Here is a 230,686-nt window from a genome sequence, read left to right on the forward strand (position 1 = left end):
TCGAAATACCGCGGTTATACGATTTATACGATGCCCCCGCCTTCCTCGGGAGTTCATCTTTTGACGATGCTGTCGATGGTGGAAACGAAACCTCTCCAAGAAATGTATGAGAAGGACCCCGTTTCTTATTATCATTTTATGACGGAGGTGATGCGAAGAGGTTACGCGGATCGTGCGATTCTCGGAGGGGATCCTGCGTTTACGAAAATTCCTTTGGATCGGCTTCTTTCCAAAAAATACGCGGAAGAGAAGATCGCCGATTTCGATCAACAACGAGCTTCGAGCAGCTCCTCCTTTTTAAAGACGCTCAACTTCGGAGTCGAATCTCCACAAACAACGCATATCTCCGTGATGGATAAGGACGGGAATTCCGTATCGACCACACAATCGATTAACTTTCGATTCGGCGCATCGGTCGTGATTCCCGGAACGGGGATCGTTCTCAACGATACGATGGACGACTTCAGTCGCGCTCCGGGGGAACCGAACGTTTACGGACTGATCGGTGCGGAGGCGAATTCCATTCTGCCTAAAAAAACTCCTCTCAGCAGTATGTCTCCTACGATCGTGTTTCGAGGAAAAGAACCTTTTCTCGCAACGGGCGCGCCGGGAGGTTCTTATATCGTAAACGCGGTTTTACAGTCTCTCGTTTATAACCTCGACTTTCATTTGACCTTATACGAATCCGTCGCACGCGGAAGAGTGCATCATCAATTCTTTCCCGATGCGGTCTTTATTGAAAAATCCGTGAACGAAAGAAACGTATTCGACGGTCTTTCCGCAAGAAAACACGACATCCGAATCGCTCCGAACTTTGCGAAGCTATTCTCTGTCAAAAGGGAGAACGGAACGCTCTACGGAGCTTCCGATCCACGTGGAGAAGGAGCCACAGGCGGACTTTGAAAACAAAAGAGCTGACACAGTCGCAGATCGAAGAAGTTTCGCTTGAAATTCTTTTAAGACATGCGGTCAAAGCGAAACACGGTTTGGAAAAGGAAAGTATGCGGGTCAATCCCGACGGGACTCTCGCGAGAACGCCTCATCCGGCACATCTCGGTTCCAGTCTTACCAATCATTATATCAAGACCGATTTCGCGGAACCGCAGCTCGAATACGCGACGCATCCTCGCCCTAAGATCGAAGCGAACATTAGAGAATTACAAGATTTGCATATATATACGATCCGCAAACTCGACAACGAACTCATCTGGCCTTTCAGCATGCCCCCCGTTTTGCCCGAAGACGAAAACGAGATTCCTTTGGGCCAATACGGAACCTCGGCTTCCGGAAGATGGAAGACCATCTATCGTCACGGACTCGGTCTGCGCTACGGAAGAAGAATGCAGACGATCTCCGGTGTGCATTATAACTTCTCGTTCTCGAACGTTTTTTTGAGACAGTTCTTGGGAAAAGAAGTCTCGAACTTCACAAAGGAAGAAATTTCTTCCCTGTATCTGCACGTGATCCGAAACTTCATGAGAAGGGTTCACTATTTAACGTATTTGACCGGATCGTCCGCCGTGTTCGATTCCACTTTTTTGCCGAACCCCGGAGATTTGAAGTTCGAAAAACATAAGAATTTTACGATGTATTCTCCGTATGCGACGTCCCTTCGGATGAGCGAGATCGGTTATACGAGCAAGATTCAGGACACATTAGGAATTCATTATAATTCTTTGAGCGAATACGTGGATCGTATGTGTTACGCGGTGCATACTCCGTATCCTGGTTACGTTCCGTTTTCCGAAAACAAGGACGCGCAGCTCAATCCGAATTATCTTCAGATTGAAAACGAGTTTTATTCACCGGTTCGACCGAAGCAGGTTCCGAAAGGCGACGAACGTCCGTTAGACGCTTTGCTCGATCGGGGAATCGAATACATCGAAATCCGTTCTTTGGATATCGATCCGTATTCTCCCGTGGGAGTTTGCCGTTTGAATCTCGCCTTTACGCAACTCATTCTTTTGGATTCTCTTTTGAGTCCGTCTCCTTCGATTTCGACCGAAGAAAACGCGATTCTTAAGGAGAATTTGAATTCGGTGATTTGGGAAGGAAGAAACCCGAATCTCCAAGTTGCGGTCGACGGAAAAAGAAAAAATTTCCAGACTATCGGCGCCGAGTATTCGGAATCCCTCCGGCATTACGCGAAGATTTTGGATCTTCATACGGGGAAAAGCACGTATCAGGATTCGATCGACTTTCAAATCAAAAAATGGAAAAATCCGGACAAGACACCTTCGGGAAAACTACTTGCAGAAATTCTAAAGCGCGATATCGAATTCAGAGATAAGGGGATGGAGCTTGCGAGAGAAAACAGAAGGGCTTTGTCCTATTTGGAATATTCTCCGGGAACCTTGACGAAAATGGAAAAAGAGGCGGTTCGTTCTTTCCAAGAAAAGGAACAGTTGGAAAGGGAAGAATCCCAAACCCATTATCCGACCGTTAAACTATGCAATCATTGAAATTAAAGTCGGGTGAATTTCTTTCCCCGGAGATTTATACGTTGGAAGGATTTTCCGATCTGGAAATTTCCACGCAGATCGTGATTCGGGACGCTTTGAATCGCGGTTTGGAAGTGGAAGTCCTCGATCGTAAAAATCATTTTTTACGGCTCAAAGATTCGAACGGTCTTGTTCAATACGTGAAGGAAGCTTCCAAAACCGCTTTGGATTCCTACATGTCTTTTCTCGTGATGGAAAACAAAACGATTTCAAAAATCGTACTATTCGAATCCGGTTTGGAAGTTCCCGCGGGTGATAGTTTTGCGGAAGCCGATTCCGCTCTTGTCTTTTGGCGGAAGAATTCGAACCGTAAAATGGTGGTCAAACCGGTAACTACCAATTTCGGAATCGGAATCACCATACTGGCTCCTTTCGCCTCCGAAGAGGACGTGAAGAAGGCGATTAAAATCGCATTCAACCATTCCGAATCGATCATCGTGGAAGAATTTGCGGAAGGAAACGAATATCGTTTTCTTGTGGTCGGAAACGAAACGGTCGCGGTTTGCAATCGGATTCCGGCTAACGTGATCGGGGACGGAAAACATACGATCGAACAACTCGTTGCGATTAAGAACGAGGACAAACGCAGAGGAGTGGGGCACGTTACACCTCTTGAAAAAATTCAGTTAGGCGAGACGGAACTGGATGTACTGCAACAATTCGGCTTTACGAAGGAAAGTATTCCTTCTAAGGATCAAAAAGTATTTTTAAGAAAAAATTCGAACATCAGCACGGGCGGAGATTCCATCGACGTAAGCGATCTCGCTCATCCTTATTACAAGGATCTTGCCGTGAAAGCCGCCGCTTCCGTGGGCGCTAAGATCTGCGGTGTGGATATTATCTTAAAGGATTTGGAAACAAAAGGGGAGTATCGGATTCTTGAGTTGAACTTCAACCCCGTTTTATACATTCACAATTATCCGTATGAAGGTAAAAACAGGGACGTGGGAAATAAGATTTTGGATCTTCTCGGTTTTTAAGAAGCCTTTTTGAGCTGAACGTATTTTACGATATCTCTCGATTCGTACATTCTGTGGTCCCCGTCCACAAGAAAGGGAACCTGACTTAAACCGCCGAGACGAATCACTTCCTCGCGGCCGGGGGTTCCCCGGCTCGCTTCCACGAGTTCATAGTCCTTGCCCGCGACGAGACCCATCTTCTGGAATTCGCCTCTTACATAAGCGCAGTAAGGACAAGATTGAAAGTGGTAGAGCTTCATCATGCGCTCACAATACCCACTTTCTTCTGAAGATCGCCCGTTTTTGCCATTTCGACTACGATGTCGTGCCCGCCGATGAATTCTCCGTTGATGTAGAGCTGGGGAATTGTGGGCCAGTTCGCGTAGTCCTTGATTCCTTGACGCATGGTTTCGTCGGAAAGAACGTTGAACGATCCGAATTGAATCCCCAGACTTTTTAATACGTTAGACACACCGGCGGAAAATCCGCACATCGGGGCTTCGGGGGTTCCTTTCATAAACAGAAAGACTTTGTTCGCTCCCACAAGACCTTCTATCTTTTGTTTTACTTCTTCGTTCATTCTTGTATCCTCGTTTCCAGTGCAAGCGCGTGCACTTCCTGCTTTAGTTCTTCTTTAAGAGTTTCATAGACCATTCTATGCTGCTCCAATATGGATTTACCTTCGAATCCTTTGTAAATCACAACTGCCTTGATATGTACTCCGTCCCGATACGGATCCAAGATCGTGACCTTGGAATCGGGAAGACCGGATTCTATCTTATTTTTGATTTCATCGATTGTCATCGTTCTTTCTTTAGACTCGAATCAAAACCTTTGTCGTTCCGATCCAATCCTGGTTTTAGAATTTTGAATCCCTTTTTTGTTACAATCCGAAATTTAGTCGTGATCGCTTGTTTCCAGAGTAATTGCGTGCAACCCGCGATCGATCCAAGGTTTTAAAATCGAATAGACCATTCTATGTTGTTCCACTTTGGTTTTTTGTGCGAACTCGCTCGTGATCAAAAAAATCCGAATGTGTGTTCCTTCCGGTTTATTTTCGGGATTTCCGGCGTGACCCGAGTGTTCCGCGCTAAAATCCTCCACTTCCAAGCGGATCGGATGGAAGGCGGCGATGAGCGCGGATTCGATTTCTTCGGAGACTTTCATCGTAACGCGCGGATCAGTTTCTGATCCCGATTCCTTTTTTCAAAAGATACACGGAAAGAAGATAAAGGGCAAGCGTAGCGACCGCTATCATCGAAAGCGCGAACCAAGGTTCGATATCGCTGATTCCTAAAAAGCCGTATCGGAATGCGTTTACCATATACAAAATCGGATTGAGTTTGGAAACGTTTTGCCAGAACGGAGGAAGCATCTGGATCGAATAGAAAACCCCGCCGAGATACGTCAACGGCGTAAGAATAAACGTAGGAATGATCGTAACGTCGTCGAACTTCTTCGCATACAACGCGTTTAAAAATCCGCCCAGGGAAAAAAGAAGGGAACTCAAAACCACGGTTGCAATCAACATCGGAAAGTGAAAGACTTCCAGCTCGGTAAAAAAAAGAGAAATCGCGATCACTAGAATTCCCACCAAAATACCGCGGATCACGCCACCCACCGTATAACCCAAAACGATGAGAGAAGGCGGAGTCGGAGAAACCAAAAGTTCCTCGATGTTTCTCTGAAACTTCGCCCCGAAAAACGAAGATACGACGTTGTTATACGAATTGATGATTACGGACATCATCACAAGTCCCGGAACGATGAATTGAATGTAGGTATGATCGCCTATGTTTCCGATCTGCGAGCCGACCAACTTTCCGAAGATGATAAAGTAAAGAGTGATCGTGATTCCGGGAGGAATCAGCGTCTGGACCCAAATGCGGAGGATTCGGACGGTTTCCTTGTTGACGATCGTTTTGAACGCGTTGTATTTTTCTAAGAAGTTCATCCTTTTTTCTCCACAAGTTTGAGAAAGAGTTCTTCCAATCGGTTCGACTTGTTTCTCATGCTGCTGATCTTGATTCCGTTCCGTTCGAGAAGCTGGAACAAATCGTTTAACGAAGCGTCTCCGTAGATCGAAGCTTCTAGAGTCGTGTCGTCGATCTGTTTGAGTTCCACTCCGGGAACCGGTTTGTGAGAATTTAGATGACCCGTAAAATCCAGGATAAACGTTTCATGATCGAGTTTTTGCAGTAGATCCTTCATCGAAGTGTTCTCCACGATTTTTCCCTGATCGATGATCGCGATGTTTCTGCACAGACTCTCCGCTTCTTCCAAATAGTGAGTCGTGAGAATGACGGTGATTCCCGAAGCGTTCAGCTTTTGCAGAAATTCCCAGAGAGATCTCCGGAGTTCTATATCGACGCCTGCGGTAGGTTCATCCAAGATCAGAATCTTCGGATTGTGAATGAGCGCTCTTGCGATCATCAGCCTTCGTTTCATACCGCCGGAAAGACGACCGGCTGCTTCGTTTCTTTTTTCGTAGAGTCCGAGTTGTTGTAAATATTCCCCGGCGCGTTCCGCGGCGAGTTTGCGGTCCATTCCGTAATAACCGCCTTGGTTCATTACGATCTGTTCCACCTTTTCGAAGATGTTGAAGTTGAATTCCTGTGGAACGATTCCGATATACGATTTCGCTTTAGCAAGATCCGTATCGATGTCCGCGTCCAGGATTTTGACGCTGCCGGAGGTTTTGTTCACAAGCGAGCTGAGAATTCCGATCGTCGTCGACTTTCCCGCACCGTTCGGACCGAGAAGTGCGAAAAAATCCCCGTTCTCCACGTTCAGACTGATTCCTTTGAGGGCCTGTACTCCGCCCGTATACGTTTTGACTAAGTTCTCAATTTGCAGGGCAAATTTCATAAAGTTTGAATGTTCCCATCGTTTTTATGTTTGTAAAAGTTCGTTCGCTTTTCTTGCCGCGTTCCGTGCGATTTCGGGTAACGCGGGATGTATGTAGATCATTTTCAAAAGATCGTCGAGTGTGCCGCCCATCGTCATCAAAAGAATAAAAAGATGAATTACGTTCGAAGCCTCGTCTCCGATCGCGTGCGCTCCGAGAACCTTTCTCGTTTTTTTCTCCACAAGGATTTTGATAAAGCCGCTGTCGGAAAGACGCGCCATTCCGGTCGCGCTGGCGCTGTACGGATTTTTCGCGGCGATAAAATCGATTCCTTCTTTTTTGAGCTGCTCTTCGGTTTTGCCGACTTTTGCGACCTGAGGATGCGTAAAGACCGCGTGAGGAACGGGGGGATACTCGATCGGGGACCGTTTCTTTTCCTGATACAAGGTTCTAAATAGAAATTCTCCCTCGAAGTTCACCGAATGTCTGTAAAAGTGTTTTCCTGTGATGTCTCCGAGCGCATAAACTCCGGGCGCGGTCGTTTCCAAATATTCGTTTACTTGAATATAGCCGTTTGCGTCGGTTTGAATATTCGTATTCCCCAAATCCAGAAGGTCCGTGTTCGGACGGATTCCGGTCGCAACAAGAAGGGCTTCCGCTGCGAGTTGAATGGGTTTTCCGTGTGCAAGAACTTCCAGGTGGAACATATTTTTATTATATTCCACTTTTTGAACGTTGCTGTGGAGAAGAACTCTCTGTTCTTTCGAAAAGACGCGTTCGAATTCGTCGACTACGTCCCCGTCTTCGTTTCCCAGCATTCGATTGCGGACGAGAAATGTGACGTCGCTTCCGAACGCGGAATACGCGAAACCCAGCTCCAACGCGATAAAGCCACCTCCGATCACGATCATGGATTTCGGAAGGTCGGTTCTGCGAAGCGCTTCGCGGCTTGTCATAAACGGAGTTCCTTCCAAACCGGGAATGTTCGGAATGATCGGTCTGGCACCGGAAGCGATAAAAATTCTCTCCGCAGTAAGTTGTTCTCCGTTTACGGTCACGACCTTATCGGAAAGAAACGTTGCGGTTCCTTGAATGTACGTGATGTTCGGATTCTTTTCATACGCGGGAAGAATGGAAGCCGATTCGTCGTCGACGGTTTTAGAAATCCGTTCCACGAGAGTTTTAAAATCCACTTGCGGTTTGCCCGGAAACGTGATCTGAAACTTCTCCGAATTTTTAGCCAAAGAAAGAATTTCGGCGGGATAGATGAGCATCTTGGAAGGAATACATCCCCGGTTCAAACAAGTTCCGCCCGGACTTTCCTTTTCGATCACGGCCACCTTGTAACCGATCTTAGAAGGAGGGGTTACGAGTTTGGTTCCTCCGCCCGTTCCGATCACGATGATGTCATATTCTTTCACAAAAAAGAACCGCCTTGGTTACAGATTCTGAGCCGTGGAATTTCCGGCAAACAATTTCTTGACGGGTTACCAATGATCTCGAAGAGAACGCAAGGAAACGAAAAGGGAAATCGGATCTTGGGGGACGGTTTGTCCGGGAAGTTTACGCGACACGTTTTCCACTAGCAAGGGAGAAGGGTGATCGCACTGTAGAAAGGTGTTGATTCTCCTTTCTTTGCCGAGATCGGTCGTTAAAAACTCAACGTCCTTTTGGAGGCGGGAACATTCTTTCAGAGTGGAAATCGCGTCCCCGTTGGAAGGGTCCAGGGAAAGAGTGAACTTCAGATTGGTTTCCATATAATCGTGACCCGGATATAAGAGAATCGATTCTTCCATCCGATAGAATTGTTCGAATAAGGTCTTTGCCAAAACCTCGGGATTTCCTCCGCGAAAACAATTTCCTACACCCGCATTGAACAAAGTATCACCGGTAAAGACCGCTTTCGGTTTTTGATTTTCCACAAGCAACAAACATACGTGGCAAAACGTATGACCGGGTGTGTCCAAAACTTCCAAGTATTCGTGTGAAGAAACAAGAAGCCGATCTCCCTTTTTCAGTGGATGAGTCGCGTGCGGAATTTTACCGATTCCTCCCGGATGAGAATGAACGGGACATCCGTATTTTTTGACCAGCCCGTCGTTTCCCGAGGTATGATCCGCGTGTTCGTGGGTGTTGAGGATCCGATCGAGTTTCCAATCCTTCGATTCGAGAAAGTCTATGATCTGAGCGGAGTCATACGGATCGATGGAAAGGGTCTCGGAGGTTTCCCGGTTTCGAAGAATGTAGGTAAAGTTTCGAAGTGAACTGTGCGTGTAAATCCGGAAGATATCCAAAAAATCGCCTAACGGATAATGTCGAGGTGTTTGTCGAGATTGGCGATTTTTAAAATCGTCATCACGTCCCGGCTGATGTTTTTGAGTTTGAGAGAACCGTTTCGCTCGGTAACGTATTTTTGGGAGTTAAAAATCGCTCCGATTCCGGAGGAATCCAAATAGGCGTCTCCCGAAAAATCCAGGACGATATCGGTGAAACCTTCCCCGTGTTTTTTGATAATGAGTTCCTTGAGAGCGAATGCGTTTTTGAGGCTGATGCTCCCTTGAATGCGGATGGTGCAAGTAGTTCCCTCAGTGAGGATTTCTGTGTTAAAGTTTTCCACGTTTTTTATTGCTCGGAACCTGTTATGAATCCTATTCGATCGGTGTACTCGGTAAACAAAATTTTTTTCCTAATCTTCTTCGCGCATACGAAATTTTTCACGAATAAAAAAGAATTAGCTGGAAATCCTGATGGAATTGATAATTTTAGACAACATTTTCCTGAAAAATACTCTGCTTTTCGGAACTGTTTTTTAAATTATGCGCATAAAATTTTGGGGCGTTCGCGGTTCGATTTCCTCCTCCGTTCGCGGAGAATCCATCCGCAATAAGGTGCAAAAAATTCTGAGCCTCGCGACTCCCGCCGATATTCAGAGTCCGGACGCGATCGATACCTTTCTTGATTCTCTTTCCCTTTCCAACTGGAGCACGTACGGCGGTAATACCACTTGTATCGAAATCAGGGACAAGAAGGACAATCTCGTCATCGTGGACGGCGGGACCGGACTCAGAGAACTGGGAAACTCCATTCTTCATGAAGGATTTTTAGAAGGAAAAGGAAAGGCCAAGTGGATCTTTACACACACACATTGGGACCATATCCAAGGGATTCCTTTCTTTGTTCCACTGTATTCTCCGGGTAACGTATTCGAATTTTTGAGTTCGGTGGACAACCTAGAGGAAAGACTGAAGTATCAGCATAGCTTCACGCACTTTCCGGTTCCCTACGACGGATTTCGGGCCACGAAGAATTTCAAATTCATTCCCGAAGGGAAAGCGTTCCCCGTAACCGAATCCATATCCGCGATTTCCAAATCGGTCCGGCATCCAGGAGGAAGTTTTTCGTATCGTTTCGAGGAAGAAGGTAAGTCCCTTATCTTCGCTTCCGACGCCGAGTTCAACCTGGACGAAATGGAAAACATTCAGGATTATCTGAACTACTTTCGAGGCGCGGATGTTTTGGTGTTCGATACGCAGTACACGTTCGAGGAGTCACTTCAAAAGATCGACTGGGGACACAGTTCCGCTTCGATGGCTACGGACATCGCGCTCCGCGCCAACGTGAAGAAGCTCGTCATGTTTCATCACGATCCTTCCTACGACGACGAAAAACTGGACGCCGTGTTTTTACGAGCCTTGAAATACAAAGAGATGTTCGATCCGGACAATCAACTCGAGATCATCATGGCCTACGAGGGGTTGGAGCTGGAAGTCTAACGTTCCATTTTTTGAATATACTAAAACCGTTTTATGGTTCATCATAAAACTTTCGGGAGAATCTTTCATGAGTGAGTATATCATCGGGATCGACGCGGGAACCACCGGGATTCGAATCTTTTGTTTCAACAAATCCGGGAACGTGATTTCCAGCGCTTACTCCGAATTCAAACAATATTATCCGAAGCCGGGCTGGGTGGAACACGATCCGGAGGAAATTTGGGCAAAGACCGAAAAGCTCATCGTGAAAGCGATCCGCAACGGAAAGCTCAGTCCATCCAAAGCGGTCGCGATCGGAATCACCAATCAAAGAGAAACCACCGTGTTGTTCGACAAGGACACTGGCAAACCCGTTTACAACGCGATCGTATGGCAATGCAGAAGAACTTCCGAGACTTGTATGGATCTTAAGTCGAAAGGATTCGAGCCGACTTTCCGCAAAAAGACCGGTCTTGTTTTGGATGCGTATTTCAGCGGAACCAAAATCCATTGGATTTTGGAGAACGTAAAAGGCGTTAAGGCGAGAGCCGAAAAAGGAAAAATACTTTTCGGAACCATCGACACATACCTTCTCTATCGTTTGACCAACGGTAAGTCGCATAAGACCGATCATACGAACGCAAGCCGTACTCTGATCTACAATATCGAAAAGAAGGAATGGGACAAAGATCTTACTCAGATTCTGGGAATTCCGGATTCCATTCTTCCCGAAGCTCACAATTCCAGTTCCTTGTTCGGAAGAACCGAAAAGGTCAAAGGACTTCCCGATGGAATCCCGATCTCTTCCCTCGTGGGAGATCAACAAGGTGCTTTGTTCGGTCAGCTTTGTACGGAACCGGGAGAAGCGAAGAACACGTACGGAACCGGATGTTTTCTTTTGTTCAACACGGGGAATAATTTTCAAATCTCCAAAAACAACCTGCTTACGACTCTCGGATGCGGCCCGGAAGGAAAGACCGTTTATTGTCTGGAAGGATCGGTCTTTATCGGAGGCGCCGTCGTTCAGTTCCTACGGGACAATCTTAAATTCTTTAAAGAATCCAAGGTTTCCGAAAAACTCGCCGCTTCCGTTCAGAAAGAGGACGAGGTCGTTTTTGTTCCCGCCTTTGCCGGGTTAGGCGCTCCGTATTGGGATATGAATGCGCGAGGTGCGATTCTCGGTTTGACGCGGGATACGACCGCCGAACAGATCACAAGAGCCGCTTTGAAATCGATTGCGCTCCAATCCTACGAGCTCGTGGAAGCGATGGAAAACGATACGGGCTCCAAATTGAAAGTTTTGAAGGTGGACGGGGGAGCGACCGGAAACTCCTGGCTCATGCAATACCAGGCGGATATATTAGGAAAACGTGTGATTCGTCCCGCAAACGTGGATACTACCGTTTTGGGGGCGGCCTTTCTCGCGGGATTGGAACGCGGTTTCTTTCCTTCGGTTTCTGATCTCAAGAAAAAACTCAAGACGAGCAAGGAATTCTCTCCGCAGATGAAAGCGTCGCAGAGGGAAAAGGAAATCCAAATTTGGAAGGATTCCGTTCGCAGAATCCGAACCAATCAATAATCGAAACCTAATAAACAAAATTCGAATGTCTTTCTTTCCGAAGTGATTCCGGCTCCGCATAGGATTCGGAATTCCGGAAAGAAAGGGATTTCGAGAATTCTTCCGGGAGGAAGTTTCAAAAAGAATTGTTCGTCCCTTTCCCTTCTCGAAATCAAGGTGTCCATCCGAACGATTTCCATCCATTGTCCAACCTGGAATAGGATCGATTTCTCCGTAACCGCGTAAAGTTCCAATGCGGGAATTCCCGAAATCTGAAAGTTGAATTTTAAAGAATGTGGGACGCTTTGAAATTTCGTTTCGGTTCGACTACTCGGATCGAGCTTGGAATCTTCCAAAGATTCTTGATAAATCGTGAATATTCCGCTTTCATAATAAATCTTTCTGGAAAAGTTCCGAAAAATTTCCTTTTCGATCGTTTCTTCCAAAGATTCTCCCGTTTCCGGTTTTTTAGGAGGAGAATCCAATATGGATTTCATTTTGTTCTTCGAGATGTTTCTTTCGATCATCGATCTGACCGGAGGGGAAAGTTTCGGAATCGAAAATCGAATGATCCGCTCGTCCATCGTCGTTAGAATCCGATTTAGGAAAGGTCCGTGGATGAGAGGGATTATCTCGATTTGAAAGATCTGGTCCCTGAGAAAAACGGCGAACTCCGGTTCGTGTGTGAAAAGATTCGAGACGATGGTTTGTTCTTCCGCGGGAGTCCCCGCAAAGAGAATTTGAACGAGACGGAATAAATAGTTTTTTTGTTTTGCGTCGAAATAGAGGAATTCGATCTTTTTTTCGATTTCGGTTTCGGTCAGTTCCGGGTTGACGATGTCCTTCAAAGACAAATAACGCGTCGAAATCATTTTGTTTCTTTTCTGGCCGAACAGGGAAAAATTTCCCGTTCGTTTCGTTCCGATCGTTGTCATCTCCGATTCCGCTCGGGAAATTCGAAACGGCGCCGAACCCACCGGAAGATAGGGATTCTGCCGAATCGGAAAAAGTTGTTCGTTTACGATTTCAAAAGACTCGCTCGAAAAACGTTCGCTCTGGGAATGAATCTTTCCGTTTTCAAAACTCAAATAGGCGCGGGAATCGATGGACTTTGCGGAATGAGAAACACGGTTCCATTCTAAAAAGTATAAAAATCGTGGAACAAGAGCGGGGGATGCGAATAAGAAGGGAAGCTCCTCGATTTCCTTCTTGTTAAAATCGTAAAACGGTTCCGCTCTCGATTTGAATCGGACGACCGCGTCCGGGTTGGCTTGGATAAAAAAATAATTCGTTCCTTCTTCTAAGGGCATCGCCTAATACGAAGGGCTGATCGTATCCGGAATCGGTGTCGAAAGTGCGGGAGAAGAATGGTCCCGTTTTGTGAGTTTGGACACGAGAGCTTTTTTGAACACTGCAAAATTATATTCGGATTTTAGAATATGAATTTCCTCTTCGAGGCCGAAGGGAATGAATTCTATGATCTCGTCTTCCGTCATTCCGGTAACAAGGGTGGCGTCGTGGAGAATTCTTCCCAATTTGCGCACGTCTCGATCGTCCAGAGGAATCAGGTTCAGGATTTTCTTTTCCAATTCTGTAAGTTCCAGCATATCACTTTTTACGAATCATGAGGATGGTCATGTCGTCCTGAATTCTTCCCCCGGTATGTTTTAGAATTTCGGCGAACAGACTGTCGGCGATTTTACGCAGATCGTTTTTCGGAACATCCTCCAAAAAACGAAATAGACCTTCTCCGAAATAATGGTTCCCGTTATTTTTCTGTTCGTAGAGCCCGTCTGTAAAGCAAAATACGATGTCTCCCGATTCCAATCGGAAGCCGCTCGTTTCCGGAACGTTTTTCAAGCTGGAATTCATGGTCGTAGAAATAAATTTTCCGTCGGTTTCGACAATTCGATTGCTCCCGGTGGATTTGCTGTAAACGACAAAGCTCGGGTGCAGACCGGAATGCTGCACGTTTCCTTGTTGATCCGCCTTGATGAGCAGAAAGGTCGCATATAAACTCTGATTGATCGTCGGGTTTTGCTGCGTTCGTTTGAGAAGGTCTTCGTTGATTCTTTCTATGGTTTCGTGCGGAGTCGAATCGCTTCGAACGAAGAGGGACATTTTTTGAAAGATCATCATGCTGAATAGTCCTGCGAGATAACCGTGACCGACGGAATCCCCGATCCCGATCCAATAATTTCCCCGAGAATCGGTCAAAAAATTATAGAAGTCACCGCCGATCGGATTGTAGGTGAGGGTTCGGCCGTAGATCTCGTAGTTTCCGTCGTCGACCGGAAGCGGAAACAGATAACTCTGCATTCGATCGTCGCCTTTGCGGTACCGCTTCATGATTCTTCCGCGGACTTCCTCGCCCGGAAGAATCTTCTTTGTCAGAAAGAATATGAAAGAAACGTAATTTACTAAATAAAGAACTCCGATCGCCGCGAAGTAGAGCAGGATTTTCTCTTTGAGAGAAAAAGGGGAGTTCTGGATGAACGCGACGGCCGCACCTATACAAAGCAGATTCGCGCTCGGTAGAAGCCATCCGACTCTTTGAAAGTAACTTTTGATATATTCGGATAACTTCATGGTTTGTGAAAGTATGCGTGAAACTGATATTCTTTTTTCAGGAAATTCCGTCTTGCGATCTGAAAATAACGATCCTCTAAATACGGTTTGCTGATCCCGTCCAAGAGTCCGTAATTCTTTTCGGTATATCCCGATTCATACAATAATGGGACGAGAGTTTTCGTGGAAGAATCATAGTGATACAACAATTTATGGTTAAACGGAAGATATTCGATCTCGAACGCTTCTCCGTTTCCTTGAAAGAAGGTTTCCCCTTTTTCCGTCGTTTCCAATAAGACCCAGTTACCCGAAACGGAATAACTTCCTTTTCCGCTTACGATATGCGTCGTGTATTCGTTTACGTCCTTGATTTCGCGGCGCATCGACTTCTCAAAACTACGGTCTTCCGGATTTAGGAAAATTCTTTCCTGAACCGTATTTTTGTAAAAGAGAGTATTGCGGTGAGACCGTTCCGGCCGATTGCGAACATACATTCCTCCCGGAATTTTTGCTGAACCGGTAGTGGGAATCGAATCGGATGAATCGGGAGGAAGTTGTCGGATCCATCCAGGAGCGCCGCAGGAAAGCGTAAAAAGAAAAACAAAGGAAAGGAATCGGAACACGCGTAAGGAGAATCGGTAACGGTTCATGCAATCCTCCTTTGACGCGAAACGCCTTCTTTTCCTATCGGAGAGTTCTAAAACTGAAAGTAAATAAATTCTCCGCCGCCGTCTCCGAATACTCCCAAAAGCAAGAGCAGAATGACGCTGAGAACCGGAATGAGAACCATCCAACGTTTTTCGACTTTTTCCAAGGCTTGCGGAAAGTATTGAAACACGTTCAAACCCAAGGTCAGGAGAATGAAGAGCAGAAGTTCTTCCCAACGAGGAAGGATTTTGCCGGTAAAGATATTCTTATAGCCGCTCAATAGATCGAGCATAAATGGAACCGCGTTCTTTCCTGCGGAACCTCCTCGAAAGAACAAACCGGAAAACGCGAATAAGTTTACGGTGATAAAGGTTCGCACAACTCGAGCCGTCTTGGAAGGACCAACGTTAGCCGCTCCCGGTGTCGGTCTCGGTTCTAAAAATCGCTCCAAGGCGAGGATCAAACCGAGATAGGCTCCCCATAGAACGAAGGCGATGTTCGCTCCGTGCCAGAGACCGCCCAAACACATCGTAAGAAACATGTTCCACTGAGATCTGAATTCTCCCTTTCTGCTCCCTCCGAGCGGGATGTAAATATAATCTCGAAGCCAAGTGGACAACGTTACGTGCCACCGCCCCCAGAACTCGCGGAAAGAAAAGGACAAGAACGGCCCTCGGAAGTTTTCCGGAATATCGTAGCCGAGTAAGAATGCGGAACCGCGAGCGATGTCGGTATAACCGGAAAAGTCGCAGTAAACCTGACATGCGAATCCGAACATCGCGATATAAATCGAAGCGGCGTGGTATTGACCGGGTTCTCCGTATAAGGGAGTTATGATTCCGGCGATCGAATCAGCGAGAACCGATTTTTTAAACAAACCGAAGATCAGCAAAAAAATCCCTTGGATCATTCTGTTTTTGTCGATTTCAGGATGATCGAGTTTCGGCAAAAAGTCCGTGGATCTCATGATCGGTCCGGCGATCAATTGGGGGAAAAAGAGAATAAAAAGGAAGTAGTCGTTTCCGGCGATCCTTTGCGGAATCAATCCCCGATGGATGTCCACTTGGAGAGCGATCAATTGAAACGTATAAAAACTGATCGCAAGCGGAAGCAGGATCTCGACGGAAGTCCCTAATTTTTGCCAGAGTTCCATACCCGTGATCGAACTCAGGGAATCCATTACGAAATAGTAATATTTGAAGAATGCGAGATTGACCGCGTTCAAAACGATTACCCATTTCAGAAGGGAGTTTGTGGATTCTCCCTTTTCCTTTTTTTCCCAGAGTTTAAGGGAGAAGTAGTAATTGACTCCGATGACGAGAAGGAAGTGAACCAAAAAGGCGATATGAGAATAACCGTAGAATACGATCGAAGAAACGAGAAGGACCTTTTTTTTAGAAGGTCCGTTTACGTTCCAATAGATCAGATACGTGACTAAAAATAAAAAGAGAAAAGGTAACGAATTGAATAACATCTATATACCGGAAAGTGGATTCTAAATTTCTAATAAACCTTAATAGGACCAGAGATATAGAAAACGAACCTGTCTTCCCGTTCCTAAAATTTTAGAGATCGGCGAATCCGGTCTTAACTCGGGAGATTGAACCTGATAAAAGTTCGTTCTCTTATCCGTGCTTTGAGAATAATAGATGATTCTAGGATTCGTGTTTCCCGGAGTTTTTTTGTAATTCGGAAGCGACATCGTCTCTTGAACTGCGTTGTCGAAATAACCGATCTTGTCGATCAGTCCGTGATGCAGCGCTTGGGACGCGGTGAAAATTCTTCCGTCCGCGATCTTACGGAGTTCCGACGCGTTTTTTCCGGGTCTTCCGTTTTTCACGACTTCGAAAAACTTTTCGTAAAGATCGTCCACGATCGACTGAAGAAGTTTTCTTTGTTCGGGAGAAAGGTCTTCCAAAGGAGAACCGATCGTTTTGTTTCCGCCGGAACGGATCGATTGATCCTTGATTCCGAGTTTATCCAAACCTTCCTTTACGTTGATTCCCGAAAGAATGACTCCGATCGAACCGGTCACGGAAGTCGGGTGCGCGATCACGAGATCGGCGGCCATGGAAATATAATACGCTCCGCTTGCGGCCGTATCCATAAAGAGCGCGACTACGGGGATTTTCTTTTTGGTTTTGAACTGAAGAATTTCTCTGTAGAGAATGTCGCTCGCCGTAACGGAGCCTCCGGGTGAATTGATCTTTAAGATGACCGCTTTGATTTCAGGATCAAGTTCCGCGAGTTCGAGTTGTTTTTTGACTCCCGCCAAGATCGAATCTTCTTGTCCGCCGAAGAAGGTCTTTTCGCCTTCGTCGCTGATCACGCCGTCGATCGGCACGATGAGAATCTTGTCTTCCTGTCTACCGGAAAGAAGTTTCTCTCTGAGTTCGGCGGACTTTCCCGGTCCGCCTAAGTTTGCGTTGACCGGAATATAGCAGTTTGTAAGAACCAAACCGAGGAATACGGAGGTTGTCCAAGTTAGAATCGAGTGTTTCAAAGAAATTCTCCTCTGGAATCGTCAGTTTCCTCTAAGAAAGCAGGCTTTCAATTCCTTTCCTAAGACCTAAACGTTTTAAAAACGGATCTAAATTCGCTGGAAATCTGAACCGTTTTCGCCAGGCTTGCGCGCGTGAAGGAAATTTTCAGCGAACGTTCCCTGTTGAAGTTCACCGAATCGGGAAATCAAATTCTTTCCTGGACTTGGAAACATCCGGATCAAGACAAAGAGTTCGAAATCATTTCCGGTTATGAGGAGAAGGACCATTTCTTTCGTTCCGGTTCGTATCTGATGTTTCCCTGGGTCAATCGGCATACGGGCGATTCGATTCGACTGGGAGAAGATTGGATTTCTCTCGCCGAAATCGGGAGCAAAGACGCAAACGGTTATCCTTCTCACGGACTCGCATACGCTTGGGAACGAAAGGTCGTCGAACGATCCGAACGAAGGATTCGGTTCGAGTTGATTCCCGACGATTCCGTTCGCGATTTCGATTTAGCAAAGATTTTGATACACGAAGAATATTCTCTCGAATCCATTTTCGGAAAAGAAGTTCTTACGCTTCGAACGAGTTTTAAAAATCGAACCGAGGATCCGTTTCGATTCTGCTACGGGTATCATCCGTATTTTCGAATGAATTCTTCGCAACCGCCTTGTATTCTTCGGTCTAACCTTCTGAAACAGATTCCTTTACAAGAAGATCTGACTCCGGTTTATCCCATCTACGGTTTTGAAACGGATCGATTCTCATTGGAGAAGGTTCCCGCGTTGGATTCTTTGTTTTACGGAAAAGACGCATGGGTGACGCTTCAGGTTCCTGAAGATTCGTACCAAGTATGCGTTCAAGCGAACGCGTTCCAGGAAGACGAGATACGGCTTTCGTATTTTCAAATTTATACGAACTTCTCAGAAAATAGAATCGCGATCGAACCGATGAGCGCGCCGGGGAACGCGGTTCGAAACGGTTTTTCTTTGACGACTCTCCGACCGGCGGAAGAAAAGAGCGGAAGTTTTCAAATTCTGCTTTCCGGGTTGTGATTCTTTCTTAGAACTTTCGCGAAATCGATCGCTTTTTCGCATGCTTCGTTCTTCGTATTTTGTCCCGTTGAACGAAAAGAGCCCATCATTTGCATTCTTCTTGACAGAAAGGGGTCGATTTTCAGTCTAAACAAACAGGAAACCAGACACAAATGAGCAAACCCTTAATCGTTCAGAGTGATAAAACTATGCTTTTGGAGGTCGATAACCCCGAGTTTGAAGCCTGTCAGAGCATCGTTTCCAAATTTGCCGAATTAGAAAAAAGTCCGGAATACCTTCATACGTATAGAATTTCCCCGCTTTCCCTTTGGAACGCCGCGTCGATCAAGATGACCGCGGACGAAATCGTGGAATGTCTGGAAAAATTCTCCCGATACTCCGTTCCCAAGAACATCGTAAACGAAATCCGCGAACAGATCAGTCGTTACGGAAAAGTAAAACTCGTTAAGGAAGAATCCGGAGAACTCGCAATCATCTCGAATGAAAAAGGATTTCTCCAAGAAATCGGAAATCACAGAGCGGTTCAACCGTTCATCGAAACTACATTCCCCGATAAGATTTATATCAAAAAAGAATACCGCGGTCATATCAAACAAGCCTTGATTAAAATCGGTTTCCCCGTGGAAGACCTCGCGGGTTACGACGAAGGAAACAAATACGGTTTTAATCTAAGACCGGAGAGCATCAGCGGTAAAAAGTTCGGAATGCGCGATTACCAACGGGCTTGTGTGGAAGTATTTCACGCGGGCGGCGGTAACGAAGGCGGTTCCGGCGTAGTGGTTCTTCCTTGCGGTGCGGGGAAAACCATCGTAGGGATCGGCGTAATGCAGATTGTAGGCGCGGAAACTCTGATTCTCGTTACGAACACTCTTTCCATCCGCCAATGGAGAAATGAAATTCTCGATAAAACCGACATTCCTCCCGAGGATATCGGCGAATATTCCGGTGAAGTCAAAGAGATTCGCCCGATTACAATAGCGACTTATAACATTCTTACACACAGAAAGAAGAAGGGAGGGGATTTTACCCACTTCCATCTTTTCAGCGCGAACAACTGGGGTTTGATCGTTTACGATGAGGTTCACTTGCTTCCCGCTCCGGTTTTCCGTATGACTTCCGAACTTCAGGCAAAAAGAAGACTCGGCCTAACCGCAACGCTCGTGCGCGAGGACGGTTTGGAAGAGGATGTGTTCTCGCTGATCGGACCGAAAAAATATGACGTTCCTTGGAAGGAACTGGAAAGCAAGTCTTGGATCGCGGAAGCGAAGTGTAAGGAAATCCGAGTCAATATGGAAGACGATCTGCGTTTGAAGTATTCCATTGCGGACGACCGTGAAAAGTTCAGACTTGCCTCCGAAAATCCGGAAAAGATGAAGGCGATCGATCTCATCATGAAAAAACACTCCGAGTCGCATCTCCTTGTGATCGGACAATACATCAATCAGTTGGAAGAAATATCAAAGAAGTTTAATATTCCTCTGATTACCGGTAAAACCCCGCTTCCGGAAAGACAGACTCTATACGATGCGTTCCGTTCCGGAAAGATCAAATCTCTCGTCGTGAGTAAGGTTGCGAACTTTTCGATCGACCTTCCCGACGCGAACATCGCGATCCAGGTTTCGGGAACGTTCGGTTCCAGACAGGAAGAAGCTCAAAGATTGGGCCGAATCCTCAGACCGAAAGGACACGATAACACGGCCGTATTCTATTCTCTCATTTCGAGAGATACCAACGAGGAGCGATTCGGACAGAACCGCCAGTTGTTTCTTACCGAACAGGGATACGAATACGAAATTTATACTTTGGATCAATTCCGCGAAGCTCAGGAAGAATTGGCTCAGCTGCAGCTGAACAACGTCTAACGTTCTTCGGAATGGTTCAAAGAGACGACCGAATACTAGAAGTTAAAAACATTCAAAGAGGAACAGCATGGATCTCAGCGCAAAGAGGCTGAACGTCATCGAGCCTTCTCCCACACTCGTAATCACCGCAAAGGCGAACGAGTTGAAAAAAAAGGGAGAAGACATTGTAAGTTTCGGAGCCGGCGAACCCGATTTCGAAACCCCGTCCCATATTAGAGACGCCGCAAAACAGGCGATCGATAAGGGTATGACGCGTTACACGGCTGTTTCCGGAACGGTGGAACTCAAAGAGGCGATCGTCACGAAATTCAAACGGGACAACGGACTCGATTACGATAAGAATCAGGTGATCATCGGAACAGGAGGAAAGCAGGTCATCTACAACTACTTTCTTGCGACCCTCAACGCGGGAGACGAGGTCATCATTCCCGCTCCGTATTGGGTGAGTTATGCGGACATCGTTCGCCTCGCGGAAGGTGTTCCCGTGATCGTTACGACCGCTCCCGAAAGTAATTTTCAAATCACTCCCGAGCAATTGAAGAAGGCGATCACTCCTAAGACAAAATGTCTGATCCTGAATTCTCCCTCGAATCCGACGGGAGCGGGATATTCCAAAAAGGATTTGGAAGCGCTTGCAGAAGTCGTTCTCGCCGCCGGAATCCAAGTGATGAGCGACGATATCTACGAGAAGATCGTTTATGACGGATTTTCCTTTTCCAATCTAGCGATGGTTTCTCCCGAACTCAAAAAACTGACCTTTGTCATCAACGGGGTTTCCAAAACCTACGCGATGACCGGCTGGAGAATCGGATACGGAGCGGGGGATTTGAGCATCGTTAAAAACATGGAAACGATCCAGAGTCAGTCCACTTCCAATCCGTCTTCGATTTCCCAAGCGGCCGCTCAGGCTGCGATCGGCGGAGATCAGGCTTGTGTGGAAGAAATGAGAAAGGCTTTTGAAGTAAGAAGGAATCTCATCGTCGCTCAATTGAACGCGATTCCCGGCGTGAAGTGCAACAACCCGCAAGGCGCATTCTACGTGTTTCCGTATTTGACGGACGTTTACAAAACGCCCGGTTTCGAAAAGCTCAAAAAAGAATCTTCTGAAACTTCTTTGAGTAAGATTTTCTGCAACGTTCTATTAGAAAAGTATAAAGTAGCCGCGGTTCCCGGAATCGCTTTCGGAGAAGATCAGGCTCTTAGGCTTTCCTATGCGATGGGAGAAAAGGATATCCAGCGCGGAGTAGAACGAATCGCACAAATGATCGGGGACTTGAGCAAGTAATCGATGAAACGGATCGTTCTGATCCTATTTGTCTTCACTGCGTTTACCCAAGTCCAGGGAGGGGATTGGCTGGTTTTAAAACCGAATTCTCCTCTCTATCTCTTCCCCGATAAGAAGTCCGAAATTTTACGCAGGTTCGGTTTCGGGGAAATCGTACAAAGTAAAAACGAAAAGCATAACGGGAAACACGACCGAGGATTTCGTTTTGTTTCCGACGCCACTGGCTTAAGCGGTTGGGCCGAAACTCAATTCCTCTTCGATATGGAAGAAAGAGGGGCTTACAAAATCATCCTTCGTTCCATCGATCGAATGTTGTATTCGACTCATACGGGACTGACCGAACTCGAATCGGTTTATCAGTATTTAAGTTCTCTGGAAGAAAACGGAATCTATCACGGAGACGAATATCTTTATTTAAAAATCAGAAGAGCGGTCGTTTTGGTGCGAATCTTAGAAATTCTGCAAGAAGGCGAAAGCAAACGAAAAGAATCCAAACTCCAGGATTATCTTTCCAAAGTTCCCGGTGAAATCATTCCCGGTGAAAGAGGAAAACCCGCCAAAATCAACCCGGAAGTTTTTTGGAAGATCGGTGAAGAATTCAGGGACAAAGGTCCGGGAGATTTTGCCGCGTTTTTGGGTGTGAAACATACTCCGGAATTAAACTGCAAACGGGATGTTTTCTGTTTTATCGGCGATGAAAGAAAACGAAGAATCCGTTATCTGCAACTCAATCCGAACGGAAACTATGCGACCGTGTTTGCGAGCCAGATTTCCAAACGGTTCGAATCCTTGACCAAGGACCCGGAAACGATACAATGCGGAAACGAAAAGCCGGATACCCGAAAGGAAATCTACGAATCCTTTCGCAAAGATCTGCAATCCCTTCCGTATCGTTACGGCAAAAAGTATCATCAATATCTAAAGATCATCCAAAAAGAATGTCTACAGTAGATCTCCATTCACGCAAGATAGAATTTCGAAACGAGAGATTTCTTTCTCCGGTTTGCGGACCGATCCTCGTTTTACACGGACTCTTCGGTTCTTCCAAAAACTGGCTGAGCGTCGGAGATTTTCTAAGTCGTTATTCCGACGTGTATTTGATGGATCTTCGAAACCACGGGGATTCTCCTCATTCTTCCGAACATTCCCTCGCTTCGATGGTGGAGGATTTGGAGGTCTGGATCGTGAAGAACGGAATCGAAAATCCGGCGATTCTAGGGCATTCCATGGGCGGGCTGGTTTCAATGGGATTTGCATTAAAGAATCCGAATATTCCATCCATCTTATTGATCGAGGACATCGCGCCGAAGGATTATCCGTTTCACTATGAAAGCGAAATGGCCTGTTTGCGGACCGACGTTTCCGGATTCAATTCCAGACAGGAAATCGACGCGGCCTTGACGAAAATTCTTCCGGATGCGTTCGTTCGGAATTTTTTGGAAATGAATCTGGAACGCAGGGAAGAGGGCGGTTATCGTTGGAAACTCAACGTGGAAGGAATCGCCGGGTCGCCCCGTCTCTTACAGGATTTTTTCGCGCGTTATGCGAATCGACCCTACCGGCAACAAACCTACTTTATCACCGGCGGAATTTCGGATTTTTTTCGTAAAGAGGATCGTCTTACGGCTCGTTCATTCTTTCCGAATTCGAAGTTTTACGAAATCCCGAACGGAGACCATTACATGCACTACACCAAAGCGGCCGAGTTCCGAAGAATCGTGGAATCTATTTTGGAGAAGTCCGACGATTCTGAATTTGCAATAGCATAAGCCCGATTAAAAGACAAGTCCCGATTCCGAAAGGAACGAGAAGAGTAAAACCCGAGCCCGTCGATTTTCCGAAGGCTAAGGTGATTACGGGAGTCAGTCCGATCGCCAAGGACGCGTTTTTATCCTTTAAATTCTGCATATACGAAAAAGTTGATATTCTTCCGCTGAGAAACACCGCAATGATAGGTCCGACCGTGTAGGAAGCGATCGAAAGCCCCAATTCCACAAGTCCCGTTTTGCCGGTCGTTAAAAAGAGAGGGAACAACGAACTCAACAAAAGAATCATTCCCCAGAACAGACTCAACGTGCCCGAACCGAATTTTTCAAATCCGAGATCCACCTTGGTTGTCAACGAAAGCGAGTTGATCGAGCTGGAAAGTGTGGACATTGCGGAAGCCAAGATCGCCGCAAGTAAAAAACCGGTGATCGGGGAAGGCACTTCTTCGAGAATGAACTTGGAAAAGACTTTGTCCTTGGGAAGGTTCGAACCTTCATAATAAAAATATAATAGAATCCCGATGCTTAAAAATAATACGAATTGGAAAAAAACGAAAATACCCGATGAAATCATCGCTTTCTTCGCATCCGATTCGGAACGGCACGCAAGAACTCGTTGTACGAACATCTGATCGACTCCGTGCGTTCCCAACGTCAAAAGAATTCCGCCAACGATCGCGGTAGGTAAAAAATACGGAGAGGAGAATTCACTCCATTCGAAAATCCGCAGCTTGTTTGCTTCGTTTGCCCGGGTTGCGAGACTTACAACGTCGAATCCTCTGTCGATTAAAAGGGAACTCAGATAAAAAAGCGCGAAGATTCCTCCGGCAACATAAATCAGAAATTGCAACGAATCCACCCAAACCACCGAACGAAATCCGCCTTGCACCGTATAAAGAATCGTAATCGCCGAAATCAAAAGAAGACTTAAAATTTCTACGTGCAGAGTTTCCGCTTCTATCGAGGAATATTGTTTTAAAAATACTTCCAAAAGAATCGCGACCGGAATCGCGGACGCGTACATTCTTACTCCGTCTCCTAAGATTCGCGTGAGCTTGAACAAGAAGGTAACCGTTTTCTGGGAAACCTTTCCGTAACGGATTCCCACCCATTCATACACCGAGATAAAGCCGGATTGATAATACATCGGGATAAACCATTGTGCGACGAGGATTCTCCCCAAAACGAAACCCAATCCGAGTCCGAGAAAGGTGAGATTGCCGGAGTAACTCAAACCAGGAATATTCAAAAAGGTAAGCGTGGAAGTTTCGGTTGCGACGATCGAAAAACTGAGTGGAATCCAGGACAGTTCTCTTCCCGCAAGAAAGTAAGAAGAAGAATCCTTATCCTTCTTTCTGGAAGTGAACCATCCCGAAAAAAGAACCAAGACGACGTACGATAAAAGAACGATCAGATCTAAAATGGAAAAGTGCATATCCGACAGAATGGGCCGGAACACGAACGAGAAAACTCTTTTTCAAATGCAGAATTTGGCGACACAAAACAAAGGAAATCGGAGTTCGGAACCCGAATTTTGAAAATCGAATTCCGGAAATCGAAAATCAAATGACGATTTGATTTGGAGAGAAATTCTGGTCGTAATTTTTACGATCGTCTCCGTAAGACGCATCGATCCGCGATATGACTTCGATTCGACAATATTCCATTCGAGTTCCCGGAACCTCGGCCAATTTGGGTCCGGGTTTCGATCTATTCGGTCTCGCGTTTCGAATCTACAACCGATTTCAGTTTCAATTTCGCGCGGAGAAAGAATTCAAAACTTCCGTCAAGGGAATGGATGTTTTGCCGTTCGCTCCGGACGAAGACATGGTTCTTTCTTCGTATCAATCCTACTTTCGAAAATTTCTTCCGGGACAAGAACCCGTTCCGTATTCTTTACATATGGATCTGAATCTTCCGATGAAAGGCGGTTTGGGTTCGAGCGCGAGCGCCGCTGTCGCCGGAGTCTGCGCCGCGCGATTCGCACACAAACATTTCTTTCCGAAGATTTCTCTTCCGAAAGAAAACGAATTTCTGTTTCATCTCGGGCAAATCGAAGGACATCCGGACAATACGATTCCTGCGTATTTAGGCGGTTTCGTATTCGCGTATTTCAACGGGGAACGACTGGAATACGTCAAAAAGAAATTTCCTAAAAAGGTCCGTTGTTTTCTAATCGTCCCCGATCTCGAAACTTCCACGCATCAATCCCGCAAAACTTTACCGAGTTCGTATTCGACGGAAGACGTGATCTTCAATATGAGCCGGATCGCGACCTGGATGGAGTTTTTGGATTCGGGGAAGGTCAATCTTTTGAAGCTTGCGCTGGAGGATCGGGTTCACACACCGTATCGAATGCATTCCGAATTTGCGCTCAATCCGTTTTTAAAGGAAGCGGAAAAGAATCTCATCGGTTATTCTCTTTCGGGCAGCGGTCCTTCAGTTCTTTTGTTTTCGGAAAGAAGCAAGGCTGTGCGCGTCGAAAAGATTCTGCGCGAAAAACTGGCGGAGTTTACCGCAAAGACCCATTTTAATTGTCAGATTCTTTCCTTAAAGGTGGAAGAGGACGGGGTTTCCGAGTCGGTCAAAGAAATTAAAATTTCCTAATATTTGAATTTTGTAAAAATCGAAATCGTTTGCTGCGACGGAAGCTTCCGCGCGATTTCGTTTTACTCCTCCGCTTCTTCCCTTTCCTCTTTTCCGAAAGCGTAAAGTCCTTTTTTGATCGGGGTTCTTCGGTTGAGACCGGGATGAATTTTCGCGATCGTAAAGATGAATCTCATTCTTTCCTTGCCGAAGTTGTTGATAAAAAACTCGGAGGAAAGACGAATCTCGAAATACTGAGTCATCCTTTCTTTCGTTACCTTATCCGAAATTCGAAAGTCGGCGCTTTTACCGATGATTTCGTAACTATCCAGTTTTTCTGTGGATTCCATTTTGGAAAAGGTCGGCATTGCGGGAGGTTTGAAGAGTACGGGAGAATTTTTGAGGATCTGGATTTCGTAGTCTTCCGAGTCCTTCGCTTTTTTGATGTTGAATACGAGATGATTGTCGGAGATCGCGTTGCAATAGGTGCGGATCTCTCCCGAGGTTTGTCCTACAGTGAATCGGACGTTTCTTTGACTTTCGGAAACGACCAAAACGAAACGATCGCCCTCTTCGGGAGGAGTTCCCGCTCCGGCGCTTCCTTTTTTTATGGCGGGATAAATCACTTCCTGAAAAAAAAGGAAGGCCAGTCCGGCAAAGGCGGCCAAACCGGCAAAGATCAGTATAATATCTAAACCGACCGTATAAATGAGTGCGAGAGTCAAAAACAAAACCGCTTCTTCTCTATCGCCTTACATCGATTTTGTGGTCGGTCGCGTTTTCGCTCATTCTGGAGCGCACCATCATGGAAAGAAGGTTCTTCATCTGTTCCGGACTGATGACTTGATTCATTCTTTCTTCAAAAGAAACCGGGGAAGGTTTCATGACAAGCTCTTCCGGATCGACTTCGTTCTTTTGGGTTCCGGATCGTTTTTGTTGGATCGACTCCGAACCGACGACATCCTTTTCCCGAATCCGTTTTTCGATCGCTACCGGCTCTGACCGCAACGTCTCGCTCTCTAACTCGGCAGAACGCTTTCCTACGGGTTGCGTTCTCGATCGTTCGTCAGGCTGGGGCCAGGAAAACGAAAATGGTTGAATCGTTAATCCGGTCACATTCATAAACCCGAACCTCCTTGTTCTCCAGCTCGGACCCCTGTCGGAAATCCGAAGCTTCTCTATTAAAACTATCGGTAATAGAGGATTCACTTTAGTTTTTTTTCGGATTTTTTTCCAAAAGTGCCGCTGTTTTCGATCTAATTCTTCCGTTTACTTCAATCGGATTTCGGGAGAGAATGCCAAGCAAAGGCCCGAATTTATCGTTTGCCAGCCCGCCCGACGTTTCTAAGCTGGCAAGTAGGGAAACTGCATCGCCGTTTTTTGAACCACTGGGAGAATCTTTTCCATGCAAGACATAATCGATAAGCTTAAAGCGAAGGAATCCAGACCTTTGCTCATACTTTCCGCCGCATTTTTAATCTACATCGCGTTTACGATTCTCCCTTTGATTTCTTATTTTTCTCCGGATGGGATAGCCGAAATCAAAGGTAAGAATTATACGATCAAAGACGTTGAAAAAGAGAATCCTAGAATCGCCCGTAAGTTCTACGCAGAGACGAACGATCGTTTGTACCGGGTTCTTTCCGAGTTTGCGAGCAAGAAGGTGGTTTCATTGGCTGCAAAGGAGCGTAACGTTTCCGAAAAGGAATTGCTGGAGCCTTCCGTTCCGGCTCCGAGCCTCGCGGAAATGCGCGCAATCTACGATCAGTATAAGAATTCTCCCGCTCTGAAAGGAAAGTCCTTCGATCAAGTAAAGACCGAAATCGAAAATCATCTCGTCTCTCAAAAGAAAGAAGAACTTAGAAATTCGCTCTTCGGACAACTCCGCAACGAATACAATATTTCCGTAAAGGTGAAGGAACTACCTCCTCTCCGAGACGAGATTCTTACCGGAAACAATCCGTCCATCGGTCCGGAAAAAGCGAAGGTTACGATCGTAGAGTTTTCGGATTTCGAATGTCCTTTTTGCAAAAGAAGTCAGGACGTAAACGTTCAGCTGAGAGCGAAGTATAAGGATCAGATCCGCTGGGTGTTCCGCGATTATCCTCTTTCCTTTCATCCGAACGCGATGTTCGCACATATCGCCGCAAACTGCGCGAGTCCTCAAGGAAAGTATTGGGAATTCTTCAACGTTCTTTTTAACAATTCAGGAAATCTTCCGAAGGAACGCGTTCTGGATCTTGCGAGAGGAACGGGTTTGGATATGAAGGCTTTCAGTCAATGCGTGAACGACGCAAAGGTTCGTAAAGAAGTGGAAGAAGATATGGCGGAAGGGGAAAAATACGGAGTTAGCGGAACTCCCGCTTTCTTTATCAACGGTATTATGGTGGAAGGCGCTCAACCGATAGAAGCCTTTACCAAAGTGATCGATCAGGAACTTAAAAATTAAAATCAGAAATTAGGAGTCAGCCAAATATGAGTAAGACAGTGAAGGTCGCTGTTACAGGCGCTGCGGGACAAATCGGATATTCCCTTCTTTTTAGAATCGCTTCCGGACAAATGTTCGGCGCGGACACGGCAGTGGAAATCCAGATGCTTGAATTGGAAGCTGCGCTTCCCGCGGCAAAGGGTGTAATTATGGAATTAGAGGACTGTGCGTTTCCTCTGCTTCAAAAAGTGACCGTCTCTTCCGATTTGGATACAGCATTCAAGGACATCAACTGGGCGTTGTTAGTCGGCTCGGTTCCTAGAAAAGCGGGAATGGAAAGAGGGGATCTTCTCAAAATCAACGGTGGAATTTTCGTCAACCAAGGAAAGGCGATCGAAAAGAACGCCTCTTCCGACGTAAGAGTTCTCGTCGTAGGAAACCCTTGTAACACCAATTGCTTGATTGCGATGAACAATGCAAAAGGTGTTCCACAGGATCGTTGGTTCGCGATGACAAAACTGGATGAGAACAGAGCGAAATCTCAGCTTGCTTCCAAAGCGGGAGTTCCCGTGAAAGAAGTGACTCATCTCGGAATCTGGGGAAACCATTCTTCCACTCAATATCCTGATTTTTATAACGCAAAGATTTCGGGTAAACCTGTGACCGACGTGATCTCCGATCACGAATGGCTCAAGGGAGATTTTATCAAGAACGTTCAGCAAAGAGGAGCGGAGATCATCAAAGCAAGAGGAGCATCTTCTGCGGCGAGCGCTGCGAACGGAGTCGTAGACACGGTTCGCGGAATCATCACTCCGACCGCACCAGGCGACGCTTTTTCTGCGGCGATCGTTTCCGACGGTTCTTACGGCGCTGAAAAAGGATTGATCTTCGGATTTCCTTTGAAGTCCGACGGAAAGAAAGTGGAGATCATCCAAGGTCTTCCTTTGAACGACTTTGCAAAAGAGAAGTTCAAGATCACTCACGACGAACTCGTTTCCGAAAGAAACGAAGTGAAGGAAATGCTCTAAATTTCAAAGAGAGGTTTTTTGAACCTGGATTCATCGACGTTCATTCAAAAAGCCTCTTCCGTTTTGGAATCCCTGAAAAGGGATTTCCTCTTTCGGACCCTGGAAGTTCCTTCCGGGGTGGATTTATCCTCCAACGATTATCTTGCTCTTACCAAACATCCGAAACTGATTCAAAGCATCAAAGAAGGTCTGGACTTGTACGGAGCCGGATCGGGGGCTTCTCGTTTGGTCAGCGGACACAGGGATTCGTTCGAAGCGGCGGAAGAAGCGTGTTCGGATTGGATCGGAACCGAAACCTCTCTGTGGGTCGCCAATGGATACGCGGCCAATTTAGGACTTCTTTCCTGTATCGCAAACGCGAAGACTGAAATTTTTACGGACCGTCTCAATCACGCTTCGATCCTGGACGGAGTCCGTTTGTCCGGCGCCGAAAAAACGTATTATAAACACCTAAACCTGAATCATCTGGAAGAACTTCTCCGGAAATCCAAACGAAAAGAAAAAATCATCGTAAGCGAAACCGTATTCAGTATGGACGGAGATTTGGCTCCGATCGAAGATCTCGTATATTTGAAGAATCGATACGAAGCCACTTTGGTTTTGGACGACGCACACGGGATCGGCGTGTTTGGAAAAAAGGGAGAAGGGCGGGTTGCTCAAATATTAGGAAAAGATAAAATTCAAGAAGCCGATTTTATCACGTTTACGGCCGGTAAATCCTTAGGACTCGAAGGCGCCTGGATCGGAACCTCCCGAATCGGAAAAGAGTTTCTGATCAACAAGATGCGAACGTTCATCTATTCTACGGCGCCTATGCCTGCGATCGCGCATGCGGTTCCGATTTCCGTCGCTCTCGTACAATCGATGGAATCGGAACGAACAAGTCTTTTGGAAAAAGCCGCACGATTTAGAGAACTTCTGAACGTGAAACAGTATCCGAAGACTTCTTCCCAATCGCAGATCGTTCCGGTTCTTTTTCCTTCGGAAGAATCCGTTTTGAACGCTGCGGAGGGTTGTAGAAAGAACGGACTTCACGTAAAAGCGATTCGACCTCCTACTGTGGACGTACCTCGTCTTCGGATCAGCATTCATTCGGATACGACCGATGCTACATTAGAGAAATTGATTTCTCTTTTGCCGGAGTTTTGATGGCGATCTTTATCGGAGCAACGGGAACCGATGTGGGAAAAACCTTGCTCAGTTCTCTCATTCTCGGGAAATACGGCCGGTCCTTGGGACTCAAGTATTTCAAACCCGTTCAAACGGGAGACGACAGCGATCGAGTTACCGTAATGAATCTGAGCGGACTTCATGAAAGTTTCTTTTTACAGAATTATTATTCCTTTGCGTTTGCTGGATCGCCTCATTACGCATCCGAATTGGAAGGAATCGAAATCGATACGGACGAACTTTCCAGACATCTCTACAGCATTCGGGATCAACGAATCGTGGTCGAGGCCGCGGGCGGTCTGTTGGTTCCTCTGACTCGAAAAATTCTTACGATAGAACTCATCCGGCAATCCGAAATCCCGTTGATCTTGGCGGCGTCCGTTTCTTTGGGAACGATCAATCATACGCTTCTTACTTTGGAAGCGATTCAAACTCGAAAGATCGATCTGAAAGGGATTTACTTTCTCGGAGTTCCGGATAAAACGACCGAAGACAATATCCGAACGATTACGGAATGGAGCGGCGTTCCGTCGCTTGGAACCTTTTTTCTGCGATCGAAAGAACGCATCAGCCGAGAACGGTTTCAAAAGGAATGTTTGACCGCGTTCGATCCGGACGAACTGATTCAGAAAATCATCGTATGATCTGGTATCCATTCACCCTTCAATTCGAACCCGATTCTCCCTTAAAGATCGCAAGGGCAAGAGAAGAATTCCTGTATGACGAGAAGGGGAATTCTTACATTGACGCGATCTCTTCCTGGTGGGTGAGCATCCACGGACACAATCATCCTAAGATTTTGCAGGCGCTTAAAGATCAGATGGACCTGCTCGATCATGTTCTACTCGCGGGTTTTACGCACGAACCGGCCGAGAATCTCGCGACCGAACTTTTACGAATCACGGACGGGCTTTTTCAACGAGTGTTGTATTCGGACAACGGTTCGACCGCGGTGGAGATCATGATCAAACTCGCGTATCAGTATTTCCAGAACATCGGAGAAACGCAGAGAAAGACATTCATAAAGTTTGATACATCCTACCACGGAGATACGATCGGAACGATGAGCGTGGGCGGGGATTCCGTGTTCAATCGGGTCTTTGCCGGACTTTTGTTTCCCACAAAAGAATTTCCGACTCCGAATTGCAGCTTTTGCCCGGTCGGTAAAAAACCCGATTCCTGCGCGGCGGAATGCGTGAACGCGGTCGAATCGTATTTGGAAGAAAACCCGAATTCGATCGCAGGAATCGTGCTCGAACCATTGATCTTCGGTTCCGGCGGAATGATCTTTTACAAGGAAGAAGTTCTCCAAAAACTCGAACGCATCGCGAAACGATTCGGAGCCTTGTTGTTGGTCGACGAGGTGTTTACCGGTTTCGGAAGAACCGGCGCGCTTTTCGCATATCAAAAAGCGAATATACAACCGGATTTGGTCGCGATGGCAAAGGGTCTCAGCGCGGGAACGGCCGCCGTTGCCGTGACGTTGACGACCGAAAGAATTCATTCCGCATTCGTGACTCCCGATCCGGCTAAGGGATTTTATCACGGACATACCATGACCGGAAATCCGATTGCTTGTGCGGCGGCCCTTGCCTCCGTAAAACTCTTTCAAGAGGAGAATCGAATCGATCAGGTTCGAAACCTCGAAACAAAGATGAAGATCGGACTGAAAAAAATCGCGGAAGAATTCCCGAACGCGATTCGGGATTGCCGCGTGTTGGGTGCGGTCGGAGTTCTCGAACTCGAGGTGGGAAGCGAGAGCGGCTACACGTATCCGGGAAACAAAATTCTCAAGAAAAAGTTTTTGGAGAAGGGTGTCGTGCTTCGCCCCTTAGGGAACGTGATCTATCTTACGCCTCCGTATATCATTTCGGATTCTTCCCTGGAAAAAGTATTCACGGCGATTCGGGAAACACTCTCTGAAATTTCCCTCGGGAAATAGACTTTTCAAGAAAACTCCTTCCCTTGAACCTGTCTGAAGAATGTCCTCAACACTCAAAACAGCAGAAAAAATATTCTCCGAAGTTCCGAGCGTCATTACAAAGGAAGAAGGGTTCGAAATTCTAAACGGTTCCGTTCCTTTGACGTTCGTTTTAGACAGAGCGTTTCAGGAAAGAAATCGCTATTTCGGAAACAAAGTTCGAATTCATATCTTAGATAATATCAAAAACGGCTATTGTCCCGAAGATTGCGGCTACTGCGCGCAAAGAAAGAATGCAAACTCCGGAGTTCAGGAATATCCGATGAAGTCCGAGGAAGAAATCTACGAGGACGCGGTCAAAGCCAAGGAAAACGGAGCGTATCGTTTTTGTATGGTTACTTCCGGAACCGGACCGAATCGCCCGACCACCGAAAGACTTGCGAATACGATCCGCAAAATCACTGACGAACTCGGGATGAAGGTTTGTCTTTCCGCGGGCCTTTTGGACGAAGACAAGGCCCAGCTTCTGAAAGCGGCGGGGCTCGATCGTTACAATCACAATCTGAACACTTCCGAAAATCATTATCCTGAAATTTGCGATACGCATACATACGCACAGAGAGCGGAAACCTTAGGTTCCGTTTCCAAAGCCGGAATCGGAATGTGCAGCGGGGTCATCGTAGGAATGGGAGAAACTCTCCGCGACATCGTGGATGTTGCGTTTGAACTCAAGTCCTTTCGAGTGATTTCTATTCCCGTAAATTTTTTCATACCCGTCAAAGGACATGCGATCAAAAATCCGAGCGTTTTGACTCCGGAACTTTGTGTGAGAATTCTTTCTTTGTTCCGATTGGTGAATCCGGACTCCGAGATCCGAATTGCTGCGGGAAGAGAAGGCCACTTGAGAAGTCTTTCTGCGACAGCTCTTTTTGCCGCAAACTCTTTGTTCTCCGCGGGTTATCTGAACGTGAAGGGCTCCGAAATGACGGAAACGATTTCCATGATTCGAGACGCCGGTTTTGTACCGGAACTTGCGGACGGAGGAATTTTACCGGAGGACTCGGAAACCGAATCTCTCTATGCGGAGAAAAACTTTCCCGAGCTGTACAAATTCAAAAAAGACTGATGGTTTTCACCGTCAAAAAAACGGGATTTTGGTATTTTTTAAGCTTTCCCAGCAACTTTTTTTCAGTAAATTGAGTCTGAAGACAATGTAGAATTGTTACACGGCGTTTCCCGATTCGTTCGGTATTTCGAGGAATTTTACGGAGGCAAACGGCGTTTAAAACAGTGCTTAGGTGAAACGGGAAAATTCGGTTTTGAAAACAAGACACACGTTATGTGCATCGAAGTTGAAAGCTCCGAAGAAAAAATTTGAAAAATTATATGGAAATGTCGGAGCTAAGAAGTATTCTTTTTTAAGGTGAAAAAGAGTAGTTCGTTTTTTTTAGAATCGGTTGAAAGCCTGGGTTAATCTAAAAATCTGACATTACTGGAGTTTAATGGATGAAATATAAAATAGAAATCAATAAGCTGAAGAACGGTTATATCGAAGCGAAGCTCATTGATACCGCCTCCAATAACCCGATCGAGTTCCGGATTTGCGATTCGGAGGATTATCTACAAGCGCAGATCGCCGATTGGCACAAACGTTTTCACATGAAAGAACCGCAGGAGCAGTAATAGATCCTTGGTAAGGTACTTCTCCGCTCTTTCCTTGCTTCTTTTTCTTTCTTCCTGTTCCGTTCTTTTTAAAAAATCATACACAGATTATTCCAGCTCTAACTTTGAATGTTGGGCTGGAGTCGGTTACCGATCCTCCGAAAAATTCGCTCAATACAGATCTCTTTGGTCCACGATGCGGAACATTTACCGCGAGGATAACCAAAGAATCAAAACCGCAAACGTAGTCTTTGTGGGAAACTCATTGATTCAACTTTTTCCCAACGAAATTTTAACCCGAGAATTTCCGGGCGCCGTCAATCGCGGGATCGGCGGAGACATGACCGAACTTCTTCTGGAAAGATTGGAAGAGGACGTAATCGTTTTAAACCCAAAGGCCATCGTACTTGAGATCGGAGGGAACGATCTCATTCAGGGAAAATGTTTGGATGGGATCGAATCCAATTTGGTAAGAATTCTCGATAAGCTTACCGAGGACCTCCCGAATACGAAAATTGTCGTTTTGGGAATTCCACCGGTTCGCACACAAAGTTTAAATAGCATTTCTCCCGTAATCAATTTGTCTTGGGTTTCCATCATTCAGTCTTATAAAAATGTAGTCTTTTTGGACAATTGGCAATGGTTTCGGGAAAAGGATCGACCGGCGTTGCGTCAGGAATTCTGGCTGGAACAGGACAAGATTCATTTGAACGAAAATGCATATAAAATCTGGGTTCAAAAATTAAAACCGATCCTTCAGCCGTATCTTTAATCGTTTCATAAATCACTCTAAAACAGGTTCTCCAGTGCTTCTGATTCTGACTCAAAATCCGTACGAAATTCGAAAGGAACTCCTGTTGGGAATCGGGGGATTCGTATCCCTTAAACCGGAGGAAACCTTTTCGCTTTCTTCGGCTCCGATCCGCGCACAAGGTGAGTGGAGCTGCATCGAATGGAACGTCGGAAGAAAGCTGGAAGCATCCGAACTGATCGCCTTACGTGCGCTATTTGCAAAGAAAAATTCCGATCTGCTACAGATCGATTCTCTCTTGAATCCGAAAGAGAAAAGTTTTTTCGCGTTCGATATGGATTCCACGTTGATCCGTCAGGAAGTGATCGACGAACTCGCAAGGTTTGCGGGCGTATACGAAGAAGTCGCTTCCGTTACCAGGGAAGCGATGGAAGGAAACCTGGACTTTCACGAAGCGCTCAAAAAAAGATGCACACACCTGAAAGGTTTGTCCTCTTCGATTTTTAGCGATCTGTATCGCCAACTCGAGCCGAACGTGGGCGTTGAAAAACTTCTCCAAGGTCTCAAAGAGAAAAAGTGCAGAACCGCCGTTTTCTCCGGAGGGTTTACCGATATTCTCGAACTCTTTCAAAAGGAGTTCGGAATCGACGAAATTTACGCAAACGTTCTCACACGGGAAGACGGACATCTGACCGGAACGGTTACGGGCGACATCGTGGATAAAAACAAAAAGCTCGAATATCTAAAAACGATTCGCGATCGGGAAGGGATTGCACACAAACAAGTCGTCGCCGTCGGAGACGGCGCCAACGACGCGCTGATGTTGAACGAGGCGGGTATAGGAATCGGCTTTCACGCGAAGGACGGTTTGAAAAAGCTCATCGTCAATTGGGTGGATTTTGCGCCGATGGACGTTTTACTACTTTTGTTTTCGTAACTTCTTTTGAAAGTCTTCCAAAGTCTTTAAGGCTTCGATCGGGGTCATCTCTTCCAATTTCAATTTTAGAATCGACGTTTCGGTTTCCGACGGAGCGTTCTTTTGCTCCGGTTCCGCAAAGAGAGAAGGCTGCGCTTCCTGAATTTTGATCTCTTTCTTTTTGGATTCCAGGTCGGTTAGAAGTTCCGCCGCACGTTTTACGATCGGGTCGGGAACACCCGCGATTTTTGCGACGTAGATCCCGAAGGATTTTTTCGCCTTACCGATCTTTACCTTTCTTAGAAAAAGAACCTTGTCTTCCTTTTCGAGGGTCTCGAGATACAGATTGAAAATTCCCCCCAGACGAGAGAGTTCGGTGAGTTCGTGATAGTGCGTGGCAAAGATCGTCTTCGGCCGCACGGGCAAAGAGGAAAGATATTCTAAGATGGACCAAGCGATGCTCATTCCGTCGTAGGTCGAAGTTCCTCTCCCGACCTCGTCGAACAAAATCAAAGAATCCTCCGTGAAATGATTGAGGATGTTTGCGGTTTCCTTCATCTCGACGAAGAATGTGGATTCTCCCGCGGTGAGGTTGTCTCCCGCTCCGATTCGAGTGAATAGTTTGTCCACGATCGGAAGTCTCGCGGATTTAGCCGGAACAAAGGCGCCCATCTGAAATAGAATCTGATTTAGGGCGATCTGACGCATAAACGTGGATTTACCGGCCATGTTCGGCCCCGTGAGAACCGCGATCGCCTTGTCTTGGGTGTCGAGATACACGGAGTTCGGAATGAATTCCTGACCGGGAGGAAGAGTCGCTTCCACAACGGGATGTCTGGAATCTCCGAGATCAAGGGAACGGTCGTCGGAAAGCTGAGGACGAATCCATCCGAATTTGTCTTTTGCCGTCAGAACCGAAATCTGAAAATCCAGATCTCCGATCTCTTCCGAAAAGGAAAGAAGCGCGGAAGAATACTGCAAAACCTCTTCCACCATTCGGTTGAATTCGGTCCGTTCGATTTCTTGGATGATTTCGTCCGCTTCGAGGATCGTCCGTTCTATTTCTTCCAGCTTTGGAGTGGTAAAACGTTCGCTGCCAACGAGAGTCTGTTTTTTGAGATAATCTTTCGGAGCTTGTTCCGCTTGAACGCGGGAGATTTCTATAAAATACCCGACGATCTTATTATAACGAATCTTTAATGTGTTTAAGCCGGTTCTTTTTTTCTCTTCGGCTTCCAGATCCAAAATCCAATCCTTTCCTTTGAATCCGGCTTCTCTTGCCTTGTCCAGCTTAGCGGAGAATCCGGTTTTCAGGAACGGGCCGTTTCCGAGAATCACAGGCAAGTCGTCGCCCGGATGAAGACGTTCCGCAATGAAATCGGAAAGGGTTTGGAGTTCTTTTGAAGGAATGAGAAACGGATAGGAGAGAGTTTCCAATTCCGCTTTCAATTTCATTCCCGTCGCGATCGAGTTTAGGATCGAGCGAAAATCCCGAGGATACGCGTGGTTTCCTCGAAAACGCGTGAGAATTCTTTCCAGATCTCCTACGTCCCGCAAAGCGCTCACAAACGGCGCGAGAATCGATTTTAAGAGAATATCCTGTTTTTCCCAGCGGGAGTAGAGGATCAACGGATCGCATTCGGGAAAAAGAATTCTCTGTTTGAGGAGACGTTTTCCTTTCGCAGTATTGCAAAAATTGAATATAGAATAAAGGGTGTGATTCTTTTCCTTTTCGTTTTCCACAAGCTCGAGGTTGAGAATCGTTTCCCGATCCATTTCGAGAAACTTTCCGGAACTTAAAATGCGAGGCTCTCGAAGAACGAGTTTATTGTCCCGGTAGGTTTCGCGGATATATTCGTTGAGATATACGGAAAGAATTTGGAACGGATCTTTTTCCGAAACGGTTTCCTGATCTTTGAGAAGAGTGAATTCTCGATTTTTGAAATATTCCAATTCTTGAAAGAAGGAATGTTCCGATTTCGGGACGCAGATTTCCGATGGTCTGAACTTTTCAAGCTCCGCGACAAGTCGTTCGATTCCGGTGATCGAAGCGGAGGAATAAAAAACTTCTCCCGTGGAAAAATCGGCCATCGCGAAGTAAATCAGACTTTTTTTGAGATGTAAAACAGCGAGATAGTTGTTCTGAAATCCGGAAAGAAGATTCTCTTCGATGACCGTTCCCGGAGTGATGATCCGCACTACATCCCGTGTCATGAGTTTGGAACCGGGTTCGTCTGGTTTGGATTGTTCGCAGATTGCGATCTTTTTTCCCGCGTTTAACAGACGAGAGATGTAATTGTCCTTGGAATGATAAGGAATCCCGCACATAGGAACGGCGTTTTGCCGCTTGGTAAGAGCGATGTCCAAAATCGAAGAGGCGACTTTCGCATCTTCCAGAAACATTTCGTAAAAATCGCCCATACGAAAGAAAAGAATCGTATCGGGAAAATCCTTTTTGATCGCGAGAAATTGTTTCATCATCGGAGTGTTCAGCGCGTCCGCGAGATCGCTCCAATATTCTGCAGAAGTTCCTGTGGTTTCCAAACTCATAAGACCGATTTTGCGTTCCTGATAAATTGAATTACTTTTTGTGCGTCCTTGGTTCCGGGAGAAGATTCCACTCCGCTGGCGACGTCCACTCCGAAGGGACGAACCGATCGAACCGCCTGAACGACGTTAGACGGAGTAAGACCGCCCGCCAAAAGATAGTTTCGTTCGATTCCTTGAATGTATTCCCAATTGAATCTTTCTCCTGTTCCGCCTCCCGCTCCTTTGGAATAACTATCCAAAATCAGAAGTTCCCCCGGAACGACGGACCGTAGATTCTCGTTCGTGATCGGTGCGGAAACCCGATACGAACAAATCTGTCTTTTGCGGAAGAGTGTTTCCCGAACGTTCGGTGTTACGGTTGCATCGTCCCAAACCCATTGAATGTAATCGTGATCGAGCGCGGAAATCACGGTTTCCATTTCTTCATGAGAATTCTTATAGAACAAGAGTACGATTTTCGGAGAATTCTCCTGCGAACGATAGAGATCCACGATCCTGTGTGCGCCCGCGAGATCGATTTTCCTGGGACTCGAAGATACGAAATTCAGTCCGATGTAATCGGCTCCTTCTTCCCTGCAGATGTGTGCGATTTCCAAATCGCGGATTCCGCAGATCTTGACTTTTGTTGTTTCGTTTGAACGGCGATTCATGGGCGGAAGTTTTTCCAGTCTTCCCGAGGGGTTTTGTAAGATCACGTACTTTAACACTGGTCAGTTTCCGCGGGCGACGCAGAATCGGATTCAATGGCCATCTTTCATTCTTTCCCGATCGCCGAAGGGAGAAAAATTAAGATTCTGATCGCGGGTAAAAAGGATCTTCCGAACGAATCGTTAGACGTACAAACCCAAAAGCGGGAAATCGCCAAACTTACCGGAGTTTCCGAATCGAACGTTTTTATTCTGGATCAGGTTCACGGTGATACGGTGTTCGACGCGGACCGGTCGGACGCTTCTTCCTTTGAGAAAGGAGACGCGTGGATCGGCGAGGCTTCGGGGAAACTTCTCTGCATCAAAACAGCGGATTGTATGCCCATTTTTTTTTGGTCTGAACAGAGTTCTAAGTTTGCCGCGATTCACTCCGGTTGGAAAGGAACGTTAGCCGGAATTACGGAGAAAACTTTGCGGCTTACGTTCGACAAATCGATCCTTACGAACGGAACGCTTTTCGGTTATCTCGGACCCTGTGCGAGCGGTCTTCGTTACGAAGTGGGAGAAGACGTAGCTTTGTTGTTTCGGGAGGAATTTCCGAACTGTTTGCAGGAAACAAAGCCCGGTAAGTTTCTGCTGGATCTGGAATCGTTTTTGAAATTTCGTCTGGAGAAGAACGGCATTTCCGTCGTGTTGCAATCCGAACGGATCTGTACGATGGAGAAGGATTCAGACTTCTTCAGTCACCGTCGAAAGGATGTGGGAAGAAATCTGAATCTGATTTGGAAAGAAGGTTAGACTTTCGGAACCTTCTTGATCGCGGCGTTGACCTTTTCCAAAACCTTCTCGCGTTTGACCGGTTTCGGAATGTAATCCATCGCGCCTTCGTCGATCAGGTTCTTCAATACTGCGGGAGTGTTTTCCTCAGATACGATGATGATTCTCGGAAGAACTCCTTTGTCCTTGATTTCAAAGAAGGTCGCATAACCGTCCATCACGGGAAGGTTCAAGTCGAGAGTGATCAGATCCACGAGTCTGTGTTGATCGTAGAGCTGTACGAGTTCCTTTCCGTTTTCCGCAAATCCGATCACTTGATAACCTTCCGATTCCAAGATTTGCGCCAATTGTTTGGCCTGAAATCTGGAGTTCTCGGCGATCAAAACTTGATACGGTCTTCCGTTGGGAGCTACACCTGCTTTCATTGTTTACCTCTTTTTAGAGAAAGGATTCGATGACTTGACCGATTTCCTTGGTTCCGACTACGGTCGATCCCGCTTCGGCGATGTCTCTGGTTCTTTTGCCGGAGGCGATCGTTTTGCGAACCGCGCTTTCGATCTTGGCCGCTTCTTCTTCCATGGAAAAAGAATAGCGCAACATCAATGCGGCGCTGAGCACCTGTGCGATCGGATTCGCCACTCCTTTGCCTGCGATGTCCGGTGCGGAACCTCCGGAAGGTTCGTATAAACCGAAACCGGATTCCGAAAGGGAAGCCGAAGGCAACATACCGATCGAACCCGTGATGATGGAAGCCTCGTCGGAAAGAATGTCTCCGAACATGTTTTCGCAAAGAACCACGTCGAATTGTTTCGGGTTTACGATCAGCTGCATCGCCGCGTTGTCCACGTAAAGATGATTCAATTGGACGTCGGAAAATTCTTTCTTATGCAAATCGATTACAACTTCTTTCCAAAAAACGGAGGTCGTCAAGACGTTTGCTTTGTCGATGCTTGTCACTTTATTATTTCTTTTGCGGGCGGCTTGGAAGGCGACTCGTGTGATTCGTTCGATCTCCCTTCTGGAATACTTCATCGTGTCGTACGCGAATTCTTCCTGACCCGATCCTTCTCTTCCTTTCGGCTGGCCGAAGTAGATTCCGCCGGTTAATTCTCGCAGGATCAAAATGTCCAATCCGTCCCCGATGATGTCGGCGCGAACGGGGGAAGCCTTTTTCAATTCGGGATAGATGATCGCCGGTCTGATGTTTGCAAATAAGTCGAAGTGTTTTCGGAGAGGGAGAAGCGCTCCTCGTTCCGGTTGTTTTTCCGGAGGAAGACTTTCCCATTTCGGTCCGCCCACGCTTCCGAATAAAATCGCCGAGGATTCTTCGCAGAGTTTGAGCGTTTCGGGAGGAAGGGGATGGCCGGTTTTATCGATCGCGATTCCGCCCACGTATCCTTCCTTAAAATTAAACTCGGAAGCCTTCGCACCGAGAGCCTTTTTCAAAACGGAGAGGGCTACCTCCATTACTTCCGGTCCGATTCCGTCACCGGAAAGTACAGCTACGTTCTTCATTCTTTTATTGGATCCTTTTTAGTTTTGTTTGAGTACGGATTCGAAGATGTCCAATCCCTGATTTAAGAAATCGGAGGAGATCGTGAGAGGAGGCATGATCCGAATCACATTGTCCGCCGTCGCGTTCACCACGAGTCCTGCCGCGAGACAAGCTTCCGCGATCGGTCTGGAAGGAACTTTCAGCACGACTCCGATATGAAGACCCTTTCCTCTAACTTCGGAAATGACCGGATAACGTTCCTTCATGTCGTTCAATCTTGTAAACGCGATGTCCGAACAAAGATTCACATTGTTCAGGATTTCTCTGGTCTGGATGATGCGGATGGTTTCGTACGCGATCGCCGCCGCGAGGTGATTTCCTCCGAAAGTAGAACCGTGAGAACCTTGTGTGAACAGGTCTTGGTATTTTTCTCCTACGATCAAAGCTCCGATCGGAAAGCCAGATCCGAGTCCTTTGGCAAGAGTCATCGCGTCCGGTGAAAATCCCATCGTTTCAAAGGCGAATAACGTTCCGGTTCTTCCGATTCCGGTTTGGATTTCGTCGAAGATCAAAAGGGCGTCGTTTTCCGCGGTCAATTCGCGGGAAAGGGTTAAGAAGCTGTTGGAAAGGGGGATGATTCCGCTTTCGCCTAAGATCGGTTCTTCGATCAAGGCTACGATTCTTCCCTGATATCTTTCGAAGGCGGCGACGAGTGCTTCGTCGTTGTTCGGTTCAATGAACTCGATTCCTTTGAGAAGTTCTCCGTAACCCTTTCTGATTTTGTCCTGACCGGTTAAGCTCATCCCGGAAACGGATCTTCCGTGGAAACTTTTTTCCAGAGAAAGAATGATCGGGTCCACGATGCTTTTGGAAGTCGCGTATTTTCTAGCGAGTTTGAACGCGCCTTCGATCGCTTCGGTTCCGGAGTTGGTCAAAAACACTTTTCCGGGAAACGAATTGAGAATCAAAAGCTCCGCGAGTTTGGCCGCTTCTTCGGAGTAGAATAGATTCGAAGTGTGAAAGAGTTTGTCCGCTTGGGAACGAACGACTTCGATGATATCCGGATCGGCGTGGCCGAGATTGGTGACCGCGACCCCGCAGTGAAAGTCGATGTATTGTTTATTGTCAAAGTCGAATAGAAGTTCGTTGACCCCGTAACGGAACGCGACGTTGTAACGAGAGTATGTGCCCAGCAGATAATGATCCGCTAATTCTTTGGTGTGTTCAAAGAGTTCCTTGTGAATGTCCGTTTCGTTCATGAGAGTCCCGCCAATTTTAAAAATATTTCTTCGGAGGCTTTGATCTCGCCGAGCAGATCAGCCGTGAGAGTCCGAATCTCTCCTTGGTTTTTCGGAGCCTTCAGACTTTGAAAGGAGGAATAGATCTTGATCTTCGGTTCGGTTCCGGAAGGACGAATCGTGAGCTTTGCGTTTCCTTCCAAAACGACTTGGATCACGTCGGAAGAAGGACAACCCGCGAATGCCGATTTGGAAGCGTTTCCTTTTGCGGTCTGGGTTTTGTAATCCAGAACGCCCACGATCTTTCTCTGATGGATTTGTTTTCCCAAAAGATCCACGGTTCGCAGAGATTCCAAGGATTTGCGGATCTTTTCTTTACCGGCGCTTCCTTCGAGTGTGAGAGATTTAAGGCTTTCCTGAAAGAGGCCGTATTTTAGATAGATCTCGTCCATGTATTGCAGAAGGTCTTTTTTTTCGGTAAGAATTTCCAACAGGAGAAGGGCGGACGATAACGAATCCTTATCTCTCACGAAAGAAACAGGGAGATATCCGAAGGATTCTTCCCCGCCGAACAAAAAGAAATCGGTTTTGCTTTTGTCGATCTTTGCCATCACCTGCGCGATGAACTTGAATCCGGTTAATACGTTTTTGTATTTTACCTTGTTTTTCTTAGCGATGTTTTCTTGAAGATCCGTAGTTACGATGGTTTTGATCAATACTGCCTTTTTCTTTTTTTTGCCGGAGGCGTACGCTTCACAAAGATACGCGGCCATGATCGAGCCGATTTGATTTCCGTTTAATAAGACGTATTCTCCCTTGGAGTTTTTCACTCCGATTCCGAGTCGGTCCGCATCCGGGTCGGTTGCGATGAACGCGTGCGCGCCCTTTGCGATCGCGAACTTCTTGGAAAGTTCCATGGCCTCCGGTTCTTCGGGGTTCGGATATTTTACGGTGGGGAATTCTCCGTTCGGATCTTTTTGTTCGGGAACTAAGAATACGTTTTTGTATCCGAAACCGTTTAAGAGTTCCTTCATCGCTTTCCCGCCCGTTCCGTGTAACGGGGAATAAACGACCTTCAGTGCGGCACGGTCTTTCGGTTTTAGGGAAGAGGAAAGGATTCCCGCTTTGGAAAGTTCCTTTTTGTAGGAAGCGAAACAGTCCTTGCCCGCGGGTTTTACCATCTTCTTATACAAAGGATCTTTCGGAGAAAGAATCGAAATCGAATTCCAATCGTGGATCGACTCGATTTTAGAAATGATCTTTTTATCATCCGGAGGTACGAGTTGTCCTCCGTCCGCGAGATAGGCTTTGAACCCGTTGTAATCGGGCGGATTGTGGGAAGCGGTGATTACGACTCCGCCCGTGGCCTTGTAATAACGGATCGCATACGAAAGAAGCGGGGTCGGAGTCACCTCGTTAAAAAGAATCACCTTCACTCCGAGAGAAGCGGCGATGCCCGCGGTGACTTCCGCAAATTCTTTGGATCTTCTTCTCGAATCGTACGCGATTACGATGGAAGCCTTCTTCGTTTTTTTAGAAAGATAACCTACGAAACCGAGAGCCGCCCGGCCCACGGTGAACTCGTTCATTCTTCCGATTCCGTTTCCGAGTCTTCCGCGCATGCCTCCCGTTCCGAATTCGAGAGGAACGGAAAAGGCTTCTACGTCGGGACCGGATTCTCCATTGGAGAATTTTTCCAGAGCGCGGGTCGCTTCGGTTCGAACTCCGCTCGGGAAGGGATCTTGTGTCCAGGAATGAATGAGGGATTCGGGATGATTCATAGTATTTGCGGATTTCCGATATTTTTTTAAGAGGATTAAATTCATAAAAATCGCCTTTCCCTGAGGTTCAACCCTAATTTTAGCCGATTCTAAAAGTATGGAATCTTACGAATTCAATCAGGACGAAAACAGAGAATTCATCGGTTTGAGCCGCGTTTTAAAACTTGCCTCTTTCTCTTTTTTCTGTCTTTCGGGTGTGTCCTTCTTTTCCGCGTTCGTATCGAACGAAACGGGGAAACTCGTTTTGTTTCTCGTGCCTGGAATTCTTTTTTTATTGGCCGGGCTTTGGAGTTACAGCGCGGCGATTTCTTTCAAACGGATTACGGATACGAAGGGAGAGGATTTGGACTTCCTACGGATCGGTCTTCGTAGTTTACGAATTCATTTTTGGATTCAGATTTCTTTCGGATTTCTTGCAATTCTGTTTCTTTTAAGCGGAGCCATTCTTACCCTTGTTTCTTGATGCAACCCGGAGAATTCTGGATCGAGGAACGACTCGAGAAATATAGAAAAACCGCGCCCTGCAATCTGGGAGAAAGCGGGGTTCGCAATCGAACCCTCGGAGAACTTCTTTCCGTTCTAGAACTTTCTCCCGAAGTTTTGAATTCGATTTCTTTGGAAGACGCTCCCAACCGAGGTGATCTTACTCTTCGGGAAGAAATCGCGAAGTTGTATCCCGGTTTGCACGCGGATCAGATTTTGGTCACGACCGGAACCGGAGAAGCGCTGTACATTCTCTTTCATCTTCTTTGCAAAAAAGGTTCGGTCGTTTCGTATCTCGATCCCGCTTTTCAAGCGTTATACGAAATTCCTAAGATGATCGGAGCCGTTTTGGAACCGGTTTCTCTTTTGGAAACGATGGATCAAAATCCCGATTCTTCTCTGCCCGAATTTTGCGTTTGGGAATTGTTCGCGAGAGGGAAGAATCTCGTCATCTTCAATCATCCCCACAATCCGTCCGGTTTCTCTTTACGTGCGGCTGAAATCGAACGACTTCGGGAATTCGCGTCCGAACACAAAGGCTGGGTTTTGTTCGACGAACACTATCGGTTTTTGGATTTTCAAAACGATCTTTCTTGGACGGGCGCGGGTTTGAACGAAAGAACGGTAAGTACAGGTTCGATCACGAAGTGTTTCGGTGTGATGGGACTTCGAATCGGTTGGATGACCGGGCCGGTCGAATTGATCGAACGGGCGCGTTCGTTTAAGGATTATCTAACGCATACGGTTTCTCCGATTTCCGAATTTTTAACGCTTCAAATTTTGAAGAATCGGGAACGATTGATCGCTCCGATTAAAACATCCATTTTGCGGAATATTCAAAATTTCGAAAGCGTTTGGCGCGGTCTCCCCGGATTGGAATCCTTTGTGCCTCCCGGAGGCGGAGTGGTTTCCTTCGTGAAGCTAAAGAAAGGAATCGATTCGTCGAAGTACGCGGATGCGCTGATTTCCCAGTGCGGAGTTTTTGTTTTGCCGGGACGGGATTTTGAATGCGAAGGTTGGATTCGGATCGGTTTTGGGGAGACGAACGATCGATTTCTTGCCGGAATCGAGCGCTGGAAGAATTTACAACTCTGAAATCGAAATCTTGTCGGAACATTGATAAAAAAGAATTCATTAGTCCATGCGGATTTTTGAATGTTCCGACAGGATTTTCGAAAAAAGCTTGTCGGAATTGAAACGTTTCTGCGGGGGCAGAGAGAGTAGCCGAATTCGGCAAAACCGATCGAAAGATAGAGATCGGAATTATCGATCAAGGAAAGGATCTGAAAAATCTAAAAAATCGTACTCGTCTAAAAATTGAAAAAACGAGGCAAACTCCTAAAACCCTTTCAACCAACGATTGGCAAACACCATTGGATGGACGGTTAAGATCGCTCGTTGGAAAAAACGGGCCTGTAAAATGTCGCTCTTCAAATGAAACTTTTTTCCGCCGACTTGCAAGAACTCGGAATCATAGGATTCTTGGGTTTCGCTTTCGATTTTAAAACGGATTTCTTGATTCAAGATTTTGAAAATTTGTTCTTTGGCTGAACTTCTCCACTGAAATTCCTGAGGAAACAGATTGCGTTCCTTCAACCAAAGAGGAAGATTCTTCCTTTCTAATTTAGAAGGAAAGAATGTTCCTAAGTAATACGATTCCGGATTTGCCAAATCCACACTCTTGTCAGACGATTCCCGCAAATAACCGAGTGCGTAGAGATCGCAAAACGCAAGTTCGGGAGAATAGGATTCGTCATAGAATTCCTGTTTGGAAAACGAGGAAACGCGTGCGGCTACAAAGCGCAGTTTGATCCTCTTCGAAGTTCCGAACGGAATCCAAGAAACCGGCAAAGAAGATTTCCATTCTTCCCAAGGATAGAATTCTTCCCAGAGAACGAGCGAATGCAAAAATAAATGATACGGTTTCGGCGAAGCCGCGCTCATGAGATCGGGAGAATTCTGAACCTCGGAAAATTCGGATTCCGCTTTGGCAAAAAATTTCTTCCAGGGTTTTTCGTGAAGGGAAAGCAGGGATTTGTGCAAGAGCTTCCAAATTCTATACTTGGTTTGTTCCGGAAAACTCGAATGAAGTTTTTGTTTCATCCGAACCTTTTGTTTTCCACCGGCAAACGCGCTCGTCTCCACTTCCATCAGGTCCGCAAACCGGGGAGGAACTCCGTTTTCCAAAGGAAGATTGGTTTCGTAGAGAAGATGTTGGACCTGTCTTGGATCCACGATCTGTTCTTTGGTGAATTCTTCGTGAAGAATCGGCTGTAGTCGTCTTTCGATTCGGATTCGTTTGCTTTGAAAGAACGGAAGAATGTTTACCTTCCAAATTCGATCCAAGCGAAGCTGAAGGTTTGTAAAAAAGGTTCTAAACATCGGCGAAGTTTGAGGGTTATTTTTTTGCCTCCGGGAAGATTCTCCACTGAAAAAAGAAAAAAGTCTTCCAAAATCCGTCCTAAACGCCAGAAATTCGGCGGAAAGGTTGACAGGGAAAGGCGTCGATTGATCCTGTCCTTACTATGGCCAGAAGATGTGAAGTAACCGGGAAGGGCACTGTAGCAGGAAACAACGTTTCCCATTCCCACATTAAGACAAGAAGAACCTGGAAGGTGAATCTTATCAAAAAAAGAATCTTTTTGGAAGATGAAAATCGTTGGGTTACGGTTCGTCTTTCTACCAGAGCTCTTCGTACTCTGAGAAAAAAAGGAATTAAGGCCGCCATCAAAGATAACGGCGGATCCTTGGGCGTTCTTGCTCCAAAAAAATACGCGGGAATCGAAAAGTCGGCTCCAAAAAAAGCCTGATTCTGCGTTTCTAAAGTGGTTTTCCCGAATCTTTTCTCTTCTTAGAAAAGAATTCGGGGAGGTCGCAACTCCTCTTCATTTTCAAAAAGACTACGAACTCGCGATTGCCGTGATTCTCAGTGCACAATGCACGGACGAACGGGTCAATCAAGTCACCCCAGCTCTTTTTAAAGCCTTTCCCAGTTTAGAATCCTTTGCAAACGCCGATCTGAAAGAGATCGAAACGTTGATCTTTTCCACGGGCTTTTACCGCAATAAAGCGAAGTCGATTCAAGGTTTCGCCAAGAAATTGTTAAACGACTTCGACGGTAAAATTCCGAATACGATCGCGGAGCTGATTACGCTTCCGGGGTTTGGACGAAAAACGGCGAACGTAGTTTTGTCGGAAGTGCACGGTCGTGTGGAAGGAATCGTAGTCGATACGCACGTAAATCGGATTTCGAAAGTGTTGGGTCTGACAACGAAGACCGATCCGGTTCAAGTGGAGAAGGATCTGATGGCTCTTCTTCCCGAAAAGTATTGGAGGGATATTTCCTTATATCTCATCTTTTTGGGTAGAAAAAGCTGTAAGGCTCATCGAAGATTCTGCGAAGATTGTATCTTAAAAAAAGATTGTCCCTCGTCCTCAGTCGTAAACGGAGCTTAGAAATAATATGGAAGTATTTATCGATCAAAAATTGGAAGGAATGGAACTCGCGACGCAACATATCGTGATGTCGAGGGATCTCAATCAGCACGGATTTCTTTTCGGAGGTCAGATGCTCGCGTGGATCGACGAAGGATGCGCGATGTATGTGATGGAAAAGATCCGCTATTCCAATATCGTCACCGTGAGCATGGCGGATGTCGTATTTAAAAGTCCGGGACTCCTCGGGGATATCATCCAGATTTTTTCCAAGATCGACAAAATCGGAAATAGTTCGATCACGATCCGCAACACATCCATCGGAAAAAGTCAGAGCCGAAAGGAACTCAAAGAAATCATCGATTGCAAGATCACGTATGTTTGTCTGGACGAAAACGGAAGACCGTTTCCGTATTTCCGCGATCATTTCGAACTTCAGGATCTAAAGTAGGTTCGTCATGGCTTCTCGTTTTCCCGTTTCGGTGGAAAAAGAATCCAAATTGCTGGAACTGATGGAAGTTCTTCAGATCAGGGAAACCGATCTTGAGGAAAGTTTTACGAGGAGCGGAGGCAAGGGGGGTCAGAACGTAAATAAGGTTTCGACTGCCGTTCACTTGAGACACAAACCGACCGGAATCGAAATCAAATGTTCTCTCTACAGAACACAGGGACTCAACCGTTATAAAGCAAGAGCCATTCTCTGCGAAAAGATCCAGGAACAGAATCGTAAAACGCAAGGTGTCGTCAGCGACGAACAAAAAAAAACGATTCGAAACAAACAGAAGGACGCAAAACGAAAGAAGAAAAAGTATTCAAGAAAGAGTCAAAATTCTTCTTCCATTTCCATCGAACCGGAGGAGAATTTCGAGGAAGAATTGGATGATTCCGAAATTCCTGTTGAAGGATCAAACTCGAATCCATAAACTCCATCGGACTGAAGTCTAAAGAAAGAAGAACGTTATCCTTTTATGCCTGAAATTCTCAATCATACGCTCATTCTGGAAAAAATCAAAAACCTCGGCGCTTCTCCGGGTTGTTATTTGTGGAAATCCCGAAAAGGCGAGGTTTTATACGTAGGCAAAGCGAAAAATCTAGACAAACGCATCCGCAATTATCTCAAAGAAAAACATCCCGATATCAAAACCCGCGCTCTGCAAAGGGAAATCTTCGACTTGGATTGGATCGCAACCGGGACCGAAAAGGAAGCGCTGATCTTAGAAGCGACTCTCATCAAAAAACACAATCCTCGTTTTAACGTCCGTCTCAAAGACGACAAAAAGTATCCGTATATCTGCGTTTCCCTCTCCGAACCGTATCCGATGGTTTATATCACGAGAAAGCTCAAGGACAACGGGGATCGTTATTTCGGTCCTTATTCGGATGTACGATCCACTCGGGAAACGTTAGACATCATCTTGAGAATTTTTCCGGTCCGTAAAACGAGACAGATTCTTCCTTTACCCAAACCCAGAAGACCGTGTTTGAACTTCGATATGGGCCGTTGTCTCGGGCCTTGTCAAGGAACGATTCCGGTAGAAGATTATAAAGTCGTAATTGACCAAGTGATTCAATTCTTGGAGGGAAAAAAGGAATCCCTCGCGGGAGATCTGAGCGTCAAGATGTCCGCGGCTTCCGATCGGATGGATTTCGAAAAGGCCGCTCGTTATCGCGACATGCTACAAAGGATCAATAACTTCCGGGAAAAACAAACCGTCGTCAGCACGGAAGGCGGAGACGAGGACGTGATCGGTTTTGCGAGAAAACAGGACGAGGGCCAGGTGATTCTTTTGGAAGTGCGGGGAGGAAGACTTGAAACCAAAAAGTCGTTTCCGATCCAGGGTGTGCAGGATGCGGAAGATTCCGAAATCATCGGTGCGTTCTTCCGCGATTATTATTTGAACGCGGCTTTGGTTCCGCCTTCGATTTTTATTCCTACGGATATCAAAGAAGAAGTTTCGGCTGTCATCGATGTTCTTCAGGAAAAAACCGGATTTAGACCCAAGCTCAAATCTCCCCGCAGCGGAGACAAACGATCTCTCTTAAAGATCGCCGAGAAAAACGCGGAACTCAGTCTCACGGAAAGAATGCTCGCGACTCATTACAGGGACCAAAGCGCGGCCTTAAAGGAAATCCAAGAGATGTTTTCCCTCGAACGTCCGCCTCATATCATCGAATGTTATGACATCAGTCACTTCCAAGGTTCTCAGCCGGTTGCGAGCGGAGTTATGTTTGTGGAAGGAAAACCCTTCAAACAAGGATACAGAAAGTATAATATGCGCGGCTACGAAGGGATCAACGATCCCGGGATGATCCACGAGGTGATTTCCAGGCGCTTACAAAGAATCATCAACGAAGAAGGAGTGTTTCCGGATTTGATGGTGATCGACGGAGGTCCCACCCAGTTGACCAAGGCCTGTGAAGCAGCTGTCGAAGCCGGTGCGGAAGGAATCCCGATGGTCGGTCTCGCCAAAAAGCGGGAGGAAATCTATTTCCCGGGCGACAACGAACCCTTTATCTTCGATATGAATTCTCCCGGTATGAAACTCTTGCGCCATCTTCGGGACGAAGCGCACCGTTTCGGAGTCACACATCACCGATCCCGGAGAAACAAGGAAACGATGCGAGCGCTCATTCAAGACGTTCCGGATATCGGATTCAAACGAAGCAAGCTGCTTCTTCAGCATTTTTCGGGTGAGAAAAAAATCGAGGACGCGACCAAAGAAGAACTTCTCGCGGTGCCCGGAATCGGCGAAAATCTCGCCGAAAAAATTCTAAAACAACTCCAAAAAAAAGAATAAAAATCCCGCCGACCCAGCACGGAAGAAACGTTCCCGGAAACCGTACCGAGCGGAGGGAACATGAAATTCAAATCCGTATTCGTATCGATTCTTTGTTTTGGCGCCTTCGAGTTTTGTCACGGAAAGGGAAAGGACGCCTGGATCGTCCCGATTCTTCGTCCCGGAGAATGGAAACTTTTCTACGAACCCGAAAACACGATTTCCAGCAAGATTCCGCGGGAGATTTCCAAACAATGGAGGCATCCGTCCGTTCGAATCCAAAAGGTTCCGGGGATTGTCTGCTTGTTCAGCGGAACCGTCTCCGTGTACGGAGTCAGCGTCTGTTTTCCCGATCCGCAAGGAAACATAGAATTAGAATTTCAAAATATTCTGAAATTCTGGAATACTCATTTCGATTCCAGGACGGAACAGACGGTTTTCGATTTCTCGGAGAAGGGGCAGGCGAAAGTCAGCGTTCGTCTCAACCGGGATCTTCTGGAGGAAATCACGGAAGACTGGATGATTCTTTCCGGTTTTCAATGGATCGATCGGGAGTTAAAAAAACGTAAATTTCCGAAATCGAACTGGGTGAGCGTCTTTTCGGAAGATTCGATCGCGAGACCGCATACTCCGAATCTAATTTCTGGTTTCAGCGTTTGGGCCGGTCAGGAAAAAATCAGAATTCTCTTTTCTGCCGAGAACTTTACGGATTCTGCAAATACGTTGGTGATCGAAATTCCCGGGAACACATCGATTCTTTCCGAATTCCTTTCGGAAATTGCAAGCTCCAACCGGGAAATGGTTCTTCGATGCAAAGAGAAACTTCCGGTTTTGAGCGAGGTTTTCGGAGGAACCGAATCCTCTCTGGGAAGGTTTTTGGAATTTGCGAATTCGGAAAACGAACCGATTTGTTTTCGCGATCTCACGATCGAAACGAGTTCTAAGAAAAATCCGATTCTTTCCGGTCCTTCTTTTTTGATTCCGAACGAAACGCTGTTGTTCACGGAAACCGGAAGTAATCTTCCCGGATTGGAACTTGTTTCCTTTCCTTGGAGCGACCTCAAGAAGAACGGAAATTGGAGTCTACAAAGCGGGAATTTATCCGATGTTTTCGAAAATCCCGAACGAACCTTTTTAGAAGGCGGTAGGTATTATTCTTCTAAACGAAACTTCTATTCCCTTTGTGAAAATTTTTTCCAATCGAATCAATGGGAACGATATTGCATGAGTCCGGGTTTTGAAAATCCGGGATCATTCAACGAACCGGAAGTTGCGGGAAACGAAATTCCGTTTTGCGATGCGGCTTCGTTTCAAATCGAAGAAGCGAATTGGACCGGGGTTTTTACGGGTGGAACGGTCGATTCCAACCAGAAGTTTCTGGATTTAGAATATTCAGGTAATCGAATTTGCAATCCGAACGGTCTTTCGGTCGAATCGGACGGAAGAGAAATTCCGATTTGGATCGATTCACGTTCTATAAAACCCGGAGAAATTCTTACGATAGGAAATCGGGATTTTATGAAAGGGGAAGTTCTTCTTTCCTCTTCGGTTTTGAAAGAGTTTGAATTCGGGTTTGAACTGCTGTTGAAAGACCGAAAGAATCGAACGAATCGGATTCTTTCCGAAACTTCTTTCCAAACTCCGGTCTTGAAACGAACGGACGGAACGATCGTTTCTCTTTTGTACCGAAACGGTATATGGATTCCTCATCCGAAAACGAACTCACAAACTCTGAATTCGCAAATTCAAAATTCTCATTTCATGAATCCCGGAATCAAAACGGATCCGCTCGATATGACTCCACCGAATCAGGCGGTTGTTTCGGAAATTTCCTGGATGGGTTCGTATGACGGCACGACTTCCGTAAGTGCGGATCGTTTTATCGAGGTCGATTCGGATACGAACGTTTCCAAGGTGTTGGAAGTTGAATCCGGAACCAAGAATTATCGCTTCTTAGTAGAGTTGGTTCCGGGTAAGAATGTTTTTTCCATCGGTCGACTCGTTTGTTTTCCCGATGTTTCCGTTTGGATCGTGCCCGAGTTGAATTTAGCAAACACCGGTCGTGTGCGGCTTCTTTCCTTGGATGCGACTGTTTCCAGTGATTGGATCGAATGGGACTCGCTGGGAAAAATGGGGATTCATTCTTCTTCGCAGAAATTGAGACGATCCGCATCCCTTTTTCGAACAATTTCCGGGAAAGAAGTTTGGAAGAATAGCGCTCTTACCGTTCTGAGTTCGAGAAAAGCCGGCTGTTCCGGAACGGAGGCAAGTCCGGGTTTGGAGAATCGAACGTTTCCTTTTTTCCAAAGAGAAGATTTCGCAACTGATAATTTCTTTTTAAATCCTTGGATCAGTTGGAATCCAGGAGCCGCCGGGCTTATTTCGGGAGAATTCGATTGGATAACGATTCAACCGAGCGCGGGAGCTCGTGTTGCAGCTTCGGAGTTTCTGCGGTTTTGGAGAGATCTTCGGGAAAACGGATTGGGCTCCTTAGCGGTAAATTATGAAACTCTAAATTACTTGGTTTCGGCGGGTGCGGAGAGTCTGATTTTGATTCCCGGTTCTTCAGGCGTTTTGATTTCTACGGTCTATCCGAATCCGACCGTTTCCTCCAACGAGTGGTTTTCGATCTGCAATCAGGGAGCTGAATCGGTCGACATCCGTAGTTTGGAAATTCGGGACAGTTCCGCTTCCGATCGTCTGGTAGAATATTCGTTTCGATTCGGATCGACTCTTCCCGCCGGTTGGAATGAGTTTAACCCGAACACAACGGGTTGGAGTTTCGGCGATCGGTTTTTGCATCCGGGAGAATGCGGATACGTTCTTTCTCCGAATTTTAAGAACGAGTCGATCCCGTTTCACTCCGAAACCTTCCGAAAGATTTTTACGATCGATAAAACGACTACGATCGGAAACGGAATCGGCAAAAACGAAGGATTGGATCTTTTCCAAGACGTTTCCGGAAAATCGGTTCACATTCACAGCTACGGAAATCAATTTTCTCCGCTTCCGTTTTCCATCGATGCGAATGCGAACGATTTGATTCTTTTGAAGACCGGACGGACCGGGGATTCCGCATCCGATTACGAAATCAAAAAGAAGGAATCCTTATGATACGTAGTTTCGTATATTCTTTCCTTCTAATGTGTTTTCCTTTATTCGCGGCCGATCAAACTTCCGGATGGACCTCTTTAGGCTGGATGGGCTGGGGATTGGGGGCGAGTCAAAAAGCGGAAATCGAATTCGGGAACGATGGCAAGGATGGAGAACGGAAAGAATATCAAGAAATCCGAATGAATTCTTCTTTGTTTCATGCGGGTGTGGATCGTCGGATGGAATCGGAACGGATCGACTGGAAAATTCAGGCGGATTTAACGGTTTCTAGCGAATCAAAACTGAACTTCTTCGCGGGGAAGAATCTTTATGTTTCTTTAAAACGTCAGAATGTTTCTCTGTTGCTGGGAAGGGTTCAAGAGGATAGGAAACAATCGTCCGCGTTCGGCGATTGGTCGGACGGAACGGATGGGGTTACGGTTCGAGCCGATTTTCAAGAGCGAGGCAGACTTCGTTTCGACGGTTTCGATTTTTATTCCGGCTATCGATTGTTGGAAAAGGACGGATGGAAGGATTCGATTCTCGATACGAAAGGATCGAAGTTCGGCGTCGATCGGAATGCCGAAACAAATACAAATGAAAATTCATCCGGCGCTCTACAAGGAAAAAGCACAACAAACGGTTCTTCTTCAAACGCCGGTTCGCATTCCGGTGGATTCAGAAATCGTTATAGAGGCGGGGTCGGGTATCAAATCGATGTTCCGTTTGGGGAAATCGGTTTGGCGTATCAATATCTCAATCTTCAAAATTGGGGAAGGTTTGCGAACGATTTGGATGCGGAGAATCGAAACGTTTCTTCCGGCGACCGCGATTATTTAACTCATACCGCGATCGAATGGAAAGGTCAATATGTTTGGTTTCGATGGTTCCTTTCCGGTGTTTTGGCGCGGGGTCAGGATAAGACCGGCTGGAATCGGATTCGAAATGCGGCTGCGATTCCGATTACGGGAGAAGCTTTCTTTGCGTCCTTGGGAGGAGAATGGAAGCCTTGGAAGTTCGAAATTTTCGGGTTTCTTCCCGATCGGGACAAACGACAGGAGAACGGAGAAATTTTGGAACTCGGTTTTATCGGAATGGGTTCTTCGCCTTCCGCCGTGTTTACCACCGTTCAAAGTTTGGATTTTTATCCGTCCGCGTGGATTACGGAACGGGGTTTGGAAAAACAATTCACGATTCAAAGCGGAAAACGTCAGTCGGCCTGGACGGGAGTTCGATTGGAATATCAGGAATCCTGCATTCGATTTCGATTCTATGCAGCCTCTTATTTTTTCCTGACCGAAGACAAAGGAAATTCGGGGGCTCTTACGATCTCTCGGGATTCTTTTCAGAAGAAGTATTTACGCGAGGCTTTGATTCAAACGATGTTTTATTTTCCTTCGGAGAATTGGCGGTTTGTATTCAGTTTTTTGAATCTATCCTTGGGCGGCTCCTGGAGCGATCCCGATTCCGCAAAAAAAGAAATCTTCTTTCAGGTCAGTTCGGGAGTCATTCTATGAGACAGTCGTTTGTTTCGTGGTCCTTGCTTCTGGTTTTTTCTTGCGCCAATGACGCTGATTCAAAATTGTTTTGGATGGATTGGAGCCTACCTCGCAAGATTCAAAGTTTCTTTTCCTTTCCGGGAAGATATACTCCTTTGTCTCAAAAGAGAAACGTTCGAGACTCGATTTTAAAACGAATCGAAACCGCGGAGGTTTCGATCGATCTCTGGATTTACTCGTTCGACGATCCGGAGATTCTGGCCGCGCTCCAAAGAGCCGCAAAAAGAGGAATCACCATTTCCATCGTCGCGGATCCGGATAAGGATTATCCGCAGGAGTTGGTTCGATTGGGGTTGTTCCGAAGATGGGAGCGGTCCGGTTTACAACATTCTAAAATACTCATCGTCGATCGGAAGACTGTCTTTTTGGGTTCCGGAAATTTTACCTGGTATGGATTGGAAAACGATCTGAACGGATATGTGAGCTTTGATCTTTTTGAAACGGAGCGGGAATCCTTTTACTCCTTTCTGGAAGAAGATCCGGGAATCGACGTTCTTGAAATCCCTCCGTTTCAATTTTATATTTCGCCCGAAAAAGGAAGATTGATTCAAAATCTGATCTTACGGGACGTCGATTCTTCGAAAGAATCGGTTCGATATCTGATCTTTGATCATTTTGATTCCGTTTTGACGTCCCGTCTCGCGTATGCAAATCGAAGAGGTGTCTCCGTCCAAGGAGTTTACGATTCTCCCGTGGATGAGGAAGGAAAATTTCTGGCAAACGCGTTCGATCGCACGGATTCGAAAATTTTCGGAGACGGAAACGAGGAAACGATTTCCGGCGATTCGTTCGGGAAGGGCGGACTTTTGCATCACAAGACGATGTTGATCGACGGTAAAATTCTCCTTTCGGGTTCCTATAATTTTTCGGTCAGCGCCAGAGATAGCAATCGGGAAATCCTTTTTCGAACGACCGATGCGTCTTTGGTGGAAGCGTATTCTCGGGAATGGGACCGCGTTGCGGCGAGCGCAATTCGATTTCAACCCACGGTTACATTCGATTTTTTGAATGCGCCGAGTTCATTGGCATCCACGTCCGATGCCGGATCGGATTCGTTTTCGTTCGGATTTCCAGAGAACGCAATTCCGATCGGATTCGAACAAACCCTTTGTCGATCGAATGCTTTCTCCGAGGAATCTGTCTTTTTTGAATCGGGCGCGGGATTCTTTAGAATGATTTTAGAATATTCTTATGATCCCGGAGAAACATGCAAAGTTGTTTCGGATTTTTCCGCAGCTTCCAGCGGATTTACCGGAAAAAGAACGAATCATCCAGTGAAAACGAGAAACTTTCGGAAAAATTCCTCCTTGCGTACTAAAAAAGGAAACACGCTTTTAACGACGGAAAAGGAGGATTCTCTCTCGCGTTTCGAATCGAAACCGACGTTTTTGTTTGTGCCGAAGTATTTCTCAACTGTAACTGGAAATTTGTTTTTACCCGATGAACCGTTGCGAAGCGGGAAGTTCCCGAATCTCCGAGCGGTTTTATTGTATCAAAGAGGAAACGGTCCCGTTGAAATTTCTTGGACGGCGGCGGGAAATATCCTTTCGGCGATCCCGCATCAAGCCGAAGGAATGTTGTTTTTGGAATACGACAACGCCTTTCTCGGCTTTTGCTTTCATGAATATTCTAAAAAAGGAATGGAATATTCCGAATTGATTCCGGAAATGCTTTCGTATCGAGAAAGCGTTTTAAAACCGAATCTTCGTTTTTCATTCGAAGCGGATGCGATGGAAAATCGAAGGAATTGGGGAACGTATTGCTATCGTTATTAAGCGACATCGGTCGTCTTGTCGGATTCTTCTTTGGAAAATCGGAGGAACAGTCCGCATAAGATCCAGAATAGAATTACGACTTCGTCGTCTTGAAAGTAACACTGAAAGAGTCCGGAAAAGAAAAATCCGGATAACCCGAAAAAATACAAGATTTGCTCGTAGGGAAGTCGACTGACGATCAACTTGTGATATAAGGAAGTTCCTAAGAAAACGAATAGAAAGATTGCGGGAAGGCCGAACACGGCAAAGAGGTGAAAGTAATCGTTGTGCGCATGTCCTCTTTGTGTTGTTTCGTAAAAGTAATAGAGTTCTCTATATCGTTCGGAATGTTCCGCTCTCGATTTTTCGATCTCCCGGTTGTAATTTCCGGGGCCGACGCCGACGAGAGGATTTTTTTCAATCAAAGGGAAGGTTGAATCCCATATAAAGGTTCTTCCCGAATCGGTATGTTTCTCCTTTCCGAACAAAGGATCCGTGATCTTCTGACCCGCCTGCGTAAACGAAAGTCCGATCCCTAATAGGAGAAGCAACGAGAGTGTTCCCGCAGTAAAGACCAGAATCTTGGACGTCGGCAATTCCTTGCGGATGATCCCCAGAACGAGAAAGGCCGTAAGCGACGAAAAAATCGCGCCTAACAGAGAAGAACGGGCGTTGTTTAAAAAGACGACATACAAAAAAACGAATAGAATCAGTCCCTGCAATGCCGCCTTTTTGTAATTCTTTTCGAAAAAGGTTTTTAAAAAGAGAAAGACAGGAACGGGAAAAAAGAACTGGAGCAAACCGCCGAACGTAAGATGGGTATTCATCAAACCGATCGGAAGAAACAAAGAGATTCCTCCGAGGTGTCCCATGGGGTGTGTGAACTTCCAATTTGCAGATTCTCTATAAAGATCGCTGATCAATCGGGAAAGTCGAATCGGGGAAAAACTGGAAACGAATCCGGTTACCAGTAAAACCCAAAAGAGAATGTTGAGTGTTTTGAGAATGCGGGGGAATTCTTCTTTCTTTAAATTCCACGCGAGAATCAAACCGATAAAAAGAAAAATATCTTTGAGTTCGGCGTTAAACGCGGTTTTGGCGTATGCTCTGAACGATTGCTCCGAAAAGGCGTGAATCGCAAAGTCGGTAAGATACCATCCGAAAAAGAAAAGGCAGACAAGTATGACGGGCTCCTTCCAAAAGCCGGGTGTTTTCGCAGAAAACAAGGACGTCAAAAAGGCGAGCACCAAAAATCCCTGACTGAGGGACACGGACAGACCGATTGTTACAATGCTTGCGCAGAATAAAAAAAGAGTGATTTTTCTAAGACGTTCGGGCATCTTCTCTAATCGATTGAAAGCCAGATTCTGTGAAACCTGGGAATTGTAAATTCGATATTTACTTCAGTCCGATCGAAACGGATGATTCCGGGTTCGTCCTTGACTTAGGAGATCTTTGATGAGAATTCTTTATTTTTCCGATACCTTTCTTCCTAAGGTGGACGGAGTCGCGATTTCCATGAAAAACTTTGCAGAACTTCTGGCAAAGCGGGGACATACGTTCATGATCTGTTGCCCTCGTTACGGAGAAGGCGACTTTGACCGGATCGGAGATTCGATTCACATCGAACGATTCAGAAGCGGTTATCTGCCGAGTTATCCGGACATCAAGGTGGTTCTTCCGTCTCCGAGCAAAATCAAACGAATCATCAAGGAGTTCGAACCCGATCTCGTTCACATTCACACTCCGGGTTTGTTGGGGCTTTACGGAATCAATGCAACCGAGAAATACGGAATTCCCACGATCGGAACGTATCACACGTTGATGTCCGAGCAGGACATGTATCTTTCGTTTTACAGATTGCTAAAACTCGATAAACTTTTTTTAAAAGCGAGCAAATCCGAAAAAAAACTCAAGATGAAGGATTTGAGTAAAATCGAAAAATTCGATAAGTTCAACATCCGCAAAAAAATCATTCTCAAAATTTCAAACAACATTTATGAACGATGCGATCTCATCATTTCTCCTTCTCATCTGATCGAAAAACAACTCCGCGAGTTCGGTTTAAAAACGAAGATCGCGGTGATTTCGAACGGTTTGGATCTTACGAGTTTTAAAGGAACGATCAAACAATTGAACGCCGCGCCGAAACTTCTTCATGTGGGAAGAATTTCCTACGAGAAGAATTGCGACGTGATTCTCAACGCGTTCAAATTGATTCACGACGAAATTCCCGATGCGACACTCACAATCATCGGAGACGGACCGGCTCTTCCTTCCTTGAAAGTGCAGGCTCAGAATTTGGGAGTGGAAAACGCGGTTACTTTTACGGGCTTTATCAAACGGGAACAACTTCCGGAAGAATATCCGAAATACGATCTGTTCTTGACCGCATCTACGATGGAAACGCAAGGACTTGTCATCTTAGAATCGGTCGCCTGCGGACTTCCCGCGGTCGGAGTGGATTCGTTCGCGATTCCCGAATTGATCCATGACGGAAAGAACGGATACATCGCAAAACCGTTCGACGTAAAAGGAATCGCCGAAAAGGCCGTCGCGATTTTGAAAGATCCGGAATTGTACGAACGTTTTTCCAAAGAATCCCTTAAGATTTCCAAAGGACACGAGATGAACGCTTGTGTGGATAAGATGGAAGAGGTTTATAAAACCGTGGCGAGCGTGAAGAACAAAAAGAAAAGAAACACGTTGATCAATATGCTCTTTTCTCTTCCTGATCCTTTGGATCAATTCTTACGGTATTTCGAATAAACGATATTGTGAAAAACGCGCAATCGAATCTGACATTCTTCGTCGAAAGAAGTCAAGAGAATTGATTCCCTTTTACGGGAAGAAGATCAGTTCCTGTTTCGCGGCCTGAACGAAATCGTAAAATGAATCCTTTTAACGATCTCGTTGCCGTCGGTCGTAAACAGAGAACGTATCAAAAGAGGGTGTTGATATTGTAAACGACCCGAATGCGTTTGATTACGTCTTCGGGTTGAATCCATTCCATACAAGCGAAGTCTTTCCGATAACAGGTCGTGTTTCCGTAGATACTGCAAGGTCTGCAAGGTAAATTATCGATTTGTAATACTCCGGAATCTTCCTGGCCGAACGGGGCAAAACCGGAATAAGGGTGAGTGGTCCCGTAGATTCCGATCACGGGCCTTTTTAAAAGCGCCGCGATATGAACGTTCGATGAATCCATTCCGATCATAATATCCATCCTTTCCATGATCCCGAGTTCTCCTCGGATTCCGAGCTTACCGCCCGAAACGATCTTGATGGATTCTTCCAGACCTCGGCTCCATTCTTCTAAGATTTTGGATTCTTCTTTGGAACCGAAGAGAAAAATTTTCACTCCCGGAAATTCATCCAGGAGAAGTCGGAGCAAGGATCTGCTTTTTTCGCGGGGCCATTCTTTGAGTGCGTGCCCCGCAAACGGAGCGAATCCGATCCAAAGACTTTCCTTTTTTTGAATATTCTGGGATTGGAAAAATTCCTTCGCGAACATTTTCGACTCGGGGTCCACGTTGATCCAAGGTCCCTTTCTTACGGTTGCGGGATATCCCGCGTTTTCGAAAACTTTGAGATAACGGTCCACGGTATGCGGCAGTGGATTTAAGACTTTCCGTTTTTGACGGATCTGTCTGAGTTTTTCCTTTCTTCCCTTTACGATTCGAAACACACCGATGCCGCGGATCAAAAAGAGAAAGCTGATCAATCGGGAACGAACGGAAGAATGAAGGTCGATGACTTTTTCATACGGACCGAGTTTGTTGATTTCCTTAAAAAGACGATAAAGTCCGAGAAGTCCGCGGTACCGTTTGAGGTTGAACCCCACGACGTTAACGTTCGGAATATTGTAAAAGAACGGAGCGTAATTTCCTCTGGTAACGATCGTTAGCTGGATATTCGTATATTTTGCGGCGATCGCAATGATCGCCGGCGCCATGAGTGCGACGTCTCCCATGGCCGAAAACCGCATGACTAACAGATTCATGATTTTTTAGAATACAGGGAAGGGTTCAGACTCTGATCGTTGTACATTTTCATCTGACGGTAGACTTTGTAGAACTTGTCCCCGCTCTGTAAATCTTCCAGTAGTTCATCCAAACATTGGGAAAGATCGATTCTTTGTTCGAGAAGAACGTCCAGTTTCCGTTTGCAGGTTTGGATATGATTCTCATCCACATCCTTTCTCTGGGTTTGTTCTTCCATGTGATAGATTTTGAGTTCGAGGATGCTCATCCGATCGATCAACCAAGCGGGGGTCTCGGAATTCATCCGGGCGCCCGGTTTTTTAGGGACGTTTTTGAATTGGGAAGAAATGCGATCGTCCAGGATTTCCACGAGGTCCGTGCGTTCCTGATTGAGTTTGTCGATTTGTCTTTTGAAACCGACCAATTCCTTGTCCGGGAGGTCCGGTCTGCGAATTTCGTCTTCCACGTGCCATTGGATCGTATCGATTTGATTTTTGCTATAAAGGATCGATTCGATGCTGCCTGCCGGAAACGGGTTGGGCGAAGCGGCTTCTTTTTTGTGCCAGTCAACTACGGATTGGCGAAAAACGGATACGACGGAGTTCGCTTTCAAGGTCATTGTGTATAACTTTGTGCGGTAAGCCAGAAAATCAAGAGAAAAGCATTCTAAGAAACGCGATTCAAGGAAGAGCGATTTGATAAATCCTTTACTTTCTCGTCCTATTAAAATAGAGTCACCTGCGTTTTATGGCACGAAAAATTCATCCTGAAATTCTGAAATTTCTTTCCGGGATATCCTTGTTTCAAAAATTATCACCGGCTGTTCTGACTCGGATCTACCAAAACATCGAGGAAAGGAACGTTTACAATCACGACGTAATCTACTATCGCGGTGATATATCGGATAAGCTTTTTATAGTTCGACACGGCGAGGTGATGCTTACGTTCGGAGAATCGGGAAAGGCCGTAAAGTATCTGGGAGAAGGAGAATTCTTTGCCGAAAACAGTTTGATGACACGGACGCAGCACGGCGGCTCGGCGATCGCGGTCATGGACACGTTGTTATACGTTTTGGACGGTCATTTCTTTTTAAAACTCGCGGAAAAGGAACCGGTGCTATCGGGAAACCTCATTCGGTTGATGAGCAATCGGTTTCGGGAACATCTCGAACCTGCGGATAAACTGAGTTCTCTTCCAAGAAGAATGATCTGTCACGTTCCTCTCGAAGAAGTGCAAGGATATAAGGAAAAGTTAGACGCCATCGTAAAGATCGGAGGTTATTCTCACGAAGGAAAGATGACCCTGGTTCCGATGGAATCCTTCGAGAAAAACAGCGTTCAAGATGCGATCCGAAAACTCTCCCAATTGCGAACCCAGTTTCCGGTCATTCATTTATACTTTCAGCATCCCGGCTTAAAACCGGAACTCGATAAACTTCTGCTTCAAGCCGATCAGATCGTATTCTGGGAAGACAACCCGGAACGAAATCAAAAGAAGAAAACCGAAATCATCACATACTTCCGATCCAGAATCCGCAACTTCGCGGGAAGGACGATCCGTTACGTGGATTCGGTCAATACGATCCGACCGGAAGACAGCGTAAAACACCAGAAAATCTTTCATAAGGAAGAAACCTTCTCGCGTTATCTCGTTTCTAGAACGAGGGGACTTGCGTTAGGCGGAGGAGGCGCAAGAGCGCTTGCGCATGTGGGACTTTTACGAGTATTAGAAAGAGAGAATATAAAAGTGGACGTGGTTTCCGGCGCTTCGTTCGGAGCGGTCATCGCCGCTTTGTATGCGAGAGGGGAAAATACGGATACGATCCACAAGATGATCTATAAATTCTTCGGCGGAATCGACAAACCTTTCGATCCTACGGTCCCTCTGGTATCGTTCTTCAAAGGAAAGAAGATGAACCGTATGCTCAAAGATGCGTTCGGTTCCGCATTGATCGAGGACTTGAAAATTCCTTTCGTAACTTCCGCGGTGGATCTTCACAGCGGCGAGGAATATGTGATGGATCGAGGCCCGGTTTGGGAGGCGCTCGCCGCAGCGATGAGTTTGCCGGGAATGTTTCCGCCGGTTTTTCACGGGGATCATCTGCTTGTCGACGGAGGAGTGATCAACAATGTTCCCGAAAATTTAATCCGACAAAGAGGAGCGGATGTCATCCTCTCCGCGAACGTTTCTCCGTTACGGGACGAGGCGATCGTGAGACTTCTCGAAGACAGAAAGATCACGGGAAAATCCTTCTTTAAAAATCTCTGGGAAGACTTAAAGTATCCGCCGATCCTCAAGATCATGGGAAGAGCGATCACTCTGGAAGGAAGGGAGATCACGAAGCTCCGAAAGGACAAGATGGATCTGTTTATCAATCTTCATATCGAAGAGTTTTCGTTCTTTGATTTTAATAAGTTCAGAGAGATCATCCGCAAAGGAGAAGAGGAGGCGGAGGCGCATTTGGAAGAGATCTACGAACTTTTTTATCCGGGTAAAAAATTCTCAAAGAAGAAACGATAAAAGAAATTCCTGAAGTTTCGCGGATTCTCGTTTGTAATTCGATCTCCATTCTAAACTTCCGTCCGGTCCAACCGTGTTCGTGAGTGCAAAGAATGAATACAACGGAATTCGAAAGTCCTTACAAACTCTTGCAAGACCGAAACACTCCATATTCTCGAATCCGAGGTCGTTTTCACGCAGATATTCCAATGCCTTTCCGGAAACGGTTTCGATCGTGACGGAACCGGTAGCGTTGGTTTTGGAAATCAAAACCTCGTTGATTGTCGGAAATTCGAACGAATGTGGGAACTCATACGCATCGGGAACGATTTCAGGAATCCGAATTCTCCTTTCGATTTTACCGAGTTCTTGATGTTCGATCTGAAATGAAAAACCGAACCGGTTCTTCCAAAAACTCGGATGCAGCCAAGGATAAACTCCCGCAGAACCCACAAACAAAACTTGAGAAGGTAAGGCCAATCCCTTGCTCTGATGTTCGAGAAGAAATCTTTGCAGACGCAGAGCGGCTTCCAAATTTCCGATGCCGCAGAGAAGAGTCTGAAACTTTCCGGATTTCGCGAACTGATCGAGTTCTTCGGAAATCGCCGAACAGATCAACGTTTTGGAAGGATCAATCTTCATCGTTTTCGTACATGGCTTGGATCACGTTGTGATACAGCGAAAAGACTACGTTTCGTTTGAGTTTCATCGTTTCGGTCATTTCTTTTCCCTTTTCAAATTCTTTGGGAAGAATGTGGACGTGTGCGATTTTCTCGAAGGATTTGAAACCGGCTCGTGTGGAAATCTTATCCTTTACGATATTTTTAAAGAATGCACTGACTTCTTTGGAGGAATTCCATTCGGCCGGATCTTTCGGAATGCTCTTTCCTTGCGACTTGAATTGTTCCTGAACGAGATCGTAAAAGGGAACGATCAAAACTCCGAGGTTCTTCCGATCCTGGCCTACAACGATGACTTGATTGATGAATTCCGATTCGGCGAGTTTGGCTTCAATCGGAGCCGGTTCCAAGTTTTCACCTCCGGAAAGAACAATCGTATCCTTGGCTCTTCCCGCAAATTTCAATTCTCCCGTATGCGTCCACGTGAGAATGTCGCCCGAGTCGAGCCAACCGTCTTGCAGAGCTTTGGCGGTTTTTTCCGCTTCTTTGTAATAGCCGACGGTGACATGCGGACCTTTGTGCCAAGCGACTCCTTTTTCACCGGGCGTCGTTACGATCTTGCCGTCTTCTCCGACGAGTTTGATCGCGGTTCCGGGTAACGGTGCGCCGATGGCCCCGTTTTTCGGAAGAGGAAATTCTCCGATGGCTCCGATCCCGGTCGTTTCGGTCATTCCGTAGGTTTCGATGATCGGAATTCCGGCGCAACGAAAGAAAAATTGAATGTGCGGAGGCATCGCGCCCGCGCCGCATAACGCGAAACGCATTTTTCCCCCGAAGAGGTCCCGAACTCTCTGGAGAATTTTATAAGAAAGAAGTTTCAGCGGATACAAGGAAAAAAGAAGAATGCCGGCAACAAATCGGTCCATAACTTTCTGATTCGGATTTTCCGCTTCGGTGGTCGCGTACGAATCTCGGATCGTGTCCTGCAAACTTGTAGTAATCGCCGCCATCCGCACGGCAAAGTGAAAGAGTTGCTGCCTAAGAGGAGGGGCCTTGCGAACCGTGTCGTGAATTCGTTTGTAAAGACCTTCCCAAAGTCTTGGAACCGAAACAAGAACGGTCGGTTTTACTTTTTGCATATCGGCGGGAATCGTCGGCACGGAAGAGCAAGCCATCGAAGCGCCCCACGCGATCAATGTTGTTTCGAGAAGTCGTTCCGCGATATGCCAAGGAGGGAGAAAGACAATCGTTCTGTCGTTGTAAGAACCGGGCACGAATTCCTGAAGCTGATGAATTCCCCAGGTAAAACTTCTATGATTGAGCATCACACCTTTGGGTGCGCCCGTTGTTCCCGAAGTATAGATGATCGTTGCAAGATCTTTTCCGTTTAAAACCTCTCCTCTTTGATCGTAGGCTTTATCTCCTTTTTTGATGCGGATTTTTTCTCCTTCCAAAAGAGCGTCTTCCAGGAAGATGAATTTCACCCCGGAAAGTTGCGTGCGTGCGGATTCCAAATCCTTCCACTTTACGGGAGGATCGATAAGAAGAAGCGTCTTTACGTTCGCGAGGCTGGATTTGTCTTCGAGAAGTTTTTTGAGAACCTTTTCGTTTTCCAAAAAGAGAATTTTCGCTTCCGAATGTTCGAGAATGTATTTCAGATCGTCGATGGTCGCGTCGCATCCTCGCGGAACGTCCACGCAGCCGATCGTAACCAAAGAGAGAGAACAAAGAGACCATTCGTAACGGTTGTCGCAGATCAGTCCAGCGGTGTTTCCCCGTTGCATTCCGAGTTCTATCAAAAAGGAGGAAAGGTTTTTTAGATTCTCATGCCAATCCTTGTAGGAGATCCCGCGGAAATCGCCGGATTCTTCCCGAATCCAATACATAGGCCGATCCGCATACACGGAAGCGACGTCTCTCAAAAGATGATAGAGGCTCGTTTTTTCCATACGATTTAGGGGAGAAGTCCCAGAGTTTCTTTGGTTCCGGTCATGAGATTGATGTTTTGCAGGGCTTGTCCCGCCGCGCCCTTAACGAGATTGTCCAGAGCGGAAACGACGACTAACGTGTTTCCTCTTCTTCGAACGGAAATGTCCAGGAAGTTTGTGTGCTGGATTTTTTTGAGTTCGATTTCTTCCGGGGTTTTCAGAATCCGAATAAACGGTTCGTTTGCGGAAGAAATTTGAATCGTCGTCATCGGGTCCACGCTCGGTTCGCCATCCAATTCCAAAACGATCGTGGAAAGAATTCCCCTGTAAACGGGAAGTAAATGCGGCGTAAAGATGATTTCGGGTGCGGGAAGCCCCGAGTTTGCATAGATGTATTCCTGGATTTCCGGTTCGTGTTGGTGGGAAAGAACCTTATACGCGCGAAAGTTTTCGTATACGCCCGTGTAAGAAAACCCTGCGTCTTCCGTTCTCCCGCCCGCTCCGGAAACACCGGACTTGGAATCGGCTACGATCCTTGGTTTGAGATTTCTTCTGAGTTCGTTTAACAAAAATACGGGAAGGATCACCGAGGTGGAAAAACATCCCGGATTGGAAACGAAGTCGGCGTTTTTCAGTTTGTCCCGGAAGATTTCCGGAATTCCGAAGACGGCCTTATCCACGTACGAGAATTTTGTGTGTTTTAATTTATAAGCCTTTTCTAATATTTCCTGATCGTGAAGTCTATAAACTCCGGAAAGATCGATGACCTTATGACCTGCGTCCAAAAACTTCGGGGCGGATTCTACGGAAACTTCATTGGGAACGGCTAGGACGACCAGAGACTGGGAAGGAACCGTGTCCTCGTGTTTGCGGAACGTGAGATTTTTGGGAAACGGAATTTCGGGAAACACTTCTGCAAGAGTTTTACCTGCGAGTTTATCGCTCGTGATATGCACGACCTCGTGTGTCGATTGATGGGAAAGTAGAGAAAGTAGTTCCTTACCGGTTAAACCGCCCGCTCCTAAAATGCTGATCTCTGCCATAAACCTCTCTGTCTTAAGAAAGATTTTAATTCGGGGAGAATGCTGTAACTAAAAAAAACGCCGGACGATTTCTCATCCGGCGGTCAAGGGTTCCTAAAAAGAAAGCCAGTTGTGTTAGCCAGCAGCCTGCTCTAATTTTTCCTCTTTGTTCGCACGCGGTTTTTTGTCCTGCGCCAACAAAGGCAGACTGTTCAGATCTCTTACCATGTTTTCGATGGTAAAAGCGACATCAGGGTTATTCTTGAGGTATTCTTTTGCTGCCTCTTTTCCTTGCCCGATCTTTTCCGTATTATAAGAATACCAGGCTCCTGCTTTACTGATAATATCATGTTTTACCCCGAGGTCAACCAGAGAACCTTCGCGGCTGATCCCCGCATTGAAGATTATGTCAAATTCCGCCTGTTTAAACGGCGGCGCGCACTTGTTTTTGACAACTTTGACACGAACTCGGTTTCCGACGGATTCCTCTTTTTCCTTGATCGTTTCTATCTTACGGATGTCCAGACGAACCGAGCAATAGAATTTGAGGGCGTTTCCGCCTGTGGTCGTTTCCGGAGAACCGAACATCACACCGATTTTCATTCGGATCTGGTTGATGAAGATCACCACGGTTTTGGATTTTGCGATGGTTCCGGTCAATTTCCGAAGCGCTTGGGACATGAGTCTTGCTTGCAAACCCATGTGAGAATCTCCCATATCCCCTTCAATTTCCGCCTTCGGAACAAGAGCAGCCACCGAGTCGATCACGATCAAATCGATTGCGTTGCTTCGAACGAGGGATTCGCAGATTTCAAGAGCTTCCTCCCCGTTGTCGGGTTGGGAAACTAAGAGTTCGTCGATGTTTACGCCTAGTTTTTTAGCGTAAGAAGGATCTAACGCGTGTTCCGCGTCGATAAACGCCGCGACCCCGCCCCGTTTTTGCGCTTCCGCAATCGCCGAGAGAGTAAGGGTGGTTTTTCCGGAAGATTCAGGTCCGTAGATTTCCACGATTCTGCCGATCGGATAACCTCCGATGCCCAGAGCGATGTCCAAATCCAAGGAACCGGAAGGGATCACTTGAACGGTTTGTTTTGCAGCGTCCGATCCTAATTTCATGATCGCGCCTTTTCCAAATTGTTTTTCAATTTGGCTCATCGCTTGTTCGATCGCCAACTTCTTGGAATCGTCTACGTTCTGTGCTTCTTCTTTGCTTTTTTTCATAATGCCTTCTCCCATTGTTTCTGCCTCCTTCCTTTCGGTTCTTGGCAGCGGCGCCGCGTCGCATCAACGGCTAACTTTTTTCAGTATAGATCCCAGTCCGGACAAAAATAAGATCTTTGGACTTAAAAAACGAACCTGTTTTGATTTTTTTTGAAAACTTGGGTTTATGTCACCCGGTTTTCTGGAAGCAAATCTAATTTATACGTAAGTATTTGTATAGCAAATTTTTGAGTATTATTGGGAAAGGATCGATTTTTTTTCTTGGTCCAGGGTCTTCTGCGCCTGAACGGCTCTGCGAAGAGTTTCCTTGTTTCGTAGCAGAAAGCTTCTGAAAAAGAAAATCGTGACAGCAAACGCTCCGATCACAAGAAGAAATCCCAAAGTCCATCGAAGCCAAAAAGGGATCGAGTTTTGTGATGGAAAGAAGAATAACGTGCCGTCCGCCAGGCGGATCTTTTCGCAGCCTTGGCAATTTTGGTTTTGAGCTTTGAAAAAAGAATTCAGTTCTCCGAATGAAGTTTCGGCTGGAATTTTCCATTCGGAAGATTCTTGCGAATAGAGAAGGGTTTCGTCTTCGGAAAAATAATAAAACGCGCAGGCCAGTCCCGTTTTTGAAAATTCGACGGAAGAAGTTCCGCCTTGTCTTCCGATGTAAAAATCCACGTAAGAATCTTTGATTTGAAAACTGCGAATCTGGGAAAGATTCGGAAATTCGGTTCCGAAACGCACCAAATGAAACAGAGTCGATTTTTGATTTCGAACCCGGATTCCTCCAAGATTCGGAACCGTTCTAAGTTCCGCTTTGAGAGCTTCCTTGGACGCTTGCGAAGAATTCTCCAGAGAAGAGGAAAGAATTTTTTTCAAATACGTTTCCAGTCTGGATTCTTCCTCTTTTTTCCAAGCCGGAAGGGATTCGATCAGCCAGGATTTTTCCACCGAAGCCGGATCACCTAAGAAACGTTTTAACACGACCAATCTGTGTTCGAGATCGGAGGTTTCCGCATGTATGAAAATGGGATTCCAAAGGAAAAGAAGAAGGATCAAAAACGTTCGTTTCATGCGGTGGCGGCTCAATCTTAAACAGGGCTTCCGGTCTGAAAAGAAGATTTTCTCCTATACAAGACGGGAATCTTTGAAATAATTACAGGATGTTTCAAAACCTCGATCGGATCGAATTCCAAAAATCGAGGCTCAAAAATTTGTCTCAGTTTTGGGATAAGGCAGCATAAAACGAATACAGGGTCCGAAGATGCAAGACTGTCCTCTCTGCAAATTCCATCAATCCGCGAGCGATTCCGAAATTCTCGGTCGGTTCGGTGAATTTCGCGTACGTCATTCCGAAGAAGAAAAACGACTCCAAGGATATCTTTACATAGAACCGGTTTCCCATTGGACCTCGTATCAGGATTGGAATTCGCCTGCGTATTCCGATTTCGGTAAGGCGCTTGAGTTCGCTACGGCCTGGATCTACAAAAACCATTCTCCCGTTAAAGTGTATACGGTAACGGTTTCGGAGATGGTGCCTCACATGCACTTTCATTTAATTCCTCGTTACAGCGACGAACTCAAAGGCGTGGATTATATCCGTCTTGCACTTCAGGGAAAATTACCCGAGCAAAATTATATTCGAGATTTATAATGCTTCGCTTTCAAATTTTTATAATGGGAGAATGGCTATGAAAGTTTTGAATTGGAGAAACGTTCTGCTTCTGGCGCTCGTTTCCTTGTTTTTGAGCGGTTGCATCTATCGAGATGTGAGGGTTCCCGGTATGAGCACAAACTTTACGCAATATGTGCTGAACTCGGAGGATTTTCAGATTTTGGGAACGGTCGAAACCGAAGGTGTTTATACCGCCTGGTTTATATTTTGGCTGACGGGAGAAACCGGTTACAAAGAACTGCTCGATAAGTCCAAAGCGCTTGGTGGAGACGAGATCATCAACTATCGTTTCGAGATCGAACAGACAAGCATTTTGTTTATTATTTGGAACCGTGTTAAGTGGCGGGCGACCGCGCACGCGATCAAATATCGAGAAAAAATCAAAAAGCCGTAACGTGTAACACAGACTCCGAAGGACCTTCGGAGTCTAAAAGGATAGAATGCAGACAAACAAAGCCCAACTGATATTGGAAGCGGGACTTTCCAGAAAAGCGGATTTCGTGGAAATATTCGAGGAAGAGACAAGATCTTCTTCCGTAAGTTTAAGAGATCAAAAAATAGAACAGAGTTTTGCCGGAATCGATTACGGAATCGGAATCCGGCTGATCTACGGAACCGACGTTCTCTACGCACATACCAATAACGATGAAGAGGAACATTTGATTTCTCTGATAGACCTTCTCGCCGATTCGAGAGGGGCGGCGAAAAGCGCAGGGCGGGCGCTTGTGTTGCGTGGGGATCTAAAACCGCTTTCATTTCCGGCAGCGATCAAAGATCCGCGTAAAATCGCACCCGATGAAAAATTAGAAATTCTTTATAAAGCCGATCGAACCGCAAGAGGACTTTCCTCGAGTATCGTTCAAGTCAGCGCGTCCGCGAGCGATTCCGTTTCCAGAATCGGAATCTACAACTCGGAAGGTTTGGCGCTGGAAGACCTTCGCGTTCGAAGCAGATTCAGCATCAACGTAGCCGCGGAAAAAGAAGGAGAACGTTTTGTGGCTTCGGAAAATCCGGGAGCGAGAAAGGGATTCGAATTTTTCAGTGACCTGCCTATCGAACAACTTTCGACCACGGCGGCAGAGCGCGCCTTACTCATGTTATCCGCCGGTTATATACAAGGAAAAAAAATGCCGGTCGTTATGGGCAACGGTTTCGGAGGAGTGATCTTTCACGAAGCCTGCGGACATCCGTTGGAAACCGAAGCGATCCGCAAGAAGTCTTCTCCGTTCGTGGATAAACTCGGCGAGAGAATCGGACAATCCTGTCTGACAGCGATCGACGACGGAACGATTCCGGATTCTTGGGGAAGCATTACCGTGGACGACGAAGGTTCCGCGCCTCAGAAAACCGTCCTCATCGAAAACGGAATTCTAAAAAATTATTTATCCGATCGAGTCGGCGCACAGGAAGTCGGCGTTCCCAGAACCGGAAGCGCAAGAAGGGAAAGTTATATGTACGCGCCCGTTTCTCGGATGAGAAATACGTACATCGCCGCCGGAAAGGATTCTTTCGATTCGATGTTGGCCGGAGTCGAATACGGTCTCTTCGCCAAAAAGATGGGAGGCGGTTCCGTAAATCCTTCCACGGGAGAATTCAACTTCTCCGTGGAAGAAGGATATGTGATCCGAAACGGAAAAATCGCCGAGCCGGTTCGCGGTGCGACTCTCATCGGAAAGGGAGATGAAATTCTTCCTAAGATCAGCATGGTGGGAAACGATCTGGAGCTCGCTGCGGGGATGTGCGGAGCCGCTTCCGGTTCCGTTCCCGTAACGGTCGGACAACCTTCCCTGAAAGTGGACGAGATTCTCGTGGGAGGCCGTTCATGAATCTGGACCAATCCGTCGAATTCGTGTTAGACGTTTGTAAAAAGAAGGGACTCGATCAATACGATCTCGTCGGTTCCGAATCCAAAGACGTGGGAATCGAGCTCTTCCGAAAACGAGTCAGCAACACCGAACTTTCCAATTCCAGAGGAATGGGAATCCGTTTGATTCAAAACGGAAAACCCGGTTATTCCTACAGCGAAAAATTATCGGAAGAAGCGCTGACACAGATGGTGGAAGACGCGGTTTCGCAGGCAAAGATCTCCGATCCCTTGGACATCGATCTTCCCGGACAATCGACGTTACCCGACATCAAGATCCGTTCTTACGAAGAATCCTTGGAATCTCTCGGGTTTGAATGGTTGAAATCCACGGGAGAAAAACTGGACGATCTGGCATGGTCGGTCGGGGATAAGATCGAAAACGTTCCGTATTCGTATGCAGGAAAAACCTGGAGCCGATTTATATTAGCGAATTCGAATGGACTTTTTTATAGCGAAAAATCCAATCTGGTTTCCGCGGGAGTTGCGTTAGTCGCAACCGATGGAAAGACCAAAAAAATGGGCGGCTATACCCGTTCGGGTCTGGATTTGGATCGGATTCAACCGGAATTGATCGTATCCACCGCTGCGGAACGTTCCATGGCATTGCTCGGCGCAAAACCGGTCAAAAGCGGATCGTACCCGATCGTATTTTCCAATCGGATCAGTCCCCAGATTTTCGGAATGTTTTCCTCTCCGTTTTCCGCGGACAGCGTACAAAAAGGTCTGTCCCGTTTGGACGGAAAAGTGGGGACACAAATCGCATCACAAAATTGGAATGTGTTTTGCGATCCGCATATTTCCGATTATCCCGGTTCCAGACTTCTCGACGCGGAAGGTGTTTTGACCCGGAAAAAGTGCGTGATCGAAAACGGAGTTCTTCGGACGTATCTCTACAATTTGGAATCCGCAAAGAAGGCGGGTGTCGCTCCTACGGGAAACGCGGTGCGTTCGTACGGCGGTAGAGTCGGTACTTCGTTTAACAATTACGTTGTACCGAAAGGGGATAAAACGCTGGAAGAATTGCTCTCCGCGTATCCGGAATGTATCTATGTGTTAAAGTTAGAAGGCGGTTCCGGTTGTAGCGCGGTTTCGGGAGAGATTTCGATCGGAGTGCAGGGGATCTATTACAAAAACGGAAAGCCGGTTCATCCGGTGGATAGCATAACGATGAATCTAAACTTCTTCGATCTTCTTTTTCGAATCGAAGGGATTTCAAACGAGTACAACGATTCCTATTCGTCCATCAAGATTCCGGATGTTTTGATTCGAGAAGCGAGTATTGCGGGTTAAGATGAAGTCGGATTTCGACTTCATCTTCGTTGTGCGGAAAGGTTTCGATATTGCTTTTTATAGACGAGTGTCTGAGTTGTATTTTAGTAACGCTCGTTGACGCATTGTAAAGAAGCAACGAGAAACTCGATCGGCTCTTCTGCACGCTCTTGGAAATGTTTCGGTGACTTTTCGACGATCGATTCTCGATGGGTGCCTGACTTCACAATCCGTAGCGAGCAATTTGCCGACTTTCCTGGGGGGCAATCGAGTTTTAGAACGGCGATGGACCGAAATTCATTTTTGCTTGCGTAAGTTTCTATCATAAGGTTTTCTTTCCGAATCATAGTGCTGATTCGGAGAAATCATTTGCGATCCTTTGGAAAAATTTTAAGTAAACAATTTATTTTCTGTGTTGCGTTTTTTATCTTCGCTGCGGCAAATCTTGACGCACAAGTACGGATCGAATTCGGTCCCACGGGAGAAGTCAAAAAACCTTCTCAGATTCGCGCCCGTTTTTCCGAATCGATGATCCCTTTGGGAAATCCTAAATTCTCTTTGTATCCTTTCGAAATTCGTTGCCCGATCAAGGGAACCGAACGTTGGGTGGACGATAAAAACTGGGTTCTCGAATTTCCCGAACTTCTTCCCGGCGGAGTAGAGTGCGTTTTTGAAACCAAAAAAGTGAAATCCGTTGCGGGGAATTCTCTGAATGAAGGAGAACGTTTTTCGTTTCATACCGGCGGACCCGAATTGGATTCGTCCTCTCCTTATGAAGGGGGCGTCATCGACGAGGATCAGATCTTTATCTTGGATCTGGATTCCGAAGCGGATCTTTCCTCCGCGAGCGATCATCTCTACTTTGTCACCGAAGGGATCAAGGATAAAATCGGATTCAGTAAAGTAAGTTCTTCCCAAGAAAAGGAAATCTTAAAAGCGAATTATCGGGAAGGGAAAACGGAAAAGACCATTCTCATCAAACCCGATCAGAAATTTCCGAGCGGAAAAAAAGTTTATCTTATTTTGGAACAAGGATTGAAATCCAAATCCGGCGTTCCGAGAAGTTCCACAAGAAAGGTGGAGTTCAACGTTAGACAGCCTTTCCGGGCTGAGTTTAATTGCGACCGGGTCAACGCAAAGGCCGCTTGTATTCCAACTTTACCGTTGACGTTAAACTTCAATTCTCCCGTTTCCGTCGAGGTTTTAAAAAAGATTCAGCTGCAAATGAGCGACGGGAAAACGATTCCCGCCAAGGTTTCCTCGGAAAACGGGAATTACGATTACGGTGTTAGTTTCCCGGCTCCTCTCGCGCCCAAGGCGAAGTTCCAGATCCTTCTTCCCTCCGGAGTAAAGGACGACGCAGGCCGAGTGCTTGCTAATCAATCCTCGTTCCCTTTGAGCGTTTCCACGGACGATTATCCTCCTTTGTTGAAGTTCGCTTCCACGTTCGGAATCTTGGAACGGTTTCCCGAAGCGATTCTTCCCGTAACGATCCGAAATCTGGAAGCGGAGAATCCGGTTCGCTTATATCAGGTCAAGACCAGTCCCGATACGCAGGATAAGATCAAAGAACAATTCGATAAATTGAAGGATAAGGGAAAGGATCTTTTGAACTGGGCGACCGGTAAGGACGAAAAGCAGGACCCGAATTCTTCCAAACAATTCACCGGAAGAGAAATGATTCTGGATTCCACTCAGATCGCGGAGATCGTTCAGTATCTGAAAACGATCGAACATTTGGAACATCGTTATTCGATCTTTGATTCTTCCAAAAATTCCGCGCCTACGAACGAAATCAAACTTCAGTCCAAAAACGGAAGCCGCCGTTTCGAGGTCGTGGGAATTCCTCTGAAAAAAACCGGATTTCACGTAATCGAAATGAAGTCCGATATATTAGGAAACGCTTTATTAGCAAACAATCAACCGTTTTACGTCCGCACTGCGGCTTTGGTCACAAATCTTTCTTTGCATTTTAAATGGGGAAAGGAATCCTCCCTTGCGTGGGTGACGAAACTCAACGATGCAAAACCCGTTCCGAACGCGGATATTCAGATCTTCAATTGCAAAAACGAAAAGATTTTCGTTGGAAAGACCGGACCTTCGGGAACCTTGCTCATCAAAGGAATCCCGAACCGCAAGAACGTTCCGTATTGTTCTTGGAGAGCGTATGAGAACGGACTTTTCTTAACCGCGGTGTACGAAGACGATTTTACGTTCACGCATACTCGTTGGCAAAACGGAATCGAAAACTGGAGATTTAACCTTCCCGGCGATTATGGAAACGGCGACGTAGTGTTTCATCCCATTTTGGACCGTACTTTATTCCGCGCAGGAGAAACCGTTTCGATGAAACTCGTTTCTCGAGGGAAACGTTCCTTCGGTTTCGATATTCCCGGACAAATCGAATATCCGGGCTTTGCGAAGATCGTTCATTCCGGTAGCGAAAAGGAATATTCCATTTCTCTAAAGTGGACTCCGGAAGGGACTAGTTCGCTTCAGTTTAAAATTCCGAAAGAAGCCAACCTGGGCGTTTACCGCATTTTGTTAAGCGAATTTGCGGGTAAGGATCGCGGACAAGTCGACGTGGGAGAATTTCGAGTCGAAGAATTCCGCGTTCCATTGATGAAGGCCGACTTTCAGACTTCCGGTTCGAACATCGGACCTTCCAAGATCGGACTCGCGGGAAGCGTTCGTTATCTTTCCGGCGGAGGCGCCGGAAAAATTCCTGTCTTATTGCGAACCAGAGTGATGCCCGGAGGGGGAGTTTACTTTCCGGATTATTCCGACTTTTCGTTTAGCAACGGTAAGGTGGATCAAAAATCCGATTCGGAGGAAACTACGGAGAATTCTTCCGTCGGGTTTAACAAAACGGAACTGACTCTCGACTCGAAAGGATTTTTTGAAACGAGCGTAAAGTCGATTCCAGAATCGGATACGACACAAAGGCTCGAAGCAGAACTCGAATATAGAGACCCCAACGGAGAGATTCAAAGCGCGTTCCGTTCCTTTCCGATTTATCCGTCCGAGTATCATATCGGAATCGCTCCGGAAGGATGGGCCGCGGTTCAGGACGCTGTTAAGTTTAAGGTTGCGGTATTGGATCTGAAAGGAATGCCCGTCGAAGGAAAGAAGGTGTCCGTAATCGCTTATACGAAGAAGTATTATTCGAATCGGAAACGTCTTGTGGGCGGATTTTACAGTTACGAGCACAAATATACAATCAACGAACTCGGAGAATTCTGTTCGGGTAAAACGAATTCGAAAGGACTTTTGTTTTGCAGCGGTCCGGTCAAAGCGACGGGAGAAGTGTATTTCGAAGCGTCTTTGAGCGGGGAAGACGTAAAGGCCAATTCTTCCGTTTGGATTACGGGTAAGGACGACGTTTGGTTTGCCGCGAGCGATCACGATCGTATGGATCTTCTTCCCGAAAAGAAAGAATATCAAACCGGTGAACGCGCGAAATTTCAAGTGAGAATGCCGTTCCGGGAAGCGACGGCACTCGTTACCGTGGAACGCGAAGGAATTCTCAATTCGTTTATCAAAACTCTGAGCGGAAAAGATCCGGTCATCGAAATTCCGGTGGAGAGTTCATTCGCTCCGAACGTATTCGTTTCCGTTTTGGCGGTCCGAGGAAGAGTGGATAGTCCCAAAGAAACCGCTCTCGTCGATTTAGCAAAACCTTCCTTCCGATTGGGGTTGGCTCAGATTCGAGTCGGTTGGAAACCGTATGAGGTTCCGGTTCGTGTTGAAACCGATAAGACCACGTACGGGACCAGACAAAAGGCGAAGGTGAAAATTCAGATCGATCATCCTTCCGCACAAGTGAAGAAGGACGCAAGAATCACGTTAGCCGCAGTCGATCAGGGGCTTTTGGAATTAAAACCGAACGATACCTGGGATCTGCTGCGCGCGATGATGCGCGAACGGGGAAACTCGGTAGAAACGTCGACGGCGCAGCTGCAAGTCGTGGGACGCAGGCACTTCGGATTAAAAAGTTTACCGCCGGGCGGCGGCGGGGGCGGAGCGACCACCCGGGAATTATTCGACACTCTTCTGTATTGGAAATCGGATTTAAAACCCAACGAAAACGGACTTCTGGAAGTGGAAGTTCCTCTAAACGATTCTTTGACCTCTTTCAAAATCGTTGCGATCGTACATTCTGGTAAGGATAAGTTCGGTTCCGGTTCGACACAGATTCAAACGACTCGGGACGTTCTTGTCTATCCTTCCATCGCTCCGTTTGCAAGGGAAAAGGACAACGTTCAAAGCGGTCTTTCTCTGAAAAACACGACCGAAAGAACGATTCAATTGGAAATCAGTTCCAAAACATCACCGGATCTTAAATTAGAAACGAAGAATATTCAATTGAAAGCGGGCGAGTCTTCGAACGTTCTTTGGAATCTTTCGATTCCGAGCAAAAAAGAAGAGATCGTCTATGAATTTCAAACGAAAGAAGTCGGGGGATCGTTTACGGATTCGGTTCGATTCCGTCAGAAAATCGGAGAATCGGTTCCGGTCCGTGTTTTACAATCCACATTCCGCCGTTTGGAAGACGGAACCTTAAGCGTTCCGATTCAGGAAAACCAGGAAGCGATCGAGGGAAGCGGAGAACTGGAGATCAGTTTAAAATCCTCTCTGACCGGAGGAGCGATCTTGACTTCGAGAGAATACATGAGCCGTTATCCGTATTCCTGCTTGGAACAAAAACTTTCCAAAGCGGTTTCGGCGGGTTCTCAAAAAGAATGGGATCAGATCATGGATCAACTCTCCGCGTACTTGGACGGGGACGGATTGTTGAAATTCTTTCCGATGTCCTGGTATGGAAGCGAGATCCTCACGAGTTACGTATTGATTCTCGCGTCGGAATCGGGTTATAAAATTCCGGATCAAATCCGAGATACTCTTTTGGAAGCGCTCAATCGTTACACGAAGGGATTGATTTATCGAAACGGGTATATCTCGAATACGGACTTTCTCTTGAGAAAGATCATCGTACTCGATGCGGTTTCACGGTATCAAACAATAGGAGACGACGTGATTCGTTCGGTTCAGACCGATCCGAAAATTCTTCCTTCCGATATTTTGGTCAGCTTAAGAAATATCTATTCTAGATCGACCGGATATAAATCCCAAATTTCCGCGTTAGACGTTCTTTTGAAGTCCCGTTTTAGAATCCAAGGAACTTCGTATAACTTCGTGGACGAGTCCGGTCTTTGGTGGCTCTTGTCCTCGAACGATTCCACCGTGATGCGAACGATTCTTTCCGTAGTGAAGGACGCGGGTTGGAAAGAGGATCTTCCGCGATTGATCCGCGGTGCGATCGCAAGACAATCGAAAGGCCACTGGGATATAACTCCCGCGAACACGTTCGGTATTCTCGCGTTTCAGGCATATTCCAAGCAGTTTGAAAAGGACAGCGTAGAAGGGAATACGACGATCACTTTGGAAAACAGCAAGAACACTCTGGAATGGAAGAATAAAAAAGATCCTCCAACGCTTTCGATTCCTATGCCGAGAAGCACACAAAATCTAGAGTTCGTTCAGAACGGTTCGGGAAAACCGTATGCTGTGATTCATACTAAAGCCGCGCTTCCTCTTAAGGAAAAACTCGAAAGCGGCATGAGACTGGAAAAGGAAATTTTGGATGAGTCCGGCAGCAGAAAGTCTTCGTTCAAAGAAGGGGATTTGGTTCGTGTCCGTTTGAAAATTCAGAACGAAGCGGCCCTTTCTTGGGTCGCCGTCAAAGATCCGATTCCCGCGGGGGCGAGCATTCTGGGCTCCGGTCTTGGAAACGATTCCGTAACGGGTGCGGCTCTTGCAAAGGACGACAACTGGTGGTCTTCGCCTACGTTTGTGGAACGCAAATGGGAGGGATATACCGCATACTTTGAATATTTACCGGGCGGTTCGGTGACTCTTGAGTATGTCTATAGAATCAATCATTCGGGTAAGTTTATTCTTCCTCCGAGTCGAGTGGAAGCGATGTATTTGCCCGATCAGTTTGCCGAAGTTCCGAATCCTGATCAAACGGTGACGAAGGAGTAGATCGAATATTATTACGGAAGCGGAGAGAATCGAAGATAAAAGAGATCTGTGGGGACAGGTTCTCCCTTGGAGTAAACCTTAGAGGGCAGTCTGGTCCCCGTTTCGAGCTTTTGAAAACGAAACTTATAGGGAGTCTTTTTTAGAATTTGGGTGCGTCGTGCTGCGTTGTTATCGAACGCAGCGTCACACGTCTTCCGTTTTTCCTTCTTCCGAAAGGCCGTTCCTATTCTCGCCGGATCGGAATTTTTGAATGAAGGTGGATGAGGTGCAGATTTCGTAAGAGTTCCGACTGAGAGCGAAGATTTCACTTGCAAGAATTATGATTTTATGATAGACGAAAATTTGCAGAGTCTTCCCACCACCTCACCCCTCCACCCGAACGTGGGTGGGGCGCTCGTTCTTTTACGGAAGTTTGTCGGAATTACGACAAAACACCGTAATTACTTGCAGAAAAATTCTCCTGTCGTTTTTCGGAAGATCTTCGGGAGACGAACAATCTTCGTTTTATTCATCGCTATATTCTTCTTTTGGAATGGGTTGTCCGCGAAGGAGGTACCTTCGTATCGCGAGGTTCGAAATCAGTATCACACTTCGGATGGAACGATCGTGGACATTCACGGACGATTTTTGCAAACGATTCGATGGAACGTGCAAGAACGAAAGCTCGCCTGGACGGAAGAAGGGGAAATTCCCGAAACGCTTTTGATGGCGTTATTCTTACAGGAAGACAAACGTTTCTTTGAACATACGGGCGTTGATTCGCTCGCTGTCTTGGGTGCGCTCAAGGATCGAATTCTCGGAAATTCAAAACGAGGCGCAAGCACTCTTACGATGCAGCTTTCGGGAATTTTTCTCGGCACCAAACCGGGTCGTCGAAGTCTCTATGACAAATGGGAACAGATGAATCTCGCTCGGGCAATCGAGACAACCTGGACCAAGACGGAGATTCTTACGGCTTATTTGAACCTTTCTCAATTTCGGGGAGAACTCAGAGGATTGCGAGCGGCAAGCCGAGGGCTTTTCCAGAAAGAGCCTTCCGCATTAAGCGACACGGAATCGATCCTCTTAGTTGCGATGCTTCCGTTTCCGGGCGTGAATTCTTCACTCTTGACAAAACGAAGTTGTGTTCTCGCCAAAAAAATCGGTAAAGAAGAACTCTGTCTTTCCTTGGAAAGCGTTGCTAAGACGGCAACCGGAAAAATCACCGGACTTCCTTCCACGGGTGGGATCGCGTATCACGCCGCGCAACGAATCTTTCGAGAAGAATCGAATGTATCTTCCGAGAACGGAAAGGTCAAAACGACGTTGGATTTTGATCTCCAATGGAAGATTACGGAACTTGCAAAAAACGTTCTGGACGGATTAAAAAAACAGAATGTAGCCGAAACGGGAATTCTGGTTTTAGACAATTCATCCGGCGCAGTGTTGGCCTATGTAGGCAACTTACCCGAAAGTTCTTCCTTTTATGTGGACGCGCTCGCATCGAAACGGCAAGCGGGTTCGACGCTAAAGCCTTTTTTATACGCGCTCGCATTCGAAAAGGAAGTATTGAAACCGAATTCGATCTTGGAAGACAGTCCGACGGAATGGAACGCGGTTACTGGAATTTACAGACCTTCCAATTACAGCGATGTATATCACGGAAACGTTCCTGCAAAGTATGCCTTGGCATCTTCGTTGAATATTCCCGCGATTCACGTTTTGGATCTTGTAAGCGTTGGAGGTTTCGTTCAACGATTGCAGGATCTCGGATTTAGCGGACTCAAACGCGCAGACTTTTACGGTTCTTCTCTCGCGCTGGGAAGCGCCGACGTAACCCTATTCGAATTGACGAATGCGTATCGAACCCTCGCCAACGGGGGGTTACGTTCCGAACCAACATTTTTTCCTTCGCACGCCAAACAAGCGTTACAGGAAAACGGACAGGAAGGAAATGTTTGGACGAGAGTGTATTCGCAAAACGCGGCGGATACGTTATCCGAAATTCTTTCCAATCGAGAATACCGTTCCTTGTCCTTCGGTTTAAACAACCATCTCAGTACGCGATTTTTCGCTGCGGTCAAAACCGGAACCTCTCAGGATATGAGAGATAACTGGTGTGTGGGTTATTCCAAAAAATACACGGTGGGAGTTTGGGTCGGAAACATGGACGGAAGTCCGATGTGGGACGTGAGCGGCGTTACCGGGGCGGCTCCGATCTGGAACGCGGTGATGAATCTTTTGCAGGAAAGGGATTCGCAAGGAATCCGCCCGGCCTATGAGGCGATGGAGAATTCTCCCGTTCGTCCGATAACGGAGTCCTCTTCGATCTCTAAAATTCTCGTTCCGGGAAACCAAACGATCTACGCGATCGATCCCGATATACCCGATGAAAGACAAAAGCTTCATTTCTCGGCATCGGCTTTTCCAAGCGGATCGGTTTGGATCTTGGACGGTAGAAAGATTTCGGAAGCGCAGAACAAGGACGTTTTTTGGAAACCGGAACGCGGGTTTCACATTCTTTCGATCCAAGATCGAAACGGAAAAATCATCGATAGCGTGGTTTTTGAAGTCAGATAGAGTATAGGTTTTTCTCTTGCCGCGGACGACCTCCGCGTTAGAATCAATCAGAGACTTCTCATGAAACCATCGACAGAAACGTATCTTTTATCTCCGGCCTTGGAAGAGGCGATTCTTCTCGCCGAAGTCACTTCCCGTCCTTTGCTTTTAAAAGGCGAACCCGGAACCGGAAAATCTCTCTTAGCGGAATACCTGGCGGATCAGAGAAAGCTTCCGTTATACACCTGGCATATCAAATCCATTACACAAGCGAAGGAAGGATTGTATTTTTACGATGCGGTTTCGCGCCTGAACGATTCCCGATTTTCGGAAGATTCCGCAAAAGTAAAAAATATCGAGAACTACATTCGGCTCGGCGCTCTCGGAGAAGCCTTTGCGCTCGATCAAAAATCGATCGTACTCATCGACGAGATCGACAAAGCGGACATCGAATTTCCGAACGATCTTCTTTTGGAACTCGATCGTATGGAATTTTTTATTCCCGAAATTTCAAAACGAATCCAAGCAAAACACAGACCTCTTACCATCATCACGTCCAACAACGAAAAGGAATTGCCGGCCGCTTTTTTAAGAAGATGCATTTTTCATTATATAGAATTTCCCGATCCGGAGTTTATGAAAAAGATCATTCTTTCGCATTATCCGGGTGTGGGTCATACGCTTCTCATCAAGGCTTTGGAAATGTTTTATCTGATACGGAGAATGGACGATCTCAAGAAAAAACCGGGAACCAGCGAACTGCTTGATTGGATTCAGATTTTGGTGCATCAAGGAGCGGTCCTCAAGGAAGAAGTGAGAATTCCTTTCCTAGGCGCATTGATCAAAAACGAGGAGGATCTGAGGTTATTCAGGAACTGAGATGTTTATCCCTTTCTTTTACAGACTAAAAAGCGAAGGAGTTCCGGTAACTACGGGAGAATTTCTGGACTTTTTGAAAGTCGTGGATCATTACACTACGCATCAAAAAGCATGGATCGACCTGAACGAGTTATACCGTTTTTCCAGAGCCTGTATGGTAAAGGATATCAAATACTTCGACGCGTTCGATCTCGTGTTCTCGGAAATCTTCGGGGAAAAAGGCGCTCTCAAGCCCGAATTCAAAGAGGAGCTTTTGGAATGGCTCAATCGAATTTTCGATAATCCGAATAAACTTCCTCCTTCCTTGATTCCTCCCGATCGGCTTTTGGACGAACTCAAAAAAAGACTCGAAGAACAAAAAGGGGAGCATCACGGAGGAAGCAAATGGGTCGGAACAGGAGGATCGTCTCCGTTCGGTCACGGAGGAAAAAATCCGGAAGGCGTTCGCGTCGGAGGAGAAGCGGGGAACCGTTCCGCGGTGTTTCAAGCATTAGAAAGACGTTATAAAGAATATAGAACCGACGAACAGTTGGACGTGCGTCAGATCAAAACCGCGCTTAAAAAACTTCGCAATTTACGAAAGGAAGGGGTTTCCGAATTCCATCTTCCGAAAACGATCGATTCCACCTGTAGAAACGCGGGGGATATTCAGATCGAATTCGAGCGTTCTCGCAAAAACGGACTTAAGGTTCTACTTCTGATGGATACGGGAGGGAGTATGACTTCTCACGCGGAACGGGTCAATAAACTCTTTTCAGCGAGTCATCAGATCAATCACTTCAAAGAATTTCACTACTATTACTTTCACAATATCATTTACGACGCGGTGTATCCGAAAGCGAACATGAGAACCCCGATTTCCCTTCAGAGAATTTTCAAAAAACACAGCGACGATACGAAGCTGATTCTTATCGGAGACGCGTATATGGCTCCGTATGAATTGTTGGATTCCACGTACGGATACTATCACAGCCGTTTTCGAACGGACTTTCGGCTTCCCGAAAATCCGGAATCGGGTTTGGATTCCTTAAAAAGAATTCGAAGACATTTCCGCGATTCCATCTGGCTCAATCCGGAACCGATGAAATATTGGGACGCTCCCACCATTCATGAAATCGGAAAACAGATACCGATGTATTTTCTTTCCCTGGACGGCTTGGAAAAGGGAATCAAGAAGTTGTTGAATGCGCTGTAAACCCTAAACGCTCTTGAGTTTCAAAAGCGAATAGAGCGTATGAATATGAGGAATTTCTAATCCGTATTTTTCACCGATGCGGATCGCGTTGCCAAGGATCGCCTCCAGTTCCATCGGTCTTCCCGCTTCGAAATCCAGAAGCATGCTCGTTTTATAAGGTTTCATCGCTTCCGTCATTTGAATGAATTTCGAGATCTGTTCTATCGGAACGGTTGCTCCGTCTACTTCGGAAAGTTTCTGCACTTCTTTCATGATTTCGACGACGAGTTTTCGGCCGAAAGACTGTGCAAGAATTTCGGATGTGTTTTTGCCGCCGGAAAGAACGCTAATCGGATTGAAAGGAGCGTTCCACATCAATTTTTTCCAACGAGCCTGGCGGATCGTTTCCGTCGCGTTAGCCGGAACACCTACCTTGGAAAAACGTTCGACGATCGTTTTCGTCGTAAAAGAAGAATTTCGATTCCAGGAACCGATCACCAATTCCCCGTAATCGAGATGAAGAACGTTTCCCTCTTCCAAACGATTCGCACAGACAAAGGCTAATCCGCTGAGAATTTCATTGTTCGGATAAAGAACTTCGACCGGCTCTTCGATGCCGATCCCGTTTTGCAAAAGCAGAATCGGAAGATGTTCCGGAATCGTTTTTCCTAAGATCGTTTCCAGTCGAATCTCCGGTAAACACTTCAAACAATTGATGATCAGATCGTATTGTTCAAGATCGCCGGGTGAAATTTTTTCTAAAACACGATTCGGTTTAAATGTGAAATTCCCCCAAGGAATACTTTGAACCGTAAAACCCTTTTCTTGGAAAAGGGAAGCATTGTTCCTCACCCAGAAATCGATCTTACAACCCGTTTGTGCGAGTTTTCCCGCATATAAACCGGCAATGGCTCCGGCGCCTAAGACTAAAATTCGATCCACTTACGGCCTGCCCCAAAACAGAATTTCATTTCATAAAAAAGGTTTAGCTGCAAGAATCTGTCCTATTTTTCTGACGGATTCTTATCCCGCTTGAGAAAATTTCCGTTCGATCTTTTTTAAAATTTCCGTGATCGCTTGCACATATCCGTCATACACCCCGCGATCGTATTCACCGAGAGAGCGGTAATTTAAACTTTGCATTTCTTTTAAGTGATTCCGCAGTTCTTCGTCCACATAATTCTTACGGATGTAAAGGGTTTCAAAAACTTTCGGATGCATCGTTTACCTCTTTTTTTAGAATCTAAGAAAACAGGAAAACGAAAAGAATTCAAGTACGTAAAATCATGTTTTGATGGAATTTGGATTTTAGCCACGCGTTCGCTCGCTTGTAATCCGGAAATTTTCTTTCGAACGTTTTAAAGTCCTTTCCGTGAATCACGTTTTTTCCGTTTTTGCGGGTAACCGGAAAAACGACATGGAGAAGTTCGTGAAAGACGATGTATTCCAATACGAAAGTTGGAACGATTTCTCGGGAGAGAATCGGATTGATTACGATCATCCTATGCGCCGGATCGAAATGTCCGAGTCTTGTTTTTGAAACGGATTTGCTCCAAAAGATTTCCAGATCGTTCAAATCGATTCGCAAATAGGTATCATTGAGGCGATCCATAATTTCCCGCAACCCTTCGTTCGCAATCGACGATCGTTCGATTCGTTTTCGATTTTTATTCTTTTGCCGTTTCGTTTCGGATTGTGTTTCGTAGAATCGCCGAATGCGTTCGTCCAATTCTTGCGGGATCGATTGTTTGAGTAGTTTGTACAGTAATAAATCGACGACCGCTTCCAGATCCTCCGAGTCCGCGCTCAAATAGGAAGAATGAATTTTGAACTCTAATTTTCCGGAAGAAATTCGGATCGAACTTCCCAGATTCGCATAGGGAAAAAATTTTACGGCGATTCGTTTTCCCTCCAAGATCTTCCCGCCGGGAACTTGCAAAAAATGTAAAGTCTTTTTACGAAGAAGTTCTAAGACCGAAGATTCTTCGTTGGTTCGTCCGCGCGTTTCGAATGCGAAAACCATCTTTAACTTCCGAAGTAATCCTGAATTCTGGAAAAAGAATCGTTCTCTTTTACAACGGAAGAAGAAGGAATCGCGGGAGAATTCTTCGCTGCGGATTTTCCCTGCATCAGTTTCAGATCATACACTTTTTCGGGAGATGGAATTTCGTTCAGAAAGCGGGAAAGTTTGGTGTAATACGGACCGGATCTGGATTGAGCCAAAGAAGGTCTGGTCAGATAGAGTTCTTTTCGTGCGCGGGTAATCGCCACATAAAAAAGTCTCCGTTCTTCTTCGGTATCATTGTTTTTACTCGAAGGAAAAACTCCTTCGGTCGAATTCAAGACGAAAACAAGATCGAATTCGAGTCCTTTCGCGGAATGAACCGTGGAAAGATTGAGCAGATCCGATTCCGCATTGTCCGGTTTGATTTTATCCAAACTCAAAGAGGCGTGATCCATCGTTAAGTCGGACAAAAAATCACTCAACGAATCGTACTTAAGAGAAAAACCGAGGACGGCGTCCAGATCCTCCGATCTTCGTTTCGAATCATCGTAGTTCTTTTCCAAAAGAACACGATAGAAGTCGATAAAATCGGCTGCGACCTTCTTGACTTCAGAATTCGTTTCCTTGTGCTTCTGATAAAGATGATACAAAGGGGAAAGATATTTCGCGATCGCGGAACTATTATCTTCCGAAAGAACTTCGAAGGAACCGGATGTTTTTCGAATCTTTTCCAGGATCTCATTGGATCTTGCGTTACCTATGCCCGGAATCAGTTTTAAAACCCGAATCCAGGAGACAGAGTCCAGAGGATTGATCAACAGTTTCAAAAAGGAAAGAAGATCCTTGATATGAGCCGTTTCGATGAATTTTCTTCCGCCGAATTTCACGAAAGGAATATTTCGTTTTGCTAATACAAGTTCGAGTTGGCTTGAATTCCAACTGGCTCGAAAAAGAACACACATTCGTTTAAAAGGAATCCCTTCCTCTTTTTTTTGCAGGAGAATGTCGGCGATTCCTTCCGCTTCTTCCAGCTCGTCCATAAATTGAAGAACGGAGGGTTTCGGTCCGTTTTCGTTTTCCGTGAAAAGATATTTATCGTATTTTTCGGCGAAATTTTCCAAAACGGAATTGGCAAGATTGAGAATTGCGGGGGTGCTTCTGTAATTCTTTTCCAGAAAGATCGTTTTTGTGTTCGGAAATATTTTCGGAAAATCTAAAATGCCTCGAACGGATGCGCCGCGAAAGGTATAGATGCACTGCGCGTCGTCTCCGACTACCATCAAATTGGAATGTTCGGATGCAAGCAAACAGGCGATATGCGCTTGGATTTTGTTCGTGTCTTGAAACTCATCGACCATGACGAATCTGTATTTTTCGGAAAGAGCGGCGCGAACACCGGGATGATTGGCGAGAAGATCTCTCGTGAAGTAGAGCAGGTCGTCGTAATCCAAGAGCGAACGTTCTTTTTTGTATGTTTTATAATCTTCGAAAATCTGCGCGACGTCCTCGATTCTTTGGGTAAAAATCGGATAATCTTTTTCTAATATGGATTGCAGAGACCGGCCTGTATTTTGAATTTCGCTATGAATCGAGACTAACGTTTCATTCGAGGGGAAGCGAGTTTTCGTTTTTCCGAAATCCTTCTCGTTTCTTAAAAATTGAAACACATCCAAAGAATCCGCTTCGTCCAGAATGGTAAACCCCGAGGAAATATCCAGAACGGGCGCGAATCTTCTCAAAACACCGCTACAAAACGAATGAAACGTCCCGCCTTGAACGTCCGCACAACGTGCGTCTCCCAACGAAGAAGCGCGAAGGATTATTTCACGGGCAGCTTTGCGGGTAAAGGTCAATAGAAGAATGGAAGAGGCGGGGATTCCCGAAGAGACCAGCCGGGCGAGTCGGCTGACGATGGTTTTGGTTTTACCGGTACCGGCGCCTGCCAACACAAGCACCGGTCCATCCTGGGTAAGGACCGCTTCCAATTGAGCAGGATTTAATTCTTCCTTCCAGGACATCGGTGAATCGGAATCGTCTCTCAGTGATGGTGGTGACCACCTTCTCCATGAACGTGTCCGTGTGAAATTTCTTCTTCGGTCGCTTCGCGGATTCCGGTAAGTTCCACGTCGAAAACCAAGTTGATTCCCGCAAGGGGATGATTGCCGTCTACGATGACGGATTCTTCCTGAAGTTCGGTGATCGTAAATACTTTGTCGGGTTCGTCGGTTTGAAACATCATTCCCACTTGGAGATCCTCGTTGGGAGGAAACTGGGTTCTTGGAACGTCAAAAATAAGGTCGGGGTCTTTGAGACCGTATGCTTTCTCTGCGGAGACGTTGATCTTTTTCTTTTCTCCGGTAGACATCTTTTTCATCTCTTCTTCCAGACCGGAAATGATATGTCCGACGCCTTCCAGATACGAAAGAGGCGATTTGCCTTCGGAAGAATCGATCAGGTTGCCTTCCGTATCATGAAGGGTGTAATGGAAAGTAATTACTCTAGTTTTCATGGATAACTCCAAATAGGATAAATTCAAAATTCTGGCAGGAATCGGTTCGGGAAAAATACCGGAATCTAGGTACATTTCAGCGTAAATTCAGCGCGGTTTAACTCAATCAGAATTTTAATTTAGAATTTGGAATCGTAGTGAAAATCGAGCTTTGCTTGTTCGTATTCCCGGAGGAAAGTTTCGATCCGATTGGATAAAAAGAACCAAGATTCCTGCGTGAACGTTTCATGAAACCGCGCGGAGAATTGAAGATAACTGCTCTCGGCAAGTTTGGTATCTCCGGTATGATCTAAAAGCAAATTATAAGAAATGAGTAATACGTTTTTCTCCAAACTGTACGCGAGGGACGTCTCTAAAACTTTTTGAGGTTCTTGGATCGGCATTCTTTTTTTCAGTCCGTTCTTGGTGACGAACATCGGTGGTTGATCCAATTTTGTGGAACCGATAATACCTGAATAGATCTTCATCTTCCTTATCCCAAAAGCTAAAATTCCGGGATGAATCCAAATCCTATCGAACGATTCAAAATGGATTCGGATTCTATCCCAGCAAACCGAGCTGGCATTGAAAGTGACCCGGAAGAAAGATTTAGGAGACTGACATTCCGGTCTCATTCTTTGACGCAAAGTGCCCGAATCTTCGCTAAAGAATGAATAATTTATGACTAATACATTTTTTCTGGAACAATTTCAACAATAAATTCTTTTTATGTCCGCTTAGCTCGCGTTTTTTACGAGTTTTGATCCGATCTGAGGGGAAGCCGAGGACTCCGCTCGAAACGAAGAGGCCAGGATTTTGGAATCTTTTGCGAGACCTTTTCCCGTCGTTCGAAGCAAAACCTTTTCCGAAAAGAAACGGAAGAGTTTGAAACTTTGCGATTTTTTTGCTAAGACCAATACCAAACGGGCTAATTTCAAATCCGATGGATCGAGAATCGAAGCTCGCGCAACGTGAAGACAGGCTTTGTGAAATTCTCCCTTTTTATAAAATTGGTATCCTTCCTGTAAAAGAGACCTGCTTTGTAAGTTGTTTTTTCTGAGAAAAGTTTCGGCGCCGGTTTGAATCTTCAAGAAACTGAGATCGTCGGAAAGATCCGCCTTTTGAACGATCTTTGCTTCCAATTCGTCTAAATCCGGAATTTCAGTTTGAACCAAGTCGAAGAAAAGATCGGGAGAGGAGACTTTTTGTTTTCGCGAGGAATCGAACGAGTTCGGAAAATATAAATCTTCTCTTCCATCCGAACCGTACAAAACGACATCTCCCGATTGCAGACGGAAATGTTCCACCGTCACTTTGGAATCCGGATCGGGGAATCCGATTTTTCGTAAAACCGCGTCTTCGCGCAGATAACTCGCTTTTCCGTTGCGAACAAGAATGATCGGCGGATGTTCGCAGTTGAGAAAAAATAAATCTCCCGTTTCCATTCTATACAAGGAAAGAATTCCCGAAACGAGCATGCTTCCGTCGAAGGACTCGAATACGGCTTGCAGATTTCGATACAAGAGAAAGAGCCAATTCTCCGGACTGCGAAACTCATAGTCTTGGGTTTGCAGAAAACTTTTTACGATGGAACAGAAGACGAGGGCGCCGCTCGCTCCTTGCAGGGATTTACCCATCGCGTCGGCGTTGATCAAAGCTTGATAGGAAATTCCCGATATCGACACCGTTTCACTGAGAACCACGTCTCCGCCGAGTTCGTAGGTTCGATTCTTAAATTGAAAGCTCTTGAATTGCTTTCGATGAATGTCGATTTGCGCTTGCGATGTTTTGAGGTTTTTGGAAAGGAAGGGTTGGAATAAGAGAGTGATTAGAAAGTAGTCCCCATCCTGCTGTTCTTTGAGCGAACGAATCTCCTCCAAACTCGAAGAAAGTTCTTGGGTGCGATTTCGAATCGCAGTTTCCAAAACTCGGTTCCAGGATTTCAGCTTTTCCTTCATCCGCACGAATTTGTTCGCAAGAACCAAAGTCAGAAAGCCCAAAAATCCGCAGACCCCGATTCCGGATAGACGAACCGTCTTGAATAAACCCCTTTGCGCGAAAATATCGATTCCAACGCAGAAAAGCAAAAATAGAATCCCGAAAAGAACGATCTTCGATTCGAAACTTCGTTTTAGATTCGGAATCAAAATTCGCAGAGCGACGAATACGAAACCGATCCAGGAAATCTGAAGCGCATACCGATTGATTTGATCCAAACGAAGGACGTTCTCCGCGGCTCCGATCGCGACCAGAATCGGAATCGTCATGACTTCGAGACAAAAATGAAGTTTCGTTTTCGCCTTCCGCAAAAGAGAATTGAGAAAGCGGCAAAAAAGAGGGAACAAAAACGCAAGGCTGGAATATTCCAATTTTTTTAAATTCAAAATCTTGAATCCGGTCAGATATTTAAGTTCGGAAAGGGAGATTTGGAAGAGTGCAAAGAAGATCAAAAACAAACCGAAGTAAAGATTCTCTTCTCCTTTTTTTTCGCGGAGGGAAAGAAATAAAAAGAAACTTCCGATCAGGGAAAACGAACCGAATACGGTCAGCCCCGTGAATTCTCCTAAAAAGAACCGTTTCCATATCGAAGAAGGCGCTCCGATGCCGATCGGTCCCGAAAGAATTCCGAATTCGTAATCGAAGTAAGGCTCGATCGTAACGAGGATTTCATTGTTTTTGAATCTATTTTTTTCGGGAATCGCGTAGATCCGAGTTCGATCGTATCCTTGCGGAACCGACGTTCGATATTCGGAAAACAATTCCTCGGTGAGTTCTTCTCCGTTCCAGAGAACCGTAGCTCTGTCTGAAATCTTTCCGAGGGAAAGGCTCAAGGAAGAATCGAAAGAATTCTCCAGTAAAACCCGTTTGCGGAGAAGTAGGGGCGCTCGGTCCTCTTGAAAATCCGCGCCCGTATACTTCCGGAAATCCGCATCGACAAACTCTTTGAGGTTGGAGGGGATGCGAACCGGTTTCCAAAGATTTTGACCGGTCTGAATTTCCCAATCATCGGAAAGGTCTTGAAAATTCTCCTCGCGAGACGCGGGTTGCAGATCGGGGAGACAAGCTGTTAAGAGGAAAAATAAAACGAAACCAAGAAATTTTGCGAACAAGAGATTCTCCTTCGTTCGTTACGGTTCCTGCATCGTTCGAAAGAGAATCTTGTTTGTGAAAAAAATTTAAAAAATCGGAGTGTTTTTAGTTCACTCCGATTGCGATCGCGGCTTCAAAGCCTTCCAACATCGCGCGTTTCGCGTCGATTCCGGAAGCGTCTTTGGCTCCTCCGATCAAATACGAAGGAATTCCGGGAGATTTCGTTTTGAATTCTTCGTAAAGGGAAACCTCGCTGAGTTGTCCCGCGCAAAGAATGATGGAATCGCATTCGATCGTTAAAGGACCGTCTTTTTTGGTTTCGACGACGAGCCCTTTGTCGGTGACTTCTTTGTAGTTTAAGGAAGTATAAAATCCGACTTCTTTGGATTCCAGTTCCTGCAACAAAGCCCAAGCGGTGGTCGCTCCGAGTCCCGATCCGATCTTGCCGGATCTGCGGAAGATGGAGACTTTGCGTTCGGGTTTTTCCGGTTGGATCTGGGCTTTGGTATAAGAAGGAACGTTGTATCGGTGAAAGTAAGAATCGATCGTAGGAGCTTCTTCCTCCGTGAGTTTGTGCGCTACGTCGCAGCCGATTCCTCCTCCGCCTATGATGGCGATCTTTTCGTTTTTACCCGGTTGAAACTTGCCGGAAAGATAATCCGCATAGGAAGCGGTTTTCTTTTTCTCGATTCCGGGTAACGTGAATTCTCTCGGTTTGACTCCGGTCGCAAAGATTACCGCGTCCGGTTTTAAGGAAAGAATGCTGTCTAACGTGGCCTGGTGACCGAATTGAATATCAACGCCGAGGTTTTTCAGTTCGTTTTTGAAATAACGGATCGTTTCCAAGAATTCGGATTTTCCGGGGATTTGCGCCGCAAGATTGAGTTGTCCACCGATCTTATCGGTGGCTTCGAGAACGGTGACCTTATGACCTCGGATCGCGCTGATTCTCGCGGACTCGAGTCCGCCCGGACCGGAACCGACAACGACGACGTGTTTCTTATCCGCGTTTTTGAGTTTGCTCAGTTCCAATTCTCTGTTGGCGGATGGGTTTACCAAACAGGAAACCATTTGTTCTTTGAACGTATGATCCAAACAAGCTTGGTTGCACGCGATACAAGTGTTGATTCTTTCTTCCTGATCGGCTTTAATCTTGTTCAGAATGTCCGGGTCGGCTAAAAACGGCCGGGCCATGCTCAAAATATCCGCTTCGTGTTCTTTCAAAATGCGGGACATGGTTTCGGGCATGTTCACACGATTGGAAGCGATGATCGGAATGTCTTTGACGCGCGCTTTGATTTTGCCGGAAATTTTCGCCCAAGCGCCGCGCGGAACGAGCATGGAGATCGTAGGAATTCTAGATTCGTGCCAGCCGATTCCGATGTTGAGCGCGTCGGCTCCTTCCTCTTTCAAACGTTCGGCGAGGGTAACGACTTCTTCAAAGGTTGGATTGCCTGGAATCAAATCGATTCCGGACATACGATAGACGACCGGAAAGTCTTTACCGACTTTTTTACGAACGTTCTTCATGACCTCGATCGCGAAGTTCATTCGTTTTTCGGGAGTTCCTCCGAAAAAGTCTTCTCTTTGATTGGTGACTCCGGAAAAGAATTGGTTCACGAGATAACCCTCGCTTCCCATAATTTCAACGGCGCCGAAACCGACTTCCCTGGCTTTGAGGGCGGAATCGCCGAAGTCTTCGATCGTTCTCCAAGCTTCTTCTTCCGACAAAGCCTTCGGGATAAACCGGTTGATCGGAGCGCGCAGTGCGGAAGGGGCTACGAGTTCTCTGTGATAGGCATAACGTCCTGCGTGAAAGAGCTGCGCGCAGAAGATTCCTTTGGGTTTGAGCGCATTTGCGACGATCGATAATTCTTTGCAGTCTTCTTCCTTTTGAAAGTTAAAGAAGATGTTCGATCCTTTTCCTTCGTGATTGACGGAGATTCCTCCCGTCGTAATAAAACAAGCGCCGCCGTCGAAACGTCTTCCGTAGAATGCGATCATTCTTTCGGCGGTCATCGGCATTCCTTCGAGCCCTAAGTGCATGGAACCCATGATGACTCGGTTGGGAAGGGTAATGGAACCGAGTCGGATCGGTTCAAAAATTTCAGAATATTTCATAACATACCTTTTCTCTGGAGAATTCTCTCGATTCTACCTTGAAAATCGTCCGAGAATCGGGCAAGAGAATTATTTAGGGATCGCTACAATCAACGGCTGGAAGATGTAATTTGGCACCGTTTTCGAATTTTGGGACAAATTCTACTTTGAGATCAAACTATTTGCTGAACCTTGTTCGGTAGGGAGAATCAGACTGGACAAACTAATTCCGAATCCTCAGTGAACTTTTGGAAAAAAGTAGCAGTTCCCACAGATTACGTCGCTTGGACAACTCATCCTTTGTAGGAGATTGCATGGAGTTTCGAAATCCTGTGGTAGTTCCCACAATTTCGAAATGTTCGGGTTCTTCCTCGGAAAACTTTTTCCAACAAACAAACCGAAAGGGAGTCGCCGTTTTTCAAAACCGATCAACGGTGTTAAAAAAAACTTTTTCGAATATTCAAAAAAACTAAAGTCGATTCAGCGCCGAGATATAAGCTCTCGAACAAGCCTCGATGATGTCTGTGGAACTTCCTTTGCCCACGACGCGATCGCCTTTGTATTCCAACGTAACCGAAGCCTCCGCCATTGCGTCTTGTCCTTCCGTTACCGGAGAAATGACGAGCCGCGAAACTTCCGGGTCCATCCCCGTCGTTTTCTGAATCGCTTTGTAGATCGCATCCACGGGGCCGTCGCCGGTTGCGGATTCTTCTCTCACATGACCGTCGATCAGGATTCTTACCCCCGCTGTAGGAGTGCTTTTGGTTCCTGTGGAAACGGTAAATCCTTCGAGTTGAAAACGATCTCCCGTAGACTTTCTCGTTTCGTCGGAAAAGAGGGCGCGGATATCCTCGTCATAGATTTCTTTTTTTCGGTCCGCGATTTCCAAAAATCTTTGATACGCGGCTTCGAGTTCTTCGGCTTGCGGAGAAAAACCGAGTTTGACGATTCGATCCTTAAAACCGGCGCGTCCGCTGTGTCTTCCCAGAACCATTCGGTTGGAAGAAAGACCGACCGTTTCCGGTTTCATAATTTCGTAGGTTTCCCTATGTTTGATAACCCCGTCTTGGTGAATTCCGGATTCGTGCGCGAACGCGTTGGCGCCGACGATCGCCTTATTCGGTTGGACGAGCATTCCGGTAATCGTCTTCACGAGATACGAAGCGCGCGCGATCTCTTCTGTTTTGATTCTCGTTTGAATTCCAAGCGCGTCCTTGCGGGTTCTCATCGCCATAACGACTTCTTCCATCGCGGTGTTTCCGGCTCTTTCCCCGATTCCGTTGATCGTACATTCGATCTGACGCGCTCCGTTTTGAACGGCGGCCAAAGAGTTCGCGGTCGCAAGTCCTAAGTCGTTGTGACAATGAGCGGAGAAGATCGCTTTTTGCGAACCTCTCACGTTCGTGATTAAAAATTTAAAAAGGTTTCCGTATTCCGCGGGCGTCGTGTAACCGACCGTGTCGGGAATGTTGATTGTTGTTGCGCCTGCTTCAATCACCGCCTCGCAGAGTTCGCGCAAAAATTCCGGTTCGCTTCGGGTCGCATCTTCGGGGGAGAATTCCACATCGTCCACAAATTGGCGGCAAAGGGTCACGGCTTCCACGGCCATCTTCAGAACCTCTTTCGGCTCCTTGCCGAGTTTGTATTTCATGTGGATCGGTGAAGACGCGATGAAGGTATGAATTCTTCTTTTTTTTGCGGGCATGAGCGCTTTCGATGCAGCCTCGATGTCGGCTTTCATCGCCCTTGCGAGTGCTGCGATGATCGGTCCTTCGGTTTCTCGTGCGATCCGTTCGACGGCTTGGAATTGAACGGGAGAAGAAACCGGAAAACCGGCTTCGATGATATCGACTTTCATCGTTCCGAGTTGAGCCGCGATTTCCAACTTTTCGTTTTCCGTCATCGCCGCGCCGGGACATTGTTCCCCGTCTCTCAGAGTGGTATCAAATATGCGAACGTAGTCTTCCTGATCTGTTGCCATGTGATTCTCGCAAAAAATTCTTCTTCCAGTTTTTTGGGTTTTACTCTTTAGACAACCAATTAAACGAAGAAGAATCCGCATTCTTCCCTGAGGGTGCGGCTCATTTGAAAAAACCATGATTCGATTTTACGCATCCAATTTTCAATCCACGGATTGCTCCGTTTCCGCAAACCTTTACAACGAACTCTTCGGCTGGAAGATTCTTTCAAATTCGCCTTCCCACTCAGAAGTTTCCTGGGACCCAAAGGGGATTTTGATCTTCAGCAGAGAATCTAAAAAATGTCCGGTGAGTCCCGGAACCTTAACGGTCGTTTCTAATAAGAACGAATGGGAACATCTTAAACCTGTTTTACTTTCCCGAGGGTTTTCGATCGAAACTCAAGATCTCCGGTATGTTTCCGTTTTGGATCCTTGGAAGAATCGAATTTGGTTTTATTTCGAATGAGACAACTCTTCCATCGAATCCGCTTTCAATTGGAGCCGCACTTCTTGCTTTAAACGATCGTAATCTCCGATCGGAACGAGAATGATCCCTTTTTCTTCATAACCCACCAAACCGGACGCGGGCGTTGTGATTACGGGTATTCCCATAGAAGCCGCTTTCAGCAATTGTCTCGGTTGGTGTTCGACATACGCGGGATAAACGACAAGTCCGATTTCTTTCCAAGAATTTTCAAACGGACGAGTTGATACGTTTTCCCAAAATCCGTCCCGTTCGATCGCGTTCCCTAAAACATACAAGGAAAGATTGAATTCTTCCGCCAATCGTTTCATTTCGTAGGCTCCTTTTCTGCCTAATGCGGATCCGGGGAAAAGAATTCCTTTTTTTTTCGTACGCGGGTTCTCTTGTGCTTTCGGAAAAATCCAGTTCAAAGCGTATGCCTGATGGGGAAAGGATTCCAGAATTTCGGAATGAGGAGACAGGATTCTCTGCGCGGAATTAAGGGCCCTATATTCAGATTCGATCCAGGAGGCAGGCGCGCGAAAATCGTTTAACGTTTCACTTTGCGGATATTTCGAATGAGCCTGATTCAAACGTTCGTGCAAAAGGTAAAAAGGAAGTCGTGTCATCAATACGTCAAAGGTTCTTCCCGCAAAAACTCCTGCCTCCCAGAGAACCGGCAACAGCGTTTGAGATACGACAATGTGCGAAGCTTCGTAAGGAATGTGTTTCGCAGCGGCTTGCGCGAGAAGGCGATCCAATTCCAAATTGAGGCGAAATCGATTCGTTTGTTTTCCGCTCCCGTAACGGAGTTTTAAACTTCTCCAGAGCGCAGGTAAAAATAAGCTCCGAGCGTTTTTTTCGGTTCGAACCGTCCAGTTAAACCGATTCGTTCCCCATCGCGTTCCGTTTTTCATCGGGACGATAGCCGAATCTTTCTGTCTCCATTGGGTCCGAACATATTCGTCAAATTCGGGCCAGACTTCATCGAGTATCCAAGCGGTAAAGTCGGCAGTAGGGCGATTGTTCCAACTATGTTGGCTGCAAGAAATTCTTCCGCACGAATAACAGTCGTTTAAAGATTGAAACTTCCGGGTGGAAACGCTCTCTAACGTTTCCGAAACCAAATCGGCAGGCTCCTCGGTTTCCGTTTGAATCGGAGAAAGGGTCCGAAAGCGGACAATCATACTTTCCGAGTTGAATTCGATTTCGATCCTGAAGTCCACGGGAGAACGAAATCGAAGATCGATGTAATTCCATTTTACTGTGGCGTCCCGATTTTGTTCGGCAAGCGATCCGGGAATTACGGAAGAATGTCGATGTCTTTCCAAAATTTCGAAACCGGATCGAACCGCAACGTCGTACAGTGCATTCGAAATCTGGCATATACCGCCGGCGACGCTTGGAACGATACAACCTTCCCGAATTTCTCTTCCTAATACATAACCTTTACCGAAATTCGGATTTCCGATTTGTTTCCAAAAACTGAATATTTGACCGGCGGAAACTTTGATGCCATTCAGTTTTCTTGCCGCGATTCGTAGATTCTCGATTTTTCCGGAGGTCAATATTTTGTTTTCGACTGTGTCGTTCGGATTCCAGAGAGGAGTTTCCGAAATCGCGAGGATTGATGCGATGGACCATCGTCTATCTTCGTCTTTTTTCCAGAGCGGAACCGGTAAAAGAAGATTTTTGATTCCTCTATATCCTTGAAGAAGCAACGCCTTAAAGGCGAATCGAAGTTCGTCCGAGCGCGTTTTAAGGGGAGGTTGTGTTTCAGTCGGCTGCATCGATGCGTCTACTTCAACAAATGGAACTCTTTCCTTTGATTCAAAATCCTTTCGCTACTTAGACTGTAATCTCATTTAGGTAAAGAATTTGTTTCCCGTTTCCTTCAAAAATTCAATGCGGGTTGCGGCTTTCATGATCCTTAAGGAACGGTCTCAAAATAGTATGGGGTGCGTTTCAGCCTGGAGAAAGCGGTTCCGTATCGGAGCGTCCTTCCTTGGTTGCAAATTGGATCATCTTCTCCGCTTCTTCCCCTAAATACCAGTCGATCAAACGGTGCGCTCCATAGATCAGAGGAGTGATCGCGACCGCAACGCCGCATTTGTAGAGGAAGTTGTTCGTGGAGATTTGATTCAATTCTTGAAAAGTGAGTTTTCCTCCGCCCAAAGCGATGTAGATCACTACAAAAGAATCCACAAGTTGAGAAACGATCGTGGAACCCGTTGCTCTCAGCCAAATATATTTGTTCCGTGTCCTGACCCGGATAAAGTGAAAGATCTGGATATCGATCAACTGTCCTATCAAATACGCGACGATCGAACCCACGATGACCTTTCCTGAATTTCCGAAGACCACGTTGAAAGAGTGATCGTCCACGGGAGAATTGGAAGCCGCGGGAATCGACATATCCAGCATCAAAAGAAAGTAGGCTAGAAAGATCATAACCATTCCGACGAGGGTCGTGAACCGAACTCCCTTCCTTCCATAGTATTCGTTTAATAAATCCGTTACGATAAACGTGACCGGAAAAGGAATCACTCCCATCGTAAGCGTAAAGCCGAAGGAGACAAAAAGTTTCGAACCGGTTACCTCGGCCAAAATCAGAAAGCAGAGAAAGAACGCGTTTAAGGAGATAAATAATTTCACGGATTTGGAAAGAGGCATAAGCGGTTTTTTCCTCTTGGGCGGCGAATTCGTCAACCGGTAAAAAGAACCATTTGACAGTCTCTTCCCCTGTAAATCTCTGGAAGTGAGTCCGTAAAATCATCGAGTTCGGAAACTTCTTTATTTTCTTAGGTTTCGATTCGATAATCAGATAGTAACACCGATGGCACAGAAACAAGAAGACAAACACAACATCCCCGAAGGTTTGATTAAACCCGTTCCTTTTCAGAAAGATTCAGAACCGAAAAAGAAGATCCTGTTCTATTCTTTTACTTGGTTTTTATTATCCGCCCTTTCTTTTTCCTTAGGAATCAATCTTCTGAAAAAAGGAGACGCATCCGTCGCGGGTGAAAGCGTTCGTACAAGTTCCGTCGGCATTGTGGACGGAATCCGGGATTTGTTCTTTATCAACCAACCGGTAAACAATTCTTCCTCATCTGACGAACCTTCTTCCGATTCCTCCGCAACGGAATCGAAATCCTTCTTCTCGTTCGGTAAGGACGACGGGGATATGCCGGAAGCTACGCTTCTTCCGAAAGCGGACGATAATACAACATTCCGCGCTTCCACTTGGTTTTCCGATTACGAAGCCATGAAAAAAACCGTCCATCTTTACAACGAAATCCATCCGTTTATCTACGGGATGAAAGGCCGTGATACCAACAACGGAGATTTGTATTCCAGCTGGGGAAGCACTCAAAAGCACGAACGAGTCGCGGAACTCCGCAAACTCAATCCGAACGTTAAAATCATTCCGACGATTTTCCGTTGGGAAAATAAATACGAAAAAATTTCCGAAAACATCGGAATGAACGGACGCAACGATATCCGCGATCGACACCTCTCAAACATTCTTCACGAAGTGGACACGTACGGCTACGACGGAATCGACATCGACTATGAGGGAATGAGCTGCGAGAAAAAAGAGAAATTCGAAGAATTCATCGTCATTCTTTCCAAAGAGATCCACAAACGAGGAAAGATTCTTTCCGTCGCGGTTCATCCGAAAACTCCGGCCAAAAAAGAATCCTTGAAAGCCTGCAAAGGTTTAAAGGAAAAGATCAAGATGGATTACGCGGAAAATTGGAGAGGGCCAATGACTCACGATTACGCCTTTCTCGCAAAATACGCGGATCGTATTAAGATTATGGCATATGAATTGCATCCTCGTAAATACAGAAACCCCGGTCCGGGACCTCAGGCTCCGAACATATGGATCAAAAGTATCATTGAATATGCGAAAGCGAGAGTTCCAAGCCGTCAGTTGTATATGGCGATTCCTACTTACGGATACGATTGGGCTCTGAATTGCAACGCCAAGATCAAGTCGGTTTATTATCAGGACGCGGTTCGTAAAAAGGATCTCGGAATCCATAGGCAACCGACTAACATCGATCAGATTCTTGCGAACACGAAGAACTCCGGTTCTTGGACGAATCTTTCCAAATTTTCCTGGGTTCATACCGGAAAGACTTACGAAGATCCGAGCATCTGGTATAAATCGGAAGGTTGCGATCGCGTCGCCTTTTACATGAACCGTAAAGCGTTCGAAGATAAGATGAACCTTTTGAGACAATACGATCTTGGCGGATTTTCCTTCTGGCAGTTGATCAGCGACAACGATCCTGGAATCAACGATTATCTCGCATTACTCGTTACGAACAAACTTCCACCCGTGGAAAAAATCAAAGAGCACGTAAAGGATCCGAATGCTCCCGCAACGGAAACTCCGCAGACCTCTCCGGAGGAAGCGAACGTCGACCGCAAACATACGGAGAAATTTGCGAGAAAACAAGGTTAATACTCTGATCACGGACTCTCCTCTCGAAGCGGCTCGGATTCTGCTGAGAGGAGGGTTGGTTATCTTTCCGACCGAAACGGTATATGGAATCGGAGCTTCCGCTTTCGACGAAAAAGCCTGCCGAAAAATCTACGAAGTAAAAAACAGACCTTCGGATAACCCTCTCATTCTTCACGTCGAGAACATCGCTTCGTTAAATGTCTGCGGAGAAGTGGACGAACCTGCGGCGCTCGTCTTTCGAAAATTTTCTCCCGGACCGATTACGGGTATTTTTAAAAAGAAGAATCAGAATCTTTTTACGGCCGGATTGGATACGGTAGCCGTTCGAATTCCTTCCAACTCTACCGCCCGCGAATTTTTAGAAGCATGCGGAGTTCCCGTAGCCGCGCCTTCTGCAAATGTTTCGGGCAAACCGTCCTTAACGAAATTGGAATATATTCTAGAAGAATTTTCCGGCAAGGTCGATTGCATTCTCCGGGGAGAAGAACCCAGAATCGGAATCGAATCCACGGTGATCGATTTTACCGCAAAACCTCCGATCTTATTGCGTCCCGGTTTTGTGGATCGAAACGATCTGCTTTCGATTCTTCCCGACTTACGCGGTTTGGAATCGCTTTCGGAATCGGCAGCGACCGAGGCACCGAGAAGCCCCGGACTCAAATACAGACATTATGCCCCCACGTGCAAGGTAGTATTAAAAGATTCTCTGAAGGATGCGCCGAACGAAGCGGCTCAAATCGGTTTTGAAACGGAAATAGGCTCCGTGTTCGCGATTTCGGTTTCGTCGAATGAAGAGTATATGCGATTGCTCTATTCTTTTTTTGTGGAATGCGATCGCAGAAAGATCGCGGAAGCTTGGTGTCAAATGCCCAAGGAAGAAAAGGGGAAAGAGGCGCTTTTGAATCGGATTCAAAAAGCGGCTTCCAAGTAAAAGAAAAAAACAGTTTATGGGAACGTTGGACGGTTTCCAGAGATACAATATTCAATAATAAGAATATTCGTGAAACCGCATGGGATCATTTCGGAGAAACCGAAATCACACGACCCATAAACCGAAATCGTATCCGATCAACCCTGATTCCAAAACCGAGAAGAAAGAAGCGAGTCCGCTTCCGCAAAGTGAAACTTCTTTTGAAGAGGATCGGACAATAGAGTTTTAGAATATTCTAAACTTTGAGAAACGACCGAGGTCCATTCTCCCGAAAAACCCTTCGCGATAAAACCGGGTGTCAAGGACCGCAGGAAACTCTGAAACGTAAACAGAGTGGGTAAGTATCGCAGTTGCACTCGTTCGACCTTGAGTTCCTGTTTGATGTCTTCCAAAAGTCCCAAGAAATCCGTGATCGAATCGATCATTTTGTCCTTCAAGAATTGGCTGGAAGTGAAAACCTTTCCCTGTCCGAATCGTTTGTCCAAAATCGAAACTTCGATCTTTCTTGCGTCGGAAACTCGTTTGTAAAAAAGTCCTTCCGAATCCTGAATTTCCTGTTCCATCAGTTTTTTGGACTCGGGATGAATCGGTCCGTATTCGGATAACAAATCCCTGTATTTGTAGAACCCGACTCGGTCTTTTGTAATCCCGAGTTTGGAATAAAAATTCTTCATGTCCAAACGAAGGGAAATGCTGCCGATACTTCCCACGATTCCGTACGGAGACGCGTAAATCTTGGAAGCTCCGCAGGAAAGATAATATCCTCCGCTTGCGGAAACATTTTGCACATACGCATACACCGGTTTTTTCTTCTGGAGTTTATGAATTTCCTGATACAGAAGTTCGGAAACGAAAGCGGAACCTCCGGGAGAATCCACTTCCAAAACGATCGCCTTTACGGATGGTTCGTCGCGCAGCTCCTTGAGAGCGGATTTTACCGCGTGATAGGAAATTCCTTCCGTTTTCCCTTCTCCTTTTCCGATCGTATCGTGATGAATGTTTCCTTTGAGGGGAAGAACCGCGACGATCGGATCTCTTCGCGAAACAAGTTTAAAGTTTCTTAATTTAGAAAAACGGTATAGAGAAAGAAAGGTGAGTTCTTTGGTGGAAGGCTTTTGTTTTTCTTCGGAATCGTTTTCATAATGAGGATAGAGGAAATTCTCCCGAAAATCCTCTTCGTTCAAAAATCCGGTGATAAATTTCCGTTCCTTTAATGTTTTTGCGGATAAAAACGGTTCCGCAAAAGTTTTGAGACCGAAACCCGTATAACGTTTGAAAAGGGATTCCAAATCCTCGGTCATCTGTTTGAGAAGCGCGTTTAAATTCTCCCTTGCCTTCGGAGAAAATTTATCCCTTTGAAACGATTCGCCGAAGGATTTATACGGTCCGCTTTGAAACGTTTCGACTTTGACTCCCCACTTTTTTCCAGCGTTCCCGAAGAAAAAAGATTCCGCGGAAGGAAGCACCGGAAAAAATTCGGAAGCTTCCGAACTGAATCGTTCGTTACAAATTCCGAGTAGAAACAGGGATTTGAGTCCGCCCGTTAAAGCGAAACCCTCCAAAGAAACACCGGATTCTTTTAGAATCTGAAGCCGTTCGGCGATGCTCAAGGTTTCTCCGAATCCGTATTCCGGTTGTTGGATGAGCACCGAAACTTTTTTGAGTTGAGGAACCTGAGAAAGAAGTTTGAGTTCGAGCAGAAAATCCGTGAAAAAAACATCCTCATCCTTGGAGGAAAGAAGGCGCATCAGGAACGATTTGCGGTAGTTTGCAAATTCGGAAGGAATTTCCAAAAAGTAATGATCGCCCCGAAAAAATCGGAATCGAATCCAGCGAACGAGTTGGAAGAATAAACGGAACGGAAGTAAAACGATTTGGAGAAATGTTCGAAACATGACGCCAGTCTAAGGATCGGATTCCTTCTGAAAAAGAAGAATTTCCTTTCGGAAAGGAGTTTTCAGATTTTCGCAAGCCGTAAATTTTAAAAAGTGAGAGGGTATTTCATTGCAGGAAATTCGGATTCGAGGAGCGAGAGAACACAATCTTAAGAATATCAACGTGGATATTCCGAGAGATAAGCTCGTTGTCATTACTGGTTTGTCCGGTTCGGGCAAATCGTCTCTTGCATTTGATACGATCTATGCGGAAGGGCAAAGAAGGTATGTGGAGAGTTTGTCCGCGTACGCCCGTCAATTTTTGGGTCAGATGGAAAAACCGGATCTGGATCTGATCGAAGGTCTTTCGCCCGCCATTTCCATAGAACAAAAAACGACCCATCGAAATCCGAGATCCACTGTCGGAACAGTCACCGAAATTTACGATTATCTCCGTCTTTTGTATGCTCGGGTCGGAAAACCGCATTGTCCCGAATGCGGAACTCCGATCCAATCCATGTCCATCGACCAGATCACTGCTCGTGTTCTCGCATTTCCGGAGGGAACCAAACTCCAAATTCTCGCGCCCGTAGTCGCGGGGAAAAAAGGGGAACACAAGGACATACTTGAAAAGATCCGCAAGGACGGTTTCAATCGGGTAAGAATCAACGGAGAAATCCGAACCCTCGACGAAGACATCGTATTAAAAAAGAATTTTAAAACATCGATCGAAATCGTAGTCGATCGGATCGTAATGAAGGACGGAATCCGAAGTCGTTTGGCAGATTCCGTCGAAACCGCTCTCAAACAATCGGAAGGACTTGTGATCTTGGACGACGGTTCCAAGGATCATATTCTTTCGCAGAAGATGGCTTGTCCGAACGGGCACGATATCGGTTTTACAGAACTTTCTCCTCGAATGTTCTCCTTCAATTCTCCTTATGGCGCCTGCGAAACCTGCGACGGTCTGGGAAGTTTACTCGAATTCGACGAGGATCTTTTGGTCAACGATCCCGAACTCTCCTTAGTGGACGGTTGTATCGAAGCCTGGGCCGGTTCCAAGAGCAACGGTTTTTGGTTTATGGCGACTCTCAAGTCCTTATCCGATTCTTTGAAATTTAAGATGAACACTCCTTGGAAGGATCTGCCCGAAAAAACGAGACAGACGATTCTTTACGGGGATAAACGAATCAAAATCGAATACGATTTTCGCGGAGCGAACTCCCATTACGAATTCACGAAAGAATACGAAGGTGTGATTCCGAATCTGCAAAGAAGATACAAGGAAACCAAATCCGATTCTATGCGTCAATGGTTCGAGTCGTATATGACAAACCACCCTTGTCCTTCCTGCAAAGGAAAACGTCTGAAACGCGAAAGCCTTTCCGTAAAGGTGCATAACGTCCCCGTGGACGAGTTTACCTCGTATTCCATCGAGAAGGCGTTGCGATTTGTAGAAGGTCTCAAAGTCACCGGTGCGGAAGAAGTCATCGCCAAACCGATCTTAAAGGAAATCCACCAAAGACTTTCCTTCTTGAACGACGTAGGGGTCGGTTATCTTACGATGGAAAGAAGCGCGGGTTCCTTATCGGGCGGAGAAGCGCAGCGTATTCGCTTAGCGACTCAGATCGGTTCCAGACTGATGGGTGTTTTGTACATTCTGGACGAACCGTCCATCGGTTTGCATCAAAGAGACAACACAAAACTGATTTCCACTCTGAAAAATCTCAGAGACCTAGGAAACACGGTTCTCGTAGTCGAACACGATCACGAAACCATGGAAGAATCCGATTGGTTGATCGACATGGGACCGGGCGCGGGCGTTCACGGTGGTTCCATCGTTTGTGCGGGAACTCCCGCGGATGTCGCCAAACACAAGGATTCGTTGACCGGTAAATATCTTTCCGGAAGAAGAAACGTTCCGATTCCCGAAAAACTGCGAGACGGCAACGGGAACCAACTGCAGATCATCGGGGCCAAGGAAAACAATCTCAAGAACATAGACGTAAATATTCCGCTTGGAAAGTTAGTCGTCATTACTGGAGTTTCCGGCTCGGGCAAATCCACGCTCATCAACGACATTCTTTACAACGCCGCCGCCCACAAGGTGATGAAGATGAAAACCTTGGCCGGAAAACACAAAACGATTAAGGGTTTCGATAACATCGACAAGATCATCAATATCGATCAATCTCCGATCGGAAGAACACCTCGCTCCAATCCGGCGACTTACACGGGACTTTTCACACCGATCCGGGAAATGTTTTCGGGACTCGAAGAAGCGAAACTCCGCGGCTACGGACCGGGAAGATTCAGCTTCAACGTAAGCGGAGGGCGCTGCGAAACCTGCGAAGGAGACGGAATTTTAAAGATCGAAATGCACTTTTTACCGGACGTATACGTTACCTGCGAAGTCTGCAAAGGAAAAAGATACAATCAGGAAACATTAGAAGTCCGTTATAAAGGAAAGAATATCTTCGACGTTCTCGAAATGACCGTGGAGGACGCGAACGAGTTTTTCGAAAACATCCCCATCGTAAAACGAAAACTGGAAACTCTTCTCGAAGTGGGGCTCGGTTATATCCGCCTCGGACAACCCGCGACCACCTTCTCCGGAGGAGAAGCGCAGCGCATCAAACTTGCGACCGAACTTTCCAAACGTCCCACCGGAAAAACGTTGTATATCCTAGACGAACCGACGACCGGTCTTCACTTCGAAGACGTTAGACATCTTTCGGAAGTTCTTCATACTCTCGTGGACCGGGGCAATTCGATGATCGTGATCGAACACAATCTCGACGTGATCAAACAAGCGGATTGGATCGTGGATATGGGACCCGAAGGTGGGGACGGAGGCGGTCTTGTGATCGCCGAAGGAACTCCGAAAGAAGTCGCGAAGGTAAAAAATTCCTATACGGGTCAGTATCTTAAGAAAGTATTTGCTTCCGAGAACGGTAAGGCGGCCGCTTGGGAAAATTCTTCGAGTAAGAACGGAACGCAGGAAAAGAAGCCGTCTCGCGAAACCAAACAAAAGGTGAATCGTTAAAATCGACGAGGCATTATGAATCTGAAAGAATTCTTATCTTCCGTTCCTTCCGGCGAATATCGAAGCGTTTTCCGAGACGCCCTTCCGTATTTGGTTGAAGAGGGCTACTTTCAAGCGATCGCCGGAGGTTCTTTCGAAGGGTTTCACGAAAAGATCTATCAGTTAGGTTCCTATCCGAGAGGGATCGGATTGGGAATCGCCATGATGGCGCAGACCAATGTCGCGGGAAGAATTCTGAAATTCGTTGCGGACGGATTTTTAAACGAAAGCGGGAACAATCAGATTCTTCATAAGAAAGAAGTAATCGAAATCGGAAAAAATCTTTTGAAGGACGTGAGCACCGGCAAGGGAATCATCTCGATGGGGGTCAGCGAATCCGGATGGAAGGGAAGAATTTCCAACATTCTCACGAGCTATAAAATCGAAGACGATCAAATCATACTCGATTTGTCAAAATCCTTTTTGACGAACGGGGCCAACTGCAACGGATTCTTAGTAGTCGCAAAATCTCCCGCGGACACGTTCGATGTGATCTATTTGACGCAGGATACGCCCGGTCTTGAAATCGAACTATTCGATCTGGAATACGCGAAAGAGGCTACACATTGCCGATTGAAAGGAAATTCGATTTCGGTTCCTTTGAACCATCTCATTTTTTTGAACTATCAAGGTTGGGCTCCCGAAATCCATCTTTCGGAAATGTTGTCCGCTTCGGCTTTGTTCTGCGGTTATGTGGATCTGATTTTAAAAGCGTTGATCCGTGAAAAAAAGGACGCCGTGGACCCGAGAACCGCCGGAAAAATCATGGACATTCAACAATTATTATATTCTAAAATACTGGAAATTTCCCGTAAAAAGGACGGCGATCCGAATTTTAAAATGGAACAGATCCATCCGTACGGTTACGAAACCGCCTTGGATTTGATCTACACTTGGCTGACGGACCTTGTGAGCGGGGTGGAACTTTCCAAAATGTTTCCGGACATAGGATTGTTTTATTCGATTCATCCCGGAAAAACCCCGATCTATCAAAAAAACATTCTAAAAAAAATCAGAGCCTTACGATAACGCATTCACACCGCGCATTTCGAAAGACAACGGCGGTTTCAAAATTAGAATCTCCTTTTAAAAGAAATCCTCCTCCGTTCTTTCAGTGATGGTGATGATGAGAATGATTTTGCATTCCATGAGAATCAAGGACGGAAAGATTCGCGATTCGATCCGTTGTATCTCCCGTCTCGCACTGAACCGTAACGTAATCGATTCCGAACTCGGATTTTAGGATTCGATTGGCTTCCAACACGATTTCGTTTGCGTTTTTAAAATCGATAACACCGAGACGCAACGTGCAGGCATAAACCCCTCTTGTAATCGCCCAAAAATGATAATCCGCAATTCGGGCAACTCCGGGAATCTTGGCGATATGTTCTAGAATATGAGGAATTTCGAATGTTTTTGGAGACGATTCCAGAAGGACGCCGACACTTTCCAGAAAGATTCCCCAAGCAGAACGCAATATCAAAATCGAAATTAAAATCGAAATCAACGGATCGATCCAAATCCAATTCGTAAAGTAGATCAAAATCGAACCTAAAAGAACCCCCGCCGTGGAAAGAAGATCGCTCAAGACGTGAACGTAAGCCGATTTGATGTTGATGTTTTCGCTGCTGAATCGAAACAGAATCCAAGCGCTGATCAGATTCAAAACGATTCCGGAAAAACTGTAAAAAACCATGTGAAAACTGAGAATCTCTTTCTGGTTCTGAAAACGTTCGAGCGCCTCGTAAAAGATATAAAACGAAATTCCGAAGATCAGAATCGAATTCAAAAGGGAAGTCAGGATTTCGATTCTGTAATAACCGAATGAAAACTTGAAGTTCGGTTTTCTGGCGGCCAAAATCACCGCGATAAAGGAAAGGGACAACGCGATCGCATCGGTGATGATATGACCCGCGTCCGCGACCAAAGCGATACTTCCGCTTTGAAACCCGCCGAACAATTCGACGCAGAAGATACAAAGTGAAACGAAAATCGCCAGAAGAATCGATCGTTTGAGACCTTTCTCCTGGCTTCGCTCTACGTGATGAAGTTGAAAAAAATCATCCATCAACGGGGAACGACTACGATATCCACTCTACGGTTGAGCGCTCTGTTTTCGGGACTATCGTTGGAAACGATAGGTTGAAATTCTCCGTAGCCGGCAAGAGAGAAGTTTCTAGGATCGACATTCTTATTTTCCAACACGTAATGAAGAACGGACAAAGCCCGCTCGCCGGAAAGCTGCCAGTTGTCGGCGAACTTTTTTGTGCGGATCGGAACGTTGTCCGTGTGACCTTCGATGATGATGAGGTTTCCCGGATAATTGCCGAGGATTTCTTTGATTTTATCCAATGCAGGAAGAATCTGCTTTTTTAATTCCGCGGAACCGGAGTCGAATGAAATCTTATCGTCAATGTTGATGACGAGACGGTTGTGAAACCGCTTCAAACGAATTTGTCCTTTTTTAATTTCGTCCGTGAGTTTGGCTTCGAGTTCGTTGGCCTGATCGGAAAGACGATCGAGTTCTTTCTTTTGATTGTCCGAAAGATTTTTGAGTTTGGAAATTTCGTCGTTCAACGAAAGGATTCTCGCTTCCAAGTCCGCGATTTTTTTCTCGTATTCTTTTTGAAGGGTTTCGGTCTTTTTCTGACAAGCGGCTCTTTCTCGTTCCAATTCTTCCTTTAGGTTTTCCAAAAGTTCCCGGAACTTGCGGGCTTGTCTTTCATTCTCGTCGATCAGTTCCTTTTCCTTATTGGAACTTTTCGCCTTGAGAACTGCGATCTGATTTTCCAGAGCTTTGAGTTTTTCGTCGGCGAGGTCGTTGTCTTTCGCGCGGAATTCTTTTTCTCTCGCGAGCAATTCCTCCAAAGAACGGATTTTAGAATCGTATTCCAAACGTTCCTTTCTGGAATTATCGGTTTCGTTTCTATACCTGGTTCTCAAGGAATCCAATTCGATTTCCAAGGCGATCTTTTCGTTATACACCTTGTTGTATTCCCAAGGATAATAGAACGCATCCGCGGAAACTGAGTTCACGGAAAGAAGAAGACAGATTACAAGCGGCAGTGAGGATTTCAGAAACGATTTCATCGTGGTTGCACCTTCTTTCTACGATTGAGCAGTGTACGGCCGGGTCAAATGAAAAACTCCTTTTTTGGTACTCGTCGGGAAATTCATTGATCGGTCTGTCAAGTTTTCAATTCTGTTCTTTGGAACCGTTTCTTGGGGAGAATTTTATGGAAGAAAGAGGAGTTAGCCAAGGCCTATTTTCGGAAAAAGCGAATCCTCGATCCTTGGAATGGATCGAATTCTTCTCCGAGAAAATCAAGGCGGGAGAGAACGAATTTTTAGATCGTTTTCTCAAACAAAATCACCCGGCGGACATAGCGGAGGTTCTCGAGAAGCTCGAAGAAGACGAAGCGTTTTCCGTTTTCAAACGATGCGACTCCGAACTTCAAAGTTCCATCCTTGTCGAGTTCGACGAGGAATTTCAGGCCGATCTGATTTCCCGGTTTCAGATGAAGGAGATTTCTCCGATCCTTGAAAACCTGGAGACGGATGAACTTTCCAACCTCATCTCCGAGTTTCCCCGGGACAAGGCCGAGGAAATCCTCAACTCGATCGACGAAGAGGATTCTTCCCAAGTCCGAAAACAACTTACGTTCCGCGAATATACCGCCGGTCGATTGATGAACACCGTATTCGCTTCCGCGGTGGAAACGGACACGGTTCGCAAGGCGATCATCAAGCTCAGAAAGCTCGCGAAAGAAACGGACGACATCTATCATTTGTACATCACGGACGAGGACAACGTTCTAAAAGGTTATGTTAAACTTAAGAATTTATTTCTCGCGCCTCTCAATACGAAAGTGATCCGTTTGATGAAAACCGGTTTTACTTCGATTCACTACGATACGGATCAGGAAGAGGTGGCAAAGATATTCCGGAAATACGACCTTGTTTCCGCGGCGGTCGTGGACGATCTCGGAAGGATTTTGGGAAGAATCACGGTGGACGACATTTTGGACATCGTTCATGAAGAGGCGTCCGAAGACATTCTTCGTTTGGGAGGGGTTTCGGAAGAGGAAAAACTTTCGTCCTCGGTTTTGACTTCCGCGAGAAGAAGAATGGTCTGGCTTCTCATCAACTTGGGAACGGCTTCTCTCGCCGCTTCGGTCGTTTCGTTTTTCGGAAATACGATCGAGAAATATGTGCTGCTCGCATCTCTTATGCCTATCGTCGCGGGGATGGGAGGAAACGCGGGAACACAATCGATCACTTTGATCGTTCGAAACTTAGCGACGGGGGATCTTTCCACCGGAAACTGGAAATCCGCGATTCGAAAGGAAGGTTTGGTCGGACTTCTGAACGGGTTTATGGTGGGAATCACCGCCGGATTGATCGTTTATCTTTTTACCGGTAACTTCACGCTTTCGATGGTTATGTTTATGGCCTTGCAGGCGAACCTCGTCATCGCAGCCGTCATCGGAACTTCGATTCCGTTGCTCCTGCGGGTTTTAGGAATCGATCCTGCGATCGCTTCTTCGATTTTCGTAACCACCTTTACGGACGTGTTCGGGTTCTTCTGCTTTTTGGGATTGGCTACGATATTCATTCAAATGTTATGATATTCTCATGTGAAAAAGTCGTGGAATCAAAGTCCTTCTGAATTGGAATTTTTAGTTAGAATTTAGTTTCGGAGAATCAAAAACGATGTCGGGTATGAAAGCAAAAACAGTTCTTAAAAACGCGGTCCTCTTGACCGGAATGAGCCTCAGCTTGTTCTGGATTCTTTCCTGTGCGACCGGATCTAAAACCGGAGAAACGGGAGAATCCGTAAAACACGAACCTGTTCCGAATCCCGCCGGTGAAAACGAAGTCGTACTGGACGAAGAGGGAAAAGAAGTGTCGTTGAACACGGGGGATCATCCTTCTTTCTTAAAACCGTCCAAAGATCCGTTGGAATATTTCCGCGTTCATATTTCCAGCGACGGATATCAACTCCGTCAGTTGAGAGGTTCCAAATTCATCAAACGAAAAGTGGATAAGGGCGGCGATGCACTCATCAGCGAAGAACTCGTTCGCTACAACAAAATCAATTTCGTGGACGACGGAATCATCATCGTAGTATTAAACGGGAACACCGGAGCGTTCGAAACGATTCGTTTTAATACGAGGGTGCCGAGAATCAACGACCTAGCGAAGATCGTTCAGAACGACGTCACCCGCTGGTCCATGGAACACTCCGAAGAAAAGCCGGTCGTGACCAAATTTCAGATTCATTATTCCCTCGAACTGAAAAACAAAGTGGGCAGTACTCGCGACGCCGTTAAGGAAGAATTGAAAAAGGAAGTCATCCGTAGAAAATAATTCCATCCGATCGTCCTGGTGGCGTTTCCTTCATCCGGCGGTTTTCCTCTACGGAAATCACCGGGGCGATTTCGATCTCGTTGCGAGTTTAATGGTTGAATCGGATTCAAGTTCTCTTAACCTTTGAGCGCGACAAAAAGCGCAAAAGGAGATTTTTATGGAATCACAAACCGTTTCAAAAGGTCAGCTTTGGACCGGAAGAGTTTTAAGCGGAATCGCGATCGCGTTCTTATTGATGGACGGAGTCGGAAAATTCTTCCTTGATCTTATGCCCAAGGAAGCGATGGAAGACGCGGCAAAACTCGCTTATCCCAGCAGCATCATGCCCTGGATCGGCACAACGCTTATCGTCTGTACTTTGTTATACGCATTTCCCAAAACTTCTTACTTCGGCGCGATTTTATTAACGGGTTATTTGGGCGGTGCTGTCTCCGCTCACGTTCGAATTTTAAATCCGTGGTTGAGTCATATTCTATTTCCCGTATATCTCGGCTTTTTTATTTGGGGCGGCTTGTATCTCAGAAACCCCGAATTACGCGAGCTCGTTCCCTGGAAGAAATAATTTAGATTTGTATCCGAGCGATTCGACTCCAGTATGAAAGAAAAAAAGAAAAGACCGGAAACGATCCGCTTTTGGAGTCTGACACCGGAAGAATGTTTAACCGGATTGAATTCCGATCGACTCGGTTTATCGGAAGAGGAAGCGAGGAACCGTCTCAACCGATTCGGTTCCAATCGCCTTTCTTCCCAAAAAGAATCTTCCGTTTGGGGTTTGTTCTTCTCTCAGTTTAAAAGTCCGATCGTTCTTCTTTTATTTTTCGCTGCGGGTCTTTCCATCGTCGTCCGCGATCCGGCCGACGCTCTCATCATTCTCGGAATCGTCTTTGTCAGCGGAATCTTAGGTTTCTCGCAGGAACGAGGCGCGATGAATGCCGTCAGCAAACTTCTCGCAATGGTCCAGATCCGAGTTACCGTTTTTCGAAACGGATCTCGGATCGATATTCCTTTGGAAGAAGTAGTTCCCGGCGACGTACTGGGCTTGAGCGCGGGAGATGTAATCCCCGCAGATTGTCGTTTACTCGAATCCAAGGATCTCTTCGTGAACGAAGCCACCCTTACGGGAGAAACCTTTGCGGAAGAGAAGTTTGCCGATACTTTACGCGAAGACGTTCCTCTTTCCAAACGGACCAATTCGCTTTGGATGGGAACGCACGTAGTCAGCGGAGAAGCGAGAGCTCTCGTCGTTCAAACGGGTACGAATACGGAATTCGGAAAGATTTCGGAAAGACTCAAACTGCGTCCGATGGAAACGGAGTTTGAAACCGGCGTAAGAAGGTTCGGATTTTTTCTATTGCACGTTACTCTTCTTTTGGTCATCGCGATCTTTGTGATCAACGTGTTTCTCCATAAACCCGTATTGGAATCGTTTTTATTCTCTCTGGCGTTGGCTGTCGGATTAACGCCCCAGCTTCTTCCTGCGATCATCAGCATCAATCTTTCGCACGGAGCCAAAAAGATGGCGGAAAAGAAGGTCATCGTAAAACGTTTGGCCGCGATCGAGAATTTCGGAAACATGAATATCATTTGTTCGGATAAAACGGGAACGTTAACCGAAGGCGCGGTCAAACTCAAAGCCGCTCTGGACATTTATGGAAACGAAAATGAGAACGTAGCGTTACACGCTTTCTTGAATGCTTCCTTTGAAACGGGATTCGTAAACGCGATCGATCAATCGATTCGCACGGATCTCAATTTCGATCTTACGGGTTACGAAAAACTGGACGAGATTCCTTATGATTTCCTGCGCAAACGGCTTACCATTCTCGTTTCTCACAAAGACGTACATACGATGATTACGAAAGGCGCGTTGACGAACGTTCTCGACGTTTGCGGCAGCGCTCGGACGGAGAAAGGCTCCGTCGTTCCGATCGAAACGGTACGGGATTCGATTCTGAACAAGTATGAAGAGTTGGGCGCGCAAGGGTATCGAATTTTGGGACTTGCGTCCAAGGACACCGGAAGTAAATCCAAAATCGATAAATTAGAAGAATCGAATATGGTATTTCTCGGACTACTTTGTTTTTACGATCCTCCCAAAAAGGATGTGGATAAAACCGTGGCCGATCTCAAAGCGCTCGGAGTTTCTCTCAAAGTTATCACGGGAGACAATCGATTTGTCGCGGAAAGTCTCTGTTCAAAAATCGGATTTTCCAATCCTAAACTTCTGTGCGGACCGGATTTGCAGAATATGAGCAACGAAGCTTTGATTCAACAAGTAGGCGGAGTGGATGTGTTCGCGGAAGTGGAACCGAACAGCAAGGAACGGATCATTCTCGCGTTAAAAAAAGCGGGGAACGTGGTCGGTTATATCGGCGACGGAATCAACGACGTTTCGGCTCTTCATTCTTCGGACGTAGGGATCTCCGTAGAACAAGCCGTAGACGTGGCAAAAAATGCTGCCGATTTGGTGTTACTCGAAAAAGATCTGGAAGTTTTAGTCGACGGAGTCAAAGAAGGGAGAATCACGTTCGCAAACACTCTCAAATACGTGTTTATGGCGACGAGCGCGAACTTCGGAAATATGTTCAGTATGGCCGGAGTTTCCTTGTTCTTACCGTTTTTACCTCTTTTACCGAAGCAGATCCTTCTTACGAATTTTTTAACGGACTTTCCGGAAATGACGATCGCAACAGATCGAGTCGACGAAGAAATGATCGCTTCACCGAAACGCTGGGACATCTCGGCCATCCGAAAATTTATGATCGTATTCGGAATGGTGAGTTCTTTTTTCGATTATCTTACCTTTGCGGTATTGCATTGGATCTTGCAAGTGAACCCCGAACAATTTCGAACCGGTTGGTTTTTGGAATCCGTCGTATCGGCTTCCCTCATCGTTCTTGTGATCCGCACTCGGAACGCATTTTATAAAAGTAAACCGGGCAGAGCTTTGTTTTCAACGACGCTCGCCGTAATTGCAATCACTACCGTTTTGCCTTTTAGTCCGATTGCGGGAACGTTCGGTCTCGTCGCTTTGCCGCTACCATTTCTCGGAATTCTGATCGGAATCGTCGCGATCTATGTGAGCGCGGCCGAAATCGTAAAGCGCGTGTTTTACAAAAAGGTTCAAATTTAGAATTTCATAAAATCCTGTTCATCGATCGATACCGGAAAATACATCGAAGTTACATGCGGTGCGTTTATTCGTGATTTTGGCGTAATTCCCTTCGTATTCCGCGGATTTTTACAAAAAGCCGCATCAAAAAATTATAATTCACAAATGCGGATCCCTTTCTGAGAAATTGTCAAAAAATAATTGAAATCCGAATTTCGGTTTGGTAAATTACTAGTTTCGGCGTTTCTCTAATAAAGATGCCGCGAAACGAGGTCTTTCGTATACTTTTATAATCTTTTATGAATTCATTGAATATAAAGAACATCGATTATAAGCGTATTTTTGAATCCGTACCCGGTTTATATCTGATTCTTCTTCCGAACCTGGAGATCGTCGCGGTCAGCGACGCATATCTGAAAGCGACTAAAACGATCCGGGAGGAAATTCTCGGGAGAGGCCTGTTCGACGTTTTTCCGGACAATCCTTCCGATCCGAATGCGGACGGGGTCAGTAACTTACGACATTCTCTAGAATTGGTCTTAAAGGACAAAGCGCCGAATACGATGGCCGTTCAGAAATACGACGTCAGACTACCGGATTCGGAAGGAGGAGGATTCGAAGAAAAGTATTGGAGTCCGATGAATTCTCCCATTTGCGATGAGAACGGAGAAGTCCTGTACATCATTCATAGAGTGGAGGAAGTTACCGAGTTCGTAAAATTGAAAAGACTCGGAACGGAACAAAGCAAGGAAGCGGAAGAATTAAGAACTCTCACCGCATCGATGGAAACGGAAATCTATCAAAGGGCCCAGGAAATCCAAAACACGAATAAAAAACTTCTCCGAGCGAACGAGGAACTCACTCAAAGGGAACGGGAAATCCAGGAAGTCTATCAAAGACTCTACGATATAGATCAACTCAAATCCCAATTCTTTACGAATGTGAGTCACGAATTACGAACGCCGCTTACGTTGATTATCGGTCCGACCCAAACCTTGCTTAAGGATCAGAGAATCTCAACGACACAAAGAGCTTTCCTCGAAACCATCGAAAGAAATTCCTATACGCTTCTCAAACACGTGAACGATCTTCTCGATCTTTCCAAATTGGAAGCCGGTAGAATGACATTACAATATTCGAATGCGAATCTTTCGCAAGTGATTCAATACGTCGCCTCTCATTTCGATTCGGTCGCTAAGGAAAGGGGTATTGAATTCGTATTGAATCTTCCCGAATCCATTTCCGCTCAGATCGACGTATCGAAATTGGAGCGGGTGGTTCTGAACCTAATTTCGAACGCTTTTAAATTCGTCCCCGATCGCGGTAAGATTCAATGCGACTTAAAAACGGAGGGATCCTCCGCTTGGATCGAGGTTTCGGATAACGGCACGGGAGTTCCGGCCCATCTTCGGGAAAGAATTTTTGAAAAATTCCGGCAAGGAGAGGAAGGAAACGCGCGCTCCTTCGGCGGAACCGGACTCGGTTTGGCGATCGCAAAGGAATTCGTGGAATTGCATCTGGGTTCCCTTGGAGTTTTCGATTCTCCGTTGGGAGGAGCTCTTTTTCGGATTCAACTTCCGCTTGCCGCTCCGGTGACGATTGACGATTCAAGAACGGTGGAAGCCGAGGGAATCGGACCGGCGATCCTGAGCAACGTTTACGAACTCAAGCGGAACCGGGAGGAACCATTAGAAGAATCGCATATATTTTACAATCGACCGAAAGTTTTGATTGTGGAAGATAATCCCGAAATGCGTAAATACATCTTCGCCACGCTTGCAAAGGAATTCAATCTATCGCTTGCGGTTGATGGAAAACAAGGCTTAGAAAAAGCGATCCGCGAAAAACCGGATATTATCGTTACGGACATTATGATGCCCGTGATGAGCGGGGATCAGATGGTGAAGGAGATTCGGAAATTACCCGAACTCGCAAATACGCACATCGTCTTTTTAAGCGCAAAGTCGGATCAGAACTTTCGAGTCAAACTTTTACAGGAAGGCGCTCAAGATTATTTGATCAAACCGTTCACGCCGGAAGAACTAACCGTACGAGTTCGGAATTTCACTCTTTTAAAAAAATCGATCGAAACACTCGAAACGGCCAACAAGGATATGGAAGCCTTTAGTTATTCCGTTTCGCACGATCTGCGCGCCCCGATACGAGGAATCGAAGGGTTCCTGAATATCATTTTCGAAGATTTCGGCGCAAGCCTGGATCCGGAGGCGCTCCGTTTTCTTAAGATCATTCATAAGAATGTATTGTACATGAACGATTTGATCCAGGATCTTCTCAACTTCCATAGAATCTCCAAAATCGATCTGAAAACTCGGGTCGTTGATATGAACAATTTAGTCGACGAAGTCATCCAAGCGGTTAAGGAGAATTATCCTGAAAATCAGTATACACTCCAGATGGAAAAACTCCCGAACGCTTTGGCCGACGGAGCCAGTCTTAAGCAGGTATGGATGAACCTGATTTCAAATGCGGTAAAATATTCGTCCAAAAAAGAGAAGCCTATGATCAAAATCGGAGCAAAGGAAGTGGGCGGTTTTAACGCATACTATGTCGAAGACAACGGAGTCGGCTTCAATGACAATTATGCCAATAAGTTATTTAAGGTATTTCAAAGACTCCACACTCAGGAAGAGTTCGAAGGAACGGGAGTGGGCTTGGCGATCGTAGCAAGAATCATACAGCGTCACGGGGGGCAGGTCCACGCCGAAGGCGCTTTGAACAAAGGATCTACGTTTTCCTTTACTCTTCCGAAATTGTCCGAAAACGAAAAAGATTGAGAGAATCTATCCCAGAATAAACGAACGGAATGTCGCATGAATAAATGGAAATTTCTTTTTTTAGAAGATTCATTGGTCGATTTGGAGCTGATCCAAAGACAGCTCAACCGCGCCAAAATAGATTATTATCCGATTCATGTGAGCGATTCGGAAGGGTTTTCGCAGGCGATCCTCGATCAAAAACCTCATCTGATCTTATCCGATTTCAGTCTTCCGAAATACGATGGATTCTCCGCTTTGAAGATGGCTAAAAAAATCTGCCCCGGAACTCCGTTTATCTTCGTATCCGGAACATACGGAGAGGACGCCGCCATTCAAACGCTGACGATGGGAGCGACGGATTACGTTCTTAAAGATAGAATCGAAAAGCTTCTTCCCGCGGTTCAAAGAGCGCTGCATGAAATCGAAGATCATGAATTACGAATCCAAGCCGAAAAGGAACGATACGAACTCGAGGAACAGCTCCGGCAAAGTCAGAAATTGGAAGCGATGGGTGTGATGGCCGGAACCCTCGCGCACGAAATCAACAATCCTTTGTTGGCGATCACCGAGTATGCGGGCATGATCGCGAGAGGGGATATCGATCCCGAAAAAACGAAACAACTCGCTTCTAAGATTCGGGACGAGAGCGCTCGCATCTCCACGATCATGAAAAACTTGCTCCGCTTTTCGAGGGACGACAACAAAGGCTCTTTGCATCCGGTCGATGTGAGCGAGATTCTCATTAAATTGGAATCGATTACCCAGCAGATCTTCAAGATGAATCGGATCGATATCGGTTGGAAGAATGTCGAACCCGGAAATACGATTCAATGTAGAGAAGGGCAAATCCTACAGATTCTCGTGAATCTCATCAACAACTCGGTGGACAGTCTGAATCAAAAATATCCCGAGTATCACGACGAGAAAAAAATTCGAGTCCGCACCTCGCTTATCGAAGAGGAAAAAAAGAAATACGCACAATTCGAGGTGGAGGATTTCGGAATGGGAATTCCCAAGGAAATTCAACGATCGGTCTTTAAAACGTTTTTTACGACGAAAGCGGCCGACAAAGGAACGGGTCTGGGCTTATCCGTAAGTTTGGGGATCGCCAAGGATCACGGCGGAAGTTTGAGTTTCGAAAGCGAGGTCGGAAAATCCACTCGGTTTCAACTGAAGATTCCTTTGTTTCATCCGAGTTCTCAATAATTCTTATTTCAAAAAAGTATATTTACGACTTCTAAAACAGAAATCATGAATATACTTTTCCTTTGTTTAAGGCTTTTTCGGCGCAAATTTTAAGAAGTGTTCCACTTCTTTTTTACTTCCGACCACGAGGGTCGTACGTTCGTGCAATTCCTTCGGAGTCAGATCCAAAATCCTTTCTCCATAAACAGTGACCGCCATTCCGCCTGCCTGTTCCGCGATGAATGCCATCGGAGCCGCTTCGTATAAAAGTCTCAGTTTTCCGTTCGGATATTTGGTGGACTTCGTATCGTTCGGATACAGGAAGATTCCGCCCTTCAAAAGGTTTCTATGAAAGTCCGCGACCAGAGATCCGATATAACGTCCGGACTGGGGTTTTCTACCGCCTTCGATGGACTTGATGTCTCGAATATAATTCTTTACTTCGTCCGACCAGTAGTTGTAGTTTCCTTCGTTGATGGAATAGATTCCGCCTGTTTCCGGCATCTGCATCTCGGGATGCGAAAGAATGAATTCTCCGCAGGAAGGATCGAGAGTAAAACCCGAAACTCCTTTGCCGGTGCAAAGAACGAGCATCGTGGAAGAACCGTATAACACATAACCGGCTGCTCTTTGACCGGAACCGGGTTGTAATAGATCGCCTAACGTCCCATGAGTTCCTCCGGGGCTCTTTCGCAAATGAACGGAAAAGATCGTTCCGATCGAAACGTTTGCGTCGATATTCGAGGAACCGTCAAGGGGATCGATCGCGATCGTATATTTACCGATTTTATAACCGTTCGGAACGGGAACGGTTTCTTCGTGTTCTTCGCTTCCTAAAATACAAAGATGGCCGGAACGGGTCAGCGTATGATTGAAAACCTTATCCGCGTATTCGTCCAGTTTCATCTGGGTTTCGCCTTGAACGTTTACAACATCGGTTGAACCGAGAATATTCTCTAAAAGTCCCGCTTTTCGAACTTCGCGGGAAACGATCTTTGCGGCATAAACCAAGTGGCTCATCAAAGCCGTAAAATCCCCCGTGGCCTGGGGTAACTTGAGTTGTTCCTCGATTAGATACTGGGAAAGACTCAATGTTTGTGTAGGATGGACAGACATAAATTCCTCTGGGAAAATGATTCCAACAGAGTTTTTCGACAGCCTCCGAATTCAAGCCGAAAAGCTTTCCTCAAAAGTTCGATTCTTACCCAAATCCCATCTGAAATTTAAAACTCTAAAAAGAATCTTGCGATTTTAGGGAGAATCGGTTCCGATATTGTAAGGAGAAGGGAGCCCTTATGGAATCCGCCATCAAACCGATCACGCAGAAATACAAACTCACCGACGACCTCTTCGAAGAATTTTCGGATCAGATCGTACGGGATATCCGCAATTCCCTCAGCAACGAAATCGTGATCACACATTTCCGATTTCAGGATCTGCATTCGTATTTTAAACTTTTGGGCGAACAACGATCGGGCGAGATCATGAAGGAACTGAAATCGATCATTCAAGCGCATCTTCGTCCGTACGATAAATTGTATGTTCTTAGTCCACGGTCGATTCTTACGCTTTCCCCGGATTGTAAGACGGAAGTAGTGCAGGCAAGATTCGACGAGGTCGTCTTTCAGGTAAATCATCTTATCGTGGATTACGAGATTCAATTTATGGAATTGAACGCACCGATCGATACGATCGAACCGATCTGGAAACATCTTCTCGTTTCTTCAAAAAGTACATGACGTCCGTTTAGTGAAAAGTTTTCAAACCGATGTACAAAGTTTAACTTTTTGAAAAAGTTCTTCAGGGAATAGGCGGTTGTACCGTAAATTTTCACGAGGCCAAACCTCGGAGGAAAGAATGGATCAAGCAGAAAAGTTCAAAAAGACCCTGGAACGATATATCGACTACAGAGGGATCGACATCATTCTCCATTTAAAAAACGGAACCGTAATCGAATTGGATAAAAATAGAAGATTAAACGGCGACGTGGTCATCAAAAACGGAAAGTTCGGAATCGTGGCCCAAATTGAAATCTCCGAGATCCAAAGAGCGGAATTCTTTGCTGCTTAAAAAGATCGAAACCTTTCTCAAAACAAAAATAATTCTTGGAAAAACGGCGTCTTTTTGAGATTTTGTCGGAAAACCCTTGACATAATACCCCCTTTTTCTGGTATCGTAAATCTTGTCTACCTATTTCTTCAGGGAAATCTGTGGTCATTTTGCATGCAATTTTGTCTCCGAACTTTCGTTGTTCGGAGCGGCTATTAAAACGAAGGATTTAAAAATCGAATGGTAGGAATCATTGTAAAAGACGGAGAGTCGATCGAATCTGCTCTGAAACGTTTCAAACGCGACTGCGCTAACGCAGGGATTATGAGCGAAATCAAACGCAGAGAATACTTCGAAAAACCGAGTATCAAAAAGAAAAAAGCGATCGAATCCGCAAAAAGAAAAGCAGAAAAGAAAAAACGCCTTTTCTCTAAAAAAGACAAAGCTTGAGTCAGGGCTTTGTCCAACCTGGAATCGATTGATTCCACGCATTTGAATCTATAAAACCTATGTCCCTGCAGATAAAAATCAATGAAGATCTGAAAGAGGCGATGAAAGCGAAGAAAGAGCCTCATCTTTCCACACTTCGTCTTTTAAAGTCCGACATCCAATACGAATTGACTAAAACCGGAGCGAAAGAACTCGCGGATGATCAAGTCATATCCGTCATTAAAAAAGCGTATGCGAAACGTTTGGATGCGATCGAAATGTATCAAAAAGCAGGGAGAAACGATCTCTTAGCGCAAGAAGAAGGCGAAGCTTCCGTTCTGAAAGAATATCTTCCGCCTGAACTTCCCGAATCGGAAATCATCGCAACAATCGACAAAATCTTTGCGGAAATGCAACCGACCGCCAAGGATATGGGAAAGGTCATGGGTCGAGTCATGGCCGCTTTCAAAGGAAAAAGCATCGACGGTACTAAAGTTTCGGCAATTGTCAAATCCAGACTTTCCTGAGTCTTAAAGTGAGCCACCTTTGTCTAACAAAAAGGATTTCATCGATCGAGTTCACCGGGAAGTCCCCATCGAATCTTATATCTCTCGCTTCGTACCGCTTAAAAAGCGCGGTAAGAATTTCTTAGGACTCTGTCCGTTTCATCAGGAAAAATCTCCTTCGTTTAACGTTTCAGCGGAGAAACAATTTTACTACTGCTTCGGATGCAAGGCGTCGGGAGATTTGATTCGTTTCGTAATGGATTACGAGAGAGTGGATTTTTCCCGTTCCCTCGAAATTCTTTCCGAGTATTCCGGAATTCCTTTGGAAGAGAAGAACGCTAAGGTAGCGGAGATCTCCGACTTTTTGTATAAGATCAATCAAAAAGTTTCCGATTATTATCAGCATTTGTTACGGACTCCGATCGGGAGGAATGCGCTCGATTATCTAAAATCGAGAGAAATAGAAGATTCGGAAATTCGTCTTTTCGGATTGGGGTATGCCCCCGAAGGATTCGAAACACTCGCCAAAGAAGTGTTAAAGACGAAGGACGAAATCGCGGGCGCGATCCAACTCGGTCTTTTGCGGGAAAAAGAAGCCGGAAATAACCGCCCGTACGATTTCTTTCGAGACCGGATCATGTTCCCCGTTTTGGATTTGTCCGGAAGAACAATCGCATTCTCGGGAAGAATTTTAGGTCCGGGTAAAGAAGCAAAATACATCAACAGTCCCGCTTCCGTTATTTTTGATAAGAGCCGGACCTTTTACAATTTTTTCAGAGCCAGAGAAGGCGTTCGCAAAACGGGAGAAGCGATGCTCGTCGAAGGATATTTGGACGTGATCGGTCTTGTGAGAAGAGGTTATGAAAACGTGGTCGCGTCTATGGGAACCGCGATCACGGAAAATCATATCCGAACGATGAAGAAATTCGCCGAAAAAATGACCTTTGTTTTGGACGGGGATATCGCAGGAAAGAAGGGCGCTTTGCGGGCGGCTGAAATCTGTCTAAAGGAAGGAATGGAATGTTCCATCGTCCTGCTTCCGGAAGGAAAAGATCCTTTCGATCTCGCAAAATCCATGAGCAGACCGGAACTGAGCGAACTTTTGTCGGAACAAATTCAGGGTTCCGAGTTCGTAGTAGAAGAGCTTTTGGAAAACGCAACTTCAAGAACATCGCCTGAGAAAAAAAGAAGATCTCTGCAAAATTTATATGCGTTTATCCAAACCCTCTCCCGCGAAACGGACAAACAGTTTCTTCTTGGAATGGGAGCGAACAAACTTGGGATCAGCATGGATGCGGTTCTTCGGGATTTTAAAGGCGGAACGGCAAAGAATGGACCTGCAAATGCCGATACTAGATCTAACTTAAAGGAAGTTCAAGAGGTCGCCGGTCCCGCGCTCGACTGCGAGAGAAAAATCATCTCGATGCTGGTCAAACATACGGGGCTTTTTTCGTATTCGGAAGAGATTTCTTCGATGGAATTCATGGATACGGCGAGTTCCTTTCTTTGGGATTATTTATACACGATTTATACGGGAGAAGGGGAAATTTCTCCCGTGCAGATATTATCCTCGGAACTGCCCGAGGATTTGAAGCGCGCTTTGGCTCCATACTTGATGGAAGAGGATTCCGAAAAAGTTGAGCCGGGCGAACTTCATAAGGTTTTTAGAATCCTTCTTCTACAACAGAAGAAGTTTCGAATCGAGGAAAGAATTCGGGAACTCGATCAAAGAAGAGAACGTTTTTTTACGCCCGAGATCTTTACGGAACTCAGTTTTTACCGTAAGGAAAAAGAAAAGATTCTGGAACATATCCGGAGTCAATCGGCTACCACATAATTTAGAGGGAATTGGAATGATGGAAAATCTACAAAGCATGCCTGAGGTTCAGAAGATCATATCTTTGGGAAAGGCAAACGGAGAAGTATCCTACGACGATATCAACGAGATCCTTCCCGATAAGATTCTGAACTCGGAAAAGATAGACGATTTTTTCACCCTCTTACACGAGATGGGAATCGAGATCGTGGAAGAATATACCAGAAATACTCTGGAACCGGCTTCCACTCTCGTTCCTAAGGACGATTCCAAACCGGCTCGTAAGAAAAAAGAATCCTCTTCCTCCGCAAGCGGTTCCGAAGATCCGATCAAACTTTATCTAAGGGAAATCGGGAAGGTGAGTTTGATCTCAGGAGAAACGGAAGTCTTCCTCGCAAAAAGAATCGAGAAGGGTGAGAAGATCATCGAAGAAACGATCCTCAGTTCTTCCATTCTCCGTGCGAACTACATAAAACTTCTTCCTAAGATCCGAAGCAAAAAGATCAAGGTCTACGATCTCATTCGTGTGGATAAGATGTATGCCCTCAACGCGGAAGAGGCGCATAAACTCGAGGAATTATTCTTTAAGAATATTCTCGTAATCCAGGAACAGGAAAAGGTTCTTCAGGAAGCCGTTTCCAAAATCAGAAAGTATTCCGAAACTTCCAAAAAGTACAAAGAATTCAAAGAGAAGATAGACGCTTCCACCGAAATCATTCACAACGCGATTCGCGAGCTCGGGGTTTCCCAAAAAGAAATCCAAAAAATTTCCCAAAAGATCAAATCCATGGTCTTCCGTATCAAGGAAATCGATCGCCACTTCTTAAAGATCAAAGCGCAATACGGCCAAGACGTTCGCGATATCAAGGCGTTCAACCGCTTTATTGAAAAGAACGAGAAGTTAGACGACATCGAAGTGAAGATGGGTGTGAACATCGACGAGGTTCGCGAGGTTATCAAGGACATTCGCAACAACGAAAGAAAACTCCGTCGTATGGAACAGGAAGCCGGCTCAACCGTTCAAGAGATTAAGGATTGGGGTGAAAAGATCATCAAAGGGGAGCGAGAAATTTCCCAAGCCAAGAAAGAACTGGTTAAGGCAAATCTTCGACTTGTCGTTTCCATTGCGAAACGTTATGCGAATCGGGGAATGCATTTTTTCGATTTGATCCAAGAAGGAAACATCGGTCTGATCAAAGCGGTGGACAAGTTCGAATATAAGAAAGGTTATAAATTCTCCACATATGCTACTTGGTGGATCCGTCAGGCGATCACCCGCGCGATCTCCGATCAGGCGAGAACAATCCGCGTTCCGGTTCACATGATCGAACAGGTCAACAAGGTAATTCGTGAAACAAGACTGTTCGTCCAGGAGTTCGGTCGCGACCCGAGCAACGAGGAAATAGCGGAGCGACTCGGTTGGCCGGTTCAAAAAGTCAAGATGGTCAAAAACGTCGCGAGAGAGCCTATCTCTTTGGAAATCCCGGTCGGCTCGGAAGAGGATTCGGAACTCGGAGATTTTATTCCGGACACCGAAGTGGAAACTCCCGTAAATGCGGCGGCGTCGAGCATTCTTGCCGAACAGATTCGTCAGGTGTTGCATACTCTTCCTGCGCGGGAACAAAAGGTAATTCGAATGCGTTTCGGTTTGGACGACGGTTATCCTCAAACTCTGGAAGAAGTCGGTTATCAGTTTAAGGTAACAAGGGAAAGGATTCGTCAGATCGAAGCGAAGGCGCTCCGAAGACTCAGACATCCTTCTCGTTCTAAGAAGTTGAAGGATTATATCGACGGTTAATTTTTTGAAAGTTCCGACAGGACGGAGAATTTTCACTTTAAAAAAGTAGAATTTGCTGTTAAAGGGGAATCAGTCCGAGGTTCTCCCACCGCCCACCCCGCCACCCAAAGTAAGGGCGGGGCTCGCGTGTTTCACAATAGAACACCGTATTTGCGGCAGTCTTTTAAATTTAAAGATAAGACTTTCTTAAACTCTCAATCAATTCGATCGCCGCGGCTTCTTCTGCTTTTTTCGTTTTGTCCTTCCATTTAAGCTGCTTTGCCAAAATTGCCGAAACCGGACCCACCATTTTGCGAGCCATTTCTAAATCCAAGAATAGAATCCGGATTCTTCGAGCGAGAATGTCCGTAATACCTAAAGCAAATTCTTCTTTGACCGCAAACAAAACTTCCTCCTCGAAATAAGGAATTCCTTTTCCCAAGAGCTTCGGCTTTTTACCCAAAATTTCGAAAACTTCGGTTCCGTAATAGTTCTGGAGACGCTTTGCAAATGTAGTATCGACTTTGTAATTCTTTTCAATTTCTTGATATAGAGTTTCCGAATATCCGGCGGCTCCCGGATACGAATAAACCTTCGTAGAACATTCTTCGCCTTCTGGAAGATTGCCGACTTGAATCAATTTATCCACGAGATCTTCCGCCATCTTTCGATACGTAGACCATTTCCCACCACCCATCGTAACCAATCCCGAATTCGAAACGAGGATGACTTCTTCTCGGGAAATGTTTTTCGTATCTTGGTTTCCTTCCGGAGAAATCAAAGGACGAATTCCTGCGAAGACGGAAAGAATGTCTTTTTCAGAAACGGGATTCTCCAGATATTCGTTCCCTGTATCGAGTAAAAATTGAACCTCGTTTCCGATCGGAAGAGGTTCGTCTCCCGGATTTTCAACCGGAGTATCGGTCGTTCCTAAGATGACGTGATCTTCCCAAGGAATGATAAACACGACTCTTCCATCCTTGGTTTTCGGAATGATCATCGCGGATTCGCAAGGGATTTTTTCTTTGGAGAAAACAAGGTGAATTCCTTGGCTTGGAGAAAGAACGTTGAAGGTTCTAGGATCGTCTAGTTTACGAACGTGATCCACCCAAACGCCGGTCGTGTTCGCGATCACCTTCGCATGAACGGGAAAAGTTTTCCCCGTTTCCAAATCCTTGAGATTCGCTCCTATGAGCTTGCCATTCTCCTTAATGAAAGAAACAAGTTCGACACGATTAGCGACCACGGCTCCTTCTTTTTCGGCCGATCTCGCAAGGAGCACGTTCAAACGAGCATCGTTAAACTGAGCGTCGTAATAAGTGATTCCGCCGAAAAGTCCGTCTCGTTTGATCGCACCGAATTCGGAGATCGCTTCCGATTTGGAAACGGTTTTGTGAGAAGGAAGTTTGCCTCGGGACGCAAGAATATCGTATAAGGTCAGACCGATTCCGTAATACGGACGCTCGTAAAAGCGATAAGCGGGAAGAACGAACTTCAGCGGTTTTACAAGATGAGGAGCATTCTCCAGAAGTCTTTGCCTTTCCGTCAAGGCTTCATGAATGAGTTTAAAATGAAACTGCGCGAGATAACGAACCCCGCCGTGGATCAGTTTGGTGGAACGGGAAGAAGTTCCGGAGGAGAAATCTTTCTTTTCAATCAGTGCGGTTTTATAACCTCGTTTGGCCGCATCCAAGGCCGCGCCGGTTCCGGTCGATCCGCCGCCGATTACGAGTATATCAAAGGATTCCTTTTGCAGTTTCGAAATTTGTTGAGTTCGGTTCTGTTTTTCCATTTTGAGAATTCTTCCTGCTTTACAGGTTTCTTTCCCCCTACAAATTTGCATTAAGTTTCACAATCCAATTCGGATTTTTCTTTCATGGACATTCAAAAACAAATCGAAATCATCCGCCGCGGCTGCGTTGATCTGATCAGCGAAGAAGAATTAAAATCCAAACTTCAAAAAAAGAAAACGCTGAAAATTAAGGCAGGTTTTGATCCGACTGCACCCGACCTCCATCTCGGCCATTTTGTTCAGCTCAAAAAATTAAAACACTTCCAAGACTTAGGTCATGAAGTCTCCTTTCTCCTCGGCGATTTCACGGCGATGATCGGCGACCCAACCGGCAAATCCGAAACCAGAAAAAGACTATCTCGGGAAGAGGTTTTGGAAAACTCAAAAACCTATCAAAATCAGGTTTTTAAGGTTCTTGACCCCGGTAAAACGAAAATCGTCTATAATTCCAGCTGGTGCGCCGGGATGAATTTCGAGGATGTCTTGGTTCTGAGTTCCAAATACAACGTAGCAAGAATGTTGGAACGGGACGACTTCAGCAAACGTTATAAGGCCGGCCAACCGATCTCGATGATCGAGTTTTTATATCCTTTGGTGCAAGGATACGATTCAGTCGCTATGGAATGCGACGTGGAGCTCGGCGGAACCGATCAAAAATTCAATCTTCTTGTCGGACGCGATTTACAAAGAGAATACGGAAAAGAAGCGCAGTGCGTTCTGACTCTTCCGTTACTTGTGGGATTGGATGGAAATAAAAAGATGTCCAAGTCGCTCGGAAACTACGTGGGAATCACCGAAACTCCGATCGATATGTTCGGAAAACTCATGTCGATCAGCGACGATCTCATGTGGAACTACTTCGAACTCCTGACCGATCTCCCGATGCAAGAAATTTCATCCCGTAAAAACGGAATCACAAAGAAGGAACTTCATCCGAAAGAAGTCAAGACGGAACTTGCAAAACTCATTATGGATCAGTTCTCTTCTCCTTCGGAAAACGAAGCGGCAATCGAAGAATGGAAAAAGATTCACAATCCGAAATCCAGAGCGGTTCCCGACGACATCAAAGAAGTAACGTTAGGCGAGGAATTTTTCGCGGAAACCCCGGAGCCCTTGCTCGTTTGGGTGTTGAGTAAACTTGCTTTTGTACCGTCCGTTTCGGAAGGAAGAAGACTCATCAAGGCCGGAGGTTTGTATCTCGCGGAAGATAAGATCACGGACGAAAAAATTTCCATCCAAAAAGGAAAAGAATACCTGGTAAGACAGGGGAAAAAGGGGAAATTTTTAAAAATTCTTTCCTAAAAATGATTTGAAGGATTCGAATTTCCCGATTTCAATCGAATCTTTATGTTAAGCGAGGAAGAATCTTCAGAACTTTCCCGGACAATTTCCGAAATCAAAAAAAGCGGAATCGAATCCGAAGTCATCGAACGAAAATTTCGTATGTTGCGGATTCTTTTCTCCTTGGGATTTTTTACGTTCCTCGGAGCCGTCTCGATTCTTACTCTAACACATCGAATCTTCCGATTGGAAGCGACCGTTGAAAAACAAACGGTTCATATCACGAATCTCGAAGAAACCCTGACTTCTCTCCGGCTCGAAGAGCAGCAACAAGAGGAAGAATTACTCAAATTCAAATCCGATCTCTACGACGCGGTTCCGGACGGAGATTTATCCGATCAAGTTTCCGAAAACAAAGCTTCTCTAGAAGCGCTTCCCGGTTCGGATATCGGTAAAAATATCAACCGGGGAGACACTCGGTTTAAGGAAATCGCACTTACGTTCGATCTCGGAACCGGAGAAGATCTCAAGCTCATCTACGAATATCTTTCCCGTTTTCCGATCAAGATCACTCTCTTCGTTTCCAACGAGAACCCCGCGTTAAAAAACGGTTCTTTTTTCAGCAATACGAATCTCTATTATCTCAAGAAACTTTCGGAACTCGGAAATCGGGTCGTATTCGGAAATCATACGTGGAGTCATTACAATATTCCCAGAAGTTTATACGAACCTTCTCTGCGAAAACGAGCGCTTCTTAGCTACGTTTCGGACGAAATCCCGGACACGAATTTTCTGCAGCAGGAAATGAGAATGGTGGAGGAGAAGTTCGAGTCCGTAACCGGAAAACAGCTTACGAAATACTACAGATTGCCGTATGGAGGTTTTGATCCTCTGGTGATTCGAACCTTCGGAAAGTTAGGGTATTCCCACCATATTTTTTGGAGCAACAACTCCGTCGGTTCTTTAGATATTCCGGACTTCGTATATAAGAAATTCATTTATAAGAAAGATCCTCAGACAGGGAAAACAAGAATCATGCCGAATCCGAATTACAAAACCAGAGCGGAAGCCCTGGACTTTTTGTATCGTTGGGAAGAGGCGGACAAAAACGGGATGAATGGCGCGATTATTTTAATGCATTTGGGATCTCCGAGACAATCGGAAAAGCTGATCTACATTCTTCCTGATTTTATACAGGAAATGATTTCCAAGGGTTACAGCTTTGTGACCGTTCCGGAGATCATCAACGATCGCCAAGATTAGAATCGGGCCATTCCTCGAACTTGCAGGAGTTCCTTCAAGTTAAAGAACTCCTCTGGCTTCGGTCATCAAATCTCTTTTCTAGATCGAAAGGGGATTCTTTACTTAGTCCGACTCCACAGCAAACGCTGGAATCTCGCTTGAACGTTATGCACCGTCTTGTATAAAACCGGAACGGCGACGAGCGTAAGAAACGATGAGAACGCAAGTCCCCAGCCGAATGCAAGCGCCATCGGAACCAAGAAAGGATCTCGCCCGCCGATTCCGTAAGCGGTCGGCAACAGACCCAATACCGTCGTAACCGTCGTCAACACGACCGGCCGGAGTCGCAAAAGTCCGGTTTCGATCAAAATCGAATCGATGTCTTCGTTCGGTTTTTCGAGCTTGAGTTGGTTCGCAAAGTCCACAAGAACGATGGAATCGTTCACTACGACTCCCGCAAGACCGACGATTCCCAAAAATGCGAGAAAGCCGAAGTATTCTCCATGTAAAACGAAAGCAAGAATCACGCCGATCAATGAAAATGGAATCGAACTTACCACGATTATCGGTTGAATCAAAGAACGGAAGAGGGAAGCGAGAATCATAAAAATAATGATGAACGCGACGAGAAAGGCCCTTCCCAAACTCGCAAGGGATTCTTCCGTATCTTTGTTCTCTCCGCCGAATCGCATCCGGTAACCCGGATATTTATCCATGATTCCCTTGGAAAGTTTCGCAATTTCCGCGTTCGCTCTTCTCGTGTCGGTTTTCGTTTCATCCAAATTCGCGGTCACGGTAAGAAGCCGTTTTCCGTCCAAGTGATTGATGTTCGCAAATCCGGGTTCGCGAACGTAGGTAATCAATCGGGAAACGGGAATCAGTTTCCCGAGTTGGTTGGTCACGAAGATATTGTTCAACGATCCTATGGACTTTCTTACTTCTTCTGGAAAACGAACCTTTACTTCAACTTCCTCGTCCGAACGTTTGATCTTTGTCGCGACGGTTCCTTGAAACGCTGTGTTGATCGCTTGTGCTACCTTGAAAACGGAAACTCCGGCCGTGGAAGCAAGAGATTCACTGACCTTAATACGAATCTCGTCCTTCCCCTCGTTAAAATCGTCTCCGATATCCGTAACACCGGGAACCTTTGCCATCACGGACTTATATTCTTCTCCGATCCGGATCAAAGTATCATATTCGTCTCCGCGGATCTCGATCGCGACCGGTTTTCCAACGGGAGGTCCGCCGGAAATCTTCTCAAAATCCAGAGCAAGCAGTTGTCCCTTAAAACGCGAGAATTCCGCAGGGAAAGCAGTCAAATTGAAAGGTTTGTATTCTTCCTTTTTCTTCTCCGCTTCTTTTTTGCGGGTTTCTTCGAGAATCTTTACGGACTTTTCGTTCAAAAGCCAGATCGTCTTTTCTCGAACTTCGGAAATAATTTCGTCCGTGGCCCTCTTTCTATTTTCTTCCGGCGTTAAATAAACGAGAATTTGTGCATAATGTTTTCCGCGTTTGGTAAACGGATCGTTCGGGTCTTTTTGAATGATTCCTACCCGAGTCACGTAATTTTCCACTTCTTCCTTGGAAACTTTTGCGAGTTCGTTTTCGAGAACATGCGTAAATCGCTCCGTTTCCTGCAGAGACATTCCGGTTTGTCCCGTCAATTTGATCTGAAAGACATCCACGGAACCGGGAAAAAGTTTGAATTTTCCCGCGACCGCAAACAAAGCGAAACTTCCGATCAACATCGCGAAGAGATAGATAAAAATCTGAAGTCTGTGTCGCAGCGCAAACTTCAGCAAAGGAAGATAATAGTTCACCTTGAGTTTGTAGAACCATCCGCTTTCCTCTTTGATTTCTCCCGAATGAAACTTATGTTTGTTGATATCGTATAAGTGGGAAGGAAGAATAAAAAACGCTTCGGATAAAGAGGCGAGCAACGCTATGATGACGACCAAAGGGATGCTATAGATGAACTTTCCGAAAATTCCCGTCATAAAGAGCATCGGAGCAAAGGCCGCAACGGTGGTCGTTACGGTTGCGGTCACGGGATCGATCACTTCGGAGGTTCCTTTTATGGCCGCCTCGTAAGCGGGCATCCCTTCTTCCATGTAGCGATAAACGTTCTCGCAGATGATGATCGCGTCGTCGACCAGGATCCCGACGACGATGATCAAACCGAACATCGAGATCAGGTTCAAGGTCAAACCCAGATAATTCATAATGACGAATGTCGCGCCGAAGGAAACGGGAATTCCCAGTGCGGTCATCAGTGCGACTCTCCAACCTAAGAATACGAACAGCGACGCTGTCACTAAAATCAACCCGCCGGCAGCGTTGGATAAAAGAACGCCGAGTCTTCTTCGAATGTATTTGGAAAGGTCGTTTACGAAAGCGTATTCGAATTCCCCCCGAGAATTCTTTTTAAATTCGTCGATGACTTTTTTGGCTTCGTCGACGACGAGAATAGCGTCCGCTTTTTCCCGTTTGATGACGGTCAAAGCGATCGTTTTTCTTCCGTTGACCTTATCGAGATATTCCGCTTCCTTTAAACCTTCGGTCACGGTCGCCACGTTTTCGATTCGGATCGAATTCCCGATTTCGTTCGAACGAATATGAACCCCTCCGATTTCCCGGGGAGAATCGAATTCTCCGATGGTTCTTAATATGACTTCTTTTTGATTTCCCGCGATATTTCCGCCGGGGAAGTTGATATTACGATTTTTTAATGCGAAGATGACATCCTGACTCGTGAGATAATGCGAAAACATCGCGGCAGGATTGATATCCACCTGCATCTCGGTTTCTCTCCAACCTCGTTTGGAAATTCTCGCTACGCCCGGAATATCTTCCAGAGCCTGTTCCACGATCTTTGCCTGCGCCTTGAGACGTTTTTCGGCTTCCAAACTCGTATCGCTGGAGGCGAGACTGATATCGATTTCGATCACGGGCTGTCGCGACGTTGTGATTTCCGTAACGAGAGGATCTTCCGCTTCTTCCGGGAGATCTTCCACGCGATCGATCGCGGACTTAATGTCGTCGACGACTTTCTGCGTATCCTTCGAATCCGGGTCCAATGTGATTACGATCCCGGAACGATTCTCAATCGATGCGGAACGGAATTCTTTGATTCCATCCACTTCCTTGATCGCTTCTTCCAGAGGTTTTGTGACCAGCTTTTCGATCTCGGCGGGGGAAGCTCCGGGAAACACAGTTACCACGCTTACGATATCGAAGTTGATATTCGGGAAGGCTTCCCGATTCATTTTCACCGCGGTAAAACCTCCGATGAGAATGATTAAAAAGGTGAGAAGATTTACGAAGATACTCTTAGAAAGAAAGTATTCGACCAGTGATTTCATAGTTTTTGTTTTTTTAATCTAGAATGTTTGCGTTTGAGTCGAGAGTGTCGTTGAAGCCGAACAGTTTCGTATCCTTCAACCGATCCACGTAGAGAACTCCTAATAGGTGATCGCATTCGTGTTGATAAACGACCGCTTTGTAACCGTCGATGACCTCGTCGAAACGGTTTCCTTTTTCGTCCATCCACTGCATGCGAATCTGATTGGGTCTTTCCACATAACCCCTCATTCCGGGAACGGAAAGACATCCTTCCCAAAAACCGGAACTATCCTTGGTAAGAGGAGTGATCGTCGGATTTAAGATGACTCGCTCCGGGACGTCCGGCGTTCCCGGATAACGTTCGTTATCCTCCGAACCTACGACTACGATCTGCTTGAGAATTCCGATCTGAGGCGCGGCAAGACCGACTCCTTCCGCGTGACGCATCGTATCGAACATATCGCGGAGAAGCTTTTTGAATTCCTTGGTGTTGATCTCGTCTTCGGTAACGGGTTCCGAAACTTGGCGGAGAATCGGGTCTCCCATTTTTAAAATTTTTCTTACTGACATACTTAAAAACCAGGTTCTATCTTAAATTTTGACTTTTTTTGGACAGAAGAAATCGGCCTACCGGCAAGAATTTTCATAAACAAATTCTTCAAGATCGGTTGAACCGATTTGGGATCCGACGCTTCGATCCGAAAAACCGAAAACTTACCGAGAGTCTTTCCGAAACTTCGAATCTGTTTCGTAATCGGTTCGGATTTTTTCGTAAAAACGATCGCGGGGAAAAACTCGGAATCGTTTAAACCGACTTGAAAACTTCTTTCCATCGAATCGTAAAAAGAATGCAGTTCGCGCGATAACAAAAACCACGGGTTCCAGGGAAAACGCTCCAGAATCCAATCCACGTTTTTCGGAAGCCAAGGAAAACTTTCCTCCGGTTTAAAAAACGGGGGATTGAGAACGGAGGCAGATTCGATTTTGGAAGAATGTCTTTGCAGAAGGTCGAAAACCATTCCGGAAAATAGACCTTCTCCGATCAGTTTCACCTTTTGTTTGGAAGCGACGATTTCATGGGAAATCGTTTCGATCCAAGTTTGATACTCCGGAAAATCGACTTGAATCTTGTCTGTCGGCAATTCTACGATTCGCACGGAATACGAAGACTCGAAGGGCTCCGCGTATAACGTTCTACCCGGAAAGGAAAAATCAGGGATCAAAAGGAGAGGATCGAGATTCTTCTCCCCATTCCTGCGACGGATTTGGATCTGGCTTTGCATAAGGACACGCAACGGGTTTGAATTTCTTACCGAGCTTTGTTTTTCTACGGGAAATAGCGATAAAAAAAGAAATTGGCAACTTCTTTCCGGATTGAGAATGGCCTAAGAAATCATACAATAGAGGTTTCCGAACGGACTTCTTTGGAGTTATAGAAGCGGAGAAACGGAGCGAGAAGCAAGCGTAAAAGAGTTTGACAGAGGGCTGAAAGTTTAAAAACTCAAGTGGCGGAAAGTGCAAGGTCTGGAGACGAGGGGAATCGAACCCCCGACCTTTTGAATGCCATTCAAACGCTCTCCCAACTGAGCTACGTCCCCGCTAAGGAATCAGGTTTTTACCGAATTCATTGAAGTCAATACAAATACAGGAGTGGTAAGGATGAGTGAGTCGATCGAGGATTTGCAAAAAAAATTAAAAATCCAAAACGATATTATCAAAGGATATGAGAAGGTTTTAAGACTCAACGAGCAGGAATTGGAGAACGCGGACGAAATCATCCGTATGTACGAAGGCATCATTCAATATTCCGGAAGAGAGTTGAAGGACGCAAAGGAAGCATTCGACGCGACCAACGTCGTCACCAATCTTTCCCGAGAAGAACTGATGGGAGCTTTGACTCGTATTAGAGAATTAGAAAATGCGAATAAGAAACTTCGGGAAGAATCCTTAAAGTTTCAGGCCGGCTGAACCTCTGCTTTGATCTCGAGCAAAAAACAGGATTCTCTCCTCAGACAGAGTTCTGATGGAAACCTTTACCTGGAAGACAATCCGGGTTTAACGATCGTTTTCGAATCCCTTCTCACGGAAATCATACAACTTACTTCCGCTCAATTCGGCATTTTCAGTTTTCGTCAGGAAGACGGAAGTCTGAAATCCATTTTAGGAAATCCTCCGCCGAAAGCGATCGACGAGGCGAACCTCGTGTCCGAATTCTGTTTTAAAACCGGTCAAGACATCAATCTGAAAAAAGGGGAAACGCCGAGCAAGCTGATCCCTCCCTTGCACCAGAATACCGTCTGTTGCGTGTTACACGTAGGCGAACTCGGATCATCCTCCTCCGAAAATCAAAAGAAAATTTTCGGAACGATCTTTCTCGGAAGACAGAACGACGGAGGAGGAGAATTCAGAGAATCCGACTTCGAACATCTGCGCGCCACGACTAGAATCATCTCCGATCTTCTGGAAGAATCCTTCGTTTCGGGAGAATCGTCTCTCGTCGTTCTTTCCTTGATGACTACGTCTCGGGTCGCCCTCGAATCGGTGCAGATCCGAAAACAAACCGATCGTTTCGACTTTTTGTTAACCGAAATCATCCGCGTATCGGGACTGATCAATAAATCACTGGATCTTTCCCAGCTTTTGGAAGCGATCATGCTTTCCTCCAAATCCGTGTTTCGAACCGAAGCGTGCAGCGTTCTTCTTCTCGACGATTCGAAAGAATATCTCTACTTTCATACGGTCTTGGGAGAAAAAAAGGACGAGGTTACGAAAGTGCGCGTCCCCGTAGGCAAGGGGGTCGCGGGAATGGTCGTTCAAGACAAACAACCGATGATCATCAACGATGCGATGAACGACCCGCGAGTGTATCGGGAAGTGGACAAGGCTTCCCACTTCGTTACAAGAAACATCATGGCGGCTCCGCTTCTCGTGGAAGGTCAGGTGATCGGAGTCATCGAAGCGATCAACACGATCGACAGAACGTTTTTTACGGAGAATGACCTAGAACTTTTCTTAAGCTTTTCGGGAACATCCGCGCTTGCGATCCAAAAGACAGGACTTCTTCAGAACTTGGAAGCGGCCAACAAGGATCTGAGAAAGAAAGTTTCCGAGCTGGAAAGTCTATTCGAACTTTCGCAAGTGGTTTCTTCGGCGAAGAATCAAGCCGATCTTATGAAACAATCCATTCCGGTAATTCACAGCGAGATGGACGCAAGTAAAACGGGGATTTTTCTCATCAACCGCAAGATGGGAATTCTCACTTCGATTTCTTATACGTCCGAAAAGACCGTTGAAATTTTCAGAACGACGGACTATCAGGGAAGTTTCATCCATAGTTCCATCGAAGAGGAAAAAACGACCGTCAAAGAAGATATTCAAAATTTTGCATTTACTCACGAACTCGATCAGGAATATCTAAAAGGTTCTTATATCGTCCTTCCGTTGACACACCAAGGAAGAAGCGCTTTCGGAGCGGTCACGGTTTCGGATCGGATCGACAAACTTTCTTACAACTATTCCCATCTGAGATTGTTACAGACGTTTGCCTCTTTGATCGCGAGAGGACATGAAACCCTCAAACTACAAAACGAAATGATCTCGAGAAAGGCGATGCAGCGCTCCCTCGAACGGGAGATCGAGATCACTCGGGAAATCCAAAAGAACATTCTTCCCGAATCGAAAGCGTTTCGTTCCAACTTCGATTTAGGAGTAAAGTCCGTTCCTGCAAAGGAAGTTTCCGGAGACTTTTACGATTATTACCAATATCAGGACGGTCAGTATTCTTTTTTGGTTTCGGACGTTTCGGGTAAGAGTTTGCCCGCGGCGATCTTTATGGCGATGAGTTCCTCCATCATCAGGACTCTTGCGAGAAACCACGACCTCGACCCGGAAGATATTCTAAAACAGGGAAACGCTCTCATCTACGAGGATTCCCACAACGGAATGTTCGTTACGACATTCTTCATCCATTACAATCCCGCTATATTCACTTTGGATTATGCGTCCGCCGGTCACAACGATCAGGTATTGATCCGCAAAGACGGAACCTGGGAACTCATCAAAGGTTCCGGTCCTCCTTTGGGTGTGATTCCTTCCGCGAGTTACAAAGGCGGAAGTCTGATCGTGGAACCGGGAGACATGGTCATTCTTTATACGGACGGAGCGATCGAAGAGAAAAACGCAAACGACGAGGAATTCGGTTTGGAACGGATGATCCGCGAAATCATCGTAAGAAAACATCTTCCATCGAATCAGATCATCGACGAACTTTTCGGCTTGGTCAGAGAATTTTCGGGAACTCCCGAACTTTTCGACGACTTCACCGTGATGATCCTGAAATTCAACGATGACTATCAATTCTCTAGAGAATTCGACGCGAACACGTCTTCGATTCCATTGTTCCGGGAATTCGTGTACGAAACGATCAAAGTAAGAAACTTGGAAGAATCTCTGAGAGACGATATTCTTTTGGCGTGCGACGAAGCGGGTACGAATATCGTAATGCACGGTTACGAAAATACGGAATTGAAAAATCCAAAGTTCGAATGTAAAATACGCTTTACAGGGGACTGGATCACCATTGTATTAATTGATTCCGGGAAAGTCTTTCAGAGAAAGGAAGTTCAAGAACCTTCCATCGAGGACAATCTGAGCGGCAAGCGAAAGGGTGGATTCGGAGTCTATCTGATCGAAAAGCTGATGGATTCAGTCGATTATTCCAGCGAAGGCGGGAAGAACGTTTTAGTTCTCAAGAAGAATTTTCAACACAAGGCTTCGAATGGAAATCACATCTGAAATTAAGAATCGCTCCAAAATCATCCACTTGATCGGAAACCTCGACGTTCACAACACACATAGAATCGAATCCGTTTTTATGGATCAGATCAAGACCGGAAATTCTCCCGTATTGGTTTTGGATCTTTCATCCGTTGAATTCATTTCATCCGCAGGACTTAGAATTATCGTAGCCGCTCTCCGAATCTGCAAGGAAAGAGAAGTGGAACTTCGTCTCGCGGGAATCAAGCCCGCCGTAAAAAAAGTATTCGAAATCATCGATATGAATTCCATGTTCAGCATCTTTGAAACTTTAGAATCCGCTATAAAATAGTTTTCCGCTTCGGAACATACCAGAATTTAACTTTCCCGAGAATCCTTTCTTTAAAAACTGGATATATTTCATTCCATTTAAAGGTTCTCGCATGTCCGAAGCAAAATACTCACTGGAAAATCCATTCCAATCCACGTCCGAACCTGACGCTCCGAAACCCCGCGGTCTTTACGAAGAAGCCAACGAGTTAGGGAAAGAGCTCCTGAGCAAACCGCTCGCGGGAGGAGGAGTCGACCGGATCCTCGTTCAACATTCGAAAGATCGAATGACCGTTTGGGAACGAATCAAAGTTCTCACGGAACAAGAACCGAATATTCTCTATCAAAACTGGGGCAAGAGTCTCGACGGAGCTTCCCTCGTTACCGGAATTTTAAACATCAACGGAAGAGACGTCGCGATCTACGGTCACGACTTCACGCTACGCGCTGGTTCCATGGATGCTACCAACGGAAGCAAACTCGCGAGACTGATCTACATGGCGGGAGAACACGGAATTCCTTTGATCGGAATGAACGACTCCGCGGGCGCTTACGTTCCGGCGGGAGTGGGCGGACTCGACGGTTACAGCGAGGCCTTTACCGCTCTTAGAAAAATCAGCGGCGTTGTTCCGAGTTTGATGCTCATGTTCGGATTCAATGCGGGTGGGGGTGCGTATCTCCCTCGTCAGGGATCGTTCATGATCCAATGCGAGAATACATTCTTCGGTTTAACGGGACCGGGAGTCGTTAAATCCGTATTAGGCGAGGACATCTCCGCGGACGACTTAGGCGGACCTAAGGTTCACGGACAAAGCGGGGTCGTCGATCTCATAACCGGCGACGAATTGGGATCTCTTAGAACCGCGCTCCGACTTCTTTCGTATCTTCCCGATAACAATCATTCCTTCGCTCCGTTCCATCCGACCTCGGACCCTACGGATCGATTCATCTACGAAGAAGAGATTCTTTTTAAGAAAACGTTCAACTCTCCGACGGGAATGAACACTCCGTTCGACATCACTCTGTATCTGCAGAATATCTGCGATCACGGTCAGTATTTCGAAATTCAACCGCAGAGATCCAGAAACTTAGTAACCGCTTTCGGAAGAATCGGAGGCCACGTCGTCGCGTTCGTCGCGAACAACTCGGCGGTTTCCTCCGGTCAGATCGACATCAACGCCGCGAGAAAGGGAACGCGCTTTATCCGTTTCTGTAATCTTTACAATATTCCGATCGTGTTCCTCGAAGACACGACCGGATTCTTACCCGGAAAAGAACAGGAACAAAACGGAATCGTTCTCGAGGGAAGAAAACTCCTCGATTCGATCATCGACATCCGGACACCTCGTTTAACATTGATTATACGAAATGCGTTCGGCGGCGCTTACGCATGTTTTAACTCCTATCACGTGGGAGCCGATATGGTGTTCGCGCTTCCGACCGCGAGAATCGCCGTGATGGGACCCGCAGGAAAAGACTACGTCTACAAGGACGAGGTTTCGGCGATCCACAGAGAATATCAGGAAAACGTTAAGAAGGGAATGTCCGAAAAAGAAGCGATCGTCGTTCGCGACAAAAAACTTCAGCTTCTTTCCACACAGTACGAACGCGAACTGATGAATCCGAAAGAAGCCCTTTCTCTCGGTTCCGTTTCCAGAATCGTTCTCCCGGGAACGACTAGAAACATTCTGTTCCAAAACCTGGATTATTTAATCCGACATTACAAACCGGCGCCTTTGTCCGGACCTCAAAGGGAGTTTGAGTAATCGACATGATCGACTTTCACAACAATCGCATTCAATTTCACCAATCCAATTCCGCGTGGATCCGATCTTTCTCCTTGGAATCGATCAAATGTCTGATCGTATGCCGTGGACCGGTTCGAAAAGAAGCAATGGAAATTTTCGACTCGATCGGAATTCGGGAATATGGAATTCTACTTTCCGAAAAGGATTCGGTCGTTTATCCGATGGCGCTCGCTCCGGAGCTCAGAGGATTCCGTTTTCCGAACAATATCCACAGGGTTCCCGATTACATGGGAGCCGGTAAGGAAGAAAAAGTTCAGAGAATCGAACAGATCATCTCCATCGCCAAAGACAATCAATACACTCATATCTTTGCCGGTTACGGTTTTATGGCGGAAGATTCCGAGTTCATTTCCGCCATCGAAAAAAGCGGAATCGTTTTTATGGGACCGGCTTCCTACGTCGCGGACCAAGCGGGTTCCAAAGACGCCGCAAAAAGAATCGCGAGACAACTCAACGTCTCCGTTACTCCGGGTGTGGACAACATTTCTTCCCTGGCATTACTCGCGAAAGCGGCCGATGCAAAGGCTCTCGAAAAGCTCGCAAAAGAGAAGGGGATCGATTTTACGTTCGATTCTTCTCTTCCCTTGGAAGTGAACGCGGAGAACTTGCTAGAATTAGGATATTCTAAAATTGTAGAACTCGTAACGATCGCCGATCTTCAAGCGGAAGCGGAAAAGGAAACGAAAAAAATCTGGGAGAAATATCCTAAGAACCGGATTCGTTTTAAATACATCGGCGGGGGCGGCGGTAAAGGACAAAGGGTCGTTTCCAAAATCGAAGAAGTGAAAGGTGCGGTTCAGGAAATTCTTTCCGAATCGAAAGTGACCGCTCCCGGAACCAACAAAAACTTCCTCATCGAATTAAACATAGAAAACACAAGACACAACGAGATCCAGCTTATCGGAAACGGAGAATGGTGCCTCGCGCTCGGCGGCCGGGATTGTTCCGTTCAGATGCACGAACAAAAACTTCTCGAAATCTCTCTTACGCAGGAATTGCTGGAAAAAGAAATCGCCTCCTGCTCGGCAACGCAGCCGAAAAAAGCGGAGGTTCTCAAAGGAGATCTGAAAGTTCTCCGCGAAATGGAAGAGCAATCCGAACGTTTCGGAGCTGCTGTAAAACTCAACAGCGTTTCGACTTTCGAATCCATCGTCGAAGGAACCAATCACTTCTTTATGGAAGTGAACACTCGGATTCAGGTGGAACACAGAGTCACCGAGATGGTGTATTCTCTGAAGTTTAAGAATCCGGAAAACACCAACGAATTTTTCATTGTGGACAGTTTGATCGAAGCGATGGCATTACTTTCCCTTCACGGAAAACGCCTTCAGAAACCGGAAAGAATTCTGCGATATCCTTCCGGTTCCGAAGTTCGCATCAACGCGACCAACAAAGCGATCCAACCTCATGCGGGCGGGGTCATTATGAACTGGTCCAAACCTTTATCCGATGAAATTCGCGACGACCAAGGAATCAGCATTCGCAACCCGGATACGAATTTATTCGTACATTATAAAGTTGCCGGAGCTTACGATTCCAACATTGCGCTTTTGATCACTCACGGGGAGAACCGTAAGGACAATTTAATCCGACTGGGAAATATCCTGAGAAAAACGGAACTCAGAGGTTTCGATCTATCCACGAACCTGTTGGTCCATTACGGTTTAATCAACTGGATTCTCGGAAAGGACGCGATGTTCAAACCTTCCACTGCGTTTATGATTTCCTACCTTGCCGGAGTGGGAGCGGTGGAAAAAATCGTGAAAGACGTCGATCTTGAAATCGCATGGAAAAAAACGATTTCAGAAGCGTCTTCTCCCGAATTCAAAAAGGTTCTCAGCAGAAAACTGACTTTGATTACAAGGCCGATCGGAGAAATCCTCAAAGACGCGCATCTCGTAGCGGGATTTATAGGTTATCATTTAAACCGATCCTGGAAAATTTCGGGTTCAAAAGTGGAATGGCTTCGTAACCCGATTCATATCCTTGCGGACCTGTATCACTATTTGAATATGGAAGCAGATCCGAACCTTCCCCCTTCGGAGCAGATTTGGGATCACGATGACGAAATTCTCCAGAAAGCTCTTTCTTTCTATCAGGAGCTTTCCAAGAGAAGCGGAATTGCAGCGGACTCCATCGAATTGGTCGCAAGTTTAAATGCCGGCAAATCCATTTCCGGCGTGGATACGGGGACTCTTCCTTCCGTTCTACATTCGCACAACGGCTTTCAAGCGGGACTCGAACTTCTAAAACTCCTTCCGAACGCAGGACTGAATTCCGGTTTTTACAATCTGGGAGTGGATGAAAAATTGGAAGCGATCATTCCGGATGAATTCAAAAATGCGGAAACAAGAGACGCATTCATTAAGTTTCTTGCTCCGGCTCCGAAAGCGAGTTCCGATGAAATCGTGGCTCCTATGGGGGGAATGTTCTATTCCAAAGAAGCTCCTGATCTTCCTCCGATGGTCAAGGTGGGGGATCATTTCAAAGCGGGACAACCTCTGTTCATCGTCGAAGTGATGAAGATGTTCAACAAGATCTCGGCTCCTTTCAGCGGAACCGTCAAAGAGATTTTGTTAAACGACAGCGACGGAAAGATCATTTCCAAAGGCCAGACGATTTTCAAAATCGTTCCGGACGAAGTGATTCATATCGAGACCGAGGCTGAAATCGCGGATCGAAAAAAGAAAACCACCCTCAGTTTGGTTTAATTTTTTTCCGATCGGTTTCGCTTAACGCAGAAACGACGGCGGATCCATGGATTTGGGTTCGCCGTTTTTTTTGTCTTTTAGGTCGTGATCGGGGGACGCGCGTTCGTGTTTCCTGGTTCAGGAAAGTTCGCGGTTATTCGTATAGAGCCGTTATGCGCGTTTTCTGCATTCGGTTGAATTAAGAAAACATTATATGCTCTTTTTGTATCCGTTCGCGATGCGTCCGTTCAAGGTTTTAAAAATTCTGAACCTCTTTTACGATCTTGGACAAGGGAAGAATCGTATCCACAGCTCCTTTCAAGATCGCTTCCTTCGGCATTCCGAAAACGACGCAGCTTGCTTCATCCTGCGCAATCGTAGCGGCGCCGGTTTGTTTTATCTTTAAAAGTCCGTTCGCTCCGTCGTTTCCCATTCCGGTCATGATGATTCCTTTCGCATTCTTACCCGCGACCTTTGCCACGGAGTTGAATAAGATATCCACCGATGGCCGATGACGATTGACGAGAGGTCCGTCCAAAATGCGGATATGAAACTGCGCGCCGCTTAGATAAACCTCCATGTGTTTGTTTCCGGGTGCGATGTATGCGGAACCGAGCTGAATTCGATCCCCGTCCTTCGCTTCCTTGACTTGAATCTTGCTGATTTGATTCAGGCGATTCGCAAAAGCTTCCGTGAATTTTTCAGGCATGTGTTGAACGATCACGATTCCTGGACAATGAACGTCCAAACGAGTAAGAATGTATTCAAGCGCCTGCGTTCCTCCCGTTGACGTTCCGATCGCAATCAACTTATCCGTCGTACTGATCTTTGAAAAATCCGCCTTGGTTTGTTTGTGAGTTTCAAAAAATTTGGAATCCACGTTTTGAGAAACATGAAGTTTGATTCGCGAACCGGAAGCGTGTGCGGCTTTGACGGAATCGATGAAAAGAATTTCGGATTCTTCCAGAAAATGTTTTAATCCGACCTTCGGTTTTTCGATGATGTCGATGGCTCCGAGTTTCATTGCCAGAACGGCGGTTTCGGATTCCTTTTCCGCCAAGGAAGAACAGATAATCACGGGCGTCGGCTTTTCGGACATGATCTTTTTCAAAAAGGAAATCCCGTCCATGCGAGGCATTTCAACGTCGAGTATAAAAACGTCCGGCCAAACTGCGGAGAGTTTATCAGCCGCAAAAATCGGATCGGAGGCCGACCCGATAATCTCGATTTCGGGATCTTTACTCAAGATTTGAGCGAGAACCTGACGAACGACCGCTGAATCGTCTATGATAAAAACCTGAATCACGGCGACTCCGGCCTTTCCACATAGATTTCCCCGTCCCAAAGAGTAAAATAAATTCTCCGATGGGAAAATCCGCCCAGATCTTCGGAGGTTATCGGGAGATGATTTGCATTTAATAAATCCTTAATGGAGTGTATGTTCTTCATTCCTATATCTCGAACAGATTTGATCTCCAGAAGTTTCTCCTCGTCGCTGGAAAACATCGAAGCGCCTCCGAAAAGTTTGATCTGATACTGACCGTTTCTGCCTCCAGTTTGTTCTATCTTTTCGAAAAACAACCGAATTGCATCGTCCGCGTATTTTGCGTTCAAGGTTGAACTCGTATCGGAGACCGGACGGGCAGGAAGCATAACGTGCGCCATTCCTCCGTATAAAAGCGAAGGATTCCAAAAACAAATCGAAACGCAAGATCCAAGCAGGGTTCGAATCCGAATATTTCTTCTCCCCCAAAAAAAACCTCCGGGCTGTAAAAACAAATCCCGAACTATATCCGGTTCCGTCATGCTTTCTCCGCCAACGCCTCCGCCGATTGGTTTTCTTCCAGAGAAGTCAATTCTTCCAGATTCAGAATTTTATCCGTGTTGAGGATGATGATAAATCCGTTCTCTTGACGGGCCATCCCCAATATAAAATCCACTTTGATCTTGGAACCGAAGGTAGGGGCGGGCTCAATATCGCTCCCCGAAATCGAAACGACTTCGTTTACGGATTCGACAAGGATTCCTAAATCCGTTTTCTCCTTTCTATCTCCGTCCCGTCCCGAATGAAGTTCGACTATAATCACGCATGTTTTCCGATCCGGCTCGATCTTGCTCTTAAAGAATTTATGCTTTAAATCGACGACAGGAACCACGTTACCCCGTAAATTTATAACTCCGGGAATAAATTCTGGCATTAGCGGAACCGTAGTCAAACCGGAATATTCGATGATTTCCTTGATGTGCAATATTCCGATTCCATAATGTTCATCGCCGAGACAAAACGTCAGAAACTGGTTTTCTTCCATTGAGTTCATTCGTTTTCCTCTTCAATATTTTTCGAACTTATCCGCGAGAGGCGATACTCGCATCGAGTCCGATTTCGGTTTCGCAGTTTCCCGTTTTAAACTCACCGATGGACTCTTTAAGATTCCGCCTCCGTTGGTCATTCGTTTTCCGTCCGTTTCCAATATCTTAAAGAACAAGACGGACTCTCTCAGCTGCTCGGCTTGTGCGTTCATCTCCTCGGAAATAGCGGCCAATTCTTCCGAAGCGGATGCATTCTGCTGCGATACTTGATCCAATTGTCCCATCGCCTTATTGATTTCGGAAACGCCCGAGGCTTGTTCGTCACTCGCTGCGGTAATCTCTTGAACGAGATCCGCCGTTTTTCGAATCGATGGAACGATTTGGGATATAAGTTCTCCGGCACGTTCCGCAATCGCAACGCTACTTCCCGCTAAGCTGCTGATTTCGTTCGCGGATTTTTGACTTCTTTCCGCCAGTTTACGGACTTCGGAGGCTACAACCGCAAATCCCTTTCCGTGATCTCCGGCTCTAGCGGCTTCGATCGCTGCGTTTAACGCGAGTAAGTTGGTTTGATAGGCTATATCCTCGATGATACTGATCTTTTCCGCGATCTGCTTCATCGCTTTTACCGTTTCGATGACCGATGCGCCGCCTTCTTCGGCGTCTTTCGAGGACTTGGAAGAGATTTGTTCCGTTTGACGGGAATTCTGCGCATTTTGATCGATGGACGCAGTCATCTCCTCCAGGGAAGAAGTCGTTTCTTCGACACTCGCGGCTTGTTCCGAAGCGCCCTGACTCAATGAATTGGCGGTGGAAGAAACTTCGCTCGCGGACGTCACGAGACTTGAAGAACGAACGATGATGTCACCGATAATTTCGTTCAGTTTGTCCATGGTAGTATTGGAGTATTCCTTCAGCTTTCCGAAAGTTCCATGATATTCGTTCGTGATTTTTTCGGTAAGATTGCCGGCGGAAATTCGTTCCAACGCGTCCACAACCTCGTTCAATCCGCGATTGCTTACTTCCAAAAGCTGATTGAGCGATTGACTCAAATTCAAAAAGAATCCGCTCTTCGTTTCCAGTGAAATTCGGGTGGTAAAATCCCCCTTCGCGGCGGCATTTACGATTTCTTCCACTTCCTCCTGAACGGCAATTTGGTTCGTAACATCCGCCCATTCCACTACAGAGCCGAGTCGTTTACCGTTCGCGTCTAAAATCGGATTCGCGATCAAATCGAAAGTTCTTACGCCGATCTTGATGGTAGCCTTATGAACCGCAGTGAAACTGTTCAACAAACCTCTTTGATGGGTCGGATTTTTATGAAATTGATCGATGCTCGAGCCGATCAATGCTTTGAGATCGAAGTGCGCGAATTGTTTTTTGATATCCGCTTCCCCGACCTGAAACATCTGTATGACCGCCTTGTTCATATAACGGATATTGAATTCGTTATCGGCGATCATTACGTTTGTGGAAGTGTTGTCCAATGCGACTTTGACCCGAACCAGTTCTTCGTTTTCGATGCTCCTTTGTTCGGCGATTTTATTTTGTTCGGTAACATCGCTCCATTCGACCACGGATCCTAAGCGGTTTCCTTTTTCATCAATGATAGGATTTGCAATCAGATCAAAAGTTCTTCCTCCGATATTGATCGATGAACGGAACGTATCCGTAAATTTTTCGAGAATCCCCCTTTGGTGCGCCGGATTCTTGTGAAAACCGTCGATGTTCATTCCTATCAACTTGGAAGGATTGAAGTTACCGAATTGCTTTTTGATATCCGCTTCCGCCGTCTGAAACATGGTACGGATCGACTTGTTCATATAGACGATGTTCAAACTTTTATCCGCCATCATGATATTCGTAGTTACGTTATCAAGGGCGGTCCGCATCCTTAAAAATTCGCGCTCCAAATTAAGGATGGTACTTTGGCTACTGCGGTTGAACCACCAAAGAAGAGCGACCAGAAGAATTGAAATTACGGTATATTCAACAATCGTAATCCAGAAAGAATGATCCGTTGCAGCGGGAATCGCAGACGCAGTTTCGCCGTATTTCAGAAAGTGACTCAAAATCTCGGATTTCACTTCGCGAAACGAGGAAAGATCCGCCGAAAAATCTGCGTTCAAAAACGAAGGAAGATCCTTTCTCAAATCCTTCGAAACGGAGATTTTACTCTTTACTTGTTCCGTCGCATTGGAAAGCGAATCGATCTTTTTTTCCAGACGTCGTAGCGAAACGTCTCCTTTGGAAGACGAATCGGAGAGAAGAGAATGCAATGCGTCCAAATTCTTTCGGATTTCATCCAAATCGGAAAGAAGGTGTTCCTTTTCCTTTCCTAGGGAGATATCTAGGGAGAATTTACCGAGCGATTCGTCCGCCTTCAGCAAAACCTCTGCGGAACGTTTTACCGATTCCAGGTTTTTTGCGGACTCGGACTGAAAACCGTTTTCGGGAATCGAATTTCTAAAATTCTGTACTGATAAAAAAACGAATCCGTTGATTGTGATAGCCAATCCGATCCATATTCCCAAATTTTTTCGAAACATAAAATTTCTCCATATTCAAAATACTTAAAATGAATCCGAATCAATCAAAGCGATTTCGTCGCGAATTCCCGGTTTTTATTCTGTTCCTGATCCCGAATCGCGTTGTACAGACCGGGAACGTCCAATATAAACGCGATTTCTCCGCTTCCCAAAATGGAAGTGCCGCTAAAAACTTTGATATTCTTAAATATTTCTGCCATAGGCCGGATCACCGATTGGACTTCTCCGTGAAGTCCGTTGACTACGATACCGAAAGACTTATCTTCATATTCTAAAACCAATATATTCTCTTTTTCTGATTCTTCATTTTCCAAAGAAAGGAATCCGGAAAGATTCAAAACCGGGAGAAGTTCCCCCCTAAGATTCATCGTTCCCGAGGATGAGCCGTTCAAAACGACTTTGGATTCGACAGTTTCGCGAACAAGCTGCATCGGAACGATGAAATAGGTTCCCGAAGCCTTGATCAGAAATCCGTCTATGATCGCGAGAGTCAGAGGCAGTCGGATTAAAAAAGAACTCCCTCCGTCTTTTACGCTTTGAATCTGAACGGTTCCGCGCAATGATTCGATGTTTCTTAGAACCACGTCCATCCCTACACCTCTTCCGGAAAGGTTGGTTACTTGCTCCGCCGTTGAAAAACCGGGCTGAAAGATTAAAGAATATATTTCCGACTCGGATAGGATTTGATCCTTTGCGATCAATCCTTTGGAAATTGCCTTTTCCAAAATTCGTTCGCTATCAAGTCCTTTTCCATCATCGCTGATCTCGATCAAGATGCTTCCGGTTCCGTGGCTGGCCTGAATTCTAAGTTTGCCGATTTCGGGCTTTCCTTTTCGAATCCGCTCCTCGGAAGTTTCAAGTCCGTGATCGAGTGCATTTCTAAGGATATGAACGATCGGGTCCGCGATCTTCTCTATAACGGATCGATCCAGTTCGGTTTCGCCGCCGAAAATCTCCAGTTCGACTCGCTTATTTAATTCTTTCGAAAGATCGCGCACGACGCGTTTGTATTTCTCGAATAGATCCGCGATCGGAACCATGCGTAGACTCAATGCGAACTCGCGGATTTCGCTTACGAGTCGATACAAGGATTCGGAACCTTCGATTAGCTGTGTATCTCCCGTATCGACGACCTTTCTACTCAGATTGGCTTCTTGAGTGATCAATTCGCCGACAAGACTTATCAAGGTGTCTATCTTTGCGGAATCGACCCGCAGCGTTTTCATCTGCATCTTTAAGGCTTCCGACTCCTTTCCATTCTCGAGAGTAGAAGATGTTGTTTCGTTCAATACGGATTTGTAATCGGGAGAAGACGGGCTTGGCGTAGTTCCAGCGGAATGAATCAAGGTTTCGATCTCTTCCGCGCTTAAAACCTTCTGGATTTCAAGCGCGTTCAAATACACGTTCTTTCCGAAAGGAAAATCATTGCAATTTTCCTCGAATCGATCCAGTCCACATCCCGGGGATAGGATTTTTATATAACCGCCTTCTCTTAAAAATTGAAGTGTCGATTCGATCTCTTCTCCTTGCGAAGAGGTCTCGTAAGAGATTTCGAAACCTAGATAGGAATGTTCCGGATTAAAATCCTCCCAGTCGGGAATCGACTCCGGATAAACGAATACGTGTTTGATCTTACCGGATTGGGATAGATATTTAATGAAAGTAAAGGGATCCATCCCGGATTCGAATAGATGAAGATTCGGCACAAGCGTGATTTGCCAATATTTGGAACTCGATCCGATCGTTTGTTTTTCCACGCCAGGTTCGGAAGGAGTCGAAGTGACCGATGGAGCGGATTGGGTACCGCCTTCGACGTTATCCGAAAGAATCTTTTTAGCCACCGACATAAGCTCGGCCTGTCTTCGGGACATCTTCGAATCCAAAACCAAAGTTTCTCCCACGGACTCGACAAGACCTCTGATGTGATCGCACGCCAAAAATAAGAATTCGATTCCTTCCTTGGTGAGATTTTGTTTCCCCGAACGAATCCGATCCAAAATCGTTTCCACCTCGTGGGTGAACTTTTCGATCGGTTCGTATCCGAACATTCCGGAAGTTCCTTTAATCGTGTGAATCACCCGGAATACGGAATGAATCTCTTCGCTGCTTTTCGAATCCTTTTCCAATATCAGAAGACTCGATTCCATCGAAGAAAGCAGTTCCTCCGATTCCGATATGAACGTATCCCTTACTTCGGAAAGATCCATACTCAGTCTTTACTCGTTCCGTAACGGAACGAAAACTCCTTCAGTTCATCTTTTGAAAGTCGGATCTTATCCCTCAAAAAACCGGTAAGACCGTAGAGATCGATCAGACGCAAAACGCTATGGCTATGATTCACCAAACGCACGTTAGTTTCGTTCGTTTTGGCTTCTTTTTTCAAAACCAAAAGGATCTGTAGACATGCCGTATCCATCTTCGTTACCTTACTCAAATCGATTTCCAAAAAAGAATAAGAATCCTTTCGAACGGCGTCGAGTTTGCCCTTTAGTTCGGAAGCTTCGTAGATCGTAAGTTCTCCTTCCAGATTCAACCTTAATCCTACCGAGGTCGAACCCTCGAATTCCTCTTCGGTCCGGTTTGTAAATAATGAAAACGGCATATACTTTTAGGGAAGAAGCTTGTGGATGGTTTGAACCAATTCTTCGGGTGAAAACGGTTTCGTAAGCCAGGCACGCGCACCCGCGGCAAGTCCTTGGCTTTTGACGTCTTCCTGCGATTCCGTGGTCAGCATTATTATGGGCGTAAATTTATTCTTAGGATCTTTCTTGATTTCTTTTACGAAAGTGATTCCGTCCATGTTCGGCATGTTCATATCGCTGACGATCAAATCGACTTTATCGTTTTGTAATTTACTCAAACCGTCCTGTCCGTCCACCGCTTCCAGGATATCGAAATCGGAACCGCTCAGATGAAGATTGAGTATCTTCCTAAAAACCGCCGAGTCGTCCACGATAAGAATACGTTTCATTTGTTTCTCCTTAATTAAACCAACGGCAAAAAGATTTCCGCAAGAACGCATAAACTTACTTCTTCCGAAGTATGATCGTTCGCATTGTGAATAAAAAATAGGCCGTGATGTTTGCGGACTATATGATCCACGGCCGTCAGTCCGAGACCGAGTCCGAATTTTTCGAGGTGACTCACGCTTTCTACCGGCGGATAGATTCGGAAAAACGGCTGAATGACGAGCTGTTCGAATTTTTCCGGAATTCCTCCGTAGGGTTTTGCATCCACGCGATTCTTGAAAGTAATACAAAAATAACTTTGGTTGATGTTCGTAAAGATTTCGATAGGGGAGTTCACCGAGGAATATTTATAAGCGTTGAGAAATAATTCCTCCATCGCCAAGTAGAGCAGAGGAAGGTTTACGTTTACCTTATATTCTCTTTTAAATACCGGTAGGTTGACAGAATTTCTTTTCGAAAGAAGGAAGGCGTTGAGCGGTTCAGGAATTTCAGCGATCTTATCGATGATGTCTTTCGACGAAATCGTCTGCGATACGAAATTATCGTCGATCAAGTTTAAAAGTTTTTCCAATCCGGAAAGCATATTTTTCGTAATCTGATTGTTAGCAAAAAGTAAATCCAAAATCTCTTTATCAACCTTGTAATATCCCCCTTCGGGAATCTTTACCGAATCAATCATATCCAATAGGCTGGTCATCGCTCCAATTCCGCTTCCTTGAGAAAGTGATGTTTTAAGACTATAAATTGAGTTTTTTTCAAACGATTCTCCGTCCGATTTTCGAATTGTTTCTTTATAAGTTAACCATTCGAGCTGGCTTCGAAGTTTTTGTCCTTCAATCTCGGCGAGGTTCTCTTCCATGTTCTTTAAGTAACAGTAGTTCAAAGCTTTTTGAAGAACTTTAAGAAAGATCTCAGGATAGATAGGCTTGATAATATAATCGAACACTCCCAACTTCATGATCTCTATGATCTTTTCGTTGCTGTCGTTCGCGGTTTGCACCAAGACGACCGCGTTGGGATTTATTTCCTTAAGTTTTACGAGAAAAGAACCTCCGTCCATCACGGGCATCATCAAGTCCAAAATAAAAAGCGAATATTTTCGATCTTGAATCATCTGTAACGCGTCGGCTCCATTGGTCGCGACATCGTGTTTAACTCCGAGTTCGTCGCAGAGACTTTCCAAGAGAATGCTATTTTCTTTTTTGTCCTCTACGATCAAAATCGGATCGTTCGGAATCCTATGAAGAATATTCTTCTTTTTCAGTTCGATCTCCAAGATATATCTCCTTCTGAATTTCAATCAAAATCGATTTCAACTTGTCTAGGGAAAACGGGTTCTGGATCGTATAGTCCGGAAAAAAAGGAAGTAGATCTTCCTGAAACGGAAGAGGGATATCCGCGGTTTCAAGAAGAACGAGATGTTTGAATTTGGATTCTCCGAGTAAGAGATCTCTCAACGATCGGACTACTTCCGTTTCCTCCAATAGAAGACGTGTATCATATATCAAGATTCTATGAGAATCGAGGCTTTTTTGTGGAATTTTGGAAAAATCTTTCGCAGTTCTGAGCGAAATAAATTCTTGATCGTTGTGTATGAAATATCTTTCGATTGCCCGAGCATAAATTCTATCCTGAATCGAGAGAATGACGCTTAAATTCTTGAGTTCTTCCGGATATACCGCTTCGGGAGAGGACGTAACGTTTTTCGAATATTCTCCGTTTTGTTCGATCGCGGTCGTAATTGAATCGTGAGTTCCGAACGAAATGGGCAGGCGTACGGTAAACTTACTTCCGCTTCCGAGTTCGCTCTCCACTTCGATCGAACCACGGTGTGCTTCCACGATCCGTTTTACGATCGGCAGACCAAGTCCGCTTCCTTCCGCAGTGAGATCCTCGGTTTTAACCTGATAAAACGTTTCAAAAATTCTAGAAACCTCGTCCGTTGGAATTCCGATTCCCGAATCCTGTACGGAAAGCTCGTATCCTTCCTCCGTTTTGATTAAACGAACTGAGACTTCTCCGCCCGCATCGGTAAACTTGATCGCATTTCCAAGAAGATTCAACACCACCTGTCGAATCCGTTTCGGATCCGCCTTGATTTCAAAATCCGCGTCCTCGGGTAACCATTGGAATCTCATTCCGATTTTTTTGGTGATCGCCTGGCCGAGGATCATCTCGACGGACGTGGAGGTAAGTTCTTTGAGATCGAAATCTGATTCGTTTAACAAAAATTTTCCCGCTTCGATTCGAGAAACGTCCAGAATATCGTTGATGATATTGAGAAGATGAACTCCGGAATGAAAGATCAGTTCCTTGTATTTATTCTCCCGTTCCATTTCATCCGGAAGATGCATCAACCTGGAAAAGCCAATGATGGAATTCAGCGGCGTTCTCAGTTCGTGGCTCATATTCGCGAGAAACTCCGATTTCGCTTTATTAGCCTTTTCGGCCATTTCTTTTTGCCGATTCAACTCTTCGGTCCTTTGTTCCACGAGAACCTCCAAGGATTCCCGATGAACTTTCAATTCCTCTAATACGTTTTTTCGTTCCAAAAAGACGCTGATGAGATCCACAAAGGTTCTAATCGTGAATATCTCCTCCTTTAACGTCTTGGTTGTTTTAAAATTTTCAAAACCGGCAAAACCGAACCATTCGTTGGAAACGAACAGTGGAATCAAAGTTACGGAACGCGTTTCCCTTTTGTCGAAAAACCGTTTTTCATTCTGCGAAAACTCGGCAACGTTCCCTTGTAGATATCCGCCCGAGGAAAATACCTTTTTCCAACGTATGTATTCGTTGTTATAGGATACGATTTTGATCATCGGAAATTCGGACGCATCGAGAGACGGATCGACTACCTCGAGATACAGTTCCGCGGAATCCGCATTCTCCGAATTTTTAAACAGATACAATCTCTCCGAATCGACAAAAACTAAAAACTGCTCCATCGCGTATTTTAGAATTTTCAAATCCACGGAAGTGGACAAAAGAATCTGCGTGGCGGAAGTGATTCCCATTTCCAAACGGAGACGTCTTGTGGCTGATTCCCCCTTTCTTACTTTTTCAGTAATGTCCCTTTGAATCGATATGAAGTATAAAATTTTTCCCGACGAATCGCGAATCGCGGAGATGCGCCATTCCACGTTGTATGGACTTCCGTCTTTTTTATAGTTGACCGTTTCTCCGGAAAAATCCCTTCCTTGGGAAAGGGATCGTTTTAAATCGATCATCATTTTGCGATTGGTGAGAGGGCCTTGCAGAATTCGAGGAGATTGCCCGATCAATTCCTCCGGTTGATAGCCGGTCATCTTGCAGAAAGCCGGGTTTGCGAATATGATCTTCGGGCCGGGAACTTCCAGATCGGCATCCGTGACCAATATGGAATCCGAAATCTGGTTTACCAGAATTTCATAAAGTTCTTGTGAATGCCTGAAGTTTGTCAGATCGCGTTCCACGGCCCGACAACATCCTCAATTTTACAAAAAGATCAATGATTTTATTCGTCGAAGAGGCGAATTCCATATTCAAATAATACAAAATTCTTAAATGCAAAAAGTGGAATAAAGGCGAGATGAGATTTCTTGCGATTTTGAAAGAAAATCGATGAAATTCAGGAAAAAGAAATTTCCTAAATTCTCCATTCCTTAAGGAGTGGAGCAAAGTTTACGCGGATTTCTATGTCGCATTTTGACGCGATTTTCGGATCAGCTGAGAAGATTTCCGGGAAGTTTAAAATTCATAGAATCTTCTCTCGAACCGGGAAACAATTCAACTTCCGCGTTCGGATAAAACACCTTGAGTTTAGAAATGATTTCGTCCACGAGAACCTGAGGAGTGGAAGCGCCGGCGGTTAATCCTAAAATTCTAATTTCATTATTTTGAATATACTCTTTGGAAAGATCGTCCGCCCCCGTCACTTTGAAGGAATGCGGTTTCGATTTTTGAGCGAGCTGCAAAAGACGAAGAGAATTGGAACTGTTATCCGCGCCGATCACGAGCATCGCGTCGATCGCGTCCATCATCAAAGAAACGGCTTCCTGTCTTTCGGTGGTCGCATAACAAATATCGTCTTTCGCGGGATGTTCGACAAAAGGAAACGTCTTCGCGATTTGATCCACGACGTTCTTCGTGTCCGCAACGGAAAGGGTGGTCTGCATCAAATAGGTGAGCGGTTTTCCGGGATCGATTTTTTCCTTGAGAGCGATTACATCTTCGGCGGATTCTACGAGAAACATCTCCGCTTCTCCCATAGTTCCGATCGCTTCGTCGTGTCCCTCGTGTCCGATGTAGATGATTTGGTGCGTATCTTTGATCTTGCGCGCTTTTCTGTGAACGCGTGTAACCAGAGGACAGGTCGCGTCTCCGATCTTCATTCCTCTTTTTTTTGCGGCATCGACGACGGAAGGAGCCACACCGTGCGCCGAAAAAACGACCGTCGCTCCGTCCGGGGCTTCGTCGAGATCGTTGATAAAACGGATTCCTCGTTTTTTCATGTCTTCCACAACGCGGCGGTTGTGTACGATCTCTTTACGGACGTAAATCTGTTCCGCGGAATTCGCCTGAACCTGTTCCACATACGTAATCGCGTACTTCACACCGGCGCAAAATCCTCTAGGATTGGCTAAATAGATCTTTTCTAACATGAAAACTCCGTCCGAGTACCATTCTAAGAAACTCGTTTCAGCAAAGAATCAAAAAAAATTCCCGCGCGCTTACGATCCTTTCACGCGACATAGCGAAATCCGATAGGAAGCGGTTTTTTATCATAGAATCGCCAAAAAAAGTGCATTATCGGATTTTACGGACGCGTCGATGGATTCTTTGAAAAGGTCAAGGAAGACCTTTGAAAAATCATTACCCCCTTTTTAAGGGAATCGGATTCAAGGAGGAACCGAATGATTATCAACCATAACGTCAGTGCCATTTTCGCGCACAGAACATTGAAGTTCAATAGCGAAAACATGGGAAAGGACATCGAGAAATTGTCCTCCGGAATGAGAATCAACCGCGCGGGCGATGATGCTTCCGGTCTTGCAGTGTCCGAAAAAATGAGAACTCAGATTCTGGGTCTCAGAAGAGCGGAAATGAACACTGAAGATGGTATGTCTCTGATACAGACTACTGAAGGATATCTGCAGGAAACTCATGAAATCGTTCAGAGAATCCGGGTTCTTGCTGTTCAAGCTGCCAACGGTATCTATACCGAGGAAGACAGACAACAGATCCAAGTGGAAGTTTCCCAGTTGGTCGATGAGATCGACCGAATCGCTTCTCAAGCTGAATTCAACAAAATGAAACTCCTTACCGGAGCTTTCGCAAGATTGAATCCAACTGCGAGTATGTGGTTTCACATGGGTGCAAACATGCACCAAAGAGAAAGAGTTTACATTGAAACGATGAATACGGCGGCATTGGGCCTTAGAAACCCGACCGTTTTAACGTTTATCTCTCTTTCTACTGCCGGCAAGGCGAACTCGGTAATCGGATTGGCCGATGATGCGCTCCGTTCCATCTCTAAACAGAGAGCGGACTTGGGTGCGTATTACAACCGTCTGGAACACGCAGCGAAAGGTCTCATGAACGCTTATGAGAACATCCAAGCAGCCGAATCCAGAATCCGCGATACCGATATGGCCGAGCAAATGACTAGCTTCACGCGTTACCAGATCCTGACTCAGGCTGCGACCGCGATGCTGGCCCAGGCCAATATGAAACCGCAAACGGTTCTCCAGTTACTGAAGTAAACTGAAAGCGCCGTTTCTTCCGGCTGAAAGACCTTAAATTTCAGCCGGAAGAGTTAAGCAAAAGCCGGAAACGACGATATCTAAAATGGATTTATAATTCCCGTTATAAATCGCCGTACGACTCTGAAGCCCGAGTATTCTTCGAAAGAATCTTCGGGCTTTTTTTTTCTTCCAATTCCGCTTTTACTTTCGTCCAATGGACAAGATGTTTCGTTGGAAAAAGGGGAGTGGACTGGTTTTGATCGGCGCTATCGCGCTGAATTTAGCCTGTATGTCTTTTATGGGTGTTACCGGAACTTGTCCGATGAGTTCCGCTTCTTCCATGTCAGATTCCTCCGCTGTTCCTTGTCATGGGGAGAATGGCGATTCGGATCATGATTCAGCTTCCGACTGTTGTTCCTCTGAAGTTACCAGTTCGGGCGTACAACCCGAATTTCGATTCGAACTTCAGAATTTCTGGAAGTTTCCGATTCTTTCGGTTCTTTTTATTCTTCCTCTCGATTTCGTATTAGCAGCTCCCAAGACGACCGCGTTTGAAACGCTTGATCGCAGTTTGGGCGGACCGCACTCCGAATTTCAAAATCCTCTTTCTCTTCTTCAAGTTTTTCTCATCTAAACAGAACCTGTCATTTTTCTTTCGATTTTAAGGAGGAGCCATGGGTTCTTTACGCATATATTCTATTTTTATAATATTTCATCTTTGTTTTTTAGTTTCCGTTTCGTTTGCAGATTCCAAGTCGGATCGTAAGACGCTTGAAGAAATCCTGACTTTGATCGCAGAGGAACATCCCGAAGCGAAATCGCTCGGACATCTTACGCATTCTCACAAATCCCATACCGAAGCTTCCGGGATTTTACCCGATCCGAAAATCGGGATCGCCTATCGAAACTATCCGACCCGCAACGGATACGCGTTAAACGACCGCCCTTTGGACACGCCCACGATGACCGGGGTGGAGTTTTCCATTTCGCAGGAACTTCCGTTTCCGGGCAAACTCGGAAGCGAACAAAAAATTTCCAAATTTATGGAGAAGGAAGCGGGTTATACGTATCTTTCCGGAATCAACCGTCTTTTGAGCGATCTTCTCTCGAAACTCAATCGATACCAACGATCCAGAAATAAGCTGGAGTTGAACCGAAGAGTCCTCGAATTGCTTTCGGCTCAAAAAAACGTGGTTCAAGGATATTATTCCTCCGGCAGCGTTTCTCTGGCGGAAGCGTTCAAACCTACGATCGCCAGAACGGAGGCGTTGGAAAAAGAAACGGAATATTCCACAAATATAAAAGACTTAAACTCTCAACTGGAATACTTTCTGATCGAGGATAAACTTTCCAAAAACGACCTCACCTCCTTGGACGCGGATTCCTACTTTAGAGAAAACGAATCTAGAATACTATCGCTCCATACTTCCATCGATTCGTTGAGCGGAGAAAGCCCGGATTACAAGGCGTTTGTCACGGAAGAAAAACGATTTAAGGAAACCGCCAAACTCGGAAAACTTTCTCTTCTTCCTCAAACCGAAGTCTTCTTTTCTTACATGAATCGCAGATCGCAGACGTTCGCATTGGACCGAGGACCGCTCGATTACAAACTTATGGATACGACCGAATATCGAGGAGATCTATTCAGTTTCGGGGTTACGATGAAGGTTCCTTTTTGGTCCGCGTTCAAATGGGATAGCATCACAGGTCAGTATGAAAAGCAGGCCGATGCCGGAAAAGAATCCGCCGTAAAGGCGAGAAAACAGATCGCTTCCGAGCTCAAGAGAAATTTGGAACTCATCTACGGTTTCCAAAAACAAATCGATCTCCTTCAAAAACAGCTCATTCCCGAATTGGAGAAAACGGTGCGCGCCAATACGCATCTTTACATCCCCGGAAAAACGAAATTGCAGGAAGTTTTGACCGCGCAAGTGGAAGTGGTCAACGCGAAGATCCGCCAGGAAGATCTATTAGAAAGAAAAAACGAATCGATTCTCAACATTCTCCGTTTGTTGAGCAGACTCCAACCTGAAAAAGAAATCGGTCCGCATTCGAATCACTCGGGAGAAACATTATGAAATCATTTTATACAAAAGCGATCGTTTGGATCGCTCTTTCCGTCGTTTTAGCGGCCTGTTCTTCCAAAAAGGAAACGTATTATTGTCCGATGCATCCGACTTACACGTCGGATCGCCCCGGAACATGCCCGATTTGTAATATGGATTTGGTTCAAAAAGGGCACGAGGATCACGAAAACCATTCCGGTAGCTCGACTCTGAACGGCGATTTAACGACGAATAATAATTCGATGGGAGCCAAAGATGATTCCTCAGCGAACGGCACATCCATGGATTCTTCTTCTGCTCAAAATCAAAACGCAACGAACGAAGACCACGCTTCTCACGAGGATTCTGCGGTTCAAAATAAATCGCCGGAGACGAATCCAAGTCCGAATCCGCAAGAACTAAAACTTTCCTTGGAAAAACAACAATCGATCGGAATCAAAACGGAATCGGTGCAAAGAAGGGATTTAACCAAATCGATTCAAGCATATTCAACCGTTGCGTATGATCCCGATTTATATACGGCTTTGACCGAATATAAGGAACTGCTTCGATCCCGTGAGTTATTACCCGATTCCTCCTTTGGCGGACAAAACCCGCAGATTCGTTTGAGGCAACTCGGTTTATCTCCCGAGCAAATCCGGCTTTGGACCTCGGGCAAACGAGATCCTTCCGAATTGATTTTAGGCGGAAAGTCGGGAAGGGCGCATATTTATTCTCAGATCTACGAATCCGATTTGTCCGCGATCCATGTCGGTTTAAAAATTTCCTTCCAGACGAAGGTTTTTCCGAACAAAACCTTTACGGGAAAAATCGCAAGCATCGATACGATTCTCGACAAGAACAATCGAACCCTTCGTTTACGAAGCGAAGTGAACGACCGCGAACAAATTCTGAAACCGCAGATGTTCGGAGATCTGGAAATCGTTCTTCCTCTCAAAAAAATCCTGAGCGTTCCTTCTTCCGCGATTTTGGATACGGGAATTCATAAGATGGTCTATGTTCAAACCGGTCCGGATCGGTTCATGGGAGTGCCCGTAAAGACCGGAATCAGCGCCGGGTCTTGGGTGGAAATCAAGGAAGGCTTAGAAGAAGGACAGAGGGTGGTCGTGGAATCAGCTTTTCTGATCGATTCCGAAGCAAGGATTCGTTTCGGGTCCTCCTCCCACAAACACTGAGGTTTTTATGATTCAAAATATTATTCGATTTTCCGTATATAATAAATTCTTAATTATACTTTTGACCCTGGGAGCGATCGCCGCATCGATCGTATCTTTGCGGAACATTTCTTTGGACGCGATCCCCGATCTTTCGGATACGCAGGTGATCGTCTATTCCCGATGGGATCGAAGCCCCGACATTTTGGAGGATCAAGTCACTTATCCGATCATAACATCCTTATTGGGCGCTCCTAAGATCAAAGCGGTTCGCGGCTTTTCGGATTTCGGATTCTCGTATGTCTACGTCATCTTTCAGGACGGGACCGATATATACTGGGCGCGTTCGAGGGTTCTCGAATATCTATCCCGAATCCAATCCAATCTTCCCGCGGGAGTCAAAACCGAGTTGGGTCCCGACGCAAGTTCGGTGGGTTGGGTCTATCAATATGCTTTGACCGATACGAGCGGGAATTCTTCCCTTGCGGATCTGAGAACGTATCAGGATTTTAAACTCAAATATCTTTTGAACGCGGTCGGGGGCGTTTCCGAAGTGGCCTCGTTAGGCGGTTTTAGAAAACAGTATCAGATCACCATCCAACCGAACGCATTACGATCCTATAATATCGATTTCGATACGTTGGTGCAAAGAATTCGCGCGAGCAATCAGGAAACCGGCGGAAGACTTCTCGAAATATCGGGAGCGGAATACATGGTTCGGGGAAGGGGGTATCTTTCTTCTTTGGAAGATTTGGAAAATATCTCTCTCGGAACCGACTTGAACGGAACGCCGATCCTTTTGAAAAACGTCGCGACCGTCCAATTCGGTCCCGACATACGGAGGGGAATCGCCGATTTAAACGGGGAAGGGGACGTGGTCGCGGGAACGATTGTTATGCGACATGGGGAAAACGCGCTCAACGTGATCGATCGTCTTAAAACAAAACTCGAAACGATCCGAAAGAATTTACCGGACGGAGCAGAACTCATCCCTACTTACGATCGATCGGAGTTGATCCGGAGCGCGATATCGACGCTCCAATGGAAATTGATCGAAGAGATGCTCATCGTCTCCGCGGTGATCCTTTTGTTTTTGTGGCATTTCCCCTCGGCGATCATACCGATTTTGACGATCCCGATCAGCGTGCTTCTTACCTTTATCCCGATGTTTCTTTTGGACATCAACGCAAACCTAATGTCCTTGTCCGGAATGGCGATTTCGATCGGAGTTCTCGTCGACGGCGCGATCGTCGAGGTGGAAAACGCGTATAAAAAACTCGAAGAGTGGGAAGCGGGGGGTAGAAAAGGGGATTATCACCAAGTTCGTTTGGAAGCCCTTTTGGAAGTCGGACCGTCCGTATTCTTTTCTCTGCTCGTCATTGCGGTCGCATTCTTTCCTGTCTTCGCTTTAGTCGATCAGGAAGGAAGATTGTTCAAACCTTTGGCCTATTCCAAAAACATCGCGATGGCAGTTGCCGCGCTTCTTGCGATCACTCTTGATCCGGCATTTCGGATGTTGTTCACGAGAATGGATCCGTTCACTTTTAAAAGCGCGTTTCTTTCCAAGATCGCGACAAACCTCTTCGTAGGAAAGTATTACCCGGAAGAAAAACATCCGGTCAGTAAGATTCTGTTTCGACTCTACGGGCCTGCGTGTCGCTGGGTCTTGCATCATCCCAAACAAACGATATTCTCCGCGATCGTTCTCGTAGTATTAACGATCCCCGTGTATTGGAGTTTGGGCAGCGAATTTATGCCCCCGCTCGACGAAGAAAGCCTGTTATATATGCCGACCACGTTACCCGGAATCGGTGTTGCCGAAGCGGAAAAATTGATGGTTTCTATGGATCAAAAATTGAAATCGATTCCCGAGATCAAACGCGTATTCGGAAAATCCGGCAGATCAGAAACGGCAACGGATTCGGCCCCGTTCTCCATGATGGAAACGGTCATTCTTTTAAAGCCCAAAGAAGAATGGAGAAAGGCGGATCGATTCTATTCCCATTGGCCGAGAATCTTTCAACTTCCGTTTTTACCGTTCAGCAACGAAAGAATCACCAAGGAAGAATTGATCCAAATTCTCAACCGAGAAATGCAATACCCCGGCGTGACGAACGCCTGGACCATGCCGATCAAAGCGCGGATCGATATGCTGAGCACGGGAATGCGAACGCCGGTGGGAATCAAGATTCTCGGTTCGTCCTTGGAGGAAATCGAACGGATCGGAGTGGAAATCGAAAGTCTATTAAAGACGCTCCCCGACACAAGGAGCGCTTTTGCGGAAAGAACCGCAGCCGGCTACTATCTCGATATAGAATTAAAAAGATCTAATTTAGCAAGATATAATATTTCCGTGGATTCGGCTCAGCAGATCGTAGTCTCCGCCATCGGAGGAGAATCGATCACACAGACGATAGAAGGACGGGAACGTTTTTCGGTAAATCTCCGTTATCCGAGGGAACTTCGAGATTCCGCGGATACGATCCGTTCCATTCTCGTTCCGACCGCAACTTTCGGACATATTCCTCTTGCGGAAATCGCGGACGTTAGACTCAAAACGGGGCCTTCCATGATCCGGGACGAAAACGGATTCTTAGCGGGTTACGTCTACGTCGATCCGGCTACGAGCGACATCGGAGGTTACGTAGACGAAGGCAAAAAACTTTTACAGGAAAAGATTAAAATCCCAAGCGGGTATTCCATCGAATGGAGCGGCCAATACGAGAATATGATCCGGGTTCGGGAAAGAATGAAGTATGTTCTGCCCATCACGATCCTCATCATCTTCTTATTGTTATACGCGAATACCAAGTCTTACGCAAAGACTTGGATCGTATTGCTCGCGGTTCCGTTTTCTCTCGTGGGAGCGGTCGGACTTCTTTATGCTTTGGGTTATCACGTATCGGTTGCGGTTTGGGTGGGAATGATCGCGCTTATGGGACTCGACGCGGAAACCGGAGTCTTTATGCTTTTGTATCTCGATTTATCCTATGCGGACGCCGAACAGAAAGGTCGTCTTCGGAACGAGGAAGAATGGATCGAAGCGGTTTTCCACGGAGCGGTTCATCGCGTTCGTCCGAAAATCATGACAGTACTTGCGGCGATGATGGGATTGTTGCCGATTCTCTGGTCGAACAGTACCGGCTCAGACGTGATGAAACGGATCGCCGCTCCGATGGTGGGCGGACTTACTACGAGTTTCATTCTGGAATTGCTCGTATATCCGCCCGTATATCTGCTTTGGAAACAGGGGAAATTGACTCCGAGCAACTTATTCGCTTTCTGGAATATTCAAAAAGAAGAATCCATTTTTACCGCTTCGCCGACTCGGCAAAAGCGGGGCAAAAAATGATAAACCGAAACGATCGATAAACTAAAAAAAGTCATCGAACGCGCTCGCCGCAAAACGAAAAGCCGCTTCGAATTTTTTCGAAGCGGCTTTTCAACCGAGGTTCGCCTAAAAATCTCCGTTTCAAGAAAATCCGACGTTCTCAGCGTCGATCCAAAAGCGAAGAATTCTTTTCCAAAAGAATCAGCCGAATCGGTCGCTTAACAATTTCACCACTTGATCGGGTCTCATGTTCGCCTGTGCGAGCATCGCGGAACCGCTCTTTGTGAGAATCTGATTTCTGGTATAATCCACGATCTGTTCCGCCATGTCCGCGTCCCTCACACGGCTTTCAGCGGCGACCATATTCACGTAGCTGGATTGCAATCCCTGAGAAGTGATTTCCAGACGATTGTAATACGCTCCGAGATCGGCTCTTTGCTGATTCACCTTGGAAATCGCCGTGTCCAAAATCCCGATCATCGCGTTCGCGCTTGCGGGGGAGGAGAGGGCTTGTTTTTTTCCGTTGGCAACCAACTGAAGACCGGTCGCGTTCATGGAATCGATGAAGATATCGAGCTTCTCGTTCTGATTCGGACCGACTTGGAGCTGAATCGGCTTGTTGGATTGTTTGGAATGATCGCCCGAAAGAGGTTTGATATGGTTGAACTCGGCGGATTTACCGATTCTGTCCACTTCCTCGATGAGCTGATCCACTTCGAGCTGAACCAATTTGCGATCCTCGTTCGAATAGATTCCGTTCGAAGTTTGGATCGAAAGTTCTCTGAGTCTTTGGAGGATATTGTTCACTTGCTCGAGCGTTCCTTCCGTAACCTGGATGAAGGAAACTCCGTCCATCACGTTACGCTCCGCTTGAGCAAGACCGCGGATCTGGGTCCGCATCTTTTCGGACATCGCGAACCCGAGCGCGTCGTCGCCGGCGCGATTGATCCGCAGACCCGTGGAAAGTTTTTCCATGGTCTTGTCCAATTCCTTGTTCACGCTCTTCAGTACGTTGTTCGTCCTGAGCGCGCTAATGTTGTGATTGATGATCATTGTCACAACCTCCCTGTCAATGTTGCCCGGATCCGTCCAGGCCGATGTTTTGGGGCGAAAGAATCCGCCTTCGTTTTATCCACTGCGAACTTCCACTCTGGTTCCGGGAACGGAGGTGAAAGTTTTTATATTTTTTTCCTAAAGTCTTGTGCAGAGGGAGCCGACAATCAGTTTAGGAAACTTTTGTCAAAATATTACTCAAATCGGTTTTTGAAAGCAACTCTTTTCCTTCACGTTATAAAAAAAGTCCTTTTCTTTCCGTCGCACGTTCCCATTGTTTTGATCGTATTTTGTCTCTTCCTATCAGAAGGAAGAACGCTGCGAGCTTAAGAACTATGAAAATCTATACTAAAAAGGGAGATTTCGGTCAAACCTCTCTTGCCACCGGTTCCAAGGTTTCCAAATCGGATCGTAGAGTAGAACTCTACGGAACCGCGGATGAACTCAATTCAACGATCGGGGTCGTAAAATCCTTTTTGCCTTCCGGCTCCGAACTTCATTCTCCCCTGGAAACGATTCAAAACCTCCTTTTTGAACTCGGCTCTGAACTAGCCGGGTTTCGACCCAAGGAAGAATCCTGCATCTTAGAATCCGATATTACGTTTTTGGAAACTGCAATCGATCGGATGCAGGAAAAACTGGAACCTCTGAAAAAATTTATCCTTCCCGGCGGAACGAAGGCTTCTTCTTTTTTGCATATCTCGAGAACGGTTGCGAGAAGACTGGAACGGGAAATGGTCCGCTTTAAGGAAGAAGGTCTTGAAATTCTTTCTCCGCCGTTGATTTTTATGAACCGCCTTTCGGATTATTTTTTTGTGGCCGCGCGTTTTGCGAATTTGGAAGAAAAGATTCAGGAACCGATATGGACGTCCAGAGCAAAGGGATAAATCGGCATCCGAAAGGTCTCTGGGTTTTGTTTTCTACGGAAACCTGGGAACGATTCAGCTTTTACGGAATGCGCGCCTTACTCGTGTTATTCCTGACGAAGGTCTTTCATTTTTCCGATCCGAACGCGAATCGAATCTACGGAATTTATACGGGACTCGTGTATCTTACTCCGTTGATCGGCGGTTATCTCGCGGATCGTTATCTGGGTTTTAAGAAATCCATTTTTTTAGGAACCACATTGATGATGTTCGGACATCTCAGTCTTGCGTTCGAAACGAAATCGTTTTTCTTTTTGGGATTGGCGCTTCTGATCATAGGAGTCGGTTTTTTTAAACCGACTATTTCCACGGTGGTGGGGAGAATCTACGAAGCCGAAAACAAAAATCACATGAAAGATTCAGGATTCACCATTTTTTACATGGGAATCAATCTCGGAGGATTCTTAGGGCCTTTGTTCTGCGGTTATTTCAGCGAATCGTTCGGCTGGGGTTACGGATTCGGAGTAGCGGCTTTCGGAGTATTTTTCGGAATTCTGATTTTCTTATTCGGTAGAAAGAGATTCGATGAAAAGGTTTTCGAAGCCGGTAAGAAGAATCATCTTAGCGAAAGTCATAGACGATCCCCTCTTACGGTAGAGGAAAAACAAAGAATCGCGGTTATTCTCATCTTTACCGCATTTGCCATTATCTTTTGGGCCGTGTTCGAACAAATCGGCTCTTCGATGAATCTTTTTATCGATCGTCACGTGGACCGGAACTGGTTCGGATACGACATCCCCACGCCGTTTTTTCAATCCTTAAACCCTTTGTTGATTTTGGTTTTAGCGCCGATCATCGCCTCGTTTTGGACAGCGCTTGCAAAACGGAATTGGAAGCCGGACACTTCGACCCGATTCGCTTACGGATTTTTCATACTCGGACTCGGGTTTCTGATCTTAACGTTAGTCACATTGGACTTCCGTTTAGGCCATAAGATTCCGGCGATTTGGCTCATTTTGATGGTGGTCTGCATCACCGCGGGGGAATTGTTCACTTCTCCCGGAGGGTTGTCCCTTGTGACAAAACTCGCACCGAATCATCTCGGCGGTTTTATGATGGGAGTTTGGTTTCTTTCCAGCTTTTTCGGAAACATACTCGCGGGAGAACTCGCAGGTTTGATGAGAACTGACAGTTTCCCCAAATTCTTCGGCATGTTCGCTTGTCTGGCTTTTTCGGGAGGAATCGTTCTATTCCTTGCGCGAAAAAAATTCCAGTTCTGGATGCACGACGGAGACCGCTGAAGCGAACAGGAAGTTTCTATATTCTAAGATTTGTATATTAGGAGATGCTGATGTTTCGAATTTCCAAGATTTTTTTGATTCTTTTCTGGATTCCCGTTTCCTTGTTTGCCGATCCGTTTTCCGATCTGCTCAAGGAGGATTTCGAAGCGGGTCAAACCCTGCTCATCCGCAACTCCGTCTTTCAAAGGTTAGGCGGGAAATCCAAGGATCCGAAGGTGATCGAAATCACGAAAAACACGATTCCCTGGGCGATCATGGAAGGGCTCGCGCCCGATACGATCGCGGATCTGATCGTAAACCAATACTATGTTTCACTTTCCGGAATGCGTTTTACCGAAGCGGAAGACGCCATCCCGATTCTTTCCAAACAAAAACTTTCCGATAAGGATTTCGTTTTGGTTTCCTTATTCGTAAAGGAAACGGACAAGGCCGGAATTCGGGAAGAAATCCGAAACGTTTTCCTATCGACCGCGCTCAAATCCCGTTGGGACGGCTTTTCTATTTTGGCCGGTGGACGAGCACTTATCGCGGGAAAATACGCGGGCATTCCCGAGAACAGACTCGCTTCCCGAGTGTTGAGTCTGATTCCGAGCAAAGGAGCGAGTTCTTCCTTTGAAAAAACGGATTCGGCTTTTCGCCAAGCGATCTTTTTTAATCCGACAAACGACCGTTACACGCTCGCCTCCGATCTTTTGTCCCAATTGAAATCCCTGCACGAAGGCACCAAAAGCAGATCCTTGGATTCTTGGACGGCGACGATCGCGACGGCACGGACTTTGGATAGCGGTCTCGATTCCGCCGGAGAAGTGGTCATCGGAGACAGACCGAAATTCGGATTTGAGGAAAATATCCCGGAACCTCCCTTGGTCCCCGAAGTCGAACCGGACGTTCCCGTTTCACCGGGAAAATCCGACTGGGAAACATTACGTTCTTCTTATCTACTTTCCGTGGTTAAGGAATGGGTCGGAACTCCGTATTACTGGGGAGGTACTTCCAAAAAAGGCGTGGATTGTTCCGGATTTACGTTCAGTTCTCTTACAGATAAACGAGTGGGGGTTCCTGCAAAAATCGTTCCTCGTCTCGGAAGAGATCAGGCCAAATCGGGAAGCGGCGTTTCGCATAACAATTTAAGGGCGGGAGATCTGATCTTCTTTTCCGCTTCTCCGAATCAAAGTAAGATCACCCACGTGGGTCTTGTCATCAGCGACAAGGAATTCGCACACGCTTCTTCCACGAGAGGCGTGGTCATCGATAAGATTTCGATGAAGTGGTGGATCGACCGTTATGTGACATCGCGGAGGGTGTTTAAAAAAGTGGAATCCTGATCGGGATTTCCACTCTTTTGTGAGAACCGTCTGCGGGTGATTGTTTTCTATGCGAGCTGATTCTATTGATCGGGGAATTAGCTGGATTTACGGCGATTTTTGATACTTCGGTTAAGAATCGAACCAATCGCGGTAGTCGAGTACGTAAAATGAATTGATCGGTTCCGTTTCCAATCGACGCGCAATCGTATTTTGGAGCAGATCGAGGTGGAGGATATAGCTGTAAGATCGGTGGAAGGTGGGACCTCCTTCATTCATCGTATTCACGATAGAATCCCCGACTCCAACCTCATCCAACCACAATAAATAATTAAAAAGATAACAACGTGAAACTCCATGCATCTGCGCCAATGCGCCGAGAAACGCCCAACTTCCCGTGCTCACCCGAACATTCATTCTCAACATATTATCTTTCCCGGGCGAAGGCTGATATAAAGTCTTTCTTGCATTCACTCCCAAACGATTCACCGTAGTTAAATACTTGCCGTATCGTTCCAAAAGAATCGGAATCCTCTTCGCAAGGTTTTTTTGTGTCGTTTCGGGATAACGAGTCCAAGTTGTTTTGGGAATCAGAAGGGTAACAACCTCCGATCTTCTTTCTTGAAGTTTAGATCGAAGTTCACGATTCGAATTTAAAAGCAGAACACCCATACAAGAAGGCGGTTCCGCAATTCTTCAACTCGGCTCGAAATTCCAATCTATTCTTTCAGATTGAGTTCTTCCACGATCTGCATCAGAATTTTGGTCTTTTCCATCGGATTCGGATCGACCAAAATTTCCTGTTTTTTGGAGAATTCGAAGTTGAGAATGGACGCGATAAAATCGATGGGAAACGGATGTGTCATGAGTTCGTTCATTCGAAGGATCAGATCTTCTCCCGCACCTTCGGAAAGAAGAATTCGCTTGGTTAAGAACAAAAGCCGTTCGAAGATTTTTTGAAAATCCTCATCCTTTAAGTATTCGAAGTTCGGTTCGATCTTTTCGATGCGGGCCACTCGAAACGGTTCCACGGTTTCGTAGTCGATAAGTTTGGCGATTCCCTTTCCTTCCAGAAGAATATTGGATCTTCCGTCGGGCAGAGGGTCTCTTCGAATGATTTTCCCCCAACCGAAAACGGTTTCAATCTCAGGATGTTTGGAGGGCGCCCTCGACTTTGCGGGAAGAATCGGAGCCACTGCCAATTCTTCTCCCGATTCCATACAATAATCGAGCATCAACCTATATCTCGGTTCGAAGATGTGAAGAGGTAAATACGTCCCTGGGAACAGAATGATTTCCGGCAACGGAAAGATGGGGACAGTAGTGGTTGACACGGGAAGGATACTATAACTGCTTAGAGAGAAACCGTAAATCAAAATCCCAAGGATCGGTAGAATTTGTATTATCTGGATCGAAATCGTTTTCAATCTTCCACGGCAAACCTTAAGAATCTGAAAATCATCGTCATCGGAGATTTTATCTTGGATGAATATCTCATCGGAGAAGTGAATCGAATTTCTCCCGAGGCTCCCGTTCCCGTAGTCTGGGTTCGCAAGGAAAAGATCACCTTAGGAGGAGCCGGAAACGTCGTGAAAAATCTATCGAGTCTCGGCGTTCAATCCATCGTTTTAGGAAGAGCGGGAAAAGACGAGAAGGCAAAAAGTTTAATCGGACTTCTTGAAAAAGAAAACACGGACATCGGTCGAAACTTTTTCATACGATCCGAAGACGTTCCCACCATTCTTAAAACGAGAGTGATTGCAGGTCATCAACAGGTTTGCAGAATCGATAAGGAAGAATTAAAACCCATCACGAAAAAAGAAGAGGACGAACTTCTGCAAGCGTTCTTGGAACGAATCGATTCCGCAAACGCGGTCGTACTTTCCGACTACGACAAGGGAACCTTAACGCCTAGAATCATCCAAGAAGTTTCACGGATCTGCCTGGAGAAAAAAAAGATCGTAACGGTCGATCCTCAGGTCAGTCATTTTTTTCTTTACCAAGGTGTGAGTATTCTGACTCCGAATCATCACGAAGCCGGTAAGGCGATCGGAAAAAAATTAGAAAACGATTCCGAGGTTTTAAAAGCCGCCGAAGAAATCTCCGAAAAACTTTCCTGTCCTTCTCTTATGATTACGAGAGGGGAAAAGGGAATGAGTTTGTATTTGGCCGCAAAAAAAGAAATCTTTCATATTCCCACGGTTGCGCGCGAGGTATTCGACGTAACCGGAGCGGGAGACACGGTCATCAGCGCTTACACTGCCTATCACGCGGCGGGACTAAGCGAACTCGATGCGAGTATCGTTTCAAACGCCGCGGCTGGAGTAGTCGTCGGAAAACTCGGAGCGGAAACGGTCACCCCCGACGAACTCGAAGCCTCACTTCAATCTAGGGGAAGTTTTCAAAAGTAAGAATGGACTTAAAGACTCATATCATTCCCTGGGATCAAGCGGCAAGTTTTGCGGACACCATCCGCAAAGACCGGAAAATCGTTTTTACCAACGGCTGTTTCGACTTGGTTCACAAAGGTCATATCACCTATCTTTCCCAGGCTCGGGAACTCGGAGATTTTCTCTGGGTTGGAGTCAATGCGGATTCTTCCGTGAAACGATTGAAAGGAGAACAAAGACCTGTCGTCGGAGAGGACGATCGAGCGCTTCTTCTTTCCAACCTGAGATTTGTGGATGCGGTAACGATTTTTCCGCAAGACACTCCGCTGGATCTGATTCGACTCGTCAAACCCGCAGTTCACGTCAAAGGCGGGGATTACAAGGCGGAGGATCTTCCCGAAACTCCGGTCGTTCGTCAATTCGGGGGAGAAGTCAAAATCTTGCCGTTCGTACCCGGAAAATCCACCTCGCTCCTCATCGAGAAAATCCTGAAACTCTAAAACGAAGTCCTGAACTTTTTTTGGAGACAGAATTCTCGGAAATTCCTGTTTGAATTTCAAGAAACACTAAAAAACTCTGTTCTGAAAGGCGGGAATGCAAGTTGTCGAGAACTAAGTTTATCTTCGTAACGGGAGGGGTGAGTTCCTCACTGGGAAAAGGAGTCACGGTCGCGGCTCTGGGTTGTTTGTTGGAAAGCAGAGGTTATACGGTTTCCCTTCAAAAAATGGACCCTTATATCAATATCGATCCGGGAACGATGAGTCCGTATCAGCATGGAGAAGTTTACGTAACCGCCGACGGAGCCGAAACCGATTTGGATCTCGGTTACTACGAACGTTTTACACATTCCAAATTGACACGGAAGAACTCCGTATCCACCGGTCAGATTTATAATACCGTCATTCAAAGAGAAAGAAAGGGAGACTATCTCGGTCGTACGGTGCAGGTCGTTCCTCATATCACGAACGAAATCCGTAATCGGATGTACATCGTAGCTCGGGAAGAAAATCCCGACTTTATCATCGTCGAAATCGGAGGAACCGTCGGAGACATCGAATCCATTCCGTTTTTGGAAGCGATCCGTCAGATGCGTTACGAACACGGAAGTTCCAACGTCTTATTCGTTCACCTAACCTTGGTTCCCACGATCACCGCCGCCGGGGAAGCCAAAACCAAACCGACGCAACATTCCGTCAAAGAACTTCTTGGACTCGGAATTCAACCGGACATTCTCGTCTGCCGCGTTTCCCAACCGATGACCAAGGAAATGAAGAATAAACTTTCCCTCTTTTGCAACGTGAAGGAGGAAAACGTAATCTCCGCAAGCGACATCTCCACGTCCATCTACGAAATTCCCAAAATGTATAAGGAAGAAAAACTCGACGAGGTCGTTCTCAAAACGATGGGAATGGAACTTAGAACTTCCAACTTCAACGAATGGGATTCGATGGTCAAAGGACTTCTTACCACGAAACAAACCGTTCAAGTCGCCGTTGTCGGAAAATATATTTCCTTACAAGACGCATATCGTTCCATTTATGAAAGTCTATCGCACGGAGGAATCGCACACGATACGAAAGTAGAATTCGTAAAGATCGATCCCGAAAATCTGGATAAGGACAACGTGGAAGCTTCTCTGAAAAACGTTCAAGGGATTCTGGTTCCCGGAGGATTCGGAGATCGAGGAATCGAGGGAAAAATTCTCGCGATCCAGTATGCAAGAACCAAAGGAATCCCTTTTTTCGGAATCTGTCTCGGAATGCAATGCGCGGTGGTGGAATATGGAAGAAACGTTCTGGGACTCAAGGACGCAAACTCTACCGAAATCAGACCGGACACCGAACATCCCGTGATCTCCCTTTTAGAAGAACAAAACGACATCGAACAGATGGGCGGAACGATGAGACTCGGTTCGTATCCCTGCAAGATCAAAAAAGATACGCTTACATACAACGAATACAAATCGGAACTGATCCACGAACGACACAGACATAGATTCGAGTTCACCAACCGCTATAAACAACAATATGAGGAAAACGGAATGGTTATCGCGGGAACTTCTCCCGACGACAACCTCGTCGAAATCGTGGAAATTCGCCAACATGACTGGTTTATCGGAGTTCAATTCCATCCGGAATTTCAATCCAAACCGACTGCGCCGCATCCTTTATTCGCTGGATTTATCCGTGCCGCCGTGAAATACTCAAAGAAAGGAACATCATGAGAGACAATACCTGCACCAAGAGAGATTTTCTAAACGGAAGTAAGATCGGGGGAGACGAACCTTTCTTTTTGATCTCCGGTCCCTGCGTTATGGAGAATCGAGATCTGCTGGATCGTGTCTGCGCCGAGATGATCGAAATCTGCGCCGAACTCAAAATTCCTTATATCTTCAAAAGCAGTTTCGATAAAGCGAATCGTTCCTCGGTGAATTCTTACAGAGGTCCGGGACTTGCGGAAGGTATTAAAAATTTAGAATATATCAAAAACAAGTACAACGTTCCGGTTCTTACCGACATTCACGAAACGCATCAGATCGCACCCTTAAAGGACGTAATCGACGTTTATCAAATCCCCGCATTTCTTTGCAGACAAACCGATCTTATCGCCGAATCCGCAAAAACGGGAAAATGGGTGAACGTGAAGAAGGGTCAGTTCTTAGCTCCCGCAGACACTCGTCACATCGCGGTTAAGATGAAAGAATCCGGAAGCGACAAATGTCTCGTGACCGAACGGGGAACTAGTTTCGGTTACGGAAATCTCATCTTTGACGGAAGAGCGGTCCCGATCATTCACGGATTCGACATTCCGGTCGTGTTCGACGCGACCCATTCGGCTCAGCTTCCGGGAGCGGCGGGCAACAGCACGGGCGGACAAAGAGAATTCATACCGAGCGTCCTTCGTTCCGCCGTTTCTCTTGGAATCGAAGGAATCTTTATGGAAGTCCATCCCGATCCTGAAAAAGCACTTTCGGATGCGACGACTCAATATCCGCTTTCCGAAATCAAATCTCTACTCAAAGAAATGATCGGACTGGATCGTTATATCAAAAAAGAGATCCTCGTTTCCAGACCTCGATCGTAACCGGTTCTTTCCATGAAACGCAACACAGGCAATCTGCTTCGGATTTTTTTCCTACTGATCGCCTGTGGATTGTCTTCGTTTCTTTTCGCGAATTGCAAAAAAGTAAATTACGAAAGAGTGGAGAAGGAACGGGAAAGCGGAGCTAACGTTTCCATACGCAACTTCAAACGGGAAGCATACGACGCCCAAGGACAACTCCAGTGGGAACTGCGCGCGGAAGAATCCTACGTTTACGTGAACGATAATAAAACGATCTTTTACAACATCGATTTCGATCAGTACGAAGGCGGAAAATTCAAATCCAAACTTCTCGCCGAAAAAGGGGAGATCAATCACAAGACAAGATTGATGATTCTGGAAGGAAAAATTTTCTTACGAACCGAAGACAACAAAACCCTCATTGCCAAAACGATGGAATACAATATGGATACGAAAAAACTCGTCTCCGATTCGGAAGTGACCGTAAGCGCGGACGGAACCACGATCCGAGGAATCGGCCTTCGCGCAGACAAGGATTTGAATAAGTTCACGATTCTAAAACCGAGCGCGATCACACAGGGAGGCACCAATCCGCTCAAAGCGGCCGGTTCTCCATGATTCGAAAATTTATATTCTCCATTTTAATCGTCTTTGCGTTTTTACCGTATTACGGAAACGTAAAACCTCCGATTCCTATCGGAAGCGAAACCGCGGACAGAAAGCTCGTCAACGTTCTTCCGGAAAATCCGGAAAAGAAAAACACAACTCCGAACTTCGCGACTCTTTGGGGAGGATCTTCTTTGACGCAGGAAGACAAAACGATTTCCGGTTTGAAAGTCACCGCATTTATCCTCGAAGGGGGCGCGTGGATTCAACACAAAAAAGTAAAACTCTCCGCAAACCAAATCGAAGTCTTGGGTAAGGACGCGTTTAAGGGATTTTTACGCGGAGGAGTTGTCGTTCAAGACGGAGACAACGGAGTCACGCTGCGCGCAGGAACGGGAGAATACGATAAGTTCGAAGAAAAGGTATTTATCAAAGATCGTCCGCGGCTTTTCCATACGGATAAAAGCGGAGTCAAAACCGTAATTTCCGCGACGTTTATCGAAAGAAATCTCGCCAAGAAAACGACTCTACTTAAGGAAAACGTAATCATCGCACATCCGCAAATCACCATTCTTTGTAAGGAAGCGGTTTTTGACGAGGATGGCGATAAGATCACTACCGATCCCGATCCGATTCTCATCGCAAAGGACCGCTATCTCACCGGAAAGGAACTTACATTCTACACGAATAGCAACAAAGTGGAGTTAACCGGAGAAAGTATTCTTTTTCAAAATTATACCGAAACGGAAACGGTGGAAAACAAGGACAAAAAGGATTCTCCGAACGCCGAAGAAAAGATCAAACGCGAAGTCACTCGAGTCGCGATTCTCAAAGGCGATCAGATCGTAAGCGATAAGGACGAAACCGGAGAAACCAGGGTCGGCCTGTACGGAAACGCCACCTTGTATCGACGCAATCTAAAAATGAATGCCGAAAAGTTAGTCAGCTACGGCAAAAATTCCTCTAAGATCGAAGCCAGAAATCAGATCACGGTTCACGATCGGGAAAACCGATTGATCCTTTCCGGGAATGTCCTTGACTACTTTAAAAACGACCAGTACATTCATTTGACCGATTCGGGGAAGATCGACTTCTTAGATAAAAAAACGGACGCAATAACAAGCACGATCACCGCCGTAGAATTCGAACGGTTTATGGATAAGAATGAAACCGTAATCCGAGGAAACGTTCTTATAGAAGGAAAGGATTCTTCCGCAACGGGAGAATACGCCACGTATTTTGAAAAAGAGGAAAAAGTGTATCTTGAGGGAAATCCGATGTTGCGAAAAAACGGCAGAGACATACATGCAGGAAGAATCATATTCTTTCCGAGAGAAGGTCGCGCGCTTTTGACGGACGGAATCGTTCCCGGAAAGTAAGCTAAGAATATGAGCAAAACCTTCCGAATGGATAATCTGGTCAAGGTCTACAACAAAAGAAAGGTTGTGGACGGGGCCAGCTTTAATATCAAAAAAGGGGAAGTCGTAGGACTCTTAGGCCCGAACGGAGCCGGAAAGACGACTTCTTTTTATATGTCCGTGGGATTCGTAAGACCGGATTCGGGCAAAGTTTACATCGACGGACAAGACGTAACCGATTCTCCGATGCATATCCGAGCGAGACTCGGAGTGGGTTATCTCGCGCAAGAAGCGTCCATCTTCCGTAAATTAACCGTCGCCGAAAATCTGGAAGCGATTCTGGAAACGATGAATCTTTCCAGAGAAGAGATCATCCAGCGAAGGGATGCGCTTCTGATCGAATTGCAGATCATGCGTGTCGCCAATCAAAAGGGTTATACTCTTTCGGGAGGAGAAAGAAGACGCTGCGAGATCGCAAGGGCGCTCGTAACCAATCCCGACTTTATCCTGTTAGACGAACCGTTTGCGGGCGTCGACCCGATCGCGGTCAAAGACATTCAAACCGTGATTCAATCCCTAAAGGATCGAGGGCTCGGAATTTTGATCACGGACCACAACGTGCGTGAAACGTTGAAGATCACGGACCGCGCCTATATCATGTACAGCGGAAGAATTTTGATTTCCGGTTCCACACACGATCTCGTCAACGATCCCGAAACGAGAAGAATCTATCTGGGCGAGGATTTTACGCTGTGAATCTCAGTCACTCACTGGTTCAAAAACAAACCCAGAAACTGGTGATGACGCAGGACTTACGACAGTCCATCGAACTCTTGCCCTTATCGACTTTGGAGCTTTCGGATCGGATCAGTTCGGAGCTTGTGGAAAATCCCATGCTCGAGGAAGAATACGCTTCCGAAAGAAACAGAACCCCCGATCTCTACAGCCGGGACGATCTTCGTAGAAAAGAAAAGAACGACTTTATCAAAAATTCGGACGTGTCTTGGCAGGATAATTTTTCCTTGGACAAGGCGGGCAGCGCAGGTTCGGACGCATCGGATCGAAATCAGAAATACATCGAGTCTTCTCCCGAAAAAAGTTCTTTGTCGGAGCATTTGCTTTGGCAGCTCCGGCTTTCCAATTTAAAGCCCGATGAAATTTCCATCGGAGAAATTCTGATCTCGATGCTCGACGATCACGGTTTTATCACGATTCCGATTCCCGATCTTTGTGCGGAAATGAAGTTGAACGAAAAAAAGGTCCGCAAGGTTCTCGATCAAATACAGAGACTCGATCCGATCGGAATCGGAGCCCGGGATGTTCAAGAAACTCTCTTGATCCAGGCAAAAATCCTTAAACCCGAGGATGAAAAACTTCATACACTGATCCGCGACCATATCAAGGATTTGGAGAAGCTCGATTACAAATCGATTTCCAAAAAGATGGAACTGTCCCTCGAAGCAGTGGAGGCTCTCGCGGCCGAAATCAAAAAGCTCGAACCGTATCCCGCCACGCTTTACACTCCGAATAAACCGGACTACGTGATCCCCGACGTGATCGTGCGCGAAGTGGAGGGGGAATTCGACATCTACATCAACGATGAATGGATTCCCCGGCTCAAAATCAATAAAGAATATAAGAATATTCTAAAAAACGCAAAGGAAGCCGACAAGGAATACATCAACACAAAACTCAGTTCCGCGGAATGGCTGATCCGATCGGTCAATCAAAGAAGACAAACCTTATTCAAGGTGACTTCCGCCATCATCGAAATGCAGACTCCTTTTTTTCAAAAGGGAATCCAATTCATTAAACCTCTGACCCTTAAAGACATCGCCGAAAAACTGGAGATGCACGAGTCCACGGTTTCAAGAATCACGTCCAACAAATACATACAGACTTCCCGGGGAATTCTCGAGTTAAAATGGTTTTTCTCTTCGGGAGTTCGTTCTGCGGAAGGAGGAATCGAATCCTCCAAAAAAATCCACGACCTCATCCGCAATCTCGTTCGGGAAGAACAATCCGACAATCCTTTGTCCGATCAGGAAATCGTGGAGGCGATTCAGAAACAGGGAATCGAAATCGCGCGCAGAACCGTCGCGAAATACAGAAAGATCTTGAAGATTCTCCCGTCTAGTCAGAGAAAAAAAGTGAAATCATTGGAGTCCAGATAACCATGTCGATGCCCGGAATCAACGTTTCGAATATTCTCAACGAACACGAAGAGTTGGGTCTGCGTATGCTCGCGGGTGAAAAAGGGCTCACAAACCGGATCAACATGTCCGAGATCAATCGTCCCGGACTTTCTCTCACGGGATTTTACGAAAGTTTCGCACACGACCGGATTCAGATTTTCGGTAAAGGAGAATGGGCTTACATCACTTCCAGAACTCCCGAAGATCTAAAAAAGATCGCAGCGGATTTTTTCAGCTTCCATCTCAACTGCATCATCTTCACGCACGGAAACATGCCTCCTCCGATTTTTGTGGAGAACTGCGAACAACTAGGTATTCCCTTGATGATCTCGGACGTTTCCACGCATAAATTCATCACTTTGATTTCGGGAATTCTAGATCGAAGCCTCGCACCGAGAACGATGCGGCACGGAGTTTTGATCGAAGTATTCGGGATCGGAATTCTTCTTTCGGGAAAGAGCGGGGTGGGAAAAAGCGAAACCGCTCTCGAACTCATCGAAAGGGGGCATCGTCTCGTCGCGGACGACATGGTGGAAATCCGGAGACTTTCTGAAAGTTATCTGATCGGAACTTGTTCGGATTTATTAAGGCACCACATGGAAATCCGTGGATTAGGAATTTTGAATATTAAGGATATATTCGGAATCGGATCGGTGCGCGACCACAAACTCATAGAACTCATCATTCATCTGGAAGAATGGACCGAAGACAAGGATTTCGACCGAACGGGACTCGAAAACCCCACCGAAGAACTGTTAGGCGTTCAAATTCCTCTGATCAAGGTTCCGGTTCGTCCCGGAAGAAATATTCCGATCATCGTGGAAACGGCCGCGATGAATCAGCGTTTGCGCAAACTCGGCAAAAACGCGGCGCAGGAATTCAATCAAAAATTGAGTCAGTATTTACAGCAGGGCAAAGTTGAAAGAAATTCTCCTCAAAATCAATGAAAACGGAACGGGAATGCACGCAAGACCTGCGTCCGTATTCGTCAACTGCGCGTCCAAATTTCCCTGTGAAATCACGGTCGTAAAGGACGACGTGGAAGTAAACGGGAAGAGCATCATGGGACTCATGATGCTTGCGCTCGCACCCGGTAACGAATTCAAGATTCAAGTCAAGGGCGAAAAGGAAGACGAAGCCTTGGAGGCTCTGAGCAATATCGTAAACAACGATTTCGTTTAACAAAAACCGAGACCTCATGAACGACGAAACCAGATACTATCTAAGGGATCTTCTGATCTTAGGTTTGATCATCCTGCTTTCCGTTGTCCTCGCGGAATTGATCCAATTTTCCGGCAAGGATTCGTTTCCGGAAGATATCGGATTTCTGGATCGAATCGTCGTTTATATCTTTTATTTCATTCCTCTTTTTTCTCTTTCCCTTCTGATCTCCTATTTTTACAGAAACAAAAGAAATCTGGAAACGGGCAGACTCAAAAGTTCGATCCGATATCGTCTAACGTTGTCGTTTATCTTCGTCGCGCTTCTTCCTTCGGTTCCGATTCTCTTTCTTTCCTCGAACATCACCGGAAAACTCTACGAACGATTTTACGGGATCGACGTGGAAGAGGCGCTTTCATCCGGGGAAATGCTGATTCTAAACGAAGAAAAGCCGAAAAAGAAACTTCTCGTGGAAAAGACGCGCCTGTTGGAAAGTTTTTTACGAATGCAACCTTTGAGTCTCGAGGCGTTGATCGGAGCCGCTTCAAAATTGAATCTGATCCAGAGCGACGAATTCTATGTGGGAATTTACGAAAATGAAAAATCCGTTTTGGAAAACCGCGGATTAAAATATAGGCCGATCGATAAGAATTTCAAGATATTCTCTAAAGCTTCGGAATGGACCGAATTCTTAAGTTATCGTCCCGATTATTGTATGTATTTTATCCGAGTTCCGTTTCCGATCGGCAATTACGTTCTTCAAACCGGGATCCGAATCCACAAAGGAGAAGAGAAAATCGTATATTCTTTGATTTCTACGAGGAGGAATTACGATCGCGCGGACTTGGCAAAGGAAAAACTTCCGTATCGAATTCGCTTAACGTTCAGCATCATCACCGTTTCGATTTTTCTATTGGCGATTTACTTCTCTCTTTTGTTTGCGAGAAAGATCTCCAGACCGATCATCGAACTCGCGAACGCTACGCAAAAAATTTCTATGGGTGAAACCGATATCAACCTTGAAATCCGCGAAGCGGGAGAAATCGGAGCGCTTATCGATTCTTTCAATCAGATGGTTCAGGATCTGAAATCGAAAGACGCGGAACTCATGCGCAGTCAAAGAATCGCCGCCTGGAAGGAAGTGGCGCAGAGAATGGCGCACGAAATCAAAAATCCGTTAACACCGATCCAACTCTCTGCGGAGCGAATCCGCAGAAAAATGAAAACGGAAAATATAGAACAGTTTCATGAAATCGTAGCGACGGGAACGGACACGATCATCAAACAGGTGCGCGTTCTAGAACACCTCGTGAACGAATTCTCCGATTTTGCGCGCATGCCCGCGCCGAAACTCATCAATCAAAACTTGGAACCCATTCTTCTGGAAGCCGTAAAGTTATTCGAACACACGCCGAAACTCAAAATCACTACGAACATCGCGAAAGGATTTCCGCAGTTATTTCTGGATCAGAAAATCATACTTCGCGTTTTTACGAACCTCGTAAAAAATTCCGTGGAAGCGATCGAAAGAAAACGCGAAAAAGAGGGAACTCCCGATTACGAAGGTTCGATTTTAATCTCGGCGATATTGACGAGAAAGATTATGCGAAGAGTAGCGATCATTTCGATCGAAGACAACGGAATCGGAATCTCTCCCGAACTGCAGCAGAAAGTGTTCGAACCGTATTATTCGACGAAAAACAGCAACACCTCCGGAATCGGTCTCGCGATCGTGCAGAAAAGTGTGATTGACCACAACGGGCACATCTCTGTAGATTCTTCCCGTATGGGCGGTTGCCGTTTTCAAATCGAACTTCCCGTATCCTAAACCGTTCCATGAAAATTTTTATCGCAGACGACGAACCTGAAATCCGAAAATCTCTGAAAGAAATTTTAGAGGACGAGGATTTCGAAGTGGAAACGTTTTCCACGGGCAAAACTCTCCTCAAACAACTCAAAAGCGAACGACCTTCTTTGATTTTGCTCGACGTTTGGCTCGGCAGAGAAGACGGAATCGTCGTTCTGGACGAATGCAAAAAACTATATCCTACGCTTCCCGTTTTGATGATTTCAGGACACGGAACGATCGAGATCGCGGTCGCAGCGACTAAAAAAGGTGCGGTCGACTTTTTGGAAAAACCTCTTTCCATCGAAAAGGTTTTGCAGGCGATAGAGAACGTCATCAAACCGGAGGAGAAATTCTCCGCAGCCGATATTAAATTAGAATATGATGAAATACTAGGAAACTCTCCCGCGATTCAAAAAGTGAAATTCGCGATCGCGCAAGCCGCGGCGACGAACGCGCGCGTATTCATCTACGGCGAAAACGGAACCGGAAAGGAGCTCGTAGCGAAAACAATATTCAAAAATTCTAAAAGAGCCGATCAACCTTTCGTCGAAATGAACTGCGCGGCGATTCCGGAGGAACTCATCGAATCGGAGTTATTCGGATTCACCAAAGGGGCGTTTACCGGAGCCACCGATTCCAGAATCGGAAAATTCGAGGCGGCAAACGGAGGAACCTTATTTTTAGATGAGATTTGCGACATGTCCTTGTCGACGCAGGCTAAGGTGCTTCGCATCCTCCAAGAGCAACGATTCGAAAAACTCGGAAGCACCGAAACGATCACGGTGGACGTTCGCATCATCGCCGCGACCAACATCCCCGTGGAAGAAGCGATCCGAGACGGAAAATTTCGCGAAGACCTTTACTATCGTTTGAACGTGATTCCGATCACGATTCCCCCTTTGCGGGAAAGAACCTCGGACATTCCTTTATTAGTAGATTATTATATAGCAAAAACCCTGGAAGAGAACAACCTTCCGCCGAAAAAGATCGAATCCGAAGCCGTTTCCATTCTACAAAACCACTTTTGGCCGGGAAACATCCGAGAACTAAAGAACATCATGGAACGTCTTTGTATCATGACCGTGGGCGCGACGATAACCGCGAACGACGCGAGAGACGCCTTGAAAGGATTCAAAACCGCAAACGAAATGGTGGAACTCGGAGACTTCCGAAAGGCGAAAGAGGAATTCGAAAGACAGTATATTATAAAAACATTACAGACAAACGAAGGCAACGTAACCCGGACCTCCCGCGTCCTGGGAATCGAACGTTCCCATCTTTACAGAAAGATGAAGTCGCTTAACATTTCCTCGGATCAATATACGGATGGATAAGGAAATACTCACAGGTCTGGGAAGAATCCTGGGCGATCTCCGTTTTTTGATCCAAAAAAGACAGGTTCCGATCCTGCAATTGGGCGGAGAAAAACCGCCCGAAACCACGGAACTCGTATGGAAAGAAGACTGGAGCCCTTCCGGACAAACGTCTCAGTCGCACGACCTGGAATTGGAAGCGGAAGGCATCCAAGTCCGCAGACCCGCCAAGGCCGCGGAACGAAACTTCGTCTGCAAACTCTGTGCGGATCGAATCAGCGCGGTTCGAAACTTTCTCATCAAGGGAAGAAAACCCGTATTAGTACTTCATTATACCGGGGAGATCGCACCCGGCCGTCCTTCGTTTTCCAAAACTTCTCCCGATCAGATTTTTAGAACGAAGGAGGCGGAGGATCTTTTCGGAAGAATGATCCAAAAACAATTCGGCTTCAATCATCGGGAATTTTATTACCAGGAATATCCCGCTTGCATCTTCGCTCATTCCAAATCGAACGCGCAGGATTGGAAGCGCAGAACCGAAACGTGTGAGGCTCAGGTTAAGGAAACGATCGATTCCGAAAAGATCAAAGGAATCATTCTTTTGGGAACGAGTGCGATCGCGGTTTACGGAAAAGAAAAGGCGCTTGAGATGATGGGAAGAACGTTAGACTTTCTTCCCGGCATTCCCATGATCGTATTACGATCTCCCGAAGCGATCGTAGCGATCGAAACCAAACGCAAACATTTCAAAGGTGATAAAGAATCCTTCGAATTCGAGACGATCAAAAAAGAGGAGATCTCGATCAAGGAAAGTATTCTTACCCAACTCGCCCTGTTTCAAAACAAACTCAAGGACGTCCTTTGATTCACTACGCCGAAGTTGCTTTCGATCTTCCGGTGGAAGAAGACACGTTCACATACGAGGTTCCGCCGAACACGCAGATCGGCGTCCGCGTTTTAGCGAAACTCAGAAATCGGGAAGAAGAGGGGATCGTAGTCTCCGTTCATCAGAACGAACCGAAATACAAGGTTCTTCCGGTGGATAAGATCATCGATAAAACGCCGATCGTTCTTCAGGAACAGATCGATCTCGCGTATTGGATGAAGGATCAATACATCGCCTCTCTCGGAGAATGTATCTATAAGATGATTCCTGCGGGAAGAAGGCAGGTCAAACTCGAGGCATTTCCGTCGGACGCGGAAGGAAAACCGGTAACGTTAAACGAAGAGCAGAATGTCGCTTATCAAAATATTCTTTCCACCTTCGGACAAACCGCGGTTCATCTTTTGTTCGGGATCACCGGCTCGGGCAAAACGGAAGTTTATATCCATCTCATTCGAAAGGCGCTGGAAACTCCGAACCGCTCCGTGATTCTTCTCGTACCCGAAATCAGTTTGACCTTTCATATCATCCGCAAACTGGAACTTATCTTTCCGGGTCAACTCGCCGTTCTTCATTCGGCGCTGAAGGTTTCCGAAAAATTCAAGGCATACAACGAACTCTTGAGCGGTAAAAAAAGGATCGCGGTCGGAACGAGAAGCGCGATCTTCGCTCCGGTTTCCAACCTGGGTCTTGTCATCATAGACGAGGACCATGATTCTTCCTTTAAGGAACATTCGAGCCCGAGATACCACGCGCGTCAGGTCGCGATGCAGCGTTGCAAAACGAACAACGCCGTTCTCGTCATGGGAACCGCCACGCCTTCTTTGGAAATCTATCACCTCGCCAAAGAAGGAAAGATTCATCTTCACACTTTGACCAAACGACCCGAAGGGGTTCTGCCCCCGACCGTCCGCATCGTGGAGAATCAAAAGGAATCGAACGTTCTTAGCTCCGAACTTTCCTTTGCGATCAAACAGCGATTGGATAAAAAAGAACAGGTCATTCTTCTTTTGAATCGAAGAGGATACAGCCCTTTGATTTTTTCACCGGCGACTTCCTCGTATGTTCCTTGTCCGAACTGCACGACCAATCTTTGTTATCACAAAAAAGGAACGGCGATCTGTCATCTCTGCGGTCATACCGAAACCTTGGATTCTTTGGAAAAAAGAATGGGGGAAAGTCTGACCCTCAAGGGAACCGGAACGCAGAAGCTGGAGGAGAATCTTCTCGAAGCGTTTCCGAATACGAGAGTGGAACGACTCGATCAGGATTCGATCCAGGACCGAAGTTTGTTAAACGAAGTCATATCCCGTCTTCTGGGGGGAGAAATCGACATTCTCACCGGAACGCAGATGATCGCAAAGGGACTCGACGCTTCCCAGGTTACGTTAGTCGGCGTTTTGAACGCGGGAATCGGACTCGGACTTCCGGACTTTCGAGCCAACGAACGAGTCTTTTCCCTTTTGACCCAGGTCGCAGGAAGGGCAGGCCGTTCGAAGCTAAAGGGAGAAGTGTTGATTGAAACCAACGCTCCCGATCATCCCGTGATTCAGATGGCGACGAGTCAAAACTACATTCAATTTTATGAATCCGAAATCCCCGTTCGGAAGGATCTTTTTTATCCCCCGTTTTCAAGACTTGTTCGAATCGTTTCCCGTTCCAAGGACGAACAGGTTTCGCTCGATACCATCGAACTCGTATTCGGCGTTTTGAAAAAATACTTTCCTTCCAAGGATACGGTTTTGCTCGGACCCGCTCCTTGTCCGTTTTACAGAATCGATTCCAACTTCCGCAATCATATCATTCTCAAAACGTCTTCTCTTACGGCTTGGAGAGAAATTTTTAAAAAAGAGATTCGTCCTTTGAAACTTTCCAAAAAAGTGTATTTGGAAATCGACTTCGATCCTCTGGATTTGGTGTAAAAAAGTTTTAGGACACGCGTTACTATGAAAATCGGTTATTTTGGAACCCCGGAACATTCCGCAAAACTTTTACAAGCGCTCCTCGATTCTAAACTTGCGGAAGTTTTGTTCGTCGTTACGAACCCGGATCGAGCCAAGGGTCGGAGCAGAACTCCCGAACCCGGCCCCGTCAAAAAAATCGCGCTCGAACACAATCTTCCCGTGTTTCAATACGAATCGATCAAGAAGGAAAAAGAAAAAGCTCTCTCCGATTTCGGTTCTTTTCCGGCCGATCTTTATGTGATCTTCGCATACGGTTCCATTCTTCCCGGAGAAGTATTCGATCATCCTCCGCTTCGCTCGATCAACTTACACGGCTCCTTGCTTCCGGATCTGCGCGGCGCTTCTCCCGTGCAAACGGCTCTTTGGAAAGGATATACGAAATCGGGAATCACGATCCAATACATAGGTGAGAAGATGGACGAGGGAGATATCCTTCTGAGTAAAGAAGTGGAAATTACTCCCGAAGACGATACGGGAACTTTGATGGACAAAATTACGAATGCGGGAATCGAATCGATTCTTCGGCTCTTGCAGAGGTTCGACGGGAAACCGTTTTCGGCGACTCCACAAGATCACTCCCGAGCGACGTATTGCGGAAAGATCAAACCGGAGGATCGGATTTTAGATTGGACCCTCGGCGCGGACGAACTTCACAACCGAATCCGCGCCTTGTATCCGGATGCTGTGGGAACTACCACATTCCGGGACAAACGACTTAACATCCTGAAAACAAGACATTCTTCCGTTCCTCCCGAATCGAATCCAGGGCCCGGTAAATTGAAACGGTTGGACAAAAAAGGCCTTCTTACGCAGTGTGGTGATGGTAGATTTCTGGAAATTCTGGAATTGCAACCGGAAAATAAAAACAGGATGTCTGCATCCGATTTTCTCAACGGTTTCAGAATCCAAGAAGGGGAAATATTCGGGTGAATCAGGAACAAATCAAAGAAAAGTATCTTCCGATCGGAGGTTACATCTTATTCTTAGCGGCCGGTCTTCTTTTATTTTTCAGTGCGGCCTTCTTAGTCGTATTCGTAAGAACCAAAAGTACGGCAAAGGTGATCGTTCCCGATCTCGTCGGAAAATCCTATCCCGAAGTTCACAACGAACTCAATCGTCTTCAATTGAAAGTGCGTCTGGAAAACAAACGTTACCCGGACAAAACAGACGGAATCATTTTGTATCAATCCATTCGTCCCGGAAGAGAAATCGAAGCGGGAAGTAAAATCGTTCTGACAGTAAATACGGGACTCGACCGCTTGATCGTTCCGGATGTAAGAGGGCAGTCCATCGATTCCGCAAAAGCCAACCTCCAAAAAGTTCTCTCCGGAGAAACTTACGTGGAACTGCAGATCGGCGGAATCACTTACATCGAACCGCAAGCGGACCAACTGCCGAACACCGTCATCGATCAAATTCCGGAGCCCGGCAAAAACACATCCGCAAGAGAAAAAGTATTCTTACTCGTGACCAAGGCTCCGAGCAAAACCAAGGAAGAATTCTCACCGACTTCTTTTCAAGGAGCTTCTTTTCCCTTAGTTCAAAAAAGCCTAACTCGTTCCGGAATCAAAAGTAGAGTGGAGGAAATCGTGAACACGAGAGTTCGCTCCGAAAACGGACTTGTTTCCTCCGCGAGATTAGAAGGAGACGAGGTTCGTTTTAAAGTATATTACTTCGAACCGGAACTCGCCGTGGAAAGCGGTTACGAACTTTTTTCCTATGAAGTCGGAGACGATGGAAATTACAAAGCGGTTCTGAAAAACGAAAATCGGGAAGAAGCGGACGTATTGACGCTTCCCGTCGCTCTGAAAGACGGAGAAAAATTCCAAACCGTATTCTACCGCAAAGGCACCGCCAAACTTACGCTGTTAGACGCATCCGATTCCAAAGTAAAATCCAAATCCTACGAGAACGAACTTTGAAAATTTCCGCATCCATCTTAGCCACAAAACTTACCGAACTCGGAAAAACCGTTCCTGATTACGATCCGACCGCCATCGATCTGATGCATATGGACGTCATGGACGGAAACTTCGTTCCGCAGATCAGCTTTGGAGAAGCCCTCAGCAAAGAAGTCAAAGCGCTCACATCGATTCCCTTGGACGTGCATCTCATGGTTTCCAAACCGGAGAATCACGTCTCCAAATACTACGAACTGAATCCGTATTGTATCACCTTTCATATCGAAACGACGGACTTTCCCGTTCGTCTCGCGCAGGAAATCAAAAGCCACGGAACCAAGGTGGGAGTTTCCTTAAACCCGGGAACACCGGTTTCCCACTTAGAAAACGTTCTGCCTTATATCGATTTAATTCTTCTGATGACCGTAGAACCCGGATTTTACGGACAAAAGTTCATCGCAAACGGAATGGAAAAAATCCGCAAAGCGAAAGAACTCATCGGCTCCAGACCGATCGAACTCGAAGTGGACGGCGGAGTCAATGACACGAACATTCAAGAGTTAAAGAAGAACGGAGTGGATATCGTTGTAGTCGGCGCCGGACTTTATAAAACGGGCAATCCCGTAGACAACGCGAGAAATCTCAAATCTATCGCGAAATAAACAACTTTGTCGTTTCCTGACGGATCATTCCTTGACAGGGGGACATATTGTCCAATATTGGTAAAAATCATGCATTCTTTTTTCGGACGTTTTCGATCCGAAACGGTAGAATGGGTTAAAAGGAAAACATCCCTTGGTAAAGCTTAGATTACAAAGAACTGGAACCAAACACGATCCTCATTATAGAATTGTTGCCGCTGACAGCAGAGCGCCTAGAGACGGAAAATTCGTGGATATCGTGGGTCATTACCATCCAGCGCAAATCAAAGAACAGACTACCTTCAACAAAGAGAAAATTCTTACCTGGCTGAAAAACGGGGCTCAACCGACCGGAACCGTTCTGAACCTGTTTAAAAATGCAGGAATCTGGGCAGAATACAAAACCGCTCTGAAGAAGTAATGGAAGAATTACTGAAGTACATTGTTGCTTCTCTCGTTGAATTTCCCGATGAAATCGTGATTCGGGAAATCGAAGGGGAAGAGCAAAACATCATCGAACTCAGAGTTTCCCCCAAAGACGTGGGAAAGGTCATCGGTAAGAACGGTCGTATCGCAAAATCCCTGCGCGCGATTCTTACTGCGGCTTCCGTAAAAGCAGGAAAAAACTTCTCCTTAGAAATCATTGACTGAAGAGTGGATTTCACTCGGTCAATTGGGCAAACCCTTTGGAATCAAAGGGTGGTTGCGTTTCAATGTCCGTGAAACCGTTCTCACAGAAATCAAACTTCCGGTCGTTTTAAAGCTCAGTAAGCCGGATCCGAATTTTCCCGTAAAAGAAATCACTCTTTTAGAAATCAAACCGCACACTGGAAAGCTCGTCGTTCGTTTTGAGGGAGTTTCGACCCCCGAAGAAGCGGAAAAATGGATCGGAGGTCTTTTGCACTTACCGCAAAACCTTCTTCCAAAAATCAAAACCAAAGACGAATTCTATATCCGGGATTTGATCGGTCTCCAAGCCGTGGACGAAACCGGAAACCTTCTCCATTGGAAACTCACCGAGGTTCAGGACAATCCGGCGCATCCGATTTTGATCTTTGCAAAACAGGATGGGGAAGAAGTTCTCATACCGTTCATCGGAGTTTTTGTCGGGAAAGTCGACGTCCAAGCAAAAACCGTCGTATTGATTCGACCGGAGGTTTGGAATGAAGTTTAACTTCATCACTCTTTTTCCCGAAAAGATACAATCCTATTTTTCGGAAGGTCTTCAACAAAAGGCGATCGAGTCGGGAGTATTCTCCGTGAATCTCGTACAGCTGCGAAACTTCTCCGGAAACAAACACAATCGCGTGGACGATACGATTTACGGAGGTGGACCGGGAATGCTTTTGCGAGTCGAACCGATCCACAAGGCGCTTTTATCTTTGGGGGAAGACAAGGGAACCGTGATCTTAACTTCTCCTTCGGGAGTTCCGTTTCACCAAGGCATTGCGACCAAGTTGAAAGAAGCTGGCAAACCCTTGACTTTCATTTCCGGTTATTACGAAGGCGTGGATCACCGTGTTGCAGAACATCTAGTTGACATGGAAATGTCCCTTGGAAATTATGTATTATCTGCCGGGGATTTGGCCAGCATTTGTATCGCGGATGCGGTGTCCAGACTTCTGCCGGGTTTTTTAGGGGCTGACGAAAGCCTTCTGGACGAGTCTCACAACCGTCCTGATGTTTTGGAATATCCCCAATACACAAAACCCTCGGAATACAATGGATGGAAAGTTCCTGACGTCCTGCTCAGCGGCAACCACGCACATATAGAAGCGTGGAGGGAACAAAATAGAAAGAAGATCGACCCCGATCAAGAGAGGAAATTATGAATCAACTTTTAAGAGAAGTATTAACTCCGGACGCTGAAAGAAAACAAAACTTCGCAGTAGGCGATACCGTTAAAGTACATTATAAAATCGTTGAGTCCGGAAAAGAAAGAATCCAGGTTTACGAAGGGGTAGTAATCTCCATCGCAAACGAAGCAAACGGAAAGTCTTTCACCGTTCGCAGAGTTTCCTACGATATCGGAGTGGAAAGAATTTTCCCTCTGTTTTCCCCAAGAATCGCAAAGATCGAACTGATCCGCAAAGGTAAAGTAAGAAGAGCGAAACTCTACTACCTCAGAAACCTCGCTGGTAAAGCGGCTCGTATCAAAGAACTCAAGGGCGGTAAAACTCTCGTGAGTGAAGATAGAAAAAGACAACAGCAGGAAGATTCCGCTGCGGCTGCAAAAGCGGCGGCTCCCGCAGAATAAACCGGTTTGCCGGAATTTCTATCCCGTTTTGAACCGGAAGAACTCCGGTTTTACTCAGAGTCGATTCCTTGTGGAATCGACGAAGCCGGAAGAGGTCCTTATGCGGGACCTCTTTCTGTTGCGCTGGTCTCCTTTTCCCAAGAAACTCTCACCTCGATTCTCGAAGGAAAGATTCTACAAGGATTGACCGATTCCAAAAAACTCTCCGAGAAAAAGCGCGAATCGCTGTATCCCGAAATTCTAAAAACGGCTCAAATCTCTTATAGAACGTTCCTAAGTCCGAACTACATCGATCGACAGGGAATCAACCGAGCCGTTCTCGAAGGAATTCGAAGGTGCGCAAAACTCGTGATTCGTTCCACCCAATCGACGCTTCCGCTGCAACTCTTGATCGACGGAAACTACAACTTCAATCGATATCCCGAATGGAGTTATCTAAAAAACCGAACCTCTTTTTACACAAAAGGCGATCTAAGAATCGTAAGCATTGCCGCCGCATCCATTCTTGCGAAAGTCGGCCGTGACCGTTATATGGTCTCGGTCGCCAGAAAATTCCCTCACTATCAATTCGAACAACACAAAGGGTACGGAACAAAACTGCACGAGGAACTGATTCTTCGGCACGGACTTTCCGATATTCATAGAAGAAGTTTTACCGGAAAATTTCTAGAACCGGTTTCCAAGTTGAATCAATAAACCGGCCGTCGATCCGAAAGGATCGTTGTTTTCTTTCCGGTCACGGATTATGCGAGATAAAATTTGTATCAGGAAGGAATTCGAATGAAACTTTCCGCCGACTTCTCCGGTGGAAACATGCTTCTTTTTTCCGGAAAAGAATCCGAGGCGGTGAAGTCCGGCGTCTTTTCCTGGAATACGAACGTAAAAGCTCTCGTTCTTGAAACCTTTCTTGGAGGCGCTTGGATTTCTTTCGGATCGAAAAAGATCAAAGTGAACACCGATTCAACTCCCTTGATAAAGGGAGAACTTCTGACTTTGACAGCAAAGCCGAACAAAAAAGGAATCGAACTTCGAATCTTAGAAAGAGAACTCAAAGGTTCGGAAAATTCTCCCTTGAAATTGGAGAACAAGGGTCTAAGCATACGGGAACTTTCCGAAAAACTGAGCGGAGGCGAGTCCAAGGACACGTCACCTGAAACCGCGGTATTCAAAGTTCTAAAATCGTATTACCCTTTTTTAGAATGGAATGCGGAATTACCGTATTTTCGTTGGGAATTTTCCGGAGGAAATGCGGAAGGGATTTTCGATCCAAAAGAGGAAACCAAAAAGTTCCTATTTCGGATCCAATCCGAAAAAACCGGAAAGACGATGGTTCTATTCTTATGGAAGGAAACCGCGGGAGAAGACCTGCAAATCAGTGCTACGTTTGATAATTTTAAAATGTACTTGCATGCTTGCCAAAACAAAGAAAAATTTAAGAGAATCCTAATCGAGTCGTCTGTGAGTTTTCAGGGATACAATTTGGCTTATAAACCGTCTCAAGCTCAAAAGGAATGGAATGCGTAAATGATCAGTGTGGCTCTGAAATTTATTCCGAAACAAAACGACGCGCCTGTAATCACGGCTTCCGCTTCAGGACTTTTAGGAGACACGATTCGTAAAATTGCACAGAGAAATTCGGTTCCAATCGTTGAAAATCCGATTCTCGCGGAATCCCTTTCGGAACTACCAATCGGAACCGAAATTCCCGAAAATCTTTATAGGGCCGTTGGGGCGATATTCTCTATGATCCTGGAATTGGATTCAAATTCCGGAAAAAGGGAAATGTTAAAATGAAGAAGTTTGCCGTATCCGAACTAAGGGCCGGAATGCGATTTTCAAAGCCAGTCTATTTGGATAAGGATAATTTATTTATCACTTCCAATACTCCGGTTACGGACAGCGATCTGGACCGTTTGAATAAATTCGGAATTCAGGAAGTTATGACCGCCGGAGAAATTCTCCAGCTCGGCGGAATGTCCTCCGACCCGGAACTTCTCGAAACGAGCATCGACGATATCATCATCAACACCGTCGTAGACGACGAACTTCAACCTCTCAAAGCGGTTTACGACAATCTCAATCGGATTAAAGTCACATTCGGAAATTTATTTAGAGAATCCACGCAAGTCGTCCAGGACGTTTTCAAAAAGACGTTGGATGAAAAACCTTTGGAAGTGACTCCTGTTCGCGAAATCGCCGAAAAACTGACCGACTTTGTCCGCTCCAATCAGAACATCTCCTATCTGATCTTGGCGAATAATCCGTCAGGCTATTATCTCTACAATCAGATCGCGAACGCCACGTTCTATTCTTTGATTCTTGGAAAACTTCTCGAATATTCCAGACCGAAGATGATCGATCTTGGAATTTCCTGTCTTCTTGCGGATATAGGAATGAGCAAGGTTCCCTCCGCCGTTTCCGAAAAGAACGAACATCTCACGGACGAAGAATTCAAGACGATCATGAAACATACGATCTTGGGGTATCAAATTCTTTCCCAAAAGATGAAACTCAAAAACAATCTTGCGATCGTTGCGCTCCAACACCACGAGCGTTACGACGGAAACGGTTATCCTCAAAAGTTGGCCGGGAACGCGATCGAAGAACAGGCGAGAATCTATGCGATCGCGGATAACTTCTCCGCGCTCGTGACGAATCGTCCGCATAGAAAGAAAATTCTCCCGCACGAAGCGATCAAATCCATGATCAGCATGGACGTGGGAAAGTTCGATCTCAAGCTCGTGAGAACTCTCTTAGGTCATCTTTCCTTGTATCCGGTCGGATCCTGCATCGAGTTGTCGGACAAGCGGATCGGGGTCGTTCTCGGCCCGAATCCGGATAAACCGATTCGTCCCTGTATTCGTATTATAAAAGATGAATATGGAGAAATGGTCCGAAATCTGATACTTGTGGATCTCCTGAAAGAAACCAATCTCTTCATTTCCCGTCCCGTGGATTTGCAGGAAATAACCGCGTAATTTCTTTTTTTTCTTTGAGCCGATTTAAAACGATCAAGGGTAAAGAAGGGGAAGAAATCGCCGCTCAATTTTTAATTTCGCTCGGACACGAAATTCTTGCGCGAAACTACCGTTATCTGCGTTTCGAGATCGACATAATTTCCACCAAAGAAGAAGTCCTTTTCTTCAACGAAGTCAAACACTGGAAAGAGTCTCAAGACTTCGATCCGCGTTTTACGTTCCATTCCGCAAAACAAAACCGGATGAGAACAGCCGCAAACGGGTTTCTTTCCCAACATGGTTCTTTCCGCGATCATTTTGTCTCATTCTGTCTTGTCTCCGTAAATGCGAAAAAGGGATGTGAATATTATCCTGACCTCTTTTGAAATAGTGATTCAGGTACTTTCAAGATCCACCGAATTCTTAAATTGTCTGCGGGTTCTCAAGGAAGAGAGCCTTAAATCGTTACAAGGAAGTAACTATGAAGAGCATCACGATTTTAGGGAATCTGGCCGAGTCAGACGACTTTGGTCCGGATCCGGTCATTCTGCGGAAACGCGGAATGCCGGTAAAAAAGCGAAAATTTGAGGATTATAAAAAGAAGCTGGAGGACCCAACGTATATCGATTTTGCGATCGATAAGATTGCGATGGAGATCTCCCATTTTCTTGCAAAATAGACTTCTCGCTTAACGGGAATTAAGCGACGGCCCTGTTTTCTCCGTAATTTCCGGCATTCTGGAAATTCAGGGCCTCTAGAAGGTGCTTTTCCTCCACGGACTCCTTTCCCTCCAAATCCGCGATCGTGCGGGCTACTTTCCGAATCTGATTGAACTTCCGAATACTCAACTTTCTTTTTCTCATCTCGGCCTCGAGTATGTCTTCGCAGGCGGAACCGAACCGAAGATACGAATTCACGGATTCTCCACGGAGTTGTCCGTTGAAATAAAATTCCTTTCCTTGATAACGGCTTCTTTGAATTTTTACCGCCTCTCGAATCTGCGCTTTGGATTCTTCCAAAAAAATAGGAACTCGTTTGCGCTTATTCTCTTTGAAAGGAAACATCCGAACTTCAAGATCGATCCGATCTTGAAACGGACCTGAGTAGGGGGCTTGGTATTTTTTAATCCGTGGAGGAGTACAAGTACAACCTCCATCTTCCACACCGTTCAATCCGCAAGGGCAAGGATTTGTAGCGGCCACCAGAAGAAATTGCGCCGGATAAACGACGCTCCCGCTGATTCTGGAAACGGTGATATTTCCTTCTTCCATCGGTTCACGGAGCGCCTGCAGAATTCCCGATTTATATTCCGCGAGTTCATCCAAAAAAAGAATACCACGATTTGCTAATGTAACTTCCCCCATTCTCAATTCTCTTCCTCCGCCCACCAAAGCGATGTCGGAAGTCGTATGATGGGGAGCTCGGTAGGGACGTTCCACGATCATCTCTTTCAAAGGAGAAATCGCGGATCGTATTTTCAAAATATCGAATGCTTCGTCCTCCTCGGGTGAAGGAAGCAAAACTCCGAGCATTCTCGCCAAAAGGCTTTTTCCGATTCCAGGCGGTCCGGAAAGTAAAAGATGATGCCAACCCGCGGCTGCGATCTCGACGGCTCGGTACGCAACCATTTGATCTTGATAAAGTTCGAAACTTTTCGTGATTTGAGTTTCTCGAATTCGAATTTTCGAAATCGATTCGGGACTTTTTCGGTTTTCTAATACGTCTTCCAATTCTTTCAGATGAGAAATTCCAAAGACCTCGAACTTGCGGAGAACGGCGGCTTCCTCACGGTTTTGAAACGGAAGAATCACGGTGTCGTATTTTTCGGAAGAGATTCCGGAAAGAATCGGAAGTACGCCTTTGAGAGGTTTCAAACTTCCGTCCAAACCCAGTTCTCCCAAAAAGAGAGTTCGCTTTAATTTTCCGGAAGGAAAAATCTGTCCGGTCAACGCGAGAATTCCACATGCAATCGAAAGATCCAGCAACGTTCCTTCCTTTTTTCTTCCTGCAGGAGCAAGATTGACCAGAATATTTTGAAAGGGGCAGGCATAACCGCTGTTCTCAAGCGCCACTCGAACCCGTTCGGCGGACTCGCGGATCGATTGAGCCGCCAAGCCGGTGATCATAAAACGGGGCAAACCTCGTTTGAGGTTAATTTCAACTCCGACGACGAATGAGTCGAGGCCTTCTAAATTCGCCCCAGCCAAACAGATCCAAGAATTTTTCATCGCGATTCCTCCGTCTTTCTTCGGTTCCGATCAAGGAAAAAAGGTAACGCTTTTGAGTTAGAAAAACGGCCGCAAAATCGAAAAATTCAGGTGTTATAGGGCCTTTTGCAAAAAAACTCCTTTCAAAACGCTTCCCCCTCTGTAATTTTGCTCTGAAATGTTTCGTATCCGCGTTTTCCTGCTTTCGGCGATCTTTCTTTTTCTCGCGGGCTGTGGAAACCGGTTGATTCGAAAGGATTCGATCGCTCAAGTCAACGAACACTACGCGGAAAAAATTTATTACCTGATCCAGGACAAAAAGGTTTCCAACACGGAAACGTTTAAAAAGGGAATGCTCGTTCGAATCTATATCGAATCAACCCCTTCGATGGTGAAGATCAAATGTTACCCCGCGGACCATAAACGGGAATATGCAATCGGCAGGATGATCGCGTATCAACTGAACGACGATTACGCGGGCAAACGAATTACGATAGAGGATCTGGATAAACTGATAGCCAATGAACTCGTGGAATACAAAAAGAAAAAATAGGTCGTCCAGAAGGACAGGTTCAAGATCGGCCAGATCCGAGTCCGATACTAAAAAGGTGAATGGAAAACTGTTTTTTATTCCCCTGATCTCGACGTTAGTCCTGAGTTCTCTTTCCGCAGACCCGTTGAAGAATTACGACGCGGAGATTTCGGAGTACACGAATAAGGATTCGTCCTTCTTTTCCGATAAGGAAGAACGTAAAATCAAACAGCTATTCTCCCAATCTCCCGAAAATTGGCAGGAAGAAAAGTATTCCCTGAATTATCATAAAGACAAATCCAATTTGGAACTCCCGAGTTTTATCAGCGTAAACAAAATCATCTCTTCCAAAATCGTCAGTCACAGCGGGGTTATCTATAAGAATTACGTCGTGAAACCGAAGGATTCTCTCTCTAAAATCGCAAGAGCGATGAAGACCAATGTCCAAAAGATCAGCGCGGCGAACGGTTTGAAAAAAAATTCCACTCTCCAAGTCGGACAGAACATTTCGATTCCGGTTCAGGTTCGCAATGCGAGCCGGGAAAAAGTGGAATTTCGTAAAGTCTTTGTTTATCCGGTCGTAAATGCAAAGGTCACTTCCCGTTACGGAAAAAGAAAGGATCCGTTTCATACCGGTTCCGGCGGGTATCACACCGGTCTCGACTTCGGCGGTTCTCAAGGAGCGCCGATTCTTGCATCCGCGGACGGAATCGTTTCCTTTACCGGGGTGAACGGCGGATATGGAAATACTGTCATTATCGATCACGAGAACGGTTACAAAACGATGTATGCTCACTGCGCGAAAATTACGATCGAGCAGGGAACGAGAGTCAGCGCGGGAACGGTCATAGGTGCCGTTGGCAGAACCGGATCGGCGACGGGACCTCATTTGCATTTTGAAGTTTTCTTAAATGGAAATAGAATCAACCCGGACGCGGCCCTCAGAAAAACCCTGAAGATCGTTACTCCTTTAGATCCCGGTAAATTTGCCAGATTGTAGTTAACAAAAAAAGTCGGAAAACACCCTCCGGCTTTCTTTGAAAAGAATTTACTGATCAGCCTCTATGAATGCGATTTTTTTAGAACTTCGGAAGAACACATTTTACACCCTCATTCCCGTAATCTTATTCTTTTCGTATTCTCTTTCGTATCTTCTGAGAGCCGTGATTCTTGCGTTCTTAAATCCTACCGTTCAAGCGGCTAGTTCCAATTCAGCTCCGGTTCGTAAAATGGGTCCCGAAACCAACCGTGCCCTTTCTTCTTATGAGGAAATGGTCCAAGGAAACTTAATCCGCGGAATCGCGTCTCGTGCGGGAGATATGCAGGCTACCGAAGGGGAGATGTCCACAGCACCGCCCGATACGGGAGAAGGGGAAGAAATGAAGGTGACGGGAACGCTCAGCGGCCACTGGTCGTTTGCACGCGTTACTATTGTGGAAAAAGGAAAACCCGAAGCGCAGGAATTTGCAACTGGAGAAACCGTCGGAGGATATAAAATCCGATCGATCGCTTTGAACTACGTCGTTTTAGAAAAAGGCGGAATCGCCCTCAAAGTCGAAATCGGTCAAACCCCCGGCGAGGCGCGCGCCAAGCTGAGTCCGGAAGCCGGAGCTAAGTCGGAAGGGGCGCCGAGCGGAGGTGGAGATACGATCCGCAAGGTTCTTTCCCGGCAAGACGTTAACCGGAAGTTGAAAGACCCCGCCGCCATCTACAAAAACGCACGTTTCGGACCGGCCTTGATCAACGGAAAAATCAGCGGTTATAAAATCTACAGCGTTGCTCCGGACCATATCTTTTACGCGTTGGGCGCAAGAAACGGAGACATCATCAAACGAGTCAACGGAATGCCTTTGACCGAAACCGAAAAAATGTTAGAGATCTGGGGAGCCGTAAAAACTGCCGATAAGATTACGGTAGATGTGGAAAGAGGTAGCCAGATTCTCACCTACGAATTTATTATCAGAAACTAAAAAAATGCCCGGAACAAAGAATCAAATTCCAGTCTTTAGAATCCTTTCGATTCTCATACTCGTACTTTTGGTATGGGATAAACCCGTATTCCCTCAGAATAAAAAGAAGACTTCCGTTAAGACGAAATCTGCCGCTCCGGAAGAGCCCGCCGAAAGAACCTTTTATGCGAACTGGAGAGACACCGAACTAAACGACTTTCTCAAAGGAATGAGCGCGATCCTGAGAAAAAACATTCTTTTGGATGAAAGTTTAAAGGGAAAAAAGATCACGATCATTTCCCAGAAAGAAATTCCGATTAAAAACGCATTCATCTTTATGAAGTCCGTTCTGGAATCCCTCGGTTTTGGGGTGGTGGAAGAACCGGATCTCATTTCCATCGTCAAGATCAAGGACGCTCTCGCAAGATCCCCCGTTGTCCGAGTCGGAAAAGAACTGATTCCCGAATCCGAAGTCGGCGACTTTAGAACGATCACGCAGATTATTCCGGTGGAAAACGTAAAACCGGAAGAATTGGAACCGATTCTCAAACGTTTAACGTCTCCGAACACGGATGTCATCGTTTATAAGAATACGAATACGATCGTACTTTCCGGTTCGGCGGCAGACATCAACAAATTGTTGATTTTGGTAAACGAACTCGACTTGAAATTGGAAGAGGCAAGTCCGGGCGCCATCGCATCGGCCGGCGACGTTCACATTTATACGCTGGAACACAGTGAAGCGGAGAAGATCGCAGCCACCCTTGTAAAACTCGATAATCCGGTCGTTCAATCCGAAGAACTCACTCCCGAAAAAAAAGCGCAAGGCCAGATCCCTGGAAAAGTGGATAAGATCAAAGCGGTCGGTCATAAAGAATCGAACTCCGTGATCGTAACTGCTACGAATGCCGAATGGACAGAGATCCGCAAGATCATCAAGGTTTTGGATTCCGCAAGAAAGCAGGTTCTTCTGGAAGTGTTGATCGTCGAACTCACGTCCAGCGACTTGAACGACTTCGGGATCGACTGGAGATACAAAGCCGACGCCTACGGGCAGTTTAATACGGGTCTTTCCAAAGAATCGAACATTATCAACGCAAACGGTCAGGTGAACCCGAATATCAACACGTTAAGCGGCTTTTCCTTGGGATTTTTAAAAGCGGGCTCGGAACAGATCATCGGAATTTTAAGCGCGAACCAAGGGAACGAAAACTTCAACGTCTTGTCCGCACCTCAGGTTTTAACCGTGGATAACCAAGAAGCGGAGATCAGCGTCGGTCAAGACGTTCCCGTAAGAACGCAAAGTAGGAACGCGGGTCTCGGCGGCGCCAACGCGGTAACCGTCGATAACTACGAATACCGTCCAACCGGGATTAAACTGAAGTTCACTCCTCACGTAAATAAGAATAACAAAATCACTTTGGAACTGTTTCAAGAAATCAAGAACATCGCGGAAATCGCCCTCTCCGGGGGTAACCCGACGTTCAATCGTCGCGAAATCAAAACTTCCATCTCGATCGAAAATACACAATCGATCGTAATCGGTGGATTGATTTCCAACGATAAACAAAAACGGATCATTAAAATTCCTCTGCTCGGAGATATTCCGTATCTGGGACATCTTTTCAAACGAACCACCGAAAAAATCAAAAAGACGAACTTGATGGTTTTTATCACTCCGCATATACTCGATAGTAGAGAGAACGCGGATAAGATGACCGTGAAAAAGAAAATGCAGCAGGAACGTTACGAACTCGAAAGAGAAAGAATCCTCAACAAAGAAAAAGAAATCAAAGAAAGAGGGGACTGACAGTGAAAACTCTCGGAGATATCCTAATCGAAGAGGGGATCATATCCGAAAAAGATCTGGAAGATTCCCTTAAAGTTCAGAAAAAAAACAACCTTCCTCTCAGTCATATCATTCAGAAAAAAGGAATCGCCGGAGAAACCGATATTCTCCGCGCTCTATCCAAGCTCTATCATCTCGAGTTTCGGGAGAAGTTGGAGTTCAGCGGAATGGAAGACGTATTCCTGCAAATTCCTTTAAAGCTGATTCAAAGAAGTAGAATCGTTCCGTTCCAGCTATCCAAAAAGACGATCCGCATCGCCGTTTCCGATCCGTCCGATCTGCATCCGATGGACGACGCGCGAAACTTTTTAAAAGGATACAACGTAGAATTCATTCTCGCTCCGGAACCGGAGATCATGAGAATCATTCATTCTCATTTCGATACGACCTCTTCGGCCGCCAAAGAGATGTTAAACGAGATGGAGGGGAGTTTTTCCGAACTCGCGGAAGCCTTCGAAAACGACTCACTCGATCTAAGCGACGACGCTCCGATCATCAAAATGGTCAACGTCATTCTTTCCCAAGCGGTGAACGAAAGGGCTTCGGATATCCACATCGAACCGTACGAAAAATCACTGATAGTTCGTTATCGCGTGGACGGTATTTTGCATAACGTGCTCAGCCCGCCTAAATCCTATCATGCGGGAATTTCCTCCCGTATCAAGATCATGTCGAACTTGAATATCGCGGAAAACCGGCTTCCGCAAGACGGACGGATCAAACTCAGACTTGCAGGAAAGGACATCGACATTCGGGTTTCCACGATTCCTTGTCAGTTCGGCGAACGGATCGTAATGAGGCTTTTGAACAAAACGGATCAAAAGTATTCTTTGGATACGATGGGATTTTATCCGGAACTCATCAAATCGCTCCGTTCCCTCATCTACGAACCGCACGGAATCATTCTCGTAACGGGTCCGACCGGATCGGGAAAATCGACTACTCTTTATTCGGCGTTAAGCGAACTCAATACGGAAGAAAGAAACATCATCACCTGCGAAGATCCAGTGGAATATCAGATCGAAGGGATTTCCCAAATGCAGATGCAGGAAAAGATCGGTCTTACGTTTGCGACCGGTCTTCGTGCCATTCTCCGTCAGGATCCGGACGTCATCATGGTAGGGGAGATTCGGGACGAGGAAACGGCTAGGATCGCAATCCAAGCTTCGCTTACGGGTCACCTTGTATTCTCTACGCTTCACACAAACGACGCGGCGAGCGCCGCGACTCGTTTGGTGGATATGGGAATCGAACCGTATCTGATCACGTCCACCGTTCTCGGGTTTATGGCTCAGAGACTTGTGCGCGTGATCTGCACTCAGTGTAAGGAAACATATAAGCCGACCGCATCCGAACTGGAGTCGATCGGTATTCCTAAAAAGGCGCTTAAAAACGGAACCTTGCACAGGGGCAAGGGATGCTCTCATTGTATGGGAACCGGCTTTAAAGGAAGAACCGGAATCTACGAACTTTTGTTGGTGAATTCTCACATCAAACATGCGATCCTTCAAGGAAAGGACGCGGGACAATTGAACGAGATCGCACTCGAACATAATTTCCATACGCTGAAAGATTATGGAATTAAGAAGGTGATCGACGGTGTGACTACGATCGACGAAGTTCTCAGGGTAACCTAAACGTCATGGCGATCTATTCTTACGTTGCATTCAACAAAAAAGGCAAAGAAGAGAAGGGAATCATCGACGCCGCTTCTCTACAAGCCGCAAGATCCAAGTTAAAGAACAAGGGACTCTATGTTCGCAACATTTCGGAAGACTCCGAAAAAAAAGACAGAGAACTCTTTCCTTTTTTAGCGAAATATTTTTATAGAATTCCCCGCAAAGAAGTCGGACTCTTTTCAAGACAGCTTGCGACACTTCTCGGAGCCGGAATTCCCCTGGACAAATCCTTATCCAGCATCGTGGAACAAACGGACAACCAGAACTTTCGCAAGGTCCTTACAGGAATGCAGGCGAACATAACGGAAGGTTCCTCCCTTTCCGAATCGATGAAAAAACATCCGGACGTGTTTCCGAGTCAATATCCTTCTCTCGTTGCGGTCGGAGAAAAAACGGGAGACTATGAAGCGACGTTGACTCGACTTGCGGAACTCGAAGAAAAATCCAGCGAACTCAAAGCGAAAGTGCAAGTCGCGATGGTATATCCGTTCATCATGGGTTCCTTGTCGATCTTCGTTACGATCTTTTTATTAACCGTCGTCATTCCTCAGATCCAAGAATTGTTTATGCAGTTCGACGCGAAACTTCCCCTCATCACGCGAATCGTGATCGGAGTTTCGGATATTCTCACAGGGTACTGGTGGCTTCTTCTTACGCTCGGTTTTGCAGGCGTCATGGGCTTTATCTACTGGAAAAACACTCCGCAAGGCAAAAAGAATTGGGACGAGTTCGTGTTGAAAATTCCGATCCTGGGTTCTCTCGCGCGGAAGGTTCTCGTAAGCAGTTTTGCAAGAAACATCGGAATCCTTTTGAGCAACCGCGTTCCGTTGATTACCACGCTTACGATCGTGGAAAAGATCGTGGACCATTCCATCTTCGGAGAAGAGATTAAAAACGCCGTGGAACGAATCAAGGAAGGGGAAAAACTTTCCGCATCCTTCAGCGGATCGGTGATTCTCCCGCAAATGGTGGTGGGGATGATCGCAGCCGGAGAAGTTTCGGACCGGGTTCCCGAGATGATGAACAAACTCGCTGATATATACGATACGGAAGTCGACACCGCGATTAAAACGATGACCCAGTCCATGGAACCCCTGATGATCGTGGTAATGGGTCTTTTGATTGGAACGATCATGGCCTCGATCATGGTCCCAATGTACAACTTGACGCAGCAACTTCAGAATATATAGTTTAGAATAAGGAGAATTCAATTGAATCTGTCCAAATTAAAAAGAAAATACAGAAAGGGTCTCACACTCATAGAACTCGCTGTCGTCGTGATCATCTTAGGTGCGTTGATCGCCCTCGTTTATTCCAACTTCCGTCCCGGTGAAATCAGCGACGATACGGCCGCTCTGAAACTTAAAAAAGACGCATATGAACTTCAATCGCACCTGGAACGATACGCTCAAAGATACGGAACGTATCCTTCCGACGAGCAAGGTCTTGAGGCGCTGGTGGAAAAACCGACAACCGGAGAGGTTCCCGAAGATTGGAAACCGATCCTGACCAAAAAAGCGGCCATCAACGATCCTTGGGGAAGCGCCTATAAATTAAAGAGGGACGCGAACGGGGACGTTCAACTTGTAACCCTGGGTAAGGATAAAAAAGAAGGCGGAGAAGGTAAGAATGCTGACTTTAACATCCTCAACGAAGACGAATATCCTTCCGACTTCCGCAGAAAATAACACTCTTCTTCCTTTCCGGTTATGAAAACACGTAGTATCCGGAAAGGATTCACCCTGATCGAGTTAATTGTAGTCGTCGCGATCCTCGCCGGGTTGATTAGCATTCTTGCAAGTACGGCCGCGAACTTCATCATTCCGTCGGGAAGCGACGCGGCGCAAACACTCAAACAAGCGGCGGAATTCTGTTATCGAAAATCCATCCTGACGAATACGACTATGGTTTTGGAATTGGACATCGACAACGACACGTATTCCGTTAAAAAACTGGTTCGGGACGAGAGCGGTTTAAAGGAAAATCTAGTATTCAAACCCAAAAAACTTCCGTATACGTCCGAAATCATAGACATTACCGACATTCGCGGCTTTCGTTATACGAAAGGAATCGTCAAGGTTCCTTACACCTATTTAGGAATTTCCGCGGATTACAGCGTTCATTTAGGAAACGATCCTTCAATTTATAGAACTTTGATCCTATACCGATATGGAGGAAAGGTTTCCATCCTGGAAGGAGAACAATTTCACACTTCTTCCAACCTCGCAACCGATAAGAATTGGAAAGAACAGGATGAAAACGAACAGCAGCAACCGTAAATTTTCATCTTCAACTTCGGTCCGGAAAGTTCCGTTCATAACCTTGGTCGAAAACTTTTCATTTTTATATTCTTTAATAAAACCGAAAAAAAAGAAACGGTCCTTTCGAAAAGGATTCAACCTGATCGAAGTTTCGATCGCTCTGGCGCTCGCCGGAATGGCGATGACTTACACGTATATGGTGATCTCGAACGGAATCAGACAACAGAGAATGGCGGCCGTCGTTTCCAACGCGGTGCATCTCGCCAAAATCAAAATGGCTCAAATCGATTCAGTCTCCGTTCTTCAATCCGACAAAACCACGGGAGAAATTCCCGGTTATCCGGGTTACAGCTTCGAAACTCAGATCGGCGAAGAGGATATGGACCTTCTCAAACTCGCGGGAAAAGAAGGACAAAAGCCGGAAGATCTTTTGGGAGGAAGGGACTCCGAGATGAACAAATTGATCATGAGGCGATCGGGTCAAGCGAACCAAGGAGCTTCCACTGCCGGTATCATCCGCGTATTTCGGATCAAGGTGACGATCAAATATCCGACCGGAAGCGGAACGGAATCCTATACGGCCGAAACGTTTAAGTCGGCGCAATATTAAGAAAATAGAATGAAGACTCGAAAATACGCAAACGGACGAAAGGGTTTCACCTTGATCGAAATTTCGATCGTTGTGATGATCTTAGGAGTGATCTTTACAGGAATTTTTTCCACGTATTACACTTCGCTTCGGATTTCACGGGAATCATCTTCTCCCGGAGGAGCGGCGAAACGGGATATTCTTTTGGCGATGGAAAATATCCGGAGCACGCTCGCGATGACGTATTTTCACCAGACGCAGAGAAGACTCATCTTTATCGGCAGAAACGACGGCCGGGGACTTGATCGAAGAGACAGACTCGATTTCGCCGCTACTCATCCCAACTCCGAAGAAACGTCCATGCCCGAAGTACGGGAAGTTTCCTTTTATCTCAAACCCATGCTCGACACGCCGGATTATTACGCTCTCATTCGAAGAGAAGACGAAATGGTGGACCGTTATCCGAAATCGGGCGGGACCGAATATACGTTGTTAACCCATGTGAAAAGTTTTCAACTCAAGTATTCCAGAACGGGGGCGAAATGGGAAGACGAATGGGATTCCAAACTCACCAAGGTTCTTCCGAGATTGATTCGTGTGGAGATGATCGTAAATACCGGTAAAAAGGAGGTCCGTTATGAAACTCTCGCGTTTCCCGGAATTCTTTTTAAATAACATGCAATTTTTCTTAACTGATATGAAGAACTTTCTTTTTCGATCGAAGAGTTCCATCGAACGGACTTTCGAAAAAATTTTCTTCTCTCACAAAAGAAATTTTCGAAGATCAAGATCGGGATTTATGGTCGTCATTCTCGTGATGGTGATCGGAACCGCTTCGTTTTATACCGCCACCGAATTCGGCGAACGTTCCTTAGGGGAAAGAAGGATCGCGCAAGCGGATGCCGACGGTTTCCGCGCGCTGCTTCTCGCAAAGGCCGGTTTTCAAGGTGCGCTCGGAGCTCTGAAAAAGATTCCGGAAGAATATCTGTACAAAAGCGGTATCGCTTTGAATCCGCCGCCTCTGCCGATGGGCGGGGGAACGATCTATTATAAGATCAGCTCCGAAGACGGAAAGATCAATCTCAATTCTTTGCTGAACCAGGACGACAACCAGCAGAACCTTCGTTCGGTGGAAATGGTCGCTCGGCTTTTCGACAAGTTAGGAATCAAACGTGAAAAGATTTTTCCGATCTTCGATTGGCTCGATACCGATCTGCAGGAAACGGGCGGAGGCGCGGAGGACTTGTATTATTCTTCCCTAAAACCTCCTCGGAAGAATAAGAATTCCTTTATGTATTCCGTTTCCGAACTCGTATCCGTAAAAGGTTTTGACAGGGATCTCGTTTACGGTTCCTTGAAACCCGCGGATTTCGATCAAAAATATTCCAAGGCGTTTCAATCCGACGAGGAGAAGGCGTTGATCGGCGACAGCGATTTCGTCTTAGCGAACAACATAACGGCATACATCCCTTCGGGCCAAAACTCGGACGATAGAATCAACTTGAACGCCGCGCCATATTTTGTTTTGATGTCTTTATCCGATTTTATGACCAAACAGGCGGCCATGAGAATTCTCAAATTCAAATTGGAGCAGGGCGGTTTTATCAAGGAACTGAAGGACATAGAAAAATTTCAGGAATTCCAGATTCCCACCACAGGCGGTTTGACCCTTTACAAAGAACTCGCGGGTGAAGGAACGGACGTCTCCGGCGGCAGGGTTAAGACCAAGGGAGAAATCTTTCGAATCGTTGCCGTGGGTCAGGTGGGAAAAACGATTCGAAGAATCACGGGAATCTTCGATCTGACAAACAGCCAAATGCTCTATTACATGGAAGACTAAACAACGATGTTCATTTACGATCAATTTCTCGCAATCGACTACGGAACGAGCACGATCAAAGGAGTTCTCTTTCAAAAGGTCCTCGGAAAGCTAAGCATTCTACGTTCCGAAATCATGAGCATCTCCCACGGAGAAGAGGACGAATACAGACACAACGTTCTTCGGTTTATCAATTCCTATTTTCCGGGAGAGACGAGTATCGTTCTTAATCTTCCGCTCGATCGTTTGTTTGTGCGCGAGCTTCACATTCCGTTGACTACGGTAAAAGCGATCCGGGAAGTCATTCCTTTCGAAGTCGAAAACAGAATTCCGTTCCCGATGGAAACCGTGGAAGTGACGGGAAGCATTTGGAGAATCGATCAGGAAAAATCGGACGTCATCGCGTATTCGGCTCATCACAGCGAACTTGATTTTATCACCGCTCCGTTTCTCGGCAGTAATATCGTCTTTCGCGGTTTATTCGTAGATTCGGTGAGTTTGTCTTCGGTGATTGCGGAACACACGAACAAAGAAATCACGTATAAGAATTGCGCGCAAGCCGACATCGGCGGAAGAATCACGATTTTAAATATTCTCACCGAAGGAAAGGTCGCACACACGAGATATATCGCCATGGGAGGAGACACTCTCACGGAGCAAATCGCGTCCGATCTTAAGATTCCGTTTGAAAAAGCGGAAGCGATCAAACTCTCTCTTCAATTCGAACCGTTTTCAGGGGAAGAGGACGGTCTCAATCTTTTCGCAAAAGAATTCAAACTCAAAGTCGCGGACATTAAAAAAGCGTTTCAAAGCGCGTCGAAGTTCACCGAAAAACTTTCGTCCGAAATCCATCGAAGCATCGTTTCGATGAACGAAACCGAAAGACCGGAAGTATTGTATCTTTCCGGCGGAGGAAGCAAGGTTCGGGGAATCGAATCCGTTTTGGGCGACGCGCTCGGGCTTATCACTCGACGTTACGATTTTCTTTCGTTGGACGGTGACACGTTCTCTACTTGTTTCGGAATGGGTTATCATTTCGGTTTTGCGAAAAAGGACAAGATCGACTTCATCGACACTCCTCACGTCAAACGTATCAACAAGAACATTCTCAATTTCGATCAATTCCGTCCTCATTTGATTTTTTCGGGAATTTCTTTGTTCATTCTCATCACAGTCTTTTTCGTGGGCATCGTTATCGACAAAAGAAAACTCAGTGCGAGCGACAAAATGCTCGCCGAAAAATTCCAACGCGGCTTCGGCAGAACAGCTCCGGAAGACGTAGATATATTAGAATATGCAACTAAACTCAAGAACGAAGAGAAAAAGAAGACCGAGATCTACAGACTTTACCTGAGTAAACCGAGCATTCTCGACATTCTTTTCGAACTTTCGATGAACTTTCCCGCATCCGATATGCAACCGTTCCAATTGGATCAGTTCGACTACGATCAGGATCTGGTCAAAATTGGGGGAAGAGTCAACGAATTCAGCGAGATCGGGGTGGTCCAAAGATCGCTCGAAAAATCTCCCCTATTCAAAGACATAGAGGTCACAAACAAACGATTGATGCAGGGAGTGAAGGCTTATAAGGTTTCCTTTACGATTACGATGAAGGTAGTGAACAAACCGGTCTCTTCCGAGGAGTCCTTTTAAAACCGCCATGCTTGAAAAGTTAGAACCCAGAGAAAGATTGATCGTACTCGGCGGAATCGGATTGATTCTTCTGTTAATCGTATTTATGGCGATCCGTAAAGTCGTAACGCTCCGCCAAGGTTTGACGGAAAGAGTTCAGGATTCGCGAACCGCTCCCGTCAAACTCGACAAGATCATCCAGGAATTCAACGATTTCCGCTCTTTGGATTCTTCCGGCGGAGAAACCGACGTAAGTGCGATCTACGCAAAACTCGACGAGATTTTCGTTCGATACGGATTGAAGGAAAAAATTTCCACGATGAAGGATTCGAATTCGATCGAAGATAAGAAGTACAATCGGATCACGATCGATATCAATTTCCGTTCCGTGACTTTGGACAACGTTTTCCGGTTAATCTACGACATAGAAAAGAACAAGATGATTAACGCGCGGGTGGAATATCTGAATTTTAGAAAACCGTTCCAAGGAAAAGAGGTCTACGATGTGAACCTCAAACTTTCCACTTACAGCCGTGCGGCGGGGAACAAACGATGAAAAAAGAAGAAGAATATCAGGAGGAAACGGCTCTTACTCGTGAAGAGGAAGAATTCCTGACCCTCGAACTTCAGGAAGAGGAAGAAGAGGCGACCCCGCGTTTTACTCTCAAACAAAAACTCATCCTCGTCGGGACGGGAGTTTTCTCTTTTTTCATTTTTACTCTTTGGCTTTTTCCTTTGGATGAAATCATTCGCAGTTCCTTGAACTCGTCTTCTTCCCAAACCGGAACCATCATCAATTTCCGCGACATGAGCATTTCCATTTTAGGAAACGTTACTCTCGATACACTTGAAATCAATACGCCTTCCAACTTGAAAATCAAAACGGAAGAAACCGTTTTGAAAACCTCCTTGTTCGGTTTAATGAAACGAAAGTTCGACGGGAAATTCAAAATCGAAAGTCTAAAAATCGACACGGAAAACGGACCCTTGATGAAGGTTCCGCGTGTAGAGGGTCAGGGAAAATTCGAAAACTTAAACGGAGGAATCGCGAGGATCGTAGGCAACCTCGATCTGGAAATTCCACCGGCTCCTTCGGCGGGAATGATCATGGGTTTACCCGAAATTCCTCTGCTCGGGGAATTAAAAAATATCACGATCAAAAAGTTTCTCACGAAGATCAATCTACAAGGCGGGAATCTAATCTTTAACGATTTCACTTTGGATACTTCGATCGCACGCTTCGATATCACGGGAAACATTCGTTTATCCGATAACATTTCCTTTTCTCAGCTCAATCTTAGAATCTGTCTCGAACTCGATCGCAATTTCGCGTTGGAAAGACAGGACATAGAAGACATGCTGACCCTTTTGGAAAAACAAAGCGGCAGTAAATGTATTCCGATCATGGGAACGATCAACAAACCGGAAGCCAAGATTCCCGGATTGACCGGACCGCCGGGGAGTCCTTAAGATTCTTTTTTCGTGATGGAGAACGAACATCCGGGTATGCGTTTAGGAGGAACGGACGAAGATCCGGATCGATCCTTCTCTTTGACCTTTTTAATTTAAAAACGTTATGAACAAACCCGTTCTTAAGAGCATTGTTTTATTTTCGCTCCTTCTCTTTTCTTTTTGCGATTTCCAACCTCATACACCTCCTTCTAAAGAGCAGTGGAACGAATTCAGGAACCTTCCCGAAAACCGAAAGAAAATTCTCGCTTTGGAAATGTTTCTTAAAGAACGTAAAGTTTTCGATGTGGTTCCCGTCGAACAGCTTCTGAGACAAGGCACCGATTGGAGACAAACGAAAAGCCGACCTTTCGCGATTCCACCTCAAGAGTTCTGGTTGAACATCGTACCGACTCTAAAAGTCATTCGAGATTTGATTCTTCCCCGAATCGGCCCCATAACGGTGGTTTCCGGTTTTCGAGCAGGGGACTATAACGAAAAAGCCGGCGGGGCGAAATCCAGTCGGCACCTTCTTTTTTCCGCCGTAGATATGATCCCCGATCGTGAAATCGAACGAGACGAGTTGAAACGACGCCTTTTGATACTTTGGGAAAAAAACGGAGCCGATCGAAAGATCGGACTCGGTTTGTATTCTCGAAATCGATTTCATATCGACACGAACGGTTTTCGTAAGTGGGAGAAATAAATCGTTCCGTCTACTTCGACAAAACGATCAGCCATAAAACAGAAAACCCATATATGCCACACAGAAGATTAGGCACAACAAACGTACATAAAAATGCCCGAACGACTTTCACCGCTCGGGCATACAATCCGCGATTGTTTTAGATCTTCAATCGAATCAAGAACATCCGGTGGTCGAACCGCAGGACATACACTTAAGACAAGATCCGTTTCTCACCATTTCAAAAGAACCGCACTCGGAACAAGAATCACCCGTGTAACCTTTGATCTTAGCGAGTTTTACTTCTTCCAGAAGGGCGATTCCGGTAGGAGCCGCGGTTCTTTCCTTGGAAATCATCTGAGAATAAGAAATCGTTTCCACTTCCTTTTTAGGAGCAACTTCCGCTACCACAGTCGCCGCGGAATTATTTACCGGTTCCCGATGATTGGATTCCGCTGTCGCACGCTTGGAACCGATTTCGTCTCCTCTCAAATCTTCCGGAGCCACTTGACCGAGATCGTATCTTCCCAAGTAAGTGATCGCCAATTCTCGGAAGATATAATCGATTACGGAAGTGCTCATCTTGATGTGTTTGTTTCCGGAAACGATTCCGTTCGGTTCGAACTTGAAGAACGTAAACGCATCCACGTATTCTTCCAAAGGAACCCCGTGTTGTAAACCGAGAGAAACGGAAATCGCAAACGCGTTCATCAAACTTCTAAACGCCGCTCCTTCCTTGTGCATATCGATGAAGATCTCTCCGATCTGACCGTCTTCGTATTCGCCGGTTCTTAAATAAACCTTGTGACCGCCTACGATCGCTTTCTGAGTGTATCCCGCTCTTCTGCTCGGAAGTTTTCTTCTGTGGGAGATGTATTTCGTGATGACCTTTTCCGCGATCTGAACCGGATCTTTGGAAATCATCGCTTCTCTGACTTCGTCGTGCTCGTCCAATTCGATTCCATTCAAAAGTTCTAATACGGAATTGAGAGGTTGAGAAAGTTTGGAACCGTCTCTGTAAAGCGCGTTCGCTTTGATCATCATCTTCCAAGAGAGGAAATACGCGTTTTTGATGTCTTCCACGACTGCATCCTCGGGGAGGTTGATCGTTTTGGAAATCGCGCCGCTGATAAAAGGTTGAGCCGCCGCCATCGTACGAATATGGGACTCGTAAGAAAGGAAACGTTTTCCGTATTTACCGCATTTGTTCGCACAATCGAAAACCGGATAATCCTTCTCTTTCAAGAAAGGAGCGTTTTCGATCGTCATCGTTCCGCAAACGTAGTCGTTTGCCTTGTTGATTTCTTCTTTGGTGAATCCTAAATATTCGAGAAGAGAGAAACCCGGAGCGTCGAAAACTTCTTTTGCGATTCCTAAGTTTCTGGTAAGAAAGTCTTCGCCTAAGTTGAATTTGTTGAACGCAAAGTTGATGTCGAACGCGAGAGGAAGGGAAGCTTCCACTTTTTCGAGAATCTCGTTCGTGAATCCTTTTTCTTTCAGAGCTTGCGTATTGACCACAGGCGCTCCGTTCAAAGTCGCATGACCTTTACAATAGTTCACGATCGCTTCGATTTCGGAAGGAGAATAACCGAGTTTTTTCAAACCATAAGGAACGGATTGATTGATGATTTTGAAGTAACCGCCCCCAGCGAGTTTTTTAAACTTCACGAGCGCGAAGTCGGGCTCGATTCCAGTCGTATCACAATCCATTACAAGACCGATCGTTCCGGTAGGAGCAATCACGGTTACTTGCGCGTTTCTGTACCCGTATTTTTCACCGAGTTCCAGCGCCAAATCCGCGTCTTCTTGCGCCGCTTTGAGCATATAAGAAGGGCAGAAGGCAGGATTGATTCCCACAGGAGTGATCGTTAAACCTTCGTAATCGCCGGACGGAGCGTTGTAAGCCGCTCTTCTATGGTTACGAATCACACGAAGCATGTGCTTCTTATTCTTTGCGTAACCAGCAAACGGACCTTGTTCTTTCGCCATTTCCGCGGAAGTAGCGTAAGCGGTCATGTGCATGATGGAAGAAATCGCCCCGGTGATCGCCATTGCTTCTTGAGAATCATAAGGGATCCCAAGAATCATCAGGATCGAACCGAGGTTCGCGTAACCCAATCCTAAAGTACGGAACTTATAGGAAAGTTCGGCGATTTCCTTGGAAGGAAACTGAGCCATCGTCACCGAGATTTCGAGAATGATGGTCCAAAGTCTGCAGAGATAACGAAAACCCTCCACGTCGAAGTTCAACGTTTCAAGGTTCACGAATTTTTGTAAGTTCGCGGACGCAAGGTTACAAGCGGTGTTGTCCAAAAACATATATTCGGAGCAGGGGTTCGACGCATTGATCGAACCGTCTTCCGGACACGTATGCCATTCGTTGATGGTAGTGTGATATTGTGTTCCCGGATCCGCGCTGGCCCAAGCCGCGTAGGAAATTTTTTCCCAGAGTTCGCGGGCTCTCAAAGTTTGGGAAGGTTTCGCTTTGCGTCCTTCCGCTTTTGCTTTTTCCTTTTCGGTTCTGAAATACAGATTCCAAGGTTGATCCTGTTCCACCGCGGTCATGAACTCATTCGTTAAACGAACTGAGTTATTGCTGTTCTGACCGGATACTGTGTTGTACGCGTCGGACTGCCAATCGGTGGTCAATTCTTCAAAAAGAATTTCCTTGTATCCTTGTTTTGCAAGGTCGATCACACGTTTGATGTAGTTGTCCGGAATGAGAACCTTCTTCGCTTCGAGAATGGTTTTCTTTAATGCGGAATTCTTTTTGGGATCGAAACGATCTTCGGTTTCCATCTCGTAACACGCGGACATAATCGCATTGAGATGTCTGTTGTTCAGCATCGAACCGGTTACGAGAGAAGCGACTTTCTTTTCTTCCGTCACTTTCCAATCGATAAAACTTTCGATATCGGGATGGTCTACGTCGAGACAAACCATCTTCGCCGCGCGGCGAGTGGTTCCACCGGATTTGATCGCACCTGCGGCGCGGTCCCCAATTTTTAAGAAACTCATCAGACCGGAGCTTTTTCCTCCGCCGGAAAGAGGTTCGTTTTCTCCTCTTAAATTGGAAAAGTTGGTTCCCGTTCCGGAACCGTATTTAAAAAGACGAGCTTCGCGGACCCAAAGATCCATGATACCGCCGTCGTTGACGAGATCATCATCCACGCTTTGGATAAAACACGCGTGCGGTTGCGGATGTTCGTACGCGGAAGCGGATTTAACGAGTTTGCCGGTTGCGGGATCAACGTAGTAGTGGCCTTGGGATTTACCGTCGATTCCATAAGCCCAGTTCAAACCGGTGTTGAACCACTGAGGAGAATTCGGAGCCGCCATCTGAGTCGCGAGCATATAAACGATTTCATCATAGAAAACTTTGGCGCTTTCCTCATCGGAGAAATATTTGTATTTGTATCCCCAATATGTCCAACAACCCGCAAGTCTATGAAAGACTTCGAGTGCACTCGTCTCACCGCCGAAACGATCTTCCGGTTTTAAGGATTCGAGTTTTTCCGTATCGGGAACCGATTTTTGAAGCCATTCAGGAATTCCTTCCTCTTGTACTTTTTTGAGATACTTAGGGATTCCTTTTCTGCGAAAGTATTTCTGCGCAAGGATGTCCACCGCAACCTGGGACCATCCTTCGGGCACGAGGATATTGTTTGCCTCGAATACCTTGGATCCATCCGGATTTGTAATCCGGGAATTACGCTTCGCCCATTGAATAGAGGACGATTCACCATTGGAAGGAACGGTAAAATGACGATTCAGCTTCATAATTTGCTCTCAGACTCCGTAACACTGTTGTAAGAAGGGATTATGTCACTCTAAGAAAGACGAAAAATGATCCAAAGCATTTTTCGCTCCTTTCTCTTCCGACAATTCGAAATTTTTCCTCTCAAAAGTTGTAAAAACAAACACTAATGCGACAAATTAAGGTTGCGCTCTTACCCCTTTTTGAAAATATAGGCCTAACTACCGAGGATACTCCCCTTTAGCTCAGTCGGTAGAGCAAGTGACTGTTAATCACTGGGTCGCTGGTTCGAGCCCAGCAGGGGGAGCCAACTCTCCGTCTCTTCAGCCTAAACTTCGTTTTTCCTCCCTTTTGGTTCTTGTTAGACTTTCTCTTACAAGAAAGTTCAAAAAAAAACTCAATTTCTGTGTAGTGCATCTAAAAAAGAGAATAAAAAACCGACCTTCTCGAAACGATTTCAGAGTTCGTCGGTTTAAAATTTTATTTCTTAAGAAACGATTTTACTCCGGATTGATGGCAGGCTTTAGAGATTTCAAAAATCGATAAATCGCTTTCAATTCCATATCGCTCATTCTTGCATACGGACCCCAAGGCATATGGCTGTGCTCCACAAGTTTTCCGAGCCTAAATCTTTTTAAGAATTCTTCCTCGGTCCAAAGCGAGATTCTTCCTTCCGAATGAGGCGTTAAGTTGGGTGGAATTAAGGTTTCCTTCCCGGGTTCCTTCATCGGCGCACCTCCCGCATACGGTTCTCCGATGAATTCTCCGATCATGTTCCGTTTGGTGTGGCATCCGTTGCAGTTGGCCACGCTTCCCGCCAAGTATTCACCGTATTCCACGGTCGCCGCAGGAACGATCGATTTCAAAACGTCTCCCTTGGGTCCTACCGGTTTTACAACAAAGGCCTTGAGAACTTTTCCGATTAGATTCAATTCGTGTTTTGGGATCGGATTCGATTTCGGAGGCAAACTCCTGAGGAAGGATAAAATCGACGTTAGGTCCTCGTCACTCGTATTATGAAAGGGCATAAAATCGAAAAGGACCGTTCCGTCAGCGCGCACTCCGTATCTAAGAGAACGGGCGATTTCCCGATCAGATAGTTTACCGATTCCCGTTTCCGGATCGGGGGTGATGTTCGGAGTGTAAAAATTTCCGACGGGAAGCGCGAATACCTGTCCTCCGGAAAGCGAAGCTTGCTGAATCGGAACACCGGATTCCACTTCGGCTACGTTCTTATGACATTCAACACAATGGGCTGGGCCCGTCGCCAAATGTTTCCCCCGTTCGATTACGGCCGGATCCGAAGAAGACGTCACGTCCGGATACGGTGCGTCGTATTTTAAATTCTGTCGCATCAAAGTAGCCGCCGCGACGCCCAATACGACGATCAATAGAAAGGTCCCGGTCCATTTTAAGAACTTTAAGATCATAGTTCCTCACATATTTATTTTTAAAATGGTAAAACGTTTCGGAGATTTTTTATCCCCAACGCAATTCCGGAACTAAAACAAACAGAGGAAACGGTTTTGATTCTTTTCGTCGTTTCATAAAACGCAGATCGGATTTTTATGACTCCGATCTATAAATCGAATATCGATTTCGAATCGAATTTTCGAAATCCCGTAACGAACATTCGATTTCACATCATACATTCGAATTCTTTAATTTTTTAAATATGAATAGGATCGCTGAAGCAAGGAGACTTCCGAATAACAACGCGTAGCCGAGTAAAACGAAGGTTAACTTCAAAAAAGTAATCGTCCCATTCAAAGCGACAAGTCCTTCCGGAACGATCGGCCAAACGTATAGAAGATACATCATGATCGCGTTTTCGATCGGATCAAAAACGAGAAAGCCGAACGGCAATACGTTCCATACCTTCGGAAAATTCAGATACGTGGAGAATCTCGAATATATGGATCCGATCATCAAACAAACCGGAATCGGAAGAATCATATCCAATACGTTTCCCCAGAAGTATAGATTCCTTCCCGTTTCACCGTAAATACCGAAAACCGTCTCTACATCCTTTGCCGTCGAAAACGGACGAAAATCCAATTTTACGGGAATCGGAGTTCCTTCTGGAACCGGGGTCATTTGCTCCAGGAGCTGCATGGATCCCGAAACGAGTACGGAAGCTCCTATAAAAAGTAGAATTCTTTTGTTCGTCGCGTGCTCACCGATCCATTCGCTAAACCGGAGAATCCAAGGGGAAGAAACTCCTCCTAACAAAAGGAAGGAAAATCCGACGGTAATAGGAAACAAAACGCCGTGCAGGAGGGGATAAAAGTAGAATCCAGCTAACAACGATACTACGGTTAAAACCGTTAGAAAAGTTCCGATCCGTCCGTTTTCCGATCTGATCCGAATTCCCAGAAAACCGATTCCGAATACATACGAACCGACGAATGCAGCCTCGATCCACACGAAACGAAATCCGGATTGATTCCCCTGTAGAAGATCCCAAACGCTTCCGAACAAGCCGACCACAATCGCGGCCCAAAGCGATTTCGTCAGAAATCCGCTTTCTTTCGGAAAACTCTCGAACATGCTTCCTTGTTTTTTAAGTTCCCGAACAGAGAATAACAGACTTGCGTAAACCGGAATCCGAAGAGATCCAAAGAGAAACGAAAGATTTTTTCCCGGAAAATATCCTGATAAAAACTCGGAGGCGATCCGAGTGAATTCCTTAGCGTTCGAAAAAAAAGAGGGCGGAGTTCCGTTGATCCAATACGATTCGATTAAAACCAGATAAAAAGATAAAAGCGCCGCTCCGATCGCAAAGATCACCGAAACATTCATTTTGTTTTCCTTATTCCCAATTTGGATTCCATTGGATTTTATTTTCCAACAAAACGGTAAAAGGAGGATTGCCCGTTTTTTCGGATCGGAAGCAAATACGTATCCCCAGCTTATAAGTTAGGGATGCGACCGTACTGTGAAAATAAATGTTCGAAGAATTGAACGGTGAAAAGAGATCCTAAAACGGAACTTCTACCGGAATCATTTTTAAGATAGTTCGATTCGATTAGAACAAGTCTTCTTCTTCGGAAGACTTTGCAGAAGAAGACGCTGAAGATTTCGATTCCGACTTGGATTCTCCGCCTTTGATGAATCCGGTTTTCACCGTTTTTTTTGTTTCGTCTTTGGTTAAAGCTTCGATCTTTCCTTCGGCAGTATCCAGAATTCCTTGGCAGATCTTTTTGAGTTCCATTCCTCGTTCGTAAGCCTTGAGAGATTCTTCCAAACTGAAATCCTGGCGTTCCAATTTTTCCGCGATTTGTTCAAGTTCCATCAGAGCTTCTTCGAATGAAATTTTAGATTTTGATTCTGCCATATTAGTTTCCTTTTCTGATCACTTGCATCGTCCCACCGGAAAGCAAAACCTGCAATTCTTCTTCCGGCTTGGTTTCTTCCGGAGATCGTATAATGTTGCCTTTTTGATTTCGAACGATGGAGTAACCGCGCTTCATCGTAGCCGCCGGAGAAAGATCCTCCACCTTGGAAGTCCAAAACTCGGCCTTTTGTTTTTTATGATATAGAATATTCCGAATCTTGGATGTAAGGTTATCGTATCGTTCGAGTCGAACTTTCGCCAAATCCATTTTGTTGGAAACGGCTTTCTGCAATCGAACTCCGATCTCGTCTATTCTTTGACTTCTCTGATTGAGAAGCTGCATCGGTTCTTTGAAAATGAATTTTCCGGACAAAAGTCGAAGCCGATCCTTGCTCGAAGAAACCTTTGCCTGCAAAGAGGTTCGTAGTCTTCCTTCCAACTGAGATAAAAACTGAAGAACGTCCTCTTCCTTCGGAACGGCGTGTTCCGCCGCGGCCGTCGGAGTGGGCGTATAAAAATCGGCGGCAAAGTCGCTTAACAATACGTCCGTCTGGTGACCGACAGCGGAGATGATCGGGACCCTCGAGTCAGCATAAGCCCGAATCACCTTTTCGTCGTTAAACGCCATAAGATCCTCGAAACTTCCTCCTCCTCGTCCCGCGATGATCACGTCCACGTTCCACGAAGGTTTGTTCAATTCTTCAATGGCGGATACGATCGAATCGGGCGCTTCTTCCCCTTGAACGACGCAAGGCGCGATCAATATGTTGATCCCCGGAAATCGGGAACGGGCGACTTTGATGATGTCTTCGATCGCAGCACCCGAAGGCGAGGTCGCGATTCCGAGAGTTTTGGGAAACGAAGGAATTCTCCGTTTGCGTTCGGGATCAAAGAGTCCTTCCGCAGCCAGTTTTTGTTTCAACTTTTCGATTTGAAGAAGAATATCGCCTTGTCCAAGTTCTTCGACCCGCGTTACGTTGAGGTTGTAAGAACCTCCCGCTTCGTAAAGAGTCACCGTTCCGTAGACTTGGATTTCCTTTCCGTCGGAGAGAGGTTTTCCGGAATAATTCTTATTGGAATAATTGAAAAAAGTGCAACGGATCAGCGATCCGGAATCTTTCAGCGAAAAGTAAATATGTCCGGAACTGGGTTTGCTGTAATTGGAGATTTCTCCCCGAACCCAGATGTTCTTTAAGTCCTTGGATCCGGTGATGAGAGTTTTGAGAATCCTCGTGACTTCCGAAACGGAAAGTGGTTTGGAATCTTCCAATCGGTTTACCGATGCCCCTTGTTCAGAATCAATTCTCTACGGTAGAGTTTCCAAAAATCCCAAAGAATGACGACTAACGTGACGGCGACCGGTCCGACAACGAGTCCCATGATTCCGAATTCCTTGATTCCTCCGATGAGGGAAAGAAAAATCAGAAGAGGGTGAACCTGCAGTTTTTTATCGAGCATTCTCGGTTTTACGAAATTCTCCAGAGCGAGATAAAAGAACAAACCGCTTCCCATAAAAAACACGGCCATCATCGGATTGTTTTCCAAAAAGAGAATATAAAGCCCGATCGGCAACCAAACCACCGACGTTCCGATCACGGGAATGATGGAAAAAAAAGCGGCCAAACTCGCGTATAAAAACGGACTCGAAATTCCCGCGATCAAAAGAAGGACATAGATCGCAGTTCCCTGTAAGATCGAAATGATGAGATTTCCGCGGATTACGGTTTGTACGGCGGACGTCACTTTTCTTCCCACCTGTTCCTCGAGTTGTCTGGAAAAGGGAAGATTGTCCAAGATGAACCGTTCGACTTTTTTTCCGTCTTGATACAAAAAGAATAAAACGAGCAAAGCGAAGAAAAGATTCATCAGAATTCCGGTCGGGAGTTCGATGTTTCCTAAAATAAACGAAGAGGCGTTGCTCAAAATTCCGTAGATCGAATCCAAGTTGAGAATATCGACGTAGTTCTCCGCGAATTCTCCGTAGATTTCGGGAACTTTTACCCAGAAGAATTCGTTGTCAGTGATGAAATCCGTGAGCATCGCGAAGTTCATCAGAGTTTCGATGACCTTGTCTTCGCTTAACGAAATTCTCATTTTAAAAAGAATCGAAAGCGCCTCTTGAATCAAGGTGCGGATCACGAAATACGATGGGATGAGAACGATCATCGAAACGAGAGTGATCATGATCCACGGTACGAGCCACTGAAACTTCTCCCCTAAATATCCCTTCAAGAGTTTGTATTGTCTTCTGGTTGCGAGATACAAAATCAGCGCCATCAAAGAAGAATACAAATACGGACGAAATACGAGAAAGAAAACGCCGAGCGCGAAGATAAACAGGATCGAAAAGAATATCAGAAACGTATATTTTCCCGGTTCGGGGTTTGCATGTGCTGGCTCGATCATGACGTTCAAGTTCCCGATTTTTTATAGAAAAGTTTGATTCTGCTTCCGTTGTCCTGTGCTTCGATCTGAATCGTTACGACTTTTTTGTTTTGGCTTTCCGCCATGATGATCGTTTTGGAATCGGTTACTTCTTCCTGAAGGACTTTCCAATAGAGCGATTTAAAAATGGAAGAATAATAAACTTCCATCTGCTTTTTCTTAAATACGTGCGTGAACAAAAGAAAGGATTCTCTCGTATCGAAATAACCGCGCTCGGATTTCAATTCCGTGGAATAGATCAGATCCGAACCTTCCGGAACGAATTCGATCGGAAGCGATCTCGGATTTCGAACGGGATTATTTTGCAGAGTCAATTTATTATAACGATAGAGTTCGGTTTTATCCTTGGAAGTTTCGCCGAACGCGGGAGAGACAAGACTGAAAACCGCTGTTGTGAGAAAAACGGTTTTCCAAACGTGCTGGAACATGGAAAAAGAAAATTTCATAGATGAAAGGTTCACTTTTTTTTACTTGAACCCTATGCTCCGTCACTGACAATTCTTTTATTCATCCTCCATGACTTTTCAGGAAACGCTGATCCAAATTCTAAACCGTTTTTCCGAAACGGACCCGATCTTTCTCTGGCTCTTTTTCGCCTTCTCCAATTTTGCGGAAAACGTTTTTCCTCCCTGGCCGGGAGATACGATCACCGTGTTCGGAGGATTTCTCGTCGCAAGAAATCTGAATTCATTCGGTTGGCCGGCTCTGGTTACGAGCACGTTTGCCGGCAATTTATTCGGGGCTTGGATCATGTATCGTTTCGGACAAATGTTCCTGCATTGGGTTCGCAAAAAGAATTTTCCGTTTAAGGATTCTCTCTACGACGAAGAATCGATCGAAAAGACGTTCGCTTGGTTTCGCAGAAATTCGATCTTAGTCATTTTGTTCAGCCGATTCTCCGCGGGAATCCGATTCTTTGTTTCGATCGTCGCCGGAATGGTGAAGATGAATCCGATTTTGTTTTTCGGAGCTTTCAGCATAGCCGTTTCTCTTTGGTGCGGAATTTTGATTTTTTCCGGTTTTTATCTCGGGTCGCACTGGGAAGACGTTCTGGGTTTTTTAGAAATTTATAATAGGATCATTCTTACTTTGATCGTGATTTTCGCGGTTTTGTTTTTCTGGTTTCGCAGACAAAAAACGGGGAAAACCAATTCTTAGAAGAATTCTATCGTGAACTGGGAATTCGTATGAGTTCCCACATTTGATCGTGAAACGGGAATTCGTATGAGTTCCCACGCAACTTGGTCCGACAAAACAATCCGCATCAAAAAACAAAAAAACTGATTCTGATTCTGATTCGATTTTAAGAAATTTCTTCCTTGTTGAAAGCCTTCTTCAATCCTTCCAAGATCAGATCCTTTTCGTCCTGATAATCGCCCGGCAAAGAAAGATCTCGAATCCAGTCCATAATCGCTTGAGAATCGATCACATGGCCTTCCATCCATTCTCCAGCCATTTCCGCGACGATTCGAAACACTGCAGAAGTATCTAATATTCCATTATCTTGAAGTACGACCGCAAACCCCGGCGCGCCTTCGGTAAGAACATACGAACGAATTTCTTTTTGTTTGAACGGATCGATTCCCGCGGGAAGCGCGCTCTGAACGTTCCAGTGCATTTCCTCTTCGTCCGGTCCGTGCGCGGTTTTATTGATAAGAACGAGCGATACGGAATTTACATCTCCGTGAATCTTGCGGTTTTCTTCTCCGAGTTCGCGAATCGTTTTTGCCGCGTCTCTCGTGATCGCGTCTCTTCCCAAAAAATTGAGATGATAGAGATAATCTTCCAATTCCTTTCCCTGCATTTTTCCGCAAAGAATGTATTGATACAAAAGAAAGATCAGATAGTCGCTTTCGGTGTTGTCTCCGATCAATATTTCCTTTGAGTTGGTGGGCAGATACAAACGATCCCGGAGAAGAATCGTAAGTTTATAACTCATCTGATCGAACAGACTCTGAAACGAAGCTCCGGCGAATTTTCGAATTCGTTCCACCGAACCCAAAATTCCGTCCGTGATGAATTTGGCCGGATGTGTCACCGAATCCCAAAATTTTTCGACGATCCCTTTGATCGTTCCTTCCAGATACTTGAGATGCAACGATTCGGTAACGATGGAATGACTGCGAATCGTCGTTAACAAGGTTCTTCTGAAAAAATGCGGACTCGCGGAAATAAAACATAAGGGAGAATCATCGGTCGCCATTCGGATTTCGCGGTAGAGCGCGGGCATTCCGGGAAGAGGAAGCTTTTGCTGCGGCGTTTCGAATAACGTGGAAAGTTTTCCTTTGTTCGAATGAATGTCGGTCGCGAGATAGGTTTGATCGATGTCCGAAGTCGTCACGAAGCCGCTGAAGTTTTCGGGAAGAATTCGAAGCTTACCTTTGCCGATCAGAGATTGACCCGAAATTTCGCTCTTTCCCTTCTGATTGAGATAGGCGATGTCCTTGGTGAATTGTCTGTAAGAATCCAATCTTCGAAAATGAATCTGAAACGTATACTTTCCGGGGGTCAACGGTTTTGTGAATTCGTGAAAGAAGAATCCGCCGTCGTCTCCTTTGATTTCGGGAGATTGGTGTACGAGGTTGTTTGATTCATCCCAGATTTCCGCGACTAAGATCGGTTTGCGGACCGGTTCGAGACCGTAATCCAAAAACGGAGTGATTTCGTATTCCTGGCCTTCGAAAAGACCGTTCATCAGATCCCAACGGGAATCGTCCCGCATTTCTTCCGTGATTCCCGCGTCCACAACCTGACCTCGAACGTAATACCGATTCTCGCGTCCGAGTGTTCCCCCGCAAATCGCGATCCTTTTTTTATCCACTAACTTGGCTGCAGGCGTTTTGGATTCTGGTTGTTCGCTCAAGATTTTCGAACCTTCCTCTTTTTGATAGAATGGATGGATGGAAAATTGTACCGAATCGCTCAGAGAGTGAAAGCATAAAAAATGAAATTCTTTGTTTTCTGTAGCCCCGAACAAAAAAACACTGGTACGTAAAAGAGAGTCCCGGATTGTATGAAAAAAAATTCCGTCAAATCTGGATATTCAGGAGCGAAAACGATCTACATCCGCAAACTCAGGTTTGAGGAAGCCCAACAAAAACTCGAACGGGAAATCCAAGAGGCTTTTTTGGCGGGAGAAACGCTGATCGAAATCGTTCACGGAATCGGAGAGGGAATTCTCAAGAAATTGACCGTCGATACGATCCGGTCCCATGATTTTTTAAAGGAAGTCGATTATTCGCAGTTCGGAATTTCCAATCCGGGTTCCACTTTGGTCGAAGTATTAGGTCCTGATAAGGACACTCTCAAAAGGTATCTCAAATGACAAAGACGAAAAACAAACTGGAGATTTTAGACGTAACGTTGAGAGACGGAGAGCAAACCAGAGGAGTCAGCTTTTCCACTTCCGAAAAATTGAATATTGCAAAATTCTTATTACAAAAACTCAACGTAGACCGCGTGGAAATCGCTTCCGCAAGGGTTTCCAAGGGAGAATTCGAAACCGTTCAAAAAATCATAGAATGGGCCGAGAGCGAAAAAATCGCCGATCGGATCGAACTCTTGGGATTCGTGGACGGAAACAAAACCGTGGATTGGATTCGAGACAGCGGTGCAAAGGTTTTGAATCTTCTTACGAAAGGTTCCCTACATCATCTTGAAAAACAATTAAACAAAACTCCGAAAGAATTCTTCACGGACGTTTCTTTCGTCATCGAATACGCGATCAAGAACGGATTGAGGGTCAACGTTTATCTCGAAGACTGGTCGAACGGATTTCGGAACAGTCCCGATTACGTGATGAGCCTTGTGGAACATCTCAGCAAGGAACATATCGAAAGAATTTTTCTTCCCGACACGTTAGGCGTTCTTTCTCCTGCGGAAACGTTTCGAGGAATCGACAGCCTGATTCAGAAGTATCCCGAACTTCACTTCGAGTTTCACGGACACAACGATTACGATCTTTCGGTGGCGAACAGCCTCGAAGCGATCCGCGCCGGAGTAAAAGGTTTGCACGCATCCATGAACGGACTGGGAGAAAGGGCTGGAAACACACCGCTTGAGGCGCTCATCACCGCGATCCACGACAAATCTTCCGCTAAGACGAACGTCAACGAACTTGCAATCACGGAAGCGAGCCGACTCGTGGAGGTCTTCAGTGGAAAAAGAATCTCCGCAAACAGACCGATCGTGGGAGAAGACGTATTCACACAAACCGCGGGAGTTCACGCCGACGGAGATAAAAAAGGAAATCTCTACGCAAATCCGATTTTACCGGAACGATTCGGACGGAAAAGAAGTTACGCGTTGGGAAAGCTTGCAGGCAAAGCGAGCATTTCCGAAAACGTAAAACAACTCGGAATGGTGTTGAGCGATGTCGTATTGCAAAAGGTTTTGGAACGGGTCATCGAACTCGGGGACCAAAACAAACTCGTAACACCGGAAGATCTTCCCTTTATCATCGCCGACGTTTCGGGTAGAACCGGAGAAAAGGTTCTTACGATCAAATCTTGCAATATTCATTCCGGTATCGGAATTAGACCGCATGCTCAAATCGAAATCGAATACCAAGGAAAGGTACATAAGGAAATTTCCGAAGGAGACGGGGGTTATGATGCGTTTATGAACGCGCTTACCAAAATCACGAACCGTCTCGGGATCAGCATTCCGAAACTCATGGACTACGAAGTCAGAATTCCTCCCGGAGGAAAAACCGACGCCCTCGTCGAAACCATGATCACCTGGAATAAGTCCGCCGATTTAGAGGAAGATCAAACCTTCAAAACTATGGGAGTTCATCCGGATCAAACGATCGCAGCCGTACACGCGACTGAAAAAATGCTCAATCAGATCCTTCAACCATGGCAAACTTAAAACTTTTATTAGTAGGCATCGGAAACCCCGGCCAGAAATACGCGAATCACCGGCATAACATCGGTTTTGTGATTCTGGATTCTTTTTTGGATTCTTCTTCGGGGGGAATCTATCAAACGAACTCGAAGTATTCCCTTGCGAGAACGGATGAAGACGGAATCACGCTCTTTTATCTCAAACCTCTTGAATTCATGAATCTTTCCGGGAAGGCGGTGGCCGAAATCGCAAAGAAAAACGGAATTCCTCCTGAAAACATTTTGGTCATTCACGACGAAATCGATTTCGAATTCGGAAAGTTGAAATTGAAAGGCGGGGGTGGTCACGCGGGCCACAACGGACTTCGTGACATCGTGGAAAAGTTAGGAGCGAACACGTTTTTCCGACTGCGTTTCGGAGTCGGAAAACCCGCCCACTCATCGGAAGTTCCGGATTATGTACTCTCCAATTTTCGGCCCGAAGAAAAGGAAAAAATACCCGAACTGGTAAAGGCTTCTTTGCAAAAAATCTCCGATTGGATCCGAGAAAGGAAAAACGGATTTCAGAAACTCTCCGATAAATAAAAAGACGGAACGCGCCCGTTTCTCGCAAGGAAACGATGAACGTCCGCTTTATTCGAAGAATTTTAATTTTGCAGAGAGAATCAGATTTTCCCGGCGGACTAAAATTCTTTTTTAAGAAATTATCCTGTGGAGCATTCAAATTGGGCGATTATCCTTTCCGACTTCCTACGTTCGCATCCGCGTCCCAAAATCAGGCGGCTGAAAAATTCATCACGTATTTACGGATCGAAAAGAATTATTCGCAAAACACTCTGAACGCATACGGAATCGATTTGAAATTCTTCTTCGACTTTTGCGAAAAGGAACAACTCGATATTCTTCAAATCGAACCCGTGGACATACGATCGTATTTCGCATATCTCGCCAAACAACACGGACTCGATCGAAGATCACAAAGCAGAAAACTTTCCTCGCTGAGAACGTTTTATAAGGTTCTTCTCCGCGAGGATTTGGTCGCTTCCAATCCCGCGATGCAGATCAGCTTTCCGAAAGTCAGAAGAGAAATTCCCAAAAATTTCAGAATCAACGAAACTGAAGAAATCTTAGAATTCGAAGCGGAACGAACCTCCGAAATTTTGGACATCCGCGACAAGGCCATGATCGAAGTCTTATATTCTTCCGGTCTTCGGGTGTTCGAGTTGGTCAACGCGAAACTTTCCGCTCTTTCCAAGGATCTAACGATTCTCAAAGTTCTCGGAAAGGGTCAAAAAGAACGATTCGTATACTTTGGAAAAGAGGCGGTCGATTCTCTGCGGAAATATCTGGATTATCGAAACGGCTTTTTCCCCGATGCGGAGGAAATTTTTCTGAATCAAAAAGGAAAGAAACTGACGACTCGGGGCGTACGTTATATTTTGAATGAAAGAAGAAAGAAAATGGGTTGGGAAAAAACGATCACGCCCCATAAATTCAGACATACCTTTGCGACCGATCTTCTCGACGCGGGAGCGGATATCAGAGCGGTGCAGGAATTGCTCGGACATTCTTCGCTTTCCACCACGCAGATTTATCTCAGCGTGAGTAAGGAAAAAATCAAAGAGGTTTATAGAAAGGCCCATCCACATGCCAGAAAATAAAATTCGTTCCACCACGATTCTCTGTGTACGCAAAAACGGAAAAGTAGCCATCGGCGGAGACGGTCAGGTTTCCATGGGAAATACCGTCATGAAAAACACCGCGAAAAAAATCAGAAGATTGTACGACGGGAAAATTCTTTCCGGTTTTGCGGGATCGGCCGCGGACGCGTTCACACTCTTCGAACTTTTTGAAAAGAAGGTTCAGGAATTCGGCGGAAGTCTTTCCAGAAGCGCCGTGGAGCTCGCAAGAGAATGGAGAACGGATCGAATGCTTCGCAGACTCGAAGCTTTGTTGATCGTAGCCGACAAGGACGAATCCTTTTTGATATCGGGAACGGGGGACGTGATTTCGCCAGACGAAGGGGTGATCGCGATCGGCTCCGGCGGAAACTACGCGTTAGCCGCCGCTCGCGCGCTTTACGATCACACGGATCTTTCTCCGAGGGAAATCGTGGAATCTTCGATGAAAATCGCCGCGGACATCTGCATCTATACCAACGATCATATTACGATAGAAGAAATTCTTTAAAAGAACCATCTATGACAGACCACGCAACAGACCAGGAACTCATATCATCGACCGAAGAGGAATTTACACCGAGACAAATCGTCGCCAAACTCGACGAACATATCATCGGTCAGAAAAATGCGAAGAAGGCGGTCGCGATCGCTCTTAGAAACAGAACCAGACGCAAAAAACTGGATCCGGAAATGAGAGAGGAAATTTATCCGAAAAACATCATCATGATCGGACCGACCGGCGTCGGTAAAACTGAAATCGCGAGAAGACTTTCCAAACTCTGCGGCGCTCCGTTTCTCAAAGTGGAAGCGACGAAATACACCGAGGTCGGTTACGTCGGAAGAGACGTCGAGTCGATGATCCGCGACCTCGCGGTCATCTCGATGAATCTCGTAAAACAGGAATTCAGAACCCGCGTGGAAGAAACGGCGAAACAAAAAGCGGAGGAAGCGCTTCTCGACATTCTCCTCCCGTTTCCCGGAGACAACAAACACGGCGGACAAGGAATGGGATTTGCCGCCTCATCGCCGTTAAGCGATGAAGAAGAAAGAAAAACTCATTTTCTCGAAACCAGAGAATTTATGAGAAAGAAATTAAAAAACGGAAAGCTGGACGATCAGGAAGTGGAACTCGATCTTCCGAATCCGACTATGAATCAGATTCCGATGTTGCAAGTATTCGGCGCGGGAAATTTGGACGATCTCGACAATCAGCTTCAAAACGTTTTGGGAGATATGCTTCCCAAAAAAAATAAAAAACGGAAACTCAAAATCCCCGAAGCCCTCAAAGCCCTGGAAGAATTCGAAGCGGAAAAACTTCTCGATCCCGATAAGGTCCAAAGGGAAGCGCTTCGACGCGTGGAAGAAATGGGAATTATCTTTCTGGACGAGATCGATAAGATCGCGGGAAGAGAGGGAAAGAGCGGAGCCGACGTTTCGCGGGAAGGAGTTCAAAGAGATCTGCTTCCCATCGTGGAAGGAGCTACCGTAAACACGAAAATCGGCCCGGTCAAAACCGATCATATTCTTTTCATCGCTGCCGGTGCGTTTCACATGACGAAACCTTCCGATCTCATTCCCGAGTTGCAGGGAAGATTTCCGATCCGAGTCGAACTCGAAAAACTGTCCCGCGAAGACTTTGAAAAAATTCTGACCGCGCCGCGTTCTTCCCTAACGAGACAATACGAAGCCCTTTTATCGACGGATGGAATTCAATTGGAATTCGCGACGGATGGAATCCAAGAGATCGCAAGAATCGCCTACGATATGAACGAGAAACACGAGAATATCGGAGCGAGAAGACTCAATACCATCCTAGAACGACTTCTGGAAGAAGTGAGCTTTGAAGGGCCGGATCTTCCCGAAGCTCAAAGAAAGGTAAAAATCGACGGGAAATACGTGACCGATCGTTTGCAGGGAGTGATCCAGAACAAGGATCTCAGTCAGTATATTCTATAAGAGGGAGTTCCTACAGATTACGTCCCATCAGACCGTTCTTCGTAGTCCGATCCTCGTATGAGTTCCCACAATTTCGGTTTTAGTACGACTGAAATCAAGCGCATTCTATTTGACCTTTTCTTGAAAAAAAGGCAAATAGGTCCATGCAATTTCCTTCATCCTTTTCAAACGTTACACTTTCATCGGTTTGGAAAAAGATTTCCAAACTTTGTATCCTCGTTTCCGTTCTTTTTGCGTTGAACGGCTGCGAGTGGATTCAAACGGTTCTCGTAGAAGTTATCGGCGCTCCCGATAAATATAAAAGCGAAGGCGATCCGAATCTTCTTCAACCGAATTATTCCGGAAAAGACGCGACAAAAGAAAAAATCGAAATTACTCTTACCGAAATTTCCGCGGGATTCAAACAACCCACGGACATTCAATTCCCTCCGGGAGAATCGCAAACTTTTTTAGTCACGGAACAGAAGGGGATTCTTCGTTGGGGAAAGGTTCGAAAGAATGAAACCGGAATATTATTAACTTTGAATGTACTTTCCGAAGCGGAACAGGGACTTCTCGGTTTGGCGTTCCATCCGAACTTTGCAAAGAACGGAAAAATTTATCTCAACTATGTGTTGAAGGTAAACGGAAAGGACACGAGCCGAGTCGGAGAATGGATCGTATCGGATCCGAAAGATATCTCGAATTCTAAAATCGCTTCCGAACGAATCATCATGGAAGTGCAGCAGCCGTATCCGAACCACAACGCGGGACAACTCGCATTCGGACCCGACGGATATCTTTATATAGGATGGGGAGACGGAGGTTGGAAGGACGATCCGAAAAAGAACGGACAGAATCCGAAAACCTTTCTAGGGAGCATGCTTCGTGTGGATGTGAATGCGACGGAAAACGGAAAAGCGTATAAGATTCCTGCGGACAATCCTTTTATAAACGACTCTTGCTGCGCGCCCGAAACGTTCGCTTACGGTTTTCGAAATCCTTGGAGATACGGTTTCGATCCGCGGGGAAGATTGATTCTTGCCGACGTGGGACAAAATCTTTGGGAAGAAGTCGACATCGTCGAAAAAGGAAAAAACTACGGATGGAATACCAAAGAAGCGACTCATTGCTTTGATCCGAAACAAAACTGCAAAGAGGAAGGTTTGACCGATCCGATCTACGAGTATGGAAGAGAAGAGGGGCAATCGATCACGGGCGGCTACGTTTATTCCAACGAGGCGATTTCGAATTTAAACGGGAAGTACGTCTTTGCCGATTTTGTTTCCGGGCGAATATGGGCCTTGGACCTTCCGGACGTATCGGGACAACCCGCGAAAAAAGTTTATACCCTCGGAAAATGGCCGGTTTTGATTTCTTCGTTTGGGAGAGACGCTGCGGGGAAAGTGTATTTAAGCGACTTTGGAAGCGGTAAGATCTACAGAATCGATCCATACCGAACGACCCGCAGGGAGTGAAGGTCGAATTCCTTTCATAAACGGACTCTCAGGATCGCCGAAAACGGTTCAACTCATTGTTAAGCGACATTCGATTGTCGCTTAACAAAATTATATCCTTTCAGTTCGAAAATTTGGAAAAACTGAAGTCCGACCGAATGAAACGTTCCTAAGCTATAAAAATCATAAGGAGAATATCTAAAGCTAGAATTTTTTTCAAAAATCCATCTTCAAACCGGAAATCGGATACTTCATATAAACGGTGGTCGTTCTAGCTCCCGAAGTGATGGTCAAAAGATCCAAAGGATTCAAACCGATACTATAAAATCCTTCGTCGATCATCGCGATCCCGAAACCCGCACTTTCCTTTTCGTTCAAAAACTCGGGACGAAAAAAGTCCGCCGAATTTCCTTGATCGTAGAGTTCCTTGTGTTTGAGTCTGGATTCTTGGATTCTTTCGAAATCCAAATGATGGATCGGCGAATCGTTCCGAATCCGAAAACTCAATTCGTCCGGAGTAATACGAATCTTTAAGGAGATGTTCATGTTGTATTTCTTGATCTTTTCACGAACATCGGTGAGAAAAACCTTCTCGCTTTCCGTCAAAACTTTCTTCTTGGTACGGATCTTATCTTCCAAGGAAAGAACGCTTTGCACCTGCTTCTTCACCTTATCGGGAACGATATAACGATGCATCGCGTCCCGAAGTAGGGATGTTTCCATAATGATTTCCAAGAGTTCTTCCGCGTCTTCCCGGCTGGATTCGCCCTGTTCCAATTTCTTAAGAAGTTCGTCTCTGAAAATGATATGCCGAATATTCGCCTTAATCGCGTTGAGCAAGGCTTCCATAAGTCCGCTGAAGAGATGAAATCCGGCGAGGGGATTGGCGCCGATTTCGTCTAAAATTCCGTTTACTAGTTCCGATAGAATGTCGCGGGTTGGTTTGGTAAGACCTTTGAGTTCGAGATGAAAGAATTTCTTCTTCTTTAATGCCTCGATATTTTTCAGAATCTCGTCGCCTTTGAGCGCTGTTTTCTGGTTTGCCATATATCCCCGCCGAGTTTTTTAGGTATCATTGATGCGCAAAGTCTTTTACGCAAGTTTGTTTTAAATCATGAAACCAAAATCCGGCATTTTTGAATTGATCACACCGGACCTTGGAGATACCGACAAGATCGAACTCGTACATTGGAATTCGAAGTTAGGCGACTCGGTGGAACCAGGTCAGGAAATTTTAGAGTTAGTAACCGACAAGGCTTGCTTCCCGATGGAGTCTCCCGTCAAAGGCAAACTAACGCAAATTATAAAAGAGAAGGGTTCTATCGTCCGCAAAGGGGAATTGCTGGGAATCTTGGAACTTTTCGAATCCGAATGAAAATCCTTCACTTATCAGATCTGCATTTTCCGACTCCCGTTCCTTTCTTCCAACTCAAAGGAAAGATGTTCGTAGGATACTTGAACTACAATTTGAGAAGAAAGAAAAAATATCCGAAACAAGTTTGGGATTCGATTCTTCGGTTTATCGAAACCGAAAATCCGGACGCGATTGTTGTGTCGGGAGACATTACGAACGTATCTCACGAACTCGAATTTAAAGAAGCGGGAAAATTGTTAAGCGAACTTCCTCGCGAAAAAGTTTTTTATATTCCGGGAAATCACGACCGCTACGTAAAACAGTCCGTAGGCGAAAATGCACTCTACGAAAAATATTATTCCGACCTTTCGGGAGAATCGATTTCGCATAACGCGCATTATATTCGTATTAAAAAAATAAGCGGACTTCATTTTGTCGGTTGGGATTCGAGCATTCCTCTTTCCATTTTAGGAGCTTATGGAAGGATACAACCGGAGATCGTTTCGCAAACGAATCGGATTCTTACCGAAAAAAAGATCGAAGACTACATTCTTGTTTGTCATCATCCGATTTGGAATCCGGCCGATCGTCAGGAAACTGAACATCATAAATTGCTAAACCGCGATGAAATCGCCTCTCTCTTAAAGGAAAAACCTCCTCTCGCGTATCTGCATGGACACGTTCATACGAACTGGGTGAAACTCCCCGGAGAATCTCTGCCGTATTACGTGGTCAATTCTGCGTCCAGCACGAGACTTCCCGATCGTCGACACGAAAGCGGATTCCATGTTTTGGAAGTCGAAAAACGGAACGTCAAAATTCAAAGATATACTTACAATTCAGAACAGTCTAAATTTACGAAAGCCCCGCTGGTTTCGTATTCAGAAAAGGAATAGAATGGCAACAATCGAAGCAGTTAAGATCCAACGCGAACTTACGAAGATCAAACATCCCGAACTCAAAAAAGACATCGTGTCCTTAGGCATGGTGGGTTCTCTCGACATTCAAGAAGGAGAAACGAGTATTCTTCTCAAAACTCCGAGCCAAGACAGAAGAATTCAAATCGGACTGGAGGCCCAGATTCGTCAGACTCTCACCAAACTCGAAGGAGTGGGCAAGGTAAAGATCAAGTTCGAAGTCGATCCCAAACTCGTTCTCGACGATTCCAACAAAATCCCCGGTGTGAAGAACGTCATCGCGATCGGCTCCGGAAAAGGGGGAGTCGGTAAATCCACCGTCACAGTGAACCTCGCGGCGATGGCCGCATCACTCGGATATA

At 45.9% G+C, this 230,686-nt stretch carries 200 protein-coding genes, 2 tRNA genes and 4 pseudogenes (2 of these 206 running past the window's edge); 129 read left to right on the forward strand and 77 right to left on the reverse strand.

Annotation, left to right across the window (positions count from 1 at the left end; genetic code table 11):
• The 3 genes in view from ggt to gshAB are tightly spaced (each overlapping or abutting the next) and all read left to right on the forward strand, a layout consistent with a single transcriptional unit that may run on beyond the window.
• Positions 1 to 903 carry the 3' portion of a gamma-glutamyltransferase gene (ggt, locus tag LFX17_RS08530; RefSeq protein ID WP_238746086.1) on the forward strand. The gene continues 831 nt to the left of window position 1, outside the view, so 903 of the gene's 1,734 nt are visible here — the last part of the coding sequence; its start codon lies beyond the left edge, outside the window; its stop codon occupies positions 901 to 903.
• Positions 900 to 2,462, forward strand: coding sequence for a glutamate--cysteine ligase (gene gshA / locus LFX17_RS08535; protein ID WP_238746088.1), 1,563 nt, complete (start codon positions 900 to 902; stop codon positions 2,460 to 2,462). The genes ggt and gshA overlap by 4 nt, the downstream gene beginning before the upstream one ends.
• Positions 2,450 to 3,481, forward strand: a complete 1,032-nt coding sequence (gshAB, locus tag LFX17_RS08540; RefSeq protein WP_238746090.1) for a bifunctional glutamate--cysteine ligase GshA/glutathione synthetase GshB — start codon at positions 2,450 to 2,452, stop codon at positions 3,479 to 3,481. Before gshA ends, gshAB begins: the two co-directional genes overlap by 13 nt.
• Here the strand turns inward: gshAB and LFX17_RS08545 are convergent.
• The 9 genes from LFX17_RS08545 to LFX17_RS08585 form a co-directional block, all read right to left on the reverse strand.
• Positions 3,478 to 3,720 carry a glutathione S-transferase N-terminal domain-containing protein gene (locus LFX17_RS08545; RefSeq protein ID WP_238731556.1) on the reverse strand — a complete coding sequence of 81 codons (243 nt, stop codon included), beginning with the start codon at positions 3,718 to 3,720 and terminating at the stop codon, positions 3,478 to 3,480. The genes gshAB and LFX17_RS08545 overlap by 4 nt on opposite strands.
• The gene (gene grxD, locus LFX17_RS08550) at positions 3,720 to 4,040 is read right to left on the reverse strand and encodes a Grx4 family monothiol glutaredoxin (RefSeq protein WP_118956676.1); all 321 of its coding nucleotides are present in this window, start codon (positions 4,038 to 4,040) and stop codon (positions 3,720 to 3,722) included. The genes LFX17_RS08545 and grxD overlap by 1 nt, the downstream gene beginning before the upstream one ends.
• On the reverse strand, positions 4,037 to 4,264 hold the full coding sequence (locus tag LFX17_RS08555; RefSeq protein WP_002178416.1) for a BolA/IbaG family iron-sulfur metabolism protein: 228 nt from the start codon (positions 4,262 to 4,264) through the stop codon (positions 4,037 to 4,039). The genes grxD and LFX17_RS08555 overlap by 4 nt, the downstream gene beginning before the upstream one ends.
• A gap of 93 nt (positions 4,265 to 4,357) precedes the next feature.
• The gene (locus LFX17_RS08560; protein WP_238729881.1) at positions 4,358 to 4,627 is read right to left on the reverse strand and encodes a BolA family protein; all 270 of its coding nucleotides are present in this window, start codon (positions 4,625 to 4,627) and stop codon (positions 4,358 to 4,360) included.
• Between the two features lie 13 nt (positions 4,628 to 4,640).
• Entirely contained in the window at positions 4,641 to 5,414 is a 774-nt protein-coding gene (locus tag LFX17_RS08565) for an ABC transporter permease (RefSeq protein WP_238746092.1), read from the reverse strand.
• On the reverse strand, positions 5,411 to 6,328 hold the full coding sequence (locus LFX17_RS08570; protein WP_238746094.1) for an ABC transporter ATP-binding protein: 918 nt from the start codon (positions 6,326 to 6,328) through the stop codon (positions 5,411 to 5,413). The genes LFX17_RS08565 and LFX17_RS08570 overlap by 4 nt, the downstream gene beginning before the upstream one ends.
• Positions 6,329 to 6,352: 24 nt before the next feature.
• Positions 6,353 to 7,729 carry a dihydrolipoyl dehydrogenase gene (locus tag LFX17_RS08575; protein ID WP_238746096.1) on the reverse strand — a complete coding sequence of 459 codons (1,377 nt, stop codon included), beginning with the start codon at positions 7,727 to 7,729 and terminating at the stop codon, positions 6,353 to 6,355.
• A gap of 66 nt (positions 7,730 to 7,795) precedes the next feature.
• A complete protein-coding gene (locus tag LFX17_RS08580; protein WP_240009256.1) occupies positions 7,796 to 8,602 on the reverse strand; it encodes a hydroxyacylglutathione hydrolase in 807 nt (268 codons plus the stop codon).
• Positions 8,603 to 8,610: 8 nt separating this feature from the next.
• Positions 8,611 to 8,925: an STAS domain-containing protein gene (locus LFX17_RS08585; protein WP_010574904.1), complete on the reverse strand. Its 315-nt coding sequence runs from the start codon at positions 8,923 to 8,925 to the stop codon at positions 8,611 to 8,613.
• Between the two features lie 199 nt (positions 8,926 to 9,124).
• Here LFX17_RS08585 and LFX17_RS08590 point away from each other — a divergent pair, with 199 nt between their 5' ends.
• Entirely contained in the window at positions 9,125 to 10,081 is a 957-nt protein-coding gene (locus LFX17_RS08590) for an MBL fold metallo-hydrolase (RefSeq protein ID WP_238729885.1), read from the forward strand.
• Positions 10,082 to 10,148: 67 nt separating this feature from the next.
• On the forward strand, positions 10,149 to 11,639 hold the full coding sequence (gene glpK / locus LFX17_RS08595) for a glycerol kinase GlpK (protein WP_238746098.1): 1,491 nt from the start codon (positions 10,149 to 10,151) through the stop codon (positions 11,637 to 11,639).
• On the opposite strand, the gene LFX17_RS08600 is transcribed toward glpK, so the two are convergent.
• From LFX17_RS08600 to sppA (LFX17_RS08625), 6 genes are read right to left on the reverse strand one after another with little or no spacing between them, the layout of a single operon-like run.
• Positions 11,633 to 12,928: a hypothetical protein gene (locus tag LFX17_RS08600; protein ID WP_238746100.1), complete on the reverse strand. Its 1,296-nt coding sequence runs from the start codon at positions 12,926 to 12,928 to the stop codon at positions 11,633 to 11,635. The two genes, glpK and LFX17_RS08600, sit on opposite strands and share 7 nt — an antisense overlap.
• Positions 12,929 to 12,931: 3 nt before the next feature.
• Positions 12,932 to 13,225 (reverse strand): hypothetical protein, encoded by a 294-nt coding sequence (locus LFX17_RS08605; protein WP_238729888.1) that lies wholly within the window; start codon positions 13,223 to 13,225, stop codon positions 12,932 to 12,934.
• A gap of 1 nt (position 13,226) precedes the next feature.
• On the reverse strand, positions 13,227 to 14,207 hold the full coding sequence (locus LFX17_RS08610) for a PP2C family protein-serine/threonine phosphatase (RefSeq protein ID WP_238729889.1): 981 nt from the start codon (positions 14,205 to 14,207) through the stop codon (positions 13,227 to 13,229).
• A complete protein-coding gene (locus tag LFX17_RS08615; RefSeq protein WP_238746102.1) occupies positions 14,204 to 14,836 on the reverse strand; it encodes a hypothetical protein in 633 nt (210 codons plus the stop codon). The genes LFX17_RS08610 and LFX17_RS08615 overlap by 4 nt, the downstream gene beginning before the upstream one ends.
• A 47-nt stretch (positions 14,837 to 14,883) precedes the next feature.
• Positions 14,884 to 16,308 carry an MBOAT family O-acyltransferase gene (locus tag LFX17_RS08620; RefSeq protein ID WP_238746104.1) on the reverse strand — a complete coding sequence of 475 codons (1,425 nt, stop codon included), beginning with the start codon at positions 16,306 to 16,308 and terminating at the stop codon, positions 14,884 to 14,886.
• Between the two features lie 39 nt (positions 16,309 to 16,347).
• Positions 16,348 to 17,337 carry a signal peptide peptidase SppA gene (sppA, locus tag LFX17_RS08625; protein ID WP_238729892.1) on the reverse strand — a complete coding sequence of 330 codons (990 nt, stop codon included), beginning with the start codon at positions 17,335 to 17,337 and terminating at the stop codon, positions 16,348 to 16,350.
• Positions 17,338 to 17,469: 132 nt separating this feature from the next.
• Here sppA (LFX17_RS08625) and LFX17_RS08630 point away from each other — a divergent pair, with 132 nt between their 5' ends.
• The 5 genes from LFX17_RS08630 to LFX17_RS08650 all read left to right on the forward strand — a co-directional run bounded on the left by LFX17_RS08630 (position 17,470) and on the right by LFX17_RS08650 (position 23,291).
• Positions 17,470 to 18,375: an aldose 1-epimerase gene (locus tag LFX17_RS08630; RefSeq protein WP_238746106.1), complete on the forward strand. Its 906-nt coding sequence runs from the start codon at positions 17,470 to 17,472 to the stop codon at positions 18,373 to 18,375.
• A gap of 152 nt (positions 18,376 to 18,527) precedes the next feature.
• Positions 18,528 to 20,237 carry a DNA repair helicase XPB gene (locus LFX17_RS08635; RefSeq protein WP_118956662.1) on the forward strand — a complete coding sequence of 570 codons (1,710 nt, stop codon included), beginning with the start codon at positions 18,528 to 18,530 and terminating at the stop codon, positions 20,235 to 20,237.
• 67 nt (positions 20,238 to 20,304) lie between these two features.
• Positions 20,305 to 21,522, forward strand: a complete 1,218-nt coding sequence (locus LFX17_RS08640; protein ID WP_238746108.1) for a pyridoxal phosphate-dependent aminotransferase — start codon at positions 20,305 to 20,307, stop codon at positions 21,520 to 21,522.
• A 3-nt stretch (positions 21,523 to 21,525) separates the two neighbouring features.
• Positions 21,526 to 22,473: a hypothetical protein gene (locus tag LFX17_RS08645; protein ID WP_238729895.1), complete on the forward strand. Its 948-nt coding sequence runs from the start codon at positions 21,526 to 21,528 to the stop codon at positions 22,471 to 22,473.
• The gene (locus LFX17_RS08650) at positions 22,461 to 23,291 is read left to right on the forward strand and encodes an alpha/beta fold hydrolase (RefSeq protein ID WP_238746110.1); all 831 of its coding nucleotides are present in this window, start codon (positions 22,461 to 22,463) and stop codon (positions 23,289 to 23,291) included. The genes LFX17_RS08645 and LFX17_RS08650 overlap by 13 nt, the downstream gene beginning before the upstream one ends.
• Here LFX17_RS08650 and LFX17_RS08655 read toward each other — a convergent pair.
• The gene (locus LFX17_RS08655; protein WP_238747728.1) at positions 23,248 to 24,723 is read right to left on the reverse strand and encodes a sodium:solute symporter family transporter; all 1,476 of its coding nucleotides are present in this window, start codon (positions 24,721 to 24,723) and stop codon (positions 23,248 to 23,250) included. The genes LFX17_RS08650 and LFX17_RS08655 overlap by 44 nt on opposite strands.
• A 206-nt stretch (positions 24,724 to 24,929) precedes the next feature.
• Between LFX17_RS08655 and thrB the strand changes: the two genes are divergently transcribed.
• The gene (gene thrB, locus LFX17_RS08660) at positions 24,930 to 25,895 is read left to right on the forward strand and encodes a homoserine kinase (RefSeq protein WP_238729897.1); all 966 of its coding nucleotides are present in this window, start codon (positions 24,930 to 24,932) and stop codon (positions 25,893 to 25,895) included.
• A gap of 62 nt (positions 25,896 to 25,957) precedes the next feature.
• Here the strand turns inward: thrB and LFX17_RS08665 are convergent, their stop codons facing one another.
• Positions 25,958 to 26,599 carry a hypothetical protein gene (locus tag LFX17_RS08665; protein WP_238746112.1) on the reverse strand — a complete coding sequence of 214 codons (642 nt, stop codon included), beginning with the start codon at positions 26,597 to 26,599 and terminating at the stop codon, positions 25,958 to 25,960.
• Positions 26,600 to 26,618: 19 nt separating this feature from the next.
• The gene (locus tag LFX17_RS08670) at positions 26,619 to 26,996 is read right to left on the reverse strand and encodes a hypothetical protein (RefSeq protein WP_238746115.1); all 378 of its coding nucleotides are present in this window, start codon (positions 26,994 to 26,996) and stop codon (positions 26,619 to 26,621) included.
• A gap of 283 nt (positions 26,997 to 27,279) precedes the next feature.
• Between LFX17_RS08670 and LFX17_RS08675 the strand changes: the two genes are divergently transcribed.
• The 9 genes from LFX17_RS08675 to serB all read left to right on the forward strand — a co-directional run bounded on the left by LFX17_RS08675 (position 27,280) and on the right by serB (position 35,771).
• Positions 27,280 to 28,323, forward strand: coding sequence for a DsbA family protein (locus tag LFX17_RS08675; protein ID WP_238729900.1), 1,044 nt, complete (start codon positions 27,280 to 27,282; stop codon positions 28,321 to 28,323).
• Positions 28,324 to 28,349: 26 nt separating this feature from the next.
• A complete protein-coding gene (locus LFX17_RS08680; protein ID WP_238746117.1) occupies positions 28,350 to 29,330 on the forward strand; it encodes a malate dehydrogenase in 981 nt (326 codons plus the stop codon).
• An 18-nt stretch (positions 29,331 to 29,348) separates the two neighbouring features.
• Entirely contained in the window at positions 29,349 to 30,479 is a 1,131-nt protein-coding gene (locus LFX17_RS08685; protein WP_238746119.1) for an aminotransferase class I/II-fold pyridoxal phosphate-dependent enzyme, read from the forward strand.
• Complete coding sequence (gene bioD / locus LFX17_RS08690) at positions 30,479 to 31,144, forward strand: dethiobiotin synthase (protein WP_238729903.1); 666 nt, start codon at positions 30,479 to 30,481, stop codon at positions 31,142 to 31,144. The genes LFX17_RS08685 and bioD overlap by 1 nt, the downstream gene beginning before the upstream one ends.
• Positions 31,141 to 32,442, forward strand: a complete 1,302-nt coding sequence (bioA, locus tag LFX17_RS08695) for an adenosylmethionine--8-amino-7-oxononanoate transaminase (protein WP_238746121.1) — start codon at positions 31,141 to 31,143, stop codon at positions 32,440 to 32,442. Before bioD ends, bioA begins: the two co-directional genes overlap by 4 nt.
• A 40-nt stretch (positions 32,443 to 32,482) precedes the next feature.
• The gene (bioB, locus tag LFX17_RS08700; protein WP_238746123.1) at positions 32,483 to 33,547 is read left to right on the forward strand and encodes a biotin synthase BioB; all 1,065 of its coding nucleotides are present in this window, start codon (positions 32,483 to 32,485) and stop codon (positions 33,545 to 33,547) included.
• Positions 33,548 to 33,927: 380 nt separating this feature from the next.
• Positions 33,928 to 34,104: a hypothetical protein gene (locus tag LFX17_RS08705; RefSeq protein ID WP_000875511.1), complete on the forward strand. Its 177-nt coding sequence runs from the start codon at positions 33,928 to 33,930 to the stop codon at positions 34,102 to 34,104.
• A 7-nt stretch (positions 34,105 to 34,111) separates the two neighbouring features.
• A complete protein-coding gene (locus tag LFX17_RS08710) occupies positions 34,112 to 34,855 on the forward strand; it encodes a GDSL-type esterase/lipase family protein (protein ID WP_238729905.1) in 744 nt (247 codons plus the stop codon).
• Between the two features lie 34 nt (positions 34,856 to 34,889).
• Positions 34,890 to 35,771: a phosphoserine phosphatase SerB gene (serB, locus tag LFX17_RS08715; RefSeq protein WP_238746125.1), complete on the forward strand. Its 882-nt coding sequence runs from the start codon at positions 34,890 to 34,892 to the stop codon at positions 35,769 to 35,771.
• On the opposite strand, the gene mutS is transcribed toward serB, so the two are convergent.
• Positions 35,754 to 38,300, reverse strand: a complete 2,547-nt coding sequence (gene mutS / locus LFX17_RS08720) for a DNA mismatch repair protein MutS (RefSeq protein ID WP_238746127.1) — start codon at positions 38,298 to 38,300, stop codon at positions 35,754 to 35,756. The two genes, serB and mutS, sit on opposite strands and share 18 nt — an antisense overlap.
• The gene (locus LFX17_RS08725) at positions 38,297 to 38,950 is read right to left on the reverse strand and encodes a phosphoribosylanthranilate isomerase (protein WP_238746129.1); all 654 of its coding nucleotides are present in this window, start codon (positions 38,948 to 38,950) and stop codon (positions 38,297 to 38,299) included. The genes mutS and LFX17_RS08725 overlap by 4 nt, the downstream gene beginning before the upstream one ends.
• Before the next feature lie 93 nt (positions 38,951 to 39,043).
• Here LFX17_RS08725 and LFX17_RS08730 point away from each other — a divergent pair, with 93 nt between their 5' ends.
• Positions 39,044 to 39,745, forward strand: coding sequence for a polyphenol oxidase family protein (locus LFX17_RS08730; protein WP_238746134.1), 702 nt, complete (start codon positions 39,044 to 39,046; stop codon positions 39,743 to 39,745).
• Here LFX17_RS08730 and LFX17_RS08735 read toward each other — a convergent pair.
• Genes LFX17_RS08735 through LFX17_RS08750 form a run of 4 tightly spaced genes read right to left on the reverse strand, consistent with a single transcriptional unit; the run spans position 39,742 to position 44,238 of the window.
• A complete protein-coding gene (locus LFX17_RS08735) occupies positions 39,742 to 40,149 on the reverse strand; it encodes a response regulator (protein ID WP_118956645.1) in 408 nt (135 codons plus the stop codon). The two genes, LFX17_RS08730 and LFX17_RS08735, sit on opposite strands and share 4 nt — an antisense overlap.
• A 13-nt stretch (positions 40,150 to 40,162) precedes the next feature.
• Positions 40,163 to 41,239: a 3-isopropylmalate dehydrogenase gene (gene leuB, locus LFX17_RS08740; RefSeq protein WP_118956644.1), complete on the reverse strand. Its 1,077-nt coding sequence runs from the start codon at positions 41,237 to 41,239 to the stop codon at positions 40,163 to 40,165.
• An 18-nt stretch (positions 41,240 to 41,257) separates the two neighbouring features.
• A complete protein-coding gene (locus LFX17_RS08745) occupies positions 41,258 to 42,478 on the reverse strand; it encodes an aspartate aminotransferase family protein (protein ID WP_238746136.1) in 1,221 nt (406 codons plus the stop codon).
• Positions 42,475 to 44,238: a phospho-sugar mutase gene (locus LFX17_RS08750; RefSeq protein ID WP_238746138.1), complete on the reverse strand. Its 1,764-nt coding sequence runs from the start codon at positions 44,236 to 44,238 to the stop codon at positions 42,475 to 42,477. The genes LFX17_RS08745 and LFX17_RS08750 overlap by 4 nt, the downstream gene beginning before the upstream one ends.
• Positions 44,239 to 44,335: 97 nt before the next feature.
• On the opposite strand from LFX17_RS08750, the gene LFX17_RS08755 reads away from it, so the two are divergent.
• Together LFX17_RS08755 and LFX17_RS08760 are read left to right on the forward strand one after the other, a co-directional pair.
• Positions 44,336 to 44,701 (forward strand): hypothetical protein, encoded by a 366-nt coding sequence (locus LFX17_RS08755; protein ID WP_118956642.1) that lies wholly within the window; start codon positions 44,336 to 44,338, stop codon positions 44,699 to 44,701.
• Positions 44,701 to 45,816 (forward strand): pyridoxal phosphate-dependent aminotransferase, encoded by a 1,116-nt coding sequence (locus tag LFX17_RS08760; protein WP_238746140.1) that lies wholly within the window; start codon positions 44,701 to 44,703, stop codon positions 45,814 to 45,816. The genes LFX17_RS08755 and LFX17_RS08760 overlap by 1 nt, the downstream gene beginning before the upstream one ends.
• 243 nt (positions 45,817 to 46,059) lie before the next feature.
• Here the strand turns inward: LFX17_RS08760 and LFX17_RS08765 are convergent, their stop codons facing one another.
• Positions 46,060 to 47,103 carry a hypothetical protein gene (locus LFX17_RS08765; protein WP_238729915.1) on the reverse strand — a complete coding sequence of 348 codons (1,044 nt, stop codon included), beginning with the start codon at positions 47,101 to 47,103 and terminating at the stop codon, positions 46,060 to 46,062.
• Positions 47,104 to 47,246: 143 nt separating this feature from the next.
• On the opposite strand from LFX17_RS08765, the gene rpmB reads away from it, so the two are divergent.
• The 8 genes from rpmB to LFX17_RS08805 are packed head-to-tail and all read left to right on the forward strand — an operon-like array spanning position 47,247 to position 57,360.
• Positions 47,247 to 47,531: a 50S ribosomal protein L28 gene (rpmB, locus tag LFX17_RS08770; protein WP_238729916.1), complete on the forward strand. Its 285-nt coding sequence runs from the start codon at positions 47,247 to 47,249 to the stop codon at positions 47,529 to 47,531.
• Positions 47,479 to 48,177, forward strand: a complete 699-nt coding sequence (nth, locus tag LFX17_RS08775) for an endonuclease III (protein ID WP_238746142.1) — start codon at positions 47,479 to 47,481, stop codon at positions 48,175 to 48,177. The genes rpmB and nth overlap by 53 nt, the downstream gene beginning before the upstream one ends.
• A 7-nt stretch (positions 48,178 to 48,184) precedes the next feature.
• On the forward strand, positions 48,185 to 48,607 hold the full coding sequence (locus LFX17_RS08780; RefSeq protein WP_010574870.1) for an acyl-CoA thioesterase: 423 nt from the start codon (positions 48,185 to 48,187) through the stop codon (positions 48,605 to 48,607).
• 7 nt (positions 48,608 to 48,614) lie between these two features.
• Complete coding sequence (locus LFX17_RS08785) at positions 48,615 to 49,079, forward strand: peptide chain release factor family protein (RefSeq protein WP_238746144.1); 465 nt, start codon at positions 48,615 to 48,617, stop codon at positions 49,077 to 49,079.
• Between the two features lie 45 nt (positions 49,080 to 49,124).
• The gene (gene uvrC, locus LFX17_RS08790; RefSeq protein ID WP_238731559.1) at positions 49,125 to 50,954 is read left to right on the forward strand and encodes an excinuclease ABC subunit UvrC; all 1,830 of its coding nucleotides are present in this window, start codon (positions 49,125 to 49,127) and stop codon (positions 50,952 to 50,954) included.
• A 60-nt stretch (positions 50,955 to 51,014) separates the two neighbouring features.
• A complete protein-coding gene (locus LFX17_RS08795; RefSeq protein WP_238746146.1) occupies positions 51,015 to 54,047 on the forward strand; it encodes a lamin tail domain-containing protein in 3,033 nt (1,010 codons plus the stop codon).
• Positions 54,044 to 55,543: an LA_2168 family protein gene (locus tag LFX17_RS08800; protein WP_238746148.1), complete on the forward strand. Its 1,500-nt coding sequence runs from the start codon at positions 54,044 to 54,046 to the stop codon at positions 55,541 to 55,543. Before LFX17_RS08795 ends, LFX17_RS08800 begins: the two co-directional genes overlap by 4 nt.
• On the forward strand, positions 55,540 to 57,360 hold the full coding sequence (locus tag LFX17_RS08805; protein WP_238746150.1) for a phospholipase D-like domain-containing protein: 1,821 nt from the start codon (positions 55,540 to 55,542) through the stop codon (positions 57,358 to 57,360). The genes LFX17_RS08800 and LFX17_RS08805 overlap by 4 nt, the downstream gene beginning before the upstream one ends.
• On the opposite strand, the gene LFX17_RS08810 is transcribed toward LFX17_RS08805, so the two are convergent.
• Positions 57,357 to 58,679 carry an O-antigen ligase family protein gene (locus tag LFX17_RS08810; RefSeq protein WP_238746152.1) on the reverse strand — a complete coding sequence of 441 codons (1,323 nt, stop codon included), beginning with the start codon at positions 58,677 to 58,679 and terminating at the stop codon, positions 57,357 to 57,359. The two genes, LFX17_RS08805 and LFX17_RS08810, sit on opposite strands and share 4 nt — an antisense overlap.
• 118 nt (positions 58,680 to 58,797) lie before the next feature.
• On the opposite strand from LFX17_RS08810, the gene LFX17_RS08815 reads away from it, so the two are divergent.
• Entirely contained in the window at positions 58,798 to 60,108 is a 1,311-nt protein-coding gene (locus tag LFX17_RS08815; protein ID WP_238729923.1) for a glycosyltransferase, read from the forward strand.
• Positions 60,109 to 60,280: 172 nt separating this feature from the next.
• On the opposite strand, the gene LFX17_RS08820 is transcribed toward LFX17_RS08815, so the two are convergent.
• Entirely contained in the window at positions 60,281 to 61,342 is a 1,062-nt protein-coding gene (locus LFX17_RS08820) for a glycosyltransferase family 9 protein (RefSeq protein ID WP_238729924.1), read from the reverse strand.
• Positions 61,339 to 61,941 (reverse strand): DUF4254 domain-containing protein, encoded by a 603-nt coding sequence (locus LFX17_RS08825; protein ID WP_238746154.1) that lies wholly within the window; start codon positions 61,939 to 61,941, stop codon positions 61,339 to 61,341. Before LFX17_RS08825 ends, LFX17_RS08820 begins: the two co-directional genes overlap by 4 nt.
• A gap of 128 nt (positions 61,942 to 62,069) precedes the next feature.
• Here LFX17_RS08825 and LFX17_RS08830 point away from each other — a divergent pair, with 128 nt between their 5' ends.
• Positions 62,070 to 63,842, forward strand: a complete 1,773-nt coding sequence (locus tag LFX17_RS08830; RefSeq protein WP_238729926.1) for a patatin-like phospholipase family protein — start codon at positions 62,070 to 62,072, stop codon at positions 63,840 to 63,842.
• On the opposite strand, the gene LFX17_RS08835 is transcribed toward LFX17_RS08830, so the two are convergent.
• The 5 genes from LFX17_RS08835 to LFX17_RS08855 all read right to left on the reverse strand — a co-directional run bounded on the left by LFX17_RS08835 (position 63,825) and on the right by LFX17_RS08855 (position 69,671).
• The gene (locus tag LFX17_RS08835) at positions 63,825 to 64,463 is read right to left on the reverse strand and encodes a nucleoside phosphorylase-I family protein (RefSeq protein ID WP_238746157.1); all 639 of its coding nucleotides are present in this window, start codon (positions 64,461 to 64,463) and stop codon (positions 63,825 to 63,827) included. The genes LFX17_RS08830 and LFX17_RS08835 overlap by 18 nt on opposite strands.
• The gene (locus LFX17_RS08840) at positions 64,453 to 66,390 is read right to left on the reverse strand and encodes a long-chain fatty acid--CoA ligase (protein ID WP_238746159.1); all 1,938 of its coding nucleotides are present in this window, start codon (positions 66,388 to 66,390) and stop codon (positions 64,453 to 64,455) included. Before LFX17_RS08840 ends, LFX17_RS08835 begins: the two co-directional genes overlap by 11 nt.
• 5 nt (positions 66,391 to 66,395) lie before the next feature.
• Complete coding sequence (argC, locus tag LFX17_RS08845) at positions 66,396 to 67,412, reverse strand: N-acetyl-gamma-glutamyl-phosphate reductase (RefSeq protein ID WP_238746167.1); 1,017 nt, start codon at positions 67,410 to 67,412, stop codon at positions 66,396 to 66,398.
• Between the two features lie 114 nt (positions 67,413 to 67,526).
• A complete protein-coding gene (gene recA, locus LFX17_RS08850) occupies positions 67,527 to 68,627 on the reverse strand; it encodes a recombinase RecA (RefSeq protein ID WP_238729930.1) in 1,101 nt (366 codons plus the stop codon).
• Between the two features lie 219 nt (positions 68,628 to 68,846).
• Complete coding sequence (locus tag LFX17_RS08855) at positions 68,847 to 69,671, reverse strand: hypothetical protein (RefSeq protein WP_238746169.1); 825 nt, start codon at positions 69,669 to 69,671, stop codon at positions 68,847 to 68,849.
• Between the two features lie 190 nt (positions 69,672 to 69,861).
• Here LFX17_RS08855 and LFX17_RS08860 point away from each other — a divergent pair, with 190 nt between their 5' ends.
• From LFX17_RS08860 to LFX17_RS08895, 8 genes are all read left to right on the forward strand, one after another.
• The gene (locus tag LFX17_RS08860) at positions 69,862 to 70,251 is read left to right on the forward strand and encodes an HIT family protein (RefSeq protein WP_238746172.1); all 390 of its coding nucleotides are present in this window, start codon (positions 69,862 to 69,864) and stop codon (positions 70,249 to 70,251) included.
• Between the two features lie 37 nt (positions 70,252 to 70,288).
• Positions 70,289 to 70,666 carry an LIC11742 family lipoprotein gene (locus LFX17_RS08865; protein ID WP_238729933.1) on the forward strand — a complete coding sequence of 126 codons (378 nt, stop codon included), beginning with the start codon at positions 70,289 to 70,291 and terminating at the stop codon, positions 70,664 to 70,666.
• Positions 70,667 to 70,712: 46 nt separating this feature from the next.
• The gene (locus tag LFX17_RS08870; protein ID WP_238746174.1) at positions 70,713 to 72,098 is read left to right on the forward strand and encodes a TldD/PmbA family protein; all 1,386 of its coding nucleotides are present in this window, start codon (positions 70,713 to 70,715) and stop codon (positions 72,096 to 72,098) included.
• On the forward strand, positions 72,095 to 73,429 hold the full coding sequence (locus LFX17_RS08875) for a TldD/PmbA family protein (RefSeq protein ID WP_238746176.1): 1,335 nt from the start codon (positions 72,095 to 72,097) through the stop codon (positions 73,427 to 73,429). The genes LFX17_RS08870 and LFX17_RS08875 overlap by 4 nt, the downstream gene beginning before the upstream one ends.
• A 366-nt stretch (positions 73,430 to 73,795) precedes the next feature.
• Positions 73,796 to 79,453: an alpha-2-macroglobulin family protein gene (locus tag LFX17_RS08880; protein ID WP_406600700.1), complete on the forward strand. Its 5,658-nt coding sequence runs from the start codon at positions 73,796 to 73,798 to the stop codon at positions 79,451 to 79,453.
• Between the two features lie 495 nt (positions 79,454 to 79,948).
• Entirely contained in the window at positions 79,949 to 82,012 is a 2,064-nt protein-coding gene (pbpC, locus tag LFX17_RS08885; protein WP_238731561.1) for a penicillin-binding protein 1C, read from the forward strand.
• Positions 82,013 to 82,072: 60 nt separating this feature from the next.
• On the forward strand, positions 82,073 to 82,870 hold the full coding sequence (locus tag LFX17_RS08890; RefSeq protein ID WP_118965768.1) for an AAA family ATPase: 798 nt from the start codon (positions 82,073 to 82,075) through the stop codon (positions 82,868 to 82,870).
• 1 nt (position 82,871) lies between these two features.
• Positions 82,872 to 84,065, forward strand: a complete 1,194-nt coding sequence (locus LFX17_RS08895) for a VWA containing CoxE family protein (protein WP_238729937.1) — start codon at positions 82,872 to 82,874, stop codon at positions 84,063 to 84,065.
• A 3-nt stretch (positions 84,066 to 84,068) separates the two neighbouring features.
• Here the strand turns inward: LFX17_RS08895 and LFX17_RS08900 are convergent, their stop codons facing one another.
• The 9 genes from LFX17_RS08900 to LFX17_RS08940 form a co-directional block, all read right to left on the reverse strand.
• Complete coding sequence (locus LFX17_RS08900) at positions 84,069 to 84,986, reverse strand: ketopantoate reductase family protein (protein WP_238746178.1); 918 nt, start codon at positions 84,984 to 84,986, stop codon at positions 84,069 to 84,071.
• Between the two features lie 81 nt (positions 84,987 to 85,067).
• Complete coding sequence (locus LFX17_RS08905) at positions 85,068 to 85,265, reverse strand: hypothetical protein (protein ID WP_020772826.1); 198 nt, start codon at positions 85,263 to 85,265, stop codon at positions 85,068 to 85,070.
• Between the two features lie 49 nt (positions 85,266 to 85,314).
• Positions 85,315 to 86,067 (reverse strand): M48 metallopeptidase family protein, encoded by a 753-nt coding sequence (locus LFX17_RS08910; RefSeq protein ID WP_238746181.1) that lies wholly within the window; start codon positions 86,065 to 86,067, stop codon positions 85,315 to 85,317.
• Positions 86,068 to 86,069: 2 nt separating this feature from the next.
• Positions 86,070 to 88,067 (reverse strand): ATP-dependent helicase, encoded by a 1,998-nt coding sequence (locus LFX17_RS08915; protein WP_238746183.1) that lies wholly within the window; start codon positions 88,065 to 88,067, stop codon positions 86,070 to 86,072.
• 20 nt (positions 88,068 to 88,087) lie between these two features.
• Positions 88,088 to 88,558 carry an FKBP-type peptidyl-prolyl cis-trans isomerase gene (locus LFX17_RS08920; RefSeq protein WP_238729941.1) on the reverse strand — a complete coding sequence of 157 codons (471 nt, stop codon included), beginning with the start codon at positions 88,556 to 88,558 and terminating at the stop codon, positions 88,088 to 88,090.
• Positions 88,559 to 88,677: 119 nt separating this feature from the next.
• The gene (locus tag LFX17_RS08925) at positions 88,678 to 89,025 is read right to left on the reverse strand and encodes an LIC14007 family protein (RefSeq protein WP_238746185.1); all 348 of its coding nucleotides are present in this window, start codon (positions 89,023 to 89,025) and stop codon (positions 88,678 to 88,680) included.
• A 249-nt stretch (positions 89,026 to 89,274) separates the two neighbouring features.
• On the reverse strand, positions 89,275 to 91,647 hold the full coding sequence (locus LFX17_RS08930) for a SpoIIE family protein phosphatase (protein ID WP_406600670.1): 2,373 nt from the start codon (positions 91,645 to 91,647) through the stop codon (positions 89,275 to 89,277).
• 85 nt (positions 91,648 to 91,732) lie between these two features.
• Positions 91,733 to 93,748 carry an oxidoreductase gene (locus LFX17_RS08935; RefSeq protein ID WP_238746187.1) on the reverse strand — a complete coding sequence of 672 codons (2,016 nt, stop codon included), beginning with the start codon at positions 93,746 to 93,748 and terminating at the stop codon, positions 91,733 to 91,735.
• A 448-nt stretch (positions 93,749 to 94,196) separates the two neighbouring features.
• Entirely contained in the window at positions 94,197 to 95,783 is a 1,587-nt protein-coding gene (locus tag LFX17_RS08940) for a 2-isopropylmalate synthase (protein WP_455032235.1), read from the reverse strand.
• Positions 95,784 to 95,823: 40 nt separating this feature from the next.
• Between LFX17_RS08940 and LFX17_RS08945 the strand changes: the two genes are divergently transcribed.
• Positions 95,824 to 96,153 carry a hypothetical protein gene (locus LFX17_RS08945; RefSeq protein WP_238729944.1) on the forward strand — a complete coding sequence of 110 codons (330 nt, stop codon included), beginning with the start codon at positions 95,824 to 95,826 and terminating at the stop codon, positions 96,151 to 96,153.
• On the opposite strand, the gene LFX17_RS08950 is transcribed toward LFX17_RS08945, so the two are convergent.
• Both LFX17_RS08950 and LFX17_RS08955 read right to left on the reverse strand, forming a co-directional pair.
• Positions 96,141 to 97,940 carry a VanW family protein gene (locus tag LFX17_RS08950; RefSeq protein WP_238746189.1) on the reverse strand — a complete coding sequence of 600 codons (1,800 nt, stop codon included), beginning with the start codon at positions 97,938 to 97,940 and terminating at the stop codon, positions 96,141 to 96,143. The genes LFX17_RS08945 and LFX17_RS08950 overlap by 13 nt on opposite strands.
• A gap of 175 nt (positions 97,941 to 98,115) precedes the next feature.
• Positions 98,116 to 98,823: a queuosine precursor transporter gene (locus LFX17_RS08955; protein WP_238746192.1), complete on the reverse strand. Its 708-nt coding sequence runs from the start codon at positions 98,821 to 98,823 to the stop codon at positions 98,116 to 98,118.
• A gap of 163 nt (positions 98,824 to 98,986) precedes the next feature.
• Between LFX17_RS08955 and LFX17_RS08960 the strand changes: the two genes are divergently transcribed.
• Positions 98,987 to 100,624: a glycosyl hydrolase family 18 protein gene (locus LFX17_RS08960; protein WP_238746194.1), complete on the forward strand. Its 1,638-nt coding sequence runs from the start codon at positions 98,987 to 98,989 to the stop codon at positions 100,622 to 100,624.
• Entirely contained in the window at positions 100,605 to 101,555 is a 951-nt protein-coding gene (locus LFX17_RS08965) for an L-threonylcarbamoyladenylate synthase (protein ID WP_238746197.1), read from the forward strand. Before LFX17_RS08960 ends, LFX17_RS08965 begins: the two co-directional genes overlap by 20 nt.
• A 137-nt stretch (positions 101,556 to 101,692) precedes the next feature.
• Here the strand turns inward: LFX17_RS08965 and sppA (LFX17_RS08970) are convergent, their stop codons facing one another.
• Positions 101,693 to 103,450 carry a signal peptide peptidase SppA gene (gene sppA / locus LFX17_RS08970; RefSeq protein WP_238746200.1) on the reverse strand — a complete coding sequence of 586 codons (1,758 nt, stop codon included), beginning with the start codon at positions 103,448 to 103,450 and terminating at the stop codon, positions 101,693 to 101,695.
• Between the two features lie 109 nt (positions 103,451 to 103,559).
• On the opposite strand from sppA (LFX17_RS08970), the gene uvrA reads away from it, so the two are divergent.
• Positions 103,560 to 106,475 carry an excinuclease ABC subunit UvrA gene (gene uvrA / locus LFX17_RS08975; protein WP_238746203.1) on the forward strand — a complete coding sequence of 972 codons (2,916 nt, stop codon included), beginning with the start codon at positions 103,560 to 103,562 and terminating at the stop codon, positions 106,473 to 106,475.
• A 15-nt stretch (positions 106,476 to 106,490) separates the two neighbouring features.
• Positions 106,491 to 107,543 (forward strand): acyl-CoA dehydrogenase family protein, encoded by a 1,053-nt coding sequence (locus tag LFX17_RS08980; protein WP_238729951.1) that lies wholly within the window; start codon positions 106,491 to 106,493, stop codon positions 107,541 to 107,543.
• An 82-nt stretch (positions 107,544 to 107,625) separates the two neighbouring features.
• Here LFX17_RS08980 and LFX17_RS08985 read toward each other — a convergent pair whose 3' ends face one another.
• Positions 107,626 to 108,582, reverse strand: a complete 957-nt coding sequence (locus tag LFX17_RS08985; protein ID WP_238746205.1) for a cation diffusion facilitator family transporter — start codon at positions 108,580 to 108,582, stop codon at positions 107,626 to 107,628.
• Positions 108,582 to 109,604, reverse strand: a complete 1,023-nt coding sequence (locus LFX17_RS08990; RefSeq protein WP_238746207.1) for an OmpA/MotB family protein — start codon at positions 109,602 to 109,604, stop codon at positions 108,582 to 108,584. Before LFX17_RS08990 ends, LFX17_RS08985 begins: the two co-directional genes overlap by 1 nt.
• A gap of 146 nt (positions 109,605 to 109,750) precedes the next feature.
• Here LFX17_RS08990 and mgtE point away from each other — a divergent pair, with 146 nt between their 5' ends.
• From mgtE to lvrB, 6 genes are all read left to right on the forward strand, one after another.
• Positions 109,751 to 111,142 (forward strand): magnesium transporter, encoded by a 1,392-nt coding sequence (gene mgtE / locus LFX17_RS08995; RefSeq protein WP_238729954.1) that lies wholly within the window; start codon positions 109,751 to 109,753, stop codon positions 111,140 to 111,142.
• Positions 111,143 to 111,227: 85 nt separating this feature from the next.
• Positions 111,228 to 111,884, forward strand: a complete 657-nt coding sequence (locus LFX17_RS09000; protein ID WP_135569957.1) for an LA_2219 family laminin/E-cadherin/plasminogen-binding protein — start codon at positions 111,228 to 111,230, stop codon at positions 111,882 to 111,884.
• A 157-nt stretch (positions 111,885 to 112,041) separates the two neighbouring features.
• A complete protein-coding gene (locus LFX17_RS09005; protein ID WP_238746209.1) occupies positions 112,042 to 112,446 on the forward strand; it encodes a DoxX family protein in 405 nt (134 codons plus the stop codon).
• A gap of 33 nt (positions 112,447 to 112,479) precedes the next feature.
• Positions 112,480 to 115,017 (forward strand): magnesium-translocating P-type ATPase, encoded by a 2,538-nt coding sequence (gene mgtA / locus LFX17_RS09010; protein ID WP_238746212.1) that lies wholly within the window; start codon positions 112,480 to 112,482, stop codon positions 115,015 to 115,017.
• Between the two features lie 278 nt (positions 115,018 to 115,295).
• A complete protein-coding gene (gene lvrA / locus LFX17_RS09015) occupies positions 115,296 to 117,791 on the forward strand; it encodes a hybrid histidine kinase/response regulator LvrA (protein WP_238746214.1) in 2,496 nt (831 codons plus the stop codon).
• Positions 117,792 to 117,827: 36 nt separating this feature from the next.
• Complete coding sequence (lvrB, locus tag LFX17_RS09020) at positions 117,828 to 118,979, forward strand: hybrid histidine kinase/response regulator LvrB (protein ID WP_238746217.1); 1,152 nt, start codon at positions 117,828 to 117,830, stop codon at positions 118,977 to 118,979.
• Positions 118,980 to 119,045: 66 nt separating this feature from the next.
• On the opposite strand, the gene fbp is transcribed toward lvrB, so the two are convergent.
• Positions 119,046 to 120,074, reverse strand: coding sequence for a class 1 fructose-bisphosphatase (gene fbp / locus LFX17_RS09025; protein WP_238729959.1), 1,029 nt, complete (start codon positions 120,072 to 120,074; stop codon positions 119,046 to 119,048).
• A 179-nt stretch (positions 120,075 to 120,253) separates the two neighbouring features.
• Between fbp and LFX17_RS09030 the strand changes: the two genes are divergently transcribed.
• From LFX17_RS09030 to rpoD, 6 genes are all read left to right on the forward strand, one after another.
• Positions 120,254 to 120,697 (forward strand): hypothetical protein, encoded by a 444-nt coding sequence (locus LFX17_RS09030; RefSeq protein ID WP_238729960.1) that lies wholly within the window; start codon positions 120,254 to 120,256, stop codon positions 120,695 to 120,697.
• Between the two features lie 118 nt (positions 120,698 to 120,815).
• Positions 120,816 to 121,028: a hypothetical protein gene (locus LFX17_RS09035; RefSeq protein WP_238729961.1), complete on the forward strand. Its 213-nt coding sequence runs from the start codon at positions 120,816 to 120,818 to the stop codon at positions 121,026 to 121,028.
• Positions 121,029 to 121,247: 219 nt separating this feature from the next.
• On the forward strand, positions 121,248 to 121,457 hold the full coding sequence (gene rpsU / locus LFX17_RS09040; RefSeq protein ID WP_000232823.1) for a 30S ribosomal protein S21: 210 nt from the start codon (positions 121,248 to 121,250) through the stop codon (positions 121,455 to 121,457).
• Between the two features lie 59 nt (positions 121,458 to 121,516).
• Positions 121,517 to 121,963, forward strand: a complete 447-nt coding sequence (locus LFX17_RS09045; RefSeq protein WP_238729962.1) for a GatB/YqeY domain-containing protein — start codon at positions 121,517 to 121,519, stop codon at positions 121,961 to 121,963.
• A 19-nt stretch (positions 121,964 to 121,982) separates the two neighbouring features.
• Entirely contained in the window at positions 121,983 to 123,779 is a 1,797-nt protein-coding gene (gene dnaG, locus LFX17_RS09050; protein ID WP_238729963.1) for a DNA primase, read from the forward strand.
• Between the two features lie 19 nt (positions 123,780 to 123,798).
• The gene (rpoD, locus tag LFX17_RS09055) at positions 123,799 to 125,556 is read left to right on the forward strand and encodes an RNA polymerase sigma factor RpoD (protein ID WP_010574820.1); all 1,758 of its coding nucleotides are present in this window, start codon (positions 123,799 to 123,801) and stop codon (positions 125,554 to 125,556) included.
• A 169-nt stretch (positions 125,557 to 125,725) separates the two neighbouring features.
• Here the strand turns inward: rpoD and LFX17_RS09060 are convergent, their stop codons facing one another.
• Complete coding sequence (locus LFX17_RS09060; RefSeq protein ID WP_238729964.1) at positions 125,726 to 127,378, reverse strand: glycerol-3-phosphate dehydrogenase/oxidase; 1,653 nt, start codon at positions 127,376 to 127,378, stop codon at positions 125,726 to 125,728.
• A gap of 33 nt (positions 127,379 to 127,411) precedes the next feature.
• Between LFX17_RS09060 and tyrS the strand changes: the two genes are divergently transcribed.
• Both tyrS and LFX17_RS09070 read left to right on the forward strand, forming a co-directional pair.
• Positions 127,412 to 128,629, forward strand: a complete 1,218-nt coding sequence (gene tyrS, locus LFX17_RS09065; RefSeq protein WP_238746219.1) for a tyrosine--tRNA ligase — start codon at positions 127,412 to 127,414, stop codon at positions 128,627 to 128,629.
• A gap of 45 nt (positions 128,630 to 128,674) precedes the next feature.
• Positions 128,675 to 129,871 (forward strand): polysaccharide deacetylase family protein, encoded by a 1,197-nt coding sequence (locus tag LFX17_RS09070; RefSeq protein ID WP_238729966.1) that lies wholly within the window; start codon positions 128,675 to 128,677, stop codon positions 129,869 to 129,871.
• A 98-nt stretch (positions 129,872 to 129,969) separates the two neighbouring features.
• On the opposite strand, the gene LFX17_RS09075 is transcribed toward LFX17_RS09070, so the two are convergent.
• The 4 genes from LFX17_RS09075 to LFX17_RS09090 form a co-directional block, all read right to left on the reverse strand.
• Positions 129,970 to 133,212, reverse strand: coding sequence for an efflux RND transporter permease subunit (locus LFX17_RS09075; protein WP_238746221.1), 3,243 nt, complete (start codon positions 133,210 to 133,212; stop codon positions 129,970 to 129,972).
• Positions 133,213 to 133,225: 13 nt separating this feature from the next.
• Positions 133,226 to 133,762: a peptide deformylase gene (def, locus tag LFX17_RS09080; protein WP_238729968.1), complete on the reverse strand. Its 537-nt coding sequence runs from the start codon at positions 133,760 to 133,762 to the stop codon at positions 133,226 to 133,228.
• Positions 133,763 to 133,764: 2 nt separating this feature from the next.
• Positions 133,765 to 134,475 (reverse strand): hypothetical protein, encoded by a 711-nt coding sequence (locus LFX17_RS09085; protein WP_238746223.1) that lies wholly within the window; start codon positions 134,473 to 134,475, stop codon positions 133,765 to 133,767.
• Between the two features lie 242 nt (positions 134,476 to 134,717).
• Positions 134,718 to 134,790 (reverse strand) — tRNA-Ala (locus LFX17_RS09090).
• 61 nt (positions 134,791 to 134,851) lie between these two features.
• Here LFX17_RS09090 and LFX17_RS09095 point away from each other — a divergent pair.
• From LFX17_RS09095 to LFX17_RS09115, 5 genes are all read left to right on the forward strand, one after another.
• On the forward strand, positions 134,852 to 135,160 hold the full coding sequence (locus LFX17_RS09095; protein WP_010574813.1) for a hypothetical protein: 309 nt from the start codon (positions 134,852 to 134,854) through the stop codon (positions 135,158 to 135,160).
• Between the two features lie 9 nt (positions 135,161 to 135,169).
• Complete coding sequence (locus LFX17_RS09100) at positions 135,170 to 137,986, forward strand: SpoIIE family protein phosphatase (protein WP_238729970.1); 2,817 nt, start codon at positions 135,170 to 135,172, stop codon at positions 137,984 to 137,986.
• Positions 137,970 to 138,299, forward strand: a complete 330-nt coding sequence (locus tag LFX17_RS09105; protein ID WP_238729971.1) for an STAS domain-containing protein — start codon at positions 137,970 to 137,972, stop codon at positions 138,297 to 138,299. The genes LFX17_RS09100 and LFX17_RS09105 overlap by 17 nt, the downstream gene beginning before the upstream one ends.
• A gap of 91 nt (positions 138,300 to 138,390) precedes the next feature.
• Positions 138,391 to 140,043 (forward strand): acyl-CoA carboxylase subunit beta, encoded by a 1,653-nt coding sequence (locus LFX17_RS09110; RefSeq protein ID WP_238729972.1) that lies wholly within the window; start codon positions 138,391 to 138,393, stop codon positions 140,041 to 140,043.
• Between the two features lie 5 nt (positions 140,044 to 140,048).
• A complete protein-coding gene (locus tag LFX17_RS09115) occupies positions 140,049 to 142,796 on the forward strand; it encodes an ATP-binding protein (RefSeq protein ID WP_238746225.1) in 2,748 nt (915 codons plus the stop codon).
• A gap of 235 nt (positions 142,797 to 143,031) precedes the next feature.
• On the opposite strand, the gene LFX17_RS09120 is transcribed toward LFX17_RS09115, so the two are convergent.
• The 11 genes and pseudogenes from LFX17_RS09120 to ispH form a co-directional block, all read right to left on the reverse strand.
• The gene (locus LFX17_RS09120; protein ID WP_238746227.1) at positions 143,032 to 144,081 is read right to left on the reverse strand and encodes a protein-glutamate methylesterase/protein-glutamine glutaminase; all 1,050 of its coding nucleotides are present in this window, start codon (positions 144,079 to 144,081) and stop codon (positions 143,032 to 143,034) included.
• Positions 144,078 to 144,581, reverse strand: a complete 504-nt coding sequence (locus LFX17_RS09125; protein WP_238729975.1) for a chemotaxis protein CheD — start codon at positions 144,579 to 144,581, stop codon at positions 144,078 to 144,080. Before LFX17_RS09125 ends, LFX17_RS09120 begins: the two co-directional genes overlap by 4 nt.
• Positions 144,578 to 145,093 carry a chemotaxis protein CheW gene (locus LFX17_RS09130; RefSeq protein ID WP_135780773.1) on the reverse strand — a complete coding sequence of 172 codons (516 nt, stop codon included), beginning with the start codon at positions 145,091 to 145,093 and terminating at the stop codon, positions 144,578 to 144,580. The genes LFX17_RS09125 and LFX17_RS09130 overlap by 4 nt, the downstream gene beginning before the upstream one ends.
• Positions 145,094 to 145,105: 12 nt before the next feature.
• Positions 145,106 to 146,974 (reverse strand): annotated as a pseudogene (locus LFX17_RS09135) (methyl-accepting chemotaxis protein); the annotation flags it as partial.
• A 704-nt stretch (positions 146,975 to 147,678) separates the two neighbouring features.
• Positions 147,679 to 149,841, reverse strand: coding sequence for a chemotaxis protein CheA (locus LFX17_RS09140; RefSeq protein ID WP_238746233.1), 2,163 nt, complete (start codon positions 149,839 to 149,841; stop codon positions 147,679 to 147,681).
• Between the two features lie 2 nt (positions 149,842 to 149,843).
• The gene (locus tag LFX17_RS09145) at positions 149,844 to 150,236 is read right to left on the reverse strand and encodes an STAS domain-containing protein (RefSeq protein ID WP_238729978.1); all 393 of its coding nucleotides are present in this window, start codon (positions 150,234 to 150,236) and stop codon (positions 149,844 to 149,846) included.
• Positions 150,237 to 150,242: 6 nt separating this feature from the next.
• Complete coding sequence (locus tag LFX17_RS09150) at positions 150,243 to 150,605, reverse strand: response regulator (protein WP_238729979.1); 363 nt, start codon at positions 150,603 to 150,605, stop codon at positions 150,243 to 150,245.
• Positions 150,606 to 150,619: 14 nt separating this feature from the next.
• A complete protein-coding gene (locus LFX17_RS09155; protein WP_238746235.1) occupies positions 150,620 to 151,879 on the reverse strand; it encodes a hybrid sensor histidine kinase/response regulator in 1,260 nt (419 codons plus the stop codon).
• Positions 151,842 to 152,288, reverse strand: a pseudogene (locus LFX17_RS20985) (PAS domain-containing sensor histidine kinase); the annotation flags it as partial. The gene LFX17_RS09155 and the pseudogene LFX17_RS20985, both read right to left, overlap by 38 nt.
• 80 nt (positions 152,289 to 152,368) lie before the next feature.
• Positions 152,369 to 154,058 (reverse strand): annotated as a pseudogene (locus tag LFX17_RS09160) (PAS domain-containing sensor histidine kinase); the annotation flags it as partial.
• Positions 154,059 to 154,307: 249 nt separating this feature from the next.
• On the reverse strand, positions 154,308 to 155,246 hold the full coding sequence (gene ispH, locus LFX17_RS09165; protein ID WP_238746240.1) for a 4-hydroxy-3-methylbut-2-enyl diphosphate reductase: 939 nt from the start codon (positions 155,244 to 155,246) through the stop codon (positions 154,308 to 154,310).
• A gap of 252 nt (positions 155,247 to 155,498) precedes the next feature.
• On the opposite strand from ispH, the gene LFX17_RS09170 reads away from it, so the two are divergent.
• The 5 genes from LFX17_RS09170 to LFX17_RS09190 all read left to right on the forward strand — a co-directional run bounded on the left by LFX17_RS09170 (position 155,499) and on the right by LFX17_RS09190 (position 162,901).
• The gene (locus tag LFX17_RS09170; protein ID WP_118956865.1) at positions 155,499 to 156,347 is read left to right on the forward strand and encodes a flagellin N-terminal helical domain-containing protein; all 849 of its coding nucleotides are present in this window, start codon (positions 155,499 to 155,501) and stop codon (positions 156,345 to 156,347) included.
• A gap of 238 nt (positions 156,348 to 156,585) precedes the next feature.
• Positions 156,586 to 156,963, forward strand: a complete 378-nt coding sequence (locus tag LFX17_RS09175) for a hypothetical protein (RefSeq protein ID WP_238746242.1) — start codon at positions 156,586 to 156,588, stop codon at positions 156,961 to 156,963.
• A gap of 40 nt (positions 156,964 to 157,003) precedes the next feature.
• A complete protein-coding gene (locus tag LFX17_RS09180; RefSeq protein ID WP_238746244.1) occupies positions 157,004 to 158,407 on the forward strand; it encodes a TolC family protein in 1,404 nt (467 codons plus the stop codon).
• A complete protein-coding gene (locus LFX17_RS09185; RefSeq protein ID WP_238746246.1) occupies positions 158,404 to 159,570 on the forward strand; it encodes an efflux RND transporter periplasmic adaptor subunit in 1,167 nt (388 codons plus the stop codon). The genes LFX17_RS09180 and LFX17_RS09185 overlap by 4 nt, the downstream gene beginning before the upstream one ends.
• A 7-nt stretch (positions 159,571 to 159,577) precedes the next feature.
• Positions 159,578 to 162,901, forward strand: a complete 3,324-nt coding sequence (locus LFX17_RS09190) for an efflux RND transporter permease subunit (RefSeq protein ID WP_238746248.1) — start codon at positions 159,578 to 159,580, stop codon at positions 162,899 to 162,901.
• 180 nt (positions 162,902 to 163,081) lie between these two features.
• On the opposite strand, the gene LFX17_RS09195 is transcribed toward LFX17_RS09190, so the two are convergent.
• Positions 163,082 to 163,933, reverse strand: a complete 852-nt coding sequence (locus tag LFX17_RS09195; RefSeq protein ID WP_000586161.1) for a flagellin N-terminal helical domain-containing protein — start codon at positions 163,931 to 163,933, stop codon at positions 163,082 to 163,084.
• Between the two features lie 30 nt (positions 163,934 to 163,963).
• Here LFX17_RS09195 and LFX17_RS09200 point away from each other — a divergent pair.
• The 4 genes and pseudogenes from LFX17_RS09200 (at position 163,964) to LFX17_RS09215 (ending at position 167,425) form a co-directional block, all read left to right on the forward strand.
• Positions 163,964 to 164,285 (forward strand): annotated as a pseudogene (locus tag LFX17_RS09200) (hypothetical protein).
• The gene (locus LFX17_RS09205) at positions 164,269 to 164,820 is read left to right on the forward strand and encodes a cob(I)yrinic acid a,c-diamide adenosyltransferase (protein WP_238746250.1); all 552 of its coding nucleotides are present in this window, start codon (positions 164,269 to 164,271) and stop codon (positions 164,818 to 164,820) included. Before LFX17_RS09200 ends, LFX17_RS09205 begins: the two are co-directional and overlap by 17 nt.
• Positions 164,796 to 166,100, forward strand: a complete 1,305-nt coding sequence (locus LFX17_RS09210) for a peptide MFS transporter (protein ID WP_238729988.1) — start codon at positions 164,796 to 164,798, stop codon at positions 166,098 to 166,100. The genes LFX17_RS09205 and LFX17_RS09210 overlap by 25 nt, the downstream gene beginning before the upstream one ends.
• A 50-nt stretch (positions 166,101 to 166,150) precedes the next feature.
• Entirely contained in the window at positions 166,151 to 167,425 is a 1,275-nt protein-coding gene (locus LFX17_RS09215; RefSeq protein ID WP_238729989.1) for a C40 family peptidase, read from the forward strand.
• Positions 167,426 to 167,536: 111 nt separating this feature from the next.
• Here LFX17_RS09215 and LFX17_RS09220 read toward each other — a convergent pair whose 3' ends face one another.
• Both LFX17_RS09220 and LFX17_RS09225 read right to left on the reverse strand, forming a co-directional pair.
• Positions 167,537 to 168,076 carry a DUF1564 domain-containing protein gene (locus tag LFX17_RS09220; protein WP_238729990.1) on the reverse strand — a complete coding sequence of 180 codons (540 nt, stop codon included), beginning with the start codon at positions 168,074 to 168,076 and terminating at the stop codon, positions 167,537 to 167,539.
• Positions 168,077 to 168,123: 47 nt separating this feature from the next.
• The gene (locus tag LFX17_RS09225; protein WP_238731563.1) at positions 168,124 to 168,747 is read right to left on the reverse strand and encodes an LON peptidase substrate-binding domain-containing protein; all 624 of its coding nucleotides are present in this window, start codon (positions 168,745 to 168,747) and stop codon (positions 168,124 to 168,126) included.
• A gap of 54 nt (positions 168,748 to 168,801) precedes the next feature.
• On the opposite strand from LFX17_RS09225, the gene rfaE1 reads away from it, so the two are divergent.
• The 28 genes from rfaE1 to LFX17_RS09365 all read left to right on the forward strand — a co-directional run bounded on the left by rfaE1 (position 168,802) and on the right by LFX17_RS09365 (position 192,621).
• On the forward strand, positions 168,802 to 169,815 hold the full coding sequence (gene rfaE1 / locus LFX17_RS09230; RefSeq protein ID WP_238729991.1) for a D-glycero-beta-D-manno-heptose-7-phosphate kinase: 1,014 nt from the start codon (positions 168,802 to 168,804) through the stop codon (positions 169,813 to 169,815).
• Positions 169,816 to 169,817: 2 nt separating this feature from the next.
• The gene (gene rfaE2 / locus LFX17_RS09235; protein ID WP_238729992.1) at positions 169,818 to 170,294 is read left to right on the forward strand and encodes a D-glycero-beta-D-manno-heptose 1-phosphate adenylyltransferase; all 477 of its coding nucleotides are present in this window, start codon (positions 169,818 to 169,820) and stop codon (positions 170,292 to 170,294) included.
• A 101-nt stretch (positions 170,295 to 170,395) separates the two neighbouring features.
• Complete coding sequence (locus tag LFX17_RS09240; RefSeq protein ID WP_238729993.1) at positions 170,396 to 172,018, forward strand: CTP synthase; 1,623 nt, start codon at positions 170,396 to 170,398, stop codon at positions 172,016 to 172,018.
• Positions 172,015 to 172,878: a 3-deoxy-8-phosphooctulonate synthase gene (gene kdsA, locus LFX17_RS09245; protein WP_238729994.1), complete on the forward strand. Its 864-nt coding sequence runs from the start codon at positions 172,015 to 172,017 to the stop codon at positions 172,876 to 172,878. Before LFX17_RS09240 ends, kdsA begins: the two co-directional genes overlap by 4 nt.
• A 12-nt stretch (positions 172,879 to 172,890) precedes the next feature.
• Entirely contained in the window at positions 172,891 to 173,475 is a 585-nt protein-coding gene (gene lptC / locus LFX17_RS09250) for an LPS export ABC transporter periplasmic protein LptC (protein ID WP_238729995.1), read from the forward strand.
• A complete protein-coding gene (locus tag LFX17_RS09255) occupies positions 173,472 to 174,842 on the forward strand; it encodes an LptA/OstA family protein (RefSeq protein ID WP_238729996.1) in 1,371 nt (456 codons plus the stop codon). Before lptC ends, LFX17_RS09255 begins: the two co-directional genes overlap by 4 nt.
• 9 nt (positions 174,843 to 174,851) lie before the next feature.
• A complete protein-coding gene (gene lptB / locus LFX17_RS09260) occupies positions 174,852 to 175,577 on the forward strand; it encodes an LPS export ABC transporter ATP-binding protein (protein WP_167450780.1) in 726 nt (241 codons plus the stop codon).
• Positions 175,574 to 176,995, forward strand: a complete 1,422-nt coding sequence (rpoN, locus tag LFX17_RS09265) for an RNA polymerase factor sigma-54 (RefSeq protein ID WP_238729997.1) — start codon at positions 175,574 to 175,576, stop codon at positions 176,993 to 176,995. The genes lptB and rpoN overlap by 4 nt, the downstream gene beginning before the upstream one ends.
• A gap of 2 nt (positions 176,996 to 176,997) precedes the next feature.
• A complete protein-coding gene (gene hprK / locus LFX17_RS09270) occupies positions 176,998 to 177,963 on the forward strand; it encodes an HPr(Ser) kinase/phosphatase (RefSeq protein WP_238729998.1) in 966 nt (321 codons plus the stop codon).
• Positions 177,935 to 178,198, forward strand: coding sequence for an HPr family phosphocarrier protein (locus tag LFX17_RS09275; protein ID WP_118965807.1), 264 nt, complete (start codon positions 177,935 to 177,937; stop codon positions 178,196 to 178,198). Before hprK ends, LFX17_RS09275 begins: the two co-directional genes overlap by 29 nt.
• A 16-nt stretch (positions 178,199 to 178,214) precedes the next feature.
• Positions 178,215 to 180,005 carry an LIC_11548 family sensor histidine kinase gene (locus LFX17_RS09280; protein WP_238746252.1) on the forward strand — a complete coding sequence of 597 codons (1,791 nt, stop codon included), beginning with the start codon at positions 178,215 to 178,217 and terminating at the stop codon, positions 180,003 to 180,005.
• Positions 180,006 to 180,013: 8 nt separating this feature from the next.
• Positions 180,014 to 181,360, forward strand: a complete 1,347-nt coding sequence (locus LFX17_RS09285) for a sigma-54-dependent transcriptional regulator (protein WP_238746254.1) — start codon at positions 180,014 to 180,016, stop codon at positions 181,358 to 181,360.
• Positions 181,353 to 182,204, forward strand: coding sequence for a hypothetical protein (locus LFX17_RS09290; RefSeq protein ID WP_238730001.1), 852 nt, complete (start codon positions 181,353 to 181,355; stop codon positions 182,202 to 182,204). The genes LFX17_RS09285 and LFX17_RS09290 overlap by 8 nt, the downstream gene beginning before the upstream one ends.
• Positions 182,201 to 184,144: a replication restart helicase PriA gene (gene priA, locus LFX17_RS09295; protein WP_238746263.1), complete on the forward strand. Its 1,944-nt coding sequence runs from the start codon at positions 182,201 to 182,203 to the stop codon at positions 184,142 to 184,144. The genes LFX17_RS09290 and priA overlap by 4 nt, the downstream gene beginning before the upstream one ends.
• 24 nt (positions 184,145 to 184,168) lie before the next feature.
• Positions 184,169 to 185,116 (forward strand): methionyl-tRNA formyltransferase, encoded by a 948-nt coding sequence (gene fmt / locus LFX17_RS09300; RefSeq protein WP_238746264.1) that lies wholly within the window; start codon positions 184,169 to 184,171, stop codon positions 185,114 to 185,116.
• A complete protein-coding gene (locus LFX17_RS09305; RefSeq protein WP_238730004.1) occupies positions 185,113 to 186,108 on the forward strand; it encodes a PASTA domain-containing protein in 996 nt (331 codons plus the stop codon). The genes fmt and LFX17_RS09305 overlap by 4 nt, the downstream gene beginning before the upstream one ends.
• Positions 186,105 to 186,749, forward strand: a complete 645-nt coding sequence (gene rpe, locus LFX17_RS09310; RefSeq protein WP_238730005.1) for a ribulose-phosphate 3-epimerase — start codon at positions 186,105 to 186,107, stop codon at positions 186,747 to 186,749. Before LFX17_RS09305 ends, rpe begins: the two co-directional genes overlap by 4 nt.
• A gap of 133 nt (positions 186,750 to 186,882) precedes the next feature.
• Positions 186,883 to 187,149, forward strand: coding sequence for a 30S ribosomal protein S16 (gene rpsP, locus LFX17_RS09315; protein WP_238730006.1), 267 nt, complete (start codon positions 186,883 to 186,885; stop codon positions 187,147 to 187,149).
• Positions 187,149 to 187,379, forward strand: a complete 231-nt coding sequence (locus tag LFX17_RS09320; RefSeq protein WP_100765313.1) for a KH domain-containing protein — start codon at positions 187,149 to 187,151, stop codon at positions 187,377 to 187,379. The genes rpsP and LFX17_RS09320 overlap by 1 nt, the downstream gene beginning before the upstream one ends.
• Positions 187,372 to 187,902 (forward strand): ribosome maturation factor RimM, encoded by a 531-nt coding sequence (rimM, locus tag LFX17_RS09325; protein WP_238746266.1) that lies wholly within the window; start codon positions 187,372 to 187,374, stop codon positions 187,900 to 187,902. Before LFX17_RS09320 ends, rimM begins: the two co-directional genes overlap by 8 nt.
• A complete protein-coding gene (trmD, locus tag LFX17_RS09330) occupies positions 187,892 to 188,560 on the forward strand; it encodes a tRNA (guanosine(37)-N1)-methyltransferase TrmD (RefSeq protein WP_118956548.1) in 669 nt (222 codons plus the stop codon). The genes rimM and trmD overlap by 11 nt, the downstream gene beginning before the upstream one ends.
• On the forward strand, positions 188,557 to 188,985 hold the full coding sequence (rplS, locus tag LFX17_RS09335) for a 50S ribosomal protein L19 (RefSeq protein WP_238730008.1): 429 nt from the start codon (positions 188,557 to 188,559) through the stop codon (positions 188,983 to 188,985). The genes trmD and rplS overlap by 4 nt, the downstream gene beginning before the upstream one ends.
• Before the next feature lie 6 nt (positions 188,986 to 188,991).
• Entirely contained in the window at positions 188,992 to 189,681 is a 690-nt protein-coding gene (locus LFX17_RS09340) for a ribonuclease HII (protein WP_238730009.1), read from the forward strand.
• A gap of 84 nt (positions 189,682 to 189,765) precedes the next feature.
• Positions 189,766 to 190,509: a hypothetical protein gene (locus tag LFX17_RS09345; protein ID WP_238746269.1), complete on the forward strand. Its 744-nt coding sequence runs from the start codon at positions 189,766 to 189,768 to the stop codon at positions 190,507 to 190,509.
• The gene (locus LFX17_RS09350) at positions 190,510 to 190,779 is read left to right on the forward strand and encodes an EscU/YscU/HrcU family type III secretion system export apparatus switch protein (protein ID WP_118965816.1); all 270 of its coding nucleotides are present in this window, start codon (positions 190,510 to 190,512) and stop codon (positions 190,777 to 190,779) included.
• Complete coding sequence (locus LFX17_RS09355; protein ID WP_238730011.1) at positions 190,776 to 191,963, forward strand: HD-GYP domain-containing protein; 1,188 nt, start codon at positions 190,776 to 190,778, stop codon at positions 191,961 to 191,963. Before LFX17_RS09350 ends, LFX17_RS09355 begins: the two co-directional genes overlap by 4 nt.
• Before the next feature lie 14 nt (positions 191,964 to 191,977).
• Positions 191,978 to 192,328: a YraN family protein gene (locus tag LFX17_RS09360; RefSeq protein ID WP_238730012.1), complete on the forward strand. Its 351-nt coding sequence runs from the start codon at positions 191,978 to 191,980 to the stop codon at positions 192,326 to 192,328.
• A 95-nt stretch (positions 192,329 to 192,423) separates the two neighbouring features.
• Entirely contained in the window at positions 192,424 to 192,621 is a 198-nt protein-coding gene (locus LFX17_RS09365; RefSeq protein WP_118956542.1) for a hypothetical protein, read from the forward strand.
• 19 nt (positions 192,622 to 192,640) lie between these two features.
• On the opposite strand, the gene LFX17_RS09370 is transcribed toward LFX17_RS09365, so the two are convergent.
• The gene (locus LFX17_RS09370; protein WP_238746271.1) at positions 192,641 to 194,170 is read right to left on the reverse strand and encodes a YifB family Mg chelatase-like AAA ATPase; all 1,530 of its coding nucleotides are present in this window, start codon (positions 194,168 to 194,170) and stop codon (positions 192,641 to 192,643) included.
• Between the two features lie 157 nt (positions 194,171 to 194,327).
• Here LFX17_RS09370 and LFX17_RS09375 point away from each other — a divergent pair, with 157 nt between their 5' ends.
• From LFX17_RS09375 to LFX17_RS09445, 15 genes are all read left to right on the forward strand, one after another.
• Positions 194,328 to 194,702 carry a type II secretion system-associated lipoprotein gene (locus LFX17_RS09375; RefSeq protein WP_238730014.1) on the forward strand — a complete coding sequence of 125 codons (375 nt, stop codon included), beginning with the start codon at positions 194,328 to 194,330 and terminating at the stop codon, positions 194,700 to 194,702.
• Positions 194,671 to 195,681, forward strand: a complete 1,011-nt coding sequence (locus tag LFX17_RS09380; RefSeq protein ID WP_238746273.1) for a LysM peptidoglycan-binding domain-containing M23 family metallopeptidase — start codon at positions 194,671 to 194,673, stop codon at positions 195,679 to 195,681. Before LFX17_RS09375 ends, LFX17_RS09380 begins: the two co-directional genes overlap by 32 nt.
• Before the next feature lie 64 nt (positions 195,682 to 195,745).
• On the forward strand, positions 195,746 to 196,651 hold the full coding sequence (locus tag LFX17_RS09385) for a general secretion pathway protein GspC (protein ID WP_238730016.1): 906 nt from the start codon (positions 195,746 to 195,748) through the stop codon (positions 196,649 to 196,651).
• A 4-nt stretch (positions 196,652 to 196,655) separates the two neighbouring features.
• Complete coding sequence (gspD, locus tag LFX17_RS09390) at positions 196,656 to 198,440, forward strand: type II secretion system secretin GspD (protein WP_118956537.1); 1,785 nt, start codon at positions 196,656 to 196,658, stop codon at positions 198,438 to 198,440.
• A gap of 2 nt (positions 198,441 to 198,442) precedes the next feature.
• Positions 198,443 to 200,116, forward strand: a complete 1,674-nt coding sequence (gene gspE, locus LFX17_RS09395; protein WP_238746275.1) for a type II secretion system ATPase GspE — start codon at positions 198,443 to 198,445, stop codon at positions 200,114 to 200,116.
• Between the two features lie 5 nt (positions 200,117 to 200,121).
• Entirely contained in the window at positions 200,122 to 201,348 is a 1,227-nt protein-coding gene (locus LFX17_RS09400; RefSeq protein ID WP_118956535.1) for a type II secretion system F family protein, read from the forward strand.
• Between the two features lie 21 nt (positions 201,349 to 201,369).
• Complete coding sequence (gene gspG / locus LFX17_RS09405; protein ID WP_010574761.1) at positions 201,370 to 201,846, forward strand: type II secretion system major pseudopilin GspG; 477 nt, start codon at positions 201,370 to 201,372, stop codon at positions 201,844 to 201,846.
• Between the two features lie 21 nt (positions 201,847 to 201,867).
• Positions 201,868 to 202,437 carry a pilus assembly FimT family protein gene (locus tag LFX17_RS09410; protein WP_238730018.1) on the forward strand — a complete coding sequence of 190 codons (570 nt, stop codon included), beginning with the start codon at positions 201,868 to 201,870 and terminating at the stop codon, positions 202,435 to 202,437.
• Positions 202,412 to 203,029, forward strand: a complete 618-nt coding sequence (locus tag LFX17_RS09415) for a type II secretion system protein (RefSeq protein ID WP_238746277.1) — start codon at positions 202,412 to 202,414, stop codon at positions 203,027 to 203,029. The genes LFX17_RS09410 and LFX17_RS09415 overlap by 26 nt, the downstream gene beginning before the upstream one ends.
• 66 nt (positions 203,030 to 203,095) lie before the next feature.
• Positions 203,096 to 203,683: a type II secretion system protein GspJ gene (locus LFX17_RS09420; protein WP_406600525.1), complete on the forward strand. Its 588-nt coding sequence runs from the start codon at positions 203,096 to 203,098 to the stop codon at positions 203,681 to 203,683.
• On the forward strand, positions 203,646 to 204,848 hold the full coding sequence (locus tag LFX17_RS09425) for a type II secretion system minor pseudopilin (RefSeq protein ID WP_238746279.1): 1,203 nt from the start codon (positions 203,646 to 203,648) through the stop codon (positions 204,846 to 204,848). The genes LFX17_RS09420 and LFX17_RS09425 overlap by 38 nt, the downstream gene beginning before the upstream one ends.
• Before the next feature lie 6 nt (positions 204,849 to 204,854).
• Entirely contained in the window at positions 204,855 to 206,480 is a 1,626-nt protein-coding gene (gene pilM / locus LFX17_RS09430; protein ID WP_238730022.1) for a pilus assembly protein PilM, read from the forward strand.
• A gap of 7 nt (positions 206,481 to 206,487) precedes the next feature.
• Entirely contained in the window at positions 206,488 to 207,015 is a 528-nt protein-coding gene (locus tag LFX17_RS09435) for a hypothetical protein (protein WP_238730023.1), read from the forward strand.
• On the forward strand, positions 207,012 to 207,929 hold the full coding sequence (gene gspN / locus LFX17_RS09440) for a type II secretion system protein GspN (protein WP_238730024.1): 918 nt from the start codon (positions 207,012 to 207,014) through the stop codon (positions 207,927 to 207,929). Before LFX17_RS09435 ends, gspN begins: the two co-directional genes overlap by 4 nt.
• A gap of 256 nt (positions 207,930 to 208,185) precedes the next feature.
• Complete coding sequence (locus LFX17_RS09445) at positions 208,186 to 208,614, forward strand: D-Ala-D-Ala carboxypeptidase family metallohydrolase (protein WP_238746281.1); 429 nt, start codon at positions 208,186 to 208,188, stop codon at positions 208,612 to 208,614.
• A 156-nt stretch (positions 208,615 to 208,770) separates the two neighbouring features.
• Here the strand turns inward: LFX17_RS09445 and LFX17_RS09450 are convergent, their stop codons facing one another.
• Entirely contained in the window at positions 208,771 to 212,373 is a 3,603-nt protein-coding gene (locus tag LFX17_RS09450) for a vitamin B12-dependent ribonucleotide reductase (protein ID WP_238746283.1), read from the reverse strand.
• Between the two features lie 211 nt (positions 212,374 to 212,584).
• Between LFX17_RS09450 and LFX17_RS09455 the strand changes: the two genes are divergently transcribed.
• Positions 212,585 to 212,660, forward strand: a tRNA-Asn gene (locus tag LFX17_RS09455).
• A 190-nt stretch (positions 212,661 to 212,850) separates the two neighbouring features.
• Here LFX17_RS09455 and LFX17_RS09460 read toward each other — a convergent pair.
• The 6 genes from LFX17_RS09460 to LFX17_RS09485 form a co-directional block, all read right to left on the reverse strand.
• Positions 212,851 to 213,780 (reverse strand): hypothetical protein, encoded by a 930-nt coding sequence (locus LFX17_RS09460; RefSeq protein WP_238746285.1) that lies wholly within the window; start codon positions 213,778 to 213,780, stop codon positions 212,851 to 212,853.
• Positions 213,781 to 213,994: 214 nt separating this feature from the next.
• On the reverse strand, positions 213,995 to 215,152 hold the full coding sequence (locus tag LFX17_RS09465; RefSeq protein ID WP_238746287.1) for a hypothetical protein: 1,158 nt from the start codon (positions 215,150 to 215,152) through the stop codon (positions 213,995 to 213,997).
• Between the two features lie 226 nt (positions 215,153 to 215,378).
• Positions 215,379 to 215,687 (reverse strand): exodeoxyribonuclease VII small subunit, encoded by a 309-nt coding sequence (locus LFX17_RS09470; RefSeq protein WP_238730030.1) that lies wholly within the window; start codon positions 215,685 to 215,687, stop codon positions 215,379 to 215,381.
• A 1-nt stretch (position 215,688) separates the two neighbouring features.
• Positions 215,689 to 216,957 (reverse strand): exodeoxyribonuclease VII large subunit, encoded by a 1,269-nt coding sequence (gene xseA / locus LFX17_RS09475; protein WP_238730031.1) that lies wholly within the window; start codon positions 216,955 to 216,957, stop codon positions 215,689 to 215,691.
• 5 nt (positions 216,958 to 216,962) lie between these two features.
• On the reverse strand, positions 216,963 to 218,093 hold the full coding sequence (locus LFX17_RS09480) for an AI-2E family transporter (protein ID WP_238730032.1): 1,131 nt from the start codon (positions 218,091 to 218,093) through the stop codon (positions 216,963 to 216,965).
• 5 nt (positions 218,094 to 218,098) lie between these two features.
• The gene (locus LFX17_RS09485) at positions 218,099 to 218,578 is read right to left on the reverse strand and encodes a hypothetical protein (protein WP_238730033.1); all 480 of its coding nucleotides are present in this window, start codon (positions 218,576 to 218,578) and stop codon (positions 218,099 to 218,101) included.
• Positions 218,579 to 218,648: 70 nt separating this feature from the next.
• On the opposite strand from LFX17_RS09485, the gene LFX17_RS09490 reads away from it, so the two are divergent.
• Positions 218,649 to 219,290 carry a DedA family protein gene (locus LFX17_RS09490; RefSeq protein WP_238730034.1) on the forward strand — a complete coding sequence of 214 codons (642 nt, stop codon included), beginning with the start codon at positions 218,649 to 218,651 and terminating at the stop codon, positions 219,288 to 219,290.
• A 145-nt stretch (positions 219,291 to 219,435) separates the two neighbouring features.
• Here LFX17_RS09490 and LFX17_RS09495 read toward each other — a convergent pair whose 3' ends face one another.
• Entirely contained in the window at positions 219,436 to 220,995 is a 1,560-nt protein-coding gene (locus LFX17_RS09495; protein ID WP_238730035.1) for a phosphatase domain-containing protein, read from the reverse strand.
• A 150-nt stretch (positions 220,996 to 221,145) separates the two neighbouring features.
• On the opposite strand from LFX17_RS09495, the gene LFX17_RS09500 reads away from it, so the two are divergent.
• From LFX17_RS09500 to LFX17_RS09530, 7 genes are all read left to right on the forward strand, one after another.
• Positions 221,146 to 221,457: a Smr/MutS family protein gene (locus tag LFX17_RS09500; RefSeq protein WP_238730036.1), complete on the forward strand. Its 312-nt coding sequence runs from the start codon at positions 221,146 to 221,148 to the stop codon at positions 221,455 to 221,457.
• Positions 221,454 to 223,004: a (R)-citramalate synthase CimA gene (gene cimA / locus LFX17_RS09505; RefSeq protein ID WP_238730037.1), complete on the forward strand. Its 1,551-nt coding sequence runs from the start codon at positions 221,454 to 221,456 to the stop codon at positions 223,002 to 223,004. Before LFX17_RS09500 ends, cimA begins: the two co-directional genes overlap by 4 nt.
• Complete coding sequence (pth, locus tag LFX17_RS09510) at positions 222,992 to 223,564, forward strand: aminoacyl-tRNA hydrolase (RefSeq protein WP_238730038.1); 573 nt, start codon at positions 222,992 to 222,994, stop codon at positions 223,562 to 223,564. Before cimA ends, pth begins: the two co-directional genes overlap by 13 nt.
• Before the next feature lie 140 nt (positions 223,565 to 223,704).
• Positions 223,705 to 224,640, forward strand: coding sequence for a tyrosine recombinase XerC (gene xerC, locus LFX17_RS09515; protein WP_238731564.1), 936 nt, complete (start codon positions 223,705 to 223,707; stop codon positions 224,638 to 224,640).
• On the forward strand, positions 224,627 to 225,169 hold the full coding sequence (gene hslV, locus LFX17_RS09520) for an ATP-dependent protease subunit HslV (RefSeq protein ID WP_238746289.1): 543 nt from the start codon (positions 224,627 to 224,629) through the stop codon (positions 225,167 to 225,169). Before xerC ends, hslV begins: the two co-directional genes overlap by 14 nt.
• An 11-nt stretch (positions 225,170 to 225,180) precedes the next feature.
• Positions 225,181 to 226,617 carry an ATP-dependent protease ATPase subunit HslU gene (gene hslU / locus LFX17_RS09525; RefSeq protein ID WP_238746291.1) on the forward strand — a complete coding sequence of 479 codons (1,437 nt, stop codon included), beginning with the start codon at positions 225,181 to 225,183 and terminating at the stop codon, positions 226,615 to 226,617.
• A gap of 143 nt (positions 226,618 to 226,760) precedes the next feature.
• Entirely contained in the window at positions 226,761 to 228,074 is a 1,314-nt protein-coding gene (locus LFX17_RS09530; protein ID WP_238746293.1) for a PQQ-dependent sugar dehydrogenase, read from the forward strand.
• Between the two features lie 195 nt (positions 228,075 to 228,269).
• On the opposite strand, the gene LFX17_RS09535 is transcribed toward LFX17_RS09530, so the two are convergent.
• Positions 228,270 to 229,100, reverse strand: coding sequence for a hypothetical protein (locus tag LFX17_RS09535; protein ID WP_238730042.1), 831 nt, complete (start codon positions 229,098 to 229,100; stop codon positions 228,270 to 228,272).
• A gap of 67 nt (positions 229,101 to 229,167) precedes the next feature.
• Here LFX17_RS09535 and LFX17_RS09540 point away from each other — a divergent pair, with 67 nt between their 5' ends.
• The 3 genes in view from LFX17_RS09540 to LFX17_RS09550 are tightly spaced (at most 1 nt apart) and all read left to right on the forward strand, a layout consistent with a single transcriptional unit that may run on beyond the window.
• Entirely contained in the window at positions 229,168 to 229,428 is a 261-nt protein-coding gene (locus tag LFX17_RS09540) for a lipoyl domain-containing protein (protein ID WP_238730043.1), read from the forward strand.
• Positions 229,425 to 230,303, forward strand: a complete 879-nt coding sequence (locus LFX17_RS09545) for a metallophosphoesterase family protein (RefSeq protein ID WP_238730044.1) — start codon at positions 229,425 to 229,427, stop codon at positions 230,301 to 230,303. Before LFX17_RS09540 ends, LFX17_RS09545 begins: the two co-directional genes overlap by 4 nt.
• 1 nt (position 230,304) lies before the next feature.
• A protein-coding gene (locus tag LFX17_RS09550) for an Mrp/NBP35 family ATP-binding protein (RefSeq protein WP_238730045.1) crosses the window boundary here: on the forward strand, positions 230,305 to 230,686 show its 5' end (the start). The gene runs 662 nt beyond the window's last position; 382 of the gene's 1,044 nt are visible here — the first part of the coding sequence; its start codon is at positions 230,305 to 230,307; its stop codon lies beyond the right edge, outside the window.

It is taken from the genome of Leptospira sanjuanensis (assembly GCF_022267375.1).
Taxonomy (GTDB): Bacteria; Spirochaetota; Leptospiria; order Leptospirales; family Leptospiraceae; genus Leptospira; species Leptospira sanjuanensis.

Excerpts from the sequence above, each read along its gene's own strand:
- rplS (WP_238730008.1), top strand. The coding sequence starts at position 188,557 with ATGAATCAACTTTTAAGAGAAGTATTAACTCCGGACGCTGAAAGAAAA.
- LFX17_RS09380 (WP_238746273.1), top strand. The coding sequence starts at position 194,671 with ATGAACTCGTGGAATACAAAAAGAAAAAATAGGTCGTCCAGAAGGACA.
- LFX17_RS08725 (WP_238746129.1), bottom strand. The coding sequence starts at position 38,950 with ATGAATCGCCGTTCAAACGAAACAACAAAAGTCAAGATCTGCGGAATC.
- LFX17_RS09105 (WP_238729971.1), top strand. The coding sequence starts at position 137,970 with ATGGAAATCACATCTGAAATTAAGAATCGCTCCAAAATCATCCACTTG.
- LFX17_RS08915 (WP_238746183.1), bottom strand. The coding sequence starts at position 88,067 with ATGTCCTGGAAGGAAGAATTAAATCCTGCTCAATTGGAAGCGGTCCTT.
- LFX17_RS08605 (WP_238729888.1), bottom strand. The coding sequence starts at position 13,225 with ATGCTGGAACTTACAGAATTGGAAAAGAAAATCCTGAACCTGATTCCT.
- LFX17_RS08820 (WP_238729924.1), bottom strand. The coding sequence starts at position 61,342 with ATGAATCTGTTAGTCATGCGGTTTTCGGCCATGGGAGACGTCGCACTC.
- LFX17_RS08655 (WP_238747728.1), bottom strand. The coding sequence starts at position 24,723 with ATGCACTTTTCCATTTTAGATCTGATCGTTCTTTTATCGTACGTCGTC.
- LFX17_RS09425 (WP_238746279.1), top strand. The coding sequence starts at position 203,646 with ATGAAACTCTCGCGTTTCCCGGAATTCTTTTTAAATAACATGCAATTT.
- LFX17_RS08875 (WP_238746176.1), top strand. The coding sequence starts at position 72,095 with ATGAATCTGGACCAATCCGTCGAATTCGTGTTAGACGTTTGTAAAAAG.
- LFX17_RS09185 (WP_238746246.1), top strand. The coding sequence starts at position 158,404 with ATGAAATCATTTTATACAAAAGCGATCGTTTGGATCGCTCTTTCCGTC.
- LFX17_RS08610 (WP_238729889.1), bottom strand. The coding sequence starts at position 14,207 with ATGAAGTTATCCGAATATATCAAAAGTTACTTTCAAAGAGTCGGATGG.
- LFX17_RS08955 (WP_238746192.1), bottom strand. The coding sequence starts at position 98,823 with ATGCCTCTTTCCAAATCCGTGAAATTATTTATCTCCTTAAACGCGTTC.
- glpK (WP_238746098.1), top strand. The coding sequence starts at position 10,149 with ATGAGTGAGTATATCATCGGGATCGACGCGGGAACCACCGGGATTCGA.
- LFX17_RS08670 (WP_238746115.1), bottom strand. The coding sequence starts at position 26,996 with ATGAATGTGACCGGATTAACGATTCAACCATTTTCGTTTTCCTGGCCC.
- LFX17_RS09385 (WP_238730016.1), top strand. The coding sequence starts at position 195,746 with ATGAATGCGATTTTTTTAGAACTTCGGAAGAACACATTTTACACCCTC.
- LFX17_RS09545 (WP_238730044.1), top strand. The coding sequence starts at position 229,425 with ATGAAAATCCTTCACTTATCAGATCTGCATTTTCCGACTCCCGTTCCT.
- mgtA (WP_238746212.1), top strand. The coding sequence starts at position 112,480 with ATGAAAGAAAAAAAGAAAAGACCGGAAACGATCCGCTTTTGGAGTCTG.
- LFX17_RS09485 (WP_238730033.1), bottom strand. The coding sequence starts at position 218,578 with ATGAAATTTTCTTTTTCCATGTTCCAGCACGTTTGGAAAACCGTTTTT.
- LFX17_RS09540 (WP_238730043.1), top strand. The coding sequence starts at position 229,168 with ATGAAACCAAAATCCGGCATTTTTGAATTGATCACACCGGACCTTGGA.
- LFX17_RS08620 (WP_238746104.1), bottom strand. The coding sequence starts at position 16,308 with ATGTTATTCAATTCGTTACCTTTTCTCTTTTTATTTTTAGTCACGTAT.
- LFX17_RS09215 (WP_238729989.1), top strand. The coding sequence starts at position 166,151 with ATGTTTCGAATTTCCAAGATTTTTTTGATTCTTTTCTGGATTCCCGTT.
- hslV (WP_238746289.1), top strand. The coding sequence starts at position 224,627 with ATGCCAGAAAATAAAATTCGTTCCACCACGATTCTCTGTGTACGCAAA.
- LFX17_RS09060 (WP_238729964.1), bottom strand. The coding sequence starts at position 127,378 with ATGCAAATTTGTAGGGGGAAAGAAACCTGTAAAGCAGGAAGAATTCTC.
- LFX17_RS08890 (WP_118965768.1), top strand. The coding sequence starts at position 82,073 with ATGAAACCATCGACAGAAACGTATCTTTTATCTCCGGCCTTGGAAGAG.
- lvrA (WP_238746214.1), top strand. The coding sequence starts at position 115,296 with ATGAATTCATTGAATATAAAGAACATCGATTATAAGCGTATTTTTGAA.
- LFX17_RS08565 (WP_238746092.1), bottom strand. The coding sequence starts at position 5,414 with ATGAACTTCTTAGAAAAATACAACGCGTTCAAAACGATCGTCAACAAG.
- LFX17_RS08830 (WP_238729926.1), top strand. The coding sequence starts at position 62,070 with ATGGCACGAAAAATTCATCCTGAAATTCTGAAATTTCTTTCCGGGATA.
- rpoD (WP_010574820.1), top strand. The coding sequence starts at position 123,799 with ATGGAAAATCTACAAAGCATGCCTGAGGTTCAGAAGATCATATCTTTG.
- gspD (WP_118956537.1), top strand. The coding sequence starts at position 196,656 with ATGCCCGGAACAAAGAATCAAATTCCAGTCTTTAGAATCCTTTCGATT.
- LFX17_RS09320 (WP_100765313.1), top strand. The coding sequence starts at position 187,149 with ATGGAAGAATTACTGAAGTACATTGTTGCTTCTCTCGTTGAATTTCCC.
- uvrC (WP_238731559.1), top strand. The coding sequence starts at position 49,125 with ATGCCTGAAATTCTCAATCATACGCTCATTCTGGAAAAAATCAAAAAC.
- trmD (WP_118956548.1), top strand. The coding sequence starts at position 187,892 with ATGAAGTTTAACTTCATCACTCTTTTTCCCGAAAAGATACAATCCTAT.
- tyrS (WP_238746219.1), top strand. The coding sequence starts at position 127,412 with ATGGACATTCAAAAACAAATCGAAATCATCCGCCGCGGCTGCGTTGAT.
- kdsA (WP_238729994.1), top strand. The coding sequence starts at position 172,015 with ATGAGAGACAATACCTGCACCAAGAGAGATTTTCTAAACGGAAGTAAG.
- LFX17_RS08545 (WP_238731556.1), bottom strand. The coding sequence starts at position 3,720 with ATGAAGCTCTACCACTTTCAATCTTGTCCTTACTGCGCTTATGTAAGA.
- LFX17_RS09170 (WP_118956865.1), top strand. The coding sequence starts at position 155,499 with ATGATTATCAACCATAACGTCAGTGCCATTTTCGCGCACAGAACATTG.
- LFX17_RS09500 (WP_238730036.1), top strand. The coding sequence starts at position 221,146 with ATGAAAAAAAATTCCGTCAAATCTGGATATTCAGGAGCGAAAACGATC.
- LFX17_RS09415 (WP_238746277.1), top strand. The coding sequence starts at position 202,412 with ATGAAAACGAACAGCAGCAACCGTAAATTTTCATCTTCAACTTCGGTC.
- LFX17_RS09400 (WP_118956535.1), top strand. The coding sequence starts at position 200,122 with ATGGCGATCTATTCTTACGTTGCATTCAACAAAAAAGGCAAAGAAGAG.
- LFX17_RS08860 (WP_238746172.1), top strand. The coding sequence starts at position 69,862 with ATGCAAGACTGTCCTCTCTGCAAATTCCATCAATCCGCGAGCGATTCC.
- LFX17_RS08905 (WP_020772826.1), bottom strand. The coding sequence starts at position 85,265 with ATGCATCCGAAAGTTTTTGAAACCCTTTACATCCGTAAGAATTATGTG.
- LFX17_RS09085 (WP_238746223.1), bottom strand. The coding sequence starts at position 134,475 with ATGCAAAGCCAGATCCAAATCCGTCGCAGGAATGGGGAGAAGAATCTC.
- mutS (WP_238746127.1), bottom strand. The coding sequence starts at position 38,300 with ATGAGTTTGGAAACCACAGGAACTTCTGCAGAATATTGGAGCGATCTC.
- LFX17_RS08945 (WP_238729944.1), top strand. The coding sequence starts at position 95,824 with ATGATTCGATTTTACGCATCCAATTTTCAATCCACGGATTGCTCCGTT.
- grxD (WP_118956676.1), bottom strand. The coding sequence starts at position 4,040 with ATGAACGAAGAAGTAAAACAAAAGATAGAAGGTCTTGTGGGAGCGAAC.
- sppA (WP_238746200.1), bottom strand. The coding sequence starts at position 103,450 with ATGTTTCGAACATTTCTCCAAATCGTTTTACTTCCGTTCCGTTTATTC.
- thrB (WP_238729897.1), top strand. The coding sequence starts at position 24,930 with ATGACTTCGATTCGACAATATTCCATTCGAGTTCCCGGAACCTCGGCC.
- LFX17_RS08760 (WP_238746140.1), top strand. The coding sequence starts at position 44,701 with ATGCAACCCGGAGAATTCTGGATCGAGGAACGACTCGAGAAATATAGA.
- gspN (WP_238730024.1), top strand. The coding sequence starts at position 207,012 with ATGAAAAAAGAAGAAGAATATCAGGAGGAAACGGCTCTTACTCGTGAA.
- LFX17_RS08735 (WP_118956645.1), bottom strand. The coding sequence starts at position 40,149 with ATGAAAGCAGGTGTAGCTCCCAACGGAAGACCGTATCAAGTTTTGATC.
- LFX17_RS09445 (WP_238746281.1), top strand. The coding sequence starts at position 208,186 with ATGTTTCTTAAAGAACGTAAAGTTTTCGATGTGGTTCCCGTCGAACAG.
- LFX17_RS08590 (WP_238729885.1), top strand. The coding sequence starts at position 9,125 with ATGCGCATAAAATTTTGGGGCGTTCGCGGTTCGATTTCCTCCTCCGTT.
- LFX17_RS09345 (WP_238746269.1), top strand. The coding sequence starts at position 189,766 with ATGAAACTTTCCGCCGACTTCTCCGGTGGAAACATGCTTCTTTTTTCC.
- LFX17_RS08960 (WP_238746194.1), top strand. The coding sequence starts at position 98,987 with ATGGCACAGAAACAAGAAGACAAACACAACATCCCCGAAGGTTTGATT.
- LFX17_RS09435 (WP_238730023.1), top strand. The coding sequence starts at position 206,488 with ATGCTTGAAAAGTTAGAACCCAGAGAAAGATTGATCGTACTCGGCGGA.
- LFX17_RS09530 (WP_238746293.1), top strand. The coding sequence starts at position 226,761 with ATGCAATTTCCTTCATCCTTTTCAAACGTTACACTTTCATCGGTTTGG.
- LFX17_RS09375 (WP_238730014.1), top strand. The coding sequence starts at position 194,328 with ATGTTTCGTATCCGCGTTTTCCTGCTTTCGGCGATCTTTCTTTTTCTC.
- LFX17_RS09130 (WP_135780773.1), bottom strand. The coding sequence starts at position 145,093 with ATGAACTCAATGGAAGAAAACCAGTTTCTGACGTTTTGTCTCGGCGAT.
- rpsU (WP_000232823.1), top strand. The coding sequence starts at position 121,248 with ATGGTAGGAATCATTGTAAAAGACGGAGAGTCGATCGAATCTGCTCTG.
- LFX17_RS08675 (WP_238729900.1), top strand. The coding sequence starts at position 27,280 with ATGCAAGACATAATCGATAAGCTTAAAGCGAAGGAATCCAGACCTTTG.
- LFX17_RS09285 (WP_238746254.1), top strand. The coding sequence starts at position 180,014 with ATGAAAATTTTTATCGCAGACGACGAACCTGAAATCCGAAAATCTCTG.
- LFX17_RS09125 (WP_238729975.1), bottom strand. The coding sequence starts at position 144,581 with ATGACGGAACCGGATATAGTTCGGGATTTGTTTTTACAGCCCGGAGGT.
- hslU (WP_238746291.1), top strand. The coding sequence starts at position 225,181 with ATGACAGACCACGCAACAGACCAGGAACTCATATCATCGACCGAAGAG.
- LFX17_RS09075 (WP_238746221.1), bottom strand. The coding sequence starts at position 133,212 with ATGAAATCACTGGTCGAATACTTTCTTTCTAAGAGTATCTTCGTAAAT.
- hprK (WP_238729998.1), top strand. The coding sequence starts at position 176,998 with ATGTCGATGCCCGGAATCAACGTTTCGAATATTCTCAACGAACACGAA.
- LFX17_RS08855 (WP_238746169.1), bottom strand. The coding sequence starts at position 69,671 with ATGAAACGAACGTTTTTGATCCTTCTTCTTTTCCTTTGGAATCCCATT.
- LFX17_RS09150 (WP_238729979.1), bottom strand. The coding sequence starts at position 150,605 with ATGAAACGTATTCTTATCGTGGACGACTCGGCGGTTTTTAGGAAGATA.
- LFX17_RS08800 (WP_238746148.1), top strand. The coding sequence starts at position 54,044 with ATGATACGTAGTTTCGTATATTCTTTCCTTCTAATGTGTTTTCCTTTA.
- LFX17_RS08755 (WP_118956642.1), top strand. The coding sequence starts at position 44,336 with ATGGAATCTTACGAATTCAATCAGGACGAAAACAGAGAATTCATCGGT.
- LFX17_RS08985 (WP_238746205.1), bottom strand. The coding sequence starts at position 108,582 with ATGGATGATTTTTTTCAACTTCATCACGTAGAGCGAAGCCAGGAGAAA.
- LFX17_RS09095 (WP_010574813.1), top strand. The coding sequence starts at position 134,852 with ATGAGTGAGTCGATCGAGGATTTGCAAAAAAAATTAAAAATCCAAAAC.
- lptB (WP_167450780.1), top strand. The coding sequence starts at position 174,852 with ATGAGCAAAACCTTCCGAATGGATAATCTGGTCAAGGTCTACAACAAA.
- LFX17_RS09450 (WP_238746283.1), bottom strand. The coding sequence starts at position 212,373 with ATGAAGCTGAATCGTCATTTTACCGTTCCTTCCAATGGTGAATCGTCC.
- LFX17_RS09365 (WP_118956542.1), top strand. The coding sequence starts at position 192,424 with ATGAAGAGCATCACGATTTTAGGGAATCTGGCCGAGTCAGACGACTTT.
- LFX17_RS08835 (WP_238746157.1), bottom strand. The coding sequence starts at position 64,463 with ATGAAGATTGATCCTTCCAAAACGTTGATCTGTTCGGCGATTTCCGAA.
- LFX17_RS09205 (WP_238746250.1), top strand. The coding sequence starts at position 164,269 with ATGAAAATCTATACTAAAAAGGGAGATTTCGGTCAAACCTCTCTTGCC.
- LFX17_RS08635 (WP_118956662.1), top strand. The coding sequence starts at position 18,528 with ATGAGCAAACCCTTAATCGTTCAGAGTGATAAAACTATGCTTTTGGAG.
- leuB (WP_118956644.1), bottom strand. The coding sequence starts at position 41,239 with ATGAAGAACGTAGCTGTACTTTCCGGTGACGGAATCGGACCGGAAGTA.
- bioA (WP_238746121.1), top strand. The coding sequence starts at position 31,141 with ATGATCTGGTATCCATTCACCCTTCAATTCGAACCCGATTCTCCCTTA.
- LFX17_RS08570 (WP_238746094.1), bottom strand. The coding sequence starts at position 6,328 with ATGAAATTTGCCCTGCAAATTGAGAACTTAGTCAAAACGTATACGGGC.
- LFX17_RS08805 (WP_238746150.1), top strand. The coding sequence starts at position 55,540 with ATGAGACAGTCGTTTGTTTCGTGGTCCTTGCTTCTGGTTTTTTCTTGC.
- LFX17_RS08895 (WP_238729937.1), top strand. The coding sequence starts at position 82,872 with ATGTTTATCCCTTTCTTTTACAGACTAAAAAGCGAAGGAGTTCCGGTA.
- argC (WP_238746167.1), bottom strand. The coding sequence starts at position 67,412 with ATGGCAGAGATCAGCATTTTAGGAGCGGGCGGTTTAACCGGTAAGGAA.
- LFX17_RS09115 (WP_238746225.1), top strand. The coding sequence starts at position 140,049 with ATGATCGACTTTCACAACAATCGCATTCAATTTCACCAATCCAATTCC.
- bioD (WP_238729903.1), top strand. The coding sequence starts at position 30,479 with ATGGCGATCTTTATCGGAGCAACGGGAACCGATGTGGGAAAAACCTTG.
- LFX17_RS08640 (WP_238746108.1), top strand. The coding sequence starts at position 20,305 with ATGGATCTCAGCGCAAAGAGGCTGAACGTCATCGAGCCTTCTCCCACA.
- LFX17_RS09110 (WP_238729972.1), top strand. The coding sequence starts at position 138,391 with ATGTCCGAAGCAAAATACTCACTGGAAAATCCATTCCAATCCACGTCC.
- mgtE (WP_238729954.1), top strand. The coding sequence starts at position 109,751 with ATGGAAGAAAGAGGAGTTAGCCAAGGCCTATTTTCGGAAAAAGCGAAT.
- LFX17_RS09195 (WP_000586161.1), bottom strand. The coding sequence starts at position 163,933 with ATGATCATCAATCACAACATTAGCGCGCTCAGGACGAACAACGTACTG.
- LFX17_RS09255 (WP_238729996.1), top strand. The coding sequence starts at position 173,472 with ATGATTCGAAAATTTATATTCTCCATTTTAATCGTCTTTGCGTTTTTA.
- cimA (WP_238730037.1), top strand. The coding sequence starts at position 221,454 with ATGACAAAGACGAAAAACAAACTGGAGATTTTAGACGTAACGTTGAGA.
- LFX17_RS09470 (WP_238730030.1), bottom strand. The coding sequence starts at position 215,687 with ATGGCAGAATCAAAATCTAAAATTTCATTCGAAGAAGCTCTGATGGAA.
- LFX17_RS09410 (WP_238730018.1), top strand. The coding sequence starts at position 201,868 with ATGAAAACACGTAGTATCCGGAAAGGATTCACCCTGATCGAGTTAATT.
- recA (WP_238729930.1), bottom strand. The coding sequence starts at position 68,627 with ATGGGAGAAGGCATTATGAAAAAAAGCAAAGAAGAAGCACAGAACGTA.
- LFX17_RS09045 (WP_238729962.1), top strand. The coding sequence starts at position 121,517 with ATGTCCCTGCAGATAAAAATCAATGAAGATCTGAAAGAGGCGATGAAA.
- LFX17_RS08555 (WP_002178416.1), bottom strand. The coding sequence starts at position 4,264 with ATGACAATCGATGAAATCAAAAATAAGATAGAATCCGGTCTTCCCGAT.
- LFX17_RS08705 (WP_000875511.1), top strand. The coding sequence starts at position 33,928 with ATGAAATATAAAATAGAAATCAATAAGCTGAAGAACGGTTATATCGAA.
- LFX17_RS08825 (WP_238746154.1), bottom strand. The coding sequence starts at position 61,941 with ATGACCTTGAAAGCGAACTCCGTCGTATCCGTTTTTCGCCAATCCGTA.
- LFX17_RS09220 (WP_238729990.1), bottom strand. The coding sequence starts at position 168,076 with ATGGGTGTTCTGCTTTTAAATTCGAATCGTGAACTTCGATCTAAACTT.
- LFX17_RS09465 (WP_238746287.1), bottom strand. The coding sequence starts at position 215,152 with ATGAATGTTTCGGTGATCTTTGCGATCGGAGCGGCGCTTTTATCTTTT.
- LFX17_RS08560 (WP_238729881.1), bottom strand. The coding sequence starts at position 4,627 with ATGAAAGTCTCCGAAGAAATCGAATCCGCGCTCATCGCCGCCTTCCAT.
- LFX17_RS08925 (WP_238746185.1), bottom strand. The coding sequence starts at position 89,025 with ATGAAGATCTATTCAGGTATTATCGGTTCCACAAAATTGGATCAACCA.
- LFX17_RS08950 (WP_238746189.1), bottom strand. The coding sequence starts at position 97,940 with ATGCAGCCGACTGAAACACAACCTCCCCTTAAAACGCGCTCGGACGAA.
- LFX17_RS09000 (WP_135569957.1), top strand. The coding sequence starts at position 111,228 with ATGTCGGGTATGAAAGCAAAAACAGTTCTTAAAAACGCGGTCCTCTTG.
- fmt (WP_238746264.1), top strand. The coding sequence starts at position 184,169 with ATGAAAATCGGTTATTTTGGAACCCCGGAACATTCCGCAAAACTTTTA.
- LFX17_RS09180 (WP_238746244.1), top strand. The coding sequence starts at position 157,004 with ATGGGTTCTTTACGCATATATTCTATTTTTATAATATTTCATCTTTGT.
- LFX17_RS08785 (WP_238746144.1), top strand. The coding sequence starts at position 48,615 with ATGGCTTCTCGTTTTCCCGTTTCGGTGGAAAAAGAATCCAAATTGCTG.
- LFX17_RS09190 (WP_238746248.1), top strand. The coding sequence starts at position 159,578 with ATGATTCAAAATATTATTCGATTTTCCGTATATAATAAATTCTTAATT.
- LFX17_RS08840 (WP_238746159.1), bottom strand. The coding sequence starts at position 66,390 with ATGGAAAAAACGAGCCTCTATCATCTTTTGAGAGACGTCGCTTCCGTG.
- LFX17_RS09070 (WP_238729966.1), top strand. The coding sequence starts at position 128,675 with ATGTTAAGCGAGGAAGAATCTTCAGAACTTTCCCGGACAATTTCCGAA.
- LFX17_RS08615 (WP_238746102.1), bottom strand. The coding sequence starts at position 14,836 with ATGAACCGTTACCGATTCTCCTTACGCGTGTTCCGATTCCTTTCCTTT.
- LFX17_RS09355 (WP_238730011.1), top strand. The coding sequence starts at position 190,776 with ATGAAGAAGTTTGCCGTATCCGAACTAAGGGCCGGAATGCGATTTTCA.
- LFX17_RS09290 (WP_238730001.1), top strand. The coding sequence starts at position 181,353 with ATGGATAAGGAAATACTCACAGGTCTGGGAAGAATCCTGGGCGATCTC.
- LFX17_RS08645 (WP_238729895.1), top strand. The coding sequence starts at position 21,526 with ATGAAACGGATCGTTCTGATCCTATTTGTCTTCACTGCGTTTACCCAA.
- LFX17_RS08680 (WP_238746117.1), top strand. The coding sequence starts at position 28,350 with ATGAGTAAGACAGTGAAGGTCGCTGTTACAGGCGCTGCGGGACAAATC.
- LFX17_RS09210 (WP_238729988.1), top strand. The coding sequence starts at position 164,796 with ATGGACGTCCAGAGCAAAGGGATAAATCGGCATCCGAAAGGTCTCTGG.
- LFX17_RS08795 (WP_238746146.1), top strand. The coding sequence starts at position 51,015 with ATGAAATTCAAATCCGTATTCGTATCGATTCTTTGTTTTGGCGCCTTC.
- LFX17_RS09030 (WP_238729960.1), top strand. The coding sequence starts at position 120,254 with ATGGAATCCGCCATCAAACCGATCACGCAGAAATACAAACTCACCGAC.
- LFX17_RS09350 (WP_118965816.1), top strand. The coding sequence starts at position 190,510 with ATGATCAGTGTGGCTCTGAAATTTATTCCGAAACAAAACGACGCGCCT.
- rpmB (WP_238729916.1), top strand. The coding sequence starts at position 47,247 with ATGGCCAGAAGATGTGAAGTAACCGGGAAGGGCACTGTAGCAGGAAAC.
- fbp (WP_238729959.1), bottom strand. The coding sequence starts at position 120,074 with ATGTCTGTCCATCCTACACAAACATTGAGTCTTTCCCAGTATCTAATC.
- gshAB (WP_238746090.1), top strand. The coding sequence starts at position 2,450 with ATGCAATCATTGAAATTAAAGTCGGGTGAATTTCTTTCCCCGGAGATT.
- LFX17_RS09140 (WP_238746233.1), bottom strand. The coding sequence starts at position 149,841 with ATGGATCTTTCCGAAGTAAGGGATACGTTCATATCGGAATCGGAGGAA.
- bioB (WP_238746123.1), top strand. The coding sequence starts at position 32,483 with ATGTCCTCAACACTCAAAACAGCAGAAAAAATATTCTCCGAAGTTCCG.
- LFX17_RS08990 (WP_238746207.1), bottom strand. The coding sequence starts at position 109,604 with ATGAAATCGTTTCTGAAATCCTCACTGCCGCTTGTAATCTGTCTTCTT.
- LFX17_RS08920 (WP_238729941.1), bottom strand. The coding sequence starts at position 88,558 with ATGAAAACTAGAGTAATTACTTTCCATTACACCCTTCATGATACGGAA.
- LFX17_RS08745 (WP_238746136.1), bottom strand. The coding sequence starts at position 42,478 with ATGAACGAAACGGACATTCACAAGGAACTCTTTGAACACACCAAAGAA.
- LFX17_RS08780 (WP_010574870.1), top strand. The coding sequence starts at position 48,185 with ATGGAAGTATTTATCGATCAAAAATTGGAAGGAATGGAACTCGCGACG.
- LFX17_RS08765 (WP_238729915.1), bottom strand. The coding sequence starts at position 47,103 with ATGTTTAGAACCTTTTTTACAAACCTTCAGCTTCGCTTGGATCGAATT.
- LFX17_RS09005 (WP_238746209.1), top strand. The coding sequence starts at position 112,042 with ATGGAATCACAAACCGTTTCAAAAGGTCAGCTTTGGACCGGAAGAGTT.
- LFX17_RS09370 (WP_238746271.1), bottom strand. The coding sequence starts at position 194,170 with ATGAAAAATTCTTGGATCTGTTTGGCTGGGGCGAATTTAGAAGGCCTC.
- LFX17_RS08750 (WP_238746138.1), bottom strand. The coding sequence starts at position 44,238 with ATGAATCATCCCGAATCCCTCATTCATTCCTGGACACAAGATCCCTTC.
- pth (WP_238730038.1), top strand. The coding sequence starts at position 222,992 with ATGGCAAACTTAAAACTTTTATTAGTAGGCATCGGAAACCCCGGCCAG.
- LFX17_RS09145 (WP_238729978.1), bottom strand. The coding sequence starts at position 150,236 with ATGCCGTTTTCATTATTTACAAACCGGACCGAAGAGGAATTCGAGGGT.
- LFX17_RS08865 (WP_238729933.1), top strand. The coding sequence starts at position 70,289 with ATGAAAGTTTTGAATTGGAGAAACGTTCTGCTTCTGGCGCTCGTTTCC.
- LFX17_RS08600 (WP_238746100.1), bottom strand. The coding sequence starts at position 12,928 with ATGCCCTTAGAAGAAGGAACGAATTATTTTTTTATCCAAGCCAACCCG.
- lvrB (WP_238746217.1), top strand. The coding sequence starts at position 117,828 with ATGAATAAATGGAAATTTCTTTTTTTAGAAGATTCATTGGTCGATTTG.
- def (WP_238729968.1), bottom strand. The coding sequence starts at position 133,762 with ATGTCAGTAAGAAAAATTTTAAAAATGGGAGACCCGATTCTCCGCCAA.
- LFX17_RS08870 (WP_238746174.1), top strand. The coding sequence starts at position 70,713 with ATGCAGACAAACAAAGCCCAACTGATATTGGAAGCGGGACTTTCCAGA.
- LFX17_RS08910 (WP_238746181.1), bottom strand. The coding sequence starts at position 86,067 with ATGGTTTTCGCATTCGAAACGCGCGGACGAACCAACGAAGAATCTTCG.
- LFX17_RS08650 (WP_238746110.1), top strand. The coding sequence starts at position 22,461 with ATGTCTACAGTAGATCTCCATTCACGCAAGATAGAATTTCGAAACGAG.
- LFX17_RS08935 (WP_238746187.1), bottom strand. The coding sequence starts at position 93,748 with ATGAAATATTCTGAAATTTTTGAACCGATCCGACTCGGTTCCATTACC.
- LFX17_RS09490 (WP_238730034.1), top strand. The coding sequence starts at position 218,649 with ATGACTTTTCAGGAAACGCTGATCCAAATTCTAAACCGTTTTTCCGAA.
- LFX17_RS08730 (WP_238746134.1), top strand. The coding sequence starts at position 39,044 with ATGGCCATCTTTCATTCTTTCCCGATCGCCGAAGGGAGAAAAATTAAG.
- LFX17_RS08980 (WP_238729951.1), top strand. The coding sequence starts at position 106,491 with ATGAATCTGAAAGAATTCTTATCTTCCGTTCCTTCCGGCGAATATCGA.
- ispH (WP_238746240.1), bottom strand. The coding sequence starts at position 155,246 with ATGTTAGAAAAGATCTATTTAGCCAATCCTAGAGGATTTTGCGCCGGT.
- lptC (WP_238729995.1), top strand. The coding sequence starts at position 172,891 with ATGAAACGCAACACAGGCAATCTGCTTCGGATTTTTTTCCTACTGATC.
- LFX17_RS09535 (WP_238730042.1), bottom strand. The coding sequence starts at position 229,100 with ATGGCAAACCAGAAAACAGCGCTCAAAGGCGACGAGATTCTGAAAAAT.
- LFX17_RS09035 (WP_238729961.1), top strand. The coding sequence starts at position 120,816 with ATGGATCAAGCAGAAAAGTTCAAAAAGACCCTGGAACGATATATCGAC.
- LFX17_RS08815 (WP_238729923.1), top strand. The coding sequence starts at position 58,798 with ATGAGAATTCTTTATTTTTCCGATACCTTTCTTCCTAAGGTGGACGGA.
- LFX17_RS08810 (WP_238746152.1), bottom strand. The coding sequence starts at position 58,679 with ATGCCCGAACGTCTTAGAAAAATCACTCTTTTTTTATTCTGCGCAAGC.
- LFX17_RS09480 (WP_238730032.1), bottom strand. The coding sequence starts at position 218,093 with ATGATCGAGCCAGCACATGCAAACCCCGAACCGGGAAAATATACGTTT.
- rfaE2 (WP_238729992.1), top strand. The coding sequence starts at position 169,818 with ATGGACTTAAAGACTCATATCATTCCCTGGGATCAAGCGGCAAGTTTT.
- LFX17_RS09460 (WP_238746285.1), bottom strand. The coding sequence starts at position 213,780 with ATGATCTTAAAGTTCTTAAAATGGACCGGGACCTTTCTATTGATCGTC.
- pilM (WP_238730022.1), top strand. The coding sequence starts at position 204,855 with ATGTTCATTTACGATCAATTTCTCGCAATCGACTACGGAACGAGCACG.
- LFX17_RS09280 (WP_238746252.1), top strand. The coding sequence starts at position 178,215 with ATGAACGACGAAACCAGATACTATCTAAGGGATCTTCTGATCTTAGGT.